This window comes from Brevibacterium sanguinis (assembly GCF_003315415.1).
GTDB lineage: Bacteria > Actinomycetota > Actinomycetes > Actinomycetales > Brevibacteriaceae > Brevibacterium > Brevibacterium celere_A.
Window position 1 is genome coordinate 114,892 of sequence record NZ_QNSB01000003.1, and the last position, 224,651, is coordinate 339,542.

General features: G+C 68.2%; 222 protein-coding genes, 3 tRNA genes and 1 riboswitch (1 of these 226 running past the window's edge). Of the genes, 141 read left to right on the forward strand and 84 right to left on the reverse strand.

Translation table 11 applies throughout. The features are described from left to right. Positions 1–16 precede the first annotated feature (16 nt). Complete coding sequence (locus DFO65_RS04855; protein ID WP_113903298.1) at positions 17–4,900, forward strand: NAD-glutamate dehydrogenase; 4,884 nt, start codon at positions 17–19, stop codon at positions 4,898–4,900. Next, positions 4,900–6,414, forward strand: coding sequence for a sensor histidine kinase (locus tag DFO65_RS04860; RefSeq protein ID WP_113903299.1), 1,515 nt, complete (start codon positions 4,900–4,902; stop codon positions 6,412–6,414). Before DFO65_RS04855 ends, DFO65_RS04860 begins: the two co-directional genes overlap by 1 nt. 104 nt (positions 6,415–6,518) lie before the next feature. On the opposite strand, the gene DFO65_RS04865 is transcribed toward DFO65_RS04860, so the two are convergent. Continuing rightward, complete coding sequence (locus DFO65_RS04865; RefSeq protein ID WP_113903300.1) at positions 6,519–6,767, reverse strand: WhiB family transcriptional regulator; 249 nt, start codon at positions 6,765–6,767, stop codon at positions 6,519–6,521. A gap of 272 nt (positions 6,768–7,039) precedes the next feature. Between DFO65_RS04865 and DFO65_RS04870 the strand changes: the two genes are divergently transcribed. From DFO65_RS04870 to DFO65_RS04885, 4 genes are all read left to right on the forward strand, one after another. Beyond that, positions 7,040–7,594, forward strand: a complete 555-nt coding sequence (locus DFO65_RS04870; protein ID WP_113903301.1) for a gamma carbonic anhydrase family protein — start codon at positions 7,040–7,042, stop codon at positions 7,592–7,594. Positions 7,595–7,657: 63 nt separating this feature from the next. Next, the gene (locus DFO65_RS04875; RefSeq protein ID WP_113903302.1) at positions 7,658–9,085 is read left to right on the forward strand and encodes an NAD(P)H-quinone dehydrogenase; all 1,428 of its coding nucleotides are present in this window, start codon (positions 7,658–7,660) and stop codon (positions 9,083–9,085) included. Between the two features lie 169 nt (positions 9,086–9,254). Continuing rightward, positions 9,255–9,602, forward strand: a complete 348-nt coding sequence (locus DFO65_RS04880) for a YciI family protein (RefSeq protein WP_113903303.1) — start codon at positions 9,255–9,257, stop codon at positions 9,600–9,602. Between the two features lie 35 nt (positions 9,603–9,637). Then, entirely contained in the window at positions 9,638–10,900 is a 1,263-nt protein-coding gene (locus tag DFO65_RS04885; RefSeq protein WP_113903304.1) for an RNA polymerase sigma factor, read from the forward strand. Here DFO65_RS04885 and DFO65_RS04890 read toward each other — a convergent pair. From DFO65_RS04890 to DFO65_RS04905, 4 genes are all read right to left on the reverse strand, one after another. Next, positions 10,881–12,296: an FAD-binding oxidoreductase gene (locus DFO65_RS04890; RefSeq protein WP_245940485.1), complete on the reverse strand. Its 1,416-nt coding sequence runs from the start codon at positions 12,294–12,296 to the stop codon at positions 10,881–10,883. The two genes, DFO65_RS04885 and DFO65_RS04890, sit on opposite strands and share 20 nt — an antisense overlap. Before the next feature lie 154 nt (positions 12,297–12,450). Then, a complete protein-coding gene (locus tag DFO65_RS04895; protein ID WP_113903306.1) occupies positions 12,451–14,247 on the reverse strand; it encodes an acetyl/propionyl/methylcrotonyl-CoA carboxylase subunit alpha in 1,797 nt (598 codons plus the stop codon). 127 nt (positions 14,248–14,374) lie between these two features. Beyond that, complete coding sequence (locus tag DFO65_RS04900; RefSeq protein WP_113903307.1) at positions 14,375–15,073, reverse strand: Maf family protein; 699 nt, start codon at positions 15,071–15,073, stop codon at positions 14,375–14,377. Then, positions 15,070–16,077: an SGNH/GDSL hydrolase family protein gene (locus DFO65_RS04905; protein WP_245940486.1), complete on the reverse strand. Its 1,008-nt coding sequence runs from the start codon at positions 16,075–16,077 to the stop codon at positions 15,070–15,072. Before DFO65_RS04905 ends, DFO65_RS04900 begins: the two co-directional genes overlap by 4 nt. 64 nt (positions 16,078–16,141) lie before the next feature. On the opposite strand from DFO65_RS04905, the gene DFO65_RS04910 reads away from it, so the two are divergent. After that, a complete protein-coding gene (locus tag DFO65_RS04910; protein WP_113903308.1) occupies positions 16,142–17,539 on the forward strand; it encodes an AI-2E family transporter in 1,398 nt (465 codons plus the stop codon). Positions 17,540–17,702: 163 nt separating this feature from the next. Here the strand turns inward: DFO65_RS04910 and greA are convergent, their stop codons facing one another. Both greA and DFO65_RS04920 read right to left on the reverse strand, forming a co-directional pair. After that, the gene (greA, locus tag DFO65_RS04915; protein ID WP_113903309.1) at positions 17,703–18,197 is read right to left on the reverse strand and encodes a transcription elongation factor GreA; all 495 of its coding nucleotides are present in this window, start codon (positions 18,195–18,197) and stop codon (positions 17,703–17,705) included. A 277-nt stretch (positions 18,198–18,474) separates the two neighbouring features. After that, positions 18,475–18,900 carry a DUF4307 domain-containing protein gene (locus tag DFO65_RS04920; protein WP_181778627.1) on the reverse strand — a complete coding sequence of 142 codons (426 nt, stop codon included), beginning with the start codon at positions 18,898–18,900 and terminating at the stop codon, positions 18,475–18,477. Positions 18,901–19,014: 114 nt separating this feature from the next. Here DFO65_RS04920 and mca point away from each other — a divergent pair, with 114 nt between their 5' ends. Both mca and DFO65_RS17265 read left to right on the forward strand, forming a co-directional pair. Next, positions 19,015–20,001: a mycothiol conjugate amidase Mca gene (gene mca / locus DFO65_RS04925; RefSeq protein WP_113903311.1), complete on the forward strand. Its 987-nt coding sequence runs from the start codon at positions 19,015–19,017 to the stop codon at positions 19,999–20,001. Continuing rightward, entirely contained in the window at positions 19,998–20,402 is a 405-nt protein-coding gene (locus tag DFO65_RS17265; RefSeq protein ID WP_245940487.1) for a hypothetical protein, read from the forward strand. Before mca ends, DFO65_RS17265 begins: the two co-directional genes overlap by 4 nt. 3 nt (positions 20,403–20,405) lie before the next feature. On the opposite strand, the gene trhA is transcribed toward DFO65_RS17265, so the two are convergent. Beyond that, positions 20,406–21,161 carry a PAQR family membrane homeostasis protein TrhA gene (gene trhA, locus DFO65_RS04935; RefSeq protein WP_113903312.1) on the reverse strand — a complete coding sequence of 252 codons (756 nt, stop codon included), beginning with the start codon at positions 21,159–21,161 and terminating at the stop codon, positions 20,406–20,408. Between the two features lie 262 nt (positions 21,162–21,423). Here trhA and DFO65_RS04940 point away from each other — a divergent pair, with 262 nt between their 5' ends. Continuing rightward, on the forward strand, positions 21,424–22,185 hold the full coding sequence (locus DFO65_RS04940; protein WP_281268748.1) for an isoprenyl transferase: 762 nt from the start codon (positions 21,424–21,426) through the stop codon (positions 22,183–22,185). 264 nt (positions 22,186–22,449) lie between these two features. Continuing rightward, on the forward strand, positions 22,450–23,751 hold the full coding sequence (gene phoH2, locus DFO65_RS04945) for an RNA 5'-3' helicase PhoH2 (RefSeq protein ID WP_113903313.1): 1,302 nt from the start codon (positions 22,450–22,452) through the stop codon (positions 23,749–23,751). Between the two features lie 135 nt (positions 23,752–23,886). Here phoH2 and DFO65_RS04950 read toward each other — a convergent pair whose 3' ends face one another. The 3 genes from DFO65_RS04950 to glpX all read right to left on the reverse strand — a co-directional run bounded on the left by DFO65_RS04950 (position 23,887) and on the right by glpX (position 27,230). Beyond that, positions 23,887–25,290, reverse strand: a complete 1,404-nt coding sequence (locus DFO65_RS04950; RefSeq protein ID WP_113903314.1) for a class II fumarate hydratase — start codon at positions 25,288–25,290, stop codon at positions 23,887–23,889. A 65-nt stretch (positions 25,291–25,355) separates the two neighbouring features. Beyond that, positions 25,356–25,982, reverse strand: coding sequence for a carbonic anhydrase (locus tag DFO65_RS04955; protein WP_113903315.1), 627 nt, complete (start codon positions 25,980–25,982; stop codon positions 25,356–25,358). Positions 25,983–26,105: 123 nt separating this feature from the next. Beyond that, complete coding sequence (gene glpX, locus DFO65_RS04960) at positions 26,106–27,230, reverse strand: class II fructose-bisphosphatase (protein ID WP_220151238.1); 1,125 nt, start codon at positions 27,228–27,230, stop codon at positions 26,106–26,108. A 115-nt stretch (positions 27,231–27,345) separates the two neighbouring features. Here glpX and DFO65_RS04965 point away from each other — a divergent pair, with 115 nt between their 5' ends. Continuing rightward, positions 27,346–27,927 carry a DUF4245 family protein gene (locus tag DFO65_RS04965; RefSeq protein ID WP_245940488.1) on the forward strand — a complete coding sequence of 194 codons (582 nt, stop codon included), beginning with the start codon at positions 27,346–27,348 and terminating at the stop codon, positions 27,925–27,927. A gap of 3 nt (positions 27,928–27,930) precedes the next feature. Here DFO65_RS04965 and DFO65_RS04970 read toward each other — a convergent pair whose 3' ends face one another. After that, a complete protein-coding gene (locus DFO65_RS04970) occupies positions 27,931–28,158 on the reverse strand; it encodes an exodeoxyribonuclease VII small subunit (RefSeq protein WP_113903318.1) in 228 nt (75 codons plus the stop codon). Further along, a complete protein-coding gene (gene xseA, locus DFO65_RS04975) occupies positions 28,151–29,473 on the reverse strand; it encodes an exodeoxyribonuclease VII large subunit (protein WP_113903319.1) in 1,323 nt (440 codons plus the stop codon). The genes DFO65_RS04970 and xseA overlap by 8 nt, the downstream gene beginning before the upstream one ends. A gap of 253 nt (positions 29,474–29,726) precedes the next feature. Here xseA and DFO65_RS04980 point away from each other — a divergent pair, with 253 nt between their 5' ends. Continuing rightward, positions 29,727–30,785 carry a 4-hydroxy-3-methylbut-2-enyl diphosphate reductase gene (locus DFO65_RS04980; protein ID WP_113903320.1) on the forward strand — a complete coding sequence of 353 codons (1,059 nt, stop codon included), beginning with the start codon at positions 29,727–29,729 and terminating at the stop codon, positions 30,783–30,785. Positions 30,786–30,861: 76 nt separating this feature from the next. Here the strand turns inward: DFO65_RS04980 and DFO65_RS04985 are convergent, their stop codons facing one another. Both DFO65_RS04985 and ku read right to left on the reverse strand, forming a co-directional pair. Beyond that, positions 30,862–31,905: a baeRF2 domain-containing protein gene (locus DFO65_RS04985; RefSeq protein WP_113903321.1), complete on the reverse strand. Its 1,044-nt coding sequence runs from the start codon at positions 31,903–31,905 to the stop codon at positions 30,862–30,864. 169 nt (positions 31,906–32,074) lie between these two features. Continuing rightward, a complete protein-coding gene (gene ku / locus DFO65_RS04990) occupies positions 32,075–32,923 on the reverse strand; it encodes a non-homologous end joining protein Ku (protein WP_113903322.1) in 849 nt (282 codons plus the stop codon). A 113-nt stretch (positions 32,924–33,036) separates the two neighbouring features. Here ku and DFO65_RS04995 point away from each other — a divergent pair, with 113 nt between their 5' ends. Together DFO65_RS04995 and DFO65_RS05000 are read left to right on the forward strand one after the other, a co-directional pair. Next, the gene (locus DFO65_RS04995; protein WP_113903323.1) at positions 33,037–35,553 is read left to right on the forward strand and encodes an ATP-dependent DNA ligase; all 2,517 of its coding nucleotides are present in this window, start codon (positions 33,037–33,039) and stop codon (positions 35,551–35,553) included. 87 nt (positions 35,554–35,640) lie between these two features. Further along, positions 35,641–36,171, forward strand: a complete 531-nt coding sequence (locus tag DFO65_RS05000) for a CinA family protein (RefSeq protein ID WP_113903324.1) — start codon at positions 35,641–35,643, stop codon at positions 36,169–36,171. 51 nt (positions 36,172–36,222) lie between these two features. On the opposite strand, the gene DFO65_RS05005 is transcribed toward DFO65_RS05000, so the two are convergent. Continuing rightward, on the reverse strand, positions 36,223–37,377 hold the full coding sequence (locus DFO65_RS05005) for a DNA recombination protein RmuC (RefSeq protein WP_113903325.1): 1,155 nt from the start codon (positions 37,375–37,377) through the stop codon (positions 36,223–36,225). Positions 37,378–37,450: 73 nt separating this feature from the next. Here DFO65_RS05005 and ychF point away from each other — a divergent pair, with 73 nt between their 5' ends. From ychF to DFO65_RS05065, 12 genes are all read left to right on the forward strand, one after another. Beyond that, entirely contained in the window at positions 37,451–38,536 is a 1,086-nt protein-coding gene (gene ychF, locus DFO65_RS05010; RefSeq protein ID WP_113903326.1) for a redox-regulated ATPase YchF, read from the forward strand. Between the two features lie 79 nt (positions 38,537–38,615). Beyond that, on the forward strand, positions 38,616–39,440 hold the full coding sequence (locus DFO65_RS05015) for a helix-turn-helix domain-containing protein (protein WP_113903327.1): 825 nt from the start codon (positions 38,616–38,618) through the stop codon (positions 39,438–39,440). Positions 39,441–39,937: 497 nt separating this feature from the next. Beyond that, positions 39,938–40,762: a metalloregulator ArsR/SmtB family transcription factor gene (locus DFO65_RS05020; RefSeq protein ID WP_113903328.1), complete on the forward strand. Its 825-nt coding sequence runs from the start codon at positions 39,938–39,940 to the stop codon at positions 40,760–40,762. A gap of 69 nt (positions 40,763–40,831) precedes the next feature. Next, positions 40,832–41,404 carry a dihydrofolate reductase family protein gene (locus tag DFO65_RS05025; RefSeq protein ID WP_113903329.1) on the forward strand — a complete coding sequence of 191 codons (573 nt, stop codon included), beginning with the start codon at positions 40,832–40,834 and terminating at the stop codon, positions 41,402–41,404. A 128-nt stretch (positions 41,405–41,532) separates the two neighbouring features. Further along, positions 41,533–41,814 (forward strand): type II toxin-antitoxin system RelE/ParE family toxin, encoded by a 282-nt coding sequence (locus DFO65_RS05030; RefSeq protein ID WP_113903330.1) that lies wholly within the window; start codon positions 41,533–41,535, stop codon positions 41,812–41,814. 8 nt (positions 41,815–41,822) lie between these two features. Continuing rightward, the gene (locus DFO65_RS05035; protein ID WP_113903331.1) at positions 41,823–42,122 is read left to right on the forward strand and encodes a HigA family addiction module antitoxin; all 300 of its coding nucleotides are present in this window, start codon (positions 41,823–41,825) and stop codon (positions 42,120–42,122) included. After that, positions 42,119–42,673, forward strand: coding sequence for a GNAT family N-acetyltransferase (locus tag DFO65_RS05040; RefSeq protein ID WP_113903332.1), 555 nt, complete (start codon positions 42,119–42,121; stop codon positions 42,671–42,673). The genes DFO65_RS05035 and DFO65_RS05040 overlap by 4 nt, the downstream gene beginning before the upstream one ends. A gap of 138 nt (positions 42,674–42,811) precedes the next feature. Further along, positions 42,812–43,717, forward strand: a complete 906-nt coding sequence (locus DFO65_RS17145; RefSeq protein WP_220151239.1) for a DUF6892 domain-containing protein — start codon at positions 42,812–42,814, stop codon at positions 43,715–43,717. 420 nt (positions 43,718–44,137) lie between these two features. Further along, a complete protein-coding gene (locus DFO65_RS17425; RefSeq protein ID WP_428844218.1) occupies positions 44,138–44,608 on the forward strand; it encodes an HXXEE domain-containing protein in 471 nt (156 codons plus the stop codon). A gap of 225 nt (positions 44,609–44,833) precedes the next feature. After that, a complete protein-coding gene (locus DFO65_RS05055; protein WP_113903334.1) occupies positions 44,834–46,948 on the forward strand; it encodes a GmrSD restriction endonuclease domain-containing protein in 2,115 nt (704 codons plus the stop codon). A gap of 230 nt (positions 46,949–47,178) precedes the next feature. Next, a complete protein-coding gene (locus tag DFO65_RS05060; RefSeq protein WP_220151240.1) occupies positions 47,179–48,444 on the forward strand; it encodes a DUF6357 family protein in 1,266 nt (421 codons plus the stop codon). A 48-nt stretch (positions 48,445–48,492) separates the two neighbouring features. Continuing rightward, the gene (locus DFO65_RS05065; protein WP_113903335.1) at positions 48,493–49,647 is read left to right on the forward strand and encodes a nucleoside hydrolase; all 1,155 of its coding nucleotides are present in this window, start codon (positions 48,493–48,495) and stop codon (positions 49,645–49,647) included. An 81-nt stretch (positions 49,648–49,728) separates the two neighbouring features. Here DFO65_RS05065 and DFO65_RS05070 read toward each other — a convergent pair whose 3' ends face one another. Further along, a complete protein-coding gene (locus DFO65_RS05070) occupies positions 49,729–50,655 on the reverse strand; it encodes an alpha/beta fold hydrolase (protein WP_113903336.1) in 927 nt (308 codons plus the stop codon). Between the two features lie 60 nt (positions 50,656–50,715). On the opposite strand from DFO65_RS05070, the gene DFO65_RS16900 reads away from it, so the two are divergent. Further along, complete coding sequence (locus DFO65_RS16900) at positions 50,716–51,381, forward strand: TetR/AcrR family transcriptional regulator (RefSeq protein ID WP_181778628.1); 666 nt, start codon at positions 50,716–50,718, stop codon at positions 51,379–51,381. A gap of 110 nt (positions 51,382–51,491) precedes the next feature. Then, complete coding sequence (locus DFO65_RS05080; RefSeq protein WP_113903337.1) at positions 51,492–51,824, forward strand: VOC family protein; 333 nt, start codon at positions 51,492–51,494, stop codon at positions 51,822–51,824. A gap of 27 nt (positions 51,825–51,851) precedes the next feature. Here DFO65_RS05080 and DFO65_RS05085 read toward each other — a convergent pair whose 3' ends face one another. Further along, a complete protein-coding gene (locus tag DFO65_RS05085; protein WP_113903338.1) occupies positions 51,852–52,454 on the reverse strand; it encodes a flavin reductase family protein in 603 nt (200 codons plus the stop codon). 66 nt (positions 52,455–52,520) lie between these two features. On the opposite strand from DFO65_RS05085, the gene DFO65_RS05090 reads away from it, so the two are divergent. Both DFO65_RS05090 and DFO65_RS05095 read left to right on the forward strand, forming a co-directional pair. Then, positions 52,521–53,222, forward strand: a complete 702-nt coding sequence (locus tag DFO65_RS05090; protein ID WP_113903339.1) for an ArsR/SmtB family transcription factor — start codon at positions 52,521–52,523, stop codon at positions 53,220–53,222. Beyond that, the gene (locus tag DFO65_RS05095; RefSeq protein WP_113903340.1) at positions 53,219–53,803 is read left to right on the forward strand and encodes a GNAT family N-acetyltransferase; all 585 of its coding nucleotides are present in this window, start codon (positions 53,219–53,221) and stop codon (positions 53,801–53,803) included. The genes DFO65_RS05090 and DFO65_RS05095 overlap by 4 nt, the downstream gene beginning before the upstream one ends. A gap of 1 nt (position 53,804) precedes the next feature. Here the strand turns inward: DFO65_RS05095 and DFO65_RS05100 are convergent, their stop codons facing one another. After that, positions 53,805–53,996, reverse strand: a complete 192-nt coding sequence (locus tag DFO65_RS05100) for an RCC1-like domain-containing protein (protein WP_245940489.1) — start codon at positions 53,994–53,996, stop codon at positions 53,805–53,807. Between the two features lie 36 nt (positions 53,997–54,032). Between DFO65_RS05100 and DFO65_RS05105 the strand changes: the two genes are divergently transcribed. Further along, positions 54,033–54,584, forward strand: coding sequence for a YdeI/OmpD-associated family protein (locus DFO65_RS05105; RefSeq protein ID WP_113903342.1), 552 nt, complete (start codon positions 54,033–54,035; stop codon positions 54,582–54,584). Between the two features lie 59 nt (positions 54,585–54,643). Here DFO65_RS05105 and DFO65_RS05110 read toward each other — a convergent pair whose 3' ends face one another. From DFO65_RS05110 to DFO65_RS05130, 5 genes are all read right to left on the reverse strand, one after another. Continuing rightward, the gene (locus DFO65_RS05110) at positions 54,644–54,937 is read right to left on the reverse strand and encodes a helix-turn-helix domain-containing protein (RefSeq protein WP_181778629.1); all 294 of its coding nucleotides are present in this window, start codon (positions 54,935–54,937) and stop codon (positions 54,644–54,646) included. Positions 54,938–55,027: 90 nt separating this feature from the next. After that, the gene (locus DFO65_RS05115) at positions 55,028–55,537 is read right to left on the reverse strand and encodes a flavin reductase family protein (protein WP_113903344.1); all 510 of its coding nucleotides are present in this window, start codon (positions 55,535–55,537) and stop codon (positions 55,028–55,030) included. Then, positions 55,530–56,291, reverse strand: a complete 762-nt coding sequence (locus tag DFO65_RS05120) for a dihydrofolate reductase family protein (protein WP_113903345.1) — start codon at positions 56,289–56,291, stop codon at positions 55,530–55,532. The genes DFO65_RS05115 and DFO65_RS05120 overlap by 8 nt, the downstream gene beginning before the upstream one ends. Positions 56,292–56,329: 38 nt before the next feature. Beyond that, positions 56,330–57,973: an alpha-amylase family protein gene (locus DFO65_RS05125; RefSeq protein ID WP_113903346.1), complete on the reverse strand. Its 1,644-nt coding sequence runs from the start codon at positions 57,971–57,973 to the stop codon at positions 56,330–56,332. Beyond that, on the reverse strand, positions 57,970–58,926 hold the full coding sequence (locus DFO65_RS05130) for a TIGR03557 family F420-dependent LLM class oxidoreductase (protein ID WP_113903347.1): 957 nt from the start codon (positions 58,924–58,926) through the stop codon (positions 57,970–57,972). Before DFO65_RS05130 ends, DFO65_RS05125 begins: the two co-directional genes overlap by 4 nt. 114 nt (positions 58,927–59,040) lie before the next feature. Between DFO65_RS05130 and DFO65_RS05135 the strand changes: the two genes are divergently transcribed. From DFO65_RS05135 to DFO65_RS05145, 3 genes are all read left to right on the forward strand, one after another. Beyond that, positions 59,041–59,448, forward strand: a complete 408-nt coding sequence (locus tag DFO65_RS05135; protein ID WP_113903348.1) for a DUF2695 domain-containing protein — start codon at positions 59,041–59,043, stop codon at positions 59,446–59,448. Between the two features lie 85 nt (positions 59,449–59,533). Beyond that, positions 59,534–59,995 carry a VOC family protein gene (locus DFO65_RS05140; protein WP_113903349.1) on the forward strand — a complete coding sequence of 154 codons (462 nt, stop codon included), beginning with the start codon at positions 59,534–59,536 and terminating at the stop codon, positions 59,993–59,995. Positions 59,996–60,086: 91 nt separating this feature from the next. Next, on the forward strand, positions 60,087–60,737 hold the full coding sequence (locus DFO65_RS05145; protein WP_113903350.1) for a PepSY domain-containing protein: 651 nt from the start codon (positions 60,087–60,089) through the stop codon (positions 60,735–60,737). A 23-nt stretch (positions 60,738–60,760) separates the two neighbouring features. On the opposite strand, the gene DFO65_RS05150 is transcribed toward DFO65_RS05145, so the two are convergent. Beyond that, positions 60,761–61,663 carry an ATP-grasp domain-containing protein gene (locus DFO65_RS05150; RefSeq protein WP_113903351.1) on the reverse strand — a complete coding sequence of 301 codons (903 nt, stop codon included), beginning with the start codon at positions 61,661–61,663 and terminating at the stop codon, positions 60,761–60,763. Positions 61,664–61,687: 24 nt separating this feature from the next. Between DFO65_RS05150 and DFO65_RS05155 the strand changes: the two genes are divergently transcribed. Then, a complete protein-coding gene (locus DFO65_RS05155; protein ID WP_113903352.1) occupies positions 61,688–62,269 on the forward strand; it encodes a thymidine kinase in 582 nt (193 codons plus the stop codon). Here the strand turns inward: DFO65_RS05155 and DFO65_RS05160 are convergent. Both DFO65_RS05160 and DFO65_RS05165 read right to left on the reverse strand, forming a co-directional pair. After that, the gene (locus DFO65_RS05160) at positions 62,233–63,189 is read right to left on the reverse strand and encodes a carbohydrate kinase family protein (protein ID WP_113903596.1); all 957 of its coding nucleotides are present in this window, start codon (positions 63,187–63,189) and stop codon (positions 62,233–62,235) included. The genes DFO65_RS05155 and DFO65_RS05160 overlap by 37 nt on opposite strands. Before the next feature lie 9 nt (positions 63,190–63,198). Then, positions 63,199–63,876 (reverse strand): mismatch-specific DNA-glycosylase, encoded by a 678-nt coding sequence (locus DFO65_RS05165; RefSeq protein ID WP_220151241.1) that lies wholly within the window; start codon positions 63,874–63,876, stop codon positions 63,199–63,201. Positions 63,877–63,975: 99 nt separating this feature from the next. Between DFO65_RS05165 and DFO65_RS05170 the strand changes: the two genes are divergently transcribed. Beyond that, positions 63,976–64,524, forward strand: a complete 549-nt coding sequence (locus DFO65_RS05170; protein WP_113903353.1) for an SRPBCC family protein — start codon at positions 63,976–63,978, stop codon at positions 64,522–64,524. Here DFO65_RS05170 and moeB read toward each other — a convergent pair. The 4 genes from moeB to thiO all read right to left on the reverse strand — a co-directional run bounded on the left by moeB (position 64,509) and on the right by thiO (position 68,140). Continuing rightward, on the reverse strand, positions 64,509–65,870 hold the full coding sequence (moeB, locus tag DFO65_RS05175) for a molybdopterin-synthase adenylyltransferase MoeB (RefSeq protein WP_113903354.1): 1,362 nt from the start codon (positions 65,868–65,870) through the stop codon (positions 64,509–64,511). The two genes, DFO65_RS05170 and moeB, sit on opposite strands and share 16 nt — an antisense overlap. Beyond that, complete coding sequence (locus tag DFO65_RS05180) at positions 65,867–66,667, reverse strand: thiazole synthase (RefSeq protein ID WP_113903355.1); 801 nt, start codon at positions 66,665–66,667, stop codon at positions 65,867–65,869. Before DFO65_RS05180 ends, moeB begins: the two co-directional genes overlap by 4 nt. Position 66,668: 1 nt before the next feature. Beyond that, positions 66,669–66,917 (reverse strand): sulfur carrier protein ThiS, encoded by a 249-nt coding sequence (gene thiS / locus DFO65_RS05185; protein ID WP_113903356.1) that lies wholly within the window; start codon positions 66,915–66,917, stop codon positions 66,669–66,671. Further along, the gene (gene thiO, locus DFO65_RS05190; protein ID WP_113903357.1) at positions 66,914–68,140 is read right to left on the reverse strand and encodes a glycine oxidase ThiO; all 1,227 of its coding nucleotides are present in this window, start codon (positions 68,138–68,140) and stop codon (positions 66,914–66,916) included. Before thiO ends, thiS begins: the two co-directional genes overlap by 4 nt. Continuing rightward, a riboswitch (TPP riboswitch) is annotated at positions 68,130–68,235 on the reverse strand. (Overlaps the previous gene by 11 nt.) 11 nt (positions 68,236–68,246) lie before the next feature. On the opposite strand from thiO, the gene thiE reads away from it, so the two are divergent. The 4 genes from thiE (at position 68,247) to DFO65_RS05210 (ending at position 72,150) form a co-directional block, all read left to right on the forward strand. Continuing rightward, positions 68,247–69,002: a thiamine phosphate synthase gene (gene thiE / locus DFO65_RS05195; RefSeq protein ID WP_113903358.1), complete on the forward strand. Its 756-nt coding sequence runs from the start codon at positions 68,247–68,249 to the stop codon at positions 69,000–69,002. Beyond that, on the forward strand, positions 68,999–69,922 hold the full coding sequence (locus DFO65_RS05200) for a 2-dehydropantoate 2-reductase (protein WP_113903359.1): 924 nt from the start codon (positions 68,999–69,001) through the stop codon (positions 69,920–69,922). Before thiE ends, DFO65_RS05200 begins: the two co-directional genes overlap by 4 nt. Before the next feature lie 41 nt (positions 69,923–69,963). Then, on the forward strand, positions 69,964–70,812 hold the full coding sequence (locus DFO65_RS05205) for a DNA-formamidopyrimidine glycosylase family protein (RefSeq protein WP_113903360.1): 849 nt from the start codon (positions 69,964–69,966) through the stop codon (positions 70,810–70,812). 78 nt (positions 70,813–70,890) lie between these two features. Next, a complete protein-coding gene (locus DFO65_RS05210; protein WP_113903361.1) occupies positions 70,891–72,150 on the forward strand; it encodes an alpha-hydroxy acid oxidase in 1,260 nt (419 codons plus the stop codon). Between the two features lie 121 nt (positions 72,151–72,271). On the opposite strand, the gene DFO65_RS05215 is transcribed toward DFO65_RS05210, so the two are convergent. Together DFO65_RS05215 and DFO65_RS05220 are read right to left on the reverse strand one after the other, a co-directional pair. Further along, positions 72,272–72,502 (reverse strand): DUF1059 domain-containing protein, encoded by a 231-nt coding sequence (locus tag DFO65_RS05215; protein ID WP_113903362.1) that lies wholly within the window; start codon positions 72,500–72,502, stop codon positions 72,272–72,274. A gap of 45 nt (positions 72,503–72,547) precedes the next feature. Further along, complete coding sequence (locus DFO65_RS05220; protein WP_113903363.1) at positions 72,548–73,024, reverse strand: iron chaperone; 477 nt, start codon at positions 73,022–73,024, stop codon at positions 72,548–72,550. Between the two features lie 218 nt (positions 73,025–73,242). On the opposite strand from DFO65_RS05220, the gene DFO65_RS05225 reads away from it, so the two are divergent. Next, positions 73,243–73,776: a TetR/AcrR family transcriptional regulator gene (locus tag DFO65_RS05225; protein ID WP_220151242.1), complete on the forward strand. Its 534-nt coding sequence runs from the start codon at positions 73,243–73,245 to the stop codon at positions 73,774–73,776. Between the two features lie 50 nt (positions 73,777–73,826). On the opposite strand, the gene DFO65_RS05230 is transcribed toward DFO65_RS05225, so the two are convergent. Beyond that, a complete protein-coding gene (locus DFO65_RS05230; protein WP_147233252.1) occupies positions 73,827–74,441 on the reverse strand; it encodes a TetR/AcrR family transcriptional regulator in 615 nt (204 codons plus the stop codon). Between the two features lie 104 nt (positions 74,442–74,545). Between DFO65_RS05230 and DFO65_RS05235 the strand changes: the two genes are divergently transcribed. The 3 genes from DFO65_RS05235 (at position 74,546) to DFO65_RS05245 (ending at position 78,529) form a co-directional block, all read left to right on the forward strand. Beyond that, positions 74,546–75,850, forward strand: coding sequence for an FAD-dependent oxidoreductase (locus DFO65_RS05235; RefSeq protein WP_113903366.1), 1,305 nt, complete (start codon positions 74,546–74,548; stop codon positions 75,848–75,850). Between the two features lie 108 nt (positions 75,851–75,958). Beyond that, positions 75,959–77,440 (forward strand): amino acid permease, encoded by a 1,482-nt coding sequence (locus tag DFO65_RS05240; protein WP_113903367.1) that lies wholly within the window; start codon positions 75,959–75,961, stop codon positions 77,438–77,440. 135 nt (positions 77,441–77,575) lie between these two features. Next, positions 77,576–78,529 carry an iron-siderophore ABC transporter substrate-binding protein gene (locus DFO65_RS05245; protein WP_113903368.1) on the forward strand — a complete coding sequence of 318 codons (954 nt, stop codon included), beginning with the start codon at positions 77,576–77,578 and terminating at the stop codon, positions 78,527–78,529. 79 nt (positions 78,530–78,608) lie between these two features. Here the strand turns inward: DFO65_RS05245 and DFO65_RS05250 are convergent, their stop codons facing one another. Continuing rightward, on the reverse strand, positions 78,609–79,079 hold the full coding sequence (locus tag DFO65_RS05250; protein ID WP_113903369.1) for an NUDIX hydrolase: 471 nt from the start codon (positions 79,077–79,079) through the stop codon (positions 78,609–78,611). A 119-nt stretch (positions 79,080–79,198) separates the two neighbouring features. Between DFO65_RS05250 and DFO65_RS05255 the strand changes: the two genes are divergently transcribed. The 8 genes from DFO65_RS05255 (at position 79,199) to DFO65_RS05290 (ending at position 86,086) form a co-directional block, all read left to right on the forward strand. Next, positions 79,199–79,684 (forward strand): SRPBCC family protein, encoded by a 486-nt coding sequence (locus DFO65_RS05255; RefSeq protein WP_113903370.1) that lies wholly within the window; start codon positions 79,199–79,201, stop codon positions 79,682–79,684. An 18-nt stretch (positions 79,685–79,702) separates the two neighbouring features. Further along, positions 79,703–80,500 (forward strand): alpha/beta fold hydrolase, encoded by a 798-nt coding sequence (locus tag DFO65_RS05260; RefSeq protein ID WP_113903371.1) that lies wholly within the window; start codon positions 79,703–79,705, stop codon positions 80,498–80,500. A 120-nt stretch (positions 80,501–80,620) separates the two neighbouring features. After that, positions 80,621–81,529, forward strand: a complete 909-nt coding sequence (locus tag DFO65_RS05265) for a sulfurtransferase (protein WP_113903372.1) — start codon at positions 80,621–80,623, stop codon at positions 81,527–81,529. Beyond that, the gene (locus DFO65_RS05270) at positions 81,529–81,996 is read left to right on the forward strand and encodes a SufE family protein (protein ID WP_113903373.1); all 468 of its coding nucleotides are present in this window, start codon (positions 81,529–81,531) and stop codon (positions 81,994–81,996) included. Before DFO65_RS05265 ends, DFO65_RS05270 begins: the two co-directional genes overlap by 1 nt. A 49-nt stretch (positions 81,997–82,045) precedes the next feature. Then, positions 82,046–83,164 (forward strand): iron chelate uptake ABC transporter family permease subunit, encoded by a 1,119-nt coding sequence (locus DFO65_RS05275; RefSeq protein ID WP_113903374.1) that lies wholly within the window; start codon positions 82,046–82,048, stop codon positions 83,162–83,164. Between the two features lie 59 nt (positions 83,165–83,223). After that, entirely contained in the window at positions 83,224–84,237 is a 1,014-nt protein-coding gene (locus DFO65_RS05280; RefSeq protein ID WP_113903598.1) for a FecCD family ABC transporter permease, read from the forward strand. Next, on the forward strand, positions 84,234–85,154 hold the full coding sequence (locus tag DFO65_RS05285) for an ABC transporter ATP-binding protein (RefSeq protein WP_113903375.1): 921 nt from the start codon (positions 84,234–84,236) through the stop codon (positions 85,152–85,154). Before DFO65_RS05280 ends, DFO65_RS05285 begins: the two co-directional genes overlap by 4 nt. After that, positions 85,151–86,086: an ABC transporter substrate-binding protein gene (locus DFO65_RS05290; RefSeq protein ID WP_113903376.1), complete on the forward strand. Its 936-nt coding sequence runs from the start codon at positions 85,151–85,153 to the stop codon at positions 86,084–86,086. Before DFO65_RS05285 ends, DFO65_RS05290 begins: the two co-directional genes overlap by 4 nt. Here the strand turns inward: DFO65_RS05290 and DFO65_RS05295 are convergent. The 3 genes from DFO65_RS05295 to DFO65_RS05305 are packed head-to-tail and all read right to left on the reverse strand — an operon-like array spanning position 86,064 to position 87,991. Next, the gene (locus DFO65_RS05295) at positions 86,064–87,077 is read right to left on the reverse strand and encodes a DUF808 domain-containing protein (RefSeq protein ID WP_113903377.1); all 1,014 of its coding nucleotides are present in this window, start codon (positions 87,075–87,077) and stop codon (positions 86,064–86,066) included. The genes DFO65_RS05290 and DFO65_RS05295 overlap by 23 nt on opposite strands. Before the next feature lie 60 nt (positions 87,078–87,137). Further along, positions 87,138–87,494 carry an META domain-containing protein gene (locus tag DFO65_RS05300; RefSeq protein ID WP_113903378.1) on the reverse strand — a complete coding sequence of 119 codons (357 nt, stop codon included), beginning with the start codon at positions 87,492–87,494 and terminating at the stop codon, positions 87,138–87,140. After that, the gene (locus DFO65_RS05305) at positions 87,491–87,991 is read right to left on the reverse strand and encodes an META domain-containing protein (RefSeq protein ID WP_113903379.1); all 501 of its coding nucleotides are present in this window, start codon (positions 87,989–87,991) and stop codon (positions 87,491–87,493) included. The genes DFO65_RS05300 and DFO65_RS05305 overlap by 4 nt, the downstream gene beginning before the upstream one ends. A 174-nt stretch (positions 87,992–88,165) precedes the next feature. Here DFO65_RS05305 and DFO65_RS05310 point away from each other — a divergent pair, with 174 nt between their 5' ends. The 5 genes from DFO65_RS05310 to tpx all read left to right on the forward strand — a co-directional run bounded on the left by DFO65_RS05310 (position 88,166) and on the right by tpx (position 94,517). Further along, a complete protein-coding gene (locus DFO65_RS05310) occupies positions 88,166–90,055 on the forward strand; it encodes an LPXTG cell wall anchor domain-containing protein (protein ID WP_113903380.1) in 1,890 nt (629 codons plus the stop codon). 259 nt (positions 90,056–90,314) lie between these two features. Beyond that, positions 90,315–92,399 (forward strand): S1 family peptidase, encoded by a 2,085-nt coding sequence (locus tag DFO65_RS05315; RefSeq protein ID WP_113903381.1) that lies wholly within the window; start codon positions 90,315–90,317, stop codon positions 92,397–92,399. Positions 92,400–92,507: 108 nt separating this feature from the next. Further along, entirely contained in the window at positions 92,508–93,326 is an 819-nt protein-coding gene (locus tag DFO65_RS05320) for a thioesterase family protein (RefSeq protein WP_113903382.1), read from the forward strand. Positions 93,327–93,517: 191 nt separating this feature from the next. Then, positions 93,518–93,904 carry a VOC family protein gene (locus tag DFO65_RS05325; RefSeq protein WP_113903383.1) on the forward strand — a complete coding sequence of 129 codons (387 nt, stop codon included), beginning with the start codon at positions 93,518–93,520 and terminating at the stop codon, positions 93,902–93,904. Between the two features lie 112 nt (positions 93,905–94,016). Then, on the forward strand, positions 94,017–94,517 hold the full coding sequence (gene tpx / locus DFO65_RS05330; RefSeq protein ID WP_113903384.1) for a thiol peroxidase: 501 nt from the start codon (positions 94,017–94,019) through the stop codon (positions 94,515–94,517). Positions 94,518–94,537: 20 nt separating this feature from the next. On the opposite strand, the gene DFO65_RS05335 is transcribed toward tpx, so the two are convergent. From DFO65_RS05335 to DFO65_RS05360, 5 genes are all read right to left on the reverse strand, one after another. Beyond that, complete coding sequence (locus DFO65_RS05335) at positions 94,538–95,254, reverse strand: PIG-L deacetylase family protein (RefSeq protein WP_113903385.1); 717 nt, start codon at positions 95,252–95,254, stop codon at positions 94,538–94,540. Positions 95,255–95,263: 9 nt separating this feature from the next. After that, the gene (locus DFO65_RS05340; RefSeq protein ID WP_113903386.1) at positions 95,264–96,484 is read right to left on the reverse strand and encodes an NAD(P)-binding domain-containing protein; all 1,221 of its coding nucleotides are present in this window, start codon (positions 96,482–96,484) and stop codon (positions 95,264–95,266) included. A gap of 69 nt (positions 96,485–96,553) precedes the next feature. After that, complete coding sequence (locus tag DFO65_RS05345; RefSeq protein ID WP_113903387.1) at positions 96,554–97,111, reverse strand: hypothetical protein; 558 nt, start codon at positions 97,109–97,111, stop codon at positions 96,554–96,556. Between the two features lie 251 nt (positions 97,112–97,362). After that, complete coding sequence (locus DFO65_RS05355) at positions 97,363–97,968, reverse strand: hypothetical protein (protein ID WP_147233254.1); 606 nt, start codon at positions 97,966–97,968, stop codon at positions 97,363–97,365. A gap of 224 nt (positions 97,969–98,192) precedes the next feature. After that, positions 98,193–98,768, reverse strand: coding sequence for an HhH-GPD-type base excision DNA repair protein (locus tag DFO65_RS05360; RefSeq protein WP_113903389.1), 576 nt, complete (start codon positions 98,766–98,768; stop codon positions 98,193–98,195). Positions 98,769–98,804: 36 nt separating this feature from the next. Between DFO65_RS05360 and DFO65_RS05365 the strand changes: the two genes are divergently transcribed. The 5 genes from DFO65_RS05365 to DFO65_RS05385 all read left to right on the forward strand — a co-directional run bounded on the left by DFO65_RS05365 (position 98,805) and on the right by DFO65_RS05385 (position 103,406). Beyond that, complete coding sequence (locus DFO65_RS05365) at positions 98,805–99,182, forward strand: YchJ family protein (protein ID WP_245940491.1); 378 nt, start codon at positions 98,805–98,807, stop codon at positions 99,180–99,182. Between the two features lie 144 nt (positions 99,183–99,326). Beyond that, on the forward strand, positions 99,327–99,836 hold the full coding sequence (locus DFO65_RS05370; RefSeq protein ID WP_113903391.1) for a phosphoribosyltransferase: 510 nt from the start codon (positions 99,327–99,329) through the stop codon (positions 99,834–99,836). A gap of 4 nt (positions 99,837–99,840) precedes the next feature. After that, positions 99,841–101,151, forward strand: coding sequence for a carboxylesterase family protein (locus DFO65_RS05375; RefSeq protein WP_113903392.1), 1,311 nt, complete (start codon positions 99,841–99,843; stop codon positions 101,149–101,151). 215 nt (positions 101,152–101,366) lie between these two features. Further along, positions 101,367–102,464, forward strand: coding sequence for a winged helix DNA-binding domain-containing protein (locus tag DFO65_RS05380; RefSeq protein WP_113903393.1), 1,098 nt, complete (start codon positions 101,367–101,369; stop codon positions 102,462–102,464). Between the two features lie 6 nt (positions 102,465–102,470). After that, the gene (locus DFO65_RS05385) at positions 102,471–103,406 is read left to right on the forward strand and encodes a diacylglycerol/lipid kinase family protein (protein ID WP_113903394.1); all 936 of its coding nucleotides are present in this window, start codon (positions 102,471–102,473) and stop codon (positions 103,404–103,406) included. A 94-nt stretch (positions 103,407–103,500) separates the two neighbouring features. Here the strand turns inward: DFO65_RS05385 and DFO65_RS05390 are convergent, their stop codons facing one another. The 3 genes from DFO65_RS05390 to pdxS are packed head-to-tail and all read right to left on the reverse strand — an operon-like array spanning position 103,501 to position 106,543. Beyond that, a complete protein-coding gene (locus DFO65_RS05390) occupies positions 103,501–105,075 on the reverse strand; it encodes a helicase HerA-like domain-containing protein (RefSeq protein WP_113903395.1) in 1,575 nt (524 codons plus the stop codon). 11 nt (positions 105,076–105,086) lie between these two features. After that, a complete protein-coding gene (gene pdxT / locus DFO65_RS05395) occupies positions 105,087–105,668 on the reverse strand; it encodes a pyridoxal 5'-phosphate synthase glutaminase subunit PdxT (RefSeq protein ID WP_113903396.1) in 582 nt (193 codons plus the stop codon). Further along, the gene (gene pdxS / locus DFO65_RS05400) at positions 105,662–106,543 is read right to left on the reverse strand and encodes a pyridoxal 5'-phosphate synthase lyase subunit PdxS (protein ID WP_113903397.1); all 882 of its coding nucleotides are present in this window, start codon (positions 106,541–106,543) and stop codon (positions 105,662–105,664) included. The genes pdxT and pdxS overlap by 7 nt, the downstream gene beginning before the upstream one ends. 126 nt (positions 106,544–106,669) lie before the next feature. On the opposite strand from pdxS, the gene DFO65_RS05405 reads away from it, so the two are divergent. From DFO65_RS05405 to DFO65_RS05420, 4 genes are all read left to right on the forward strand, one after another. Continuing rightward, the gene (locus DFO65_RS05405) at positions 106,670–108,094 is read left to right on the forward strand and encodes an aminotransferase-like domain-containing protein (RefSeq protein ID WP_113903398.1); all 1,425 of its coding nucleotides are present in this window, start codon (positions 106,670–106,672) and stop codon (positions 108,092–108,094) included. Positions 108,095–108,151: 57 nt separating this feature from the next. Continuing rightward, positions 108,152–108,535, forward strand: coding sequence for a hypothetical protein (locus DFO65_RS05410; RefSeq protein WP_113903399.1), 384 nt, complete (start codon positions 108,152–108,154; stop codon positions 108,533–108,535). A 112-nt stretch (positions 108,536–108,647) separates the two neighbouring features. After that, positions 108,648–108,833, forward strand: coding sequence for a DUF6994 family protein (locus DFO65_RS17430; RefSeq protein ID WP_113903400.1), 186 nt, complete (start codon positions 108,648–108,650; stop codon positions 108,831–108,833). Positions 108,834–109,016: 183 nt separating this feature from the next. Beyond that, a complete protein-coding gene (locus DFO65_RS05420) occupies positions 109,017–109,205 on the forward strand; it encodes a hypothetical protein (protein WP_147233257.1) in 189 nt (62 codons plus the stop codon). A 186-nt stretch (positions 109,206–109,391) separates the two neighbouring features. Here DFO65_RS05420 and DFO65_RS05425 read toward each other — a convergent pair whose 3' ends face one another. From DFO65_RS05425 to DFO65_RS05435, 3 genes are all read right to left on the reverse strand, one after another. After that, on the reverse strand, positions 109,392–110,033 hold the full coding sequence (locus tag DFO65_RS05425) for a 4'-phosphopantetheinyl transferase family protein (protein ID WP_245940492.1): 642 nt from the start codon (positions 110,031–110,033) through the stop codon (positions 109,392–109,394). Between the two features lie 2 nt (positions 110,034–110,035). Beyond that, positions 110,036–110,527: a LapA family protein gene (locus tag DFO65_RS05430; protein ID WP_113903403.1), complete on the reverse strand. Its 492-nt coding sequence runs from the start codon at positions 110,525–110,527 to the stop codon at positions 110,036–110,038. 65 nt (positions 110,528–110,592) lie between these two features. Continuing rightward, positions 110,593–112,821 carry an NADP-dependent isocitrate dehydrogenase gene (locus DFO65_RS05435; RefSeq protein WP_113903404.1) on the reverse strand — a complete coding sequence of 743 codons (2,229 nt, stop codon included), beginning with the start codon at positions 112,819–112,821 and terminating at the stop codon, positions 110,593–110,595. 125 nt (positions 112,822–112,946) lie between these two features. Here DFO65_RS05435 and DFO65_RS05440 point away from each other — a divergent pair, with 125 nt between their 5' ends. From DFO65_RS05440 to DFO65_RS05455, 4 genes are read left to right on the forward strand one after another with little or no spacing between them, the layout of a single operon-like run. Further along, on the forward strand, positions 112,947–113,642 hold the full coding sequence (locus tag DFO65_RS05440; protein ID WP_245940493.1) for a thymidine kinase: 696 nt from the start codon (positions 112,947–112,949) through the stop codon (positions 113,640–113,642). Then, entirely contained in the window at positions 113,614–114,390 is a 777-nt protein-coding gene (locus DFO65_RS05445; RefSeq protein WP_113903405.1) for an alpha/beta fold hydrolase, read from the forward strand. Before DFO65_RS05440 ends, DFO65_RS05445 begins: the two co-directional genes overlap by 29 nt. Next, the gene (locus DFO65_RS05450) at positions 114,387–115,457 is read left to right on the forward strand and encodes an NADH:flavin oxidoreductase/NADH oxidase (protein WP_113903406.1); all 1,071 of its coding nucleotides are present in this window, start codon (positions 114,387–114,389) and stop codon (positions 115,455–115,457) included. Before DFO65_RS05445 ends, DFO65_RS05450 begins: the two co-directional genes overlap by 4 nt. A gap of 2 nt (positions 115,458–115,459) precedes the next feature. Beyond that, positions 115,460–116,113: an MBL fold metallo-hydrolase gene (locus DFO65_RS05455; protein ID WP_113903407.1), complete on the forward strand. Its 654-nt coding sequence runs from the start codon at positions 115,460–115,462 to the stop codon at positions 116,111–116,113. Positions 116,114–116,162: 49 nt separating this feature from the next. Here the strand turns inward: DFO65_RS05455 and DFO65_RS05460 are convergent, their stop codons facing one another. Beyond that, the gene (locus DFO65_RS05460; RefSeq protein ID WP_245940494.1) at positions 116,163–116,753 is read right to left on the reverse strand and encodes a hypothetical protein; all 591 of its coding nucleotides are present in this window, start codon (positions 116,751–116,753) and stop codon (positions 116,163–116,165) included. A gap of 258 nt (positions 116,754–117,011) precedes the next feature. Here DFO65_RS05460 and DFO65_RS05465 point away from each other — a divergent pair, with 258 nt between their 5' ends. The 7 genes from DFO65_RS05465 to DFO65_RS05495 all read left to right on the forward strand — a co-directional run bounded on the left by DFO65_RS05465 (position 117,012) and on the right by DFO65_RS05495 (position 128,600). Beyond that, positions 117,012–118,817 carry an ABC transporter family substrate-binding protein gene (locus DFO65_RS05465; protein WP_113903408.1) on the forward strand — a complete coding sequence of 602 codons (1,806 nt, stop codon included), beginning with the start codon at positions 117,012–117,014 and terminating at the stop codon, positions 118,815–118,817. A 98-nt stretch (positions 118,818–118,915) separates the two neighbouring features. Then, positions 118,916–120,460 carry an ABC transporter permease gene (locus DFO65_RS05470; protein ID WP_113903409.1) on the forward strand — a complete coding sequence of 515 codons (1,545 nt, stop codon included), beginning with the start codon at positions 118,916–118,918 and terminating at the stop codon, positions 120,458–120,460. After that, the gene (locus DFO65_RS05475) at positions 120,457–121,503 is read left to right on the forward strand and encodes an ABC transporter permease (protein WP_113903410.1); all 1,047 of its coding nucleotides are present in this window, start codon (positions 120,457–120,459) and stop codon (positions 121,501–121,503) included. Before DFO65_RS05470 ends, DFO65_RS05475 begins: the two co-directional genes overlap by 4 nt. Then, complete coding sequence (locus DFO65_RS05480; protein ID WP_113903600.1) at positions 121,503–123,401, forward strand: ABC transporter ATP-binding protein; 1,899 nt, start codon at positions 121,503–121,505, stop codon at positions 123,399–123,401. Before DFO65_RS05475 ends, DFO65_RS05480 begins: the two co-directional genes overlap by 1 nt. A 157-nt stretch (positions 123,402–123,558) precedes the next feature. Next, positions 123,559–125,469, forward strand: a complete 1,911-nt coding sequence (gene typA / locus DFO65_RS05485; protein WP_113903411.1) for a translational GTPase TypA — start codon at positions 123,559–123,561, stop codon at positions 125,467–125,469. Positions 125,470–125,501: 32 nt separating this feature from the next. Beyond that, complete coding sequence (mshB, locus tag DFO65_RS05490; protein WP_245940495.1) at positions 125,502–126,833, forward strand: N-acetyl-1-D-myo-inositol-2-amino-2-deoxy-alpha-D-glucopyranoside deacetylase; 1,332 nt, start codon at positions 125,502–125,504, stop codon at positions 126,831–126,833. Positions 126,834–126,866: 33 nt separating this feature from the next. Continuing rightward, positions 126,867–128,600, forward strand: coding sequence for a VanW family protein (locus tag DFO65_RS05495; protein WP_245940496.1), 1,734 nt, complete (start codon positions 126,867–126,869; stop codon positions 128,598–128,600). A 43-nt stretch (positions 128,601–128,643) separates the two neighbouring features. On the opposite strand, the gene DFO65_RS05500 is transcribed toward DFO65_RS05495, so the two are convergent. Then, positions 128,644–129,711, reverse strand: coding sequence for a GNAT family N-acetyltransferase (locus tag DFO65_RS05500; RefSeq protein ID WP_113903414.1), 1,068 nt, complete (start codon positions 129,709–129,711; stop codon positions 128,644–128,646). A 160-nt stretch (positions 129,712–129,871) separates the two neighbouring features. Here DFO65_RS05500 and fdxA point away from each other — a divergent pair, with 160 nt between their 5' ends. The 3 genes from fdxA (at position 129,872) to DFO65_RS05515 (ending at position 132,851) form a co-directional block, all read left to right on the forward strand. Next, positions 129,872–130,195, forward strand: a complete 324-nt coding sequence (fdxA, locus tag DFO65_RS05505) for a ferredoxin (RefSeq protein ID WP_113903415.1) — start codon at positions 129,872–129,874, stop codon at positions 130,193–130,195. Positions 130,196–130,198: 3 nt separating this feature from the next. After that, the gene (dapC, locus tag DFO65_RS05510; RefSeq protein ID WP_113903416.1) at positions 130,199–131,320 is read left to right on the forward strand and encodes a succinyldiaminopimelate transaminase; all 1,122 of its coding nucleotides are present in this window, start codon (positions 130,199–130,201) and stop codon (positions 131,318–131,320) included. A 247-nt stretch (positions 131,321–131,567) separates the two neighbouring features. Then, positions 131,568–132,851, forward strand: a complete 1,284-nt coding sequence (locus tag DFO65_RS05515; protein WP_113903417.1) for a citrate synthase — start codon at positions 131,568–131,570, stop codon at positions 132,849–132,851. 237 nt (positions 132,852–133,088) lie between these two features. Here DFO65_RS05515 and dapD read toward each other — a convergent pair whose 3' ends face one another. Next, positions 133,089–134,036, reverse strand: a complete 948-nt coding sequence (dapD, locus tag DFO65_RS05520; protein ID WP_113903418.1) for a 2,3,4,5-tetrahydropyridine-2,6-dicarboxylate N-succinyltransferase — start codon at positions 134,034–134,036, stop codon at positions 133,089–133,091. A 42-nt stretch (positions 134,037–134,078) separates the two neighbouring features. Here dapD and dapE point away from each other — a divergent pair, with 42 nt between their 5' ends. From dapE to DFO65_RS05550, 6 genes are all read left to right on the forward strand, one after another. After that, positions 134,079–135,254: a succinyl-diaminopimelate desuccinylase gene (dapE, locus tag DFO65_RS05525; protein WP_113903419.1), complete on the forward strand. Its 1,176-nt coding sequence runs from the start codon at positions 134,079–134,081 to the stop codon at positions 135,252–135,254. Continuing rightward, positions 135,254–136,111, forward strand: coding sequence for an LOG family protein (locus DFO65_RS05530; RefSeq protein WP_220151245.1), 858 nt, complete (start codon positions 135,254–135,256; stop codon positions 136,109–136,111). Before dapE ends, DFO65_RS05530 begins: the two co-directional genes overlap by 1 nt. Beyond that, positions 136,108–137,001, forward strand: coding sequence for a dihydropteroate synthase (folP, locus tag DFO65_RS05535; RefSeq protein ID WP_245940497.1), 894 nt, complete (start codon positions 136,108–136,110; stop codon positions 136,999–137,001). The genes DFO65_RS05530 and folP overlap by 4 nt, the downstream gene beginning before the upstream one ends. A gap of 22 nt (positions 137,002–137,023) precedes the next feature. Further along, complete coding sequence (locus tag DFO65_RS05540; RefSeq protein ID WP_113903420.1) at positions 137,024–137,305, forward strand: DivIVA domain-containing protein; 282 nt, start codon at positions 137,024–137,026, stop codon at positions 137,303–137,305. Then, the gene (locus DFO65_RS05545) at positions 137,302–138,537 is read left to right on the forward strand and encodes a hypothetical protein (protein ID WP_113903421.1); all 1,236 of its coding nucleotides are present in this window, start codon (positions 137,302–137,304) and stop codon (positions 138,535–138,537) included. Before DFO65_RS05540 ends, DFO65_RS05545 begins: the two co-directional genes overlap by 4 nt. Before the next feature lie 117 nt (positions 138,538–138,654). Further along, positions 138,655–138,825, forward strand: coding sequence for a DUF3117 domain-containing protein (locus DFO65_RS05550; protein ID WP_009375197.1), 171 nt, complete (start codon positions 138,655–138,657; stop codon positions 138,823–138,825). Positions 138,826–139,005: 180 nt separating this feature from the next. Here DFO65_RS05550 and DFO65_RS05555 read toward each other — a convergent pair whose 3' ends face one another. Continuing rightward, positions 139,006–139,644: an O-methyltransferase gene (locus DFO65_RS05555; RefSeq protein WP_113903422.1), complete on the reverse strand. Its 639-nt coding sequence runs from the start codon at positions 139,642–139,644 to the stop codon at positions 139,006–139,008. 30 nt (positions 139,645–139,674) lie between these two features. Next, positions 139,675–140,028, reverse strand: coding sequence for an MGMT family protein (locus DFO65_RS05560; protein ID WP_113903423.1), 354 nt, complete (start codon positions 140,026–140,028; stop codon positions 139,675–139,677). Positions 140,029–140,094: 66 nt separating this feature from the next. Here DFO65_RS05560 and DFO65_RS05565 point away from each other — a divergent pair, with 66 nt between their 5' ends. Beyond that, entirely contained in the window at positions 140,095–140,559 is a 465-nt protein-coding gene (locus tag DFO65_RS05565; protein WP_113903424.1) for a twin-arginine translocase TatA/TatE family subunit, read from the forward strand. A gap of 19 nt (positions 140,560–140,578) precedes the next feature. Here the strand turns inward: DFO65_RS05565 and DFO65_RS05570 are convergent, their stop codons facing one another. The 6 genes from DFO65_RS05570 to DFO65_RS05595 form a co-directional block, all read right to left on the reverse strand. Further along, positions 140,579–142,072 (reverse strand): polysaccharide deacetylase family protein, encoded by a 1,494-nt coding sequence (locus DFO65_RS05570; protein ID WP_147233258.1) that lies wholly within the window; start codon positions 142,070–142,072, stop codon positions 140,579–140,581. A 161-nt stretch (positions 142,073–142,233) separates the two neighbouring features. Next, complete coding sequence (locus DFO65_RS05575) at positions 142,234–143,358, reverse strand: Mrp/NBP35 family ATP-binding protein (RefSeq protein ID WP_113903426.1); 1,125 nt, start codon at positions 143,356–143,358, stop codon at positions 142,234–142,236. Between the two features lie 2 nt (positions 143,359–143,360). Beyond that, positions 143,361–143,909, reverse strand: a complete 549-nt coding sequence (locus DFO65_RS05580; protein ID WP_113903427.1) for a DUF1003 domain-containing protein — start codon at positions 143,907–143,909, stop codon at positions 143,361–143,363. 2 nt (positions 143,910–143,911) lie between these two features. Next, positions 143,912–145,186 (reverse strand): magnesium transporter MgtE N-terminal domain-containing protein, encoded by a 1,275-nt coding sequence (locus DFO65_RS05585; RefSeq protein WP_113903428.1) that lies wholly within the window; start codon positions 145,184–145,186, stop codon positions 143,912–143,914. 78 nt (positions 145,187–145,264) lie between these two features. Beyond that, a complete protein-coding gene (locus tag DFO65_RS05590) occupies positions 145,265–146,344 on the reverse strand; it encodes a P1 family peptidase (protein ID WP_113903429.1) in 1,080 nt (359 codons plus the stop codon). After that, on the reverse strand, positions 146,341–147,933 hold the full coding sequence (locus DFO65_RS05595; RefSeq protein WP_113903430.1) for an aminopeptidase P family protein: 1,593 nt from the start codon (positions 147,931–147,933) through the stop codon (positions 146,341–146,343). The genes DFO65_RS05590 and DFO65_RS05595 overlap by 4 nt, the downstream gene beginning before the upstream one ends. 75 nt (positions 147,934–148,008) lie before the next feature. Here DFO65_RS05595 and DFO65_RS05600 point away from each other — a divergent pair, with 75 nt between their 5' ends. Then, the gene (locus tag DFO65_RS05600) at positions 148,009–148,866 is read left to right on the forward strand and encodes a PHP domain-containing protein (RefSeq protein WP_113903431.1); all 858 of its coding nucleotides are present in this window, start codon (positions 148,009–148,011) and stop codon (positions 148,864–148,866) included. A gap of 11 nt (positions 148,867–148,877) precedes the next feature. Here DFO65_RS05600 and DFO65_RS05605 read toward each other — a convergent pair whose 3' ends face one another. Next, on the reverse strand, positions 148,878–150,386 hold the full coding sequence (locus tag DFO65_RS05605; protein ID WP_113903432.1) for a DEAD/DEAH box helicase: 1,509 nt from the start codon (positions 150,384–150,386) through the stop codon (positions 148,878–148,880). 79 nt (positions 150,387–150,465) lie between these two features. On the opposite strand from DFO65_RS05605, the gene DFO65_RS05610 reads away from it, so the two are divergent. Then, positions 150,466–151,095, forward strand: coding sequence for a ferritin-like fold-containing protein (locus DFO65_RS05610; RefSeq protein WP_245940498.1), 630 nt, complete (start codon positions 150,466–150,468; stop codon positions 151,093–151,095). 75 nt (positions 151,096–151,170) lie between these two features. Here the strand turns inward: DFO65_RS05610 and DFO65_RS05615 are convergent, their stop codons facing one another. Together DFO65_RS05615 and DFO65_RS05620 are read right to left on the reverse strand one after the other, a co-directional pair. Next, positions 151,171–151,395 carry a DUF3107 domain-containing protein gene (locus DFO65_RS05615; RefSeq protein ID WP_113903434.1) on the reverse strand — a complete coding sequence of 75 codons (225 nt, stop codon included), beginning with the start codon at positions 151,393–151,395 and terminating at the stop codon, positions 151,171–151,173. Between the two features lie 145 nt (positions 151,396–151,540). Next, positions 151,541–152,134: a TetR/AcrR family transcriptional regulator gene (locus tag DFO65_RS05620; RefSeq protein ID WP_245940499.1), complete on the reverse strand. Its 594-nt coding sequence runs from the start codon at positions 152,132–152,134 to the stop codon at positions 151,541–151,543. 86 nt (positions 152,135–152,220) lie between these two features. Between DFO65_RS05620 and DFO65_RS05625 the strand changes: the two genes are divergently transcribed. Together DFO65_RS05625 and DFO65_RS05630 are read left to right on the forward strand one after the other, a co-directional pair. Further along, entirely contained in the window at positions 152,221–155,379 is a 3,159-nt protein-coding gene (locus tag DFO65_RS05625; protein WP_113903435.1) for a UrvD/REP family ATP-dependent DNA helicase, read from the forward strand. Beyond that, positions 155,379–158,669, forward strand: a complete 3,291-nt coding sequence (locus DFO65_RS05630) for an ATP-dependent helicase (RefSeq protein WP_113903436.1) — start codon at positions 155,379–155,381, stop codon at positions 158,667–158,669. The genes DFO65_RS05625 and DFO65_RS05630 overlap by 1 nt, the downstream gene beginning before the upstream one ends. On the opposite strand, the gene DFO65_RS05635 is transcribed toward DFO65_RS05630, so the two are convergent. After that, entirely contained in the window at positions 158,569–159,564 is a 996-nt protein-coding gene (locus tag DFO65_RS05635) for a protein kinase family protein (RefSeq protein ID WP_181778630.1), read from the reverse strand. The two genes, DFO65_RS05630 and DFO65_RS05635, sit on opposite strands and share 101 nt — an antisense overlap. 133 nt (positions 159,565–159,697) lie before the next feature. On the opposite strand from DFO65_RS05635, the gene nudC reads away from it, so the two are divergent. Beyond that, a complete protein-coding gene (gene nudC, locus DFO65_RS05640; RefSeq protein WP_113903437.1) occupies positions 159,698–160,675 on the forward strand; it encodes an NAD(+) diphosphatase in 978 nt (325 codons plus the stop codon). Further along, positions 160,672–162,711: an ATP-dependent DNA helicase UvrD2 gene (locus DFO65_RS05645; protein ID WP_113903438.1), complete on the forward strand. Its 2,040-nt coding sequence runs from the start codon at positions 160,672–160,674 to the stop codon at positions 162,709–162,711. Before nudC ends, DFO65_RS05645 begins: the two co-directional genes overlap by 4 nt. Here DFO65_RS05645 and DFO65_RS05650 read toward each other — a convergent pair. Beyond that, positions 162,688–163,590, reverse strand: coding sequence for a hypothetical protein (locus DFO65_RS05650; protein WP_113903439.1), 903 nt, complete (start codon positions 163,588–163,590; stop codon positions 162,688–162,690). The genes DFO65_RS05645 and DFO65_RS05650 overlap by 24 nt on opposite strands. A 514-nt stretch (positions 163,591–164,104) precedes the next feature. Here DFO65_RS05650 and DFO65_RS05655 point away from each other — a divergent pair. Further along, entirely contained in the window at positions 164,105–164,659 is a 555-nt protein-coding gene (locus DFO65_RS05655; RefSeq protein ID WP_113903440.1) for a M48 metallopeptidase family protein, read from the forward strand. Here the strand turns inward: DFO65_RS05655 and DFO65_RS05660 are convergent. Together DFO65_RS05660 and DFO65_RS05665 are read right to left on the reverse strand one after the other, a co-directional pair. Further along, positions 164,653–165,222 carry an NUDIX hydrolase gene (locus DFO65_RS05660; protein ID WP_113903441.1) on the reverse strand — a complete coding sequence of 190 codons (570 nt, stop codon included), beginning with the start codon at positions 165,220–165,222 and terminating at the stop codon, positions 164,653–164,655. The two genes, DFO65_RS05655 and DFO65_RS05660, sit on opposite strands and share 7 nt — an antisense overlap. After that, positions 165,223–166,710 (reverse strand): zinc-dependent metalloprotease, encoded by a 1,488-nt coding sequence (locus tag DFO65_RS05665; RefSeq protein WP_113903442.1) that lies wholly within the window; start codon positions 166,708–166,710, stop codon positions 165,223–165,225. It lies immediately after the preceding gene. Positions 166,711–166,879: 169 nt separating this feature from the next. Between DFO65_RS05665 and DFO65_RS05670 the strand changes: the two genes are divergently transcribed. Together DFO65_RS05670 and DFO65_RS05675 are read left to right on the forward strand one after the other, a co-directional pair. After that, the gene (locus DFO65_RS05670) at positions 166,880–168,022 is read left to right on the forward strand and encodes a YlbL family protein (RefSeq protein ID WP_113903443.1); all 1,143 of its coding nucleotides are present in this window, start codon (positions 166,880–166,882) and stop codon (positions 168,020–168,022) included. After that, positions 168,019–171,009, forward strand: coding sequence for a UPF0182 family membrane protein (locus tag DFO65_RS05675; protein WP_113903444.1), 2,991 nt, complete (start codon positions 168,019–168,021; stop codon positions 171,007–171,009). The genes DFO65_RS05670 and DFO65_RS05675 overlap by 4 nt, the downstream gene beginning before the upstream one ends. Positions 171,010–171,105: 96 nt before the next feature. Here DFO65_RS05675 and DFO65_RS05680 read toward each other — a convergent pair whose 3' ends face one another. After that, on the reverse strand, positions 171,106–172,131 hold the full coding sequence (locus tag DFO65_RS05680; RefSeq protein ID WP_487249312.1) for an ABC transporter substrate-binding protein: 1,026 nt from the start codon (positions 172,129–172,131) through the stop codon (positions 171,106–171,108). Positions 172,132–172,320: 189 nt separating this feature from the next. Beyond that, positions 172,321–172,397 (reverse strand) — tRNA-Met (locus DFO65_RS05685). Between the two features lie 222 nt (positions 172,398–172,619). Here DFO65_RS05685 and DFO65_RS05690 point away from each other — a divergent pair. Next, positions 172,620–173,168, forward strand: a complete 549-nt coding sequence (locus DFO65_RS05690; RefSeq protein ID WP_113903445.1) for a YceI family protein — start codon at positions 172,620–172,622, stop codon at positions 173,166–173,168. An 87-nt stretch (positions 173,169–173,255) separates the two neighbouring features. Here DFO65_RS05690 and DFO65_RS05695 read toward each other — a convergent pair whose 3' ends face one another. From DFO65_RS05695 to DFO65_RS05715, 5 genes are read right to left on the reverse strand one after another with little or no spacing between them, the layout of a single operon-like run. Next, on the reverse strand, positions 173,256–174,539 hold the full coding sequence (locus DFO65_RS05695) for an aminotransferase class I/II-fold pyridoxal phosphate-dependent enzyme (protein WP_245940500.1): 1,284 nt from the start codon (positions 174,537–174,539) through the stop codon (positions 173,256–173,258). Beyond that, a complete protein-coding gene (gene hisN / locus DFO65_RS05700) occupies positions 174,536–175,321 on the reverse strand; it encodes a histidinol-phosphatase (protein ID WP_113903606.1) in 786 nt (261 codons plus the stop codon). Before hisN ends, DFO65_RS05695 begins: the two co-directional genes overlap by 4 nt. A 10-nt stretch (positions 175,322–175,331) precedes the next feature. Further along, the gene (gene rsgA, locus DFO65_RS05705; protein ID WP_113903446.1) at positions 175,332–176,381 is read right to left on the reverse strand and encodes a ribosome small subunit-dependent GTPase A; all 1,050 of its coding nucleotides are present in this window, start codon (positions 176,379–176,381) and stop codon (positions 175,332–175,334) included. A gap of 1 nt (position 176,382) precedes the next feature. Continuing rightward, positions 176,383–177,693, reverse strand: a complete 1,311-nt coding sequence (aroA, locus tag DFO65_RS05710; RefSeq protein ID WP_113903447.1) for a 3-phosphoshikimate 1-carboxyvinyltransferase — start codon at positions 177,691–177,693, stop codon at positions 176,383–176,385. Next, entirely contained in the window at positions 177,680–178,177 is a 498-nt protein-coding gene (locus DFO65_RS05715; RefSeq protein ID WP_113903448.1) for a DoxX family protein, read from the reverse strand. Before DFO65_RS05715 ends, aroA begins: the two co-directional genes overlap by 14 nt. A gap of 152 nt (positions 178,178–178,329) precedes the next feature. Between DFO65_RS05715 and DFO65_RS05720 the strand changes: the two genes are divergently transcribed. Both DFO65_RS05720 and rsrA read left to right on the forward strand, forming a co-directional pair. Then, positions 178,330–179,001, forward strand: coding sequence for a sigma-70 family RNA polymerase sigma factor (locus tag DFO65_RS05720; RefSeq protein WP_281268749.1), 672 nt, complete (start codon positions 178,330–178,332; stop codon positions 178,999–179,001). Next, positions 178,998–179,279, forward strand: a complete 282-nt coding sequence (gene rsrA / locus DFO65_RS05725) for a mycothiol system anti-sigma-R factor (RefSeq protein ID WP_113903450.1) — start codon at positions 178,998–179,000, stop codon at positions 179,277–179,279. Before DFO65_RS05720 ends, rsrA begins: the two co-directional genes overlap by 4 nt. Positions 179,280–179,347: 68 nt before the next feature. Here the strand turns inward: rsrA and DFO65_RS17435 are convergent, their stop codons facing one another. The 3 genes from DFO65_RS17435 to DFO65_RS05740 all read right to left on the reverse strand — a co-directional run bounded on the left by DFO65_RS17435 (position 179,348) and on the right by DFO65_RS05740 (position 183,880). Further along, a complete protein-coding gene (locus DFO65_RS17435; RefSeq protein WP_113903607.1) occupies positions 179,348–179,422 on the reverse strand; it encodes a 50S ribosomal protein bL37 in 75 nt (24 codons plus the stop codon). Positions 179,423–179,513: 91 nt separating this feature from the next. Beyond that, entirely contained in the window at positions 179,514–180,128 is a 615-nt protein-coding gene (locus DFO65_RS05735; RefSeq protein WP_113903451.1) for a GDSL-type esterase/lipase family protein, read from the reverse strand. Further along, a complete protein-coding gene (locus DFO65_RS05740) occupies positions 180,125–183,880 on the reverse strand; it encodes a multifunctional oxoglutarate decarboxylase/oxoglutarate dehydrogenase thiamine pyrophosphate-binding subunit/dihydrolipoyllysine-residue succinyltransferase subunit (protein WP_113903452.1) in 3,756 nt (1,251 codons plus the stop codon). The genes DFO65_RS05735 and DFO65_RS05740 overlap by 4 nt, the downstream gene beginning before the upstream one ends. Before the next feature lie 102 nt (positions 183,881–183,982). Between DFO65_RS05740 and guaB1 the strand changes: the two genes are divergently transcribed. The 27 genes from guaB1 (at position 183,983) to murA (ending at position 211,858) form a co-directional block, all read left to right on the forward strand. Continuing rightward, positions 183,983–185,440: a GMP reductase gene (gene guaB1, locus DFO65_RS05745; protein ID WP_113903453.1), complete on the forward strand. Its 1,458-nt coding sequence runs from the start codon at positions 183,983–183,985 to the stop codon at positions 185,438–185,440. Between the two features lie 141 nt (positions 185,441–185,581). Further along, the gene (locus tag DFO65_RS05750; protein ID WP_113903454.1) at positions 185,582–186,916 is read left to right on the forward strand and encodes a hemolysin family protein; all 1,335 of its coding nucleotides are present in this window, start codon (positions 185,582–185,584) and stop codon (positions 186,914–186,916) included. After that, positions 186,906–187,961: a hemolysin family protein gene (locus tag DFO65_RS05755; protein WP_113903455.1), complete on the forward strand. Its 1,056-nt coding sequence runs from the start codon at positions 186,906–186,908 to the stop codon at positions 187,959–187,961. Before DFO65_RS05750 ends, DFO65_RS05755 begins: the two co-directional genes overlap by 11 nt. A 316-nt stretch (positions 187,962–188,277) precedes the next feature. Then, positions 188,278–189,285 carry a M15 family metallopeptidase gene (locus DFO65_RS05760; RefSeq protein ID WP_113903456.1) on the forward strand — a complete coding sequence of 336 codons (1,008 nt, stop codon included), beginning with the start codon at positions 188,278–188,280 and terminating at the stop codon, positions 189,283–189,285. Between the two features lie 92 nt (positions 189,286–189,377). Beyond that, positions 189,378–189,453, forward strand: a tRNA-Arg gene (locus DFO65_RS05765). Between the two features lie 145 nt (positions 189,454–189,598). After that, positions 189,599–190,774 carry an MFS transporter gene (locus DFO65_RS05770; RefSeq protein ID WP_181778631.1) on the forward strand — a complete coding sequence of 392 codons (1,176 nt, stop codon included), beginning with the start codon at positions 189,599–189,601 and terminating at the stop codon, positions 190,772–190,774. Positions 190,775–190,830: 56 nt separating this feature from the next. Continuing rightward, positions 190,831–191,658 (forward strand): DALR anticodon-binding domain-containing protein, encoded by an 828-nt coding sequence (locus DFO65_RS05775; protein ID WP_113903458.1) that lies wholly within the window; start codon positions 190,831–190,833, stop codon positions 191,656–191,658. Next, positions 191,658–193,094: a diaminopimelate decarboxylase gene (gene lysA, locus DFO65_RS05780; protein ID WP_113903459.1), complete on the forward strand. Its 1,437-nt coding sequence runs from the start codon at positions 191,658–191,660 to the stop codon at positions 193,092–193,094. Before DFO65_RS05775 ends, lysA begins: the two co-directional genes overlap by 1 nt. Before the next feature lie 12 nt (positions 193,095–193,106). Continuing rightward, positions 193,107–194,414, forward strand: coding sequence for a homoserine dehydrogenase (locus DFO65_RS05785; protein ID WP_113903460.1), 1,308 nt, complete (start codon positions 193,107–193,109; stop codon positions 194,412–194,414). Positions 194,415–194,416: 2 nt separating this feature from the next. Then, positions 194,417–195,502: a threonine synthase gene (gene thrC / locus DFO65_RS05790; protein WP_113903461.1), complete on the forward strand. Its 1,086-nt coding sequence runs from the start codon at positions 194,417–194,419 to the stop codon at positions 195,500–195,502. A gap of 2 nt (positions 195,503–195,504) precedes the next feature. Continuing rightward, positions 195,505–196,407, forward strand: coding sequence for a homoserine kinase (gene thrB / locus DFO65_RS05795; protein ID WP_113903462.1), 903 nt, complete (start codon positions 195,505–195,507; stop codon positions 196,405–196,407). Between the two features lie 302 nt (positions 196,408–196,709). After that, complete coding sequence (rho, locus tag DFO65_RS05800; protein WP_428844216.1) at positions 196,710–198,629, forward strand: transcription termination factor Rho; 1,920 nt, start codon at positions 196,710–196,712, stop codon at positions 198,627–198,629. 1 nt (position 198,630) lies between these two features. After that, a complete protein-coding gene (gene prfA / locus DFO65_RS05805) occupies positions 198,631–199,710 on the forward strand; it encodes a peptide chain release factor 1 (RefSeq protein ID WP_113903464.1) in 1,080 nt (359 codons plus the stop codon). A 1-nt stretch (position 199,711) separates the two neighbouring features. Continuing rightward, complete coding sequence (gene prmC, locus DFO65_RS05810; RefSeq protein WP_181778632.1) at positions 199,712–200,647, forward strand: peptide chain release factor N(5)-glutamine methyltransferase; 936 nt, start codon at positions 199,712–199,714, stop codon at positions 200,645–200,647. Positions 200,648–200,713: 66 nt separating this feature from the next. After that, the gene (locus DFO65_RS05815; protein WP_113903466.1) at positions 200,714–201,364 is read left to right on the forward strand and encodes an L-threonylcarbamoyladenylate synthase; all 651 of its coding nucleotides are present in this window, start codon (positions 200,714–200,716) and stop codon (positions 201,362–201,364) included. Then, entirely contained in the window at positions 201,365–202,474 is a 1,110-nt protein-coding gene (locus tag DFO65_RS05820; protein WP_113903467.1) for an MraY family glycosyltransferase, read from the forward strand. Next, a complete protein-coding gene (locus tag DFO65_RS05825; RefSeq protein WP_113903468.1) occupies positions 202,471–202,932 on the forward strand; it encodes a Cg1360 family ATP-synthase-associated protein in 462 nt (153 codons plus the stop codon). Before DFO65_RS05820 ends, DFO65_RS05825 begins: the two co-directional genes overlap by 4 nt. 272 nt (positions 202,933–203,204) lie before the next feature. After that, a complete protein-coding gene (atpB, locus tag DFO65_RS05830; RefSeq protein ID WP_113903469.1) occupies positions 203,205–203,951 on the forward strand; it encodes a F0F1 ATP synthase subunit A in 747 nt (248 codons plus the stop codon). Positions 203,952–204,031: 80 nt separating this feature from the next. Then, entirely contained in the window at positions 204,032–204,259 is a 228-nt protein-coding gene (gene atpE / locus DFO65_RS05835) for a F0F1 ATP synthase subunit C (protein WP_096146441.1), read from the forward strand. 11 nt (positions 204,260–204,270) lie between these two features. After that, positions 204,271–204,831 carry a F0F1 ATP synthase subunit B gene (locus tag DFO65_RS05840; RefSeq protein WP_113903470.1) on the forward strand — a complete coding sequence of 187 codons (561 nt, stop codon included), beginning with the start codon at positions 204,271–204,273 and terminating at the stop codon, positions 204,829–204,831. Beyond that, positions 204,831–205,637, forward strand: a complete 807-nt coding sequence (locus tag DFO65_RS05845; RefSeq protein ID WP_113903608.1) for a F0F1 ATP synthase subunit delta — start codon at positions 204,831–204,833, stop codon at positions 205,635–205,637. Before DFO65_RS05840 ends, DFO65_RS05845 begins: the two co-directional genes overlap by 1 nt. Positions 205,638–205,713: 76 nt before the next feature. Beyond that, on the forward strand, positions 205,714–207,348 hold the full coding sequence (gene atpA / locus DFO65_RS05850) for a F0F1 ATP synthase subunit alpha (RefSeq protein WP_113903471.1): 1,635 nt from the start codon (positions 205,714–205,716) through the stop codon (positions 207,346–207,348). Between the two features lie 31 nt (positions 207,349–207,379). Continuing rightward, the gene (locus DFO65_RS05855; protein ID WP_113903472.1) at positions 207,380–208,315 is read left to right on the forward strand and encodes a F0F1 ATP synthase subunit gamma; all 936 of its coding nucleotides are present in this window, start codon (positions 207,380–207,382) and stop codon (positions 208,313–208,315) included. Positions 208,316–208,342: 27 nt separating this feature from the next. Continuing rightward, a complete protein-coding gene (gene atpD / locus DFO65_RS05860; RefSeq protein ID WP_113903473.1) occupies positions 208,343–209,791 on the forward strand; it encodes a F0F1 ATP synthase subunit beta in 1,449 nt (482 codons plus the stop codon). Positions 209,792–209,794: 3 nt separating this feature from the next. Next, positions 209,795–210,055: a F0F1 ATP synthase subunit epsilon gene (locus DFO65_RS05865; RefSeq protein WP_113903474.1), complete on the forward strand. Its 261-nt coding sequence runs from the start codon at positions 209,795–209,797 to the stop codon at positions 210,053–210,055. 22 nt (positions 210,056–210,077) lie between these two features. Then, complete coding sequence (locus tag DFO65_RS05870) at positions 210,078–210,545, forward strand: DUF2550 domain-containing protein (RefSeq protein ID WP_113903475.1); 468 nt, start codon at positions 210,078–210,080, stop codon at positions 210,543–210,545. Beyond that, complete coding sequence (gene murA, locus DFO65_RS05875; RefSeq protein WP_113903476.1) at positions 210,545–211,858, forward strand: UDP-N-acetylglucosamine 1-carboxyvinyltransferase; 1,314 nt, start codon at positions 210,545–210,547, stop codon at positions 211,856–211,858. Before DFO65_RS05870 ends, murA begins: the two co-directional genes overlap by 1 nt. Here the strand turns inward: murA and nucS are convergent. Then, positions 211,855–212,550, reverse strand: coding sequence for an endonuclease NucS (nucS, locus tag DFO65_RS05880; RefSeq protein ID WP_113903609.1), 696 nt, complete (start codon positions 212,548–212,550; stop codon positions 211,855–211,857). The two genes, murA and nucS, sit on opposite strands and share 4 nt — an antisense overlap. 30 nt (positions 212,551–212,580) lie before the next feature. On the opposite strand from nucS, the gene DFO65_RS05885 reads away from it, so the two are divergent. After that, positions 212,581–212,877, forward strand: coding sequence for a hypothetical protein (locus DFO65_RS05885; RefSeq protein WP_245940501.1), 297 nt, complete (start codon positions 212,581–212,583; stop codon positions 212,875–212,877). Positions 212,878–213,014: 137 nt separating this feature from the next. On the opposite strand, the gene DFO65_RS05890 is transcribed toward DFO65_RS05885, so the two are convergent. Next, positions 213,015–214,502, reverse strand: coding sequence for a coiled-coil domain-containing protein (locus DFO65_RS05890; RefSeq protein WP_113903477.1), 1,488 nt, complete (start codon positions 214,500–214,502; stop codon positions 213,015–213,017). 300 nt (positions 214,503–214,802) lie between these two features. Here DFO65_RS05890 and DFO65_RS05895 point away from each other — a divergent pair, with 300 nt between their 5' ends. The 4 genes from DFO65_RS05895 (at position 214,803) to DFO65_RS05910 (ending at position 216,795) form a co-directional block, all read left to right on the forward strand. Continuing rightward, entirely contained in the window at positions 214,803–215,993 is a 1,191-nt protein-coding gene (locus tag DFO65_RS05895) for an acetyl-CoA C-acetyltransferase (protein ID WP_113903478.1), read from the forward strand. 28 nt (positions 215,994–216,021) lie between these two features. Next, entirely contained in the window at positions 216,022–216,336 is a 315-nt protein-coding gene (locus tag DFO65_RS05900; protein WP_113903479.1) for a thiamine-binding protein, read from the forward strand. 75 nt (positions 216,337–216,411) lie between these two features. Beyond that, on the forward strand, positions 216,412–216,618 hold the full coding sequence (locus DFO65_RS05905) for a hypothetical protein (RefSeq protein WP_113903480.1): 207 nt from the start codon (positions 216,412–216,414) through the stop codon (positions 216,616–216,618). Between the two features lie 103 nt (positions 216,619–216,721). Beyond that, positions 216,722–216,795: transfer RNA gene (locus DFO65_RS05910), tRNA-Arg, on the forward strand. A 53-nt stretch (positions 216,796–216,848) separates the two neighbouring features. Here DFO65_RS05910 and DFO65_RS05915 read toward each other — a convergent pair. Genes DFO65_RS05915 through DFO65_RS05930 form a run of 4 tightly spaced genes read right to left on the reverse strand, consistent with a single transcriptional unit; the run spans position 216,849 to position 219,257 of the window. Then, complete coding sequence (locus tag DFO65_RS05915; protein WP_113903481.1) at positions 216,849–218,027, reverse strand: site-specific integrase; 1,179 nt, start codon at positions 218,025–218,027, stop codon at positions 216,849–216,851. Then, positions 218,003–218,230 carry a DUF3263 domain-containing protein gene (locus DFO65_RS05920; protein WP_113903482.1) on the reverse strand — a complete coding sequence of 76 codons (228 nt, stop codon included), beginning with the start codon at positions 218,228–218,230 and terminating at the stop codon, positions 218,003–218,005. Before DFO65_RS05920 ends, DFO65_RS05915 begins: the two co-directional genes overlap by 25 nt. Next, a complete protein-coding gene (locus DFO65_RS05925) occupies positions 218,223–218,633 on the reverse strand; it encodes an ImmA/IrrE family metallo-endopeptidase (RefSeq protein WP_113903483.1) in 411 nt (136 codons plus the stop codon). Before DFO65_RS05925 ends, DFO65_RS05920 begins: the two co-directional genes overlap by 8 nt. A gap of 33 nt (positions 218,634–218,666) precedes the next feature. Beyond that, the gene (locus DFO65_RS05930; RefSeq protein WP_147233260.1) at positions 218,667–219,257 is read right to left on the reverse strand and encodes a helix-turn-helix domain-containing protein; all 591 of its coding nucleotides are present in this window, start codon (positions 219,255–219,257) and stop codon (positions 218,667–218,669) included. 129 nt (positions 219,258–219,386) lie between these two features. Between DFO65_RS05930 and DFO65_RS05935 the strand changes: the two genes are divergently transcribed. Continuing rightward, positions 219,387–219,644: a helix-turn-helix transcriptional regulator gene (locus DFO65_RS05935; protein ID WP_113903485.1), complete on the forward strand. Its 258-nt coding sequence runs from the start codon at positions 219,387–219,389 to the stop codon at positions 219,642–219,644. Further along, positions 219,641–219,976: a hypothetical protein gene (locus tag DFO65_RS05940; RefSeq protein WP_147233262.1), complete on the forward strand. Its 336-nt coding sequence runs from the start codon at positions 219,641–219,643 to the stop codon at positions 219,974–219,976. Before DFO65_RS05935 ends, DFO65_RS05940 begins: the two co-directional genes overlap by 4 nt. Positions 219,977–220,390: 414 nt before the next feature. Here DFO65_RS05940 and DFO65_RS05945 read toward each other — a convergent pair whose 3' ends face one another. After that, positions 220,391–220,978, reverse strand: a complete 588-nt coding sequence (locus DFO65_RS05945) for an HIRAN domain-containing protein (protein WP_113903487.1) — start codon at positions 220,976–220,978, stop codon at positions 220,391–220,393. Positions 220,979–221,047: 69 nt separating this feature from the next. Here DFO65_RS05945 and DFO65_RS05950 point away from each other — a divergent pair, with 69 nt between their 5' ends. From DFO65_RS05950 to DFO65_RS05980, 7 genes are all read left to right on the forward strand, one after another. After that, positions 221,048–221,677 carry a hypothetical protein gene (locus tag DFO65_RS05950; RefSeq protein ID WP_113903488.1) on the forward strand — a complete coding sequence of 210 codons (630 nt, stop codon included), beginning with the start codon at positions 221,048–221,050 and terminating at the stop codon, positions 221,675–221,677. Then, positions 221,674–222,264, forward strand: a complete 591-nt coding sequence (locus DFO65_RS05955) for a hypothetical protein (protein ID WP_113903489.1) — start codon at positions 221,674–221,676, stop codon at positions 222,262–222,264. Before DFO65_RS05950 ends, DFO65_RS05955 begins: the two co-directional genes overlap by 4 nt. A 516-nt stretch (positions 222,265–222,780) precedes the next feature. After that, a complete protein-coding gene (locus DFO65_RS16905) occupies positions 222,781–222,945 on the forward strand; it encodes an ABC transporter ATP-binding protein (RefSeq protein ID WP_147233264.1) in 165 nt (54 codons plus the stop codon). 228 nt (positions 222,946–223,173) lie between these two features. Then, positions 223,174–223,419, forward strand: a complete 246-nt coding sequence (locus tag DFO65_RS05965) for a hypothetical protein (protein ID WP_113903491.1) — start codon at positions 223,174–223,176, stop codon at positions 223,417–223,419. Beyond that, positions 223,416–223,598, forward strand: coding sequence for a helix-turn-helix domain-containing protein (locus tag DFO65_RS05970; RefSeq protein ID WP_113903492.1), 183 nt, complete (start codon positions 223,416–223,418; stop codon positions 223,596–223,598). The genes DFO65_RS05965 and DFO65_RS05970 overlap by 4 nt, the downstream gene beginning before the upstream one ends. After that, positions 223,598–223,828 (forward strand): hypothetical protein, encoded by a 231-nt coding sequence (locus DFO65_RS05975; protein ID WP_113903493.1) that lies wholly within the window; start codon positions 223,598–223,600, stop codon positions 223,826–223,828. Before DFO65_RS05970 ends, DFO65_RS05975 begins: the two co-directional genes overlap by 1 nt. Positions 223,829–224,222: 394 nt before the next feature. Further along, a protein-coding gene (locus DFO65_RS05980) for a YqaJ viral recombinase family protein (protein ID WP_113903494.1) crosses the window boundary here: on the forward strand, positions 224,223–224,651 show its 5' portion. Its footprint extends 414 nt past the window's final position; 429 of the gene's 843 nt are visible here — the first part of the coding sequence; the start codon lies at positions 224,223–224,225; its stop codon lies off the right edge, out of view.

The following is a 224,651-nucleotide window of genomic DNA, read 5'->3' on the forward strand; positions in this document are numbered from 1 at the left end:
GAACATAGAGGGTGACATGGTGTCTCAGGTCTCATATTCGGAGATTGCAGAAGAGTGGAGGAAGCTCAAGGGGCAAGCGGCCCCGGCGAACTTCATCGAAGCCTACTTCCCGCGATTCGAGCCGGGAGCTCCCGAGACCGACGCCCGCGCCCTCGCCGCGGCCGCCGCACGCCACTACGCTCTGGGCCTCGAGTACGACGGCACGACGCCGGTCATCTCGATCGACAACCCCCCGGTCGACTCGCCGGAGTTCCTCGGCAACCACACCGTCATCGCCATGGTGCTCGCCGACATGCCGCACCTCGTCGCCTCGGTGGTCAATGACCTGGCCTCGAACGGCCACGCCATCCGCCTCGTCCACCATCCCATCCTCGCCGTCGAGGGACAGGGCTCGCAGCTGAGCATCCTCTCCCGCGCCGAGGCGCCCGCCGTGTCCGCCGACACCGCGGGTCTGCCGATGGTCGGGGAGACCGCTGTCTCCGATGCCGACGGTCCCGTGCAGCAGTCATGGATCCGGATCGAGATCGACCGCGTCCCCGAGGACGAGCTCGCCGGGATCGAGGAGCGGCTGCGCACGGTGCTCTCCTACGTCGGCGCCGCCTCCGGCGACGCCTCGGCGATGGCCGACCGCGCCCGGGAGATCGCCGCCCAGCTGCGGAGCCGACCTCCGCGTCCGGAGCTGGCCGGAGAGGCCGAGTCGGCCGCCGAGCTCCTCGACTGGCTCGACGGCCACTTCACGTTCCTCGGCTACCGGGAATACGACTACTCGCACTCGGGGGAGACGAGCGAGCTCGAGCCCATCGAGCACACCTCGCTCGGCATCTCCGCGCTGCGTCCGCTGACGAAGTCGAAGCTGGGCCAGGCGGTCGCGGCGAAGGCGCTCGAACCCCACGTCCTCGTGCTGACGAAGGCCAACTCCCGGTCACGGGTCATCCGCGGCTCGTTCATGGACTACATCGGCGTGAAGACCTTCGACGAGGCGGGGCAGATCGTCGGCGAGCGTCGGTTCGTCGGCCTGTTCAAGCCCGAGTTCTACAACGACAGCGTGCTCAACATCCCGATCATCAGCCGCAAGGTCCGCAGGATCCTCTCCGCCAGCGGATTCCCCGCCGGCTCCCACTCGGCCAATGAGCTGCTCGGCATCCTCGAGACCTATCCCCGCGACGACCTCATGCACGATCGCACCGAGGCGATCTTCGACATCGTCATGCAGATCGTCGACATGCAGGAGAGGCGCCAGACCCGCGTCTTCATCCGCCGCGATCCCTATCAGCGATTCGTCTCGGTCATCCTCTACCTGCCGCGCGACCTCTACGACACGGGCGCCCGGGTCCGGGTGCAGGAGGTGCTGCGCGGCTTCTACCACGCCGACAGCGTCGACTTCGACGTGCTCCTGTCGGAGTCCGCACTCGCCCGCATCCACTTCGTCGCGCGCGTCTCCCGCTCCGGCGAGCTGCCCGACATCGACGAGGACGCCGTGCGCAACCGGATCATCGGTGCGGTGCGTTCCTGGTCCGAGGACGTCCACGCGTTCCTCGCCCCGACCGAGAAGTGGGACACGGGCAACTCGATCGCCCGCGCGAACAAGTGGGCCCGGGCGTTCCCGCCCAGCTACAAGGAGTACCACACCCCGGCCGAGGCGGTTGCCGACATCACGCGGTTCGAGGCGCTCGACGGAGGCGGGGGACCCATCGTCCACCTCTACCGGCCCGGTGACGATGACGACGCCTCGGTGCGCCTGGCCCTCTACCGCAGTGACCGGATCGGCCTGTCGGAGGTGCTGCCGTTCCTCACCGCGTTCGGCGCCACCGTCCTCGACGAGCGACCCCATGAGCTCGACCTGCCCGACGGCACCCATCGCTACATCTACGACTTCGGGCTGCGCTTCGACGAGGAGCTCGACGACGCGGACTACGAGCGGATCTCGCAGGCCTTCATGGCCGGCTGGGAGGGCAGGAAGGAGGCGGGGGTCTTCGACCGCCTCATCGTCTCCGGCCTCGACTGGAAGAGCGTGACGATCATCCGCGCCCTCGGGAAGTACCTGCGGCAGGCCGGTTTCACGTACTCCGACGCCTACGTCGGCGAGGTCTACAGCGCCAACCCGGTGATCTCGGGTCTGCTCGTCGACTACTTCGCCGCGAAGTTCGACCCGGACGTCGACGACTCCACCCGAGAGGACACGATGGCCGAGCTCAATCGGTCGATCGAGTCCGCACTCACCGAGGTCGCCAGCCTCGACGCCGACCGGGTGCTGCGCTCCTCCCTCGAGCTGCTGCGCGCGACCGTGCGGACGAACTACTACATCAACGGCTCCGGCGAGCTGCCGACGGCCCTCGTGCTCAAGATCCGCGCGAACGAGCTCAACTTCGTCCCCAAGCCCCGCCCGGCCCTGGAGATGTGGGTCTACTCGCCACAGGTCGAGGGCGTGCACCTGCGCTTCGGCACCGTCGCCCGCGGGGGGCTGCGCTGGTCGGATCGTCGCGACGACTTCCGCACCGAGGTGCTCGGGCTGGTCAAGGCGCAGATGGTCAAGAACGCGCTCATCGTGCCCACGGGTGCGAAGGGCGGGTTCTTCCCCAAGCAGCTGCCCCCGATGAGCGACAGGGACGCCTGGATGGCCGCCGGTCAGGCCGCCTACGAGGTGTTCATCGAGAGCCTGCTCGAGGTCGCGGACAATCTCGTCTACGCCGAGGGCGCGCAGGAGGTCGTCCACCCCGATCGTGTCGTGCGCCATGACGGCGACGACTACTACCTCGTCGTCGCCGCAGACAAAGGGACCGCACGGTTCTCCGACGTCGCCAACGCGATCGCCGAACGCCGCGGATTCTGGCTCGGCGATGCCTTCGCCTCGGGCGGCTCCGTCGGCTACGACCACAAGAAGATGGCGATCACCTCCCGCGGCGCCTGGAAGTCCGTGGAGCGGCACTTCCGGGAACTCGGCGTCAACACCGCGAAGGACGACTTCACCGTCGTCGGCATCGGGGACATGAGCGGGGACGTGTTCGGCAACGGGATGCTGCGCAGTGAGCACATCCGCCTCGTCGCCGCCTTCGACCACCGCGACATCTTCCTCGATCCGAACCCGGACGCGGCAGCCGGCTACACCGAACGGCAGCGGCTCTTCGACCTGCCGCGCTCGAGCTGGCAGGACTACGACCGCAGCCTGATCTCGGCGGGCGGCGGAGTCTTCCCCCGGTCGGCGAAGTCGATCGACCTCAGCCCGGAGGCCGCTGCGGCGCTCGGCGTCGAACCCGGCGGTCGCAGTCCGGCCCAGCTCATGTCCGAGATCCTCAGGGCCCCCGTCGACCTGCTCTACAACGGCGGGATCGGCACCTACATCAAGTCCGGAGACGAATCCCACGGCGATGTCGGGGACAAGGCCAACGACCCGATCCGCATCGACGGCAGCGAGCTCCGCTGCCGGGTCGTCGGCGAGGGCGGCAACCTCGGCGTCACTCAGCTCGGACGGGTCGAGGCCGCGCTGCACGGTGTGGCGATCAACACCGACGCCGTCGACAACTCGGCGGGCGTCGACAGCTCTGACCACGAGGTCAACATCAAGCTGCTGCTGCGCACGCTCCTCAACAAGGGCGTGTTCTCCGCCGCCGACCGGGAGAAGGTGCTCCTGTCCTTCACCGACGAGGTGGCCGAACGGGTGCTGTCGAACAACTACGCCCAGAACGTCGTCCTCGGCGAGGCCCGGGCCCAGACGCGGGCGATGTCGGGCACGTACGGGCGGATGCTCGGCTACCTCGAGAGGCATGCCGAGCTCGACCGCGTCGTCGAGTTCCTCCCCAACGCCGACGAGCTCGCCAAGCGAGAGTTCCCCTACTACGTCTCCCCGGAGCTGGCGGTGCTCCTCGCCTATGCGAAGATGCACGCCGCCGACGAGATCCTCGCCAGCGAGGTGCCCGATGAGGACTGGATGAACCGGGAGCTCGCCTCCTACTTCCCCGACGCCCTCGTCTCGCGGTTCGGGGAGCTCATCCCCGAGCACCCGCTCCACCGGGAGATCGCGACGACGAAGCTCGTCAACCGGATGGTCGACCGCGGCGGACTGACCTACGTCTACCGGATGCTCGAGGAGACCCCGGCCTCGGTGCCGCAGATCGCGCGCGTGTTCGTCGTCGTGTCCGAGATCTTCGAGCTCGACGAGTTCTTCGACGCGGTGTGCGCCCTCGACAACGTCGTGCCCACCGAGGTGCAGGTCAGACTCCAGCACGACTACGTGCGCCTGCTCGACCGCTCCTCGCGGTGGCTGGTCCAACAGGCCCCGGACACCCTCGACGTCGACTCGGGGATCGAGAAGTACGGACGGGTGGTCAAGGCCCTGCGCTCCCGCGTCCCCGAGCTCGTGCGCGGCTACGACGCCGAGGTGATGGCCGCGACCGCACAGGAGTACATCGACGAGGGCGTGCCCTCCGAGCTGGCCTGGCGGGCGGCGGCGCTGCTCGACGAGTTCGCGCTCCTCGACATCGCCCAGCTCGCCTCGCGGTCGAGCGAGTCGGCCCAGGACATCGCCGAGGTCTACTACGCGGTCAACGACAAGTTCTCCGGCTCGCAGGTGCTCTCCCTCATCGGCGGCCTCGACCGCAGCGACCGGTGGTCGGCACTCGCCCGCGGTTCCCTGCGCGACGACTTCTACTCCGCGATCCTCTCCGTCGCCGGCTCCGTCGTCTCGGCGACCGAGTCGCCGGTGGCCGGGACCCCGGAGGAGCGCGCCGACGAGCGGCTGGCCGAATGGCTCGAGCGCAACGAGACCGCCGCGGTGCGCGTCCTCGACACGATCGACACCGTCCTCGGCCTCGACACGGTCACCCAGGCGCCGCTGTCTGTGCTCCTGCGCATGATGCGCGGAGTCGTGCGGTCCTCGGACTGGGAATCCGAGCACAGCGCCTGATGCTCGGGGAACTCCTCGCCGCCGAGGGCATCACCGATGAATCCGACGTCGAGTACATCCACCTGCTGGTGGGGGACTGGCAGCTCATCGCCGACCTGTCCTTCGCCGACCTCGTGCTGTGGGTGCCCTCGACGGGCGGGACCTACACGGTCGCCGCCCACGCCCGCCCCACGACCGGGGCGAGCGTGTTCAACCGCGACCTCCTCGGCGCCCGCGCGACCGGGCTCGAACGCGAACTCCTCGACTCCGCCATGGACGCCGACGACCTCGTCTCCACGGTCGCGGAGGCCAGGAGCATGGGCGTCAACGCCGCCACCGACGACACGGCGGTCACGGCCGAGGCCGTTCCCCTCGTGCGGCGGGGCCAGACGATCGCGATCCTCGTCCGTTACTCGGAGGAGGTCCGCCGCCGCGGCTCCTCCCGGCTGGAGAGGCATTACCGGCAGGCCGCCCTGACGCTGCTGGGGATGATCGCCCAGGGCGCGTTCCCCGACCGGGACGCGCCGACCGGCGCCCGGCACGGTGACCCCCGGGTCGGCGACGGGATCCTCATCCTCGACCGCGACTCCCATGTCGAGTACGCGTCACCGAACGCGGTGTCCCTCGTCCATCGCCTCGGCCATGCGGGCGAGATCGAGGGAGCCTACCTCGCCGAGGTGGTCTCGAGCCTCACCGACGACCTGCGTCAGGTCGACGAGACGCTGCCTCTCGTGCTCACCGGCCGCGCGCCCTGGCGGACCGAGCTCGAGGTGGGCCGGATGAGCGTGTCCCTGCGGGCGATCCCGCTCACCGATCGGGGGACGCGCACGGGGGCCATCGTGCTCGCCCGCGACGTGTCGGAGATGCGCAGGCGCAAGCGGGAGCTCCAGTCGCGCGATGCGATGATCAAGGAGATGCACCACCGGGTCAAGAACAATCTCCAGACGGTCTCGGCGCTGCTGCGGCTGCAGACCCGACGGATCGACGAACCGGCGGCGAAGGCCGCGCTCTCCGAGGCGATGCGCCGGGTCTCGATCATCGCCGTCGTCCACGACGTGCTCAGCCAGGGCGTGGAGTCGGAGGTCGACTTCGACGAAGTCGTCGACAAGGGACTGCGCCTGACCCCCGAGCTGACCAGCCCCCTCGTCCACATCACACTCAAGCGCTGCGGCAGCTTCGGCACGATCTCCTCGGCGGATGCGACGTCACTGGCGCTGGCGATCACCGAACTCATCACGAACGCGATCGAGCACGGCTTCCCCGTCTCGGAGCAGGAGAGGCTGGCACCGGGGGAGACGCTCGACGGGCATGTGTGGGTGACCCCGGAGCGCAACGGCGACCATCTCCACGTGACGATCGCCGACGACGGCGTCGGACTGGGGGAGTCCCAGAGCCCCGGCAACGGGCTGGGCACCCAGATCGTGCGCACCCTCGTCTCGGCGGACCTGGCCGGGTCGATCCAGTGGCGCGAACGCGAGGGCGGGGGCACCGTCGCCGTCCTCGACGTGCCGCTGCGCGATGACACCTACGACTGAGGTGCCCATGACTGGGGTGCGGAGACGACTGAGCTGCCGGGATCGATGATCGTCCGGCAGCTCAGGTCCAGTTCGGGGTGCGCTCTGTCCGAGGTCGAAGGTCCTCAGCCCGCCCGGCGGGCTCGCGCCGCACGGCGCTTGAGGGCGCGGCGCTCGTCTTCGCTCAGTCCGCCCCAGACGCCGGCATCCTGGCCGGTCTCCAGGGCCCACTGCAGGCAGGTCTCTGCGACTTCACAGCGGCGACAGACGGTCTTGGCCTCCTCGATCTGCAGGAGGGCCGGACCGGTGTTTCCGATGGGGAAGAACAGTTCCGGATCCTCGTTGAGGCATGCGGCACGGTGTCGCCAATCCATGGTGACCTTTCGACGGTGGTGAAATGACCTCGGTGCGCCGCAGTCGGCGGGCGCAACTCTCTCAGTCAAGGTTCACATAAGCGACATAGGGGCACAAGGGTATGGCAGTGTGAAATAACTGACAAACGAACCGCCCATTGTCCTGCTACCGGGGTCCCCGACGCAAATCGGATGATGCCGCATCCGCCATGGTGAGACGGCGGATAGAATGACGATGTCCGGCACCGCCCGGCACGGGCGGCAGGACCCGGGACGACTCTTACGGAGGGCTCATGACCAACGACGATCACTTGTCCGCCCGCATCATCAGCGTGGCAGGGCACACACCGCAGATCGATCCCGGGGCGTTCATCGCCGCCGGCGCCACGCTCGTCGGCAACGTCCACGTCAAGGCCGGGGCGAGCGTCTTCTACGGCTGCGTGCTGCGGGCCGAATCGGCTCCGATCACGATCGGTGAGGACTCGAACGTCCAGGACAACACCGTCATGCACACCGACGAGGGCCGCCCCGTGGTCATCGGGGCCAGGGTCTCCATCGGCCACCAGGCCCTCGTCCACGGGGCCGTCGTCGAGGACGACGTCCTCATCGGGATGCACTCGACGCTCCTCAACGGCGCCCGCATCGGGTCGGAATCCCTCATCGCCGCCGGCGCCCTCATCCTCGAGGATGCCGAGATCCCTCCCCGGTCCCTCGTCGCCGGGATGCCGGGGAAGGTCCGCCGTGAGCTGTCGGCGGAGGGAATGGAGAAGGTGCGCCGCAACGCCGAGTCCTACCTGCGGATCTCCGCGCTCCACCGCGACACCGCCGAGGTCGTCGACCCGCGGTGACCGGTCCCCGCCCCGCTGTGCCCCCATTCGCCCCCGAGCCCGTCGATTTGAGAGAATTGCCTCGTGAACACCACTGAATTCGAATCCGCCGCAGATCGTGTTGTCATCATCGGTGGGGGACCGGGCGGCTATGAGGCCGCCCTCGTCGCCGCCCAGCTCGGTGCCGACGTCATGCTCATCGAAGCCAACCGGTGCGGGGGTGCGGCCGTCGTCACCGATGTCGTCCCCTCGAAGTCCCTCATCGCGACCGCAGAGATGATGGATGAGATCTCGGGCTCGCACGCCCTGGGCATCCGCATCGCCGGCTGGGAGTCGGAGCCGGCGGAGGGCGGGACGGTGAGCGCCGACCTCAAGGCCGTCAACTCGAGGATCATGAAGCTCGCCGACGCCCAGGCGACGCACGTCTACGAAGCGCTCGTCAGGGCCGGCGTCAAGGTCATCAAGGGGCGGGCGACGCTCGCCGAGCGGGACCGGGTCTCCGTGGTCGAGGAGGGAGGCACCCGATACGAGCTGCAGGCCTCGACCATCCTGCTGGCCGTCGGCGCCCACCCGCGCGAGCTGCCTTCCGCGCAGCCCGACGGTGAGCGCATCCTCAGCTGGACCCAGCTCTACGACCTCGAGGAGCTGCCCGACCACCTCATCGTCGTCGGCTCGGGCGTCACCGGCGCCGAGTTCGCCTCGGCGTACCGGGCACTCGGGGCCAAGGTCACCCTCGTGTCCTCCCGGGACAAGGTCCTGCCGGGCCAGGACGAGGATGCCGCGGACGTGCTCGAGTTCGTCTTCCGCAACAAGGGTATGAACGTCCTCTCCCGATCCCGGGCGCAGACGGTGGAGCGCACCGACACCGGCGTCCTCGTCACCCTGGCCGACGGACGCCGCGTCGAGGGCTCGCACTGCCTCATGGCCGTCGGCTCGATCCCCAACACGGCCGAGCTCGGACTCGAGGCCGCCGGGGTCCGGGTCGGGGAGTCCGGCCACATCGTCGTCGACGGCGTCTCGCGGACCTCGCGACCGGGGATCTACGCGGCCGGCGACTGCACCGGCGTGCTGCCCCTGGCATCGGTCGCGGCGATGCAGGGCCGCATCGCGATGTCACATGCCCTCGGCGACGCGGTGCAGCCGCTCAAGCTGCGCAATGTCGCCTCGAACGTGTTCACCGCACCGGAGATCGCCACGGTCGGCTTCACGCAGAGCGACTACCGGGACAACCCCACCGACATCGACACCGTCATGCTGCCCCTGGACACCAACCCGCGGGCCAAGATGCTCGGAATCAGGGACGGCTTCGTCAAGATCTTCGCGCGCCGCGGCTCGGGCTCGATCCTCGGCGGCGTCGTCGTCGGCCCGCGGGCCAGCGAGCTCATTCTCCCGATCACGATGGCTGTCGAGAACCGCCTCACCGTGGATCAGCTCTCGGCCTCATTCGTCGTCTACCCATCCGTCAGCGGCTCCCTGACGGAAGCGGCGAGGAAGCTCCACCGGCACCTGTGAGGACCTCCACCCTGACCTCGGGGGAACGGCGGGGACGCTCTGCCGTCACCTCGAGAGGACATCGAGAGGAGATTCTTCGCCGACCGTGTCGATGTCGACAGGTCTCACCCGTCAGTTGAGTGTCGGGCACTTCCGCCCGACCTGAGAACTCCTTCGAAAGGGGAGACTGATGAAGTATGTGCTGCTACTCATGGGCGACCACCAGGACGCCGAATGCGGTGACCGGTCCGGCCCGGATCCGGCCGAGTTCATGAAGTTCGACCAGGAGATCACCGAGGCGGGAGTCGTCGTCGGCGGCTTCGCCCTCGAAGGACCCGAGACTGCGGTGAGGGTGAACGCGGACGCGGAATCCGGAGAGCTGCTCGTGACCTCCGGGCCCTTCGCCGAGACCGGCGACTTCGTCGGCGGAAGCTACGTCATCGAGGTCCCCGACATCGATGAGGCGATCGCCTGGGCGAAGAGGAGCCCGGGAGCGCGGTTCGGACACATCGAGATCCGACCCGTCGCCGACTACTGAGTCGCCGATTGCCGAGCCGCTGACGGACTGAGCCGATGAGCGCAGACCGGGACGAGCCCACCGCGGCCGTCGCGTCCGTCCTCGCCCGCCTCGGGGCCGAGGACCGGTCGCGGCTGCTGGCGGTGCTCGCCCGACGCTTCCACGATCTCGACCTCGCCGAGGACGTGCTCGCCGACGCGATGGTCCGGGCCATGGAAACCTGGCCGCGGACAGGGATCCCGGACAGGCCCGCAGCCTGGCTGCTCACAGTCGCGAAGAACCGTGCTCTCGACATCGTCCGCGGCGATGCCGCACGGGCCAGGCGATTGGCGGCGCTGCGGATCGAGGATGAGATCGGGACGGGAGCGGCCCGTGACCATTCCGAGGACATCGTCGATTCCCTCGGAGCTGCGGACATCCCCGACGAGCGGCTGACCCTGTTCTTCACCTGCTCTCATCCGACACTGAGGACGGGCGAGCACGTGGCGCTCATCCTCCGCTGCCTCGGCGGACTGTCCACCGCCGAGGTCGCTGCCGGGTTCCTCGTCGACACGACGACGATGCAGCAGCGTCTCGTGCGGGCGAAGAGGCGCATCCGCGTCACCGGGATCCCCTTCCGCCGGCCCACCGACAAGGAGGTGGCCGACCGGCTCCCGGCAGTGCTGCGGGCGCTCTACCTCATCTTCACGCAGGGATACGTGGCGACGACCGGGATGGCCCATGTGCGTCCGGAGCTGACCGCCGAGGCGATCCGCCTGACTCGCGTGCTCGCTCGGCTGCTTCCGGAGTCGACCGAGGTGAGGGGACTGCTCGCCCTGTTCCTGCTCACCGAGGCCAGGCAGCCTGCCCGCAGCGACTCCGCGGGGCTGCCGGTGCCGCTGTCCCGGCAGGAGCGGAGCCGCTGGGTGTCGGCCCTCATCGTCGAAGGGCTGTCCCTCGTCACCCGTGCGGCCGGGGAGCCGGAGGCCGCCAGCTACACGATCCAGGCGGCGATCGCCGCCCTGCACGCGGAGGCCGCGAGCTTCGCGGACACCGACTGGAGGCAGATCCGGGTGCTCTACGCGATGCTCACCCGGCTGGAGCCGACCCCGATGGTCCGCCTCGCCGAGGCGGTCGCGATCTTCCGATGCGACGGCCCGCGGGCCGGCCTGCGCGCCCTCGACGCCCTGCCGCTCGAGGGCCACCGTCCGTTCCACATCGCGCGGGGGATCATGCTCCGCGAGCACGGCGACGAGGCCGGTGCCGCGGCGGAGGCCGCCCGTGCTCGGAAGTGCCCGGGCAACGACGCGGAATCCGCCTTCATCGACCTCGACGGGTGAGGGCGGTCTCGCGCTGCTCGGCCGAGAGCAGCATGGCTCCGGGGTTGAGGATGCCGTGGGGGTCGAACGCGTCCTTGACCCGGTGGTTGAGCTCCATGACGTCATCGCCGAGGTAGCCGTCGAGCCAGGGGCGCTTGAGCCGTCCGACCCCGTGCTCTCCGGTGATGGTGCCGCCGAGGCCGACGGCGAGGTCCATGATCTCCCCGTAGGCGGTGTGCGCCCGGTCGCGCTGAGCGTCGTCAGTGGGGTCGAAGACGACGAGCGGGTGGGTGTTCCCGTCGCCGGCGTGGGCGAGGACGGCGACGATGACATCGTGGCGGTCCGAGATCGCGGCGATGCCCTCGACGAGGTCGCCGAGCGCGGGGATCGGGACGCCGACGTCCTCGAGGAGGATCGTGCCCTTCTTCTCCACGGCGGGGATCGCCAGCCGGCGGGCGGCGACGAATGCCTCCCCGTCGTCAGGGTCGTCGGTGGAGAACACCTCGGTCGCTCCGGCCTCCTCGCACAGGCGGGTGACCTCGGCGATCTCCACGCCGGCGTGTTCGACGGGCTCGTCGGACTGGACGATGAGCATCGCCGCGGCGGTCCGGTCGAGACCCATCCTCGTCTCGTCCTCGACGGCGTTGATCGTCGGCGCGTCCATGAACTCGAGCATGGACGGACGCATCGACGAGGTGATCGCGAGGACCGCGGCGGTCGCCGCGCCGAGCGTGGGGAAGGTCGCGACGAGAGTCTGCGGCCGCCGCTGGGCGGGGATGAGGCGGAGGGTGACCTCGGTGATGATGCCCAGGGTGCCCTCGCTGCCGACGAAGAGCTTCGTCAGGGGCAGTCCCGCGACGTCCTTGATCCGGGGACCGCCGAGGCGGACGGCGCGACCGTCGGCGAGGACGACCTCCATGCCCATGACGTAGTCGACGGTGACGCCGTACTTGACGCAGCACAGCCCTCCGGCATTGGTCGCGATGTTCCCGCCGATGGAGCAGAACGTGTAGGAGGCGGGATCGGGCGGGTACCAGAGTCCGTGGACGGCGGCGGCGTCCTTGACCTCGGCGTTGAACGCGCCCGGCTGGGCGGTCGCGATCCTGGTCACGGGATCGACGGTGATCTCGCGCATCTGCTCGAGGGACAGGGTGATCGCCCCGTCGACGGCGGTGGAGCCGCCCGAGAGGCTCGTCCCGGCTCCGCGGGGGACGACGGGGGTGCGGGTCGCCGAGGCGAAGCGCAGCACTTCCTGGACGTCGGCGGTGCAGGTGGCGCGGACGACGGCCAGCGGGGTGCCGGCATCGGGGTCCTCGGCACGATCGCGGCGATAGGCCTCGAGCTTGATCGGATCGGTGATGAGTGCGCCGGCGGGCAGTCGCTCGGCGAGGTCGTCGAGAGTCGTGGCAGGGTTCACACCAGTGAGACTAGCATCCACCCGACGGCGCGGCACGGCGTGGGAGACTCGCGTCCCTGCCGACCGGCAGTTCGCCCCGCGCCAGGATGCCGACCGCACGCCGCCGGCGAGCACTCGATCACAGGCGCTCACACCTGAGCGCTCGGACGTGCGCTCAGGCGGAGAAGCGGACCAGGGGCTCACCGGCCTTGACCGACGAGCCTGCCTCCACGAGCACCTCGGCGACGGTGCCGGCATGACCGGCCTTGAGGGGCTGCTCCATCTTCATCGCCTCGATGACGGCCAGGGTGTCCCCGGCTTCGACGCTGTCACCGGGGGCGACGGCGACGGAGACGATGGTGCCCTGCATCGGGGCGTTGAGCGAGGCCGAGTCGTCGGCGACGCGGGCGCCCTTGCGGCGCAGGCTGCGCTTGCGCCTGGGCACGCTCGGGCTGGGCACATGTCCGAGGTCGGAGACGACGTCCTTGGGCACGGACACGGTCATCCGTCGCCCGTCGACCTCGACCACGACGGTGAAGCTGTCGACGCTCGTGCTCATGTGATCTCCTGGGTGTGGGGTGGCGAGCGGATTGACGAATGCGGTCTCGAGCCAGTTGGTCCAGACCTCGAAGTCCTTGGCGAACGCGTCCTCGGCGACGAGGACGCGGTGGAGGGGGAGGAGGGTCGAGACGCCCTCGATGCGGTACTCGTCGAGGGCGCGCTTGGCCCGGGCCAGCGCCTGCTCGCGATCGGCGCCGGTGACGATGAGCTTCGCGAGCATCGGGTCGAAGTCGGTGCCGACGGCGCTGCCCTCACCGATTCCCGAATCGAGGCGGACTCCCGGACCGGAGGGGGCCCGGTGGTTCTTCACGGTGCCGGTGGCGGGGAAGAAGGTCGTCGGATCCTCGGCGTTGATGCGGAACTGGATGGAGTGGCCGCGGACCTCGGGGAAGCTCTCGGGCAGGCGTTCGCCGGAGGCGATGCGCAGCTGCCAGGCCACGAGGTCGACGCCGGTGACCTCCTCGGTCACCGTGTGCTCGACCTGGATCCGCGCATTGGCCTCCATGAAGATGATCGTGCCGTCGGTGCCGAGGAGGAACTCGCACGTGGCCGCCCCGACGTAGCCGACGTGGGCGAGGACCCGGGCCGAGGCCTCGCTGACGATGCGCTCCTGCTCGGCGGAGAGGTACGGGGCCGGAGCCTCCTCGACGATCTTCTGGTTCCGGCGCTGGAGCGTGCAGTCGCGGGTGGAGAGGACGCGGACGCTGCCGTGGGAATCGGCGAGGCACTGGGTCTCGATGTGCCGCGGGCGCACGATCTGCTTCTCGATGAGGCATTCCCCGCGGCCGAACGCGGCCTGGGCCTCCCGGGTTGCCGCGGTGAAGGCGGCCTCGAGCTCGCCGGCTTCGGCGCAGGCCCGGAAGCCGCGTCCGCCGCCGCCGTGGACGGCCTTGATGACGACTGGATAGCCGATGCGCTCGGCCACCTCGGCGGCCTCGGCCAGATCCGCCACGGCTCCTGCCGAGCCGGGGGCGACGGGGGCGGAGACCGCCTCGGCGACCTCACGGGCCCCGGACTTGTCACCGAGGAGCTCGATCGCGGACGGGGGCGGACCGATCCAGGTCAGTCCCGCGTCGATGACCGCCTGGGCGAACCGGGCGTTCTCGGCCAGGTAGCCGTAGCCGGGATGGACGGCGTCGGCGCCGGAGCGGCGGGCCAGGCCGAGGATCTTGTCGATGTCGAGGTAGGTCTCCCCGGCGCCCGTGCCGTCGAGCAGCCAGGCGTCGTCGGCCAGCTGTACGAAATCGGCGTCCGAGTCCGCTCGCGTGTAGACGGCGACGGCCTTGATGCCCAGGTCGTGGGCGGCGCGGATGACCCGCAGCGCGATCTCGCCGCGGTTGGCGATGAGGACGCGGTGGACGGGGGCCGTCGGTACGCGGGTGTGGAACAGGTCGGGGAGAACTGCGGTCATGGTGCTCCTTTTGTATGATCTCCGATCAATTTAGGGACGGGCACCAAGGGATTGTAGGCAGGCGATAAAAACCGGGGTCGATGTCTTCAGTGGGGTCGGGCGTGTCGCCGTGATCGGGGTGGATGCGCTATCGGCGCGACGACCACAGGTCCGGCCAGAACAGGCCCATGTCGGTGACGAGCCGTCGGACCAGGGGCAGGCTGAGGCCGAGGACGGTGAGATGGTCGCCGTCGAGCCGGTCGACGAACGCGCCTCCGAACCCGTCGATGGTCAGCGCGCCCGCGACCCCGAAGGGCTCCTCGGTGGCGATGTAGGCCTCGAGCTCGGCCTCGCTCGGGCGACCCATGAGCACCCCGGTGGACGAGCGCGCCGAGCGCAGGTCGCGGACCTCGCACGTGCGCCGACCGGGGTCGACGTCGAGAACGGCAACGGTGTGGCCGGTGTGGAGAGTGGCCCACCGACCTGCCATGGCCGTCCACACCTCGCGGGTGCGCTCGGCGGTGCCTGGCTTGCCGACCGGCCGGCCGTCGAGTTCGAGCAGCGAATCACCGGCGATGAGGACGACGGTGCGGGCGCCGTCCGCCCCGGGGCCGGCGGCGTCCGCCTCGGCGAGGAGCTGCGGCGGCGTCCGGGTTCGGAGGGACTCGATGACCGCCCGCGCCTTCGCCTCGGACAATGCGCAGGTCAGCTCCGGGACATCGCCGGCGAAGGACGCCTCGATGGCCGCTTCGTCGACGTGGGAGACGACGATGACGGGATCGATCCCCGAGGCGGTGAGGATCTGACGACGGGCGGGGGACTGGGAGGCGAGGACGACGGGGATCATCCGGTCACCCGCTCGTCGGTGGTCGCGGGGTCGGTGCCGGCAGCGCAAGCGTCGCTGCCGGGACCACCGGGGTTCTCGGGGGCGCCGGCGTCCTCGGGTGCGGTGGCCTCGGTTGGGGTGTCGTCGGGGTCGGTCTGCTCGGCCGCGTCGGCGTACTCGGGGATGTCGAGGGTGCGATCGACGAGGACTGGGGCGTCGATGCGCTCGGCGATCGCGGCGAGGACGGTGCTCGAGAGCTGTGCGTACCCGAGCGAGCTCGGGAACCGTCCGGATCCGTTGAGCAGAGATGCCTTCGTCGTTCCGCTCAGGGACTGCGTCGCCGTCAGCGGCACGGCGTGCGCGGCCAGTGCCGCCAGCCATTGCGAACCCGCGAGGACCCGGGAGGTGCGTCGCAGGGACGTTCGCAGCGGATCGCGCAGGCCCGGCAGTCCGCCGAGGTTGGGGCAGACGAGGACGAACACCGTGTACCGGCCCTCGCGCTGCAGGCGGTTGATCGCCTGGTTGAGCACCGGGATCCCGATGGTGCCGTGGATGGGGTGGATGATGTCACCGGTGCCGATCGAGACGATGGCGAACCGGTGCGACTCGCCCTGCCTCCCCGGTGCGCGCGCGAGCAGGGCGGAGCCGAGGATCTCGTCGACCTGGGCGGGCAGATCCTCGGACAGGGCCGACGGTCGCGCCGCGGACTGCACCCGCACCGTCGTCGAGAGCATCCGTGCGAGCCCCCGGGCGATGAGGAGGGAGGGAGTGCGGGTGGGGTCGGAGACCTCGAGGCCGCACAGCCACGAATCACCGAGGATCGCGACCGCCGCCGAGTCGTTCCCGGTCCCGCCCTGCGGCGGGGCGACGGTCTCGGCGATCGCGTCGTAGTGCCGGTCGACATCGTCGTCGAAGGCCCGGCGCAGTGAGCTCGCCTGATGGCGGAGGAGTCCCACGGCCGAGGCACCGACACCCACGGCCGTCCCGGTCATGGTGGCGAGGGCGTAGAGCGTTCGCTTCCCCATAAGAATCTCCCCTTTCCCCGACATCATTGCACTGCAGCCGGCAGGGAACAACTATTGTTGAGACATGTCTGAGAACGAGAAGAAGCCTGCCGCGAACAGATTTCGGGGAGCGTGGGACACGTTCCGGCTGAGGAGGGACCAGGCCAGGACGCCTGCGCAGACCGACCGGTACGGCGATCTGCACCTGACCGCCGAGGAGATCGCCCGGATCCGTGCCGAGGCCGAGGCCGAGCCCTATGTCTCGCCGGGACTCAAGACCGCGGCGGCCTGGTCATGGCGCTCGATCGTCGTGCTCGTCGGCATCGGCGTCGCCCTGTGGCTGCTGTCCCAGGTCTCCGACGTCCTGCTGCCCGCCCTCATCGCCCTGCTGCTGGCGGCACTGCTGGCACCGCTGACCGGGTGGCTGGCGCGGAGGGGAGCGCCGCAGGCGCTGGCCGCCGCAGCCAGCTTCGTCGGGTTCATCGTCGTCGTCGTGGGGCTGCTCATCCTCGTCGGTCAGCAGATCTACTCCGGGATGCCCGAACTCGTGTCCCAGGTCATCACCGGCTTCTCCGCGATCAGCGCCTGGTTGGCGAACAACCCCTTCGGGATCGACTCCTCGACGGTGTCGGCCTACATCGACGAGATGATCACGACCGCGACGAGCTGGCTGCAGACCAACAGCAGTCAGCTCCTCGGCGGGGCGTGGAGGGCGACGTCGTCGGTCGGCTCCTTCCTCACCGGCGCCGTGCTGTGCCTGTTCACGACCTTCTTCTTCCTCTACGACGGGAAGAAGATCTTCAAGTGGATGATCAATCTCCTGCCCATCCCCGCCCAGAGGACGGCAGAAGGCGCGGCCCTGCGCGGATGGAGGACCCTCGTGCAGTACGTGCGCTCCCAGATCCTCGTCGCCGGCATCGATGCGATCGGCATCGGAATCGGCGCCGCGATCCTCGGGGTGCCGCTCGTCGTCCCTCTGACGGTGCTCGTGTTCCTGTCCTCGTTCATCCCCGTCGTCGGTGCGATCGCCTCGGGAGTCATCGCGGTGCTCGTCGCCCTCGTGTCCAACGGCTTCGCCAGCGCGATCATCATGCTGATCATCGTCATCGCCGTGCAGCAGATCGAGAGCCAGGTCCTCCAGCCGTTCATCATGGGCAAGGCGGTCTCGGTGCACCCGCTGGCCGTCGTGCTCGGAGTCGCTGCGGGTGCCTTCCTGTTCGGGATCGTCGGTGCCCTGTTCGCCGTTCCGCTCATCGCCGTGCTCAACACGGTGGTCGGCCACATCGTGCGCTCGAACGGTCCTCGGCCGGGATTCGATCCCGACGACCCGGAGACGGCGGCGAACGAGGCCGAGGCCTCCGAGAGCCCCTCCGAATCGGCCGATCCTCAGGCCGACGACAGCCCGGAGGTCCCGGCTCCCGGGGCGGGCGGAATGGACGGCACCGGTGAGGTCCGCGTCGAGAAGGATTCTCGTCGAGGCTGAGCCCACGGCGGCCTCGACCGATGGACGGATATGACGAGGGCGGGTGCCGCGGCACCCGCCCTCGTCGTGTCTCTCCTCGCCCGGATCCGGTCATCGGCCTCCCAGTGCCGGAGTCAGCGGCAGCGGGAGGCCCTCCGTGGCCGACGCCTCGGGGCAGACGAGATCAGGCCGCGAAGGGTTCGATCTTGACGACCTCGACGCTGATCTCCTTGCCGTTGGGCGCTTCGTAGCTCGTCTTCTCTCCCACGGACACACCCAGCACGGCGGCACCGAGCGGGGACTTCTCGGAGAAGACGTCGATGTCGGAATCACCGGCGATCTCACGGCTGCCGAGGAGGAAGCGCATCTCGTTCCCCGCGACCTTGGCGGTGACGACGGTTCCCGGGGAGACAGTCTTGCCGTCGCTCTCGCTCGACCCGACCTTCGCCGACCGCAGCAGCTGCTCGAGCTGACGGATGCGAGCCTCCTGCTTGCCCTGCTCCTCGCGGGCAGCGTGGTAGCCGCCGTTCTCCTTCAAGTCACCCTCGTCGCGGGCGGCTTCGATCTTCTCGGCGATCTCCGCTCGGCCCGGCCCGGAGAGGTATTCGAGTTCCTTCGACAGGCGATCGAAGGCCTCCTGGGTCAACCATGTGGTCTCCTGGGCGACGTCCTCAGTCATGACTTCTCCTTGATCGGTCCGGTGCGCTGACTCAACGCGTCAGACAACGAAAATCCGGGCGTTGGGGCACGCCCGGATGGTGAATGAAACTACAGTTTAGCCCATTCGCTCGCAAAGACAATGACGCACGTCACTTCACGGACGGTGTGCGCGCACAGCCGCCGAGGCGCGTGCCACGGTCCGCACGACCGCTGTCGGAAACGCTGTCCGCATCCGGCAGACCGTGCGCCGGGAGCGCTTCACCGCCGAAGCCTGCGGCCCCCGGCGAGCCGCCAGGCTACTCGAACCAGCAGGTGTCGACGTGGCCGGAGGAGGCGAGCTGCGTCGTGGAGAGGTCCACCTCGAGGGCCTTCGGAGTGTTCGGATCCGCGTCGGGATCGGCCGGCACCGTCACCTCGGTGAAGCCGACGACCGCCTCGAAGTCGTTCGTCGCCTGCACAGTGCAGTGCACGTCACGCTCCCGATCGGGAAATATCGCCACGGTCACGAGTGTTGAGGAAGAGTCGACGACGGAATAGCTGAGGGTCCGGGGAGTGGATGGGGTGCTCTGCGGACGGAATGCCGCGAAGGCGATGACGACGACCACGGCGACGAGGACGATTCCGGCGAGAACCATCGCGCGGGGGCTCAGGCGGCGCTTGGGTTCGCGGGTCCGCCCGTATCGGTTCTCATGCAGTGGTCTCTCCACCGTTGCCTCTGTCATCGGATTCCTCATCTGTGAACGTCGCGCACTAACCTAGAGTAGTCGATCCGTGTTCCGCGGGCATTCCCGCGTCGAGGACGGATCGTGACCGGACCGAATCGAAAGGGACATTCAATGACTTCGCTTCCGTACCATGGGCTGCGCCTCCTCGCGGTCCATGCACACCCCGACGACGAATCCTCGAAGGGTGCGGCGACGACGGCGAAGTATGCCTCCCTGGGTGCCCGTGTGCTCATCGCCACCATGACCGGCGGCGAGGCCGGCGACATCCTCAACCCGGCGCTGCTGCAGAGTCCGAAGGCGTCACGGGACATCGCCGGTCTGCGGCGCGAGGAGATGGCCGCCGCGGCCGCGGCGCTCGGTGCCGAGCACGTGTGGGTCGGCCACGTCGACTCGGGTCTGCCCGACGGCGACTTCGACACCCAGACGCCGCCCGGGTGCTTCTACCGGGTTCCCGACGAGATCGCGATGCTCCCCCTGGTCCACATCATCCGCAGCTTCCGTCCGCAGGTCGTGACGACGTACGACGAACTGGGCGGATACCCGCACCCGGATCACATCAAGAACCACGACGTGACGATGGCGGCGGTGGCCGCCGCGGCGGATTCCGCCGCGCACCCCGAACTCGGCGAGCCCTGGCAGGTGCAGAAGGTCTACTTCAACCAGGACCTGTCGGCGCGCAAGTGGATCACGATCCACGAGAAGATGACCGAGGCCGGACTCGAATCGCCGTTCGCCGAGCACCTCGACGATTTCCGCAAGCGCGACGCCGAGCGCACCAACTGGCTGAGCACCCGGATCGACTGCGCGGACTTCTTCCCCGCCAGGGACCGGGCACTGCTGTCCCACGCGACGCAGATCGACCCCAACGGCGGGTTCTTCTCGGCCTCGCGGAAGGCGGCCCGGACGTACTGGCCCACCGAGGAGTTCGAGATCGCCGTCGACAACACCGGCCGCGAACCGCTGGCCCCGGGCGTCGACTTCCAGGAGACCGACCTCTTCGCCTCGGTGACCTTCGACGACGGCCGGATGGTCCCCACCGAGGGCATGCTTCCTCCCTCGGAGGCCCGCGACGAGTCGATGGCGGGGGAGCGCGCATGATCCTCGCACAGACACCGGCTCCGACGGGCGCACCCGATCCCGATCTCGTCACGCCCGGCACGATCGGGTTCCTCGTCACGCTCTTCATCGTCATCCTCGTCATCTTCCTCATCCGGGACGCGCTCAAGCGGGTCCGGCGGGTGCGAGCGCGCTCGGCGGCCAGCGACGCCTATCCGATTCCGCTGCGCAAGCACGCGGTGCCCAACCAGTCGAAGCTCTCCGGTGCGAAGGCGCCCGAGGACGAGACGACGGCTGCGCCGGGTCGCGCCTCGGATGCGCGGCAGACCCCGGACGGTGGAACGGATGTGCCGCGGACCCGGGACAGCGGTCCAAGCTCAGCGGAAGCCGACGACCGGGGCACGGGCGGCGAGGGTCCCGGAGCCGGTGCGCAGGACCGCTGACACTCAGTAGGCGGCGGCGGCCGCGACGAGCAGCGCGGCGAGGTGGCAGCCGTAGCCGCAGATCGTGAGGATGTGGAAGATCTCGTGGAAGCCGAGCCACGTCGGCGACGGGTTCGGCTTCTTGATCCCGTAGATCACCGCCCCGGCGATGTAGCAGATGCCGCCGGCGACGATGAGCATCCCGACGGCCGGGATCGACGCCCACATCTGGGGGATGTAGCCGACGCCGGCGACGCCGAAGCCCACATAGACGGGGACGAAGAGCCACCTCGGCGCGGTGATGAAGATCGTGCGGAACGCCACCCCCAGCGCCGCGGCACCCCAGAGCACCGAGAGCAGGAGGATCGCCTGGTCCCTCTCGAGCATGAGGACCGCCAAGGGTGTGTAGGTCCCGGCGGTGATGAGGAAGATGTTCGCGTGGTCGAGGCGGCGGAGGATGAGCCGGGCTCGGCTGCGCCAGCGCCCGCGATGGTAGACGGCCGAGGTGCCGAAGAGCAGCATCCCGGTGACGGCGAAGACCGCAGCGGCGATGCGGGAGCCGATCGTCGGGGAGATGATGACCAGGGCCAGTCCGCCGAACATCGCCAGCGGGAAGGCACCGGCATGGAACCAGCCGCGCAGCCTCGGCTTGACCTGGCCGGCGAGCTTGCTCAGCTCCAGACGCAGGGCCGAGCGACGGCGCGCGGCTCGCGCTCGGCCCTCGGCGCGAACCCCGGTCCCCGTCGTCCCGGGCGAGGTCTGTTCAGCAGGTGCGTTCATGACTCCACGTTACCCGGCGCGGCTGGCAACTCATTGACTGCGCCGTGTGCCCATGGTGACCGACCCATCCCAGGTGAGGAGGGTCACAGCCCGGGTTCTGCGGATCGGTGTCCGGGCTGGGCAGGCTCTTCGAGGCCGGGGAGTCGCAGCCGTGTCGACCGTGGTCGAGAGAGTAACCTTGGAGGAGTCCGGTGAGCCCGAGGCGGCGGCATCCTGCCCGGTCCGCTCACCGATGGGACAGTGCGAAGCGAAAGAGGACAGTGTGGCGCGACCGGTGAGCCTGCTCTACCGTCTCTACGAGAGGCGGCTCCTGCGCGAGCTCGACGGCTCGGTTCCCGTGCCCCGTCACGTCGGCGTCATCACCGACGGCAACCGGAGGTGGGCGAAGGAGTTCGGCGCGACCACCGCCGACGGCCATCGGGCAGGGGCGGAGAAGATCGTCGAGTTCCTGGGCTGGTGCCACGAGGTCGATGTCGAGATCGTCACCCTCTACGTCCTGTCCAAGGAGAACCTCGCCCGGTCGCCCGAGGAGGTCGAGGTCCTCATCGAGATCATCTCCGACATGGTCGAGAAGATCGCCGAGCTCGACGGAGTGCGGGTGCAGCTGGTCGGCGACCTCGACGTGCTGCCGGCCGATCTCCGGGCGCGACTGGAGGCGGCGGCGTCGACGGGTGAGAGCGGAATGCGGGTGAATGTCGCCGTCGGCTACGGGGGACGGCAGGAGATCGTCAACGCCGTGAAGTCGCTGCTGCGCACCCGCGCCGCCGAGGGCGCCGACCTCGAGACGATCATCTCCGAGCTCTCGCCGCAGCAGATCGGCGAGCATCTCTACACGAAGGGCCAGCCCGACCCCGACCTCATCATCCGCTCCTCCGGGGAGCAGCGTCTGTCCGGTTTCCTCATGTGGCAGAGCGCGTACTCCGAGTTCTACTTCTGCGAAGCCTACTGGCCGGACTTCCGGCGCACCGACTTCCTCCGCGCCGTGCGCGCCTACGGGCTGCGCCAGCGCCGTTTCGGCAGGTGAGCCGCGAGCGCCGGCGGATCTGCGCCGCCCTCGGCGCCGTGACGAGGTGGTGCCGGCAGTCGCGAGGAGGCCGGCGACGATTCGGCAGGCGAGCCGCCGGAGGCGTTCACCCGGAGTTCAGGCTCTCGCCGCCGAGGAAGTGCGCGTGCCGGGACCGATCAGGCGGCATTGTCCGATAGGTTGGCAGTAGTTGGTCGACACCAACCCGAGGTCGTGGGATCTCAGGACTCGCACCTCGGCGGAACTCACGCCACAGGGGTCCCCATGGCCGTTCACACCTACGTTCTCGACACCTCGGTGCTGCTCTCGGATCCGGGAGCGCTGCTGAGGTTCGACGAACACCACATCGTCATCCCTCTCGTCGTCGTCTCGGAGCTCGAGGCCAAGCGCAACCACCCGGAGCTCGGGTTCACCGCGCGCAAAGCGCTCCACATCCTCGACGACTTCCGCTCCGAGTACGACAGGCTCGACGAGCCGATCCCCGTGGGCGACTCCGGTGGCACCCTCCAGGTCGAGATCAACCACATCGACTCCTCGACGATGCCGGTGGGCTTCGACCGGACCGAGAACGACACCCGCATCCTCGCCGTCGCCCGGAACCTCGCGGCGGAGGGCCACGACGTCATCGTCGTGACCAAGGACGTGCCGATGCGGGTCAAGGCCTCCGCCCTGGGACTGCGCGCCGAGGAGTACCTGGCCGAGCTGGCGACCGACTCGGGATTCACCGGGATGAGCGAGCTCGCCCTCGGCGACGAGGAGATGGCGCAGTTCTACGACACGGGCAGCGTGGTCACCGACGCCGTGTCCGACGAGGTGGTCAACACCGGGGTCGTCATCACCTCGCCGCGGGGGTCGGCACTGGGACGGGTGCATCCGAACAACACGGTCCGGCTCGTGCGCGGGGACCGAGACGTCTTCGGCGTCCACGGCCGGTCCGCGGAGCAGCGGGTGGCCATCGACATGCTCCTCGACGACGCTCTGGGGATCGTGTCCCTGGGAGGTCGGGCCGGGACGGGGAAGTCCGCGCTCGCCCTCATGGCGGGGCTGCAGAAGGCGCTCGAGGAGAACAGGCACTCCAAGATCATGGTGTTCCGTCCGATCTACGCCGTCGGCGGTCAGAACCTCGGCTACCTGCCCGGCAGCGAGGGGGAGAAGATGAACCCGTGGGCGGAGGCCGTGTTCGACACCCTGAGCGCCCTGGTCAGCAAGAACGTCATCGACGAGGTGGTCAACAGGGGAATCCTCGAGGTCCTTCCGCTCACCCACATCCGCGGTCGCTCGCTCCACGATGCCTTCGTCATCGTCGACGAGGCGCAGTCACTCGAGCGCAACGTCCTGCTCACGGTGCTCTCGCGGATCGGGATGAACTCGAAGGTCGTGCTCACCCATGACGTGGCCCAGCGCGACAACCTCCGGGTGGGCCGCCATGACGGGGTCGCCGCGGTCATCGAGAAGCTCAAGGGCCACGGCCTCTTCGCCCATGTCACCCTCACCCGCTCCGAGCGCTCGGAGATCGCGGCCCTGGTCACGGACGTGCTCGAGGAGTTCGATCCGTTCCGGACCTGAGCACAGCCGACGGTGCCCCCTGGGCCGAGGGCTCACCGGCCGAGGGGGCGCCGATCCGCCGAGAGACGACTGATCCGCCGAGGGCGCACTTCGTGAAGTGCACCCTCGGCGGATCGGTCCAGGCTCGGGGTGGTCCTACCTGTAGCTGCCGATCATCGTGGTCACGTCGAGGGCCTTGTCGAGATCCGCCTCGGTGATCGATCCGTTCTCGACGAAGCCGAGGTCGATCGTTGCCTCCTTGACTGTCATCTTGTTGGCCACCGCGTGCTTGGCGATCTTCGCGGCCGCCTCGTAGCCGATGACCTTGTTGAGGGGCGTGACGATGGAGGGGCTCGCCTCGGCGAGGAAGCGGGCGCGCTCCTCGTTGGCGGCCAGGCCGTTGATCATCTTCTCCGCCATGACCCTCGACGAATTGGCGAGCAGGCGGATCGACTCGAGGAGGTTCGACGCCATCACCGGGATGCCGACGTTGAGCTCGAAGGCGCCATTGGTCGAGGACAGCGCGACGGTCGTGTCGTTGCCGATCACCTGGGCCGCGACCTGGATGGTGGCCTCGCAGATGACCGGGTTGACCTTGCCGGGCATGATCGAGGAGCCGGGCTGGAGATCGGGGATGGCGATCTCGCCGAGGCCGGTGTTCGGTCCCGAGCCCATCCACCGCAGGTCGTTGCAGATCTTCATGTAGCCGTAGGCGATCGTGCGCAGCTGACCGGAGACCTCGATGAGCCCGTCGCGGTTGGCCTGGGCCTCGAAGTGGTTGCGCGCCTCGGTGATGGGCAGGCCGGTCTCCTCGGCGAGGATCTCGATGACGCGGGCGGAGAATCCCTCAGGGGTGTTGATGCCGGTGCCGACGGCGGTGCCGCCGAGGGGCACTTCGGCAACGCGGGGCAGAGAGGCCTCGATGCGTTCGATGCCGTAGCGGACGGTCGCCGCGTATCCGCCGAACTCCTGGCCCAGTGTCACCGGGGTCGCGTCCATCAGGTGGGTGCGCCCGGACTTGACGACGGAGGAGAACTCCTCGGCCTTCTTCTCGAGCGAGGCGGCCAGGGTCTCCATGGCCGGGATGAGCGTCGACACGAGGGCCTTCGTCACGGCCACGTGCACCGAGGTGGGGAAGACGTCGTTCGAGGACTGGGAGGCGTTGACGTGGTCGTTGGGGTGGACGTCGACTCCCGCGGACTCCAGGGCGCGGCTGGCCAGGGAGGCGAGGACCTCGTTGGTGTTCATGTTCGACGAGGTGCCCGAACCGGTCTGGAAGACGTCGATCGGGAAGTGGGAGTCGTACTCGCCGGAGATGACGGCGTCGGCGGCCTCCTGGATCGCCTGTGCGCGCTGCTCGTCGAGGACGCCGAGTTCGGCGTTCGCCTTCGCGGCGGCTTTCTTCACCTGGGCGAGTGCCGCGACGTGCGCGGACTCGAGCGTCTTGCCCGAGATCGGGAAGTTCTCCACGGCCCGCTGCGTCTGGGCCCGGTAGAGGGCGTCCTTGGGAACCTTCACTTCTCCCATGGTGTCGTGCTCGATGCGAAACTCTTCGCTCATGGTCTTCCTTTCGACAAGGTTGCGGGTTCTGCGGCCCAGCTTGACCGCTGCGGTGCTGACCGGCCTCAGGAGGCGATGGTCGAGACGTCTGAGTCCTCGCCGCCGTGGCGGGCGACGACCGTGATCCGGCCGTCGTGGAGCTGGTAGGTGAGGCCGACGATGATCAGCCTGCCCTCCTCGACGGCGGTGGAGATGATCGAGGACAGCTGCATGATCTTGTCGGTGACGTCGATCGTGTTCTGGGCCACGGTGGCGTTGACCGTCGCGCGGCCGTTGCGGCGGGCGCGGGCCACCGTGGGAAGGAGCCTGGCCACGACGTCGGAGATGAACCCCGGCGGGGTCTCTCCCGAGTCGTAGGAGTTGACCGCAGCGGTGACGGCGCCGCAACTGTCGTGCCCGAGCACGACGAGCATGGGGGTGCCGAGGACCTCGACCCCGTACTCGAGGGAGCCCAGGGTCACCGGATCGATGACCTGCCCTGCGTTGCGGACGACGAACATGTCGCCGAGGCCGACGTCGAAGATCATCTCGGCGGCGACCCGGGAGTCCGAGCAGCCGAAGAGGGTGACGAACGGGGTCTGCGACTCGGACAGCGACTCGCGCCGAGCCGTGTCCTGATTGGGGTGCTGCGGCTCACCGCTGACGAAGCGCTGATTTCCTGCCATCAATCGTTCCCAGGCCTGATGCGGCATGCGGGCACCTTCTTCCGTGATGCGGGTGGATTGTCGGTGGATGCGCCGTGGCGGCGCAGGGGAGGTCGTGCTGGTGCGATGACCGGGAGAGGGGTAGGGGCACCGAGGCGGTGCACGGGCGGCTCAGACGAGACCGCGGCGAGCGGCCTCCTCGGCGGCCTCGACGTAGGAGCGCGTCTTCTCGACCTGGTGCTCGGCGAACACCGAGCGCACCGTGCCCGACTTCGAGCGCATGACCAGGGAGTGCGTCGTCACGTGTCCGCCCTGGAACTTCACTCCGTCGAGCAGGTCGCCGTTGGTGATCCCCGTCGCGACGAAGTAGCTGTTGTCTCCGGTGACGAGGTCCTCGGTGTTGAGCACCTGGTCGACGTCGAGGCCGGCCTTCGCGGCGGCTTCGCGCTCGGCGTCGTCCTGCGGCCACAGCCGGCCCTGGATGACCCCGCCGAGGGCCTTGATGGCGCAGGCGGTGATGATGCCCTCCGGGGTTCCGCCGATGCCCATGAGCATGTCGACGCCGGTTCCCTGCCGGCACGCGGCGATCGCTCCGGCGACATCGCCGTCCGTGATGAGCCTGATGCGGGCTCCGGCAGCGCGGATCTCCTCGATCATCTTCTCGTGGCGCGGGCGATCGAGGATCATCACCGTCACCGAGGCGGGATCGGTGTTGCCCTTGGCCTTGGCCACGCGACGGATGTTCTCCGCCGTCGGCAGGCGCAGATCGACCGCGTCGGCGGCCGCAGGCCCGGTGACGAGCTTCTCCATGTAGAACACGGCGGACGGGTCGTACATCGCGCCGTCTTCCGTGACGGCCATGACGGAGATCGCGTTGGGCATGCCGAGGGCGGTCAGCCGGGTGCCGTCGATCGGGTCGACGGCGACATCGCAGTGGGGGCCCTCGCCGTCTCCGACGCGTTCGCCGTTGAAGAGCATGGGAGCTTCGTCCTTCTCTCCCTCACCGATGACGACGGTGCCCGACATCCGGACCGAGGAGATGACGTTGCGCATCGCGGCCACCGCGGCGCCGTCGGCGGCGTTCTTGTCCCCGCGCCCGACCCAGGGGGCGGCGGCGATGGCGGCGGCTTCCGTGACGCGCACGAGTTCGAGCGCCAGGTTGCGGTCGGGGGCATCCTCTCCGACCTGGGCCTGCTGCGACCATGAATCGGTCACTGCGACGGGGGGAGCGGCGGCGTCGACGCGACCCCGGTCGTGATGAGATTTGGCTTCAGCGGATTCCTGTGAGTCACTCATGACACCAATTGTGCCACCCCGTCGCCGACTTCCCGACAGCGGTCTCGCGCACTCGGGCGCCGATGCGGACGCGGGGGATTTGGCCCTCTCGTGCGCCGAGAGGACAATTGGGAGCGTGAATGCTCAAGCACAGCCCGAATCCAGCGCCATCCTTCCCGGCTCCCGGGAGGAGATGCGAGTTCTGCGGAAGAACTCGAACTGGGTCAACATGATGATCGCGATCCTCGCCTGCTTCGCCGTCGTCGTCGGGGCTCTGCTCATGGCTCCGCAGCCCGAGGTCGAGACCGAACGCGTCGTCGACTACCAGGCGATCGCACAGCAGGCGCAGGGGAGCGCCGACTTCGATCTCATCGTTCCCGAGATCCCCCCGGGCTGGTCCTCCAATGAAGCGAGCCTCGGACAGGTCGGCGATTCCGAGCACACGTCCTGGTACATGTCGTTCATCGGCGCGGAGCAGCAGTGGGTGAGCATCGAGCAGGCCGCGGCCTCGCAGAAGTGGGCCGAGAACCAGGTCGGTGATGCCGTCCCCGCCGAGACCGCGACCGTGGGCGGCGCCCGGTTCCAGGTCTACCGTGCCGAAGACGGCAGGGAGCACTGGGTGACCTCGCACGACGACATGTACGTCGTCCTGTCGGCCACTGCGCTGCCGGAGACAGTCGACGGCTTCGCGCAGCAGATCGCCGACCAGCTGCGCTGACCCTCACTCCTCGTCGTCGGAGGACTCCGCCCGAGCGCGGTCGAGGCGCTCGCGGGCGCCGTTGAGCCACGCCTGACAGCGATCGGCCAGCGACTCTCCCCGCTCCCACAGGGCCAGGGACTCCTCGAGCGGAAGGTTGCCGGTCTCGAGCCGCTTGACGATCATCACGAGCTCCTCGCGCGCCTGCTCGTAGCTGAGGGTGCTGATGTCGGTCTGGGTCTGTTCAGTCATTGTCCTCGTCCTCCGGAGTGGGGTGGGTGTGGTGTTCGGTCTGGATGGTGCTGACCTCGGCGTCGAATCGGCCGCGGGCGACGCGCACGTGCACGGTGGCTCCGACTCTCACCTCGGCGGCGTCCCTGATCGCCTGCCCGGCGTCGGACTGCACCACGGCGTAGCCGCGTTCGAGGGTGCGCAGCGGAGACAGGGATCTCGCCTGGGACCGCAGGTAGCTGATCTCCTTCTCGCCGTGGATGACGAGTCCGGTCGCGGCCTGCAGACTGCGGCGTCTGATCATCGCCAGTTCGTCCTCGCGGGCCGTGACCATGGTCTGGGGCTCGGCGAGGACCGGGCGCGAACGCACGGCGGTGAGCATCTCCTGCTCACGGTCGATGATCCGATTGACCGCGGCATCGAGTTCCGCGCGCACGCGCAGCAGATTCATCGTCTCCTCGGCGACATCGGGAACGATCCGCTTGGCCGCGTCGGTCGGCGTCGAGGCACGAAGATCGGCGACCTCGTCGAGGATGGGCCGGTCGGCCTCGTGCCCGATCGCGGAGACGACAGGGGTCTGGGCGTTCGACACGGCCCGGACGAGGGCTTCGTTGGAGAACGGCAGCAGGTCCTCCATGCTGCCGCCCCCGCGAGCGATGACGATGACGTCGATGGCCGGGTCGGCGTCGAGCTCGGCGAGGTTCCTCATCACTCCGGGCACCGCGTCGGGTCCCTGGACGGCGCAGTTGCGGATCTCGAACTCGGCGGCCGGCCAGCGCAGGTGGACGTTGCGCACGACGTCCTTCTGGGCATCGGAGTCCCGCCCGGTGATGAGGCCGATCCGGTTGGGCAGGAACGGAAGGCGGCGCTTCCGGGCGGGATCGAACAGGCCCTCGGCCGCGAGCTGCTTCCTCAGCCGCTCGAGCCTGGCCAGCAGCTCGCCGAGCCCGACGGCCCGGATGTCGTTGGCCCGCATCGTCAGTCGTCCGGTCTTCGTCCAGAAGTCGGCCTTGAGGTTCGCCACGACGTGGCTGCCCTCGGTCAGCGGGGCCCCGGTGCGATCGAGGACGTTCTTCCAGATCTGGACGGGAAGGGACATCTCGACGTCGGTGTCGCGCAGGGTGAGGTAGCTGGCCTTGCCGCGATGGTTGAGTTCGACGACCTGCCCTTCGATCCACACGCTCGACATCCGGTCGATGTAGGACTTCATCTTCTGCGACAGCAGGCTCAGCGGCCAGGGGTTCTCCGCGGTCGTCTCGGCGGCGGTGGCGGCCAGTTCCCGCGGCGCGACCGATTCGCCGAGGGTTCCGGGAGTGCCGGAGATGCGTTGGGCCATGCGATTCCTCCTTGTGCTGGTCCCACCCTAGCGAACGCCACGGACGCCGGCCGCGCCGTGCCGAGTGCGCGCCCCCGCCCGGTGTGGGGTCCGCCGACCGCGGGGTCCGGAGTCCGCGGCGCGTCAGCCGCGGAGTCCGCCGCCCGCAATGTGTCGAGTGCGCGCTGCCTGCGGGTGTGGAGTGGTTCACCTTTGTGGCCGTCTCCCAGGTCCGGGACCTAGACTGGGGCACGTGACTGCCGTATCTGTGCCCATGCCGACGATTCCGCGCAAGCGTCTGGATCCCGAGGACATCCGCAAGCCCCGGGATGCCGAGCAGAGAGTCCTCCTCGCCGCGCCGCGGGGCTACTGTGCCGGCGTCGATCGGGCCGTCATCGCCGTCGAGCGCGCGCTCGAGCACTACGGCGCGCCGATCTACGTGCGTAAGGAGATCGTCCACAACCGTCACGTGGTCGAGACGCTGTCCGAGCGCGGTGCCGTGTTCGTCGATGAGACCGACGAGGTCCCGCAGGGTGCGCGTGTCGTGTTCTCCGCGCACGGAGTGTCCCCCGCCGTCCACGCCGAGGCGGCCGAGCGGGAGCTGTCGACGATCGACGCGACGTGCCCCCTGGTCACCAAGGTCCACCGCGAGGCCGTCCGTTTCGCTCGTGACGGCTACCGCATCCTGCTCGTCGGTCACGCCGGCCACGAGGAGGTCGAGGGGACGATGGGTGAGGCGCCCGAGCACATCACCCTGATCCAGAACCCCGCAGAGGCGCGCACCGTCGAGGTCGACCCGGACGAGCCCCTCGTGTGGATCTCGCAGACGACTCTGAGCGTCGACGAGACCATGGAGACGGTGAACATCCTGCGGGAGCGGTTCCCGCACCTGCAGGATCCGCCGAGCGACGACATCTGCTACGCCACTCAGAACCGGCAGGTGGCGGTGAAGAAGATCGCCCCGGAGGCCGATCTGGTGCTCGTCGTCGGTTCCGCGAACTCCTCGAACTCGGTCCGCCTCGTCGAGGTCGCTCTCGAGCACGGCGCGAAGGCGGCCCATCGCATTGACTTCGCCCGTGAGGTCGACGAGGCCTGGTTCCACGACGTCGCCACCGTGGGCGTCACCTCGGGTGCCAGCGTTCCCGAGCCTCTGGTCCAGGATCTGCTCTCCCTCCTCGGCGACTACGGCTTCACCTCCGTCGAGGAGGTCGTCACGGCCGAGGAGGATCTCATGTTCTCGCTGCCCAGGGAGCTGCGCAAGGATCTCAAGGCCGCGGGCAAGAAGACGGCGAACAAGCCCGACGGCGCCGACCGGGATCACAGGATCATCTGATCCGGATCACCTGATCGGCGCGTGCGGGCTCCGTCGCTGGCCCGCGTCCCCGACCGACCGGTGCCGGCGAGCGCTCTCAGTCGGCGAGGGCCGCTGAGGCGTCGAACCGGAGAGTGGCGGCGACTCCGTCGCTGATGTCGGCGTCGACGAGCCGCAGCTCGGCCGACGACCGGACGGCATCGGCGATGAGCCGTCCCTCATCGGCGGCGACGGTGTCGCGATTGAGCAGCAGGGTGTCGACCGCTCCGCGCTCCACCGCCTTCGCGACCTCGGTGCGTCCCTCGACGGCCAGCGCATGGGCCAGTCCCTGGGACAGGCTCTCCTCCGCCTCCTTCATGCGGTCTCGGCTGAGGTCGGAGGCCAACGACCTCAGTGCCACCTCGAGCGCCTCCTCGGCGGCCTCATCGACGATCCCGCCCTCGGTCACCTCATGGACGATCTCGTTGACCCGGGCCGAGAACTCGGCCTTGACGGCCGTGCGCCCCTGCACCTCGCCGGCGATGACGACGGCGTCGGGGGAGCGTCGGGTCACGAGGTCGTCGACGAAGTCGGCGACGTCACGGGCATTGTCCTTGATGATCTCATCGGCGCGCCGCCGGATCTGGTTGTGGGACAGCGCCTGGCCGCGAGGCTTGTGGATGCTCTCGTCCTCGTCGCCGGAGATCTGCGTCTCCGCTGACTGGGAGGTGACGTGCTCCTCGCCGATCGTCAGCTCACGGATGACCGCGCCCGTCTGATCGGCGACGACGAGCACGACGTCGACGAGGCGGTTCTTCTCGCGCAGGTACGTCCCGAGTTCGGGGACCTCGGAATGATGGGCCGAGTCACCGGTACCCAGGGCGGCATCCCAGTGCTCGTCGAGCAGGACCCCCGAGGCGTTGGCGACGATGATGCGTCCGTCGGTGTGCGCCTCGGTGCGGGTGTCGTCGTCGAGGAGGACGCCGTCGATCGCGGAGAGGAGATCGTCTTCCGCTCCCTGTTCCTTGAGGTCGTCGCGCAGCTCCTCCCATCGCAGGCGCAGCTGCTGCCCGGCGTCGGCCGAGGGGGAGCGGCTCTCGAGGTAGACGGTCGCGAAAGGGCCCTGGGCGTCGAAGGTCGGTCGCAGTTCATCGAGCTTCATGGTCGTTCTCCTCGTCTCTCGCGGTGCGAAGCCGTGCGGGCTCCGCCGGGACCTGACTGGGTCCCACCAGACTGGCATCGCGGCTTGACGTTGTAAACGACTGCCCGTGAATCACACAGTTGGCGCTGGGGGGGCCGGAGGTCCGGACGATCGACGGGGAGCCCGGGCCTCAGCCGGTGCGCTTCGCTGTCGACTCCTTCTTCCCGTCGGACCTGCCCTTCTTCTCGGATCGGGTGCGTTCGACGGACTTCCGCAGCGCCTCCATGAGGTCGACGACGTCGCCGCCGGAGTCCTCGTCCTCCTCGGACTCGTCGGGGAACGTCTCCTCGAGATCCAGAGTCTCTCCCTTCTCGATCTTCGCGTCGATGAGCTTGCGCAGTTCGACCTGGTAGTCGTCGGTGAACTCCTCGGGGGTGAAGTCCTCGGAATAGCTCTCGACGAGCTTGGCCGACATCTTCAGCTCCTTGTCCGAGATCTTCGCGCGGGAGTTGACTCCCTTGAAGTCGACGTCACGGATCTCGTCGGCCCATCTCAGGGTCTGGATCATGAGCACCTTGCCGCACACGCGGAGGATCGCCAGGCGAGTGCGGGTGCGGAGGGTGATCTTGACGATCGCGGTCCTCTCCGTGTCCTCGAGGGTCTGACGCAGCAGCAGGTAGGCCTTGGGGGTCTTCGACGTGGGTTCGAGGAAGTACGACTTCTCCAACATGATCGGGTCGATCTGGTCGTTGGGGACGAACTGGAGCACGTCGATGTCGTCGCTCTTGTCCGCCGGCAGCGCCTCCAGGTCGTCCTTCGTGATGATGACCCGGTGGTCGCCGTCGTCATAGGCCTTGACGATGTCGTCGTACTCGACGATCTTCCCGCACTCCTCGCATCGTCGTTGGTAGCGGATGCGCCCACCGTCCTTCTCGTGGACCTGATGCATGTCGACATCGTGGTCCTCGGTGGCCGAGTACAGCTTGACGGGCACATTGACGAGCCCGAAGGCGATGGATCCTGTCCAGATGGCTCTCATCGTTCCATTCAAACCGAGGCCAACACCTTTGCCAACCCCTGCCGAGGACTCGGCAATTGCACCCACTCGACCTGCCGGAAGTCGGGTAACGTGCTGGACACAGGAGGTGCGACATGCCACGCGATGAGCAGAGGATCTCCGTCGACGGCCATCGTCTGACGCTGAAGAACCTCGACAAGGTCTACTACCCGCAGACGGGAACGACGAAGGGCGAGGTCCTCGACTACTACGCGAGGATCGCTCCGCATCTCATCCGACATGCCCGGGACCGGATCGCCACCCGCAAGCGCTGGGTCGACGGAGTCGGGACGCCTGAGGATCCCGGCAGCGTGTTCTTCGAGAAGGATCTGCCCGACTCCGCACCCTCCTGGATCACTTCCCGCGCCATCAGGCATTCGACGGGATCGAAGAGGTATCCGCTGGTCCAGGACCGCGCGACCCTGACCTATCTGGCCCAGATGGCGTCCTTGGAGATCCACGTACCCCAATGGCGCGTCGGTCCCGGCAGGTCGGATCCGGGAACGATCTCGTCGGAGGACAGGCATCCCGATCGAATGGTGCTCGACCTCGATCCCGGGCCGGGACGGGAACTGGCCGACTGCATCGAGGTGGCGCAGCTGGTCCGGGAACTGCTCGAGGGCATGGGCCTCGAGGCCTATCCGGTGACGAGCGGATCGAAGGGGATCCACCTCTATGCGCCGCTCGACGGCTCCGCGAGCTGCCAGCAGATCTCCGACGTCGCCCATGAGCTTGCGCGCAGCCTCGAGGCCGATCACAAGGACCTCATCGTCTCGGCGATGAAGAAGACGCTGCGCGAGAACAAGGTGCTCATCGACTGGTCCCAGAACTCGGCGGCGAAGACGACGGTCGCCCCCTACTCATTGCGGGGACGGTTCACCCCGACGGTCGCCGCGCCGCGGTCGTGGGACGAGTTCGACGACCCGGGCAGCGTCGAGCATCTGCGCTTCGAGGAGGTGCTCGACCGCGTCGACGAGTTCGGCGACCTGCTCGAACCGCTGTCGGCGTCCGCCGGTGAGTCCGATGCCGGCACCCTCGACGCGCCGCGTGACCGGCTCGAGGTCTATCGGTCGAAGCGGGATCCCAAGCGTACGAGTGAGCCGATCCCCGATCGGCACGGCACCAGCGGGGACGAACTCTCCTTCGTCATCCAGGAGCACCATGCGCGCCGTCTGCACTGGGACTTCCGCCTCGAGCATGACGGGGTGCTCGTCTCCTGGGCGCTGCCGAAAGGGCCGCCGACGGACCCTGACCGCAACCACCTCGCCGTGCAGACCGAGGACCACCCGCTCGAGTACGGCACGTTCGAGGGCACGATCCCCAAGGGGGAGTACGGGGCCGGAGAGGTGACGATCTGGGACTCGGGCACCTACGAGCTCGAGAAGTGGCGGGAGGGCAGGGAGGTCATCGCCACGCTGCACGGACGCGAGGACGGGGGACTGGGCGGGGTCCGGAAGTTCGCGCTGTTCAACACCGGCGAACATGGACCCAACAGCGAACCGGAGAAGAACTGGCTCATCCACCTGACGAAGGACTCTCCCGCCCCGGAGGGGGACTCCGCTGCGGCCGTGGGGGACGACGATTCCGTCGCGGCCGCGGACGGCGAGGCGAGCGAGACCGCGGCCGAGCCCGGGACTGTCGAACCAGCCGACATCAGCCCGATGCTCGCGAGCCTCGGTGAGGTCGACCCTGTGCGGCGCGACGCGGACGACTGGGCGTTCGAGATGAAATGGGACGGGATCCGGGCCATCGCCACAGTGCGGGCGAGCACTTCGACCACGCCGGGGTCGGTCGCGCTGGCGAGTCGCAACGGCCATGACCTCACGGTTGCATATCCGGAACTGGGAGAGCTGGCCGACTGCGCGGACGTCGACTGCGTCCTCGACGGCGAGATCGTGGCGCTCGGAACGGGGAGCAGACCCGACTTCAGCAGGTTGCAGCGCCGGATGGGACTGACGGATGAGCGGGACATCGAGAGGGAGCGCCACCGCACCCCGGTGCACCTCATGGCCTTCGACGTGCTGCGTGCCGACGGTGATTCGCTCCTGCGCACCCCCTACTGCGACCGGCGTGAGCGATTGAGGGAGATCGTCACCGAGGGCGAGAGCATCCATGTGCCCATCGCCTTCACCGGCACCGTCGACGAGGCGATGGATGCCAGCCGTGAGCTGGGTCTCGAAGGGGTGATGGCGAAGAAGATCGACAGCGTCTACCTGCCGGGCCGTCGCACCCGCACCTGGCTCAAACTCAAGCACTCGACGACCAGGGACGTCATCATCGTCGGCTGGAGAACCGGGACGGGAGAACGTTCCGACACGTTCGCCTCCCTGCTCATGGCCGCGCACGGCAAGGATGGCCTCGAGTACCTCGGCCGGGTCGGGACGGGCTTCGACGAACGGCAGCTGAGATCGCTGCGCAAGCTGCTGCAGTCCCATTCCCGCAAGACGGCCCCGCTCGACGTCCCCGCCGCCGAGGCGCGAGATGCCCATTGGGTGCGGCCGGTTGTCGTGGGCGAGGTGAGGTACGGGGGCCTGACCGGTGGCGGGCGTCTCCGGCACCCCGTATGGCGCGGTCTCCGGGACGACATCGACCCGCAGGACGTGACCCTCTGACGTACAAGGGGCCTTTGCGCTGTCGGTGATATCGAGAGGCCCGATCACAGGCCCCCACCGGGCCCTGTCCAGGCGTAGACTTCCCACGTGACCAGCAATTCAGAGAAACTCGAGGAACGGGCCGCGCAGACAGCCGCCCGCCTGTCCGAACTGTGCATCGAATCAGGTCTGCGGGCGGCGGTGGCCGAATCGCTCACCGGTGGGAAGATCGCCGGCCAGTTCGCCGCCGCACCTGATTCAGGGACGTGGTTCGCCGGGGGAGTCGTGGCTTATTCGAGCGACGTCAAGCATACTCTTCTCGAGGTGCCCGCCGGCCCCGTCATCTCCCAGCAGGCGGTGGAGACGATGGTCCGTTCGGTCGCGCGCATCATGGGAGCCGACGTCGCAGTCGCAGCCTCGGGTTCAGGCGGTCCCGAGGAGCAGGAGGGTCAGGAGCCGGGGACCACGTGGATCGCGGTGCTCGTCGGCGATGAGGTCTGCTCCGAGATCCATCATTTCGACGGTGAGCCGATCGACATCCTCGCCCAGACCGAGGACCGAGCGCTAACCCTGGTGACGACCACGCTCGAGAAGCATCTGCATCGAGGAGACGACGAGGACGACTCCGACAACGGCTGAGCACATCCAGCCACTGCAGGGGATGACGATGCTGACAAATGCGTCAGGAGCTCACGCGGAGCCCCGTTCCTGCACGGTGTCGAATCCGGGGAGATGGGGCTTCGACAGTTCCGCGGCGCTCAGGTGGCGGCTGCGCGAGTCGAGCTCGGCGACGGTGTCGAGTTCGGTGTCGACGATCCCGGTCGACGGGAACTTTCGGGCCGTGACGAGGAACCGGGTCTCCAGTGAGGACACGAACCGGTTGTAGTCCTCGACGGAGCGGTCAAGACTCGTCCCCATCCGGCTGACGTGGGTCACGAGCGTGCCGATGCGCTCGTAGAGTTCTGTCCCGAGTCTGAGCACCTCGGCGGCCGATGTGCTCATGTCGGCCTGCCGCCAGTTGAGCGCGACGGTCTTGAGCAGCACGAGGAGAGTTGCCGGCGACGCGAGGACGACGCCTTTGCCCAGGGCATGGTCGATCATCTTCGGGTAGGTGGCGGCCGCCGCCGAGAGCAGCCCGTCGGTCGGCACGAAGCACACGACGAAGTCCGGGGTCGTGTCGAAGGACCGCCAGTACTCCTTGGATGCCAGGGAGTCCACATGGCGCAGCAGCGCCTTGGCGTGATCGTCGTTCGTCGAGTCCGACTCCGTCATCCGGGCCGACAGAGGGGTCTTGGCGTCGATGATGATCGTGCCGCCGCCCGGGAGATGGACGATCATGTCCGGACGGTGGCGCACCCCGTCGCGCATCGCGGTCACCTGCGTGTCGAAGTCGACGTGGGGCAGCAGGCCTGCGTATTCGACGATGCGTTTGAGCTGGACCTCTCCCCAGTCTCCCCGCTGCGTCGTCGAGTTCAGGGCGTTGGCAAGCGATCCCGTCGATTCCTGCAGCCGGAGATTCTGCTGGCTGAGATGGCTGATCTGGGCATTGAGGCGAGTGATCTGCTCGATCTGGGTGCGATCCTGTGCCTGGATGTTCTCGTGGAGGTGCCTGACGCTGGCGGCCAGGGGCCCGATCGCGGCGGTGATCTCACCGGCCATCTGGGCATCGGCTTCCAGGTCCTCCGTGCGCGCGGACAGGAGCTGAGCCTTCGTCTCGGCGCGGGTGAGGCGTTCGAGGTAGCGGGAACGGGTGAGCGCGCGCCCGAGAAGAAACCCGAGCACAGTGCTGAGCAGGATGGCCACGACGAAGGCCGTGATGACTCCGGAGGCGGGGAAAGCGTTCATGGGTCCACAGTGACAGACCGCACGGACACGACGTTTCGACCCGCGCCTCGGCGCCGGGATAGACTTGACTACCGTGGCTCTAACTATCGGAATCGTGGGACTGCCCAACGTCGGCAAGTCGACCATGTTCAATGCACTGACCAAGAATCAAGTTCTCGCGGCGAACTACCCGTTCGCCACCATCGAACCGAATGTCGGCGTCGTGCCGCTGCCGGACCCGCGGCTGACGCGATTGGCGGAGATCTTCGGGTCGGAGCGGATCATCAATGCCACGGTCGACTTCGTCGACATCGCGGGGATCGTCCGCGGAGCCTCGGAAGGCGAAGGTCTGGGCAATCAGTTCCTCGCCAACATCCGTGAGGCCGACGCGATCTGCCAGGTCATCCGCGGCTTCGTCGACGACGACGTGGTCCATGTCGAGGGCAAGATCAACCCCGCCGACGACATCGACACGATCAACACCGAGCTCATCCTCGCCGACCTCCAGACCCTGGAGAAGGCGCGCCCGCGAATCGAGAAGGATGTGCGCGGCAAGCGGGCGCCAGCCGAACTGCTCACCGCCATGGATGCCGCGACCGCGATCCTCGAGGACGGTCGGACTCTCTACCAGGCGATGCAAGCCGACGGTTTCGACGCCGAGCCGCTGCGTGAGCTGCAGCTGATGACGACGAAGCCGTTCCTCTACGTATTCAACGTCGATGACGACGTGCTTGCCGATGAGGCGAAGAAAGCCGAGATGCGGGCCCTAGTGGCGCCGGTCGAGGCGATCTTCCTCGACGCGAAGTTCGAGTCCGAGCTCGCCGAGCTCGACGAGGAGGAGGCTCGGGAGATGCTCGAGTCGACCGGTCAGGAGGAGGCCGGCCTCGATCAGCTGGCCCGGGTCGGCTTTGACACCCTCGGTCTGCAGACCTACCTCACGGCCGGCCCCAAGGAGTCCCGAGCGTGGACGATCCCCAAGGGCGCGACGGCCCCTGAGGCGGCCGGAGTCATCCACACCGACTTCCAGAAGGGCTTCATCAAGGCCGAGGTCGTCTCCTTCGCCGATCTCGACGAGCACGGATCGATGGCCGATGCGAAGGCCGCCGGCAAGGTCCGCATGGAGGGCAAGGACTACGTCATGGTCGACGGGGACGTGGTGGAGTTCCGTTTTTCGAACTGAACCTTGGGCTCGCGCCTTTCGCTTCTCCCGCATTCGCGCGAGCATTGAATACTCGCTGAGCACTCATTAGTCTCATCGCATGAACGAACGTACAGATCGACGGGGCCAGCTGGATCTCACGCAGACTGACGCCGCGCGCAAGGCGGGCGTGAGCCTAGCGACTTGGCGTCGCTGGGAGGATAATCCCGAGTCCGTCAGCGCGAAGACGCGCAACGCCTGCGAGGGAGTGCTGGAACGGGGATCCGATTTCGAGCGCGCACTCGCCAAATCTGCTGAAGCATTTACCGCGGCCTGGTCGAACTCGCCCCGATTGACACCGCGACAGGCGTATGCCATCGCTCTTGAGCTTGACGGCTGGGTTGATATGCACATCGCTGAGTGGCTCCGCGAGCCGAGCGAACCGCTCCATGAGATCCCGCCCTTCTCTGATTTCGACCTCCGAGTCATGATGCTCGTGGGCGAGAACCGTGCTTGGGCGGAAGCGGTCCGGCAACGCTGCCGGGCGATCTCAAATGAAATCGAGGCCGGGATACTTCCCTTCGACCGTCCAGGACCTCTCATCGACGAGGTGCTGATCGGCGCAGCGCTCGACGGTGCGCGAGCCTCATTGGAGGACATGCCTGAACTCTTCGAGCTGATTCCGCCGCGTCACGCCGCCCATGTCGGCGATGACGATGACGATGACGACGAGGAGTATTCGATTGGAGATGATGACTGGGAGTCCGTCTCCGATGGGTTCGATGACGAATGCCAGTGGGATGAATGGGAAGTGCCTATCCGGCATGATCACCCGCTGCTCCCCGCGATTCTTGCTGAACGGCACCCGTACCGTTGGTTCGACGCAGTCGAGCCGTCCGGTGCTGGCTATCTCCAGCGATTGTCGGGTCTGCTCGTCGATGACTGAGCGTGCGCAGAGGTTGGTATCTGCGGCGACGTGGTGGAATATCGCCTCGCCGTGTGATTCTCAATCTGTGGCCCGGAGCCCTCAGGTGTGAGCCTAATCAGAGGTGATCAAAGTCGAGTTCTATCATTGTGATTCCAGTCCGGGGGCCACTCTTCCTGTGCGGCATCGCACCATCCGTCGGTGCCGGCTGAGAGCCAGGAAACTGGCGGATTCTCGCCTTGGTAGGCTCCGGCAGCGGCCTTGTCGCGGCTCGTGTCATCGGCTCCAGCTGTACCTCGATGGCTGCCGTTCCTCGTGCGATGCAGTACGGGGCGGTTGAGTAGCTGGCGAGGTGTCCACAGTGATCGCTCTGTGGGCGATGTCGATGAGCGGCTTGCTGAGGACGGTATTCAGCGGGAGGGCGTCGCCTGCACCCCTCGGAACGGAACGCCACCGCGTGGTACACCTGCACGCCAATATTCCTTGACAAGACTATTCGTGTACGCGAATATAGAGCTATGTTCGACTCGTTCAAGGCCATGGCTGACCCCGCGCGATGGCGGCTGGTGGAGCTGCTGGCCGAGCGCCCTCGGCCTGTCGGTGTTCTTGCGCAACTCGCTGGGGCGCGTCAGCCACAGACGACGAAACATCTTCAGACGCTGGAGGCCGCGGGGCTCGTGACCGCACAGCGCAGCGCGCAGCGTCGTATCTACGCGCTTCGGCCTGATGCGTTTCGTGAGCTGGCTGCCGAGCTGTCGCGGATCGCGGACGTCAGCGACCGGTCGAATCGTGAGACTTTTGATCGCTATGGCCAGAATCTGGAGTTGGAGCGGCACGCAGCTCTGCAGCCCGGCTGGGCAGATGGTCGTTCGTTCCGGTTCCGCCGCGCCCTCGCGGCGCGACCCGACATTGTGTGGGCGCACCTGACAGAGCAGGCCTTGCTCCAGCAATGGTGGACACCAGACGACCTGCGCGTCTCCCGGCTGGAGTTCGACGCCCGTCTCGGAGGGCGGATCGTGCACGAGTACCGGGATGTGGAGGACGTGGACGATGCGGATGTCGTCGCAGGTCACGCTGAGGGGGTCGTCGACCTCGTCGATCCGGAGAAGCGCCTCGCGTATCGCCTGTCACCGGTACTTCCCGACGGGCGCGCGGCCTTGACATCGCACCTGGATTTGCGCCTCTCGCCGGCACCGATCGGGACCGTGCTCGATGTCGAGTTCCGCATCACGGACTCGGTCGTCGAAGGAGCGGACTTCGTCGCCGGCATCGAGATCGGCTTCGGCCAGAGCCTCGACAGGCTCGCCGCGATCCTCAGCGCAGAGACTGCGGAGGGACGGTAGCTCCGCAGCCACACCATCACCTCGCACAACAACACGCATACCGGAAAGCATGGAGAAGGAGAGAACATCATGGGGCGACTGATCATCAACGTGGCGATGACCGTCAACGGGGCGTTTGAAGCGCCGGCACCGGAGCCGATGGGGGGCTGGCTCGTCACCGACGCAGACAGCATGGAGGCCGGTCGGGAGATGTGGCAGGCCGCGGACGCGATGCTGCTGGGCCGGAAGACCTACGAGGGGCTGGCAGCCGCCTGGCCGCAGTTGGCGAACGCACCCGGCTTCGAGGCCTACGCGGCGCGCATGAACAGCATGCCGAAGTTTGTTGCCTCCCGAACGCTCACCGCTCCCCTTGAATGGAACGCGACCCTGCTCGACGGCGACATGGTCGACGCGATCCGACACCTCAAGCACGAGCACCCGGGTACCCTGATCGCTCCCTCCGCCGGCGAGTTCGCTCGGGAACTGATCGCGCACGACCTCGTCGACGAGTACTGGATCACCGTCAGCCCGTATCTCTGGGCGAACGGCCCCCGGCTTTTCGACGGTATCGGGCCGATCCGTCTGGAGCCGACAGGAACCACGATCTACCCCTCCGGGCTGGTTCGCCTCAGCTACCGACCCGTTCCGCAGGTCGAAGCATGAGAACGCAGAGGACGTCGCGATCGGCGATACCCAAGAGGCTGGTGAGTGTCGTTCCCAACCGTGGCGACGTGGTGGAGTTCCGCTTTAACGTCTAGCGTTAATGTCGGATCGCGTTATACGCTGATGGTGTGATCAGATCGTTCGCCGACCGCGACACCGAGAAGGTCTGGCGTCGCGAACCAGCGAAGCGGTTTGATCCTCGCATCCACAAGGTTGGGAACCGCAAGCTGCACCTGCTCGATGCTGTGACGACGTTGGATGCTCTCTGGGTGCCACCAGGCAACCGCTTGGAGGCTCTCAAAGGCGATCGGGCCGGCCAGCACAGCATCCGGATCAATGATCAGTGGCGCATATGCTTCCGCTGGACTGATGCCGGTGCCGAAGACGTGCAGATCGTGGACGACCACTAGGAGGAGAGATGGTCGAGAAGCTGTATTCGCCGATTCATCCAGGTGAGGTCCTGATGGAGGACTTCATCAAGGGCTTCGGAATCACGCAGAACAAGCTCGCCGTGTCCATCGGTGTGCCGCCGCGGCGGATCAATGAGATCGTGCACGGCAAGCGGGGGATCACGGCAGACACCGCGTTGCGGCTCGGGCGCTTCTTCGGTGTGGAGCCCCAGTTCTGGCTCAACCTGCAGACGCGTTACGAGTTGGAAGTCGCCGAGGATCTCGTGGGGGAGCGGATCGCGGAGATAAAGCCGCTGCAGGTCGCGTGACGCATCTGTCGATCGCAGTCGTGGCGCACAGCGCGCTGACAGTCGGAGACGTCGACGACCTGAGGCGACTTTTCGACGAAGAGTATCTTCACGATTTCGGGTCATGGGACCCGAATCAGCCCTACGGCTACGCGCCTCATGATCTTCACGTGATCGCCCGATCCGATGACGGCATCGTTGGACACGTGGGCTGGGCGCGTCGCGCCATCGGTGTGGGTGCTGCCGAGGTCGAGATCGCTGGAGTCGGAGGAGTGCTGATCTCCGAGCGTGCACGCGGGGCGCGGCTGGGGAAGAGACTCATGTCCAGTGCGGGGCAATCGATGCTGGATGCCGGTGGCATTGACTTCGGATACCTCGGATGCCGGGAGGAGGTGGTGCCGTTCTATAGATCGTGCGGCTGGAGTCGAGTCTTCGCATCCGAACGCTCGATCGGACGGGACGGGCTGCTTATCGAAGAACCCCCCGGGCAGCCGCTGCTGGTGCTGCCAATAGCCTCTGAACTTGCCGCCTGGCCTGCTGGATCGATCGATCTGCGTGGGCGTGCGTGGTGATTGAGTGATAGCCCTCGCCGAGGAGCACCGTGACGAGCTCGAGTCGGCGGCTCGCGAAGACCGGCGGTCTTCGTTGCTAGACTGCTCTACGACTCGGACGCATCCGATGCGTCCGGCAGAGACGATAGAGGCGCGGTGATGACGAAGACTCTGGCGGTGGACATCCGACTCGACGGGATCGAGATCGATGGGCGGCTCTACGAGTACCCGATCCTGCTGACCGATCTGAAGGCCCTGTTCGACGAGGAACCCGAGGAGCTGGAGGGATCGCGCTCCTCGAGGACCTCGTCCTCATGGGTGTGGTTCGACTCCGGACTGAGCGCGACCCATAAGGACGGCGTGCACGCGCTCGCGCTGAAGTTCGACGTCGACGACCCCGCGCACGACGTGCGGATCGAGGGCCGCCCCTTCGGTGAGGAGTTCGGGCCCCAGGGTCCCACGTACCCGAGCCGCGACTTCGGCAACGGGTACATCATGGCCCGTCGCAGCAGCGACCGCGGCCCCGATCAGCGCGTGAGGACCATCATCGTCGAGCAGAAGGTTCGGCGCCCGGCGAAGAAGAAGCAGGCGGCTCCGGGGAAGACCGTGAAGCCCGCGAAGTCCCCGGAACCGAAGCCGAGCGTCGACCCGGCCGAGTTCACCGACCTCAACTTCAAGCTGCTCGTGCTGCAGGATCTCATGTACGATCAGCAGCTCCTCACCCCCGCCTTCCAACTCGGAGAATTCATCGAGCACCACGTCGACCGTGAGATCGACCTGGACGAGGAGGGGTACGCGCCCATCCCCGAGGCGCTTGCCTACTTCGCCGAGTATCCCGTCCCGCGGGAACTGCTCGGCAGAGTCGTGGAGCTGGTGCAGGACGGCGGCAACGACATCTACCTGCAGATAGCCCCGCTCTGGGACGGAGAGGACGACGTCTTCGACGTCAAGGACTTCGCCGATGTCGATCTGCTCCCCGAGCTCCGATCGCTGACACTGACCGGCGTCGACGAGGTGACGCTGGAATCGCTGCGCGAGAAGGGCATCGAGGCCGACCTCCTCTGAACCGAGGCATGCGCGGCGCGCGAAGACGCGGCTGGCTGTCTGCCCGGATGACCGCTACCGACTGAAACAGTGGCGACCGCCGAAACCAGCGGATGTATTCTGAGGGTGAGGCGAGGGAGGTATCGGTGTGTCCGTCCACAATGAACATCAGTCTCATGAGCATGAGCCTGTCCCCGGAGAGTTCGTCAACCCCGATCTCGAGGTGGACGAGTCGGTAGCGCCTCGACCTGAAGAGGAAGTCGCCGATGCACTCCGGACTGACGAGAACCTCGACGATGATGACCAGAGCGGAGCCTGAACGCGCTCACTCCAGCTCATTCGCGTAATGCTCGACCGAGAAAAGGCCGGAAGCGTGCGGGAGAGTGCGAGCAGCGCCGCGACCGGCTGGAAGGGGGGCGAACCGTAAGGTGGAGAGGACCGATCGCCCTCTTCTCGGCATGGGTCATCCACGACATCGAGGAAGCTCTGGCGTTCCCTGCGATGTGTGAACGGCTCGCCGGCCGCACTGGTGTCGACGCGCTGAGAATGACTGCTCCCCAGTCGTGGGCCGCGGTGACAATGATGGGTGGGCTGGTGGCAGCGGCCTGTCTCCGTGGTGCGCAGATCGGTGGCCGATCGACGGTCTATCGGGCCCTCGTCGCGGGGTTGGAGGGGCACGTTGCAACTCATCTCGGCGCCTCGATTCTCCAACGCGGCTACACCGCGGGAGTGGCGACGGCGCTGCCGGTGATGCTGCCCGGAGCACTCGTCGCCCGACGAGAACTCGAGCGTGAAGGCAGAGCGCTGCAGCTGCGAGACTCGGTTAATGGTGTCGCGATGCTGCTTCCCGCCGCCGTAGGGTGTCATGTGATCGCCCGATCGCGGCGTCGAACGCCCGAACCCAGCAGCTGACCGACGGACACGGCGAAGGGATGCAACGCTGCCGTCGTCCGTCCCGGCCGGCTCAATCGTGGGCGCCATTTCCGCCGGCGGTACCGGCAGCACCATGACGGTTCAAGGCCATCCCGACGTCAGCACAGACGGTCGGTTGAGGGTATTGATCGATTCAAGCTCGGCCGAATCTGCACGTTGCGTGCACCGCTGGTCGAACACGACTCTTGCGCTAAGTTTGGTCAGGTGGAGACTTTCAAACGAACGCCATTGCAGCTGTTCAACCTGCCGCAGAATTTTGTCATCCCACTGTTTCAACGTCCTTATGTGTGGAAGGAAAGTGAGCAATGGGAGCCCCTGTGGAATGACATTCGTCGAATCGCTGAAATGAGAATCGCCGAGCCCCACCGCTATCCCACCCACTTCCTCGGTGCCGTCGTCATCCAGGCGCAGGAAGTTCAAAGTCGCCGACTCACTGCCTGGAACGTGATCGACGGCCAGCAGAGACTCACGACACTGCAGGTGCTCGCGGATGCCACGTGTGCGCTTCTCTCTCAGACTGATCATTCGAAGCTCGCCGGTCAGCTCGAAGACCTCACACATAACTCAGAGAAGTACGTCGAAGAAGATGACAGCCGCCTTAAAGTTCGTCATCTGAACAAAGACCGGGAAGCCTTCTCCGAAGTGATGTCTGCAGAGCCGCCTGTCGACTATGACGATCTCGCCCACGCGAATTCACAGATAGTCGCAGCTCATCGCTTCTTCTCCACCGTCGTCGAGCAGTGGTTGGGAGCGCCGACGTCCGAGGATTACTCAACAAAGGCACGGGAGCTGACGAACGTTCTCCTGGACGGGTTGCAATTGGTCTCGATCGAGTTGGAAGCCGGTGAGAATTCCCAGGAGATATTTGAGACTCTCAATGCCCGCGGTACCCCTCTGACCGCGGCAGACCTTGTTCGCAACTTCGTTTTCCAGCGACTCGCTGCCGAGGGAGGAGACACCGAGAGGGCCTACCGAGAGGACTGGCCCTTCGAAACGAGCTTCTGGATGAGGGAAGTGAGCGTTGGCCGAAATCTTGTCAGTCGCAGTTCGCTCTTCCTCAACCAATGGCTGATCTCCCGGACAGGCGAAGAAGTCAGCCCGCAAGCCACATTCACTCGTTTCAAAGCATGGGTCGAACACGAGTCAGACGGAAGAATGGCCGACCTGCTATCCGTGATCAAACGACAGGCACAGCAATACGAGGCGTGGACTGAGTGTTCAGCGCGGCGAAGCGGATCACTTGATGCTGTGGAGATGGCCTTCTATCGGATGCGCGCGAGCGGCATCGAGCTCCTCAAGCCGTTACTGATCTGGTTGCACGAACCCAGCAGGAACGTCACGCCGCAGACCATCGCCCAAATCATCCAAGCTGCCGAGAGCTGGGTCTACCGTCGTCAGTTGATTAGGCTGTCAGGCAGTGACCTGGGGCGAATCGTGGCCGACGTCATCTCCGCCAATAACACCGCCTCTCCCGCCGAGCTCCCGGACCGAGTGACCGGCCACCTGGCGCGACTCAATGTCACCAGCACCTACTGGCCAGGTGACGAAGAGATTCGACTGACGTTGAGCACGGAGGCTGCGTACACTCGTTACCCGCGCGGTCGATTGCGCATGATTCTCGAAGCAATAGAGAACCGATACCGCGCCCAGACCGATCAGCCGCAGATCGAGCGAAAGGACTATCCCATCGAGCACCTTCTTCCGAGGTCCTGGAAGGACACCTGGCCGGTGGACGACCCGGAGGCCGCTGAAGAACGGGAAGCACGAGTGCATCGACTCGGAAATCTCACTCTCTTGACGAGTTCGCTGAACTCGAAGGTCTCGAATGGTCCTTGGCGTAAGAAAAGGGCCGCACTCCTACAGCACAACACGGTCACCCTCACAGGCCGCGTCGTCGCCAGGACGGAGGAACACGATTGGGACGAAGAGCTCATCGACGAGCGCATTTCTGAAATGATTGACGCGATACTCGACATCTGGCCCGTGCCCGAAGGGCACCACGGCAGAGTTGTCGATCCCCAAGCAAAGGCAGGCGACTGGGTCGAGCTCAAGCACTTGATTGAGGCGCGACTGATTGCGGCCGGGGATCGATTGACCGCGACTCACCGGGATTTCAAGGGCACCGAAGCGGTAGTGACGCCGGATGGCGGAATCGAACTGGACGGCAAGCGATACCGGACGCCGTCGGCTGCCGGATACGCCCTCCGGAAGAAGAGCACGAACGGATGGTATTTCTGGGCGGTGAGCGACGGACGCCGACTCCGCGATGTTCGGGCAGAATTCCAGAACGACATCCCCGAGGACACGATGTCGCAGTAACTGGTCTCGGCACGATGCTCAAGGACTTGGGTTCGGGGAAGAACATCAGTGATGCCGAACGAGGTCTTGGCTGTCGGCCAGTTCCTCGCATTCGAAAGGACGACAATGAGGGCGGCCTGTCCTCGGGCACATGACCGCTTTGAAGTCCTCAATCGGAGGGCGCGCAACACATGACGGATCAGGGATCTGCACCCCGATCCCCGCATCGACCACGAACTGGAGAACCCGAATTGAGCGACCGACCGGCGGACCCGACGCGCACCGTGACCGTCTTCGACAGGAAGGCCGGATGGCTGCCCCGGGTGGTCCGTGAGGATGGCCGGCTGCGGCTCGACTTCGCCGGCGGATCCGATGCACTGCACGATCCGCGCTCCTTCGGCATTCCGATCACCGAGGCCCACCTCGAAGCTCTCCGCAACGACCTGCCGCGGCACGTGATCCTGTGGAGTGTCCTGCGACCACTGTGCGATGCGGCCGGAATCCGCGGCCCTCTGGATGAGAGCGCAGCTGTCGCCCTCCTCGACCCGCTGCTCCTCTCCAGACCCGACGACGCCGATCGGCACCTGCAGGACACGAAGATCGACCGACTGACGCTCGTCGCGCACGGCGCCGACATCGAACTGCTCGAGAAGGGCCGAGTGGTCGACGCCCTCCACTCCGCAACCGCAGGCTCGGACTGGAAGAGAGCCCAGGAGTACGATGCGCAGCGCCGTCGCGCGCAGGCAGGTGTCGTGCTGACTCAGCTCGAGACCGCCATCCTCCGGTACACCGGCCAGTACGTCCATCGGGCAACGGTCCCTCACCGTGATCCATCCGCCATCGACCCGGATCTCCTGCCGCAGGTCCTCACGGTGATCGGCACCGCCGAGGCGGCAAGCGCGGGCATGACCATCGCCCGCGATCCTCGTCGCGGCAGCCGCGGCACGGACAAGCAGGACTGGACGAGGATGGAGGAAGCCGTCGAAACGGCCGTGCGGGAGGCCCACCCCGGACTCGGCGAGGACGCGGTCGGTACCGTGGCCTTCCTCATGTGCGCCGAGGCGGCAGACCGTGCGAGGACGCAACCCTATGATCCCGAGGCAGGTGTCGACGGCAATCGGTCGCGATTCGGAGCATTGATCTTCACCGACGACAAGGACAGTGAGCAGACCTGGCGCACCGCCGACGGATTCAGTGCCGTCGAGGCGTTCTGGGAGTTCGTGGCACAACGATACGGAACGGGCAACCAGGTGTTCACCCTCGAGGACGAAGCCAGGAGCGAGGGCATCCAGCTCTACTTCTACGCGGACGCCCTCGCCCGGATCGCCAGGGAAGCGAATGGCACCAGCTCGTACCGGGTCGAGTACGGCCTCCTCGACGACCTCGCCCACTGCCGAAAAATGGTCCGCGGTTTTGTCAGCGGCGGTATCGCCGCTCTCGAGGGACTGACGCACTGGATGAGCGATCCGTCCGAACTCGAGGCGGCACGGCGACGACGGGACGACCGCCGGCACTGAGCATCTCTGCGCAATTCATCAGGCACGCTGTCCGGCAGAATGGGAACCATGTCGACACAGCTGCTGCCCGTCTTCCTCGACTGCGACCCCGGCATCGACGATGCCGTCGCCCTCGGCTATCTCCTCTGCCAGCACGACGTCGAGATCCTCGGCATTGCCGCGTCCGGCGGAAATGTGCCGACCGCGCAGGTCGCCCGCAACACGCTCGGATGGCTCGACCTGGCCGGCCGATCCGAGATCCCGGTCCACGAGGGGGCCGAACTTCCGACGGCCTGGCAGAACGGACCGCCGGGCGAGACCGCACACCCCGAGTTCGCCGAACTCACCCATGGACCGTCAGGAACAGGACACGCACTCCTCCCCGAACCGCGAACAGCGGTGAGCGCAGTCGACGCCGCACACGCGTGGGTCGACGCTGCGCGGGCCCGCCCCGGAGAGCTCATCGGAGTGCTCATCGGGCCGGCGACGAACCTCGCGCTCGCCCTCGACATCGAACCCCGCCTCCCGGACATGCTCAAACGACTCTTCATCATGGGAGGCGCTTTCAACCATCGCGGCAACACCCATCCGACCACCGAATGGAACATCACGTTCGACCCCGAGGCGATGGCCGCAGTCCTCGCAGCCTTCGGTCGCACCCCTGCCGTGACCTCAGGACCGGGGGAGCGGCAGGGGTGCGACCGGCAGGGGCACCTGCCGGTCATCGCACCGATCGATGCCACCGAGGCCATCGAGATGACTCCGGTCCGTCTCGATGGCATCCTCGCCACGGACGCCCGTGCTGACGAGACGTCGGCTTCCACGCCGAGGTGGCAGGAATGGCTGCGGCAGCTGGCCGCCGCCCTGCGCTTCTACTTCGAGTTCCACGAATCGGACGGGTTCGGCCACATCGCCCACCTGCACGACCCCTTCGTCCTCGCCTGCGCACTCGCGTGGGGCAGGGACCACCTCGGCGATCCGCCGTCACCGCGCCAGCCGGTCGCCAACGGCACGCCGGGCCGGCTGCCATGGGCCCGAACACTGTGTGCGCCAGTCGACGTCGAGCTCACCGGGACGCTCACCCGCGGTGAAACCGTCGCGGACTGGCTGGGACGATGGGGACGCGACGCCAACGCGGAGATCATCCGCACGATCGACGCCGCGGCATTCCTCGACCACCTCGGCGACACCCTGCGGCAGGGGCCGAGGCCCAGCGAAGGCTGAGGACGGTCGGGGACCACGGCCGGCTGTGGTCCGAGGCGGTCCGCGGGCAGAGAGTGTCCGCGAGCCGATTGCCCGGCCGTTTCACTCGAGGGCTGCGGCGAGGACCTTCGGTTGCTCGAGATGCGGGATGTGACCGGCTCCGGGGACGACGACGACTCGCGCGTCTGTCAGCCGCGCTGCCAGGTCATGGGCGGTCTCGGGTGAGGCGTGGACGTCGTGGTCGCCCCAGACGAAGGTCGTGGGCACATCGGCGGAGACGAGTTGGTCCTCGGCACGGGCGCTCGGCTTCCAGCCGCGGACAGTCGCGACGGATCGGATCACAGCGCGACTGTGCGTTCGCGCACCGGGGAGATTGACCCCGGCGAGTGCGAGCCGAAGGAGGTCCTCGGCGATGGTCGAGGCATCCGAGACGTAGTGGCCGAACATGTGCCTGCGCACAGCGTCGATATCGCGCATCGGCAGTTGGGCGACCAGTCGCCCGAGGCCGGGCACCGTCCACAGTCGGAGGAAGGTCCCGATGTCCGCGAACAGTCCGCCGGCGCTGCCGGCCAAGGTGAGGGATTCGACGCGATGCCGATGCGCTGCGGCGAAGTGGATCGCAGCGTAGCCGCCCATCGATCCGCCGACGATCCGCAGTCTGGAGACGCCGAGCGCATCGCAGACATCGAGGAGCCACTCTGCGCAGGCGGGGCCCCATTCGATGTCGGGGGAGGCGACGGGCTCGGAGAGGCCGAAGCCGGGGGTGTCGACCACCACGACCAGACCCGGGACGAGTCCGACGACATCGGCCCATTCCGCGGAGTTGCCGACACCGCCATGGACGAAGAGCGTCGGATGCTCTCCCTCGCCGAAGCTCAGGGCATAGAGGCGGCGGCCGTCGCGGCGGATGAACTGGTGCTCGCGTGGGGCGAGGCCCCGGTCGGCGAAGACAGCGAGGCGCAGCTGCCGGAAATGCTGGTGCTCCCCACTCCACGCGGAGTCATCCAATACGCTCAGCGACGCTTCCATCGTCGGCTCCCATCCCTTTCGTTACGATGTAACGTAACAGAGTTGCGGTATGCTGTCAATATGGGACGACCACGGATCCACGACGCGCGCACCGCCGCGGGCCTGCTCGATGCCGCCGAGGCAGTGATCGAGGAGGAGGGGCTCGCGGCTCTGTCGATGCGGGCCCTGGCCCGGCGCGCCGAGGTGACGACCCGGGCGATCTACAGCCTGTTCGAGTCCAAGGACGAGCTTCTCGGGGCGCTCGCCGCCCGCGGCTTCGAGCTGCTCGGCGCGGCGGTGGCGGGTCTGCCGGTGACCGAGGATCCGCGCGCCGACCTCATCGCCGCAGGGATGGCCTACAGGGACTTCGCGCTGCGGCGCCCCGCGCTCTATCAGCTGGCCTTCGCCCTCGACCGAGCGGCCGAATCGGGACCGGCGGAAGGTGGACGACCGGCGGAAGGTGGACGACCGGCGGTACGATCCGTCGGCGACGAAAACGCCGGGGCGCGCTCCGCCCAGCAGGCGGCTCTGGCCGATCTGACCTCGCGGGTGCTGCGGGTCTCCGGTGAGGAAGCCGCGACCGCAGGACCTGCCTCGCAGGTTCTCACCTTCCACGCGCTGTGCGAAGGACTGGCGGCGATGGAGCATCGTCGAGCCCTGCGCGGCTCGGCAGCCGAGGCGTCGTGGCGAGCCGCCCTCGAGATCTGCGTCCGCGGGATCGGAGCTCCCGAGCCGACCGCCCCCTGAACGGCCTCCCCGTGCAACCGCCCGGACATGGTCGCTGGACCGATTGCCCATGGCGGAGCCCGTGCGGAGGGGGACAATGGAACCTCGAGCACCGATCGAAGGAGAACGTGATGATCGACGGAATCCTGGCCAACTGCCCTGTGGCGGACCTCGATCGAGCCGAGGACTGGTACACGCGCCTCTTCGAACGCGGGCCGGATCAGCGTCCGATGACCGGACTGCTCGAATGGCACCTCGGCGAGAGTTTCGGGTTCCAGGTGTGGGCGGACCGGCAGCGGGCGGGCGGCACGGTCGTCGTGCTCCAGGAGACCGCCCTCGATGACCTCGCCGACCGTCTGACGACGACCGGAATCGACCATTCCGGGCCCGAGCCCGGCGGAGGTGCGAGGATCCTCCGGGTGAGAGATCCCGACGGAAACCTCATCGTCTGCACCGGCGACTGAGGGACCGCGGCGCCTCGGCACCGACGCTCACTGCTCGGCCCGGAAATTCACACCGACGGCCTCACCTTGGGAGAAGTAGTGCCGAAACGTCGAGTAGACGGGACGCCAGGTCTCGAGGTCGATGTGTGAGGACCCGGGCAGGACCAGGTGAGCGTGGGCGTGGGTCCGGACCACCTGAGCATGAGCGATGACGACGTCGTCGCCGTCGTCCAACGGCGTGAATCGGGACACTCGGGCTTCGATCTGGACCGGGCACTGGGCGATCCGGTCGGGCCGGACGAGGTCGCTGCGTCGGGCGGAGAAACCGCCGAGGCGCCACTTGTCGGGCTCGTGGCGATAACGTCCCACCTTGTGCACAGGGATGTCCGGGGAACCGGTCGTCGGTGCGATCGCCTCGATCGCCTCGACCTGGGAGGCATCGGGCAGGTTGATGACCAGCTCGGGGCACTGGTGGAGATTCCTCACCGCCTGGCTGTCCCTGCCGATCCCGAGGACATAGGTGCCATCCAGCGCCCACGCCGAGGAGATCGGGGTGATGTTCGTCGACCCGTCAGCGGTCGTCAGGGTGGTGATGAGGGCGACCGGTGTGCCGAAGTAGTACACGGAGGGGGAGATCGTCGTCGTTTTCATGCCGTTCAGTCTGGACAGCGGATGATTCGGCTCCGCCCGAACCGTGCCTCTCGTAGAATCCGAGATATGGATGGAGCAGGAAGCCCTGATCTGGCGGCAGTGGCCGCACTGCTGGCGAGCGAGGCGCGGTCGACGATGATGCTGGCCCTGCTCGACGGTGCGGCGTGGACGGTGACCGAACTCGCCGAGACGGCAGAGATCTCGCGACCGACCGCGAGCGAGCACCTGCACCGGCTGGTCGACGGCGGTCTCCTCGCCGAGGTGCGCCAGGGCCGCCACAGGTATGTCCGCATCGAGGACCCGGTCGTCGCCGAGACCGTCGAGGCGCTCGCCGGACTCTCCGGACGGCTCCGCCCTCCCGGCCGTTCCCTGCGGGCCCAGCGCGCCGATCGTGAGCTGCGGGAGGCCCGCACCTGCTATTCGCACCTGGCGGGACGCCTCGGCGTCGCACTCTGCGACGGCATGCGGGAACTCGGTCACGTCGACAGCGGGTGGGGGCTCACCTCGGCGGGGCGCGACTGGTTCGACACCCTCGACATCCCGCTGCCGGCGACCCGCCGACGGCCGCTGCTGAGACCGTGCCTCGACTGGACAGAGAGACGAGAACACCTGGCCGGCGTCGCCGCCGACGCCCTCCACGCGGCGATGCGGGAGAGGACGTGGATCGAACCGGGAACGACACGCCGGGCGGTTCGGCTCACCGCAGCCGGTCACCGTGCCCTCGCCCACCTCCTCCCCGAATCCCCGACCCGGAAGGCCTCCGCATGACCTCACCCATCCGTTCCGCCGTGCCCGCGGACCTCGACCGAGCGGCAGGAGTCCTCGCCGCGGCCTTCGCCGACTCCCCGTGGACCCGCTGGGCCCTTCCCGCCCGCGGGTACCTGCGACGTCTGCGGGAGATCCAGCACCTCTACCTCACTCATGCCCGGGACCACGGCATCGTGCTCGTCGACGACGATATCCACGCGGTGGCCGCTTTCCTCCCACCCGACCCTCCCGCCCCCGCCGAGGCGGAGTGGCGGAGGATCGCCGAACTCCACGGTCCCCGCCTGGCGGAGGTCAGCCGGGTCCCCACCCCTGCGCCGCCGAGCGGCGCGTGGACCCTCGAGACCGTGGGGGTCGACCCGGAACAGCAGGGGCAGGGACTCGGAACGGCGATCCTCACCGCCGGACTGGCGCTCATCGACGACCGGGGAGACTCGATCGCGCTCGAGACCTCCGACGAACGCAACGTGCGCCTCTATGAGCGCCTCGGCTTCGCCACCGCGGCGACGACGGCGATCGCCGACGGTCCGTTCGTCTGGTCGATGAGCCGACGGTGCCCGACCACGAGTGCAGCCCAGGGGTGATTCAGCCGCCGATGTCCGTCCACCCGCCGACGGCGCACTGACCGTCCGAGTCATCCCCTGCGGCCACCACCGAGCCGTTGGCGCGCAGTCCGAGAGTGTGCCGGGAGCCCGCGGCGACGGCGACGAGGTCCCGCCAGGCACCCGCCTCGGGCCTCGACGGACACGGTGAAACGCTGAAGAATGAGAGGATCACGGCCGGCAGAGGTGCCGCCGCGGGAGGGAGACGGCGATGATTCTCACCTTCGTCGACGGTGCGGAGTGGGAGTCCTGGCTCGAGCACCACCACGCGACCGAGTCCGAGGCATGGCTGCGGATCGCGAAGCGCCGATCACCGGTGCCGGGGATCTCGATCTCCGCGGCACTCGATGGTGCGCTGTGCTTCGGATGGATCGACGGTCAGCGCCGGGCGAACGACGCGGATTCCTTCCTCCAGAGATACTCGCCGCGCCGCCCGCGGAGCTCCTGGTCGAAGATCAACGTGACCCGATTCGAGATCCTCGAACGGGAGGGCAGGGTGCGCCCGGCGGGTGCGACCGAAGCCGCTGCGGCTCGGGCCGACGGGAGATGGGCGGCGGCCTACGAGTCCCAGCGCACCGCCACCGTGCCCGACGATCTCTCCGCCGAGCTCGTCGCGCACCCTCGAGCGCTGGTCGCGTTCGACCGGTTGGACCGGACCTCCCGCTATGCGGTGATCCTCGATCTGCTCAGGGCCCGGACCCCGCAGAGGCGCAGGGCCCTTCTCTCCCGGCACATCGCCCGACTCGAATCCGCCGAGGAGTAGCCGACGCCGAGCGGACGGGGCGTCGCCGAGGAGCAGCCGACGTCTCCGAATCGGCGCCGTCAGTCGAGTCTGCCGGTCAGCCGCTGCGCCCGCGTCGCGGGAGTCTCATCGGTCAGTCCGCTCCGATCGATGTGATGATCGGTGAACAGGTCGACGATGTCGCAGTCGAGGGCGCCGGCGAGCTCCGGCAGCCGCTTGATGTTGATGCCCATCCGCCCGCGCTCGAGCTGCGAATAGGTGCTCACGGAGAGACCGGACCGGAATGCCACCTGCTCCTGCGGGAGGCCGGTCTTCCGGCGCAGCCGCTGCAGCCGCTGGGCAAAGGCCTGGAGGAAATCGTCGTCACCGGTCACACCATCCAAACTGCCGACAGCTGGGCGAATACACCAGAGCGACGACGACTGGGAAAATACTCACTGACCCGGCGTGACGCCGCCCGTCGGCTACGGGCGGATCGCCCTCTCCTCGCTGCCGCGGCCCGGATCGAGGTCTCCGACGTCGGAGACCCGCAGCGGCGTGAATCGGCCCCCGGTCTCGGCGGAGACGACGCGGGTCGTCACGCACACGTGATCGCCGCCGTCGTCGAGCAGGGCCAGACGCTCGAGCACCAGACGGTTGGGGCATCGTCCGAGCAGGGGCAGACCCGACGCATCGGTGTCGACGTCGAGGTCGGTGAACTTGTCGACCTCCGTGCCCGAATGGCCACCGAACAGCTCGGCGAGGTCGTGGTCGGCCGAGGTGAGGAAATGCGCTGCGAAGCGACTGGCGCGCAGGCCCACGACATAGGTGTGGTTGGCCTTCGACAGCCAGATGCCGTACTGCTGCGGACCGATGCTCGACTGGGAGTGGAATCCGACCACACAGCCGGCGCGTTCGCCCTCGACCGCGGTGGTCACGACGAGGAGGGGGGTGTCCGTCGCCGCCATCAGGGTCTCGAATGCCGAGTCATCCATGTCGTCCATCCTTCATCTTCTTCTCATAGCGGAGGAACAGAGTGCTCTCCTCGACAGCGGTTCCCACGAGGTCGAACTCGGCGATCCCGGACCCGACGGGATTGACGCAGACCGGGAGCGGGTCGCCGCCGATGAGCGGGGAGATCGACAGGCACAGCTCGTCGAGGCGATCGGCGGCGACGATCTCACCGAGCCAGGTGGGGCCTCCCTCGCACAGCACCACCTGATGTCCGCGCGCCGCCAGCGCGGTGAACGCCTCGGCGGGGTCCACGCGGTCGCTGCCGGCGACGATGACGTCGGCCACCTCGGCGGCTCGCGCGCGCAGCTCGGGGTCGGAGGACTCGCACGTGATGACCCGGGTCCGGGCATGCTGTGGTGCGTCGGTGAAGATCCGGGCACCCCAGTCGAGGTCGAGGGACCGGCTGACGACGGCGACCGGGGGAGTCGGAGGTCTGCCCGCCGATTCCCGCGCCCGGCGGGCCGCCTCGTCGAGGCGGACGACGCCGTACTTCTCACGGCGCACGGTCTCGGCCCCGATCATGACGACGTCGGCGATCCGGCGCATGCTCCTGAACAGCGCCTGGTCGGGACCGGTCGACAGGGGGCCGACCTTGCCTGCGATCGCGGCGGTGCCGTCGAGCCCCGCGACCATGTGTCCCATCACCCAGCACTCGTGCTCCACCCGTGTGCGGTCGACGTCGAGGTAGGGAAGCAGCGGAACGGACAGTTCGCCTGTCCTCTTCAGCAGGTGCATGCCCTCACCCTACCTGCGCGGCCCCGGTCCGGAGTCGGTCATTTCGGGGAGCGGGCCGTGGCCCGCAGCCACCGGTGACCATACGATCCCAGCTCGATGGTCAGGGTTTCCGCGACGTCGAGGTCGGCCGATTCGAGGAGATCGATGATGTCCGCGTCCTCCTCGACGATCCGGGTGAGTGGAAGTTCGACGGTGCACGGTTCGTCCTCGAAATTGTGGACGGCGATGAATGCCGCGGTCCCCGAGCGGCACGAGTGGACGAGGACGCCGGGTTCGTCGACGTCGATGACCGCGAAGTCTCCCCAGGCGATCTCGGGGGTCGCACGGTATTGGGCGATGAGCGTGCGCACGAAGTTGAGCAGCGATCCGGGATCGCGTTCCTGGTCGTAGACGTTGACGTGCTCGGGTCCGAAGTCACCGGCCGTGAGAGGAGCGACGAGTGCCGACTCCGACGCCGAGGAGAAGCCTCCGTTGCGCCCCGACGACCACTGCATCGGTGTGCGCATCCCGTCCCGACCGCTCGTGTCCCCGGGCTCGCCCATGCCGATCTCCTCCCCGTAGTAGATGAGCGGGGCGCCGGGCAGGGAGAACAGGAGACTGTGGGCCAAACGCACGCGACGGGGATCGCCCTCGAGCATCGTCGCCGTGCGGCGGACGATGCCGCGGTCGTAGACCCGCTGCCGGGGATCCGGCGCCAGGGTCTCGAAGACCTCCTGCTTCGTGTCGCCGAGCAGTTCGAGGCTGAGCTCGTCATGACTGCGCAGGAACATCGCCCAGCCTTGGCTCAGGTCGACGACAGGGCGCTGCGAGAGGACCTCGGCGAGGGGTTGCGGGTCGTGGCGGACGAATGACAGGAACATCGTCTGGGCGATGAGGAAGTCGAGCTGCAGGTCGAGTTCGGTCCCGGACTCGCCGAAGTAGGGCAGTTGGTCGGTATGATCGAGGCCGACTTCGCCGAGGAGCATCCCCGATCCCCGCCGCCGACCGGCGAATCGGTGGAGTTCGCGCATGAACGCGTGCGGGTCGGCTTCGTCGGGAACTCCCGGCGGCTCGATGACGAAGGGGACGGAGTCGATGCGGAAGCCGTCGACGCCGAGCTGGAGCCAGAATCCGATGATCCTCGCGATCTCGGCTCTGACCGTCGGATTCGCGAAGTTGAGCTCGGGCTGGTGGCTGTAGAAGTGGTGGAGGTAGTACTGGCCGGTGGCGTCGTCCTTCGTCCAGATCCCCTCCTCGGTGTCGGGGAACACGTTCTCGCCCTGGTCCTCCGGAGGCGCATCCCGCCACACGTAGAAGTCGCGGTAAGGTGAATCGCGGTCGCTCCTCGCCGAGACGAACCAGGGGTGCTGATCCGAGGTGTGGTTGATCACGAGATCGATGATGATCCTCATGCCGCGATCGTGGGCGACCCGGATGAGCTCGACGAAGCGACCGAGATCGCCGAGGCGGGAGTCGACGCCGTAGTAGTCAGTGATGTCGTAGCCGTCATCACGGTTCGCCGTCGACTGGAACGGCATGAGCCACAGGCAGCTGACGCCGAGTCCGGCGAGGTACTCGATGCGCTCGATGAGCCCGTCGATGTCACCGACTCCGTCGCCGTCGGAGTCCTGGAACTTCTCGATGTCGAGGCAGTAGATGACCGCAGCGCGCCACCACAGGTCGGCTCGGTCCGCTGGTCTCATGTTCCCTCCCTGAGTCGCCGGAGGAGAGCGGGTGCCTGGTCGAGGAACCTGCGCTGATCCTCACCGACGTCGTGGATGTAGACGTGGTCGAAGCCGATTGCGGCCGCGGCGATGCTCTCAGCGAGCTCCTCGGGCGTCGATGCGACGGCGACCGCGGAGCGGATCACCTCGTCGTCCGGTTCGGCACGGGCGTCGAAGTCCTCCGGTTGCTGGAGGTCCCACATCAGTCCCGCCGGCACCGCCGCCTGGCGCCATTGGTCCTTCGCGGTCGCGAGTGCCTCCTCCACGGTGTCGCCGAGGCTGACATGGATCTGGAGCATCGCCTCGCCGACTCCGTCGCGCTCCCGGTAAGCGGAGAGTACCTGCGAGGTGGTCTCCTGATCGGCGCCGACGGTGATGAGGCCCTCGGCCCAGCCCGCCGCCCACCGCGCGGTCGGTCCGCTCGTCGCCGCCGCGATGACAGGGGGCGTGCGCTCCGGCAGACTCCAGATCCGCGCATCGTGGATGCGCACCGCTCCCTCGAGGCTGACCCGCTCACCGCGCAGCAGCCGCGCGACGGCGGAGACGGATTCCTCCAGCCTCTGCATGCGCGACTCCTTGTCGGGCCACTCGTCGCCGGTCACGTGTTCGTTGACGGCCTCCCCGCTGCCGTAGGCGGCCCAGAATCGACCGGGGAACATCTCGGCGAGGGTGGCAACGGCCTGGGCGATGATCACGGGGTGGTAGCGCTGACCGGGAGCCGTGACGACGCCGATCGGAAAGGATGTCGTGGCCAGGGCCGCGCCGAGCCAGCTCCAGGCGAAGCCGGACTCGCCCTGCCGCAGGCCCCACGGAGCCAGATGGTCCGAGCACATGGCCGCATCGAACCCGATCTGCTCCGCCCGCTGGACTGCCGCGAGCAGAATGCTCGGTGCGATCTGCTCGTGGGAGGCATGGTACCCGAAGACCGTCATACCGGCTCATGGTAATCCAGGAGGGATCGCCGCGGGAGGGCGACGCGGTGCCGCACGACGGGATCCGCGTGCGCCGGCAGGATCCATGTCCGTGGCGTCTGGAACAGTGTCGACATGGACAGGAAGCTCATCGAATCCGAAGCCATGGCGATCGTCGAGGAAGCCGCCTCGAGGATCATGACCCCGTACGAGGGGGAGTGCCTGCTGTGCTACACCTATCGACAGCTGACCGAGTTCGGATGCGACGGCACGCACCGGTTCGCGCTCAGCTTCCGGGACCGCACTGCGCCGCGTGCGACGGCGCTGCTGAGGAACCTCGCGCGCGTCGGCGCGTGCTGCTGCGACTGCGAGATCTTCCGCAACGCCTATCATCTCGGCCCGCGACCGCTGGTCCTCCACTTCCAGCGCTCGGCGGAGACGGACGAGACCGGAGAGCCCCCGGCCGAACCGTTCCTCTGGTGCCAGGGCGTGCGTCGCGGTTCGACCCAGGCCTGTGGGAACTGGGTGAGGATGGGAACTTGAAGCATCGAGGATTCCGATCCACTATCGTGTGAATCCGACCTCTCGAAGACGAGGGGACGATGACCATCTCGATGAGGAGACGTTCATGACCCGAGCAGTGCAGATCACCTTCGACTGCCACGATCCCGTCCGGTTGGCCCGCTTCTGGGCCGAAGTCCTCGACTACGTCATTCCCGGGCCGCCGGGAATGACGCTGGAGGAGGGCGCAGACCCCTTCGCGGCATGGTCCGCCTTCATCGCCGGACTCGGGATCGACCTCGATCCCTCCGAGGTGAGAGCGGCGATCGAGGATCCGAAGGGGCGAGGTCCGCGCGTGTTCTTCCAGATCGTCCCCGAGGAGAAGACGGTGAAGAACCGTGTCCACCTCGACGTGCGCGCGGCACCCGGACTCGAGGGGGCGGAGCGGATGGACGCGCTCGAAGCCGAGTGCACCCGACTCCTCGACCTCGGTGCGAGCAGGATCCATCGGGTCGAACCCAGCCCGCCCCTGGAGACCGGATTCATCGTCATGTGCGATCCGGAGGGAAACGAGTTCTGCCTCGACTGAGGTCATCCCCGACGACGGACGGCAGCGTGAGGCAATGAGAATTCTCTTATGAGCCTGTCGGATGCCTCGGTGGGTCGCTACGGTGGGGGCCATGGATATCAACAGAGCGACCCAGACGGCAGCAGCAGGCGCGATTGTCCTTTCGATGTCCCTGACCGGGTGCGGTGGAGGCTCCGGATCCACGTCGTCGGAGTCCTCCCCGGCGGCCCCCGCGGAGACCTCGAACGAGACGACCGGGGGTGAGTCGACGGCGTCCACCGAGTCCTCGGGCGGCACCGGGACTGCCGCCTCGGGGCTCGGCCCCGACGCCGACCTCAGCAAGGAGTCTCCGTCCGTGGCTCCTCAGGACGCGATCACCGCCGCCCAGACAGAGGTGGGCAAGGGCACGGTGACGTCCATCGAACTCGACTTCAACGAACGCGAGAAGATCTGGCAGTACGAGGTCAAGGTCCAGGACGGCAGCACCGAGAACGACGTCGAGGTGGACGCGGAGTCGGGAGAAGTGCGCAGCACCGAGAAGGACGACACTGATGATCCCGTGACCCCGATCGACCTCGAGAAGCCGATGACCTACGACGAAGCGCTCGAACTCGCGAAGAAGAAGGGCTCGGGCCGGCTCGAGGGCTGGAAGCTCGAACACGACAACAAGCGCACCGAGTACCAGTTCGACTTCGACGACCAGGGCCGAGAACTCGAGATCGCCGTCGACGTCGACTCGAAGAAGGTCACCGTCGACGACTGACCCGGCCCCAGGAGCAACCGGCTTCAGGAGGCCAGCGCCCCCAGGTACCGCGCGATCTCCCGCGGGCCGGACCTGGGGGCTTCGGCCTCGACCTCGGGGTTGTAGTTCGTGTTCGTGTTGACGTCGTAGGTGAGGATGGAACCGTCGGCGGTCTCGATGAACTCGATGCCGGCGATGCCGATCCCGTTGCTCCCCAGGAACTCGGAGTACGCCGCGATGATCGGCAGGGAGCCGGCGTCCTCCCGCAGGCTGAACAGCGGTGGCGCCCCCGGCACCGCACAGGCGTCGGCGGGGCAGAGCTCGAATCCGCCCGAGGTGGTGTCGACGCGCACGGCGTAGACGAACTCACCGCCGACGAACTCGGCCCGGGTGATGAATCCCCCGGCCGAGGCGACGAACTCCTGGAGCAGGGTGATGCCGTCGACCGGAGAATCGAAGTCCGCAGACGCCACGTACTCGGCGAAGGAGTCGTGATCGTCGAACCGTCGCACGCCCAGCCCCTTGCCGCCCTGATTGTGCTTGCTGATGAATGGCGGCGCGAACGCGCGGGACCGGGCGAGCAGGTCGTCGGTGCCGAACACGGCCGCGGTGCGGGGGACGGCGATGCCGCTGCGGCCGAGCGCCGCGTACTGGGCGATCTTCGACATCTCGAGCTCGAGGACCGAGCGGCCGTTGACGACGGTGCGCCCATGCGATTCGAGCCAGGTGAGGACGGCTCGGCCGAAGTCCTTGACATGCTCCGAGGTGCGGGTGTGCGACGACGCGGACAGCCGCGACCAGAACACTCCCTCCGGCGGCTCCGCGCCAAGGTCGAAGGACCCCGACCCCAGCAGCCATTCCTCGAGGTCCACGCCCTCCTCGGCGAAGGCCGTGCGGAAGGGCGGGAGCCAGTCGGGATTGTCGTGGATGACGTGCACCGTGCTCATGGTCCCAGCGTACGCTGTGGTGCCATGACCACTCATCCGACGACGGCCCGCGGCGGCCGACTCGAAGTCATCACCGGACCCATGTTCTCCGGGAAGTCCGAGGAGCTCATGCGGCGGGTCCGCCGGGCCGAGATCGCTGGGGTGAAGGTCGCGGTGATCAGCCATTCCCTCGACACCCGCGCCGGCAGCTCCTCGATCACCTCGCACATCGGAGTGAGGATCCCGGCCGTCGCCGTCGGCGATGTCGACGCGCTCGCCGAGGTGGTCCGCCGGGACGACTTCGCCCTCATCGCCATCGACGAGGCCCAGTTCTTCGGACCCGCCCTCGTTCCCGTGGTCACCGACCTCGTGGCCGCGGGCGCCACCGTCATCGTCGAGGGCCTGTGCGTGACCTTCGACGGTCGTCCCTTCGAACCGCTGCCGACCTTCATGGCGCTCGCCGAGGATGTCCTCAAGCTCACCGCGGTGTGTACGATCTGCGGGCGCGATGCGGTCTTCCACCGGCGCCTCGCCGACACCGGCATGGGGGCCACGGAGATCGACCCGAGCCATGTCGGGGGACTGGAGTCCTACGTCGCCCGCTGCCGCACCCACGTCGACAGCTGACGCGCAGTGACCGGTTCCGCCGAGAGGGTGCCGTTCTCCTCGAGCTCGTGAGCCCAGGGCAGGTCTGCGCCGTCGCGGCTGACCGTGATCCCGGAGATCCGCGCGGCGTTGCGGCCCAGGCGGCGCAGGTCGTCGACCTCGAGGCCGCGGATGGCCCCGAGCCTCGGGTGGAGATCGCGGATGAGGGAGGTCATGAAGGCGTCGCCGGCGCCGATCGTGTCCCTGACGGTGACCCGGTCGGCATCGACGCGGCAGCGCCGTGCGGCGGTCGCGACGATCGATCCGGCGGCACCGCAGGTCATGGCCACACAGTCCGCGCCGAGGCCGAGGACCCTGCTGACCTGGTCGTCGGGGTCGAGCCCGGGGTAGAGCCAGTCGGCGTCGACGTCGCTGAGCTTGACGACATCCACCCGCGCCGCGAGTTCCTCGAACCGGGCGAGTGCCTCGGCGTGGGCGCCGATGATCGACGGGCGGATGTTGGGGTCGAAGCTCGTGAACGTCGTGTCCGGGTCGATGCGATCGAGGACCGCATCGACCACCTCGGCGCCGGGGGAGACGAACGCCGCGATCGACCCGATGTGGACGCCCGACCACGGACGCTCGGCGAGGTCCTCGGGCTCGGGGTCCCAGCGCAGGTCGAACCGGTAGTCGGCGGACCCGTCGGCGGAGAGGACCGCTCGCGCCGTTGCCGTCCGACCGGCCCGGCGGGCGTGGACCTCGACGTGGGACGAGCGGAGGTGGTCGAGGAGGAGCTCCCCGTGCTCGTCGTCGCCCAGATCGGTGAGGAGGGCGACCTCGAGGCCGAGGCGCCCGAGGCCGATGGCGATGTTCAACGGTGCGCCGCCGGGGGTGGGGTGCTCGGTGCCGTCGGCCTCGGCGACGATGTCGATGAGGGCTTCGCCGATGACGAGAATGCTCATGTCCACACTTTATTCGCTCGCCGGCCGCCTGGACGTCACCGGGCGATCCTCGATGTCGGCCCACAGCTCCCGCCAGATCCCGGCGAGGGAGTCGACCGTGTGGTGGGCGTTGAGCCCACTCGGCTGGGGCACCACGTGGAGAGCGACCTCGGCAGGCCAGTCGGGGATGAGGTCGGTGTCCTGCTCGCCGAGGCGGGCCCTGGGCTGGGAGAACCCGATGCGGTAGGCCGTGATCCCGGCGATCGCGACGCACCGGGGCCGCAGTTCTCGCACCCTCTCGGTGAGCCGGGCCGACCCGTCGCGCAGCTCCTGCCGGGTCAGCTCATCGGCTCGGGCGGTGGCGCGGCCGACGATGTTGGTGATCCCGATCCCGCGCTCGAGGAGCGCGGCCTCGTCGGAGGGATCGAGCCCGCGCGAGGCGTCGACCTCGGTGTCGGTGAGGCCCGCGCGGTGGAGGGAGGGCCAGAAGCGGTTGCCCGGACGGGCGAAGGGCGCGTTGACCGCCACGGTCCACAGCCCGGGATTGATCCCCACGATGAGCAGCTTCAGCCGGGCCCCGTCAATGGGGAGGACGTCATCGATGGCGTCGGGATCGTCGACGGCGAACCGGGCGAGATCCGCCTTCGTCGGCTTCCGGCCTCCCAGCGGCGAGGGCCTGCGGGTGCTGATGTAATCGTCTGCGCTCACCCCCTCACACTACCGCCGAGGCGGTGGCCGATTCGTTGACGCATGGGGGCTCGGTCAGGAGACTGGGGACCGAGGGCGACGAGCGGGTGGAGGAGGGCGATGAGGCGCGGGAGCGACGTGCGGACACGGCACTTCCGGCAGGGGAGCGACGGGCTGGGCGGGCACGACCGGGAGGCGCGGGAGTCCGCTCCGTTCCATTTCGAATCCGTGTGGAGGGCGAACGCCGATCCCGCCGCGGTCTGGGAGACACTCGTCGACATCGACTCCTGGCCGCAGTGGTGGCCGGGAATCGCCTCGGCGTGCCTCCTCGATCCGCGGACCCCGTCCGATCCCGGCCTCGGTCCCGGAAGCCGTGCCCGGCTCGACGTGAGGAGCCTGGCCGGCATCGGTCTGCGCTTCGGCCTGGAGGTGCAGGTCGAGCAGCCCGGTCGCGGGATGACGGTGACCGCGGACGGTGACCTCACCGGCGTGGGTCAGTGGAGCCTGAGCGCGGACGGGCCGGTGACGACGGTGTCGATCGTCTGGTGCGTGACGACGCGACGACGCCTCATCCGTCTGCTCCGGCCTCTGGCCGGCCTGACCCACGGACGGGTGATGGCGGCCGGGAACGCGGGCCTCAACCGAAGGCTGAGTCAGCGCGCCAGGTGATCGAGCTCCGCTCTCGAGGCAGCCGCAGACGGCCCGGACTCTCCCACGCCGGGCTCGAGCCCTCCCGTGGCCGGCTCAGCTGCGGTCGGTCCTGCCACGCCGGGCTCGCCCGCGGCGATCCAGGCGTCGATTCCCCCGCGCAGCGAGCGCAGGGAGACCCCTGCCGGAGCGCTCGCCGAGAGCGCCTCGACCGCCCGGGCGGAGCGGACACCGGACTTGCAGTGGATGACGATCGCGGCGGGCGCCTCCGTCTCCGACGCCGTGGTCGATGCGCCCGACCCGGCCGCCCCGGCGAGGGCCGGCCAGCCGCGGGCGAGCACCGTCTCGAGGGGCACATGGACCGAGCCGGGGATGACGGCGAGCTCGCGCTCCCAGTCGGCCCGGACGTCGACGAGCACCGGCCGCGGATCCGCCGCGACCAGAGCCGCGACGTCGATCTCGCCGCACCGTTCGGCGCCGGCACCGCGGGCATCTGCCGCGGCCGCGGGGCCCGCTCCGATCCCACCGCCCGCGGAGGCCGTTCCGGTCCTCGCGGAGCACGCGGCGCTCACCTCGGCGAGGTCCGTGACCGGGTCCCGGTCGGGGTCGGGGGAGAAGCGCAGGGTCGAATACTCGGCCTCGAGGGCGTCGTAGCGGAGCAGCCGACCGATGAGCGGGGTCCCGATCCCGCAGATGAGCTTGATGGCCTCGGTCGCCATGGCGGAGCCGACCGTTCCGCAGAGGACGCCGAGGACGCCGCCCTCGGCGCAGCTCGGCACCGAGTTCGCGTCGGGGATGTCGGGGAACAGGTCGCGCAGCATCGGTCCGTGTCCGGGGACGAAGGTGCTCACCTGGCCGGAGAACCGGAAGATCGTGCCCCAGACGAGCGGGGTGCCGGTGAGTTCGGCGGCGTCGTTGGACAGGTACCGGGTGGCGAAGTTGTCGGCGCCGTCGAGGACGAGGTCGTGGGCGGCGACGAGGTCGAGGGCGTTGTCCGGGCTCAGTCGGTCCGCGATCGTGCGCACGGTCAGCTCCGGGTCGAGCCTGAGCAGGGCGTCCCGGGCCGAATCGACCTTGGGTCGGCCGATGTCGGCGTCGCGGTGGAGGACCTGACGCTGGAGGTTCGAGGCCTCGACCACGTCGTCGTCGATGATCGTCACCGCGCCCAGCCCGGCCGCCGCGAGGTACTGGAGCACGGGCGCGCCGAGCCCGCCGGCGCCGATGACGAGCACCGAGGCCGCGCGCAGCCGCCGCTGACCCTCGAGGCCGACGGCGGGCAGGCTCAGGTGCCGCGAATAGCGCTCGAGCTCACGGCGGCTGAGCGCCGCGACGGGCTCGACGAGGGGACCCGGGTTGACGCCGCTCATCGGTCGGCCTTCCGCGCGTAGTCGCCGGCGGGCACCGGGTCGAGCATCCCGTCGAAGGGCGATGAGGCGAGGGCGAGAGGACGCTTCGGGATCCGCCCCGCCTGCCGGGCCAGGTGCCCCGATTCGACGGCCAGCGCCATCGCCCGGGCCATCGCCTCGGCATCGTGCGCCCGGGTCACGGCGCTGGCGAGGAGGACGGCGGTGCATCCGAGCTCCATCGCGAGAGCGGCATCGGAGGCGGTGCCGACTCCGGCGTCGAGGATGACGGGCACCTGTGCGCGGGAGACGATCGTCTCGATGTTGTGCGGATTGAGGATGCCCAGCCCGCTGCCGATCGGGGCGCCGGCGGGCATGACGGCGGCGACCCCGGCGTCCTCGAGCCGCTTGGCCAACGCGGGGTCGTCGTTCGTGTAGGCGAAGACGGTGAACCCGTCGAGGACGAGCTCCTCGGCGGCGCGGAAGAGCTCGATGGGATCGGGCAGGAGAGTGTCCTCGTCGGCGATGACCTCGAGTTTGACCCAGTTCGTCTCGAGGGCCTCGCGGCCCAGATGCGCGGTGAGGACGGCGTCGCGGGCGGTGTAGCACCCGGCGGTGTTCGGCAGGATGCGGATGCCGAGGCGTTCGAGGAGGGCGAACACCGAGTCCCCGGCGCCGGCGTCGAAGCGGCGCATCGCGACGGTCGTCAGCGAGGTCGCCGAGGCGACGAGGGCGTTCTCGAGGATGCTCAGCGAGCTCGCCCCGCCGGTGCCCATGATGAGGTGCGAGTCGACGGTGACCTCGTCGATGGTCCAGGACATCTCAGCCTCCCTGCACGGCGGTGACGACGTCGACGGTGGCGCCGTCGGCGAGAACGGACTCGGACCAGCGGCCGCGGCGGACGACCTCGCCGTCGATGGCCACGGCGATGCCGAGCCGGGAGCCGTCGACCGGGGTGCCGTCGCGGCCGAGCTCCTTGTCCGTCAGGGTGGAGACGAGGTCGAGGGCGGTGGTGGCGGTCGCAAGCTTGCGGTGCTCGCCGTTGAGGGTGATGGTGATCGGTGCGGTCATGGCTGACTCCCTGTGGGGTTCTCGGAGCGGGATGGGGACGGAGCTGAGGTCACCACGGCCGGCGCCAGCGCCGGCGACGAGGCGGAGTGCAGGGCGGACGGGCGCGGCCGGGCCTGGGCGAACCGCCGCGGGGAGACCGACTCGAGGGTGCCCGGCGGCGCCCAGTCGGAGGACTCGCCGAGCACGAGGTCGGCCGTCAGCCTCGCGCCGAGGGGCGCCAGGAGGATGCCGTGGCGGAAGTAGCCCGTGGACACGATGCAGCCCTTGCCGACGCTCCCGATGATCGGCAGGTCGTCGGGGGACCCGGGGCGGGCGCGAGTGGTGATGTCGGTGATCTCGCAATCGAGGATCCCGGGCACGAGTCGTTCCGCGTCGCGCAGCAGCTGGTGGATCCCGCCGGCGCTCATCCCGGGGCGTCCGTCCTCCCGCGATGTCGCACCGAGGACGAGTTCGCCGTCGGGACGCGGCACGACGTACACGGGCCGGCCGAGGACGAGTCCGCGGATGGTGCGGGTGAGCAGCGGTGCGAGCTGCTCCGGTGCCCGCAGCCGGATCACCTCGCCGAAGACCTCCCTCAGCGGCAGTGAGGGGACGCCCTCGATGGTCCTGCAGTCCGCTCCCGCGGCGATGACGACCCTCTCGGCGAACAGTGTCCGGCCGTCGTCGAGCTCGACGCCTGTCACCCGGTCCCCGGTCAGCCGCAGTCCCCGGGCCGATGCCGCGATCGGGTGAGTGCCGAGGACGCGACGCAGGGCGGTGACGACCCGCCTGGGGTCGATCGAATGATCTCCGGGAATGCGCACGGCTCCGCAGACGCCGGGCGACAGGGCGGGTTCGAGGTCGCGCGCACGCGAACCGGGCAGGAGAGCGACGTCGAACCCGGCGCCGGACTGGGCCGTGACGAGTTCGCGCAGCGCCGTGAGATCGGCGCGATCGGCGGCGCACACGAGGGTCTCGGCATCCGAATGACCGAGGTCGAGCCCCGAGGCGGCGGTGAGGTCGGCGGCGAACTCCGGATAGAGGTCGGCCGCGGCGCGCATGAGCGGGTAGAGGGGAGACTGGCCCCACACCACCTCGGCGGCGGGGGCGAGCATGCCGGCGGCCGCGTGGGTCGCGCCCGTGCCCGGGGCGGGATCGACGACGGTGACCGATGCTCCACGCCGCTGCAGTGTCCAGGCGGTCGACAGGCCGATGATCCCGGCCCCGACGACGATGACGTCCATGTGATCTCCCTCCGGCGGCATGATCCGCATCAGGTCTGGCGGTCGGCTCCTGCGCCCTCTCAGCCCTGCTTCCCAAGGCTCCCGCGAACTCCTCTACTCTAGGAGAATGGTCACGGATTGGAAAGCACACACCGCAGTGCGAGACGGATTCGGCGTCGCGGACGACGCCGTCGGTTCCGAGCTCAGGGCCGAGCGACTCGCGCAGCTCGCCGCCGCCCGGCTCTACGTCTGCACCGACGCCCGCCGTGAGCAGGGAGACCTCGCCGAGTTCCTCGACGCGGCCTACTCCGGCGGCGTCGACATCATCCAGCTGCGCGACAAGGGCCTCGAGGCGCGCGCCGAGATCGAGGCGCTCGAGATCCTCAGCGAGACGGCCCACCGGCACGGGAAGCTGTTCTCGGTCAACGACCGCGCCGATGTCGCCCTCCTCGTCGGCGCCGATGTCTTCCATGTCGGCCAGGGCGACCTGACGAGCGCCCAGGCCCGAGCCGTGCTCGGCCCCGATGTCATCCTCGGACGCTCGACGCACTCGGTCGAGCAGGCCAGGGCCGCCGAGGCGGACCCGGAGATCGACTACTGGTGCGCAGGTCCCGTGTGGGAGACGCCGACGAAGCCGGGACGACCCGCGATCGGCCTCGACCCCCTGCGGGAGATGGCCGGCACAGCGGTCAAGCCCTGGTTCGCGATCGGCGGCATCGACGCCGGCTCCCGCCTCGCCGAGGTGGTCCGGGCAGGAGCGAGCCGTGCCGTCGTCGTCCGCGCCGTCACCGAGGCCGACGACCCGGCCGCGGCCGCCGCCGCGCTCAAGGCCGAACTCGAGTTCAGGACCGAACCCGGGACCGAGCCCGAGGAGGCGCGGTGAGGATCCTCATCGCCGGAGCCGGGGCCACCGGCGGCGCGTTCGGAACCCGGCTGGTCGAGGCCGGACGGGACGTGACCTTCCTCGTCCGACCCGCCCGGGCACAGCGACTTCGGTCGAACGGACTGCGGTTCATCGCCCCCGAGACCGACCGGACGAACCAGGTGCAGGTGCTCACGGCCGCCGAACTCGCCGACCTCGACGAGGACCGGCGGGCCTTCGACCTCGTCATCGTCGCGGTCAAGGCCACCGCGCTCGAGACGGTCATCGCCGACGTTCGGCCCGCGGTCGGCGCGCAGACCCTCATCCTCCCGTTCCTCAACGGCATGGCCCACATCGACCGGTTGGAGGCCGAGTTCCCCGGGCAGGTGCTCGGCGGCCTCGTCAAGATCGTCGCGACCGTCCGCGACGATTCGGTCGTGCAGATGACGGACATGGCGGTGATGACGATCGGGCACCTCGGCGGGGGAGAGGTCTCCACCGAGGTCCGCACGGCACTCGACGTGCCGGGATACCGGCTGCAGGTCCTCGACTCCATCGTCGACGCCCTGTGGGAGAAGTGGATCTTCATCGCGACCGCAGGAGTCGTCACCTGCCTGTTCCGGGCGCCCGTCGGCCCGATCATCGCCGCCGGTGGCGAACCACACGTGCGCACCGTCATCGACGAACTCGAGGCCGTCGCCACGGTCGCGGGCCATCCGGTCGGGGCGAAGGCCCATGACCAGACCATGTCGATTCTCACCGAACCAGGATCGTCCTTCACCTCATCCCTCTACCGCGACGTCACCGCCGGCGTCCCGAGCGAGATCGAGCACATCCTCGGGCACCTGCAGGTGACGGCGGCCGACCTCGGCGTCGCGACCCCGCTGCTCGACCTCACTCTCGTCCAACTGCGGGCCGGGGAGATCGTGCGCACCTCCTGACCCATTCGACCGACTCGATTCCGACGACGATTGGACAGACCGTGCCCGAACAACCCGAACTCGATGCCCTGGCGGACTTCCTGCGCGGGAGCCTCGTCGGGGACACGATCGCCGAGGCGCACCTCGGCGAGATCAGTGCCCTGAAGTCGGCGCGCCGGCCGTTGGACTCCCTGCTCGGACAGCATGTCACCGCGATCTCACGGGTGGGCAAGTTCCTCGACATCGCGGTCGGCGATGGCCACCTCATCGTCCATTTCGCGCTGATGGGCTGGCTGCGCTGGTACGCCGAAGCCACCCGCGGTCCGGTCCGGATGGGCAAGGGGCCGCTCGCACTGCGCATCGCCCTGGAATCGGGGGCGGGCTTCGACCTCACGGAGCAGGGGACGAAGAAGAGCCTTGCGATCCATCTGGTCTCCCGGCCCGACGAGGTGGAGCGGATCGCTCAGCTGGGCACGGATGTGTCCGAGGTGAACGAGGACGAGTTCACCAGGATCCTCGCCGGCAGCCCCGCACGGATCAAGACCCTCCTGCGCGATCAGTCGCTCATCGCCGGGATCGGCAACCGCTGGTCGGATGAGATCCTCCACACCGCGAAGCTCTCGCCGTTCGCCACCTCGGCGAGGATCTCAGATCCCCGCGCCCTCCACGCGGCGATGCGCACAGTGCTCGACCGGGCGACCGCGGAGCTGAGCGGCCTGCCGCCCGGGAAGATCAAGGCCGCGGAGAAGAGGCTGTCCGCGGTCCACGGGAAGGCCGGCACTCCGTGCCCGGTGTGCCAGGCGACGATCGCCGAGGTGGTGTTCTCCGACCGCTCCTTCCAGTACTGCCCCGGATGCCAGACCGGGGGGAAGCGGCTGAACGACCGGCGCCTGGACCGCCTCCTCAAGTGAGCGCCAGGCGAGTCAGCCGTCGCGGGCGTCGTTAGACTTGCCGCAGATGTCCGCGACGAAGCGAAGGAGAGCGAACCGATGAAGAGGCGCCTGCCCGACTGGTCGGAACTCCGACCCCTGATGACGTTCGTCCCACCTCGTCTCGACCGGGTCGCGGCCCGCCTCGAGTCCGCCGCAGATGTCTGGGACCTGCGCCGCATCGCGAAGCGCGTCACTCCGGCGGCCCCGTTCGACTACGTCGACGGGGGAGCGCTCGCCGAGCGAACCCTGCGCAGGAATCGGGAGGTCTTCGCCGAGGTGGAGCTGCTCCCGCGCATCCTCCATGGCGTCGACTCGGTCGACACCTCGACGACGATCGCGGGCAGCCGGGCAGCGCTTCCCTTTGGCATCGCGCCGACCGGCTACACCCGGCTCATGCACGCCGAGGGCGAGATCGGCGGTGTGCGCGCGGCGACGCGGGCCCGGATCCCCTTCACCCTGTCGACGATGGGCACCCGGTCCCTCGAGGAAGTCGCTCAGGCGGCACCGGATTCCACCCGGTGGTTCCAGCTCTACCTGTGGAAGGATCGCGAGCGCAGCCTCGACCTCCTCCGGCGCGCCGAGGCGGCGGGCTACGACACCCTGCTCGTCACCGTCGACACCCCGATCACGGGACTGCGACTGCGCGACGCCCGCAACGGTCTGGCGATCCCTCCCCGGCTCACCCTGAGCACGATCCTCGATGCCTCCTACCGGCCCGGCTGGTGGTTCAACTTCCTCACCACCGATCCACCGAAGTACGCGAGCCTGTCGACCACCTCGACGACCCTGGCCGAGCTCACGGCCTCGATGTTCGATCCGACGCTGGGCTTCGACGACCTGCGCTGGATCCGCGAGCAGTGGTCGGGGCGGCTCTTCGTCAAGGGCGTCCTCACCGCCGAGGATGCCCGACAATCCGCATCCCTCGGTGCCGACGGCCTCATCGTGTCGAACCATGGCGGACGGCAGCTCGACCAGGCTCCGCCCTCGCTGACCGCGCTGTCCGAGGTCCGGGAGGCCGTCGGCGAGGACATGGAGATCATCCTCGACTCCGGGATCATGTCCGGCACCGATGTGGTCACCGCTCTCTGCGCCGGTGCCGACTTCGTTCTCATCGGCCGCGCCTACCTCTACGGACTCATGGCCGGCGGCCGGCGCGGCGTCGAGCGCGTCATCGAGCTCCTCTCCGCGGAGATCCGCACGGCGATGGGCCTGATGGGAGCCGCGACCATCGCCGATCTGGGCCCGCACCTCGTCCGGGGACTGCCCGTGCCGCCGCCGGCCGGAGTTGTCCGCCCGTCATCCGAGCCGCAGCGCTGAGGCCACTTGGGGCCGCTACCGAGAAGTGCAGACGCGCGCCACTTCTGGCGCCCCTCTGCACTTCTCGGTCGCGAACATGCCGGGCCACCAGCCCTGGCGCCCGCCTCCGACGTCGGCGTGATCACTGGAGCGCGGCGAACGCCTTCTTGGTCTCGCGGTACCAGCCCATCGCCTTCAGCGGATGCCGCCAGCGGTTCTTCATCTGCTCGTGGGCGGGCAGGTGAGCGGTGTCGCCTTGGCGGACGGCCTCGCGCAGGTGCCGGTCCTGTGCCTTGATCATCTCGTCGGCTGACTCACCACGGATGTCCGCGTCGCACACGCCGCCGAGCTGTCGGCAGGTCATGGTCTTCATGCTGTTGTCCCTTCTGATGTGGTCATCGGAGTGATTGGCACTCGCTCAGCCGACTGCACGCCGGAGGAGCGCTTCGATCTGCCTCTCGACGTCCTCGGTGATCTCGAGGATGGCGAAACTCGCCGGCCACATCGCACCGTCGTCGAGCCGTGCCCCGTCGCTGAAGCCGAGCGTCGCGTAGCGCGCCTTGAACTTCGCGGCAGGCTGGAAGAAGCACACGATAGTGCCGTCGAGTGCATAGGCGGGCATTCCGTACCACAGTTTCGACGTCAGCTGCGGGGCGCTCTTCGTCACGATCGCATGGATCCTCCGTGCGATGTCCCGATCGCGACCCTCCAGTTCCTCGATCTTGGCGACCACGGACTGCTCGGCTTCGGTGGTCTTCTGTGCTGCGGACCGGCGCTTCCGCGCGGCGCGTGTCTCTCGCGCACGCTCCTTCATCGCCGCGCGTTCCTCGGCGGTGAAGGGCCCCGAAACGTCTGCGGTGTCGCTCGTCTGTCCGGTTCGCGTGTCGGTGGTCATGATTGCGGGTGGTCCTTTCATCCGGGTGATTTCTGGCAGTTAGCGGCACGGAGAGTGCCGTTGCAGTCGAGTGTGCGCCGGAGAACGGTATTTGTCAACGGCACGGGGTGTGTCGGTACTATGTGGTCATGGTCAGCCCGAAGCATTCGTCTTCGCCGTCACCGACGGCAGCATCCCGAGAGCCGCGGCGACGCGGTGCGGAGCGGACTCGTCAGCTGTTGGAGGTCACGCTCGAGATCGCGGCAGAGGAGGGGTACCGTGGTCTGACCATCGAGGCGGTCGCACGACGCGCGAAGGTCGGGAAGCACACGATCTATCGGCGCTGGCCGTCCATCACCCAGCTGCTTCTGGACGCACTGAACCACGTGTGGATCAGCGATCTCGACTACCACACAGAGGGCAGCATCCGCACGGACCTTCGTGAGCAGTTCCTGCGGTCCAGCCATGCATTGTCGACTCCGCCGATCGGGCCCATCTACCGGGCTGTCATCGCCGAGGCGCAGGCGGACCCCGCGATGCGAACGATCTTGCACGAGACATTCCTTGCGACCGTGGAGCGGCGGACCCTGGATCGCCTTCTCCTGGCCCAGCGCAACCGCGAACTGGATCCCGATGCGGATCTGACGATCGCCGCCGAGGTGCTTGCCGGAACCCTCTACTATCGTTGGCTGCTCACACCGCGACCGATCGACGAACAGGTCATCGACGGAGTGATCGACATGTTCCTCTCGGCCTACGGCGGGCCCGAGTAGACGACCTACAGCTCTGCCGATTCACCACGGTCGCACGCGGTCCGGCGGAGTCAGGCCTCGATCAGACGCCTGAGCAGCCGGAACTGATCGGCGACGAGGCCACTGTCCCATGCCGCGTCGATTCCGCCCGGTCCCTGCGCCTGGCGCAGAGACCATTCGTCGAACGACCTGAGCAGGGACTGGACGCCGAGGGCCTGCAGCTCCTGTGGGCACTCGGCATCGACGGCACCGCTGCGGCGGCCGATCTCGAGGACCTCGGTCAGCCAGGCGTCGACGACGGCACCCGCCTGCTCGACCGCCGGGTGCTCGCGGTGGGCGGAGAAGATCCGCCACAACAGGTTGAGGGCGGTGCTGCGCGGCCAGACCTCGACGGCGTCCCTCCACACCCGTTCGGCCGTCGCCCAGAAATCCCCGGCGAAGTCCTCGACCGCGGGAGGGGGCCAGTCCGCCCGTGCCTCGGCGATGAGCTCGGTGACGACGAGTCCGAGCAGCTCCTCCTTGGACTCGACGACATGGTAGAAGGAGCTCTTGCTCATCCGGCAGGAGGTGACGATGCGGTTGAGGGAGGCCTCGGCGAAAGAATGCGCGGCGAACTCCGCGGCGGCGGCGGCGATGAGAGCCTCCCGCTTCGGTGCGGCCATCCGTGAGAAGGGGGTCGTGGGCACGACCTCATCCTAGCAATCGGAACTCCGTCGTGGACCGGCTGGTCCAGGCGGCGCGGGTGGTGATACGCTGATGTGGACCAACCGGTCCACACCTTGGAGGGGCAATGATCATCCCGCGTTCGGTGGATGAGCAGTACGCAGCCGCGGCCGGTGACGAGGTGCGCATCCTCATCGTCGGCGGGGGCATCGCCGGAATCACCCTGGCCCAGCTGCTGCGTGCCCGGGGCAGGCACCCGGTCCTCATCGAGCGCTCGCCCGACCTCGCCCGCATGACCGATGACAACCATGCCGGCTACATGCTCGCGCTCATGCCCATGGTCGATCCCGTGTTCACCGAGCTCGAGGTCTGGGACGAGTACCGGGAGCGCAGCGTCGAGATCGACCGCTACACCTTCCACTCCCGGACCGGGGACGTCATTCGCAGCGATCGCCTCGGGCGGCTGCTCGACCCGTACGGCGAGTACCGGGGCATCGCCCGCGGTGCTCTCATCGACGTGCTCGCCACCGCCGACTGCCCGATCGCCTTCGGTACCACGGTGACCGATCTGAGCGAGGACGAGACCGTCACGGTGGAGCTCGAGACGGCGGCGAGCGAACCGGACCCGACGGACGCCGAGGCGACGAGCCTCATGGAGGAGTTCGACCTCGTCGTCATCGCCGACGGGCTGAACTCCCGCACCCGTCGGTTCGTCCCCGGGGGCAGATCCCTCGGTTCCGTCGACACCGCGTGGGGAGGATGGGTCGCATGGGCGCCGGCCGACGCCGATCCGCGCGACGGCAGCGAGCTCTGGGGCGACGGGTTCTTCCTCGGCGCCTATCCCGTCAAGGACCGGATCGGGATCTTCCTCGGCTGCCCGGATTCTCGGCAGCCACTGGGACCGCGCCGCTTCGCCGCGGAGGTGCGCGGGAAGCTGGAGAACCTCAGTCCGCGCCTCGATTCCGCCCTCACCGCCGTCGCCGAGGCGGACGATCCCTTCTTCTGGCCCCTCCGTGACGCCCGGACCTCGCGGTGGGCGACCGGGCGCACCGTGCTGCTCGGCGATGCCGCGGCCGGCTTCCTGCCCACCGCGGGCATCGGGGCAGGGATGGCGATGGAATCGGCGTGGGCATTGGGCCGACGGCTGGCCGAGACGGATCGGCGGTCGCTGCCGGATGATCTGCGCGCCTATGAACAAGGGCAGCGACCCCGGGTCGAGTCCGCGCAGGACAACTCGCGGCAGCTCGCCGGGCTCATGTTCTCCGATTCGACGATCCTGGCCGTCCTGCGGGAGAAGCTCCTCGGACTCCTCAGCGTCAAGGTCGCACTGAAGCCGATCATCGCGCTGCTGGACACTCCCGCTGCGGCCAGCGCCGACAACCCGAGCTTGCCGGGCCCTCAGCCCTGGCGCCCGACGCCGACGCCGGCGTGAGTCTGCTCACAGGGTGATTGCGAGTCCGGCCCGTGCGGTCGGCGTGTGGTAGGAATGTCCAGGATGTCCGCAGGAGACACACGCCGCTCGATGACCCAAGGATGCACGATGAACGACACAGCCACCTCGGCGACAGGCGAACGGGAACTCAAGCGCGGCCTGCGGGCGCGTCACCTCCAGATGATCGCGATCGGCGGGGCCATCGGCACCGGGCTGTTCCTCGGCTCCGGTGGAACGATCTCCCAGGCCGGACCCGGCGGTGCCCTGCTCGCCTATGCCGCGATCGGCATCATGGTGCTCTTCGTCATGCAGTCGCTCGGTGAGCTGTCCACGCACCTGCCGGTCGCCGGTTCCTTCCACACGTACGGAACGAAGTACGTCAGCCCCTCATTCGGCTTCGCGATGGGCTGGAACTATTGGTTCAACTGGGCGATCACCCTGGCCGCCGAGCTCGTCGCAGCCGGTGTCATCATGTCGTTCTGGCTGCCCGACGTCCCCTCCTGGGTCTGGGCGGCGGTCTTCCTCGCCCTGCTCACCGGGCTCAACTTCCTCTCCGCGAAGGCCTTCGGCGAGGGCGAGTTCTGGTTCGCCGCGATCAAGGTCGCCGCCGTGCTCGCCTTCCTCGTCCTCGGCGTGCTGATGATCGCAGGGATCATCGGCGGCGAGTCCCCGGGGCTGAGCAACTGGACGACGGGCGAGGCGCCGTTCGCCGGCGGCTGGGTCTCGATCATCAGCGTATTCATGATCGCCGGGTTCTCGTTCCAGGGCACCGAGCTCGTCGGCGTCACCGCGGGGGAGTCGAACGACCCCCGCCGGGACATGCCCAAGGCGATCCGCACCGTGTTCTGGCGCATCATGCTCTTCTACATCGGTGCGATCATCGTCATCGGCTTCCTGCTGCCCTACACCGACCCCTCCCTGCTCGCCGCGGCGGACAACGAGGACATCACCGCCTCACCGTTCACCCTCGTCTTCGAGCGGGCCGGCATCGCGGTGGCCGCGAGCGTCATGAACGCGGTCATCCTCACCGCGATCCTCTCCGCGGGCAACTCCGGTCTCTACGCGTCGACCCGCATGCTCTACGCGATGGCCAAGGAGGGCACCGCGCCGAGGCTGTTCGCCCGCCTCAACGAGCGCGGCGTCCCCGTCATGGCCCTGCTCGCGACGGCGATCATCGGCCTCTTCGGCTTCCTCTCCGAGGTGATGGGCGACGGCGGCGCCTACACCTGGCTCATCAATGTCTCCGGGCTCTCCGGCTTCATCGTCTGGGCGGGCATCGCGCTGTGCCACTTCCGGTTCCGCCGCGCCTACCTCGCCCAGGGCGGGCGGCTGGCCGATCTGCCCTACCGGGCGCCGCTGTTCCCCGTCGGCCCGATCATCGCGCTGATCATGCTCGTCATCGTCATCGTCGGCCAGAACCTCCAGGCCGTCGTGGACGGGCAGATCCTCGAGGTCGCCTCGGCGTACATCGGCCTGCCGGCATTCGCTCTGCTGTGGCTGGTGCACCGGATCGTCACCGGTCGCCGGTCGGCCGTCGTCGGTCTCGAGGAGATGGACGTCTCCGGTCTCGAGGTCCGGCCCGCGGACTGACTCCTGCCGAAGTCCGGCGGTTTGACGCAGCCGAGGTTCGGCCCGCGGGCTGACCGAGCGAACGGCGCACCGCGGTCGGAGAACGGAATCCTTGGGTTAAGATAGGCACGCCTAACTTCGAGGAAGGATCCCTTCATGCGCCGAACGCTTGCTCCGCTGCTCGCACTCGCCATTGTCCTCTCCGGCTGCTCCGGCGGCTCCACCGAGGAGAACCCGACCGGCGCCACCGTGGACACCAAGTTCGGCCCCGTCGAGGTTCCCGCCGATCCGCAGCGGGTCGTCGCCCTCGGATGGGGTGATGCAGAGACGGCTCTGGCGCTCGGAGTCGAACCGGTCGGCGCCTCCGACTGGGTGGAGTTCGGCGGCACGGGCGTCGGCCCCTGGGCGGAGGACCTCTACACCGAGGCGCCGGAGATCATCGGAACCATGGAGCCCGACTTCGAGGCGATCGCGGCTCTCGAACCCGACCTCATCCTCGACGTCAAGGCGTCCGGCGAGCAGGAGCGCTATGACCGGCTGAGCGAGATCGCGCCGACGGTCGGGGTGCCCGAGGGCGGAGACAGCTACCTGACGACGATGGAGCAGCAGGTGACGATGATCGCCGAGGCGCTGGGCCGGGAGGACGAGGGCGCGCAGGCGTTGGAGAGGATCGAGGAGGAGTTCGCGACCGCCCGCAGCGAGCACCCCGAGTTCGAGGGGAGGTCGGTGACCGTGGCCGCCAAGACCTCCGAGGGGTGGGGAGCCTATGTCGAAGAGTCGGAGCGGGTGCAGTTCATGGAGAAGCTCGGATTCGAGCAGTCGGAGACGATCGCCGCGCTGCAGCCCGAGGGATTCACGGCTCCCGTCTCCGAGGAGAACCTCGATCAGCTCGACGCCGACCTCCTCGTCGTCTTCCCCATCTACATCCCCGTCGCCGAGGTGACGTCCTCACCCGGCTTCGAGTCGATTCCCGCGGTCGCCGACGGCCGTGCCATCGTCTTCACCGACGAGCAGGACGCCCTGCGCAAGGCCTTCTCCCTCAACTCGATCCTCTCCGCGTCCTATGCGATCGACGAGATCTCAGGGCTCGCCTCGACCGCGCTGAGGTGACCAGGCCGCCCCGGACCGACCAGCCCGCCCCGAACCGGCCAGGCCGACCTGAACCGGCCAGGCCGACCCTGTCCTCGCCTCAGCCGTCCCAGGCCGGTGCCGCGGTCCACGCCTCGAGGCCGATGTCGATGATCTGGGCGTGGCGGATCTGCGGCAGCGAGGAGATCGGCAGCCATTCGGCGCGGTCGGTCGTGCCGTCGACCTCGAGGGTGCCGAGCTCCCCGCCGACGATCCGCGCCTCGTAGACGATGCGCACTCCCTTGAACGGCCGCGGGCCGTCCTCCCCGCGCCGAGGCTGACGGCTCGTGCCGTTGAACGTGTGCGTCGTCAGCGGTCGGAGGAGCTCGGCGTCGAACCCGGTCTCCTCCTTGACCTCCCTGATCGTCGCCTCCTCGATGCCCTCCTCGAACTCGACACCGCCGCCGGGAAGCGTCCACAGGGCGTGGGAGGAGTCGTGGCCCCCGTTGAACCAGCTGAGGAGGATCTCCCGGTCCTCGTTGACGATCACGGCGTACCCGGCCAGCCGGGTGTCGTATTCGAAGAACTGCATGGGCCCAGACTACCCGTGAGTACCGACGCCGGCCCCTGGTCGCCGAAGCATGGGAGATGTAGTGTGAAATGTGCTGCGGCCCACCTGAGTGGACAACGACCCGAACGAAGGATGCACGGATGTCCGACACCGACTACCCCGACGACACGTTCGCCCGGTCCCGGACGATCCCGGCCCCCGCCTCGGCGATCTTCGCGATCCTCGCCGATCCCTCCCGCCACCGGGAGACCGAACCGGGGGACTGGGTGCGCAGCGCGATCGACCCGGAGCCGATCACCGGGGCCGGCCAGATCTTCGGGATGAACATGTACGCCGAAGGCCCGGGCGACTACCGGATGCACAACACGGTGACGTCCTTCGCGCCGAACCGGACGATCGCGTGGGACCCGGGACAGCCCGACGAGACCGGGACCGTGGTCCCGGGCGGCTGGCGCTGGCGCTACGACCTCGAGGAGGTCGACGGCGGCACCGAGGTGACATTGACCTACGACTGGTCGGCGACCCCGCAGGAGACCCGCGACTTCTTCGGTGGCTTCCCGGCCGTCGGGCCCGAGTTCCTCGAGGAGTCACTGGCGAGCCTGGAGCGTGCCGTGACCAGGAGCTGAGCCGGTAGGGTGGGAGGCGTGAGTGAGATCGCCACCAGACAGATCGGTGAGGCCGGACCGAGGATCGTGTTCGTCCACGGCCTCTTCGGGCGGGGGAAGAACTTCACCTCGATCGCCAAGTCCCTGGAACCCGAGTACTCGAGTCTGCTCCTCGACCTGCCCAACCACGGCGAGTCGGCGTGGACGGACACCTTCGACTACATCGAACTCGCCGACTCCGTCGCCGCCACCATCGCCGAGGTGACCGCCGCCGACGACCGGCCCGTGCACCTCGTCGGGCACTCCCTGGGTGGGAAGGTCGCGATGGTGCTCGCGCTGCGCCACCCCGAGCTCGTCGACCGCCTCGTCGTCGTCGACATCGCACCGACCTCCGGGAGGGCCTCTGGCGAATTCGAGCACCTGCTGTCCAGCCTCGCCGCGCTCGACCTCGGCGCCATCGGATCCCGAGGCGAGGCCGACGAGGCGCTGCGAGGGCCCATTCCCTCCGACCGGGTGCGCGGCTTCCTGCTGCAGAACCTCCGCACGACGCCCGAGGGCTACGCCTGGCAGCCCAACCTCGACCTGCTCCGTGACAGCCTGCCGGTGATCGGATCGTTCCCGACCACCGAGGAGATCGGTGCCGAGCCCTTCGACCATCCCGTGCTGTGGATGGCGGGGGAGCGGTCGGACTACGTCGCCAAGGACGACCTGCCCGCGATGCGCGCCCTCTTCCCCCGCACGACGCTGCTCACCGTCAAGGACGCCGGCCATTGGGTGCACTCCGAGGCGCCGCAGACGTTCGTCTCGGCCCTGCGGATCTTCCTCGGCCGCGACTGATCGCAGTCGGACAATGATGACGACCGGATCCGATCGCCGCCGGAAGCGGAATATGCTGGACACCGGTGATGTTGAGACACCAGGTCTGAACAGGACACCAACACCGATGAGGAGGAGCGAGTGAGCACAGCGATCCCGACCGATTCCACGCCCAAGTTCGCCGAGTACGTCCACGGCGAACGACTGGTCAGCACCGACTGGGTGGCCGAGCATGCGGGAACCCCGGGTCTCGTCATCGTCGAAAGCGACGAGGACGTCCTCCTCTACGAGACCGGACACATCCCGGGTGCGGTGAAGATCGACTGGCACACCGAGCTCAACGACCCCGTCTCCCGCGACTACGTCGACGGTGAGGGATTCGCGGCTCTGCTGTCGAGGAAGGGGATCTCGCGCGATGACACGATCGTCTTCTACGGCGACAAGTCGAACTGGTGGGCCGCATACGCCCTGTGGGTGTTCTCCCTCTTCGGCCACGAGGACCTGCGGCTGATGGACGGCGGTCGGGCGAAATGGCAGGCCGAGGGCCGCGAGATGACCACCGAGAAGCCGCAGCGGGAGAGGACCGACTACCCGATCGTCGACCGCGACGACTCGACGCTGCGCGCCTTCCTCCCCGACGTCCGCGACAACCTCGGGCAGTTCCCGCTCATCGACGTGCGCAGCCCCGAGGAGTACACGGGCGAGCGCACGCACATGCCCGACTACCCGGAGGAGGGGGCCCTGCGCGGCGGCCACATCCCCAGCGCGCAGTCTGTGCCCTGGGCGAAGGCCGCGAACGAGGACGGCACCTTCAAGACCGCCGCCGAGTTGCGCGAGATCTACGCGGAGCAGGCCGGGCTCGGCACCGCTGACGAGGTCATCGCCTACTGCCGGATCGGCGAGCGCTCGAGCCACACCTGGTTCGTCCTCCAGCACCTGCTCGGATACGAGCACGTGCGCAACTACGACGGCTCCTGGACGGAGTGGGGCAACGCCGTGCGTGTGCCCATCGCGACCGGACCGGAACCCGGTGAGGTGCCCGGACGCTGATGACCACGGATACGAACACCGATCTGCCCGAGAGCCTGCGGGAGATCGTCGAGGACTTCGCCGAGACCGGACCCGACGAGAGGCTCGAGCTGCTGCTCGAGTTCTCCTCGGAGCTGCCCGCATTGCCCGAACGCTACGCCGAGCATCCCGAGCTGCTCGAACCCGTTCCCGAGTGCCAGTCCCCGATCTTCCTCGTCACCGAGGTCGACGACCCCGAGCAGGGCCCGCAGGCGACCGTCCACCTCCACTTCTCGGCGCCTCCGGAGGCGCCGACGACGCGTGGTTTCGCCGGGATCCTCCGCGAGGGCCTCGACGGGCTCTCCGCCGAGGCGGTGCTCTCGGTCCCGGCGGACCTGCCCCTGCGCCTGTCGCTGACGCAGGCGGTGAGCCCGCTGCGGCTGCGAGGGATGAGCGGCATGCTCTCGCGGATCCAGCGCCAGGTCTCGGAGCGCATCGGCAGGATCTGATAACTTAGGTGAGACTTCCCTTCATTAGTCTGACCTAAGGAACCCTGCCATGAGCGGTCTCGCCACCGAATCGGCGACACGTCACGCCGGTGCGCCCGCGCCCGGGACCACCGCAGCCGTGGACTCCGCACCGCGGGCCGACGGCGTCGCCCGGGCCCCGGGTGCGGCACTGCGGCGCAAACGGGTCCTCGGGCTCATCGCCTCGATCATCGTCCTCGCCGCCATGATCGTGGCCTCGCTGGCGATCGGCTCCCGCGACATCGCCGTCGCCGAGGTGGTGCGAGCCCTGGTCGACCCGACCGACAGCGACGACCACCTCGTCGTCCTCGAACTGCGCCTGCCGCGCACGGTGCTCGGCATCCTCGTCGGCGTAGCCCTCGGCTCGGCCGGCGGGCTCATGCAGGCACTGACCCGCAATCCCCTGGCCGACCCCGGCATCCTCGGCGTCAACGCCGGAGCCTCGCTCGCGGTGGCCGTCGGCATCGGCTTCTTCGGCGTCGCCTCGATCAGCGGCTATATCTGGTTCGCGTTCATCGGAGCGCTGCTGGCGACCATCGCGGTCTACCTCATCGGCTCGGCCGGACCCAGCCGCAGCGTCGACCCGATCCGGCTGACCCTGGCCGGGGTCGCGGTCGCCGCGGTCCTCGCGGGGCTGACGAAGGGCATCCTGCTCACCGACGAACGCGCCTTCGACGCGTTCCGCGCCTGGGACGTCGGGGCGATCGCCGGCCGCGGCTTCGACACCGTCGCGGCCGTTGCCCCCTTCGTCGGGGTGGGAGTCGTCCTCACCCTGCTCCTGTCCCGCGCGCTCAATGCCGTCGCTCTCGGCGACGACCTTGCCGCGGGTCTCGGCGTCTCGGTCCAGCGGACCCGGATCCTGTCGATCCTCGCCGTGACCCTGCTGGCCGGTGCCGCGACCGCGGCGGCCGGCCCCATCGGCTTCATCGGCCTGATGATCCCGCACATCGCGCGCTGGATCGTCGGAACGGATCAGCGCTGGATCCTCGGCTACTCCCTGCTCCTGTCGCCCATCCTCCTTCTCTTCTCCGACGTCCTCGGCCGCGTCGTGATGAAGCCCGGTGAGCTCCAGGTCGGCGTGGTCACGGCGTTCGTCGGCGCCCCCGTGCTCATCGCCCTGGTCCGGAGGAAGAAGGCGAGCGGACTGTGACGATCACCGACACCCGACGGAGCACCGACGGCTCCGAGCGCATCGACTTCGGGCGTCCGATGCTGCGTATCCTCGGATTCCGCATCGACGTGCGCGTCGTCGTCACCGCCGTCGTCCTCGGCATCCTCGCCGCGGCCTGCGGATTCCTCGGACTCATGCTCGGGGAGTTCGACCTCACCCCCGCCGAGGTCTTCGCCGGACTGTTCGGCGAGGCCGACCGACGCATCGTCAACATCGTCGTCGGGGAATGGCGCGCCCCCCGGATCCTCGCCGGGATCGTCCTCGGCGCCGGACTCGGAGTCTCCGGCGCCGTGTTCCAGTCCCTGACCCGCAACCCGCTCGGCAGCCCCGACATCATCGGATTCTCCACCGGCGCCTACACGGGAGGCATCGTCACGATCATCCTCTTCGGCTCGAGCTTCGTCTCCACCGCCGGCGGCGCCATCATCGGCGGACTGGCGACGGCGATCCTCGTCTACCTGCTGACGTGGAAGGGCGGGGTGCAGGGATTCCGGCTCATCATCGTCGGCATCGCCCTGACCGCGATGCTCGCGGCCTTCAACACCTGGCTGATCATGCGCTCCGACCTCGAACTCGCGATGGCCGCCGCGACTTGGGGCGCGGGCACCCTCAACGGCATGGGCTGGGAGACGATCGTCCCCGCCGGGCTGGCCACCATCGCCCTGTCGATCGCCTGCGGGCTCTTCGCCCGCGACCTCGGGACCCTCGAACTCGGCGACGACACCGCCAAGGCGCTCGGCGTGCGCAACGAACCCGTGCGCGCCTGCCTCATCCTCCTCGGCGTCGCGCTCGTCGCCGTCGTCACCGCCGCTGCCGGGCCCATCGCGTTCGTCGCCCTCGCGTCCCCGCAGATCGGGCGTCGGATCGCCCGCGCCCAGGGCACCAGTCTCCTCGCCGCGGCCGGCGTCGGCGCTCTGCTGCTCGTCGCCGCGGACCTCGTCGCCCAGCATGCCCTCGGCGACATCCAACTGCCCGTCGGTGTCGTCACCGTGTGCATCGGCGGCATCTACCTCATCTGGCTGCTCGTCCACGAAGCACGGAAGGCACTATGAATCCTCAGACACTGACCATCGCCGAGGCGGTCCCAGGCACCCGCGACTCCCGCCCTCCCCTCGTGGCCCGGGAGCTCGACCTCTCCTACGACCAGCGGCGCATCGTCTCCGGACTGGACCTCGAGATCCCCGCCGGGCAGTTCAGCGTCATCGTCGGCCCGAACGCCTGCGGGAAGTCGACGCTCCTGCGGGCACTCGCCCGGCTCCTGCCGCCGACGAACGGCAGCGTGCTCCTCGACGGTCAGGACATCGCGAGGATGAGGACGAAGCAGATCGCCAAGCGCCTGGGGCTGCTGCCGCAGAGCTCGATCGCGCCGGAGGGCATCACCGTCGGTGAGCTCGTCTCCCGCGGGCGCCACCCCCACCAGTCGTTCCTGCGCCAGTGGACCGACGAGGACGAGGCCGCGGTGCTCGCCGCCCTGCGCGCCACGAACACCGAGACACTGTCGTCCCGGCCGGTCGACGAGCTCTCCGGCGGGCAGCGGCAGCGGGTGTGGGTGGCGATGGTGCTCGCCCAGGAGACCCCGCTGCTCCTGCTCGACGAACCGACGACGTTCCTCGACGTCGCCTTCCAGATCGACCTGCTCGACCTCTTCGCCCAGCTCAACCACGACCACGGGCACACGCTCGTCGCCGTGCTCCACGACCTCAACCAGGCCTGCCGGTACGCGGACTCGATCATCGCGATGAAGGACGGCGTCGTCGTCGCCCAGGGCGCGCCCGACCAGATCGTCACCGCCGATCTCGTCCGCGACGTGTTCGGCATCGACTGCACCGTCATCGCCGACCCTGTCACCGGGGCGCCGATGATCGTCCCGGGAATGCCGCGGAAGACCGCCTCCGCTCGCCAGGGCGCCGCAGCGCGGACCACGCCCGCAGAGACGAACCCCACCGCACGGAAGGACACCGAGGAATGACGAGACCGACCTCGCTCTTCGCCGTTATCGCCGCCGGCACCCTGCTGCTGAGCGGATGCACGGGAACGGGCGCTGCCGAAACCGGGTCCACCTCGGCGGGCACGGTCACCGTCTCCACGCTCAAGGGGGAGGTCGAGGTTCCCGCGAACGTCGAGAACGTCGTTGCCCTGACCTCGCCCGCGGCCGACGTCTCCGCCGAGCTCGGCCTCACCCCCGTCGCCGTCGAGGAGTCCTCGACCGGGCTCCAGCCCTGGCAGCAGGACTCCCTGGCAGCGGTCGCCGACCCAGCGCTCGGCGATGACGAGGGCGCGCTCGACATCGAGAAGATCGCCTCCTACGAGCCCGACGTCATCTTCGCCGGACCGTGGCAGGTCGCTGATGACTCCGTGCACCGGCAGCTGAGCGAGATCGCCCCGGTCGTCGTCCCCGACTCCGAGGCGGTCAACCCGGACTGGGACGACACACTGACCACGGTGGGCCAGGCCCTCGGGAAGTCGGATGATGCGGAGAGGATCCTCACCGAGACCCAGGAGAGCCTGGCCGCGGTCGGCGAGGAGACCGGTGCCGAGGGCCGGACCTACCAGCTGGTCTCGCCTCGGCCCGATGGCATCTACTTCGGCAACGCCGCCCCGCTGGAGCTGTTCGGCCTCGAACCCGGCAGGCACCAGACTCCCGAGGAGGTCAATCGCTTCGCGCTGTCGGCCGAGAACCTCGACGAACTCGACGCCGACCACCTCTTCATCTGGGCGATGGACGAGGAGTCGAGGAAGTCCCTCGAGGACAATCCGACCTTCGATTCGCTGCCGGCGGTGCAGTCGGGCCGGGCGCAGTTCATCGACACCGACGTCGCCACCGCGATCAACGCCGCGAGCCCGGCGAGCCTGCGCTGGCTCGTCGACGAGGGCGGGTTCAGGGACGTTCTGGCGAAGTAGTCCCGGGCTCCGTGGTCCCGGTCGCCGTCGGCTCATCCTTCTTCTGGCCGCGCTTGATGAGAGCGGTGATGGCGAGGGCGATCCCGGCGACGATGCTGCCCCAGACGAGGCCGAGGATGAGGGAGAAGAAGGTGTTGACGAGCCAGCCGAGGATGCTGCCGATCCCCGCGACCGCCGCGGCTGGCTCCTCGAGGTGGTGGACGAAGCCGTAGAGGGCGTGCAGGCCGAGCTCGTCGGTTCCGACGAGGATGATGTGGCCGCCGACCCACAGCATGGCGAAGGTGCCGATGACGGAGAGGGCCGCGAGCAGCTTCGGCATGGCCTTGACGAGGAACTCGCCGAACCTCTGCGCCCCGGGCTTGGTCCCGCCGGCCATGTGGAGGCCGATGTCGTCCATCTTGACGATGAGCGCGACGACCCCGTAGACGCCGATGGTGATCGCGAGGGCGACGACGACGAGGATGATCGCGCGGCTGACCAGCGTCTCGGCGGCCACCTCGTTGAGCGCGATGACCATGATCTCGCAGCTGAGGACGAAGTCGGTGGTGATGGCCCCGCGCACGATCTTCTTCTCGGGGTCGGCGTCGGGTGCGTGCTTGGACTGCTTCTGCGCCGGCTTCTCGTGGTGTTCGATCCAGCCGAACTTCTCGAACACCTTCTCCGCACCCTCGAAGCACAGATAGGTTCCGCCGACCATGAGCAGAGGGGTGAGCAGCCAGGGCAGGAACTGGCTGAGCAGGAGGATGATCGGCAGGATGATGACGATCTTGTTGAACAGCGAGCCCAGCGCGATCCGCCTGATGATCGGCAGCTCCCGTTTGGGATCGACCCCCTCGACGAACTTCGGGGTCACCGCGGCATCGTCGACGACGACGCCGACGGTCTTCGACCCGGCGCGACCGGCTCCGGCAGCGACGTCATCGAGGCTGGCTGCGGAGAGTTTGACGAGTGCTGCGACGTCGTCGAGGAGTGCGATGAGACCACCGGCCATGAGCGTTCCCTCTGTTGGATCCGTTGACTGCTGACGAAAGGAGCGGGAGTGCGACGCCGGCTAACCGGCGTCGTCGCGGCGGAGCGTGCCGACCTCATGGGAGCGGATGTCGAAGACGACGAGCTCGTCACCGCGGACCTCGACGCTGCGGGCCCCGGTGACCCAGGCCTGGAGGTTCGGGGTCGCCATCAGGGTCGTCATCGCGGGACGGATCGTCGCCCGCGATCCCGTGCCCTTGTCCGTCGAAACGTCCGTATCGGATCCCTCGGCCGCCGAGGCGATCGTCCCGTCCTCGTCCCATGTGGTCACGAGGCGGTTGATGCCGTCGCTGCCCTGGACCTGATGGTCCTCGGTGAAGCGGAGGAATGCCTTGGGGTTGGCCTCGGAGCGCCAGGTGCCGATGAATGGGTGTGTCATTTCTCCACCTTCGTCAGTTCGCCGATCTCGTTGCCCTCGATGTCGAGGACCGTCATCGTGTCACCCTCGACGCTGACTGTCGAGACCTTGGCCAGCCACGTGTCGACTCCGGCGCACGCCTTCTGGGTGGAGGCGAACGGCTTGATCTTCACGGTGTCGCCCTCGGCCGTCCAGGTCGAGGAGATCGCATTGCAGCCGTCCGTGCCCGCGACCGCGCCTTCGGGCGAGAACTCGAGGTACGGATCTCCCTGACCCGCCGCGTACCAGCGGCCTGTCGTCAGCGCCTCGACGTCGAGGCCGCTCGTGTCGCCGGGACCCGTCGAAGGCGGACCGGAGCCGTCAGGAGGGGTGACCACTTCGCTCGTCTCCGGGGCGGAACCGTCACCGAGGCCGTCGGTCGGCTCCTGCGTGTCGCAGGCGGTGAGGACCAGTGCGAGGAGGGCGATGAGCCCGGCCAGGATGAGCAGTCGGGCGTGTGCTGATCGAAGTGAACGCATGGGCCAATCCTATAAGCCTCGACCTGTGTTCCGCCTCGGAACGGCGGGTGCGAGCAAGAGCACTTGCACTTTAGTTCGTTGTGTTCACTGCTCATCGACGCTGGTTTGCCCGTCGTCGTTATCAATTCGTAACGTTGCCCGGGCAACTGACTGTCGAGCGAGAGATCGAGAAGCATGCAGAAGAACCACGCGCCGCGTTCGCTGGCGTTGACGGCGGCCGCGGCCCTGGGACTGGGGTCGGCGCTCTTCGCCGCTCCTGCCGTCGCCGGACCGGAATCGGCTGCGGCGGAGCCCGCGCTCGAGGCGCCGAAGCTCACCGAGCAGACCGCGGAGCTGGCGGCGAAGCAGGTCGACGAGGTCAACGCGTTCGGCTTCAAGGACGGGACGCTCCACCTCGGCGTCGAGAAGGACAAGGACCTCAAGTCGGACGAGATCCAGAAGCTGCAGAAGAAGTACGGGGCGAAGAAGGTCGTCGTCACCTCCGGTGTCCCCGAACTCGACGCCCATGCGAAGAACGACGTCGTCGGCGGGGCCGGCTATCTTATGGACACGCCGAGCGCCGGCGAGGCCTCGGCCTGCTCGACCGGCTTCTCCGGTTGGGACGGCGAGGGCAAGCCGATCGTCCTCACCGCCGGCCACTGCGCCGAGGAGATCGACCCGGAGACCGGTGAGTTCGCCGGGAAGACGAAGCACGTCGACACCGAGCGTCCGTCGACGTCGAGCGCCAACGGCGGCGAGGGCTTCGACCCCAACGGCATCGGCGCTCTCGGCTCGTGGGGCTACACGAAGTTCGGCAGCCCCGTCGAGGAGGGCGAGACGACCGGCAACGAGGGTGATATCGACTTCGGCGTCATCGAGCTCGACGAGGACAAGTACAACGCGAAGAACGGCGTCACCGACTGGTCGAGCGCCGATTCCGACGACCTGTCGACCTCGACGACGGGGATCACCTCGGTCGGCTCCCATGAGGAGGGAGAGGTGAGCAAGTCGGGCCGGACGACCGGTCTGACGGAGGGCAAGGTCATCCCGGCCGAGCAGGCACCCTTCGAATTCATGAATGTCAGCGGCCGGTGGGTCCATGGGTTCGCAGTCGAATCCTCGTTGGACGACCCGTTCTCGCAGCCGGGCGACTCCGGCGGCGCCGTGTTCCAGGGGGACAAGGCCGTCGGCGTGATCTCCGGAGGCGGGGAGGCCGAATGGGAGGACGGAACGAAGTTCCAGCTCGGCTGGGTCGCGGACCTCGACTACTCCCTCGAGGAGTCCGGCATCGACTTCTCCCTCGAGAAGGACGCACCACAGGCGCCCGCGGCCCCTGTCGCCGAGGACCAGACGATCGAGCCGAAGGGCGAGGTCACGGGTGAGGCCGATCCCGGCGCCGAGGTGAAGGTCGAGTGGAAGCCGGCAGACGGCTCGCAGGGCTCGGCCGACAGTGAGACGGTCAAGGCCGACGACAAGGGCGCCTTCGCGCTCGTCGGCCCCGCCGAGGCCGGCGACTGGGTCTACACCGCGACCGCAGTCGTCGACGGCAAGGAGTCGAAGGCCACCGAGTTCGACGTCACCGTCGAGGCGCCGGAGGAGTCCCCTGAGGCTCCCGCCGAGCGGGGGATGACCGTCGACCCCGAGGAGATCGCCGCCTCCGACTTCGTCAAGAAGGACAAGAGCGTGACGATCGCGACCGAGGGCTTCGACGAGGGTGAGGAGGTCACCCTCGAAGTCGTCGGCGGGCCGAAGAACGTCGAGGGCATCGAACTCAAGGAGAAGGCGAACGAGAACGGTGTCGCCTCCTTCGCGATCTACGGCACGAGCGAGTCCGATCCCGAGGCCTATGTCGGCAAGTACGACCTGGAGGCCACCGGGGCCAACGACACCGCGGAGGAGAAGGTCCTGACAGGTTCCTTCGAGGTCGTCGCCGATGAAGACGGACAGGGTGGGGGAGAAGCCGGTGGCGGCTCCGATCTGCCGCGCACCGGTGCTGAGATGACCGGTCTCGCCGCAGGGGCCGGGCTGCTCGTCGTCGGCGGCGCCGCCGTGCTCCTGACCATACGTCGTGTGAAGAAGGACTGACCCGGTCCCACCTGCGCGAACTGCAGGAATACTCAACAAGCGCCCTTGACCAACTGGTCGAGGGCGCTTGTTGTTTCGTTCTTTTTGTTCACTGTTTCATGAACGGTTTCTTGGTAGACCCCGTGTCCAAACCGTAATCTTTCTGTGACTAAGGTCAATCGATTCGTGACTTTGCGCACACAGGTCGGGGCTCTGGAGCTTCGCGGGCGGTGCCGGGCACAGTCGATATCGGAAGCTCCCGAAACAGGAACGGAAAAGTATGCAGAAGAAATTCGTGCAGAGTTCGCTGGCTCTGACCGCCGCTGCGGCGCTCGGCCTGGGTGGCGCATTCGTCGCCGGCCCGGCCGCTGCGACGCCGTCCGCGTCGCCCTCGGCGTCCGCCGCCGCGCAGGTGCCTCAGAAGCTCGACGTGCAGAACGAGAAGAAGGCGGCGGCCGTCGCAGCTGACATCGAAGGTGTCAATGCCTTCGGAGTCAGCAACGGCAAGCTGTACGTCGGCGTCGAAGCCGAGACCAAGGAAGTCAAGGAGCTTCAGGAGAAGTACTCCAATGTCGTCGTCACCCTCGGTGTCCAGGAGCTTGAGCCGCACGCCAAGACCGACGCCGTCGGTGGTGCCGGCTACCTGATGTCGGTGCCCGGTGGCTCCGGCGTCTGCTCGACCGGGTTCTCCGGCTGGGACGGTGCGGGCAATCCCGTCGTTCTCACCGCCGGACACTGCTCCGAGGTCTTGGACGAGACCACCAACGAGACCGTTGGCGCCTCGACGATCGTCGACACCGAGCGTCCGTCGACCGCGGAGGCCAACGGCGGCGAGGGCTTCGAGCCCCAGGGCGTGGGCCCTCTCGGTGAGTGGGGATTCACCAAGTTCGGCAGCGACGTCCTCGCGGGCGACGACACCGATCCTGAGCCGAAGGCCAGCGACATCGACTTCGCCGTCATCAAGATGAACGACGCGGTCTATGACGCCAAGAACGGCGTCACCGACTGGACCACCGCAGACTCAGATGACCTCTCTGCCAGCACCAAGCCGATCAGCAAGGTCGGTGCCCACACCGAGGGCTCGGTCTCGAAGTCTGGCCGGACCACCGGTGTCACCGAAGGACAGGTCATCCCGGCAGAACAGGTCGGGTTCGAGTGGATGAACGTCGGCGGACGTTGGGTCCACGGATTCGCCGTCGAGTCGTCGATCGCCGATCCGTTCTCGCAGCCGGGCGATTCCGGTGGAGCCGTGTACCAGGGTGACACCGCGGTCGGCGTCATCTCCGGTGGTGGACCCGCCGAATGGAATGATGGCACGGAGTTCCAGCTCGGCTGGGTCGCCGACCTCGACTACTCGCTCGAGCAGTCGGGTGTCGAGTTCTCCCTGACCGACCCGAACGCTGAGCCCGAGGCTCCCGCCGCTCCGGTCGTCAAGGATCAGACCATCAAGCCCAACGGTGCCGTCACCGGCAAGGCCGCTGCAGGTGTCGACGTGAAGATCACGTGGAAGCCGAAGGCCGGCGCGCAGGGCGCGACCGAAGGTGAAGAGACCGTCAAGGCCAACGCCGAGGGCAACTTCACCATCGAGGGCCCCGAGGCTCCCGGTCAGTACGACTACACCGCGACCGCCTCCAATGCCGGCGGATCCTCCGACACCGTGCCCTTCGTGGTGACGGTCGAAGAGCCCCCGGCCGAGGCCGACGCCGCCACCGATGGTGCTGACGCCGGAGCCGCAGCCGAAGGTGCAGAGGCTGACGCCAATGCCGAAGGCGCCGAAGCCGATGCTTCCGCCGACGGAGCCGACGCAGGTGCCGAAGCCGACGCTGGAGCCGACGCCGCCGAGGCCGACGCCTCCGCCGGTGCCGACGACTCGAAGGACGGCGGCGAGGAGACTCCTGCCGAGCGTGCGATCAGCATCGAGCCCAAGGAGATCGTCGACACCGACTTCGTCAACAAGGACAAGGGTGTGACCATCACCGTCGAAGGCTTCGACGAGGGTGAGAACGTCACGCTCGAGGTCGTCGCCGGCCCGAACAACGTCCAGGGCATCGAGCTCAATGAGACCGCGAACAAGGACGGCGTCGCCGCCTTCAACATCTACGGTGTCAACGATTCCGATCCCTCGGTCTACCGCGGCAAGTACGACGTCAATGTCACCGGTGCCAATGACACCGCTGACGAGAAGGCCCTCACCGGGTCCTTCGAGGTCGTCGCAGCCGAAGACGGCAAGGGCGGCGGTGACGGCGGATCCGATCTGCCTCGCACCGGTGCCGAACTGACCGGCCTCGCAGCCGGAGCAGCTCTGCTCGTCGTCGGTGGCGCCGCAGTGGTCCTGACCATGCGTCGCAACTCGAAGAAGAACTGAACTCGGCTCTGACGGTCACCCGCTGACCGACTGAGAGTTCAGCGAACACCCCCGGTCTCCACCGGGGGTGTTCGCGTTCCCATACAACTGTTCGGTAACATATGTGGCATGAGCCACTCGGTCACCGATGAATTCCACAGCGCCATCGCACTCGAGCCCACGTCGGAGAACTCCTTCAACGCCCACCTCGGCGCGGGGTGGAAGGTGGCGGGCGCGGTCAACGGGGGATACCTCCTTGCGCTGCTCGGACATGCCCTGCGACAGAGCAGTCCGAACGCTCCGGATCCCCTCGTCATCTCCGCTCACTATCTCGGGCCCAGTGATTCCGGTCCCGCCGAAGTGGCGACGCGGATCGTGCGGCAGGGACGCTCGAGTGCGACGTTCGGCGTCGACCTCGTCCAGGACGACCGCCCGACCATCACAGCGCTGGCGACAATGGGCAGTCTCGCCGCGCTTCCCGACGACGTCGCAACCTCTGCCGAACCGCCGGACCTGCCGGTGCCCGAGGAGTGCATCGATGTCGCCGAGGCGTCCGCCGACTTCCTCGCGGCCGCTCCGCTGCTCTCCCGCTTCGACATGCTCCTCGACCCGGCGACGACGGGATTCGCCGTCGGCAGGCCGAGCGGACGAGGGCTGCTCCAAGGGTGGCTGCGCTGGGCGGATGGATCCGACCCCGACGTGCTGTCCCTCCTGGCCTTCCTCGATGCCTTCCCGCCGGTGATGTTCGACTTCGGTCGGTTCGGCTGGTCGCCGACCATCGAACTGACCTCCCATGTGCGTGCGGTCCCGGCACCCGGGTGGATCCGCGTCACGGTGCACAGCCGCAACATCGCCGGAGGAATGTTCGAGGAGGACTGCGAACTCTGGGACTCTGCGGGCCGCCTCGTCGCCCAATCCCGGCAGCTTGCCCGCCAGCCGCGCGACTGAATCCCACGCCGCGTGACCGAACCGCCTTTCTCCGGGCCCGGTGCAGCGTGTCTGTGGTCGGATTGCGACGAAGGGAAACGCTGTGTGGCGATGAACGGGCACTCGTGTCAGTCTCCGTGTCTATGGTAGAAGCTCAGTGAATCCACCCATCTCCGGCAGTCACGGCTGTCGGAGCGAAAGGACGGTCAGCCATGGCCTCGCTGTCATCCCTGAGCATCGCGTTCGACTGCGCGGATGTGCGCACCCAGTCGACCTTTTGGTCCAAGCTGCTCGACGTCGAGCTCGACGAGGGCGCGAACGAGTTCGTCGCCAGCATCGGCGGCATCCACAGTCCGGAGACGACGACCCCGGGCATGCTGTTCCTCAAGGTCGACGATCGGGGAGAGGGCAAGAACCCGGTCCACATCGACCTCGACGACCCGCATTACCCGCGCGACGTCGAGAAGGCGGTGTCCCTGGGCGCGAAGAAGGTCGCCTCGTTCCAGGAGCACGGAATCGAGTGGACGACTCTCCTCGATCCCGAGGGCAACGTCTTCGACATCGGCCGTCGGCAGGTGTCGGACCAGACAGGAGCCTGACATGCCGGAACAGTATGCACGACAGAGTGTGAAACGACTCGACCGGAGTGTCACGGGTATCACGTAGAGTGACAGGGACAGCATCAATCACCAACGAAGGAAAGATCGAAGCATGGCGAAAACTGCATTCCAGGGCACCCCGGTCCACACCGTCGGAGAGCTCCCCGAGAAGGGCGCACAGGCACCGGCCTTCAGCCTTGTCGGGACGGACCTCGACGAGGTCAGCTCGGCCGACACCGCGGGCAAGCGCGTCGTCCTCAACATCTTCCCGAGCCTCGACACCGGCGTCTGCGCCGCCTCGGTGCGCACGTTCAACGAACTGGCCGCAGGCCTGGAGAACACCACCGTCCTCTGCGTCTCCAACGACCTGCCGTTCGCTCAGGCCCGCTTCTGCGGTGCCGAAGGCATCGAGAACGTCGTCGTCGGCTCCGGCTTCCGCAGCGCCTTCGGCAAGGAGTTCGGAGTGACCATGGTCGACGGTCCGCTGGCCGGTCTGCTCGCCCGTGCGGTCGTCGTCCTCGATGAGAAGGGCACCGTCACCTACACGCAGCTCGTCGATGAGATCACCACCGAACCGGACTACGACGCAGCGAAGGCAGCTCTCGGCGCCTGATCGACCCCGGGGTCGACCTGCTACATACTGATCACCTGCACGGGCAGAGCGTATTCCACGCCTGCCCGTGCGCCGGTTTCTGACGTGATCCCGGTGATCATCTCCCGAGGCACCGGGTGGTCGGTGAGCGCCTCGAGGTAGACCCTGTGGGCCTCGAGCGAGCGCACGCCCTTGTCGACGTCGTCGGCATCCAGTGCCACGGCGTGAGTGGGTTCCGCCCCGTTGACGAGGAGCCGACCGGTCTTCCACGCACCAAGCCCCGACTCCTCGAGATCGGTGAACAGCCACGGATTGTCCGCGTCCCGGATGGCATCGATTGTGGCGACACCGGCGTTGCGGTGATCGACGTGGTTGAGCCCCCACGGCGTCTCCAGGCGCCAGGTGGTGACCATCACCGCGTCCGGTCGGAACTGCCGGATCTTCCGCGCGATCGCACGGCGCAGTTCGAGGTCGGCCTCGAGCAGGCCGTCGGGGAAGTCGAGGATCTCCAGATCGTCGACGCCGACGATCGTGCACGCCTCCCGCTGCTCGGCTGCCCGCAGCGGTGCCACCTCGTCGGGATGCATGCCCCGGATTCCGGCCTCGCCGCGGGTCAGGAGCAGATACGAGATCTGCTTGCCCGCACGCGCCCACTTGGCCACGGCGGCCGAGGCGCCGTATTCCATGTCGTCCGGGTGCGCCACGATGCACAGGACCCTGCTGATGTCTTCGTCGTCGAGAAGCGGAAGCTCATTCATCCCACCAGGCTATGCGCCCGCGGAGGCCTGCGCCAGGTCTCCCGGCAACCGCTTGAGGAGCTCACGTGCGGCCATCCGGCCGGCCCGGGTCGCACCGACGGTCGAGCTCGCCGAACCGTAGCCGACGAGGAGGACGCGGCGATCACCTCTCACCGACACTTCGGACTCCATCGCGATGCCCCCATCACGAGTGCGCAGATGCAGCGGTGCCAGGTGGTTGAGTGCGGCGCGGAAGCCCGTGTTCCAGAAGATCACATCGACCTCCTCGACGCGGTCCTCGGTGTAGGGCTGCCAGGATTCCGGCAGGGCCAGGCGATCGCTCGCCGACGGTCCGAGCCCTTCGGAGGTGGGCGTCGCCTCGGTGTCGTGGGCGGGGAAGTGCACGCCGTGGGGGAGGATTCTGTCGAACATCCCCCGCGACACGAGGACTCCCGACCTCACTCCGGCGAGGAACTCCTCGCGGATGGGCAGGCCCGTCGTGCGGACCACGCTCGCCGGAGCCAGACCCGCGAGCGTGCGGGAGCGGACGGCACGTTCGACCTCGAGCCCCCAGCTGCCGTCGAACTCACGCGAGGTGAAGTTCGGCGGTCGGCGGGTGGCCCACAGGGTGTCGGTCACCTCGGCGAGCTGGAGGAGGAACTGGGTCGCCGAGATCCCGCCGCCGACGACGAGCGTGCGTCGGTCGCGGAAGTCCTCGACGTCGCGGAAGCTCACGGTGTGGAGCTGGCGGCCCTCGAACTCCGCGATTCCGGGGACGAAGGGGATATAGGGGCGACGCCACGTGCCCGTCGCGTTGATGATGAAGGAGGCGGTGAGCTGAACCCGTTCACCGTCGAGGTCGACCGTCAGCGACAGCGGACCTGAGCCCGGTGTTCCGGACCGCACCTCGTCGACCTCGGCGGGTCGGACGACGCAGAGTTCGAGTTCTCGTTCGTAGCGGGAGTAGTAGTCGGACACGACCGCCGAGGCGGGGCACCGGGGATCGGGCGAGCCGAGGGGGAAGCCGGGGAGATCGGCGATCCGGTTCGCTCCGCCCAGGGTCAGGGAGTCCCATCGTTCGCGCCACGCCCCGCCGGGACCCGAACTCGCGTCGAGGACGAGGAAGTCCCGTCCGGCCCGCAGGCCGTCCCGCCACAGGTAATGGGCTGCGGACAGGCCGGCCTGACCGGCGCCGATGATGACGATGGGCCAGTGTGAGCCGGCGAGCAGCTCGTGGAGTCGACACACCATGGCGTCCATTGTCCCAGGTGCCTCTGGATGTCGGATCGGAGATTCGCAAGTCCGATTGACGGTGGCGCCTCACCGGCAGTCGGGGCCTCGAGGGTTCGCGAAGCAGTCATCGTCGACGAGGTAGCGGTGGAATCGGTAGACGTCGATGGTCAGTTCATTGCTGGCGACGTGGGCGAAACCGTCGATGGGCAGCCATGGTCCGCCGTCGACGGAGAACTCACCGCTGAACGTCGTCGTCATGACGACGGTCTTCGGTCCGGTCTCCTGGTAGTTGTGTCCGATCTCCGGTTCCTCGCCCGGACGCGGTTTTGATCCCTTCGTCGTCGTAGTCGCCCCCGTGTTGTCGCCGAAGTCCCAATGATGCTTCTCGGGAGTGACCTTCACGGTGACGTCGTAGGTGAGGAGCGTCATGTCGATATAGCTGATGTCGACCTCGGCCCAGAACGCCGCGGGCTTCCCGATGATCGCCCAATCCTCCGGCCACGCGCTGATCGTCGGCGAGGGAATGTCGAAGGTCTGGAACTGGGATTCCGGAATGCGCGTTGGTGGGTCAGGGCGAACGGGAACACCCGGACCGCCTCCGCCACCGCCGCCATCGGGCGGGTCATAGCAGATGTAGCCCGTCACCGCGACGGGGCACTCCGGCTGCCCACCGCCTCCTGATCCACCGTCGCCCGAGCCACCGCCTCCGCCGCCGGAGCCGCCTCCGTCGCTGCCGCCTCCGCCGCCTCCGGGCGGACCGGGTGGACGAACGGCTTCACATTTACTTGTGTCTCCTAAACTGCACCCTGGACCCGCAAGAACTGGTAGCGCCGGGATAACGGCGAGAAGTAGGGCTATCGAACAGACTCCAGTAAAAAGTCTCGCGTGCAGGGATTTCAACATCTCCTCTCCCACAGCTCCTGTCGTTCGACCTTCCAGGTGTTGTCGTGAATCGAGATCTTATGCTCCATCGTCACGCTACCGTCAGGCTTCGGCGGAGAACTTGCACCCTTGGGAATCATGCTCCACTGTGTCGTGTCAACGCAAAAGTGCACTTTTAGTTCAGACGGAGAGCCGCCTGATTCCGCGAGAATATCGACGACGGAAACTTCCTGTGGGTGAATTGATCCTTCGAATGTGGCTTGGCCAGATTCGATATTGCTCGCTTCTGTGTTGATCGATTTAAGAGCGTCCCCACTGGCGTACTTCGGAAAATCGTTAGTCGCTTCGAAATCACCGGAGTAGGCTCTGTTGATCGACAGGAAAAAGCCGTCGAACGCCAGCAGCGCCCCTTCGACCGCTTGCTTCTCCTCGGCGGAGAGGTCGAGTTCGGTTTCGTAGGCAGGGACGGTCGGGGTGGGCTCGGCCGGAGCCGGAAGCGTCGATGTGGGTGCCGCGACGGGCGCATTGGTCTCGCAGCCTGTCAGTGCGAACGCCAGGACGATCGCTGCACTCACGCCGGCAGCTCGCACACCTGTCTTCGGGCGATGTTCAGTCGTCATTCCACGCCTCTGTGGTCAGATCCCCGGCACCGTCGCAGGCCTGATCCGCCTTGCCTTGATGCCCCGAATCCTCAGACTATTCGAGAATTCGGGGATTGAGAACAGGCGAAGTTCAATCTGTGGATAACTCGACCCTGAGTCAGGAGAATACTGCCTGTCGTATTCCGCACGCGGTTCTGGCGTCGTCTTGCCGGACTGTCGACGAGAGGCCCGCCGGTGAGGCGTTACTTGGAGGCCTTGGCGGCGGCCTTCTGCTGCTTCTTGAAGGCGCGGACCTCCTGCAGCGTGTCCTCGTCGATGACATCGGCGATCGATCGGCGGCTGCCTTCGACGCCGTAATCGCCGGCCGCCTCTCGCCACCCCTCGGCTTCGAGGCCGAACTGCTTGCCCAGCAGCGCGAGGAAGATCTTCGCCTTCTGCTCACCGAAACCGGGCAGCTTCTTCAGGCGCTTGAGCACCTCGGCGCCGGTCGGGTTCCCCGAGGTCCAGATCGCGGCGGTGTCCCCGTCGTACTCCTCGACGATCTCAGCGGCCATCTTCTGGACGCGGGCCGCCATCGACTTCGGGAACCGGTGGACGGCGGGTTTGATCGAGAACTTCTCGAGGAACTCGTCCGGGTTCATCTCCGCGATCGTCGCGACATCGAGACCGCCCAGTCGCTCGGCCAACTTCTGCGGACCGGCGAAGGCGATCTCCATCGGGACCTGCTGGTCGAGCAGCATGCCCATGAGCAGTGCGAAAGGATCGTCGGCGAGGAGCGCATCGGACTTCGGGTCGCCGGACAGGAAGACTGAACTCATGGACCCATACTGACACGTCTTCGCTACCATCGCCTCATGATCTGTCCATGTTCCGGGATGCCGCCCGGCACCGAGTTCGCGCACTGCTGCCGTCCCGCCCTTGACGGCGAAGTCTGGCCGGCCACCGCCGAGGCGCTCATGCGCTCCCGGTACTCCGCATTCGCGGTGGGGAACACCGACCATCTCTTCCGCACCTGGCACGCGAGAACCCGCCCGCGTGAGATCGAGATCGACCCGGACACGACCTGGCTGGGCCTCGACATCGTCGGCACCACGGGAGGGGGACCGGAGGACACCGAAGGGACCGTGCACTTCCGCGCGAAGTACCGCGACAGCCACGGCGAGCACATCCTCAAGGAGAACTCGACATTCGCCCGCCGGGCCGGCAGATGGGTCTATGTCAGCGCTCTCTGAGCGCGCGCACCAGCAAGACCTGAGCCGGAGAGGCGGATGCCGCACCGATCGCACCAGCGGCAGGGAGGCTGAGGAAGCGGGCGAAATGGCCTCGGAAGTTCGCGAGCACGTATCCTGATGGTCCGGGCAAACAAAGGAGACTCAATGGGCCAGGCCTACCACGCCGATTCGACCGAACTCACCGACAAGGAGATCCTCACGTGGGATACGTTCGGCACCTCCGCCAGAGAGCTGGCGCAGACCATCGCCGACTCCGACTATGACCCCGAGATCGTCATCGCCATCGCTCGCGGTGGGCTGCTTCCGGCAGGCGCACTTGCCTATGCCCTGGGCCTCAAACTCTCCGATGCCATCAACGTTGAGTTCTACACCGACGTTCACGAAACCCTTCCCGATCCCATTCTCCTGGCCCCGATGCTCGACATCGAAGCGATCAAGGGGAAGAAGCTCCTCGTCGTCGACGACGTCGCCGACTCCGGTCGGACCCTGGCACTCGTGCTCGAACTGCTGCGCAAGCACGGCGCCGAGGCGCAGTCGGCAGTGATCTACTCGAAGTCGGCATCGATCATCGAACCCGACTTCGTGTGGAAGCGGACCGATCAGTGGATCGTCTTCCCCTGGTCCGCAGAGCCTCCGGTCGAGCCCTCCACGTAACCCCATGGAGGTCTGGCGGGACATCGATGCCCCGTGCGGACGGATCCGGACCTACCGCGACGGCCAGGTGATCCGCGCCCGGGGGATCCGCTACGCACGCGCGGCCCGATTCGCTCCGCCTGCCGACGAGGAACGCACCGATTTCATCGACGCGCTCGGTCCCGGTCCCGCCTGCCCTCAGCCCAAGCGCGACCCGAACGCGGAGATGAGCTTCGACCAGATTGGCGACCTGCCGATGAGCGAGGACTGCCTGCGCGTGAGCGTGACCATGCCGGCCGATCCCGAGCCCTCGGCCGGTGGCACCACCCTGCCGGTCCTCGTCTGGATTCACGGCGGCGCCTACGTGGCCGGGGCCGGGGATGCGGAGATCTACGACCCTCGCGCCCTCGTCGAGGAGCAGAGCCTCATCGTCGTCTCCGTGACCTACCGCCTCGGCGTGCTCGGCTTCCTGGGCACCGGGAAGCCGGAGCACGCGAACCTCGGACTGCTCGACCAGATCTCCGCACTGCGCTGGGTCCAGCGCAACATCGCGGCCTTCGGCGGCGACCCGAACAATGTGACGATCGCCGGGCAGAGCGCCGGAGCCGACGCCTGCGCCCACCTGATGATCGCCGAGGGGACCGCTGGTCTGTTCTCGCGCGTGATCATGCCCTCACCGCCTCTCGGTCTCTCCGGGGGAACCGAGTCGATGAACTGGGCGATGGCGAAGGTCACCCGCAGGATCGACCCAGACGCTCCCATCGGGGACATCCTCAAGGCCCAGGAGGAGGTCCACAGGGCCGCTCTCGTCGGCGGGCTGCACGCGGGCATGTGCTTCGGCATCCGCTACGGCACCCACCCGCTGCCGCCGCGGTCGGAGACCGGCGAGGCCTGGTCCCAGTCGGCCCGGAAGCACGACATCCTCATGACCCGCACAGAACGCGAGATCGCCTTCTTCGCCGGTTTCGTCCCCGCCCTGCGCCGGCTCCACCAGGGCCATGTCACCCTGCCGATGGTCGAATCGCTCATCTCCGGGATCACCTCGGCCGTCTACACCCGCGCCGGCAAGGAGTTCTACGATCGGCACCGGATGGCCGGCGGCCAGGGTGCGAGGCTCCTCATCGTCTCCCGCGGCGACGGAACCTTCTTCGACGCCGCGCATTCGGGCGATCTGCCTCTCATCTTCCCTGGCGACATATGGCACGAGTCGTTCCTCGACTACGGAGAGATGGCCGGGCTCGCCGGACCGGAGCTGCGCACCATCTGGGGACGATTCGCCCACTTGGGAGTGCTGCCGCGCCTGCCCGTGCCCGGGCTCATCGACATCCTCGGCTGAGCGGAACCGGACGGATACTCCTGCCGCACCATTTGTCGCGACCTCAACGTGTCTGCGCGAGGTTTGCACCGGTCGCGCAGACACTTCCGGGTCGGGGGCACGAACCAACTTGCACGAAGACATCGCGCAGACGCTTTCGGGTCGCGGTCGCGGCTCGCAGGAACGGCGGAGCCCGGCCACATCGCACTGTCCGCGGGCTCGGCTAGATTGGTGCCATGGATGCCCACCTGGTCTCGGCCGCACGGATGCTCTCGCTCGGCCTCGTTCACGACGGGGAGCCGACGACGCCTGCCGAGGTGGTCCGCTCCCTCGGCTGTCTGCAGGCCCAAGCGCTCGGCGGGGCGCTCGTGTCGATCGCCCTGCGGACCGGCAGCGATTCGCTCGACGAGGTGCGCGCCGCCTTCGACTCCGGCGCCATCGTGCGCACGTGGACTCAGCGCGGCACCATCCACATCGCCCCGGCCGTCGACGTCGGCTGGATCCTCGGCCTGACCGCCGAGCGCCTCATGCGCTCCGAGGCGAAACGGCGTGAGCACTTCGGCGTCGACGAGGCGATGCTCGACGCGGCCGCCCAGCTGGCCGAGACCGCGATCGCAGAGCGGGGACCGCTGAGCCGCACGGAACTGCTCGAGGTGTTCGACCCCCTCGTCGCGGGCGGACGCGAAGGCGAGGAGTACGGGCGCCAACGCTACCTGCTCACGACGCTGTCCATGCGCGGCGTCCTCATCCAGGGTCCCTGCCTCGACGGCAAGGACGAGCTGCGGTTCGCCCTGACCTCCAGCTGGATCCCTGAGCCCACCCGCCTCGAACATGACGACGCCCTGCGGGAGTGGCTGCGCCGCTACGTGCTCAGCCACGGTCCTGTCACCCTCGACGACGCCGCACGATGGACCGGGCTGCCGAAGACCCAGTGCCGTGGAGCGATCGCTGCGCTGCGCGAGGAGGGAGACATCGTGGGCACGACGATCGACGAGCGGGAGTTCTTCTGCGCCCCGGATCTCGAGGACCGACTGTCGGACTGTGCCGAGGCGGCCCGCGAGGTGTTCCTCCTGCCGGGATTCGACGAGCTCATCCTCGGCTACAAGGACCGGAGCTTCACCCTGCACCCGAGGCATGAGAAGGCCGTCGTCCCCGGCGGCAACGGGATGTTCAAGAACACCGTCATCGAGGACACCCGGGCGCGCGCCACCTGGAAGAAGAGCCCGCGCAGGACCGGACCGCCCCTGGTCATCGAACCCCTCGAGGGGGAGAGCGTCGACGTCGAACGGGCTCAGGAGACGGCGGCGCGCCATCCGGCCTTCGTGCGGGTGTGAGGACCAGTGCGCTTCGGGATCATCGTCAATCCGCGCCACCGACGCAGCGACCGGGCCGAATCGGTCCTCGTCGATGAGCTGAATGCCCTGGGAGCGCGGTACCGCACGATCACGACCTCGGTGTCCTGGCCGGGTGGGCGGCAGGCCCGAGAGCTCCTCGACTGGGGTGCCGACAACCTCATCGTCCTCGGCGGTGACGGAACGCTGCGGGCCGTCGCCCCCGAGGTCGCGGGGACGGGCGTGCCCGTGCTCATCGTCCCGACGGGCAGCGCCAACGTCCTCGCCCGGCACCTGCGCCTCAACCACCGCGGCGGGACGATGGTGGAAGTGCCGGTCAACGAGGCCGAGTACGTCACGGCCGACGGTCGTCGAGCTCGCGAGGCCTTCGTCTCGATGGCGGGCATCGGAGGAGACGCCGAGGCGGTCGCCGGGCAGCGGCATGTATCCGGGATCCCCGGGTACGTCTGGGGCGCCCTCCGGGCCCTCCTGTCACCCGGCGCGGACATGGCGATCACGCCCCGTCCGTCAACCCTGCCCGCAGACGCCGGAATGACCGTGACGGGCCGCCTCTGGTCGGTCATGGCCGCGAAGGTCTCGCACCCGGCCGGTCCAGTGGCGGTCTTCCCGCGCGCCGAGGCGACCGGGCAGCTCTTCGAGTTCCTCGCCGTTCGCCTCGACGAGGCGGACGCGGCAGGGGCCGCGGCGGGGAAGCAGTCGGCCGTCGGGCAGCGTCTGGCGATGTGGGCGCGGATCGCCGGTGACGGGATCGCAGGCGCTCCCGAGCGCAACCGGTCGCTCGATTACTGGTCCGGAACCGGCCCGCGCGTCGTCGTCGACGGGTCCGCGCCCGCGCACCTCGATGGGGATCTCATCGGCAAATGCCGGGAGCTCTCGGTGCGGGCGGGCGATAAGCGGCTCCTGCTCATCGTGCCCGACTTCTGAGCAGACGCAGCGTCTGCCGCATGTCCCGGCTCGCAACCGCGCGCCAACGTCGCAGCCGCGCGCTTCGCAGCCGCGGCCCGTCCCACGGTCGACCCTAGCGGCGGCGGCGAGAGGTGCCGAAGAGACCGCGGGCGATCTCACGCGCCGCGGTGCGGGTGAACTGCTTGAACGCCGAGGACTGGACGACCTGGGTGAAGAGGTTAGTCTCGTCCTTCTTCGATTGCGACGGCCCCGACCCTCGCCGGTCGGTCGGCACCTCGGGAACCTCGACCCGCGACGGTTCGGCTTCGGTCGGGGTCTCCTCGGCGGAGACCTGAGCGCCCTTCTCGAGCCGGGCCGTGAGGATCTCCCGCGCGGATTCCCGGTCGACGGTCTCACCGTACTTCGCGAACTGCGGCGACGCCCTCACCGCCGCGCGGACCTCATCCTCGCCCATCGGACCGATCTTCGACTCCGGTGCCCGCAGCCGAGTGGGCGCGACGGGCGTCGGTGCGCCCTCGGGGTCCATGACGGTGACGACGGCCTCGCCGATGCCGAGCGTGGTCAGCATCTCCTCGAGGTCGAAGTCGGACTTCGGGAACGTCTGCACCGTCGCCTTGAGGGCCTTCGCGTCGTTGGGGGTGTGGGCGCGCAGCTGATGCTGGATCCGCGACCCGAGCTGGGCGAGCACGTCGTCGGGAACATCGCCGGGGGTCTGGGTGACGAAGAAGACGCCCACTCCCTTCGATCGGATGAGTCGAACCGTCTGCGTCACCGACTGGAGGAACGCCTTCGATGCATCGGCGAAGAGCAGGTGCGCCTCGTCGAAGAAGAACACGAGGGACGGCTTGTCGGCATCGCCGACCTCCGGCAGGTCCTGGAACAGGTCCGCGAGCAGCCACATGAGGAACGTCGAGAACAGGGCGGGGGACTGGCTGAGCTTCTGGAGCTCGAGGACGGAGACGATGCCGGCACCGTTGTCGTCGACCCGGAGAAGGTCCGCGGTGTCGAACTCCGGTTCGCCGAAGAACACGTCACCGCCCTGCGCGGAGAGCTCGGAGATCTTGCGCAGGATCACCCCGACGCTCGCCTTCGATGCTCCGCCGATCCCCGCGAGGTCCTCCTTGCCCTCCGCGGAGGTGAGGAAGCCCAGCAGCGACTGCAGATCACTGAGATCGAGCAGAGTCAGCCCCGACTTGTCGGCGTAATGGAAGACCAGCGAGAGGACGGATTCCTGAGTGTCGTTGAGCTCGAGGACCTTCGACAGCAGGATCGGCCCGAAGGAGGTGACGGTGGCACGCAGGGGAGTGCCCAGGCCCGAATCGCCGAGCGTGTAGAACTCCGTCGGATTCGCCGAGGCGGCCCACTCCTGTCCGGCCGCCTCGAGACGCTTGGTCAGCTTGTCCGAGGCGACCCCGGGAGCGCCGATGCCCGAGAGGTCGCCTTTGATGTCGGAGGCGAAGACCGGGACGCCGGCGCGTGAGAGCTGCTCGGCGAGCACCTGAAGGGTGACGGTCTTGCCGGTGCCCGTGGCCCCGGCGATGAGCCCGTGCCGGTTGAGCATCGACAGCGGAATGCCGATGGGCACGTCCTTGACGGGGGCGTCGCCATCGAGGGCGACCCCCAGCTCCAAAGTGGGCGAATCGAAGGTGTAGCCGGCGCGGATCTGCGCAACTGTGTCGGAGGTCATAGACCCCATCTTCACACGGGAACGCCCACGTGCTCCAGGAACAGTTGATGAATCCGAGAGTCCGGGCCCAGCTCGGGGTGGAAGCTGCCGCCCCAGACGCTGCCCGAGCGCACGAGGACGGGCACGCCCGCATGCGTGGCGAGCACCTCGGCGCTGCCGGGATCGACGATCTGCGGGGCTCGGATGAACGTCCCCATGAATTCCCTGTCGAGCCCGTGCACCTGCAGCGGTGCGACGAAGGACTCCCGCTGGGAGCCATAGGCATTGCGCGCCACCGTGATGTCGAGGCCGCCGGGACGGTCGTAGCCGGACAGTGTGTCGTCCGTGAGCCGATCGGCGAGCAGGATCAGGCCGGCGCACGTGCCGAAGGTGGGCAGTCCGCCACAAATCCGCGCGGAGAGCTCGGGGAAGAGGCCGACGGCCGCGGCGAGTCGCACCATCGCCGAGGACTCCCCGCCGGGCAGGACGATGCCGTCGATCCCGTCGAGATGCTCGGGGCGGGTCACCCTGCGGGTGTCCGCCCCCAGGGAGCGGAGCACGGTGACGTGCTCACGGAACGCTCCCTGGAGGCCGAGAACGCCGACTGTCACCATCCGCGTTCCGCCAGGCGGTGGGGAGCGGGCAGGTCGGCGACATTGATGCCGACCATCGCATCGCCGAGGCCGCGCGAGGCCTTCGCGACCGCGGCGGGGTCGTCGAAGTGGGTCGTCGCCTCGACGATGGCCTTGGCCCGGGCCTCCGGGTTGCCGGACTTGAAGATGCCGGAGCCGACGAAGACGCCGTCGGCTCCGAGCTGCATCATCATCGCGGCGTCGGCCGGAGTGGCGATCCCGCCGGCGACGAAGGTGACGACGGGCAGGCGACCAAGGTGTGCCACCTGCTTGACGAGGTGGTACGGTGCGGCGATCTCCTTGGCCGCGACATAGAGCTCGTCCTCGCTCTTGGCGCCCAGGGCCCGGATCTCACTGTTGATCGTGCGCAGGTGGCGCATCGCCTCGGACACATCTCCCGTCCCGGCCTCCCCCTTCGAGCGGATCATCGACGCGCCCTCGGTGATGCGGCGCAGCGCCTCGCCGAGGTTGGTCGCACCGCAGACGAAGGGCACCTTGAACACGGACTTGTCGATGTGGTTGACGTAGTCGGCGGGGGAGAGGACCTCGGACTCGTCGATGTAGTCGACACCGAGGGTCTCGAGGATCTGCGCCTCGACGAAATGACCGATGCGGGCCTTGGCCATGACGGGGATGGAGACGGAGTCGATGATGCTCTCGATGAGGTCGGGATCGCTCATCCGGGCCACACCGCCCTGGGCGCGGATGTCGGCGGGCACCCGTTCGAGCGCCATGACGGCGCTGGCACCGGACGCCTCGGCGATCTTCGCCTGCTCGGGGGTGACGACGTCCATGATGACGCCTCCCTTGAGCATCTGGGCCAGTCCGGTGTTGAGCAGGGTCTGCGGTTCGGTCATTGTCGGTGCCTTCACGTGTCATGCGGCGACTGCCGCCGGGAACTGTCTCCGTTCACACTACGGTTCCATGTGGCTCAGACGCAGAGCCAGAATGCGCCAGAAATTTCGGGCCAGTACACTGGGGTCATGACACTCGGGTCCTCGTCGATGCCGCGGGCGGCAGGAGTGACTCTGCCGATCACCCTCGATCGCGAGTCCGCCCTGCCCCTGCCCGATCAGCTCGTCGCCGAGTTCCGCCGCCTCATCTCGACCGGTGTCCTCCACCCCGATGAGCCCGTGCCCTCGAGCAGGAGGCTCTCGGCCCACCTCGGCGTCTCGCGCGGAACCGTCGAGACCGCCTACGCCCAACTCGGGGTCGAGGGCTATCTCGTGTCCCGGGAACGCTCGGCCACGCGCGTCAACCCGAGCCTGCCGCCCGCGCTGGGCCTCAGCCACCGCAGCAGCCTTCCACCGACCCCGCCGAGGCGACCGCCCCGCAACGTCGTCGACCTGCGTCCCGGATTCGGCGGCGACGACCCCCTGCGGGAGCCCGCGTTCCGCCGGGCCTGGCGCGACTCCCTCGACACCGACCCCGGCCCGCTCGACCCCCTCGGACAGCCGATCGCCCGGTGGGCCATCGCCGAGCAGCTGCGGCTGCTGCGCTCGACCCTGGTCGCCCCCGACGACATCATCCTCACGAGCGGGTCGCGCGACGGGCTGCGCCTGCTCTTCACCGCGGGACTCGACGGCGCCATCGGCGTCGAGAACCCGGGGTTCTCCGGACTGCGCATGGCGATGACCGACAGGACGCTCGTGCCCTTCGACGTCTCGAGCGGGCTCGACGACGCCGAACTCGACCGCATCGGCCCGCTCGTCGGCGCTGTCGTCGTCACCCCCAATCATCAGTATCCGCACGGGACGACCCTGCCGGTCGACCGGCGGGTGCGGCTGCTGCGATGGGCCGCGGCCAACGACGTCCTCGTCATCGAGGACGACTACGACAGCGAGGCCCGGTACCGGCGCACCGTGGTACCGACCCTCTATGATCTCGCCGTCTCGCTCGGCAGCGACGCCGAGGTCGTCCACGTCGGGACGTTCTCCACGCTGCTCACCGCGAAGGTCTCCACCGGCTACCTCATCGCGCACGGGAGCATCGGCGAGCGACTGGCCCGAACGCGCACCGCCCTCGGGCCGGCGTTCTCCCCGGTCATGCAGACGGCGCTCGCCTCATACCTCAGCTCCGGCGGACTGCGCCGCCGGATCTCCCGCGGCCGGCGCCGGCTCCGGGCCGCCGAGGCTGTCGTCGCCGAGGTCGGGTCCATCCACGGCCTCGTCCACGAGGGACGCACCCTCGTCATCGAATCGGATGCGGCAGGCGCGAAGCGGCTGCGCTCCGAGTTGGCCGGCCACGGCATCCTCGTCTCCTCACTGGCAGCCGGATGGAGCGGGGACAGCGACGTCCGCCATGGAATCGTCCTCGCCCACTCGAACGTCGAGGCCCCTGTGCTCCGGCGCGCCCTGCGCATCGTCCAACGGCTGACCGCGGCCGGGAAATCCGTCGAGGAGAGGTGAGGTGATATGCGGGTGCCCGCCGTTGGGGCCACCGCCGATGATGGCTAGGATCGGGTCATGCTCACTTCCGGTTATGTCGCAGACGGCGTCGTCAAGATGCTCGCGGGAGCGGCCCTGTGCATCTGGCTGCCCGGCCTCGAGGACTTCTTCCTCACACCGAGGTGGCTCGTCATCGCCGCCGCCGTCCTCCTCTTCCTCAGCGGCGCCACCGAGATCTCCTACGGCGTGCGCAAGGGGGAGAGGAGCCATATCGCGGTGCTACTCGGATTCGACGCGCTCGCCGTCGTCGCCGTGATCGTCGGCGTCGTCCTCGCGCTGGCCGACAGCGTCTCCGCGGGATACGTGCTCTTCGGCCTCATCGGCCTGGGATCGCTCGCGGTCGCGATCGTGTTCACCACAGGCGCCAACGGCCCCGACTTCGGGGAGGACGCGACGCCTTAGGTGTACTTCCCGGTGAGGTTGTGAACACGCGCCGGGGTGTCAGACCACCGAAACCAGTACGGGAACGTATCGACATGGACCAGGTCCCCGGGGGCCGTGACCTCGAATCGGTGTGGACGAGGTCGGCGCACGGTCAGGCCCGTGGACAGGCTCCACCATCAACGGTGCGCGGGGCCTTCACCCTCGCATCGTTGACCGTTTCGACCTCACGCTGGAATGCATACGCCGTCACTATCGCGGAGAGCCGAGTCCTCTCGCAGATCTCGTCGCCACTCCTCATGTCGGAGACATCCATTGAGGCGCGCTTTCCGCAGCGCGGGCGGCTGCGGTTGAGGAATACCTCGAGGGCACGGGTCGACAGCGGCTTGTCCGACCCGCTCACTCCGAAGGGTTGTTCGTGCCGGCGCACCACTGGCACCGGCTCCCCATGCAGCGAGTAAACTGACCAGCAACTCAAAGTCGACGACGAGAGGCGAATATGATGTCGACGGAAAAGAGCATGCGCAAAGCCTTTGAGAGCCTCGACGAAGCGGCCGGAGCAGCGCCGACCAGGGATGCCGTATTCGGAGACGAGTTCGACACCAAGGAACACTTCCAGTCAGATCCAGAGGAACCGGAGGACGACCCGCAGGCGGCTGAGGACGCCGAAGACGACCACAACGGTGTCTGAAGCAATCTGTGCGCGCAGAACCCGGTGATCGATCAGAAGGCGCGCACTCGATCTGCTCGGAAGCCCGAGCGGCGTCGACCAACGATGCTCACGCTGTCTACGAGGAAGGCAGTCGGACAGCTGCAGCCTGCCGGCGTGGAGTTGCCGTGCTCGCCCCGCTGCCCGCGTTCGGACGATGCCCGCGGTTCAGCGGTTGACCGCCAGTGCGGCGCAGTAGCCGGCCGGGATGCCGTCGACGATGTCGGTGATGGTCACATCGGGGTGCGGCGAGTTCGGGGTCTGAGAGATGCCGATGTAATCCATCCCGGGGTCGCGGGCGAGTCCCGTGCTCAGCGCCTTGAGGAAGGCCTCCTTGCGTGCCCAGAGCCGGACGAACCGTGTGGCCATCTCCGGCTGCGCGACTGCGGCGAGCTCCTCCTGCTCCCGGGGGTGGAGGAGGGATGCCGCCTCGGCGGCCACGTCATGGTCGGGAACCGCCTCGAGGTCGACTCCCACGGGATCACTGCCCACGGCGACGAGCACGAGGCGCCGGGCCCGGGTGACGGAGAACTCGCAGTCGTCGACGCGTGGTTTGCCCGCCGAGTCGAGACGGATCTCGATGCCGGCCGGATCGCGGTCGAGGACGGAGGCCAGGACATGACGGAGGACGACTCGTCCCGCCGCCCACGTGGTGGCGATCTCCGGTTCGAACTCACGGGAGTAGTTGAGCTCCTGCTCGGTGAGCACCGAGAGGTCGGTGCGCGCCCATTCCGCCGGCCCCGCAGTGTCGGCGAGGACGAGGGCGGTGTCGGCGATCTCGGAGTCGAGGGGGGTGAAGTCGTCGAGCACGATCATCGACGGTCGGGCCCGAGTGCCTTCGAGACCTTCTTCAGTCTGCGCCCGAGGATGAAGATGCGCACGGAACCGACGATCCCGGCGATGAAGATGCCGCCGATCGCGGCGAAGAGCATCGCGATCCCCAGCGGCAGCTCGAACTGCCAGCCGAAGTACTGGAAGTCCGCGGGGACGTTGTTCTGCAGGATGAAGATGAGGAGGAGGACGAGGACGACGGCCCCGAGGATGAGTGAGAGCCACATTCCCGCCGACATCCCGCCGCGCGTGCGTTCGCCTTTCGCCCGGTCTCCGGTCGGTCGGGTCTGTGTCTGGTCTCCCTGCTGATCGCGGACCGGTTGTTCGAGGGTCGGTTCGGTCCCTTCGACCTCGGCGGACTGACGGTGCGGAGCTTCTCCGGGAGGCGGTGGCCCGCCGAGGACGGCCTGGGTCTCGGCCAGCAGCTCCTCGGGGGTCTGGGAGTCGCCGCGGCGTTCGGGTTGAGTGCTCATGGGCCCCATCCTAGTCGCAGATGGGGCCCATGATCGTGGTTCTCCTCAGGCAGATCCGGTGGGGATCAGACCTTCTGGCTCAGCGAATCGATGATCGCATTGAGGGTGGCGGAGGGACGCATCACCGAGACGAGCTTGTCCTCGTCGGGATTGTAGTATCCGCCCAGGTCGACAGGGCTGCCCTGAACGCCGAGGAGCTCCTCGGCGATCTGGTCGGCCTTGCTCTCGAGCTCCGCGGCGACGGGGGAGATGGCCGACGCCAGCTCCGTGTCGTCGCTCTGCGCGGCGAGTTCCTGCGCCCAGTACAGCGTGAGGTAGAAGTGGCTGCCCCGGTTGTCGATCTCGCCCACCTTGCGGGAGGGCGACTTGTTCTCCTCGAGGAAGCGTCCGGTCGCCGCGTCGAGGGTGTCGGCGAGGACTCCGGCGCGGGCATTGCCGTTGACGTTGAACTCGTGGCGGAAGGATTCCGCCAGGGCGAGGAACTCTCCGAGGGAATCCCAGCGCAGGTGGTTCTCCTCGACGAGCTGCTGGACGTGCTTGGGAGCCGAACCGCCCGCACCGGTCTCGAAGAGTCCGCCGCCGGCGATGAGGGGGACCACGGAGAGCATCTTCGCCGAGGTGCCGAGCTCGAGGATCGGGAAGAGGTCCGTGTTGTAGTCGCGCAGCACGTTCCCGGTCACGGAGATCGTGTCGAGTCCCTCCCGGATCCTGTCGATCGAGAACTGGGTCGCGTCGACGGGGTTCATGATCCGGATGTCGAGGCCCTCGGTGTCGTGGTCGCCGAGGTACTCCTCGACCTTGACGATGAGGTTGCGATCGTGGGCGCGGGTCTCGTCGAGCCAGAACACCGCCGGGGTGTCGGACAGCCGGGCCCGGGTGACGGCGAGCTTGACCCAGTCGCGCACGGGGACGTCCTTGGTCTGGCAGGCCCGCCACACGTCGCCCTTGGCGACGTCATGGGACAGCAGCACCTGTCCGGCGGAGTCGACGACCTCGACGACGCCCGCCTCGGCGATCTCGAAGGTCTTGTCGTGGCTGCCGTACTCCTCGGCCTTCTGCGCCATGAGGCCGACGTTGGGCACGGTGCCCATCGTCGTGGGGTCGAAGGCTCCCTTCGCGCGGCAGTCGTCGATGACGGTCTGGTAGATGCCGGCGTACGAGGAGTCGGGAATGACGGCCAGGGTGTCCTGGGTCTGGTCGTCCTTGTTCCACATCTTGCCGCCGGCGCGGATCATCGCGGGCATCGAGGCGTCGACGATGACATCGGAGGGCACGTGGAGGTTGGTGATGCCCTTGTCGGAGTTGACCATCGCCAGCGCTGGACCGTCGGCCAGTCCCTTCTCGATCCCGGCGCGCACGCCCTCGGCGATGTCGGAGGGCAGCTCCTCGAGGCCGGCGAGGATCGCGGCCAGTCCGTTGTCCGGGGTCAACCCGGCCTCGGTCAGCGCCTCACCGTACTCGGCGAAGACCTCGGGGAAGAACGCCTCGATGACGTGGCCGAAGAGGATGGGGTCGGAGACCTTCATCATCGTCGCCTTGAGGTGGACGGAGAAGAGCACGCCCTCCTCCTTGGCGCGCGCGATCTGCGCCTTGAGGAACTCGTCGAGGGCGGCGGCGTCCATCTTCGTCGCATCGACGATCTCGCCGGCGAGCACCGGCAGGGAGTCCTTGAGCACCCGGGTCTCCCCGGATTCGGTGCGCAGGCGGATCGTCAGGGTGTCATCGGCGGGGATGATGACGGACTGCTCGTTCGTGCGGAAGTCGTTCTCGCCCATCGTGGCGACGTTCGTCTGCGAGTCCGCGGACCAGTCGCCCATCGAATGCGGGTGGGCCTTGGCGAACTCCTTGACGGCCTTCGGGGCGCGACGGTCGGAGTTGCCCTCACGGAGCACCGGGTTGACGGCGGAGCCCTTGACCCGGTCGTAGCGGGCCCTGATGTCGCGCTCCTCGTCGGTCTCCGGCTCCTCGGGGTAGTCGGGGAGGTCGTAGCCCTGGGACTGGAGTTCGGCGATGGTGGCCATCAGCTGCGGAACCGATGCCGAGATGTTGGGCAGCTTGATGATGTTGGCCTCGGGCGTCTTGGCCAGCTCACTGAGCTCGGCGAGGGAGTCGGCGACCTTCTGGTCCTCGGGGAGGCGGTCATTGAACTGCGCCAGCACGCGAGCGGCCAGGGAGATGTCCTGGGTCTCGACCTCGACGCCCGCCGAGGTGGCGAAGGCCTCGATGATCGGCTTGAGCGAGTAGGTGGCCAGAAGTGGCGCCTCGTCCGTGCGCGTGTAGATGATTTTAGCCATGGTGACTCCGCATCGTCTTGGGGTTGATCAGCCCCATCCTACAGTTCGGATTCCAGCGGATTCAGGCACGGTAGTGTTCTCCTGGCGCGTGCGAACCGCGCCGAGACCCGACCGAGAGGACGAAGGTGGCCAAGCTCTATTTCCGCTATGGAGCGATGAATTCCGGCAAGTCGACCGCACTGCTCCAGGCCGCATTCAACTACGAGGAGCGAGGACAGCGGGTCCTGCTGGCCAAGCCGCTCATCGACACCAAGGGCGCGGACCGGATCGTCTCCCGCCTCGGCGTGACCCGCGACGTCGACTTCCTCATCCCGCCGGGGGCCGACGTCGAGACGATCTACGCCGAGCACGCCGACTACGTCGACCACGACGCCCTCATCGAATCGCTCGACACTCCGAAGGCGCCCGTGGCCTGCCTGCTCATCGACGAGGCGCAGTTCCTCGAACCGGTCCAGGTCGACTCCCTCATGCGGATCGCCACCGAAGCCTCGGTGCCGGTGATGTGCTACGGGATCCGCACCGACTTCCGCACCCGGGCATTCCCCGGCTCGGCGCGGCTCCTCGAGATCGCCCACACCCTCGAGGAGCTCAAGACCATCTGCCGCTGCGGGCGCAAGGCGATGTTCAACGGCCGCCTCGTCGACGGGCGGTTCATCTTCGACGGCGACCAGGTGGCCATCGACGGCAATGCGGTGACCTATGAGTCGCTGTGCCCGAGGTGCTATCTCTCCTTGTCCGGCGGTAGGCTGTTGACGGCAGCTCCCGATCGACCGACCTTCGCGAGGAGTTCTCATGCGGATCTCAGTCCACGCCCTCAATGACAACCCCGGCTCTCCCGTCATCGTCTTCGGAAACGCACTCGGCACCCGGGTCTCCCTGTGGTCGGCCGTCGCGGCCCGACTCGCCGACGACTACCAGATCTACCTCTCCGACCTCCCCGGCCACACCTTCGACGAGTTCGACGTCCTCGCCGACTTCACGATCGAGGACCTCGCGTCCGGTCTCGTCGAGTCGATGGCGCTGCACGGCGTCGACCGATTCGCCTACTGCGGGGTCTCGATCTCCGGCGCGATCGGCATGACCCTGGCCCTCGAGCATCCCGAATCCCTGACCGCGCTCGTCGCGTGCGCGACGAACACGAAGTTCGGCACCGCCGAGTCCTGGGCCGAGCGGATCAAGTACGTCACCGAGGACGGCACCCAGGGCCAGCTCGACGACACCGCCGATCGCTGGTTCGCCGCCGGTTTCCTCGAGGAGGACATCGCCACGGGGCACGTCATCCTCACCGACCTCGCGACGATGGACGATGCCGCCTACATCGCCTGCTGCAAGGCGCTCGTGAAGTTCGACCTCGGTTCGCGACTGCGGTCGGTCACGACGCCGACCCTGTTCCTCGCCGGCGCCCAGGACCCCGGCTGCACCCCCGAGGTGATGTCCGGGATGGCCGCGCAGGTGCCCGGCGCCGAGTTCGCCGTCATCCCCGACTCCGCCCATCTGCCGATGGCCGAGCACCCCGATCTCGTCGTCGACCACATCGGCGACTTCCTCGCAGGAGCCCGCACCGCATGAGTCATCTCTTCACCCCCATCACCCTGCGCGACCTCGAGGTCGGCAATCGGATCTGGCTCGCCCCCATGTGCCAGTACTCCTGCTCCGACCGGGACGGGATGCCGGGGGACTGGCACCTCGTCCACCTCGGCGCCCGGGCCCAGGGCGGCTTCGGGCTCATCCTCACCGAGGCGACCGCTGTCCGCCCCGAGGGCCGGATCTCTCCGCAGGACACCGGGATCTGGAACGACGAGCAGGCCGTGGCCTGGAGACGGATCGTCGACTTCGTCCACTCCCAGGGGGCGGCGATCGGCATGCAGCTGGCCCATGCGGGTCGAAAGGCGAGCACGTACGCGCCGTTCCCCGGAAACCCGCGCGGCAGCGTGCCGGAGTCCGAAGGAGGATGGACGACCCGAGGCGCCAGCGCCATCGCCTACCCCGGCTATGACACCCCGGTGGAGATGACGCACGACGACATCGCCGAGGTGGTCGACGCCTTCGCCCAGGCCGCGAGACGGGCGATCACGGCGGGCTTCGACACCGTCGAGATCCACGCGGCCCACGGCTACCTCCTCCATTCCTTCCTCTCGCCCCTGTCGAACTCCCGGACGGACGAGTACGGGGGCGATCTCGCCGGTCGCGCCCGCCTGCTCCATGACGTGCACGCGGCAGTGCGCGAGGCGGTGGGGGAGCGGGTGCCGGTCATCGTCCGCCTCTCGGCCAGCGAATGGCGGGAGGACGGATTCGACATCTCCCAGGCCGTCAGCGTCTCCACCGAACTGAGGGCTGCGGGCGCCGACCTCGTCGACGTGTCCTCGGGAGGGAATATGCCGGTGACGATCCCCGTCGGCCCCGGCTATCAGGTTCCCCTGTCAGCGGCGATCCGCTCCGCAGGGGTGCCGACCGGGACCGTCGGTCTCATCACCGAACCCGATCAGGCCGAGACGATCCTGGCCACAGGACAGGCCGACGTCATCTTCCTCGCCCGGGTCGCCCTGCGCGAGCCGGGCTGGCCGCAGCGCGCCGCGCACGAGCTCGGCGTCGACCCCGGCCCCTATCCGCCGCAGTACCTGAGAGGAGCCTGGTGACCATGACCGCCATCGCACTCGACCATGTCGTCGTCCGCTGGATCTCCGTGTCCGAGATGGAGAACAACGTCTACCTCATCACGGAGCGCGACACGGGAACCCAGGTGCTCATCGACGCCGCCGCGGACCCCGATGCCATCGCCGATCTCATCGCCGCCGGTTCCGCGGACGCGAGAGCCGCCGCGCATCTGCGCGCGATCATCACGACCCATCAGCACTGGGATCACATCAGGGCCCTGCCGGCTCTCGCCGAGGCGCACCCGCAGGCCGAGACGATCGCCGGCACCGAGGACGCCGGACCGATCACCGAGGCGCAGGGAGTGAAGATCGGCCGAACCGTCGAGCACCTCGAGACCGTCGACCTCGACGGGATCTCCCTCGAGGTCATCGGCCTGCGCGGGCACACCCCCGGCTCCCGGGCCTTCGTGCTCCGCGACGCGAACGAGACGCTCCTCTTCTCCGGCGATTCGCTCTTCCCGGGAGGGCCCGGGAAGACCTGGAGCAGCGCCGACTTCACCTCGCTCATGGACGACCTCGAGGAGCGAGTGTTCTCGCGACTGCCCGATGAGACGCGAGTCCTGCCGGGACACGGCGCCGCGACGACCCTCGGCGCCGAGCGTCCGCAGCTGGGGCAGTGGCGGTCCCGCGGCTGGTGACTCCGACAGACGACGGCTGGTGACGCGGGCTGGGGTATGAGTCGGGCGGTCAGCCGGGCAGTGCCGCGACGCCGATGACCGCCCACGCGACGGCGCCGATCACCGCGGAGATGACGCCGACGTTCCACGTCACCGTGACGCGTCGTTCCCCGCGGGGATTCGCCAGTGCGTCCTCGCCGAGGCCGGCGTGGTGATCGAGCACCGCGTCGACGGCAGGACTGTGGTTGTCCCGCAGCCGGCGGATGCCGTCCTCGTCCTTCTCCATCTTCTTCCCGCGGCCGGCCAGCGACCATGAGGAATAGCTGCCCTCGTGAGTCCGCACGCTCAGCCCGAAGTGGGTGTCGAAGCCGTCGACGAGGTTCCAGGGGATGGCGACGGTTGTCATCGGATTGACGAGAACGAGTTCGCGAGGGCGCAGCTGAACGCAGGGGAACCGGTAGAGCGCGTAGACGACGAGGATCACCGCGATCGGGATGCCCGCGACCGCCAGCCCGCGCAGCGTGAAGTCGCCGACGACGATCGACGCGACGCCGAGTCCGCAGACGACGGCGACGATGAGGAAGAGAACGGTCGATCCCGTCGGGCGGACGATCGTCGCAATCGGTGCCGGGTTCCCGTTGTCCATCTCACTGTTCGTCACCCGGATCATCCTACGTCTCAAGATGAGGAAAATCACACTCAGAGACGGTTGATTCGGCACACAGCTCCTTGGTCACAGGAGAGTAACGATTTCCGGAATCGCTCAGCATGTGGACTGGGTCACAGCTTTCTCTGAAGTAACTTGGAGGCATTCCATGTGGGAACATGAACCCGGTCACATCCCCCGTGACCACCCCGCGCGCCACAGTCGGCGAACGGATGAGCGGGTGAGAACCCCAGACGATTACTAGGAGAGAACGTGAAGAAGCGCTTCCTCGCAGCCGGAGCCTCAGTTGCCGCAGCAGCAATGGTGCTCACGGCCTGCACCCCTCCCGGCGGCGGCAACGACGAGCAGTCCTCGGAGAACCAGACTCTCACCGTCGGCTGGAATGAGGCATTCCGGTCGATGAACACGCTGACGGCCAATGGAAACGCCGCCGCGAACTCGATCCTCACGTACCTGATGAACGACAACTTCAAGTACTACGACGACAACCTCGAACTCCAGGACGGAACCCTCGGCAGCGTCGAGAAGGTCTCCGACGATCCGCTCAAGGTCAAGTACACGTTCAGCGACACCGCCAAGTGGTCGGACGGCACTCCCGTCGACGCCGCCGACCTCGCGCTCACCTGGGCCGGACAGTCGACCCATTTCAACACCGTCGAGGCGAACAACAACGACGACGGAACCGTCAAGGAGAACGACGAGAAGACCGTCTACTTCGACTCGTCGAACGTCGGCTCACAGCTCATCAAGGACTTCCCGGAGATCTCCGAGGACGGCAAGGAGATCACCCTCACCTACTCCAAGCCGTTCGCGGACTGGGAGATGGAGTTCGGCCTCGGTTCCGACGGCGTCGGAGTTCCCGCGCACATCGTGGCGAAGAAGGCGCTCGGCGAAGACGACCCGGCAGCCGGCAAGCAGGCCATCCTCGACGCCCTGAAGAACAAGGACACCGCGGCGCTGTCGAAGATCTCGAACACCTGGAACACCGGCTTCGACTTCACCTCGATGCCCGAGGATCCGGACCTGCTCGTCCACACCGGGCCCTACAAGATGACGGCCTTCGAAGAAGGTCAGTACGTCACCCTCGAGCTCGACGAGAACTACGCCGGTCCGACGAAGCCCAAGGTCAACACCGTGACCGTGCGCTACAACGGCGATCCGATGGCCATGGTCCAGGCGATCGAGAACGGTGAGGTCGACTTCACCCAGCCGCAGGCCACCGCCGATGTCCTCGAGGCGGCGCAGGGACTCGACGGGGTCAAGGTCGAAGCCGGTGACGGCGCGACCTACGAGCACGTCGACTTCACCTTCGACAACAACGGTCCCTTCGACCCGGCCGCGTACGGCGGGGACGAAGAGAAGGCCAAGAAGGTCCGCCAGGCCTTCCTCAAGACGGTGCCGCGTGCCGATATCGTCGAGAAGATCATCAAGCCGCTCAACCCCGAGGCGCAGGTGCGCGATTCGTTCACGCAGGTCCCCGGTGCTCCGATGTACGACGCGATCACCGCAGGCAACGGACTCAAGGACTACGCCGAGGTCGACGCCGAGGGAGCCAAGAAGCTGCTCGAGGAAGTCGGTGGCGAGATCAAGCCCGTGCGCATCATGTATGACAACACGAACGCTCGCCGGCAGCAGGAGTTCCAGCTGATGAAGGAATCGGCGGAGAAGGCCGGCTTCACGATCGAGGACGTCGGCGATGTCAACTGGGGGACCCGCCTCGGCGACAAGACCTACGACGTCGCACTCTTCGGCTGGCAGTCGGAGTCGACGGGCATCACGGAGTCGGACGCGAACTTCCGCACCGGTGCGCAGAACAACTACGGCGGCTACTCGAACCCCGAGACCGACAAGATCCTCGACGAGATCCTCGTCGCTCCGGAGGATCAGCAGGAGAAGCTCGTCACCGATCTCGAGTCGCAGCTGACCGAAGACGCCTTCGGCGCTCCGATCTTCCAGTTCCCTGAACTGCTCATCTACAACGAGAAGCTGAAGAACGCGTCGTCGACGACCGTGTCGCCGACCCTGATGTGGAATTACTGGGAGTGGGAAGTCAACTGATCCGCACTCGCGGACGGCTGACTGCCACCCCAGCGACTGTGGGGATCACGTTGTGGTCCCCACAGTCGCGTTTCACGGAATACTGAAACGGACATTCCATGCTGAAATTCATTCTCAAGCGACTGCTCTCGACGGTGCTCGTGCTGTTCGTCGTCACCTTCGTCCTCTACCTGCTGCTCAATGCCGCTCTCGACTTCTTCTGGGACCTGCGCTCGAGCACCTCGCCCAACATCGAGGATCTCTACGAATCCCGGCGGCGTCTGCTCGACCTCGACACGCCCGCCGTCGTCCGCTACTTCAAGTGGCTCGCCGGCGCCGGCGGCTGCGTCATCGGTCAGTGCGACCTCGGCATCGCCTGGTACAGCGGCCAGGAGGTCACCTCCCAGCTCCAGGGCGCGATCGTCAACACGATCAAGCTCATCACCGCCTCGACGATCGTCTCGGTCATCCTCGGCGTCGCCGTCGGCATGATCTCGGCGATCCGGCAGTACTCGGGCTTCGACTACTTCATCACCTTCGTCTCCTTCCTGCTCTACTCCCTGCCCGTCTTCTGGGTGGCCGTGCTGCTCAAGCAGTTCGGCGCGATCGAGATCAACAACTTCCTCAGCGAACCGGTGCTGGAGAGCTGGGTGCCGATCATCGTCGTCTGCCTCGCCATGGGCCTGTTCTGGATGGGCGCACTCGGCGGCAGCGCCAGGAGGCGGCTCATCACCTTCGCCTCGGCGACGCTGATCACCTTCGTGACGATCTACTACATCCTCGCCAGCGGATGGCTGGAGCAGCCGCGCATCGGGATCATCGGTGTCATCGTCATCGGGGCGGGAACCGCGATCGTGATGACCTTCCTCTCGACCGGTCTCGGCAACAAGCGGGTGCTCTACGCGACGCTCACCGTCGCCGCCCTCGGCGCTCTGCTCTACATGCCGCTGCAGTACCTCTTCTACTACCGGGAGATGAACTGGCTGTGGATGTTCGGCCTGCTGGCCGTGGCCATCGCGATCGCCATCGGCGTCGGGCTCGCATTCCGGGGGCCGGACCCGTGGGACACGGCCCGGACGACGTTCTTCACGGTGCTCGTCATCGCCGTCCTCGTCTTCGCCGACAGGGTGCTGCAGGAATGGGGACCGTACACCTCGCATCCGGCGATCAACAACCGTCCGATCGCGACGATCGGCGCCTCGGCGCCGAACATCGCGGGAGACTTCTGGATGACGAACCTCGATTCGTTCACCCACCTGCTGCTGCCGTCGATCGCGCTCATCCTCATCTCGTTCGCGTCCTACACCCGCTACACCCGCGGGTCGATGCTCGAGGTGATGGGACAGGACTACATCCGCACGGCGCGGGCAAAGGGGCTCAATGAGCGCACCGTGGTCATGCGCCACGCGCTGCGCAATGCGCTGCTGCCGCTGGCCTCGATCATTCCCGTCGACGCCATCACGATGATCGGCGGTGCCGTGATCACGGAGACGATCTTCGGCTGGAACGGCATGGGCAAGCTCTTCATCGATTCGATGAGGCAGTCCGAGCTCGATCCGATCATGGCCTACATCGTCATCACCGGCATCATCGCCATCGTCGCCAACCTCGTCGCGGACTTCGTCTACGCAGTCCTCGACCCGAGAATCCGAGTGAACGCATGAGTATCAGCAACGACAGACAGACTCCGGACACGGCCGACGGCGTCGGCACCGACGAGGTCAAGGACAATGCGATCGAGTCCAAGGAGACCGAGGGCCTCTCCCAGGGCAGGATCGTGCTCCGGAAGTTCCTCCGCCACAAGGGTGCGATGATCGGCATGGTCGTCTTCGCCCTCATCGCGATCTTCGCCTACAGCGCGCTGGGCATCGGGCCGCTCCGCGGGTGGTGGATCCACAACCACGTGTCCTCCGGCCCGGTGGTCAACCCCGGCGGCGCACCCACCTGGTCGCTCTCGGACCCCTTCACTCTCGGCGAGCACCCCTTCGGCCAGGACGAGATCGGGCGAGACAACTTCGCGATGGTGATGAAGGGCACCCAGATCTCGATCATGGTCATGCTCATCATCGGTGCGGTGTCCCTGATCATCGGCACCCTCATCGGGGCGCTGGCCGGCTTCTACCGCGGCTGGATCGACTCGATCCTCATGCGCGTCACCGACGGGTTCATCATCCTGCCGACCATCGTCGTCGGAGCGATCCTCGGCAAGCTCGTCTCCGGCACCTCGGGCGCGATGCTCGGCGTCGTCCTCGGCGCGGTGCTGTGGACCAGCCTCGCGCGCCTCGTCCGGGGCGAGTTCATGTCGCTGCGTGAACGGGAGTTCGTCGATTCGGCCCGCGTGGCCGGTGCCAGTGACTTCCGGATCATGTTCAAGCACATGCTGCCCAACGCCATGGGCGTCATCATCGTCAACACGACGCTGCTGATGAGCCAGGCGATCGTCCTCGAGGCCTCGCTGAGCTACCTCGGCTTCGGCATCCAGCCTCCGGACGTCTCTCTCGGCCGTCTCATCAGCGAGTACCAGACCGCATTCTCCACCCGTCCGTGGCTGTTCTGGTGGCCGGGTCTCTTCATCATCCTCATCGCCCTGTGCGTCAACTTCATCGGCGACGGTCTGCGTGACGCGTTCGATCCGCGGATGAAGACGATCCCGAGCTGGAGGAAGATGAAGAAGGCCGAGCGCATGGCACAGAAAGGGGCCGAGTGATGGCCGAACAGTCCACCGGTACGACGACATCCCCCGCGAAGTCACCGATCCTCGAGGTCAGGGACCTGGGAGTGAAGTTCTGGGTCAACGACGAATGGTGGATGGCCGCCGAGCACCTCGACTACACCGTCAACGCCGGTGAGGTGCTCGCGATCGTCGGCGAATCGGGGTCGGGGAAGTCGCAGTCGAGCATGTCCCTGCTCGGGCTCCTGCCATCGAACGGTCGGGCGACCGGCTCGGCCCGCCTCGGCGGCACCGAGCTCATCGGCATGCCGGCGGAGAGGATGCAGCGCATCCGCGGCAACGAGATCTCGGTGATCTTCCAGGAGCCGATGACGGCGCTCAACCCGGTCTACACCGCCGGCTACCAGATCGTCGAGACCCTGCGCGTCCACCTCGACATCGGTCCCACCGAGGCGAAGGAGCGGGCGCTCGAGCTCATGCGCCTCGTCGAGATCCCCGACCCCGAGGATCGCTTCCACTCGTTCCCGCACCAGCTCTCGGGCGGTCAGCGCCAGCGCATCATGATCGCCCAGGCGCTCGCGTGCCAGCCTAAGCTGCTCATCGCCGACGAGCCGACCACGGCGCTCGATGTCACGGTCCAGGCGGAGATCCTCAAGCTCATGCGCGAGCTCAAGTCGAAGGTCGACGCGGGGATCATCCTCATCACCCACGACATGGGCGTGGTCGCGGACATGGCCGACCGCATCATCGTCATGCGAGCCGGACGCGTCGTCGAGACCGGAACCGCCGACGAGATCTTCTACTCGCCGCAGCATCCGTACACGAAGCAGCTCCTCGAGGCGGTGCCGCACCTGGGCACGGAGATCGAGGGCGAGGCGTTCGGCGCGCATCTGTCCGACCTCGAGAAGTCGCAGGCCTTCGCCGATGCGGTCGACCGTTCGAGTGCCGAGGCGCTCGCGAAGATGGAGGAGGCGGCACGGAGGGAAGCCGCCGACGCCGCCGCCCGTGAGGAGGCGGACGCGGCGGTCGAGATCCCCCTCATCGCGATGGAGTCGACCGAGACCTACTTCCACCCGGGCTCGCGCGCCGACTTCTCCCAGCCGGCTGCCCTGCAGCTGCGCGACGCCGCGATCGAGTATCCGGCGGCCGGCCGGAAGAAGGCGTTCCGGGCCGCCCACAACATCAACCTCATGATCTCCCCCGGTGAGGTCGTCGGGCTGGTGGGGGAGTCGGGGTCGGGCAAGACGACGATCGGCCGCGCCGCCCTCGGCCTGCTGCCGACCGTCGAGGGCGATCTCATCGTCAACGGGAAGAGCATCAAGGGACTGACCAGTCGGCAGCTGCGTCCCCTGCGCAAAGAGGTCGGGATCGTCTTCCAGGATCCGGGCTCCTCCCTCAATCCCCGGCTGCCGGTCGGGGAGTCGATCGGTGAACCGCTCTACCTCCATGAGGGACTCAAGGGCCCGGCCCTGAGCCGGAGGGTCGAGGAGCTCCTCAAAGCCGTCGAGCTGCCGACCTCGATGCGCAACCGGTACCCGCACGAGCTCTCCGGCGGCCAGCGCCAGCGCATCGGCATCGCGCGGGCGCTGACCCTGCGGCCGAAGCTGCTCATCGCCGACGAGCCGACCTCGGCCCTCGACGTCTCCGTCCAGGCGAAGGTGCTCGACCTGTTCCAGGCGCTGCAGATCGAATACGGATTCGCGTGCCTGTTCATCAGCCACGACCTCGCGGTGGTCGAGCGCATCGCCTCGCGGATCGCGGTGATGCGCCACGGCTACCTCGTCGAGATCGGCAAGAGCTCGCAGGTCGTCGCCAATCCCGTGCACCCCTACACCCAGCGGCTGCTCTCGGCCGTGCCCGTGCCCGATCCGCGGGAGCAGCGCCGACGCCGGGAGGCCAGGGATGCCGTACTCGAGGCGACCGCCAACGCCTGAGGGTCTCGTCTCGCCGTCTCGGCGCGCCAGGCGGCGAGACGGACCTGACCGGCAAGGAGCGTGGGCTGCATCACAGTGAGCGGCGGAGGGGGTCGGGGCCGTATAATGGTCTGTTGGGTCCGCAGCGGACCACTCTCTCCAACTTCTAAGGTACTTGATGACTGAAGCCATCACGCGACGGGCAGACCGCCGCAACGTAGCAATCGTCGCCCACGTCGACCACGGCAAGACGACGCTCGTCGACGCCATGCTCCGGCAGACGGGCGTCTTCAGCGAACACGGCGACTTTGCAGAACGCGTCATGGATTCGGGTGACCTCGAACGCGAGAAGGGCATCACGATCCTCGCGAAGAACACCTCGGTGCTCTACAACGGCCCCTCGGCCGGCGGCGAGCCGATCGTCATCAACGTCATCGACACCCCGGGTCACGCCGACTTCGGCGGAGAGGTCGAGCGCGGACTGTCCATGGTCGACGGCGTCGTCCTCCTCGTCGACGCCTCCGAGGGCCCCCTGCCGCAGACGCGCTTCGTCCTGCGCAAGGCACTGGCCGCGAAGCTGCCCGTCATCCTCGTCATCAACAAGACCGACCGCGCCGATGCGCGCATCGACGGCGTCGTCGAGGAGGCCCAGGACCTGCTGCTCGGGCTGGCCTCCGACCTCGCCGACGAGGTCCCCGACCTCGACGTCGACTCCGTGCTCGACGTTCCCACCGTCTTCGCCGCGGCCAAGGTCGGCGCCGCATCGCTCGAGCAGCCCGCCGACGGCGAGGCCCCGTCGAACCCGGACCTCGAGCCGCTGTTCAAGACGATCCTCGAGACCATCCCGGCTCCGGAGATCAACGCCGACGGCATCCTCCAGGCCCATGTCACCAACCTCGACGCCTCGCCGTTCCTCGGTCGGCTCGCGCTGCTGCGCATCTTCGGCGGCACCCTGCGCAAGGGCCAGCAGGTCGCATGGGCCCGCGGAGACGACATCAGCACCGTGAAGATCACCGAGCTGCTCGAGACCCAGGGTCTCGACCGGGTGCCCGCCACCGAGGCCTCGGCCGGTGACATCGTCGCCGTCGCCGGAATCCCCGACATCATGATCGGCGACACCCTCACCGACATCGACAACCCCAAGCCGATGCCGCCCATCGTCATCGACGATCCGGCGATCTCGATGACGATCGGCATCAACACGTCACCGCTCGCCGGACGGGAGAAGGGCACCAAGGTCACCGCCCGCCAGGTCAAGGACCGTCTCGACGCCGAACTCGTCGGCAACGTCTCGCTCAAGGTCCTGCCCACCGAGCGTCCCGACGCATGGGAGGTCCAGGGCCGCGGCGAACTGGCGCTGGCCATCCTCGTCGAGCAGATGCGCCGCGAGGGCTTCGAGCTCACCGTCGGCAAGCCGCAGGTCGTCACCAAGCAGGTCGACGGCAAGGTCCACGAGCCGTTCGAGCACCTGACGATCGACGTCCCGGAGGAGCACCTCGGCGCCGTCACCCAGCTCATGGCCAGCCGCAAGGGCACGATGGACACGATGACCAACCACGGCACCGGCTGGGTCCGCATGGAGTTCACCGTTCCCGCCCGCGGTCTCATCGGCTTCCGCACCCGGTTCCTCACCGAGACCCGGGGCACCGGCATCGCGAACTCGATCTCCGCCGGCTACGGACCGTGGGCCGGGCACATCGAGTTCCGGATCAACGGCTCGCTCGTCGCCGACCGCGCCGGTGCCGTGACCCCGTACGCGCTCATCAACCTCCAGGACCGGGGGACGTTCTTCGTCGAACCGACCTCCGAGGTCTACGAGGGGCAGATCGTCGGCGAGAACTCGCGCGCCGACGACATGGACGTCAACATCACGAAGGAGAAGAAGCTGACGAACATGCGTTCGGCCTCGGCGGACACCTTCGAGAACCTCACCCCGCCGCGCAAGCTCACGCTCGAGGAGAGCCTCGAGTTCGCCCGCGAGGACGAATGCGTCGAGGTCACCCCGAGCGCCGTGCGCATCCGCAAGGTCGAGCTCGACCAGAAGGAGCGCGCGAAGCTCTACTCGAAGATGCGCCGGCAGAACGCCTGAGCACAGTGACGCCGAGACCTCGCATCCTGTTCGTGCACGCTCATCCCGACGATGAGACGATCACGACGGGAGGCACGATCGCAGCCCTCGTCGCCGAAGGAGCGCACGTCACCGTGCTCACGGCGACGAGGGGCGAGGGCGGAGAGGTGATCCCGCCCGATCTCGCCCACCTCGAGGGCGATCGCGCCGGACTCGCCCGCGTGCGCGAGTCCGAGATCGCCGAGGCGATGGCGGCTCTCGGTGTGCGCGATCACCGGTTCCTCGGCGGCGCCCGCTCCTACGAGGACTCGGGCATGGCCTGGGGCCCCGACGGGCACGCCGTCGCCGCCCCCGAGGCTCCCGCGAACGCGCTGTGCTCGGCCGACCTCGGCGACGTCGCCCGGCACATCGCCGAGGTGATCGACGAGGTCCGCCCGCACGCGGTCGTCACGTACTCCGCCAACGGCGGGTACGGTCATCCCGATCATGTGCGCGTCCACGAGGCGACGCTCGCGGCCGTGGAGTCCGCGGCGTGGAGGACCGGCCGGCTGCTCTTCGTCGAGGTCCCCGCCGAGGTGGCCGAGGAGATGTTCGACCCCGAGCAGCCGGGCTTCGCCGAGACCGGATTCTCCCCGGCGACGATGATCCCGACCAAGGCGCCGGAGGGGGAGATCGTCATCGCCCAGGACATCTCCGACGTCCTCGCCGCCAAGCGCGCGGCGCTGGCCGCCCATCGCACCCAGGTCTCGGTCTCCGGCGGGTTCTACGCGCTGTCCAACGCGGTGGGCACGAAGCTCATCGACCACGAGTACTACTCCATCGGGGCCGGTGAGCCGATCGCATCGGCCACGCCGCTGTCGATGACCGGCTACGCCCCGCACATCCTCACCGGCCTCGACCTCGACGCCGTCGAGGCGGCGAACCGGGATCCCGCGGCCGAACCGGGCGGGACGGCGGCCGGCCCCGGGGAGGGCCTGCGCCGACGCCGCCGGGAACCGCGGAAGCCGGGCATCCTCGCCTGGATCCACGCCGGACTGCTCGGCATCCTCATCGGGGCGCTGGGAGCACTCCAGCACCTCAACGTCAGCGTCGTCCACCTCGGCGGGATGCCGATCATCCTGCCCTGGGGGCTGGCACTGGCCCTGCTGCTGGCCGCGTGCGGTCTCTGGCACCTCAAGACCCTCTACCGGGGATCGGGCCCGATGCTCCTCGCGGCGTTCGTCATCGCGATCCTCTCCTACCTGCTCGGTCAGCCGCAGCTGCTGCCGGGATCGGACGTCATCGTCACCGGCACGGTCCGCTCCGCCGTGTGGCTGCTCGGGCCGATGCTCCTCGCCGCCGTGTTCGCCTTCGTCAGGGTGCCGCGCGGACAGCCGTCCCGATAGACTGGTGGGCAGATTCCGCCCCGATGGAGAATGATGCCGAAACTCGACACGTCGACCCCCGATGACCCCACGACGCGCGATCCCCGCAGAAGGCAGTGGACGATCGCGCTCCTCGTGCTGGTCGGGCTCGCCCTCGCCTACATCGCCATCGGCTTCCTCAGCGGGCGCGTCGTCGCCCCCGGAACCACCGTCGCCGGGGTCGACATCGGCGGCAAGGGCGCCGACGACGCCGAGGCGGCACTGAGCTCCGAGCTCTCGGAGAGGGCGGCCGCGGACATCGAACTCTCCTCCGCGGATGCCACCGCCACCCTGTCGCCGGAGAAGGCCGGACTCGGCCTCGACGTCCCGGCCACGGTCGGCCAGGTCACCGGCTTCACCCTCGATCCCACCGTCATCGCCGATCGCCTCTTCGGCGACGACGAGGTCGCTCCCGTCATCGACGTCGATGAGGAGGCGTTCTCCGCCGAAGCGCCGAAGGTGACCAAGGCCCTCGAGGTCGAACCCGTGAACGCCGAGGTCACCTACGACAAGACGACCCCGAAGCTCACGGAGGCCGTGACCGGCCAGACCGTCGACGACGAGCAGCTGCTCCGCGCGATCGACCACTCCTGGCTGCGCACCGACGAGCCCGTCGAGGTCGAGGCCACGGCGGTCGACCCCGACATCACCACCGCCGAGGCGCAGGAGGTCGTCGACGGGTTCGCCGCCGACGCCGTCGCCCGCCCACTCACCGTCCGGGCCGAGCCCGGCGACGACGCCGGCTCCGAGGTCAAGGCCGGGGACCTCACCGTCGAACCGGAGGTCGTGGCCAAGACGCTCGGCTTCGAGGCCAAGGATTCAGCACTCGTGCCCGTCTTCGACGAGAAGGCGCTGCGCACGGAGGTGCTGGCCGACAACGAGGAGATCGGACGACCCGCCGAGGACGCGACGTTCCGGATCGTCGACGGCAAGCCCGAGGTCGTCGAGGCGAAGACAGGGATCGGGATCAAGGGCGAGGACCTCTCGCAGGCGGTCCTCGACGCGATCAAGGGAGACGAGGACAAGGCCCAGGTCAGCCTGGAGACGGTCGAACCCGAATTCACCACCGAGGAGGCGAGGAAGGCGGACGTGTCCGACGTCGTCTCCGAGTTCTCCACCGCGTACGATTCATCCCCCAACCGGGACAACAACCTCCGGGTGGCCTCGCGGAAGGTCTCCGGAACCGTCCTCCAGCCCGGCGAGCAGTTCTCCCTCAACGAGACGCTCGGCCAGCGCACGGCGGCGAACGGCTACAAGCCGGCCGGGGTGATCTCCGAGGGGCAGATGAAGGAGGACTTCGGCGGGGGAGTCTCGCAGGTGTCGACCACGCTGTTCAACGCCGCGTTCTTCGCCGGCTTCGAACTCGACGAGCACCGGGCCCACTCCCGCTACATCTCGCGCTACCCCGAGGGTCGGGAGACGACCCTGGACTGGTCCTCGATCGACCTCAAGTTCACCAACACGTCGAAGACGCCGGTCGTGCTCGACATGCACCTGTCCGGGGGCAAGGTCCACGCGAAGGTGTTCGGGGTCAAGACCCTCGAGGTCGAGGCCGACGCCTCCGAGCGCTACAACTTCACCTCACCGGCGACGATCACCGAGTCCGGTCCCGACTGCACCCCGCAGTCCCCGCGCGAGGGCTGGTCGATCAAGATCACCCGGACGATGAAGGAGATCGGCTCGGGCAAGGAGACGAAGGACTCGTTCGTCACCGTCTACCGCCCCGTCAACAAGGTCGAGTGCAAGTAGCGGATCGGAGTCGATCCGGGCGGCCCGGCCGCCGTGACGCAGCTCAGCCGAGCGCGGCGTACCAATACCGGTGACGGACCGTGGCGCCGAGTGAGGCGAAGAGGGCCAGCGAGGCCTCGTTCGTCGACTCGATGTCGACGAGATAGGACCGGACCCCACGGGTGGCGAGGAGCGCGCACGTCGCGACGACGACCGACCGGCCGGCCCCGCGCCGACGCAGATCAGGCCGGGTGATGAGATTGGTGATGACGCCCCACTTGTTGCGCTCGACGACCCGGCAGGCGGACACGAGCGACCGGCTGCCGTCGGGATGCTCGGCGTAGGCGGTGACGAACTGGCAGGGATCGGCGGCCTCGATGAGGTCGGGGAACTCGTCGCCCTCCTCCCGCTCACTCGTCCACGCGGCATAGTGGGTCGGCGTCGGCTCCTCGCTGACGACGATCGAGAGTCCGGGCAGTGCCGCGTCACTGGGGCTCGTCACCCGGCCGGCCGCCTCGGCGGTGGCCCCCGTGAGCAGGAACGTCGCCGGCGAGGGCGTGTACCCGCGTGCGGACAGCAGCGGACCGAGGCCCGCGCACGCCTCGGCGAGCACGGGGGTATCGTCGGCAGAGTAGATCTGGACCTGAGCGGGCCGCCCGCGGGAGGAGTACCAGGCCTCGACCGCGTCGAGGCTCTGCTCCCAGCCCATCCCGGTCTCCATCACGGGCAGCGCGCTGTTGGCCCGCCTCGTCGCCGAGGACGAGCTGCGCAGCAGCCACCCCTTCTGGAGCAGTCCGATGTCGTCGTCGGCGTCCCTGCTCTCATTGCGCAGGTTCTCGACGTGGAGCCAGGAGATGTCGCGGGGCAGCCATGCGGCCGCGGAGATCCGCCGCAGGTCGACGGCGGAGACGATCTCGTGCGTCCGCCCGCTGCGGGTGGGGGCGGGCGGGACCTCGTGGACGAGGAGGATCCGGTCGCGGGGGACGACGACGGGACCGCGCTTGGTCTCGATCTCGACGGCGACCTCGTCGACGCCGCGCACGATCCCGAGCGCATCCGTCGAGCCATGGCTCTCGCCGGCCTCCAGCGCATACCGTACGACCACCCTGCGTCCGGGCTGCAGTTCGTCCACTCTTCGTCCTCCGCTCGTTCGGGCGATACCGTCCCACTCTAGGACAGGTGGGTCGATGCAACGCGGATCACTCGGCCGCTGTGGACATCGGGGGACCGCAAGGGCGTATTGTATGACTGCATACGCCCATGTCCTGAGCACTTCCGGAGGAGTCCCACCAGTGACGTACATCATCGCCCAGCCCTGCGTCGACCTCAAGGACAAGGCCTGTGTCGACGAATGCCCCGTCGACTGCATCTACGAAGGTGAGCGCAGCCTCTACATCCACCCCGACGAGTGCGTCGACTGCGGCGCCTGCGAACCCGTGTGCCCCGTCGAGGCCATCTACTACGAGGACGACGTCCCCGAGGAATGGTCGGAGTACTACAAGGCCAACGTCGAGTTCTTCGACGACCTCGGCTCCCCGGGCGGCGCCGCGAAGCTCGGCAACACCGGGAAGGACCACCCGATCATCGCCGCTCTCCCGCCGCAGCAGAACGACTGAGGCATGGCAGCGCGATTCGGCCTCGACCTGCCCGACTATCCCTGGGACCGGCTCACTCCCTACCGGCAGCGCGCCGCCGAGCACTCCGGCGGAGTCTGCGATCTGTCGATCGGCACTCCCGTCGACCCCACTCCGCTGGTGATCCGGGACGCTCTGGCCGCGGCGGGAGATGCCCACGGGTACCCGACGACGGCCGGTACGGATGAGCTCAGGGCGTCCATCGCCTGGTGGTACGAGCACTGGCACGGTGTGACCCTCGACCCGAGCGCCGAGGTGCTGCCGACGATCGGCTCGAAGGAGCTCGTCGCGTGGCTGCCCACGCTGCTGGGCCTGCGGCAGGCGGGACTGGCCGTGGCCTGCCCGCACGCCGCCTACCCGACCTATGAGATGGGGGCGACGATCGCCGGGGTCGAGTGCGTGCGCCTCGACGCCGCCGAGATCCTCGCCGGCGCCTCGCTCGAGGGGATCGGTCTGCTGTGGATCAACACTCCCGGGAATCCCACGGGCGAGGTCCTCGACCCCGACACCCTCGCCGAGGTGGTGCGCCGGGCCCGGGCCGCCGGGGTCGTCCTCGCCTCGGACGAATGCTACGGACTGCTCAACTGGGAGTCCGACGATCCGGCGCCGACCGTGCTCTCGGCCACCGGCACGGACCGCACCGGCGTGCTCAGCGTCTACTCGATGTCGAAGCAGTCGAACCTCGCCGGCTACCGAGCGGCGTTCGTCGCCGGTGATCGCAACCTCATCGCCGACCTCACCCGCACCCGCAAGCACGCCGGGATGATCGTCCCCTTCCCCGTGCAGGCCGCGATGATCGCCGGTCTGCGCGACACCGCGCATGTCAACGAGCAGAAGGAGCTCTACCGCGCCCGCAGGGACCGGCTGCGTCCCGCCCTCGAGAACTACGGATTCCGTATCGATCACTCGTCTGCAGGACTGTATCTGTGGGCGACCTTGGGCGAAGACTGCTGGAATTCGTTGTCGCGACTGGCGGATCTCGGAATCGTGGCAGGACCTGGCGCATTCTACGGCACGGCTGCGGAGCCCTATGTGCGGATTGCGCTCACCGCGTCCGATGAGCGGATCGCGGCCGCCGCGGACCGGCTCGAGGCCGCTGCCGGCTGAGCCCGGAGTGAGCGACGGCTCAGTGGCCACCGAGTGGTTCGTCAGCGCCGCCTGACAACGCGAACGGGCTGATCATCGCCCTCGTGAGACACGTGATCCGGCGCATTTCCCATGTTCACTGCGGTTACTGGGCAGTAGGTGCGGGGTGCGATGATTTTCCGAATCGGAATGCAGTCGGTAGTCTTTGAGGGAATTGTGCACTGCACCTCAGGATGTTCTTGGGGTGGCTCTACGGTGAGGAGACCATATGCCAACGGAAGCGAACCTCAGGATCGCCGATACCGAGCTGACACTGCCCGAGGTGTCATCGTCCGCGGGCAACAACGGATATCGCATCGGTTCCCTGCTGAGCGAGACCGGCGCGGTCACCTACGATCCGGGATTCGCCAACACGGCATCGACCTCGTCGTCCATCACCTACATCGACGGCGATGCGGGTGTGCTCCAGTATCGTGGGTATCCGATCGAGCAGCTGGCGGAACAGTCGAACTTCGTCGAGGTCTGCTACCTCCTCATCCACGGCGAACTCCCGACGCAGGAGCAGTACGACGCGTTCGACGCGCGACTGCGCGGCCACACGATCGTCCACGAGGACCTCCGCCGATTCTTCCGGGCGTTCCCGTACGACGCCCACCCGATGCCCATGGTGGCAGCCGCGGTCGCCGCTTTGTCGACTTTCTACCAAGGTGACCTCGATGTCTTTGACGAGGGGCAGATCGAGACCTCGACCTTCCGCCTGCTCGCGAAGATGCCGACCATCGCGGCGCTGGCCCACCGGAAGAACATGGGCCTGCCCGTCATCCATCCCGACAACTCGCTGAGCCTGGTCGAGAACTTCCTCCGGGTCAACTTCGGAGTGCCGAGCGAGCCCTACGAGCCGGACCCGCTGGCGGTCAAGGCAATGGACCAGCTGTTCATCCTCCACGCCGACCATGAGCAGAACTGCTCGACGTCGACCGTGCGCCTCGTCGGATCGTCGCAGGCCAACCTGTTCCAGTCGATCTCCGCGGGAGTCAACGCGCTGGCCGGCCCGCTGCACGGCGGAGCGAACTCGGCAGTGCTCGAGATGCTCCAGAAGATCGCGGCCTCCGACGACGGTCCGAAGAAGTTCATGGAGCGGGTGAAGAACAAGGAGGACGGAGTCCGCCTCATGGGGTTCGGACACCGCGTCTACAAGAACTACGATCCGCGCGCGAAGATCATCAAGAAGACCGCCGACGAGGTCCTCGCTCGCTCCGGCGGCGATCCGCTGCTCGAGCTCGCCCAGCAGCTCGAGGAGATCGCGCTGGCCGACGACTACTTCGTCGAGCGCAAGCTCTACCCGAACGTCGACTTCTACACGGGACTCATCTACAAGGCGCTCGGGTTCCCGACGAACATGTTCACCGTGCTGTTCGCCGTCGGGCGGCTACCCGGCTGGATCGCGCAGTGGCGTGAGATGATCAACGACCCGGAGACGAAGATCGGCCGTCCGCGCCAGATCTACACCGGTGCCTACTCACGCGAGTACACCACCATCGACGCCCGCTGACGGCGAGCGTCGGCGGCTGACGCGTTCGCTGCTTTCGCCTGGTGAGAGCGTCGGCGGCGCGAGTTCAGCGACTGGTGCCGTCGCAACTTGTGTCACGCCAGCTTGTCCTACATGTAGCGCCACTCCACCCCTGTGCAGCGGGGCGGAGTGGCGCTAAGTGTAGGTATTGCGGGGGAGTGTCCGGATTGCGGTGTGCGGTGCGGACAGCCGGCCGCGAGCCGGCACGGCCGATCCGGGTCAGTGGAGGTCGGGGTTGAGGCTGATGCCCTTCGAGTCGCGGGCGATCGCCTCGACGGCTCCGGAGACCGAGTTGCGGCGGAACAGGATGTTGTTCTGCCCGCTGAGCTCGGCGGCCTTGACGACCTTGCCGTCCTCGCTGGGCACCGTGACCCGTGTGCCGGCGGTGACGTAGAGGCCCGCCTCGACGATGCAGTCATCGCCGATCGAGATCCCGATGCCCGAGTTCGCGCCGAGCAGGCTGCCCGAGCCGATCGAGATGCGGTGGGTGCCGCCGCCGGACAGGGTGCCCATGATCGAGGCGCCGCCGCCGATGTCCGAGCCGTCGCCGACGAGAACTCCCTGGGACACGCGACCCTCGACCATCGCCGCCCCGAGGGTGCCGGCGTTGAAGTTGACGAATCCCTCGTGCATGACGGTCGTCCCCGGTGCCAGGTGCGCGCCGAGGCGGACTCGGTCGGCGTCGGCGATGCGCACTCCGGAGGGGATGACGAAGTCGGTCATCCGCGGGAACTTGTCAAGACCGTAGACGGCGACGGCTCCGCGTGCCATCAGCCGTGCGCGCGTCTCCTCGAAGCCCTCGGGGGAGCAGGGGCCGGCCGAGGTCCAGACGACGTTGGCGAGGTGGCCGAAGATCCCGTCGAGATTGACGTCGTTGGGGGTGACGACGCGGTGGGACAGCGCATGCAGGCGCAGGTAGGCGTCCGCCGCCGAGGCGGGAGCCTCGTCGAGGTCGATCGTCGTCGTGACGACCTGCGTCTGGGTACCCCGAGCCTCGTCGGCGCCGACGAGGGCGTCGAGTCCGTCGACTGCGCGTGCAGTCGATGCGGCAGCCGCCTCGGCGTCGGCACGGGTCTCGCCCGTGCTCAGGGTCGGGTACCAGACGGCGAGGACGGAATCGTTGTGCTGCGTGGCCAGTCCACGCGCGGAAACAATGCGTTGTGTCATGCCTCAAGCCTAGACGGTGGCGGCAGTACTAGGCTAAGCCGTATGACTGTGCATCCGACTGGTGAGACCGAACAGGCAACCGCCCCTGCCGAAGACCTGGGAGCCTTCCTCGCCGAGGCGATCGCCGACCCCGGTGAGCTCACCGCGCGACTGTGCGCGATCGAGTCGGTCTCGGGCAACGAGGCGGCGATCGCCGACGCCGTGGAGTCCGTCCTCGTCGGGATCGGCGCGGGCGAGGGTCCCGACCTCGAGGTGCTCCGCGACGGGGACACCGTGGTCGCCCGCACGCGGCTGGGTCTGCCCGAGCGCATCGTCGTCGCCGGTCACCTCGACACGGTGCCGGTCGAGGGCAATCTGCCCCCGCGGCGGACGGTCATGGACGGCGAGGCGTACCCCGACGACGAGGTGGTGTGGGGTCGCGGGGCCTGTGACATGAAGGCCGGCGTCGCGATGGCGCTGAGCGCCGCCGCCGCTCTGCGCACCCCGAAGCGCGACGTCACGTGGGTGTTCTACGACAATGAGGAGGTCGACGCGGCCCGCAACGGACTCGGCCGCGTCTCCCGCACCCACCCGGAATGGCTCGCCGGCGACTTCGCGATCCTCGGTGAGCCGTCCAACGCCTCGGTCGAGGGCGGATGCAACGGCACGATCAGGGTCGACGTGAGGACGACCGGTGTGCGTGCCCACTCCGCCCGGGCCTTCATGGGCGTCAACGCGATCCACGCTGCCGCCGAGGTGCTCGCGCGGCTGGCCGAGCACGAGCCCCGGACCGTGAGCGTCGACGGTCTCGACTACCGGGAGTCGCTGTCGGCCGTGGGGATCCGCGGCGGGGTCGCGGGCAACGTCGTTCCGGACGAGTGCGTGATCAGCGTCAACTACCGGTTCGCCCCGAGTTCCTCCGCCGCCGAGGCCGAGGAGTTCCTCCGCACCTTCTTCACCGGCTTCGACGTCGTCGTCACCGATGCCGCCGAGGGCGCCCGGCCCGGCCTCGACCGGCCGATCGCGCAGGACTTCATCGCCACCCTCGGGCTCGAACCGGCCCCGAAGCTCGGCTGGACGGATGTCTCCCGCTTCAGCGCCCTCGGCGTGCCGGCGGTGAACTTCGGCCCGGGCAATCCGCTCTTCGCCCACAAATCCGACGAGCATGTGCGCGTCACGGAGGTGGAGCGGGCCACAGCCGCGCTGCTGGCCTACCTCGAGACGGGAGCGCCGAGGTGATCAGGGCGACCGCGGGCCCGCCCGCCGAGGACCGGGATCCGGACCCCGAGGCCTTCGCCGACTCGGAGGGGTTCTACAGCAAGGGACCGCTGCGGTTGCGCGGCGATCAGGTGCCGGCGACGACGGCCGACCAGAGACTGCTCGACTCCGCGGGGAACGCCGGATGGGCCCATGAGGACCCGTGGCGGGTCCTGCGCATCCAGGCCGAGTTCGTCGAGGGCTTCGGATCCCTCGCCGAGATCGGGCCGGCCGTGTCCGTCTTCGGCTCGGCACGGCTGCGCCGCGGCACCGAGGAGTACGAGCACACGCGCGAGATCGCCCGCCGGCTGGCCGAGCTCGGCAACTCGATCATCACCGGCGGCGGACCGGGGACGATGGAGGCGGGCAACCTCGGCGCGCGTGAGGGCGGGGGAGTGTCGATCGGCCTGGGCATCGAGCTGCCGTTCGAGTCCGGACTCAACGACCACGTCGAGCTCGGGCTCAACTTCCGGTACTTCTTCGTCCGCAAGACGATGTTCCTCAAGTACTCGCGCGGGTTCGTCGTCATGCCCGGCGGCTTCGGCACCCTCGACGAGCTCTTCGAGGCCCTGACGATGGTGCAGACCGGCAAGGTCACCTCCTTTCCGATCGTGCTCTTCGGCACGGCCTACTGGCAGGGTCTGCTCGATTGGCTGTCCGCGGCGCCGCTGTCCGCCGGCACGATCGCACCGTCCGATCTCGAGCTCATCACCCTCACCGACGACATCGACGAAGTCGTCGCGCACATCGGCCCGGGTGACTCGGCCGCGGGCCGCCCCGATTCCGCCGGCCCGGGTGACTCCGCCGGCCGCCCCGACTCCGCGGGCCGTCCCTCGTGAAGGACGTCGCAGCCCTCGAGGCCGAGCCGACCGCTCTCGCCGGCGCCGGTCCGGGATCCCCGGCGATCATGGCGGTGATCAACCGCACCACCGACTCCTTCTACGAATCGTCGGCGACCCTTGCCGAGGCGGTCGCCGCCGTCGACGCGGCAGCCGGGGACGGGGCGACGATCGTCGACATCGGGGGAGTCCGGGCCGGACGCGGCCGGGAGATCTCAGTCTCCGAGGAGATCGAGAGGGTGTGCCCGGTCGTCGAGACCGTCGCGCGCAGCCACCCCGAGATCCTCATCAGTGTCGACACCTGGCGGCATGAGGTCGCCGAGGCGGCCTGCGCCGCGGGCGCCGGACTGCTCAACGACACCTGGGCGGGCACCGACCCCGAGGTCGCCCGTGTCGCGGCCCGCCACGGTGCCGGGCTCGTCTGCTCCCACACGGGCGGACTGCCCCCGCGCACCGACGCCCACCGCAACCGCTACGGACTCCATTCGGGGGAGGTCGTCGAGCGGACGCTGGCCGGGGTGTGCGCGCTGGCCGAGGAGGCGCTGGCCGCCGGGGTGGCCCGGGAACGGATCGTCATCGACCCGACCCCCGACTTCGGCAAGAACACCTACCACTCGCTGCGCCTGCTGCGTGACCTCGACCGGTTCGTCGACACGGGCTTCCCCGTGCTGCTGGCGATCTCGCGGAAGGACTTCGTCGGGGAGGCGATCGGGGTCGTGCCGGCCGAGGACCGTCTGCACGGAACGATCGCCGCGACCGCGCTGGCAGTGGAGAGGGGAGCGGCGATGATCCGCACCCACGACGTCAGGGCGACCGCCGATGCGATCGCCGTCGTCCTCGCGATCACCGGGGATCGGCCCCCGCGACACACCGTGCGCGGACTGCGCTGACACGGTGTGAGAGCATAGTCCCATGCCTTCCTGGATCGTGCTCGGAGTGGCGGCTGCGGTGTTCGTGCTCGTGATCGTGCTTGCCGCGTCCTTCAACCTCTTCTCCTCCGACGCCGCGGAGGAGACCGAGGGGCACCGGGACATCCTGCCGGCCGGCTTCACCTCGGCGGACCTCGATCGGGTGACCTTCCGGCCGGCCCTGCGCGGGTACCGGATGGAGGAGGTCGACGCGGTCCTCGCCGCCCTCCGTGCCCGACTGGCGGAGCTCGAGTCGCAGGTCCCGACCACCGCCGACGATCGATGAGTGCGGCCCGAGACCTGCCCGGCATCGTCCTCGTCCCCGAAGCCTTCGACTCCTCCCGGCTCTCCCGCCTCGCCGCCGGCTTCCTCACCCTGCCGCTGTGGGTACAGGCGCTGAGCGTCTATCTCGCCTCCCGCCTCGTGAGCATCGGCATCTTCGCGGCTGTGCTGCGGACGCAGGAGCCGGCTTCGTGGAGTTCGAGCCCGGTGACGACGACGCTCGGCGACTTCCTCAACTTCTGGGACGGCGGCTGGTACGCCCGGGTCGCCGAGGAGGGGTATCCGAGCACCCTGCCGCTGACCGAGGCGGGCGCGGTCGCGGAGAACCAGTGGGCGTTCTACCCCCTCCATCCGGCCATCGTCGGCGACATCTCCGCACTGACCGGGGCCGGTTATGGCACGGTCTCACCACTCGTGTCGACGGTGGCCGCGGGACTCGCCTCCATCGTCCTCCTCGCCCTCTTCCGCCGCTACGTCGATCCCGGGCAGGCGCTCACGGCTCTGGCCTTCGTCATGGTCTTCCCTCCGGCCGCCGTGTACTCCACCGGTTACGCCGAGGCGCTGACCCTGCTGCTCCAGGCGCTGGCCCTGTTCCTCATCGTCGAGCGGCGATACCTCCTCGCGATCCCCGTCGTGTTCCTCATGGACCTGTCGCGGCCGGTGGGAGTGGCGTTCTCGTTCTTCCTGCTCCTCCACCTCATCGACCGCTTCGTGCGCCGCCGGCAGGACCCCTACCCGGCGGGGGAGGTCGTGCGCTCGTGGACGCTCGGCGTGCTCTCCTGCGCCGCCGCGCTCGTCCACCCGATCCACGCCTGGCTGGCCACCGGTTCGCTCACCGCCTACACCGACACCGAGGCGGCCTGGCACGGAGGCAGGTCGACCTACCTCGTCCAGTGGCTGGCGGCCGCGAACGGCCTGGTCGGACCGTTCGGGCCCCTGCTGCTCTTCGGACTCGTCGCGGGGATGCTCGCGCTCATCTTCTCCCCGGCCGGCGCCCGGATGGGACGGACACTGCAGCTGTTCTGCGTCGGCTACGGCGTCTACCTCCTCATCTTCTTCACCCCGCAGACGTCGACCCTGCGTCTCCTGCTCCCGCTCTTCCCCCTGGCACTGACCCTGGCGCTCGCCCGTTCCCGGGCCTACCGCGCGGCGGTCCTCATCGCGTTCGTGCTGCTCCAAGTCGTGTGGGTCGCCTACCTGTGGCACTTCACCCCGCCCGCCGACCTGCCGCCCTGAGCGTGAAAATGACGGTTCGGTTACCCCGGACACACACGAACGTGGAATAATCGGATCACTACCCTCGGCGCGTTCCCCTCGCGCCGACTCTGCATGACCAACGGAAGGATGTCCCACATGGCAGCCCAGAAACCCCGCACCGGCGATGGACCTCTGGAAGTGACCAAAGAAGGCCGAGGCATGGTGATGCGGCTTCCTGTCGAAGGCGGAGGACGGCTCGTCATCGAACTCAGCGCCGATGAGGCCACCGCCCTGCACGACACCCTCGCGGAGACCCTGGGCATCTGAGCACAGCACCGAGGCGGCAGCAGAGACTTCAGCTCTCTGCTGCCTTTCGCATTCACGGGTGCCGGCCGGCGGGCTTCCGCAGGGAACGCCGGCCGGAGGCCTTCCGCGGCGGACACCGGCAGGAGACCGTCCGGCACGGGAGCATGACGAGCGTCGGAGAGAGGAGGGCCCCGGTGCGAGTCAGGCAGATGTCTTCTGGAGGGTGAGCAGGCCCTGACCGATCGGCAGGAGCACGTGCTCGAGGTCGGCGCGCTTCGCGAGCCCGCTGAGCAGGGTGCGGGCGGAGCGGGTGCGCGGAGTGCGGTCGACGGGGTCGGCGACGGCACCGCCGAGCAGGGTCTGGTGGATGACGAGGAGTCCCGAGGAGTCGAGCAGCCGCAGCGCGGGCTCGATCATCCTCTCCACTCCGGTCGGGTCCGAGTCGAGGAAGACGAGGTCGTAGGCGCCGGGGGCCAGGCGCAGCAGGACGTCCTCGGCGCGACCACTCATCAGCCGCAGCCGTCCCGAGCGGATCCCCGCCATCTCGATGAGGTCGCGAGCCGCGCTCTGCGCCGTCGAGTTCGTGTCGATCGAGGTGAGGATGCCCGCCTTCGGCATCCCGCGGAGCAAGGCGAGGGTCGAGGTGCCGGCTCCGGTGCCGACCTCGACGGCGGCGACGGGCCCGAGCAGCCTGGCCAGCAGGGTGAGGGTCGCCGAGGTGGTCTGGGACACCGGGGTGAGCCCGTATTCGTGCGACAGGGTCCTCGCCGCGTCGAGAAGGGGATCGGGCCCGTTGTAGTTCTCGGCGAAAGTGATATCGCCTGCCCTCTCGCGTGACAATCGACCCTCGCTCTCCGTCTGACTTCCCCGTCAGTCTAACTGCTCGCCGAGGGCCTCGTCGGCGGGATCGCGCCCGTGTTCCTGCCAGAGTCCTTCGAGTTCCCCGACCGTGAGGAAGGCCGCGCGCAGGACCTTCGCGGACGTGTGCGGAGTCGCCTCGGCCCTCCACTGCTCGCAGGCGCGGACGAGCAGCGGCGCGGGCAGGACCCCGTCGGCCCCGACGACGCGCCACCAGCTGACATTGCGACCGAACTCCCTCATCACGCGTCCGACGTAGCGCGGCGAGCAGGTCGCCACGGCCGCGATCGTGCCGTAGCTGACCACCCGCCCGGGCGGCACGAGTTCGACGAGGCGCAGCACCCGCTCGACGGCGACGTCGTCCATGGTCCCTCCTGTCCTCATCGGCTCCTGCCGCACGAGCATACCGGCGCCGGCCGGTAGACTGGGGGCATGTTCGGTATCAACGGCACCGAGATGCTCATCTTGGTGGTTGTGGCACTCGTCGTCATCGGTCCCAAGCGTCTTCCCGAGTACGCCGAGAAGCTGCGCGACCTCGTCCGGCAGTTCCGCCGGATGGCCGAAGGGGCGAAGGAGAGCGTGCAGCGCGACTTCGGCGACGAGTTCAAGGACGTCGACTGGCAGAAGCTCGATCCCCGCCAGTACGATCCCCGCCGCATCGTCCGCGAGGCGCTGAGCGAGGAGGACACCGCGATCCGCGAGTCCAAGCGCGGTGCGGCCTCCCGGACCGCCGCGACCGAATCCGGGGCGACCGCCGTCGGACCGGCAGCGGAGCCCGCGACGGGAGAGACGGAGAGCACGACCGAGGTGCGCCTGTCACCGATCGAACGATTCCAGGCCCAGGCCGCGAAGCGTCAGCGCGCCGAGGCGGCTCCCTTCGATCCCGACGCCACCTGACCCAGCCGCGCCATCCGACTCAGCTGCCGAGCACCGCGGGATGCTCGGGATTCGAGCACAGTTCGTCGGCGTATCCGCGGCAGTAGTACCTGGCCCCGTCGGTGAACTCGACGCCGGCGAACAGTTCGCTCACCGTCACCGCATAGAGGCCCTTGTCCGCCACCGCCGCGAAGACCTCGGGGGCCGCCTCGACCGTGCTGGGATGGATCGAGTGCATGAGGACGACCGACCCCGGCCCCGTCTCGCGGGCGACCGAGTCGACGACCTTCTCCGCGTTCCTGTGCCGCCAGTCCTCGGTGTCGACGTCCCACAGGATCGCCGGGTGCCCGAGGGCGCGGGCCGCGGACGCATCGAGGGCGCCGTACGGCGGGCGCATGAGCTGCGGTCGTCCGGCTCCCGCCGACTCGATCGCGTCGTCGGCCTGCCGGACCTGCGTCGTCACCGTCGATGCGCTCGTGCGGTCGAGCTGCGGATGAGTGTGGGTGTGGTTGGCGATCTCGTGGCCGGAGGCGACCATCCGCTCGACGGTGCCGGGGAACGCGGCGGCGTTCTTCCCGAGGAGGAAGTACGTGACGCGGACCTTCGCCTCGGCGGCCGCGTCGAGCAGGGCGTTCTCGACGTCTGCCTCCCCGGGCCCGTCGTCGTAGGTCAGCGCCACGCAGGGCAGGAGCGAGCACGAGTAGTCGGGGCTGCGCTCGTCGGCGTCCGCCGGCAGGGCCACCGGGGTGCGCAGCGCCCGGACGACGGCGTCGCCCTGAGCGCTCAGTCTCTCGCGCCCCACCGGTGAGCCGTCGACGGTGAGCGTGCCGGCCGCGTCGACCCCGATGGCCGCGGGATCGACGGTTGCGCCGAGGAGGTCCTGGGCGTCGACGGTGGTGTCCGCCGCGAGGTCCGTGACGAAGACGCTGACGGTGCCCGCGGGGTCGTCGACTCCGGCGACCCGGAGCCGGGAGACGAGGAAGTCGCCTCCCGCGGCGAGGACCTCGTTGGCGATCTCCAGTCCCGCCTCCGCTCCCGGGCCACCGGTCGGGGAACCGGTCGCCTCGGCGGGGGTCTCGGTCGGGGCACCTGTCGCCTCGGCGAGCCGGGGATCGGTGCCCGTGGTCCCGGGCCCGGGACCTGTGGCGATGAACTCCGCGGGAGCACGACGAAGTGAGGGGTCGGTGAGCACGGGGCTGTAGGCCGCCCGGTCGCCGAAGCTGCCGGCCGCCTCGATGGCGGCGAGGACCTCGGCCTCCACGGCGGACGAGAGAGAGGCCAGGCCGGGGACGCCGAAGAGGTGTGCGGTGACGTGGGGAGCGAACTCCTCGTCGACGATGGCATAAGTGCGCAGGATCGAGCGCACGGCACCGAGGTTGTCGGCAGCGATCTGCTCCCCGGCCCTAGTCGTGCCGGCCGAGTCACGGCTGGTGCCGGTGGCGACGCAGCCGGAGAGGGTGAGCGCGAGGGCGGCCGCGACGACCATGAGCCGGCGGCGCGGGCGCGATCGCCCAGGGGAGGATGAGGATGGCACTGAGGGGTCCTAGCGTGTGAAGCGGGGGATGGCACTTCATCCAGTGTACGCACCGGCCCGGACGTCAGCGGAGAGGGCCGGGTCCCCGGTTCCGGGAAGGCCCCCTGCCCGATCTCGGGGACGGGTCCCGACCGGATCTCCGCGGGACGATCCCTGCCGGGTCAGACGGGGCTGAGCCCCAGGGACCGGCCGGCGAGACCGCGGGAGCGCTGACCGAGGGTCGCGGCGAGTGACCGGAACGCGACCGCGGCGGGGGAGTCAGGGTGGGTGAGGACGACGGGAGTGCCGGCGTCCGAGCCCTCACGGACCTGGGTGTCGAGGGGGATCTGGGCGAGCAGCTCGACCGGGGTGCCGGTCGTCCTGGCCAGGTTGCCGGCGACCGTGGCACCGCCTCCGGAGCCGAAGATCTCCATCTGGGTGCCGTCGGGCATCTCCATCCAGGACATGTTCTCGATGACGCCGGCCACGCGCTGGCGGGTCTGGGTCGAGATCGATCCCGCCCGCTCGGCGACCTGGGCCGAGGCGTGCTGCGGAGTCGTGACGACGAGCAGCTCGGACCCGGGCAGCAGCTGGGCGACGGAGATCGCGATGTCCCCGGTGCCCGGGGGCAGGTCGAGGAGGAGGACGTCGAGGTCGCCCCAGAACACGTCGGTGAGGAACTGCTGGAGGGCTCGGTGGAGCATCGGCCCGCGCCACACCACGGCCTGGCTGCTCGGGACGAACATGCCGATGCTCATGACCTTCACGTCATGGGCGACCTGCGGGATGATCATGTCGTCGACGCGGGTGGGATTGCCCGTGACCCCGAGCATGGACGGGATCGAGAAGCCGTAGATATCGGCGTCGACGATGCCCACGCGCAGTCCGCGCCCGGCCATCGCGACGGCGAGGTTCGCGGTGATCGAGGACTTGCCCACTCCGCCCTTGCCCGAGGCGATCGCGTAGACCTTGGTCAGGGAGTCGGGCTTGGAGAACGGCACCTCGCGGGAGGCTCCGGCGCCCTGGAGCTTCTCGCGCATCGCGGTGCGCTGCTCGGGGGTCATCGTGCCGAGCCTGACCTCGACCTCGTCGACTCCCTCGACGGCGGTCAGGGCCTCGGTGGTGTCCTTGGTGATCGTGTCCTTGAGCGGGCAGCCGGCGATCGTGAGCAGGACGGTGACGGTGACCTTCGACCCGTCGATCGTCACGTCCTCGACCATGTCGAGTTCGACGATGCTGCGGCGGATCTCGGGGTCGATGACTCCCGTCAGCGCCTCCCGGATGGCCTCCATCGATGGTTGGGTCATTGTCAGCCTCGCCCTTTCTCCCCGCGGTCGGTCCTCAAGCCTACCTGTTCGCCCGAACCGCCGTCATCCCGGGTGGGACGCTCCTCCTCGAGTTCGCGGAGCAGGTCCTTGAGCTCGGAGCGGATGAAGTCGCGGGTCGCGACCTCGCGCATCGCGATGCGCAGGGCGGCGACCTCGCGGGCGAGGTACTCGGTGTCGGCGAGGTTGCGCTCGGCGCGCCTGCGGTCGTGCTCGAACTCCACCCGGTCGCGGTCGGCGCTGCGGTTCTCGGCGAGCAGGATGAGGGGTGCGGCGTAGGACGCCTGCAGCGACAGGATGAGGGTGAGCAGGGTGAAGTTCAGCGACTTCGGGTCGAACTGCAGCTCTTCGGGCAGCATCGTGTTCCACGCCAGCCAGGCGGCGCAGAAGACGGTCATCCCGACGAGGAACGCCGGAGTTCCCATGAACCGGGCGAAGGCCTCGGCACCGCGCCCGAAGGTCTCCGGCGACATGCTCAGCCGGGGGAGCCTGCGCTTGGACGAGCGCGGGACATCGAAATCGTCAGCAGCCATCACTACCCCCTTCTGTGGTCGTCACGACCGGTGGTGCGCCAGTCCTCGGGCAGCAGCTCGTCGAGGACGTCGTCGACGGTGACCACACCGATGAGATGGTCGTTGTCGTCGGTGATGGGCACCGACACCAGATTGTACGCCGCGAGCAGCTTCGTCACCTCGGACAGCGGGGTCTCGGGCGGCAGCGGCTCGACCTCGGTGTCGAGCATGATCCCGACCGCCTCGTGAGGCGGATGGCGCAGCATCTCCTGGATGTGGACGAGGCCGAGGTACTTGCCCGTCGGCGTCTCGATCGGCTGCCGGCACACGAAGATCGCCGCGGCCAGCGCCGGGGGCAGATCCTCCCGGCGGACGTGGGCGAGCGCCTCGGCGACGGTCGTCTCCGGGGTGAGGATGACCGGCTCCGTCGTCATCAGTCCGCCCGCGGTGTCCTCGTCGTAGGAGAGCAGGGTGCGCACGTCCTCGGCGTCCTCGGGCTCCATGAGGGCGAGGAAGCGCTCGGCGGCCTCCTCGCTGAGCTCGCCGAGGAGGTCGGCGGCGTCGTCGGGCTCCATCTCCTCGAGCACGGTGACCGCGCGCTCGGTGTCGAGGGCGGAGAGCAGCTCGACCTGGGTCTCGTCGGGCAGCTCCTCGATGACGTCGGCGAGGCGCTCGTCGTCGAGCGCGCGGGCGACCTGGAGCCGGCGCTGCGGGCTCATCTCGAAGAGGACGTCGGCGAGGTCGGCGGGCTTCGTGTCCTGGTAGGCGGCGATGAGCTGGGTCGCCTCCTGGTCGACGGCGGCGTCGGCGGGATGGTCGGCATCCGACCAGGAGATCTGCAGGGTCTCCCCGCGCCTGCGGAAGGCGGCGAACGTCGTGCGCTCGGGGACCTTGCGGACGAAGAGGCGGGTGACCTCCCAGTCCCGGCTCACCTGCTGCTCGAGGCCGACGTCCTCGATCTGGACGGACGACCCGTCCTCGCGCAGGCGCAGGCGACGGTCGAGGAGGTCGTTGACGACGAGCGTCTCCGAGCGGCGCTGCTCGAAGCGGCGCATGTTGACCAGGCCGGTCGTGATCACCTGACCGGAGTCGATCGAGGTGACCCTGCCCATGGGGACGAAGACCCGACGTCGACCGGGCACCTCGACGACGAGGCCGATGACCCGGGGGAACTGCCGCATCGTCGTGCGGTAGACGATGACGACGTCGCGGACGCGGCCGACCTGATCCCCGAGCGGGTCGAAGACGGGGGCGGAGATGAGCCGGGCGACGAAGACGCGTTTCGCTGAGCCACTCATGCCTCTAGCCTACGTCGCGGCAGGTCATGGCGGAATTCGCGTCCACGACGGGGCCTGCGGAGACGGCGGGCGGACCGGTCAGTCGAGCGCGGCGAAGGCGGCGACGAAGTCGGGGGCGAGGTCGGCCAGGCACGGCGGCCCCGCCCAGGGCAGGGGAGCCGCCGAGACGTGGGCGTCGATGATCGCCAGACTCAGGGCGTCGGCGGCAGCGGCGGAGATCGCGACGAGCTCGCCCGTCGCGGCACCGCCTGCGGACAGGGGCCGGGCCCCCGTGGCCAGGGCGAAGACGGTGTCCCCGTCGAAGAGGGTGTGCGAGGGGCGCACGGCCCGGGCGATGCCGGCATGTGCGGAGGCGGCCATCCGGGTCACCTGGGCTGGGTCGAGCGCCGCTTCCGTGGCGACGATCGCAATCGTCGTGTTCCGCGCCGAGGCGGCTCCCGGCTCTCCGGCGGCGCCGGGAGGTGCGGTCAGTCGTTCCGGGTCCGGGAGCGCGTCGGGGGCGGGCAGGTCGAGGCCGAAGGACCTCAGCAGACCGTGGGCCCACAGCGTCCCGTCGGGGGTGCCGATGCTGCCGAGGGGATTCGCGGCGACGAGGGCGGCGACCGTGCAGCCGCCGGGCAGCCGCAGGGCGAAGGAGCCCAGGGAGCTGCGCAGCGACTGCAGGCCCGAACGGGCGCCGAGGCCTGCTCCGATGCTGCCCCGGACCGGCGCTGCGGCGTCGGTCGCGAGGGCGGCGCGCGCGGCCGCGGCGCCGTCGGCCGTCGTCGGCGGTCGCGGAGTCCCGTCGCCGCGGCCGAGGTCGTAGATCGCGGCGGCGGGGACGAGTGGGATCACCGTGCCGGGCAGGCCGGGGGCCGGGAAGCCGCGCCCCGCCTCGGCGAGGACTTCCGAGACCCCGGCCACGGAGCGCAGTCCGAGTGCGCTGCCGCCGGTGAGGACGATCGCATCCGCCCCATAGGAGTGCGTGCCGGGAGCGATGACATCGGTCTCATGGGTGGCGGGGCCGCCGCCGCGGACGTCGACCCCGACGGTCGATCCGGACGCCGGCAGCAGGGCGGTGACTCCGGACAGGGAGTCGGGGTCGGGACGCCCGGCGTGGCCGAGGCCGAGGCCCGCGACCTCGAGGATCCCGCGCCCGCGGACCGGCACCGGGTTCATCGTCCCTGCACCCAGGCCTCCACCTCGGCGCGGGTGCGCGGGAAGCCGGCGGAGAGGTTCTCCACGCCGTCTTCGGTGACGAGGACGTCGTCCTCGATGCGCACGCCGATGCCGCGGTACTCCTCCGGCACGAGCAGATCGTCGGCCTTGAAGTACAGTCCCGGTTCGATCGTGAAGACCATGCCCGGCTCGAGGTGCGCGTCGAGGTACATCTCGGCGCGGGCCTGGGCGCAGTCGTGGACGTCGAGGCCGAGGTGGTGGCTGGTGCCGTGGACCATCCACCGGCGATGCTGCTGGCCCTCGGGCGACAGCGCCTCGGCCGCGGGCACGGGCAGGAGCCCGAACTCATCGAGGCGGGTCGCGATGACCTCCATCGCCGCTTCGTGGACCTCCCGGAACCGCACCGGACGGTCGACGTGCTCGGCGGCGACGGCGAAGGCGGCATCGGCGGCCTCGAGCACGGTGTCGTAGATCTTCGCCTGGACGTCGGTGAAGGTCCCCGACACCGGCAGGGTGCGGGTGATGTCGGCCGTGTAGAGGGAGTCCGCCTCGGCGCCGGCATCGACGAGGACGAGATCGCCTTCGCGCACCTGCCCGTCGTTGCGGATCCAGTGCAGGGTGCAGGCGTGGTCGCCGGCCGCGGCGATCGTGTCGTAGCCGACTCCGTTGCCGTCGGTGCGGGCCGCGGTCTCGAAGGCGGTCTCGATGACCCGCTCGCCGCGCCGGTGGGCGACGGCGTCGGGCAGCGACCGCACAACGTTGTCGAAGCCGGCGCGGGTGATCGCGACGGCCTCGCGCAGGGCGGAGATCTCGTGGTCGTCCTTGATCAGGCGCAGCTCGGAGAGCGTCTGCGCGAGCTCGGCGTCCCCGGCGAGCGAGATCTCCATGTCGGCCTGCACCTGCGAGCGGGCGAGATCGATGACGGAGTCGACGCGGGCATCGGCCTGGCGGACGAGGCGCACGGAGATCGCCCCGAGGTCCTTGGTGATGACGTCGTCGACGGTCGAGGAGTCGGCGGTCGCGATGCCCGTCATCGTCCGCATCGCCTCGAGATCGGCGCGGGGGCCGACCCAGTACTCGCCGTAGCGGGAGTCGGAGAAGAACTCCTCGGTGTCGGCCCCGGCGCGCGGCCGGAAGTAGAGGGTGACGGTGTGGGTGTCGTCCTCGGGCTCGAAGACGAGGACGGCGTCGGGCTCCGAATCCGTCTCGAGGCCGGTGAGGTGGATGAAGGCCGAATGCGCCCGGAACCGGTAGTCGGTGTCGTTCGAGCGCACCTTGAGGGAGCCGGCGGGGATGACGAGGCGCTCGCCGGGGAACGCCCGGGACACCGCCTCGCGGCGGGCGGGGGTGAAGCCGGCCGCGTCCAGCGCCGTGGCGTCGAGCGGGGTCCGGTCCCACCCGGAGGCGACGAAGTCGCGGAACGCCTCGGAGGAGGGCCGGTGGGAGCGGTTGTTGACGCGATCGGCCAGCGGCTGCGCGGCCCCCGAGGCCTCGGGGGCCTGGGCGGTCTCCGGGGTCAGGGGCGTGGCAGGGGTCTCGGGCGTCTGGGCGGACGTGGGTGCGGAAGCGGTTCCCTGGGGATCAGTCATGGCCCCATTCTAGGCACCGCCGACGACCTCGGCGCCACCGTGAGCGCGGACGTGATCAGCGGATAGACTGGGCACATGGTCATCGATCTCCATGCGCACACGGCGTTCTCCGATGGTACACAGAGCCCATCCGAACTCATCTCCGAAGCATCGATGGAGGGGATCGACGTGCTGGGCATCACCGATCATGACACGACAGCCGGGTGGGCCCCGGCGGAGGAGGCGGCCCGCGTCTACGGGCTCGGCCTCGTGCGCGGGATGGAGATCTCATGCCGGCACGAGGGGATCAGCGTCCACATCCTCTCCTATCTCCACGACCCCTATGACACGGGTCTCGCCGAGGTCGTCGAGGAGACCCGCCGGTCCCGCCTCGACCGCACGCACCTCATCATCGAGCGACTGGCCGAGGACTATCCCATCGACATGGACGCCGTCCTCTCGGTCTCCGGAGAGGATGCGACGATCGGACGCCCGCACATCGCCGACGCCCTCGTCGCGGCGGGCATCGTCGAGACGCGATCCGATGCGTTCGCCTCGATCCTCTCCAGCCGCGGCAAGTACCACGTGACGCTGCCGACGATCGATCCGCTCACCGCGATCCGGCTCATCCGCGAGGCCGGCGGAGTCTCGGTCTTCGCCCACCCGCGGGCGGCGATGCGCGGACTCGTCGTCCCCGATCAGGCAATGCGGGACTTCATCGACGCGGGCCTCGACGGTCTCGAGGTCGATCACCGCGACAATCCTCCCGCCGAACGGGAGTCGATGCGCCGGCTGGCCCAGGAGCACGACCTCATCGTCACCGGGTCGAGCGACTACCACGGGACGGGCAAGCCGAACCGCCTCGGCGAGCATTCGACCTCGCAGCGGATGCTCGACCGGCTCCTCGAGCGCGCGGCCTCCCGACCCGGAGGCGTCGACTTCATCCAGGGCTGAGCCCGGTCGGCTCACTTCGACGGCGAAGCGGACTCCCCGGACTTCGGTGCCGACTCCCCGGCGGGGGACTTGTCGGTGTGGGCCCGGGAGGCGCGGCCGACGGGCTTCCCGCCGCGGGTGCGCCGACGTTCGCGGGTCCTGCGGGTCCGCTTCTGGGCGGCGTCCTCGCCCGATTCGTCCGCCGCGGACTGGCCGCCGCGATCGCGGGAACCGCGGCCGCGCTCCTGGGACGCGCCGCCTCGACGGCGTTCGCGCTTCCTCTCACCCGAGGCGTCCTCACCGGAGGGCTCGGACTGCTGCCGGGGCAGGCGACCCTTCGTGCCCTTCGGGATCCCGAGGTCGGAGAAGAAGTGGGGCGAGGTCGAATAGGTCTCGGCGGGGTCGTCGTGGTCGAGGCCCAGCGCCTTGTTGATGAGCCGCCAGCGGTGCAGGTCGTCCCAGTCGACGAGGGTGACGGCGACACCGGACTTGCCGGCCCGGCCCGTGCGGCCGATCCGGTGGACGTAGGTCTTCTCGTCGTCGGGGCACTGGAAGTTGACGACGTGGGTGACGTCGTCGATGTCGATCCCGCGGGCGGCGACATCGGTGGCGACGAGGACGTCGATGTGTCCGTCGTGGAACGACTTCAGCGCCCGCTCGCGCTGGACCTGACCGAGGTCACCGTGCAGGGCGCGGACGGCGAAGCCGCGGTCGGTGAGCTCGGCGGCGAGCTTGTCGGCGGTGCGCTTCGTCCGGGTGAAGATGATCGTGCGGCCCCGGCCCTCGGCCTGGAGCAGACGGGCGACGAGTTCGTCCTTGTCCATCGAATGGGCGCGGTAGACGAACTGGGTCGTGTTCTTCCCGGTCTGGGACAGGTCGTCGTGGTCGTGGGCGCGGATGTGGGTGGGACGGTTCATGTAGCGACGGGCCAGAGTGATGACGGCGCCGGGCATCGTGGCGGAGAAGAGCATCGTCTGCCGCTGTGCCGGCACAGCGTTGATGATCCTCTCGACGTCGGGGAGGAACCCGAGGTCGAGCATCTCGTCGGCTTCGTCGAGGACGACGGTGTTGACCTTGTGGAGCTTGAGCACCTTGCGGCCGTAGAGGTCGAGGAGCCGGCCCGGGGTGCCGACGACGACGTCGACGCCGGTCTTGAGCGCCTGGATCTGCGGTTCGAAGTCCTTGCCGCCGTAGATCGTGATGATGTCGATGGTGCGCTGGGTCGAGGCGGTGACGAGGTCGGCGGCGACCTGCTTGGCCAGTTCGCGGGTGGGGACGACGACGAGGGCCTGGGGGAGGCGGACCTCGGAGTCGGATTCCGCCTCGTCGCGGCCGACGACCCGCTGGAGCAGCGGGATCCCGAATCCCAGCGTCTTTCCGGTGCCGGTCTTGGCCTGGCCGATGATGTCGGCACCGGACAGGGCCACGGGAAGGGTCAGCGACTGGATGGGGAAGGGGTGGGTGATGCCCGCGGCGGCCAATGCGGCCACGATCGGTCCGGAGACCCCGAGCTCTGCGAAGTCCGCTTCTGTCTGCGCCATGTGTGTTTCTCCTTTTAGCGCATTCGCGCTCGTCATGGTCGTGAACCGGTACTCTTGGCTTATGCCCGATTCTGCTCCGTTGGCCGATAAAGACTCTGCAACCACCACCGCTGCGACGCTCGCGCTTCTGGCGTTCGGTGAGCTCACCGATTTCGAGCAGATGGCGACCAACGCCACCTCCGCTGCCCGCTGGGACGACAAGATCGTCCTCGCGCGGCTGGCCTCGCAGTCCTTCGCGAACTTCGAAGAGCTCTCGCGGCACATCGGGGATCTCGGCCGGGATGTGGTCGAACTGTGTCGGCACTTCGAACCGACGTTCACCGTGCTGGCCGAGAGGACACGTCCTCGTGACTGGCACGAGAGCCTCATGAAGGGCTTCGTCTTCGACGGAATCATGAATGACTTCTACCGCACGGCCGTGGACGAACTCGAGGAGCCCGGTTACAGCCTGGCAATTACAATTCTCGATGATACACGGGCGATGGAATTTGTCCGCAATCGTCTGACCGAGGACGTGGCCGAGGACACCCAGCTGGCGTCGCGTCTGGCCCTGTGGGGACGCAAGCTCGTCGCCGAGACCCTGGGTCGGGCCCGCCACATCCTCACCGATCCCGTGCTCGGCGTCGACGAGGCGGTCGTCGTCGACGCGATCCCGGCGGTCACGGCGAACCACTCGAAGCGGATGTCGGCCCTGGGCCTCGTGGCCTGATCCCACTCGGGCGCCGCCCTCGGGGAGCGACGGCTCCGGCCCGCCCCGGCGGTGTGGGGGCGGGCCGGGGCCGGCTCAGATCGCGCCGAAACCGACCCTGCGCACCGTTTCGCTGCCCATCTCGACGTAGCCGAGAGACGCGGCGGGAACGAGCACCTGCCGGCCCTTGCTGTCGGTGAAGGTGAGCAGGGACTCCGCGCGGATCGACTCATCGATGCGGGCGGCGAGCTCCTTGGCGCTCTCGTCCGTGTCGAGGACGATCTCACGGGGGGAGTGCTTGACGCCGATCTTGATTTCCATTGTTCTCCTTGCAGGCTCGTGTCGAGGCGGGTGGTGACCGCCCTCAGCTTAACGTCGGTGGACCGCACTTTCTTCCGCCGCCTCGGCGCCCTCGGGACCGCCTCCGCGCGGCTCGATGATCGGGCGCGCACCTCGGCGACCGTGCTCAGGTCGTCGCGAAGGACTTCAGCCCGCCCCAGCTGAGCTGGGTGAGCAGGTCGACCGTCGCATCGATGTCGACGTCCTTGGCGGACTCGATCTGCTTGATGACCACCTCGGCGGTGCCGATGAGGGTCCGGCACAGCAGCCGGGCCTGGGCGTCATTGAGATCGGTGAAGCTCTGCAGGGCGTCGACGATGTGGGAGGCCGACTCCTCGCGCAGGGCGCGGATGCGCTCCTGGGCCTCCGGTTCGTAGACGTCGGAGTTGAAGAGGATGACGAATTCCTCGCGATGCGAGATGACGAAGTCGAAGTAGGCCCGGTACGTCGCCCGCACCCTCTCGTGCGGGTCCGTCGTCGAGCCCAGGGCCGCCTGCACCGAGGTGGTGAGATGAGTGGCGGAGGCGTCGATGAGCGCGAGGTAGAGCTCCTGCTTCGAGGTGAAGTGCTGGTAGAGGACCGGTTTCGACACACCGGCGGCCTCGGCGATCGTATCCATCGAGGTGGTCCGGTAGCCGCGCGTGGCGAAGACCGAACGCGCGACGCTCACCAGCTGGTCGCGACGCTGCTCACGGGGCAGTCTCTGCTGTGGACTCGACATTCCTCAATGTTACGCGAAGAACCGGCGTCGACCCCGGTCAGACGCGCAGATCGATTCGTGTCCATGCCTCGTGATGGAATACGGATATGGACGAAATGGCAGCGACGACCGCGGCGCGGCTGCGCGCTCGCGAGTCGGTGACGATCATCGGCCGACCGGGCACGGGGAAGACGACCCTGCTCGAGGTCGTGTACGCGTCGCTCGTCGGGGAGGTCAGCCCCGCCGAGGTGCTCGTCCTCACCCCCAATCGCGCCCATGCCGCGGACCTGCGCGACCGGCTGCCGGTGCCCGCCGAGGCGGTGCTCTCCTCCGCGCCGGCACGCAGCATCTCCTCGTACGCCTTCGGCATCGCCCGCGCCGCCCACAGCACGCGCACCGGCGATGACCTCGGGTTCGTCTCGGGAGCCGACCAGGACGTGATCCTCGCCGATCTCCTCGCCGGCCACGAGCTCGGCCGCGGCAGCGCACCCGTGTGGCCGGGCGAGATCACCGCCGAGGTGCGCGCGACCTCGGCGTTCCGCACCGAGGTCCGCGATGCGCTCAACCGCATCATGGAGTTCGACTTCGGGGTCCGGCTTCCCCCTGCCGAGGACGGCCACCTCGTGTTCGACTCCGGGCGCAGCGCGATCCGTCGCGTGCTCGCCCGTCACCGGGACCCGCGCTGGGAGGCGCTGTCGCGGATCCTCGACGAGTACCTCGGGATCATGAGCATGCCCGGCTACGGCGGCGTCGACTCCGCGACCGTGCTGGCCCGAGCCGCCTTCGAGGTGCTGCGCGAACCCGCCGACGTGACCGCCGGCAGGCCGTGGTCGTTCGCTCCCGAACCCGTTCCCTCCGTCGTCCTCGTCGACGCCGCGCAGGATCTTCCTGCCGCGGCGTGGGGCCTGCTCGAGCAGCTGCAGGAGCGCGGCTGCGCGCTCGCGCTGTTCGGATCGCCGGAGACCGTGACCGGGCGGTTCCACGGTGCCGACGCCTCGATCCTCGACCGCAGCGTGCACAGCGGCCGGTTCACCACCCTCGTCCTCGGTGAGGTCCGGAGGGTCGCCCCCGAGCTCGTCGCCGTCGGCGACGACATCGCCCGGCGCATCACCACCCGCTGGGGGCTGGGGCACATTCCGCGCACCGCCGGCTCCGACGATGCGCAGGCGGAGGCCGCGAGCGTCGAGACGCACGTGTTCTCGAGCTCCGCGTCCGAGCACCGCTACCTGGCCCGACGGATCGCGGGCTTCGTCGAGGACGGCCATCGGTGGTCGGACGTGGCCGTCGTCTGCCGCACCACCTCGACGGCGCGCGTACTCGCGAGCGAGCTGCGGGCCTCGGGAATCGTCACCGAGCACATCGTGTCCGCCCTGAGCATCGATCCGGCCACCGCTCCGCTGCTGGGGCTGCTCGAGCGGGCTCCGGACTTCGACGACGACGCGTCGATCGCCGCCCTCGCCCTGTCTCTGGCCGGCAGCGTCTACGTGCGCCTCGACGCGGTGCAGCTGCGGCGGTTCCGGCGCCTCGTCCGCCGCCGCTATCCGGCCGCGGACAGCACCGCCTCTCTCGCCGAGGCGCTGCGCGCGGGACCCGCCGAGTCCGGCATCGCCGGCCTCGAGACGATCACCCGGATGCTCGTCGCGGCGAGCGAGCACAGCTCCGCGGACCCGCATCAGGCGCTGTGGGCGATCTGGGAGGCCGCGCAGGTGGCCGAACGGTGGCAGGCCGAGGCGCTGCGTGACCCCGAGTCCGACGCGAACGCCCACCTCGACGCGGTGCTGCGCCTGTTCACCCTCGCCGAGAAGATCGCCGAGCGGGGAGGCTTCACCGCCCGTTCCTTCGCCGGCATCGTCGCCGAGCAGGACATCGCCCAGGACTCCCTGGCCGCGACCGCCGGATTCGACGACGTCGTCCACATCGGCACGCCCGCCTCCCTGGCCCATCGCCGCTACGGCATGGTCGTCGTCGCCGAGGTCAATGACGGGGTCTGGCCCAACCCGAAGCTGCGCGGAGGGATCCTCGGGCTGACGGACCTCGCCGCGGCGCTCGACACCGGGACGACCGTGACCGCCGACGCCGGCTACCACTCGCATGCGAAGCGGACGAACCTGCGCGAGGAGGGGGAGCTCTTCTACACGGCGCTCACTCGAGCCGACGACCACGTCCTCGTCACCGCGGTCGCCGATGACCAGACCGGACCGTCCCCGTTCTTCGACCTGCTCGCGGCGCGCAGAGGCGCGGCGGACTCGGAGGACGGCTACGTCCTCACCCACGAGGACGAGCTGCCGCCGCTGAGCGTCACCGAGATGGCCGCCCACGCCCGGGCCCGGCTGCTGGAGGCCGCCGCCGCGGGCGACGAGCCCGGTGACGAAGCGCGACCGTGGGTCCGGCTGCTGCGGGCCCTCGGAGACGCGGACCCGACGCTCGCGGGCCCCGCGGCATGGCGCGAGACCGAGGATGTCAGCTCGAGCGCGCCCCTCTGCACCGACGACGACACCGTCCGGGTCTCGCCCTCCCAGGTCGAGGCCTTCGACAGCTGCTCCCTGCGCTGGTTCCTCACCCGCAACGGCGGTGACCGGCCCGGCGGCGTCGCCCAGAGCCTCGGCACGATCCTCCATGCGGCGGCCGAGCGCTTTCCGACCGGGCCCACCTCGGCGATCCGCGACTTCGTCGACGCCGAGTTCGCGACCCTCGACTACTCGGCCGAGTGGGAGCGGGCGCGCGATCACGCGCTCGCGATGTCGATGGTCGACCGCCTCGGCGAGTACATCCTCAACGCCCCCGGCGAGGTGCTCGGCGTCGAAGCCCAGGTCAACGCCACCGGCGTTGACGACGAGGGACGCGAATGGGCTGTGACCGGGCGCCTCGACCGCATCGAGGCGACCGACGACGGCGTCCGGATCGTCGACTTCAAGACGGGCAGGACCGTGGCGGCCGGAGCCGACATGGCCCGGCACGCGCAGCTGGGCGTGTATCAGGAGGCGATCAACTCGGGCACGATCACCCTTCCCGACGGTCGGGTCATCGAGGCGAGGGCGCAGGGCGCGGAGCTCGTCTACCTCCGCAACTCCTCCCGCACCGTGCGGGAGCAGGCGGCACTCGAGGCGGATTCCGAACCGGACTGGGCCCGGAGGCTCCTCGCCGAGGTGTCGACGGGCATGCGGGCGGCCGAGTTCCCCGCCACCGTCGATCCGAGCAGCTGCCGCAGCTGTCCCGTCCGCTCCTCCTGCCCCGCGGTGGGACCCCGACTCATGGAAGAGGGCTGATGACCTACTCCGCCGACGACCTCGCCCGGCTCACGGCCGCCGATCCCGCCCGGGCGTTCCCGCCCAGCCCCGAGCAGCGGGTGATCATCGAGGCCGACCCGACCGCATCGATGAAGGTCACCGCGGGTGCCGGTTCGGGGAAGACGACGGTGATCTCCCAGCGGGTCGTGTGGCTCGTCGCCAACGGTCACGTCGCCCCCGAGGAGATCCTCGGTCTGACGTTCACCCGCAAGGCCGTGGGAGAGCTGGGCAGCCGGATCCGCGTGCTCCTGTCGAGGCTGCGGCACAATCTCGGGCTGTCCTCGCCGACGACCCTGCCCGGCCTCGACTCCCCGACGGTGTCGACCTACAACTCCTACGCCGCCTCGATCGTGTCCGAGCACGGGGCGAGCATCGGGATCGAACCCGAGACCGTGCTCCTCGACGAGGCCGGGGCCCACGCGATCGCCGCCGAGATCGTCGACGCCGCTCGGGTGGAGGACGTTCCGCCCGATGTGGCTCGGGAGACGATGATCTCCGACATGATCGCCCTGGCCGGGGCGATGAACGACCACGGACGCGACGCCGACGAGGTCACCGCCTACCTCGAGCGCTGCCTCGCCGCTCTCGTGTCGAGCAAGGGCAAGGAGATCGACGTCCCGCGGCGGAGGAAGATCGAGGCGAAGATCCGGACCGCGCGCCTGGCCGGGGCCTACATCGACGCCAAGCGCCGACACCTGGCCATGGACTTCTCCGACCAGGTCCGGTTCGCCCAGCGGATCGTCGAGCGGGTCCCGGCCGCCGTCGAGGCGGAGCGGAAGCGGTGGCGGATCGTCCTGCTCGACGAGTTCCAGGACACGTCCGTCGCCCAGCTGGCGCTGCTGAAGAGCCTGTTCGCCGACACCGCGGTGACCGCTGTCGGCGATCCCCGGCAGGCGATCTACGGATGGCGCGGGGCCAGCGCCGACAACATGGTCCGGTTCGCCGGCGACTTCCGCGATGTCACGTCGCTGTCGCTGAGCACCAGCTGGCGCAACGACCGCAGCATCCTCACCGTGGCCAACCGGATCGCCGACGGCCTCACCGACAGGGAGACGCCGTTGACCACCCGCCCCGACGCCGCGGCAGGCGCGGTCGAGGTGAGCATCACCCCGGGCGCCCACGATCCCGACCACGTCACGGACGGCCTGGCCGCTCTCGCCGACTGGGTCGGCCGGCTGCCGGCGGGGTCGACCAAGGCGGTCCTGTGCCGCAAACGCGCCCATTTCGCCGCCGTCGCGACCGCGCTCGAGGCCGCGGGATTCGCCGTCCACGTCCACGGCTCGTCCGGTCTGCTCGCCGATCCGTTCGTCGCCGACGTCCGCGCCCTCCTCACCGTCGCCGTCGACCCCCTGGCCGGTGAGAACCTCATGCGGCTTGTCAGCGGTCGGCTGCTCGGCCTCGGTGCCGTCGACATCGCCGCCCTGTCGAGGTTCACCCGGCGTCAGAACGACCATCGGATGGCCGACCTCGAGCGGCGCAGCTCGGGCACCGAGACCGACGGCGACCGCCCGGCCGTCATCGCCGAGACGATCGACCAGCCGACGATCGTCGAGGGCATCGACGAGCTCATCGACGTCGCCGCAGCGCTCTCCGCGGCCGACGACACCGAAGGGCGGTCCCGCCGGCTCGACGCGGAGACCCGGCGGGCGCTGTCGAGCTTCCGCGAATCCGGAATGAGCCCGACCGCCCTGGAGCGCCTCGTCCGTCTCGCCGAGGCGCTGCGGACCATCCGCGCCGCCACCGGCAGCGTCGCCTCCGTCATCCGCACCGCCGTGGTGGCGACGGGTCTCGACTCCGACATCTGGGCGCTGAGCGATTCGCTGCGCAACCTCCACCGCTCGGCCATCGACTCGCTGCTGTCGGCGGCCGGCACGTACTCCGCCGCCGATGAGCAGCCGACGGTCGCGGGATTCCTCGACTGGCTCTCGGTGATGGAGGAGAAGGACGCCCTGAGCACGGCCGAGCCGACCCCGGACTCCGATGTCGTCAACATCATGACCGTCCATGCCTCGAAGGGGCTGGAGTTCGACGCGGTCGCCGTCCCCTCACTCGTGACCAGGGACTTCCCGACCCTGCCCCGGGACAAGGAGGGATGGATGGAGCGCACGGCACTGCCCTATCCGCTGCGCGGCGACCGGGCCCACCTCGTCGACTTCGACCTCAGCACCGTCGAGGTCGAGACGGTCAAAGAGCTCAAGGAATGGATCTCCGAGGTCATCCAACCGCAGATCGAGGACGCTCATGCCGCGGAGGAGCGGCGCCTGGCGTACGTCGCCTTCACTCGCGCCAAACACCACCTGTGGCTGGGGGCGGAGAGGATGAACGGGCGCGCCAACCCCGACGACCCGTCGCCGTTCCTCCTCGAGGCCCTCGACGCGCTCGGGCTCGAGGCGAGCATCCCCGACCCCGCCACCGAGACCCCCGATCAGATCGTCGAGACCGCGACGTGGCCGGTCCCGCGCTCCCGGACGGTCGCGACCGCCCGGCAGGCGGCGCGGTGGGTCGACGCGGCGGAACCCGCGGCGTTGGCCGATCTCGTCACGGAGCCGGCACCCGTGGGGGAGTACGCCCGACGCGCCGAGCGGATCCTCGCCCGTCCCGCGCGGATCACTGCCGCGGCCATGCCGGGGCGCCTGTCGGCGACGTCCCTCGTCTCGTGGCGCCGCGACCCCGCGGCGTTCCGGACGCAGACGCTGCGGCCGATCCCGACTCCGCCGAGCCGTGCCGCCGGGATCGGGACCGCCTTCCACAGCTGGGTCGAGCAGCACTACGGCCAGGCGAGCATCGACATCGACGAGGACGCAGCGGTCGGCTCGGGCGACGCGGAGACGATGGCCCGACTCCAGGAGACGTTCCTCGCCTCAGAGTTCGCGACCCGTCACGCAGACCACGTCGAGCTGTCGTTCGAGCTCGTCCTCGGCCGGTTCAGGGTGCCCGGGAAGATCGATGCCGTCTTCATCAGCGGGGACCACGCGGAGGTCGTCGACTGGAAGACGTCGAGGAAGCCCGACGCCGCGACGCTCGAGGTGATGAAGTGGCAGCTGGCGCTGTACCGTCTCGCGATCCGCCGCAGCCATCCGCACATCGCCGAGGTGACCGGGACGTTCTACTTCGTCGGCAGCGACGACGTCGTCCGGGTCACGGACCTGCCCGAGGAATCCGAGATCATCAGCTGGCTGGAGGCCGAGGAGGATCGGGCTCGCCGGATCGGTCCTCGGCAGCGGGCTCAGACGCCGACACCGGCCGATCGCGGAACAGGACGTCGTTGAACGAGCCGAGCAGTTCGGCCGCATCGGCGACGGCCTCCTCGTCACCGGAGTCGACGGCCTCGAGCAGCCAGTCGAGGACCGCGAACTCGGCGAGGAGCTCGGCGCGGGTGACGACGTGCTCGTCGGCGCGGGGACGGGAATCGCGGTACTCCCTGAAGAAGGTCGGCAGGACGGCAGGATCGAGCAGGGCCGAGGCGGCCGCGAGGTCGATCGCCGGATCGGCGACGCGCAGCCGACCGATGTCGGCGAGCGCGAGGACGCGCTCCTGGTCCGTGTAGACGCTCATCTCGTCGATCGAGCCGTGGATCGGAGTGGCGAGGAAATGCCACAGGGAGACCTTCTCGAACTCCTCCTCCCAGTGCTGGAGGAGGGTCGCCGGGACGCGACCGGTTCCCGCGGCCTGGTCGAGCCTCTCGAGGATCTGGAACTGCGAGCGCGACGGGTCCTCGACGGGGAAGCCGGCATCGGCGACGGACTCGACCGCGGCGGAGTGGACCGTCGCGAGCGCCTGCGCCAGCGAGCTCGCGCGGGCGACGTCGGCGATCGGGTCGTCTCCCACGGGGGCTCCCGGAAGGGGATCGGTGAGGGTGACGGTCGTCGGCTTCGGGGTGTCGAAGCAGGAGGCATCGACCTCGGTGATGGCCCGCAGGTGGGGCCAGGTGAAGTCGGCGTGCGGATACATGGACTCGTAGAGTCGGCCCGCCTCGGCGACGGTGGCGGAGTCGGCCGTGCGGTCGAGCCGGGTCTGGGCGGTCGCGACGAGCCGTCGTTCGCCGTCGTCGACGAGGATCCGGATGCCCTGTCCCAGGGCCGGAAGCGGAATCCATGTCGTCGGGGCGAAGTCATCGAGCATCGTCGCCGCGACTGCTGCCAACTTGAGCGCCTTCGTATCCACGCCTCACAATCTACCGCGTGCACGAGCGCTTGGCCGGTTTTGGCCTCCGAGCGTGTCAGCCGCCCCGTCGCGCCCGCTGCGCGCTCCTCGCCTGCCGCGAGCGGCGTCAGGGGCCTGCGTTATCGTGGATCGTATGAAGCCTATCCCGCCCCTTGAGACGATGAGCCTGGCCCGGCACGGCATCGACCGCGACCACGAACGGCGCGGTCGCGACGGGGATCTCGGCGAGATCTGGGCGGCGGGGGCGAGGGCGGTCTTCGGCCATCGGGGTTCGCTGCTCGTCGCCTCCGGCGGGCTGTTCCTCGGTGATCGCACGCTCGTCCCCGCCGGACGCACAGAGATCTACCTCGGGCAGGATCCTGCCGGGACCCGCTACATCGGCATCGACCTCGACGACGCCGGCAGGAGCGAGCTCGATTCCGGGCTCGCCGCCGAGCGGGATCGGGACGCGAGCGACCTCCTCACCGCCCCGGGGACGGGGATCGACAGCGTCGAACCGGTCTGGCTGCCCCTGCGGGAACTCGCCGAGGTCCTCGACGACGTGCAGGTGTCCCTGGCATGTGAGCTCGTCGCCCTGGGGAACTGGCACCGCACGCACCGGTTCTCCCCGCGCAACGGCAGGCCGACGACCCCGACCTACGGCGGCTGGGTGCGCGAGGACCCCGAGACCGGCAGCGAGCACTTTCCGCGCACCGACCCCGCGGTCATCGTCGCGGTCGTCCACACCGATGACGAGGGAGTGGAGAGGCTGCTGTTGGGCAACAACGCGGCATGGGAGTCCGACCGGTACTCCCTGCTCGCGGGATTCGTCGAACCGGGGGAGACCCTCGAGCATGCAGTGACGCGCGAGATCTGGGAGGAGGCGCGCGTGGAGGTCGGCAGTCCCCAGTACCTCGGATCCCAGCCGTGGCCGTTCCCCTGCTCCCTCATGCTCGGATTCAGCGCCGAGGCCGCGAGCCTGAGCACCCGTGCCGATGAGGCGGAGATCGCGAGCCTGCGCTGGTTCACCCGCACCGAGCTGAGGGAGGCACTCGACTCCGGTGCGGTGCGATCGGCGAGCACCGTCTCGATCGCCGGTCAGATCGTCCACGCGTGGTTGGGCAACGAGTGAGCGCACAGGCTCAGGCGCTCCTCGACGCACTCGACGCCGAGCAGCGCGCCGTCGCCACTCGGTTCTCCACCCCCGTCGTCGTCCTCGCCGGCGCCGGCACCGGCAAGACCCGGGCGATGACGCACCGCATCGCCTACGGCATCGCCACCGACGTGTTCCCGGCCAACCAGGTCCTCGCCCTGACGTTCACGGCCAAGGCCGCCGGCGAGATGCGCGCGCGGCTGCGGACCCTCGGCGTGCCCGCCGTCCAGGCCCGGACCTTCCACTCGGCCGCCCTGCGCCAGCTGCGCTTCTTCTGGGACCGCTTCGGCCAGGGCGACTTCCCCCGGATCATCGAGAACAAGGCAGGGGTCATCGGTTCGGTCATGCAGTCGCTGGGGCTCGAGACCAACCGGGAGACGAACCGGGACGTCGCCGCGGAGATCGAGTTCGCGGCGGCCTCGCTCCTCGGCGTCGAGGACTACGCGATCAGGGCCCGGTCGCGGGATCTGCCCGGAGGACTGGACGTCGAGGACATGGTGCGGATCCTCGAGGCGTACTCGGAGGCGAAGACGCGCGGCAGACTGCTCGACTTCGAAGACGTCCTCCTCGTCCTCGACGGCGTCCTCGCCGAGTACCCCGACATCGCCGCGCAGGTCCGCGACCAGTACCGGCACTTCGTCGTCGACGAGTTCCAGGACGTCTCCCCGCTCCAGTTCGATCTGCTCTCCCGCTGGCTGGGCCCGCGCGACAACCTCTGCGTCGTCGGGGATCCCGCCCAGACAATCTACTCGTTCGCCGGTGCCGACGCCTCCCTGCTGCAGACGTTGACCACGGCGATGCCGACCGCCGAGACGATCCAGCTCGTCCGCAACTACCGGTCGACGAAGTCGATCGTGGCCACCGCGAACAGCCTGCTGCGCCACACCTCCCGCTCCGCGCTGACCCTGCAGACGGACAATCCTCCCGGTCGTGCCCCGCGGATGGTCGAATACCCCACCGACGAAGCCGAGGCTACCGGGGTCGTCGCGGCCATCGCGGCCGAGATCCAGGCCGGCCGTCGGCCGCGGAACATCGCCGTGCTCTTCCGCACCAATGGGCAGAGCCCCGCCTATGAACAGGCGCTGACGCGAGCCGGGATTCCCTACGTCCTGCGCGGAGGGGAGAGGTTCTTCGCCCGCCGCGAGGTCAAGGAGGCCATGCTCATGCTCAAGGCCGCCCGCGCCACCTCGACGGGAAGGCCCCTGCCCGAGGTCGTCGCCGAGGTGCTCTCCTCCTTGGGCTTCACCAGGAACCCTCCCGACGGCGGCGCGGCGCGGCAGAGATGGGAATCGCTCAAGGCCCTCGTCGACCTCGCGGAGACGCACCAGTCGTCGTCCGCGCTCCCGGTGCCCCTCGAGGTCTTCCTCGCCGATCTCGCCGATCGCGCCGAGCACCAGTTCGCCCCCGACATCGAAGGGGTCACCCTGGCCTCCTTCCACGCGGCCAAGGGACTGGAATGGGACAGCGTCCACCTCGTCGGGCTCAGTGAGGGCCTCCTGCCGATCAGCTATGCCCAGACCCCTCAGTCCATCGCCGAGGAGCGCAGGCTCTTCTACGTCGCGATCACGCGGGCATGTCGGGAGCTCGACCTGAGCTGGTCGCTGGCCCGCCACGACTCCCGGCAGAAGCCGCGCAAGCCCTCGCGCTTCCTCGCCGAGCTCGGACAGGCCGAGCATGCCGCGGGCTCGGCCCGGCGGACGACGGGCACCGTGACCATGGACCGCTGCCGGACCTGCGGGGCGGTGCTGGTGTCCCAGGTCGACAGAGCGCTGGGCCGGTGTGCGAAGTGCCCGGCCGACGTCGACCTCGAACTCCTCGACCGCCTGCGCCGGTGGCGGGCACGGGTGGGGCTCGAGCAGGGTCTCCCGCCCTACCTCGTCCTCACCGACACCTCGATCTCGGCCATCGCCGAGGTGAGGCCGCGCGACCTGGCGTCCCTGGCGCGGATCCCCGGAATCGGGGCGACGAAGCTCGAACTCTACGGAGACGGACTACTGAGCCTGCTCAGCGACTAGATCGAAATGAGGGACGGGCGCCCGGCAGGGACACCGGGGGTGGAAGTCGAGCTGGGCATCCTCACAGGAGCCCGAGACCAGGTCGACCCTCCGGCGGACCGCCGGGGACTCGGACTGCAGGAGCGCCCGCCTGAGCAGTGTCACGGCATGCAGCGCACCGATCCCCCGTGACAGGGGATCGGCGAGCTCGGCCCGCGAGGGCAGCTCCCGAATGCGGGAGTACTGGTCGAGCCAGTCGGCGTCGAGGTCCTTCCGGTGCAGGCAGGCGCACATCGTGCACGGCGTCAGTCCCGGCCTGATGAGACCGGAGACCTCGACGAACCGCTCCCCGACGACGACCTCGATCTGGGGGACCTCACGATCGGTCAGCCACGTCGCCGAGTGGAGGTCGGGGACGAGATGCGACGTGGCGATCACGACCGGGGAGCGGAAGAGCTCGAGCTCGTCGATCCGTGAACCCGGGGCGATGACGAATCCCGACGATCCCAGGTGCTGTTCGACGGCTCCGCGCAGGGGGCCGGTCACCATGACCGGCCGGGCGGCGAGCAGGGCGGCGGTGCGATCGGGGGAGAGGCGGAAGAGCGGCGCCGTGCCGAACTGGTGCGAACTGCCGCCGAGCGGTCCCGTCGCGGAATCCTGCGGGATCATCACCCCCGCCTCGTCGAGCAGGGAGATGAGCGAGCTTGCGCGGCTGAGGTCGACGCCCAGGTCCTGCGCGCGGGAGTAGTACTGGGCGGAGCCGAGCCCCAGCCGCAGCTCCTCGAGCAGAGCGACGTCGCTGGGGAGCAGACCGTCGATGAGCACGGGGTCATCGACCCCGAACTGGATGCAGGACGCCGACCGCCACGTGATCGGCACACTGGGATGGATCCTGAACATCGGCCACCTCGCCTCGAACGACCCGGACTCCCACAGTAGTGAACGGGGAGGCGATCCGCCAGGAGCCGTCCGAACCTGTGGACAACCCTGTGGAAAACGATTGAGGACAGACCGGCGATCGTGCAGCCGATGAGTCCTCAATCGCTGAATCCCCAGGCGCTCGCGGCGACTCGTGCGGCTTCCCCTTCCGCACGCATCTCCGGGTTTTCCGGGGTCACAGTAGAACCTATTCCGACTGGCCGCACCCCGTCAATGGCGCGGGCGGCGCCTGGTGACCACTCTCCTGTGGATAACCGGTGGATAACTCTCGGTGAACTGTGGAGGAGTGCCCGGCATCGCCGAGCCGTCGATCGGTCGCGACTGAGCGAACACGTAGGTCAAGCGACCCTGCGCACCCCGAGGTCGTCGCGGAGGCTGTGGACGGTGAAGCGGGGCCACTCGGTCACGGATACTCAGGAAACTCACAAGTAACCCCTCGGCGCCGACACCTCGTGCGGTTTCCTATGATTGAGCAATGGCAACCAGAGCACGATGGACCGACGAGGACGTCCTGCGGGCGATCGCTCGCGGAGAGATCGAGGTCCGGCGCTCGGCGCGACGGAAGAAGACGATCGCGGTGTCGAAGGAGATCGACACCTTTGTGCTCAGCACTCCCGTCCGTTACGACGTCGAGCGCAACATCCGCTCACTCACCGACCTGTTCAACCGGCTCAGCGCCCGCGACCACTCCTCGGCGGCGGACCTCGAGGAGATCGCCGAGGAGATGAGCCGGCGCTACTTCGACGGCGACCTGCGTCCGAACTCGATCCGCTGGGTGACGAATCAGAATGTCAGCCGGTGGGCGTCGACGACGACGTCGACGGGCGACATCCGCGTCTCCCACCGCCTGCAGGCGGTGCCGCGCTGGGTGCTGGAGACCGTGGTCGTCCACGAACTCGCGCACCTGCGGATCGGCCCGCACTCCGAGGAGTTCCACCGCCTCGCCGACCGGCACCCGCGACAGGCCGAGGCCAAGCTCTTCCTCGACGGCTTCAGCGCCGGGGAGCGGTTCGGCCGGGGCGGTCAGTGACCGGCAGCCGCGGCCGCCGCCCGCCAGAGCACCGGCAGCCGGACGACGAGGTCGGGCATGAGGTCGCGCGGGGGATCGGTGAGCGGGAACCAGCGCACGTCGAGCGATTCCTCGGACACGATGGGAGCGGTGCCCGCCCGGGCCGCGGCGGCGAACACGACGTCGAAGTGCCGGGTGCAGGCGCCGAACGCCTGCGACAGGTCGTGGACGTGCAGATCGACGGGGGCAGGGGAGAACCAGTCGAAACCGGCCAGGCCGCTCTCCTCGAGAGCCTCCCGGTGAGCGGCCGCGCGCAGGGAGGGATCGGCGGGCTCGAGGTGACCGCCGAACTGGCCCCACAGTCCCGCCTTGCGGTGATGATTGAGCAGCACGGCGCGGGACTCGAGGTCGACGACGAGGCAGCTGGCCGTCAGATGTTCGGGCCCGCCCTCCCGGAGGAGGGCGGCGGCGCCGAAGGTGGCGAAGAGCTCCTCGAAGTCACTGCCGACGTCTCCGGAACCCTGTGCCGAGACTGCGGCCACCTCGGCGCGAGCCGCATCGAGGTCGAGGACGGGCGAGGGCATTCAGTCGCGCTTGTCGTCGGTGCCGGACCCGTCGGTGTCGGGCCCGGCGTTCCCGTCCTCCTCGGCGGAGCCGGTGCCGGGCGCTGACTTCCCGTCCTCCCCGGCGGAGTCGGTGCCGGTCAGACGCTCGGTGTCCTCGTCCGTCCGCTCGGTGCCCTCGAGGCCTTCGGCGAGGATGCGGGTGAGCGCCTCGTCGAGGGTCGACTCCGAGGTCCATTCGGCATGGCGCCGGTCCGAGTAGCCGAGCGGGTCGTCGAGATCCTCGGTGGTCGGCAGGAGATCGGGGTGGGAGAAGACCCGGTCCCGGGCGTCGGTCCCGCCCTGGGATTCGAGATAGGCGAACAGGGCGGCGGCATCGCGCAGCCGGCGCGGATTGAGCTGGAGCCCGACGAGGGTGGAGAACGTCTTCTCCGCCGGTCCGGCCGTCGCGCGCCGGCGCCGCAGCGCCTCGCGGATCTGGTCCCGGCCGGGCAGGTGGGCGCACGCCGAGTGGACGACGACGTCGACCCAGCCGGCGATGACGGCGAGCAGGTTCTCCAGTGTCGTCAGAGCCCTCTTCTGCTCGTCGGTCGTCGGGGGATTGAACAGCCCCTGGCGGATGTTCTCGCTGAGATCCGAGATGTTGCTGGGGTCGATCGACGAGGCCATCTCCTCGATCTGGGTGGTATCGACCTTGAGGCCCTGGGCGTAGCGGGTCAGCGCGGTCTCGACCTGGGCGCTCAGCCACGGCGCGCGCTCGAACAGCGCCAGATGCGCGAGCTCCTGGGCCGCCAGGTAGATCCGCACCTCGGTGACGTCGACGTCGATGTCCGCGGCGAACCTCTCGACGTTGGTCTCGACGAGGACGGCGGTGTCATGGGGGAGCAGGGGCAGGCCCACCTCGGTGCCGGTGAGGACGCTCTCGGAGAGGGCGCCGACGGCCTGGCCGATCTGCATCGCGAACATCGAATCGCTCATGGACGAGAACATCGTCGACGCGCCGGCCATGATGCTCTTCATCTCGGCGGGGACCTGGGTCTCGAGCGTCTCGGTCAGCGCCGTCGACATGTTCTCCTTGATCGGCAGCACGAACCGCTGCCATCCCGGCATCGTCGTCGACACCCAGTCCGCCCGGGTCAGGGAGCGGGTGGAGCGATTGGCGACCGAGAACTCGGTGGCCTCGGCCAGCCACAGCTCGGCGAGACGGAAGGCATCGGTGGTCGCGCGCACGGAGGCCTCGGGAACGGCCGGGTCGGGACTCGGCACGCTGCGCAGGGCGATCGACTTCGCCTGGGCACTCGAGTCGGCACCCTGGCCGAAGAGCCCCTGCATCTGATTCATGATCGTGGCCATCATCGCGGGATCGATGGAGAACCCCTGCGGGAATCCGCCAGTGCCCTTGCTGTCGTCCTTGTCTCCGGACTGACCGGCGCCGGGTCCGCCGGCACCGAAGAGCATTCCGAAGATCTGCTCGAACGGGTTCTGCTCGTTGTTGTTCTCGTCGCTCATCTCAAGGCCCCCACGTGGTCGGTTTGTCCTCCACGTTAACCGGTGCACATGTGGGAATCTTCCCAATCCGGCCAGCAGACCCCGGATGTTCGCACCGGGCGAAAGACGCCGGTGAAACTCTCAGGAACGTATCAACTAGACTGGTGGGGCGGTGCAGCGAAAGGACCACATGACAGCGAATGCCCCTCGGGCCAGGCCGGTGCCCGCCGATCCTCAGCGCGGTCGATCCCCCCGGCGGGCTCCACGACTGAGCACGGCTTCCGGGTTCGTCACCTATCTCCTCCTCGGACTCGCCCTCCTCCTTCCCGTTCCCTACATGCTCCAGATCCCCGGCCCAGTGTTCAACACCCTCGGCGACTATCAGGGCAAGCCGATGCTGTCCGTCACCGGGGCCGAGACTTATCCCACCAACGGTCGTCTCGACATGCTCACCGTCGCCGTCAGCGGCGGACCGGGACGCGACATCTTCGCCTCCCAGGCCCTGGGAGCGCTCGTGGGGAAGAAGGAGACCGTCGTTCCCACCGAGGCCTACTACCCCTTGGACACGACCAGGGAAGAGGTCGCCGAGTCGAATGCCCACGAGATGACCTCGAGTCAGGACGTCGCCGTCGCCGCGGCGATGGAGGAACTCGGGCGCGACTACCAGGTCAGCCTCCTCGTCGACGAGGTGGTGCCCGGGTCCCCGGCGGAGGGGCGGCTGCGTCCCGACGACCGGATCATGAGCGTCAACGGCGTGCGGCTCGATGACGACCCCGCAGCCGCGCAGACGATGAGCGAGACCGTTCGGTCCTCCGAGACCGTCGACCTCACCGTCCACCGCGACGGGAGGCAGACGCAGGTGGAACTGACCCCCGAGACCGTCGACGGTCAGCGGGCGATCGGGATCCTCATGCGGCAGGACTTCGAATTCCCCGTCGACGTCGACTTCAACGTCGAGGGCATCGGCGGTCCGTCCGCGGGCACGATGTTCGCTCTCGCCATCGTCGACGAACTCACACCCGGAGCGATGACGGGAGGCAGGCACGTCGCCGGAACGGGGGAGATCGATCCCGCCGGCACAGTGGGACCCATCGGCGGGGCCCGCCAGAAGGTCGCGGCAGCCACGGCCGAAGGTGCGACACTGTTCCTGTCGCCGGCCGACAACTGCGCAGAGGTCATCGCGGCTGCCGATCAGTCGAAGATCACGGTGGCGCGCATCGACACCCTCGACGATGCGCGCAACGCCGTGGAGCAATACGCCGCCGGCAGCACCTCGGAGATCCCGAAGTGCCCCGCGGGCGGCGCCAACCCCAATGAGAAAGGGAAGCAGTGAGTTCTCCGTCCTCACCCTCCGCCGCCCGAATGCCCTCGGGCAGACCGAAGCGCTCCCCGCTGATGCTGACCCTGGTGTCGGTGGCGATCCTGCTCATCGCCTTCATCTCCTTCACCCAGGTGTACACGGAGGTGCTGTGGTTCCGGCAGATCGGCGCCTCCTCGGTGTTCAGGACGATGTGGGTGACGCGCGGTCTGACCTTCCTCGCCGGATTCGTCATCATGGCGGTTCCGGTGTGGCTGAGCCTGCACCTGGCGTTCAAGCACCGCCCCGTCTACGCGCCGACGACTCCCCGGCAGGAGAACCTCGACCGCTACCGTGAGGCGATCGAGCCGCTGCGCAGGGTCGCCACCCTGGCGATTCCCGCGGTTCTCGGTGTGCTCAGCGGCATCACCGCCTCGGCGCAGTGGAACACGGTGCTCGAATGGATCAACGCCTCGTCGTTCGGTTCGGACGATCCGCAGTTCGGGCTCGACAAGTCCTTCTACGTGTTCGTCCTGCCCGGCCTGCGGCTCATCGCCGATCAACTCGGCATGACCCTCCTGCTGGCACTCATCGCCGCGCTCGTCGGCAACTACCTCTTCGGCGGCATCCGTCCCGGTGAGGTCAGAGGCGTGATCCTGACCAGGACCGCACAGTGGCAGATCGGCATCACCGTCGCCCTCCTCATCCTCGTGCAGGCAGGCCGTCTGTGGCTGAGCCGCTACGACCGGCTCAACGCCACCGGCGGAATCGTTCCCGGCGTGACCTATGTCGACGACAGGGCCGCACTGCCGGCGATGTCGATCGTCGCGATCGCCGCCGTGCTCGTGGCGCTGCTGTTCGTCTACACGGCGTGGAAGGGCAACTGGCGGATCTCGCTCATCGCGACCGCGACGCTCATCGTCCTCGGCGGAGTCTCGATCGTCGCCTACCCGGCGATGGTCCAGCAGTTCCAGGTCAACCCGTCACAGCAGAGCCTGGAGTCGGAGTACATCCAGCGCAACATCGATGCGACGCGTGAGGCGTTCGACTTCAGCGACATCGAGGTCACCCCGTACGAGCCGAGCACGAGCGGCGAGCGGGGAGCGCTGCGGGAGGATGCCGAGACCGCGGCCTCGATCCGCCTGCTCGACCCGAACCTCGTCTCGGACACGTTCCGGCAGCTCCAGCAGGTCCGGCCCTACTACTCGTTCCCGCAGCAGCTCGACGTCGACAGGTACACCGTCGAGGGGCAGAAGCAGGACACCGTCATCGCCGTGCGCGAGCTCAACCCCAGCTCCGTCAACAATCAGAGCTGGTACAACCGGGCGATCGTCTACACCCACGGCTTCGGCGTGGTCGCCGCCAACGGCAATCAGCGCAACCCGGACGGGGAGCCAACCTTCATGGAGTCCGACATCCCGCCGCAGGGCGTGTTCCCCGACTACGAGCCGCGCGTGTACTTCGGCGAGAGCTCGCCGGAGTACTCGATCGTCGGCGCCGAGGAGGGCGCCACCCCGCGCGAGCTCGACTACCCCTCGGACGAGGAAGGCGGCTCCGGCCAGGTGAACAACACGTTCTCCGGTGAGGGCGGTCCCTCCGTGGGCAATCTGTTCAACCGGCTCGCCTACGCGCTGAAGTTCCAGGACGAGCAGATCCTGCTCTCGGATGCGGTGAACTCGAACTCCCAGATCCTCTACGAACGTCACCCGCGTGAACGCGTCGAGAAGCTCGCCCCGTTCCTCAAGGTCGACGGAGATCCCTACCCCGCGGTCGTCGACGGACGGATCAAGTGGATCCTCGACGGCTACACGACGGCCAAGGACTACCCGTACTCGACCCCGCAGCCGCTCCAGGATGCGACGGAGGACTCGACGACGGCGACCGCGCCGAACTCCGTCCAGACCCTGCCCGACGAGGAGGTCAACTACATCCGGAACTCGGTGAAGATCACCGTCGACGCCTACGACGGCAAGGTCGACATGTACCAGTGGGACGAGGAGGACCCGGTCCTGAAGACCTGGATGAAGATCTTCCCGGATCTCATCCAGCCCTCCTCGGAGATGTCGGGTGACCTCATGAGCCACGTCCGCTACCCCGAGGATCTGTTCAAGGTCCAGCGTGAGCTGCTCAACCGCTACCACGTGACCACGGCGAGCGAGTTCTACACCGGTCAGGACTTCTGGACTCTGCCGACGGACCCGACCCGTGAGGCCACGAGCGGGCTGACCCAGCCGCCGTTCTACATGACCCTGCAGATGCCGGGCCAGAAGACACCGTCGTTCTCGCTGACGAGCTCCTTCATCCCGGCCCGCTCGTCCGAGGGGGAGTCGAGGAACAACCTCACCGGCTTCCTCGCCGCCGATGCCGATGCCGGGAACACGGACGGAGCGGTGGCGGAGAGCTATGGGAAGCTGAGGCTGCTGCAGCTGCCGCGCAACACGACGGTGCCCGGTCCCGGTCAGGCGCAGAACAACTTCAACACCGCGCCCGAGGTGCAGCGCAGCCTCAACCTGCTGCGGCAGGGTGAGTCGCAGGTGCAGAACGGCAACCTGCTCACGCTGCCCGTCGGCGGGGGACTGCTCTACGTCCAGCCCGTCTACGTCAGGTCCGCGGGAGAGACCTCCTACCCGCTCCTCCAGCACGTGCTCGTCGCCTTCGGCGAGGACATCGGGTTCGCCCCGACCCTCGATGAGGCGCTCGACCAGGTGTTCGGCGGAGACTCCGGTGCGTCCGCCGGCGATGCGGGCACGGAGAGCAGCGGCTCGGCCGGCGCCGCCGGTGAGGGTTCGGCCGAGGAGGAATCGCCGAGCGGTGACCTCAACGCGGCTCTCCAGGAAGCGCGCAAGGCCATGGAGGATTCCGACGCCGCGCTCAAGGCCGGTGACTTCACGGCCTACGGCGAGGCGCAGGAACGTCTGCGGAAGGCCATCGAGGATGCGGTCGCGGCCGATCCGTCGATCGCCGAGGATGGTGCCGACGGCGCATCGGCACCCGCGGAGGCGCCTGCCGAGGGCGGGAACTGATGGACCGCTGATCCCGACGACGATCGCCCCTGGGTCTCGACCCAGGGGCGATCGTCGTCTCGGGATCTCAACCTCTGGGGCGTTCGTCGTCTCGGGTCAGTCGGTGAGGTGGGCGTCGAGATCGTCGAGGATCAGGCCGGCCCCGGTCGGGCCGAGGCCGAGGAACCAGACGTCGTCGTCGACGCGGAACGCCCTGCCGTTCTCCACGGCGTCGAGTCCCTTCCACCGGCTGCCGACGACCGTCTCGGCCTCTCCTGTCGCGGCAGGGTCCCCGTAGCTCGTGTAGAAGATGTAGTCGCCGTCGGCCTTGTCGATGGTCTTCGCAGAGACCTCGACGGCGAGATCCTCGACGTCCTGGAGCTCGGGACGGCTGAGGCCCGCGTCCTCGAGGATCACGCCGATGAGCGACTGGTTGCCGTAGAGCCGGATGCGCTCGGGCATCCAGCGCACGAGCGAGATCGTGGGGTCACCCTCGATCTCCTCGTCGAGGGCCTGCGCCGCGCGACCGTAGTCGTTGAGCTGCTGTGTCGTCTGCTCCTCCATTCCCAGCGCCTCGCCGGCGAGGGCGAAGTTCTCCTTCCAGGGGAAGCCCGGCCGGATCGAGAACACCGTCGGAGCGATGGCACTGAGCTCGTCGTAGAGCTTGTCGGCACGCAGCTGGCTGCCGAGGATGAGGTCCGGTTCGAGGGCGGCGATCTTCTCGAGGTCGAGCTCGGCGATCGTGCCCACCGTCTCGACTCCGTCGACGCGATCGGCGAGGTAGGACGGCACGGGCTCAGCGCCCTCGGTGGTCACCATGCCCACCGGGGTGATGCCGAGGGAGAGGACGGCGTCGAGTTCCCCGGTATCGAGCACGACAACGCGCCGCGGCTTCTCCTCGAGGGTCGTCGTGCCATTGGCGTGCTCGACCGTCCGCGGGAACACCCCCGGGTCGGCATCGCTGCCGAGGGCCGCCGTCTTCTCATCGGCGGTCGCGAACTCCTTGCCTCCGGTGGCGACGTCCTTGCTGCCCGGCCCGTCCTCGGATCTCGCAGCGTCGGAACCGCACCCGGCCGCGACAAGGGTCAGGGACAGCATCAGGGCGGCCGCGGTGGCACCGCGGCCCGATCTCATTCTTCTCATATGGTAAGGCTGACCTGAATTCGTCCTTCGGCACGCGATCCGAGGCGCAGACTCGCCCGTGCGATCGTCCCGCTGCCTGAATGGGCCCCGCCGCGACGGGGCGAGCTGCGCCGGCGGCCTGGTCGTCCGAGAGGATCGTGAATGCGACGAACCCCCATCCAGTTGAACTGGATGGGGGTTCTGCCACCTTGGTGGCGGGGGAGGGATTTGAACCCTCGACCTCCGGGTTATGAGCCCGGCGAGCTACCGAACTGCTCCACCCCGCGTCGTGGTCTCAACTTTACACGAGCGTAATTCGAGAAGACAAATCCAGGGAACGTGACCTCCACCACCCCGTCACCTGCCGTTCACGCGCCCCGGTGATCCTGGACGATGCGGCGGAATCCCGGCTCCCGGGCCGGGAAAAGTCGGGTGGAACTCTTGCATATAGTTGAAAGCTCAACTACAGTGGGGCACGTACTTCAAATTTCAACGAATAGGAGATCATCATGACCGCTCTTCCACAGGGACTCGTCGCCGGCACCTGGACCATCGACCCGATCCACTCGGAGTTCACCTTCACCGCCCGTCACGCGGGAGTCTCGAAGGTCCGTGGGCACTTCGAGGAGATCTCGGGCACCGTCACCGTCGGCGCGACCCTCGAGGAGAGCTCGGTGACCGCCGAGGCGGTCGTCGAATCGATCTCCACCCGCAACGAGCAGCGCGACGGGCACCTGAAGACCGGCGACTTCTTCGCCGCCGATCAGTTCCCGACCCTCAACTTCACCTCGACCGAGGTGAGGCCGAGGTCCGGCGACGAGTTCGACCTCGTCGGCGAACTGACGATGCGCGGAGTGACGAAGGAGGTCGTCTTCACGACCGAGTTCGGCGGTGTCGCCACCGACCCCAACGGCAACCTCGTCGCGGGCCTCTCCGCCGAGGCATCGGTCAACCGCAAGGACTTCGGAATGGAGTTCAATGCGGTCCTCGGCGGCGGCGAGCTCCTCGTCTCCGACAAGATCAGGATCGCCCTCGAGCTCGAGCTCATCAAGGGCTGAGCGCGATCAGCGCCCGTGGGGCGGAGGCAGCCGATGCTGCCTCCGCCCCACATCCGCCTTCTGATTGTCCGCCCGGCACCCGGTCGGTCAGTCCCGCAGGAGGTGAGGATCCTTCTCGAGCTCGGCGGCCAGGGTGCGGAAGAGCCCGGCCGCGCGATCGACATCGGCGGGTGACTTGCAGAACGAATAGCGGATCGAGGCCCGGTAGGCCTGATGCGCCGCCGACCCCTCCCGGCACAGTGCGGGAACCGGAATGCCCACGAGACAGAAGCGCTCGGCGAGCAGTTCGTTGACGGCGAACGCGTCGAGGTCGGTGAGCCCCGAGAAGTCCATGACGGTGAAGTACCCTGCCGCGGGGATCGAGGCGAGGGCCCCGGGCACGCTGCGGCAGGCGTCGACGAGCACCTCGGCGCGGGCCTGCAGGGAGGCCCGGTTCTCGGCCACGAAGCGGGAGCGGCCCTCGAGCATCGCCGCCATCGCGATCTGCAGGGGACCGCCCGAGGTGAAGGTGAGGAACTGCTTGACCGCCTGGATCGCCTCCCTGACCTCGGGGTCGGCGATGACCCAGCCGATCTTCCACCCGGTCGCATTCCACGACTTCCCGGCCGAGGACACGGTGACGACCCGTGACGGGTCGGCGATCGCGGTGGCGGGAGGCACATGCGTGCCCTCGAGGACGAGCTGCTCGTAGACCTCATCGGTGAGCACCCAGGCATCCGCGGCAGCCGCCGCCGCGCCGATCCGCTCGAGATCCCCGGCCGCGAAGACGAACCCGGTGGGGTTGTGCGGGGTGTTGACGATGATGAGCGACGGATGCGTGGCCGCGACGACCTCGTCGAAGAGGTCCCAGTCGGGGGCGAACCCGCCGTCGGGATGGGGGAGGACGGGGACGGTGACGAGCGATCCGCCCGCGGCGGTCACGGCCGCGGGATAGGCGTCGTAGCAGGGCTCGAACGTGAGCACAGTGCCGCCGCGGGGGACCAGCGCGAGGATGGAGGCGGTGAGCGCTTCGGTGGCCCCGCAGGTGAAGAGGACCTGGTCGGGGTCCACCGGTTGGGAGAAGTCACGGCGACGCTGCTCGGCCACCGCGCGGAGGAACTGCGGATGGCCCTGTCCCGGCGCGTACTGGTTGAATCCTGCCCGCATGGCATCGGCGGCGGCCTCGATGAGCTCCGGTGGGGCATCGGTGCCCGGTGCCCCCTGTCCGAGATTCACCGCCCCGGTCCGCGCCGCCAGGGCGGTCATCTCACCATAGACGGTCTCGCCGATCGAACCGTCGGCGCGGATCAGACCGGCGGCATCGGCCATCGCATGCCACAGCTCGGCGCGCATCACCTCGGGCATCGTCGTCTCCTCTGTGCTCGTCGTCATCGGGTCGGGGCGACGCGGCCCAGGGCGTCGAGGGTGGCCGAGTGCAGCCGTGAGTTCGTCGCCACCGCGTTGCCGCCGAAGGGGCCCGGGGTTCCTGCGGTGTTCGTGAAGGTGCCTCCGGCCTCGACGACGATCGGCACCAGGGCCCCCATGTCATAGAGGGCGAGCTCGGGTTCGCAAGCGATGTCGACCGCCCCCTCGGCCAGCAGCATGTAGGAGTAGAAGTCCCCGTATCCGCGGGTGCGCCAGGTCGAGGCGCAGAGGTCGAGGAACCGGTCGAGGACGCCGAGGTCCCTCCACCCGCTCAGCGAGGCATAGGACAGGGAGGCATCGGACAGGCTCTCGACCTCGGAGACGTGGATGCGCTTCGGGGCCTGGTCGAGTGCTGCGACGTGGGCGCCCTGCCCCGACTGCGCCCACCACCGGCGTCCGAGCGCGGGGGCCGAGACGACCCCGAGCACCGGCTCCTCGCCGTCGTAGAGGGAGATGAGCGTCGCCCACACGGGCACCCCGCGGACGAAGTTCTTCGTGCCGTCGATGGGGTCGACGATCCACCGCCTCGGCGAGGTCCCGTGGGAGCCGAACTCCTCGCCCAGGACGCTGTCGTCCGGGCGGTCGCGGGAGAGCCGGTCCATGATGGCGGCCTCGACCGCGCGGTCGCATTCGGTGACCGGGGTGAGGTCCGGCTTCGTCTCCACGGTGAAGTCCTGCGCGAAGAAGTGCCGGCAGCTGAGCGAATCGGCGAGATCGGCGAGGTCGAGCGCGAGTTCGAGGTCGTTCATGGCCACCACTCTAGCCAGTGTTGGACAGCAGCCTGCGCAGTGATTCCAATCGTGAGACTCCGCCGGGGCCGGCATGGCCGTCGGCGACCCAGTCGTCGAGGCGGCAGCCCGGGGAGTCGGCCAGGTGCGTGCAGCCGCGGGGACAGTCGAGGGTCGCGTCGATGAGCTCGGGGAAGGCGGCGAGCAGTGAATCGCGATCGACGTGGGCGAGGCCGAAGCTGCGCACGCCCGGGGTGTCGACGAGCCAGCCGCCGCCGGTCAGGGGCAGGCACACCGCCGAGGAGGAGGTGTGGCGGCCGCGTCCGGTGACGTCGTTGACCACCCCGGTGGCGCGGTTGGCCGCCGGCACGAGGGCGTTCATCAGCGTCGACTTCCCGACCCCCGAGTGACCGACGAGGACGCTCATCCTGCCCCGCAGCCGCTCGTACACCTCGGCGTCGGTGAGGCTGCCATCGGCCTGCAGACCGGAGGAGACGATCTCGACCCCGGTGGCGCGGAATCGTTCGGCGATCTCGTCGGCAGGAGCGAGGTCGGTCTTGGTGACGATGAGCAGGGGGGTGATCCCCGCGTCGATCGCGGCGACCATGGTCCTGTCGATGAGGCCGAATGAGGGTTCGGGGTCGGCGGTGGCGGTGACGATGCCCATCACCTCGACGTTGGCGACGATGACGCGTTCGGTGGGATCGGTGTCGTCGGCGCTGCGCCGCAGCAGGGTCCGCCGGTCGGTGATGGCGACGAGGCGGGCCAGTGAGCCAGGGGCTCCCGACGTGTCGCCGATGACCTTGACGATGTCCCCGGGGACCACCGCGTCGCGGCGCAGATGTGAGGCCCGGACGGCGGTGACCGTGCGCGGGGAGCCCTCGGGGGCCCGACCGCTCGCGTCGTCGCTCGGGAAGGTCCCCGTCCCATCGCCGAGGACCACCCGGTAGCGGCCGCGATCGACGGCGGTGACGAGACCCTCGAGGGCCGTGTCGTGACTGGGACGGTTCTTCGTCCGGGGCCGTGAGCCGCGGCGGTTCGGACGCGGACGGTAGTCCTCGTCGCGGTAGATCCGGGCCATGTCAGTCCTCAGAGTCCAGCATGGCTTCCCACAGCTGCGCGAACTCGGGCAGGGTTTTGGCCACGGTGCCGGCGTTCTCGATGACGAGTCCGGAGACCTTGAGGCCGATGACGGCTCCGGCCATGACCATGCGGTGGTCATGGTAGGTGTGCCACGTGCCCGGTCGCAGATGGGAGCCGGTGATCGTCAGGGCGGCGGGGTGCTCCTCGACATCGGCGCCGATCGCGCCGAGTTCCCGTCGCAGGGCCGAGAGCCGGTCGGTCTCGTGACCGCGCAGGTGCCCGATCCCGCGCAGGTGCGAGGTGCCGGGGGCCAGCGCCGCCAGTGCCGCGACGACGGGAGTGAGCTCCCCGATCGCCGAGAGATCGAGGTCGACGGGGCGCAGCCGCCTCGGTCCCGTCACGGTCAGTCCGGAGCGGTCGAAGCTCACGGTGCCGCCGAACGCCACGGCGATGGCCCTGAACCCGTCCCCGGCCTGGGTCGTGTGGGCCGGCCAGTCGGGGATCGTGACCCGGCCGTGGGTGGCCAGGGCCGCTGCCAGGAACGCCGCGGCGTTGGACAGGTCGGGCTCGACCTGGACGTCGAGACCGCGCGGCAGCCCGGGCTCGACGACCCAGTGCTCCGGTTCGGGCTCGGTGACGTCGACGCCGGCGTCGGCGAGGACTTCGAGCGTCATGTCGACGTGGGCGCGGCTGGGCACCGAATCGCCGCTGTGGACGAGGTCGAGACCCAACGGCATCACCGGCGCGGCGAGGAGCAGACCCGACACGAACTGGCTCGAGGCGCTCGCATCGATGTCCAGGTGACCGCCGCGCAGCGCCGAACCCGCATGGATCGTCAGCGGCAGCGACCCCGAGTCGGAGGAGATCTGCGCACCGAGGCGGGTGAGCGCCTCGATCGTCACGCCCATCGGGCGAACGCGGGCCTGCGGATCCCCGTCGACGTGGACCTCACGTCCGGTCGCCGCCGCGACCGGTGGGACGAAGCGCATGACGGTTCCGGCCAGTCCGCAGTCGATGCTCACGGCGGACGAATCGCCCGAGGTGAAGTCGATGGGCCGGATGTGCAGGTCTGACTCGACCTCTTCGATCCGGGCACCGAGCGCCCGGAGTGCCGAGACCATGAGAAGGGTGTCGCGGCTGCGCAGCCAGCCGCGTACGACCGAACTCGATTCGGCCACCGCCGCGAGGACGAGATAGCGGTTGGTCAGCGACTTGGACCCGGGGACCTCGACGATCGCGTCGAGGGCCGACGCGGCGACGGGCGCCGTCCAGTCCTGGGATGGGGCAGGGGGTGTCTCAGTCGACGCCAAGGGCACTCATTGCCTGATGAGAGGTCTTCTCCACCGACGACCACAGGTCCTCGGCCGCGTGCTGGGTGCGCCACCACAGTCCGGGCTTGCCGGCCGTGTCGACGCTGGCGAGCAGGGCGCCGCCGAGCAGCGAGGTGCGGATGAGGGTCCGCTCGAGGCGTTCGCGCTTCTCGGCCTTCGACGTCGCCTTCTCCGCGGCGATGTTCTCACCCACCGTGTCGAGCAGGTAGGTGGCGACGAGGATCGTCGCGCTCGTCCGCGGGAAGCGGCCGATCGCGAGCAGTGAACCGGCGGCGACCTGCGCCGCACCGGACGCCTTCGCCAGCGTCGACGCCTCGACGGGGATGTCGACGTTCTTCCGGGCGAGGGCGAGCAGGGGGGAGATCGTGGCGGTCGCCGACTCGGGGTGGCGCAGACGGTCGATCCCGTTGCTGATGTAGCCGGCTGCCAGCATGGGCCGGGCGAAGAATCGAATGGGAGACACAGTGGTCCTTCCTGGCGATGTCGTCGGGCATCTCTCCGGCTAGCATAACCGTTCACGGGGAATAGTGGGACCGGGCGCCGGTGTTGACCCGAAGAGGCAAGGGACCGCGAACCGCCGGTGAGGGGCCCTGCCGCGAAAGTCAGACGGCGTCGATGGAGGAGAAGTCTGTGGGTTCCACTGCTGTCCTGGAGAGAACGGGCGTACCATTGACTGTGATGACCGAATCAGTCAAGGAAGTCCCCGAGACGGCGGCCGAGCGCTCGGCCCGTTTCGAGCGCGACGCTCTGGAATATCTCAATCAGCTCTATGCCGCCGCGCTGCGGATGACGAGGAACCCGGCCGATGCCGAGGACCTGGTGCAGGAGGCCTACGCCAAGGCGTACGCCGCGTTCCACCAGTACACCCCGGGCACGAATCTCAAGGCCTGGCTGTACCGGATCCTCACGAACACCTTCATCAACAACTACCGCAAGAAGCAGCGGCAGCCGCAGGAGCACGGCAGCGAGGACATCGAGGACTGGCAGATCGCCCAGGCGGCCAGCCACACCTCCTCCGAAGGCCGTTCGGCCGAGCTCGAGGCGCTCGATCATCTGCCGGACTCCGACGTCAAGGACGCCCTGTCGGCCCTGCCGGAGGACTTCCGGATGGTCGTCTACTACGCCGACGTCGAGGGGCTGCCGTACAAGGAGATCGCCGAGATCATGGAGACCCCGATCGGCACCGTGATGTCGCGGCTCCACCGCGGGCGTCGCCAACTGCGGGAGATGCTGGCCGACTACGCCGTCGACCGTGGATACGTCAGAGGCGAAGGGGGCTCGAGATGAGCGATCAGGACTGCTGTGAGAGCGTGCGGGCGGAATCGCTCATGCGCATCTATCACTACCTCGACGGTGAGCTGACGACGACGGAGATCAAGGAGATCTCGGTCCACCTCGAGAAGTGCCCGGCCTGCCACGACGAGTACGAGATCGAGGCGCTGCTCAAGGAGCTGGTGCGCCGGTCGTGCAGTCGCGAGCAGGCCCCGCTGGGCCTGCGGGAGAAGATCCGACGCCGGATCGCCGTCGAGCAGAGGACGTGGCAGAACGGACCCGCCCGCACCTGATCGGCGCGGGGACGACGAAGGCGGGGAGAGCATTCCATGCTCTCCCCGCCTTCGTCGTATCCGGTGCGTCAGCTGTTGGGACGCTTGCCGTGGTTCGCCTTGCTGTTGCGACGGTCACGACGCTTACGGCCACGCTTGCTCATAGCAGTACTCCTTCGATAGACGGTTCATTCTTTCATGCCCGGCTGACCGGGGCAAAGCGGTATCACGGCCGGCCCGGTCCCTCGCCCGCTGTCAGTCGTCGCCGAGGACGTCCTCGACCCCGAGCCATTCGAACCACCCGCGGTGGAGCACGAGCCAGGCGAGCAGGCCATAGCCCTCCTGGGCGGGCAGATGATCGCGCGACGAGGCGATCTCACGCTGCCAGACGGGATGGCCGAGCAGCGGGGTGAAGGTGTCGACGTAGGCGATGCCACGGCGCTTGGCGACATCGACGAAGCTCGTGTTGAGCTCGGCGATCCCCCGATTGCGCTCGGATCCGTGCTCGGGAGGCGGCCCGACGACGAACGTCGAGACCTTCCTGGCCAGCGCCTCGTCGAGGACATTGGCGACGTCGAGGCGGGCGCGGGCCACCGAGCGCCCGGAATCGAGATCCCCCGCACCGAGGGCGAGCACCAGACGATTGTCGCCGTCCGAGGTGAAGCGCAGGGAGGATTCGGCCATCGCCCGGGCATGGAGCCCCGCCGAGTCCTCACCGGGCACCGCGAGCGGGTAGGTGCGCAGGTGGGGGAGGCTGGGCAGGGTCCGGGCGGTCACCCGTCCCACCCAGCCGAGACCACGACCATCACCGTGGCCGGCGACCAGGGGGCCGCCGACCACGGTGATCGTCGTGGGACGCTCGGAGCTCACCGGCGGAAGACCAGGTCGACGATCTCCTGCTGCTGCAGCTCGTGCACGTGCTTGAGACCCGTCGACGTCGACGCCGAGGCCGGACGCGAGACGAGGTTGAGCTCACGGTCGCCGAGCAGCTGCGGGAGATTGAGCGCCATGAACGGCCACGCGCCCTGGTTCTCGGGCTCCTCCTGGGCCCAGACGATCTCGGCTCCGGCCGGGTAGCGGCTCAGCACCTCGGCGATCGCGGGTTCGTCGAGCGGATAGAGCTGCTCGACGCGCACGAGCGCGGTCTTCGCGTCCTCGAGCTTCTCCCGCTTGGCCAGCAGCTCCCAGTAGAGCTTGCCGGAGACGAGGACCACGCGGTCGACCTGCGAGGCGTCGATCGCGGGATCGTCGATGACCGGCTGGAAGCGACCGTTCGTGAAGTCCTCGGTCGAGTTCGCGGCGGCCTTGAGGCGCAGCATCGACTTCGGGGTGAACACGATGAGCGGACGCTTGTTCGGCGTCAGCGCATGCCGGCGGAGGAGGTGGAAGTACGAGGCGCCGTTCGAGGGCAGCGCGACCGTCATGTTCGACTCCGCGCACAGCTGGAGGTAGCGCTCGATCCGCGCCGAGGAGTGGTCCGGTCCCTGCCCCTCGTAGCCGTGGGGCAGGAGCATGACGATTCCCGAGTTCTGCTGCCACTTCTGCTCGGAGGAGGAGATGAACTCGTCGATGACCGTCTGCGCGCCCTGCGCGAAGTCGCCGAACTGCGCCTCCCACGCGACCAGGGCGTCGCGGCGTTCGACGGAGTAGCCGTACTCGAATCCGACGGCCGCGTACTCGCTGAGCAGCGAATCGTAGACCCAGAACCGGGCCTGCTCCTCGCTGAGGTTCTGCAGCGGGGTCCACTCGTTGCCGTTGACGGAGTCGATGAGCACCGAGTGGCGCTGGACGAACGTGCCGCGGCGGGAGTCCTGACCGGCCAGGCGGACGGGGACCCCCTCCATGAGCAGCGAGCCGAACGCGAGCAGCTCCGCGAAGCCCCAGTCGATTCCGCCGGAGACGGACATCTCCCGTCGCTTCTCGAGCAGGGCGCGCAGCTTCTTGTGGATCGTGAATCCCTCGGGCACCTCGACGAAGGCCTCGCCGATGCGCTTCATCGTCTCCTGACTGATCGCGGTGCTCGCGTCGTTGAGCGCCTCGATGTCGCTGGGGACGTGCGGCTCGTTGAATGCCGCTCCCGTGTACTTGCCGGTCTCGGCCTCCTTGGTCTCGGCGAACGCCTTCTCCAGCTTGGCCTGGTAGTCCTTGAGCGCAGCGGCCGCCTCGTCGTCGGTGATGCACTTCCTCCCGACCAGGGACTCGGTGTAGAGCTTGCGCACCGAGCCCTTCTTCTCGATGAGCGAGTACATGAGCGGCTGGGTCATCGAGGGGTCGTCGCCCTCGTTGTGGCCGCGGCGGCGGTAGCAGACGAGGTCGATGATGACGTCGCGGTTGAATTCCTGGCGGTACTCGAACGCGAGCCGGGCCGCGCGCACGACCGCTTCGGGGTCGTCCCCGTTGACGTGGAGGACGGGGGCGTTGATCGTCTTCGCGACGTCGGTGCAGTAGTACGAGGACCGCGCCGAGGCGGGCGGAGTCGTGAACCCGACCTGGTTGTTGATGACGATGTGGATCGTCCCGCCGGTGCGGTAGCCGCGCAGCTCCGAGAGGTTGAGGGTCTCGGCGACGACTCCCTGACCGGCGAACGCCGCATCGCCGTGGACGAGCACGGGCAGGACCGTGAAGCCGGCCTCGCCCTGGTCGACGAGGTCCTGCTTGGCGCGGACGATGCCCTCGAGGACCGGGTCGACGGTCTCGAGATGGCTGGGATTGGCGGCGACGTAGACCTTGGTCGTATTGCCCGCCGGCGAGGTGAAGGAGCCCTCGGTGCCGAGGTGGTACTTGACGTCACCGGAGCCCTGCACGCTGTCGGGCGACATCGTGCCGTCGAACTCACGGAACATCTGGGCATAGCTCTTGCCGGCGATGTTCGTGAGCACGTTGAGCCGGCCGCGGTGGGCCATGCCGATCGCGACCTCGTCGAGCCCGGAGTCCGCCGACTGGTTGAGGACCTCGTCGAGGAGGACGATGGCCGATTCGCCGCCCTCGAGGCTGAAGCGCTTCTGCCCGATGTACTTCGTCTGCAGGAAGGTCTCGAACGCCTCGGCGGCGTTGAGCCGGCCGAGGATGTGGCCCTGCTCGGAGCGGGTGAGTTCCTGGTGGGGGACCTCGATCTTCGCCTGGAACCACCGTCGCTGCAGCGGGTCGGCGATGTGCATGTACTCGAAGCCGATCGTCCGGCAGTAGCTCTCGCGCAGCAGTCCGAGGATGTTGCGGAAGGGCATCATCGGCTTGGAGCCGAATCCTCCGGTGGGGAACTCGCGCTCGAGGTCCCACAGGGTCAGCCCGTGCTGGTTGATGTCGAGATCGGGGTGCGAGCGCTGCCGGTAGACGAGCGGGTCGGTGTTGGCCATGAGGTGACCGCGGGTGCGGTAGGCGTCGATGAGCTCGATGACGCGCGCGGTCTTGTTGACGTCGTCCTGGTCCTCGGCGGAGACGTCGGGGACCCAGCGGACGGGCTCGTACGGCAGGCGCAGGGACTCGAAGACGTCGTCGTAGAAGCCGTCCTCGCCGAGCAGGTAGCCGTGGACGAGCTTGAGGAACTCGCCGGACCCGGCACCCTGGATGACCCGGTGGTCATAGGTCGAGGTCAGCGTCAGCACCTTCGAGACCGCGAGATTGTTGATCGTCTTCTGGCTCGCACCCTGGAACTCGGCCGGGTACTCGAGCGCGCCGACTCCGACGATCGTGCCCTGCCCCTTCGTCAGGCGGGGCACGGAATGGACCGTGCCGATGCCGCCGGGATTGGTCAGGGACACCGTGGTGCCGGCGAAGTCGTCGGCGGTGAGCTTGCCCTTGCGCGCCTTGTCGACGAGCCCGTCGTAGGCGTCGACGAACTGGCGGAAGGTCAGCGTCTCGGCCTTCTTGATGTTGGGCACGAGCAGCGAACGGGTGCCGTCCTTCTTCGGCACGTCGATGGCGAGGCCGAAGTTGACGTGGGCGGGGGAGACCGTGACGGGCTTGCCATCGCGGACGTCGTAGGAGACGTTCTGCGAGGGGAAGTTCTGCAGGGCTCGCACGACCGCGAACCCGATGAGGTGGGTGAACGAGACCTTGCCGCCGCGGGTGCGCTTGAGGTGGGAGTTGATGACGATGCGGTTGTCGATGAGGGCCTTGGCCGGCAGCGCCCTGACGGACGTGGCGGTGGGCACCTCGAGCGAATCGTCCATGTTCTTGGCGATGAGCTTCGCGGGACCCCGCAGCGGGGTCACGGTCTCCTCGCTCGGGGCCGCGGGCGCCTTGTCCTTGACCGTGACCTTCGGCACGGACTTGGTCTCGGCCTTGAGCGTCTCGGTCTGGGCCGAGGAGGGGGACACCCCGCGGGAGTTCTCCCGGGTACCGGGATCGTTGTCCGGCTTGGCCGGAGCGGTCCTGTTCGCGGCCGAGCCCTGGGCCGCTGCGCTCTTCGTGGGGGTGGTCGCCGACTTCTCGTCGGCGGAGGTCGACCCTGTGGTCTCGGACCTGCCTGAATCTCCGCTGTTCTTCTCGTACTTGTCGAAGAACGGCCACCAGGACTCATCGACCGAGTTCTTGTCGGACTTGTACTGTTCGTACAGCTCCTCGACCAGCCACTCGTTCGAGCCGAAGTCGTCGATGGTGCGGTTCGGAGTATTGACGGACACGGCGTTGATCGCCTACTTCCTGCTTCAAGGATGTGAGTTTGAACGACAGCACCAGCCTAACGCGATGTGCCTGTGATTGTGCACATGGGGAACAATAGTGTTATGCGTTTCATCTCGAACTCCCCGGACACCGACCTCACCTACTCCGACGTCTTCCTCGTCCCCAACTCCTCGGCTCTGACCTCGCGCTTCGAGGTGGACCTGTCGACAACGGATCCGACAGGCTCGACCATCCCGCTCGTCGCGGCGAACATGACGGCGGTGTCGGGTCGCCGGATGGCCGAGACGATGGCCCGGCGCGGCGGGCTCGCGGTCCTGCCCCAGGACATCCCGCTTGCCGCGGCCCAGGAGACGATCGAATGGGTCAAGAGCCGCGACCACATCTTCGAGTCGGCGCTGCGGTTCTCCCCCGAGGAGACCGTGCTCTCCGCCCTCCACGTGCTGAGCAAGCGCGCTCACGGGTTCGGCGTCGTCGTCGACGCGGAGGGGAGGCTCGAGGGAGTCATCGACGCGAAGAACCTCGGTGACGTCGACCGGTTCACCGCGGTGTCGGAACTGGTCGAGTCGGCCCCGCACGTCGTCGATGCCTCGACGATCGACTGGGCGGACGCCTCGGCGCTCGAGGCGCTGTTCGAGAAGATGACCGAGGCCCGGACCGAGTTCGCCGCCGTCGTCGACGCCGAGGGGCGGGTGCTCGGCTCCCTCACCCCGAAGGCCCTCCTGCGCTCCTCGATCTACGCACCGAACCTCGATGCGCACGGTCGGCTGCGCATCGCCGTGGCCATCGGCGTCAACGGCAACGCCCTCGACCGGGCCCGGGCCCTCGTGGGATCCGGCGCCGACGTGCTCGTCGTCGACACCGCGCACGGACACCAGGCGAAGATGCTCGAGGTGCTCGGCTCCATCGCCGAGGCGGACCTCGGGGTCCCGATCGTCGCGGGCAATGTCGTCACCGCGGAAGGCGTGCGCGACCTCGTGGCGGCCGGCGCCGACATCGTCAAGGTGGGGGTCGGGCCCGGGGCGATGTGCACGACGCGGATGATGACGGCGGTGGGCCGTCCGCAGTTCTCCGCGGTGCTCGAGTGCGCGGCCGCCGCCCGTGAGCTCGGGGCGCATGTGTGGGCGGACGGGGGAGTGCGCTATCCCCGTGACGTCGCCCTGGCGCTGGCGGCCGGGGCCTCGCAGGTGATGATCGGGTCCTGGTTCGCGGGCACCCACGAGTCCCCGGGCGACCTCCTCGTCGACGGCCAGGGACGGAAGTACAAGGAGAGCTTCGGCATGGCCTCGGCGCGGGCGGTCGCGAACCGGACCCGGTCGGAGTCGGCGTTCACCCGGGCGCGGAAGGGGCTCTTCGAGGAGGGCATCTCCTCGTCGACGATGTACGTCGATCCGAAGTCCCCCGGCGTCGAGGACCTGCTCGACGCCATCACCTCGGGGGTGCGCAGCTCCTTCACCTACGCGGGGGCCCGGGATCTCGCCGAGTTCGCCGATCGTGCGAGCGTCGGGGTGCAGAGCGCGGCGGGCTACGAGGAGGGCAGGCCGGTCGCCCGAAGTTGGTGAGCGCTTCGCGAGTTGCTAAAATCACGTCATGCCCAGTGACAGTCCCAGCCGGCGGGAAGCCGGCGCCCCAGACGACGACCCCCATCCCCCTGGGGGGAATCGACCACTGATCCCCATCCCGAAGGGTGGGGGACTGCACTGATGGAATGGCTGTTCCTCGCCCTCGCCCTCATCCTCATCCTCGGCACCGGTGTCTTCGTCGCCGCGGAGTTCTCCCTCCTCACCCTTGACCGGCACACCGCCGATAAGGCCGTCGAGGCCGGTGTCGTCGGCGCCAAGACCCTGCGCCGATCGATGGCCCACCTGTCGACCCAGCTCTCGGCCGCCCAGGTCGGCATCACCATCACCACGCTGCTCACCGGCTACCTCATGGAGCCGTCCCTGGGCAAACTGCTCGCCCCGGTGTTCGAGGCCTGGGGGGTCAGTCCGGGCCTGTCCGCTCCTCTGGCCCTGACGCTGGCCCTCATCGTCTCGACCGTGCTCTCGATGATCTTCGGCGAGCTCGTGCCCAAGAACCTCGCGATCGCCGTCCCCCTGGGGACGGGGCGGATCGCGGCCCCGCTCCAGTACGCGTTCTCCGTCGTCTTCAAACCCGTCATCGTCACCCTCAACGGGACCGCGAACAAGATCCTCAGGTCCATGGGCATCGAACCGCAGGAGGAGGGCTCCGTGGGCCGTTCGCCCGAGGAGCTGACCTCCCTCGTCCGGCACTCCGCCGAGGAGGGTGTGCTCGACGAGCAGACCGCGGGACTGCTCGAGCGCACCCTCAGCTTCTCCGAGCGCACCGCCGAGGACGTCATGACCCCGCGGACGAGGATGTCCTCGGTGTCGAAGGACACGACCGCGAGGCAGATCATCGAACAGGCGCGGGACACGGGCTACTCCCGCTTCCCCGTCGCCGGGGAGGACAAGGACCACATCCTCGGCGTCGTCCATGTCAAGCAGGCTTTCGCGGTGCCGCTGGCCAATCGCGACGACGCCTATGCCGGGGGGCTGATGACCGACGTCACCGAGATCCCGGAGACCCTGCGGCTCGATCCGCTCCTCATGGAGCTGCGGGCCAAGGGCATGCAGATGGCCGTCGTCGTCGACGAGTTCGGCGGCACCGCGGGGGTCGTCACCCTCGAGGACGTCGTCGAGGAGCTCGTCGGGGAGGTCGCCGACGAACACGATCGGATGCGCGTGGCCGCCCGGCCGGCCCGGGACGGCACGTGGATCGTGCCCGGCCAGCTGCGGCCCGACGAGGTGTCGGCGACGATCGGCCTGTCGATCCCCGAGGACTCGGACTACGAGACGCTCGCCGGATTCGTGCTCATGGAGCTCGGACGCATCCCGGTGCCCGGCGACGAGGTCCGCACGGACGGGGCCCTGATCCGCGTGGAGCGGATGCACGGCCGCCGGATCGAGAGGCTGCGGGTCGCCCTCGACACCCCGGGCGACCGCCGCGGCGGGGGAGGTGAGACCGATGAGCGCTGACTGGTTCGGGCTGATCTGGCTCGTCGTCCTCCTCCTGGGCAATTCGTTCTTCGTCGCGGCCGAGTTCGCCGTCGTCGCCGCCAAGCGCTCCCAGATCGAGCCGCAGGCGCACGCGGGCTCGGGGGCCGCCAGGACCGCGCTCTACGCCATGGAGCACGTGTCGCTCATGCTCGCGATCTGCCAGCTCGGCATCACCGTGTGCTCGCTGCTGCTGGGCAATGTCGCGGAGCCGGCCATCCACCATCTGCTCGAGGGCCCGCTCCACGGTCTGGGCATCCCGGCCGCCCTGTCCTCGACGATCTCCTTCATCCTCGCTCTCGGCGTCGTCACCTATCTCCACGTCGTCATCGGGGAGATGGTGCCGAAGAACATCGCACTGGCGACCTCCGCCCGGGCCGTGATGCTGCTGGCGCCGCCGCTCGTGTTCCTGTCGCGGCTGTTCGGCTTCGTCATCCGTCCGCTCAACGGCCTGGCCAATTCGATCCTCCGGCTGCTCAAGGTCGAACCGCGCGACGAGGTCAATGAGGCGTTCACGATCGAGCAGGTGGAGTCGATCGTCGCGGAGTCGAAGCGGGAAGGTCTGCTCAGCGACGACACCGGGCTGCTCAAGGGCGCCCTGGAGTTCAGCGACAAGACCGCGGCCGACATCATGGTGCCGATGTCCGAGCTCATCACGATCACCGCAGAGGTGACGCCGGGAGAGCTCGCGACCACGGTCGGCAGGACCGGATTCTCCCGGTACTTCGTTGTCGATGCCGACGGGTATCCCCAGGAGTACCTCCACATCAAGGACGTCCTCTACGCCGAGCGCGAGGACGAGTACGACGCGCCGGTTCCGGCGAAGCGGTTTCGTCCCCTGTTCACGGTCATGGCCGATGACGAGGTCGAGGAGGCGCTTGCCCAGATGCAGAAGGTCGGGATCCACGTCGCCCGGGTGCTGTCGTCGGAGGAGACGACCCTCGGCGTCCTGTTCCTCGAGGACGTGCTCGAGGAGCTCGTCGGCGAGGTCCAGGACGCGATGCAGCGCCAGCGCCATGAGCGGTGAGTCGCAGGAGACGTCCAGATGGCAGGGCGCCTTGCTCCGTGACATCTCCCACAACTGCCCTTCCGGCTGTGTCGGGGGTCACGGTATGTCGACCGAAGTGTAACGACGGATAACGAATCGGGTGACGCAGGTCACTTCCCGGACCCCCTCTGTGGACCAGTTGCGACACGACTGTGACCGTCATCGCTGGTCACGGCTTCAGTATGAACGAAAAGTGACATTATGTAACGGGTTCGTTATAGTGTTGTGACATAAGCTTTTCGGGCGCCGGGACTGGTCCACGGCGCCCGATGTACGGACAACAGTACGGAGTGATATGTCGAGTGATTCCTCGACCGCAGCAGCGCCGGTGCGCCGTCGCGATCTGCGCCACCAGCACGCCTCCTCCCGCGTCACCCTGACAGGCTCCCGGCCGGCTGCGACAGCGGTGTCCCAGACGTCCACCACCACGGCGACGCTCTCGCCCCGCCGCGCGGCGATGGCCGCTGAGGCCCGGGCGGCCGCCGGATCCCCGCGTCGCGAGGCCATGGCCCGTCAGGCGGAGGGGTTGAGCGACGGCTGGACCGATCGGGCCATCGCCGCTCAGCCCGGGGGCCGCGGTTCGGACGGCACCCTGCTGCGCTCGGTGCGCCGCAAGCGCGCCACGACCATCTCCGCCCTGGCGACGGTCTCCGTCACCGGCACCGCCATCGCCGCAGTGATGATCGCCGGCAACATGGGCGGTGAGCAGGAGGTCAAGGTCGACACGACCGCCGCCGACACGCAGACCAAGGCGATCAACGCCGAGACGGTCTCGGCGGACATCGACGTCTCCGATGAGAAGACGACCATGGCGATCGGCGCTCCGAGCGCCACCCAGTCCAAGGTCAAGGCCGCCTCGCGGGCGATCAAGAAGTCGGCGCTGCCCGGCTGCAGCGGTGAGGCGCCCAAGGGCGAGGCCTCCAACGGCGAGGTCCCCGAGGAATGGCTGTGCGAGATCGGCATCGGCGACCACAAGCTGCGCGCCGACGCCGCCGTGGCCTTCGCGAAGATGAACGCGAAGTACAAGAAGGAGACCGGCAAGAACCTCACGGTGACGGACTCGTACCGGTCGCTCGAGGCGCAGGTCTCCGTGGCGTCGCGCAAGCCCGGATTCGCCGCCCGTCCCGGCACGTCCAACCACGGTTGGGGCATCGCCGTCGACCTCGACACGGCCCAGTACGACTGGCTCGAGGCCAACGCCGGGGAGTTCGGCTGGGAGAACCCGGACTGGGCGAAGCGCAACTCCTACGAGCTCTGGCACTGGGAGTACGTGCCCGGCCGCAAGGACATGAAGGGCGCCTGAGGAGCCTCGGACCGCGTGCAGCCGGACGACCGGCGGCACGCGGTCCGCCGTTTTGGGTCCTGATGCACGGTTCTGGTAGGATTGCATCCGTTGCCCGCGTAGCTCAGTGGATAGAGCGTCTGCCTCCGGAGCAGAAGGTCGTAGGTTCGAATCCTGTCGCGGGCACCACACGAACCCCCTGGTCACCCAGGGGGTTCTCTCATCCCACGAGGATTCCCGGGACGCCCGGGCCGAGAAGTCCGAGCACGCTCCCGGCGACGGCGATCGGCCCCGGCCGGGGCGGGGGTCGAGCGTGGATGGCACAATGGCGACCATGAGATCTGCTGGGGCAACCGGTCTTGTCTTGGCGGGCATCATCGTCGCCGCGTTCAATCTGCGTCCCGGGGTCACCGGGCTGTCGCCGCTGCTCGACATGATGGGCGCCGAGGTCCCGCTCGACGCCGTCTTCCTCGCAGTCATCGGCATGCTTCCCCCGCTGCTCTTCGGGGTCAGCGGCTTCATCGTCCCGAAGCTGGTCGACCGGTTCTCCGCGGTGTCGGTGACCCTCGGCGCGGTCGTCCTCATCGCGATCGGCTCGAGCGTGCGCGGGGTCCTCGACTCTCCTTCCTGGTTCCTCGTCCTCAGCGTCGTCGCTCTCCTCGGCATGGGCGTCGGCAACGTCGTGCTGCCGCCCATCGTCAAGTCGCACTTCCCCGATCGGCTCGCGCTCATGTCGACGGTGCACGTCGGCCTCCTCCAGCTCGGCACGTTCCTGCCGCCTCTCGTCGCGGTGCCGCTGGCGGCGACGTGGGGCTGGCGAGGCTCACTGCTCGTCTGGGCCGTCTGCGCCCTCGTCGCGGTCGCCGCCTGGATCGTCATCGCGGTGAGACGGCCGGCGCCGCGGACGGCGGTGGCGGCCGCCGTGGTCGGCGGCGGCGAGCTGAGACGCCTCGTGCGCACCCCGCGGGCCTGGGCGCTGATGACGATGACGGGACTGACCTCGTTCAACAACTTCATCCTCTTCACCTGGCTGCCGCTGCTGCTCACCCACTCCGGCTCCGAGCCCGCCTTCGCCGGGGCCATGCTCGCCCTGGTCGCGGCCATCCCGCTCGTCCTCGGATTCGTCCTTCCCGCGCTCGCCCAGCGGCTGCGGACCGCGGCCCCCATCGTCGTCGCGTTCTGCGTGTCGCTGGCCGCCGGCTACCTCGGACTGTGGCTGGTCCCGCAGGCCGCGCCCGTGCTGTGGACCGTGCTCCTCGGTGTCGGGATCTCCACGTTCCCCCTCGCGCTCACCCTCATCGCGCTGCGCTCCGTCGACGCCGAGGCGACGGCGGCCCTGTCCGGATTCGTCCAGGGAGGCGGATACCTCATGGCCGCCTCCGGTCCGCTCGTCTTCGCGTTCCTCCTCCAGAGCGTCGACGCCATGTGGCCCGCCTTCGCCGTCGTCCTCCTGTCCGTGGCCGTCAAACTCCTGGTCAGCATCCCCGCCTGCCGGCCCGGACACATCTGAGACCGGGCGACGGCCCTGATTCGCCGCGGACAATCGCCACCGAGTAATCTGTTCTGGTGACCCCCGAACTCCTGCAGACCGCCCTGACCCGCGCGCTGAGCACCGCGTGCGGTCGAGTCGTCGATCTGCCCGCCACGGTCACCCTGGTGCGCGCGAAGGACCCCGGCCGCGGGCACTGGACGTCGAACATCGCCCTCCAGACCGCCGCTGTTCTCGGCCGGGCCCCACGCGACCTGGCGATCGACATCGCGGCACTGCTGCGGGCGGAGCCCGGCGTTCGCTCGGTCGAGGTCTCCGGTCCCGGCTTCCTCACGATCACCCCCTCCGCCCCGGCCGCGCAGCTCGCGGCGGCGATCCTCTCCTCCGCGAGCGACCGCGATGCCGTGGAGCCCGCGCCCGCCGCGGAGCCTGCGCCCGCCTCGGCGCAGTCGGGCTCCGCACCGTCGGAGCCGATGCCGGACGACGCGGTGCTCGACGAGGTGCGCGTGGCGCATGCCCTGGCCAGGCGCATCGAGCGCGTCGCCGTCGCCACGGGCGTCGCCCGCCTCGCCGCCGCGGCGCCCGCGGACGCGGGTCTCGGGGAGGCGAGTGCCGCCGGAGGCGCCGTGGAGGCAGGCACCGACGAGGCCGAGACCGCTCTGCTCACGGCCCTCGTCGACTTCCCGCGCGTGGCCGGCGACGCCGTGCCCGCACGCATCGTCCGCCACCTGCAGGGCCTGGCGGAGGTCTTCCACCGCTGGGTCGATTCGCACCCGGTGATCCCCACGATCGATGAGGACGTCACGGGGGTCCACGCCGAACGGCTGCTGCTCGATCGCGCCGTGGGCGTCGTCCTCGGCGATGGCCTGAGACTGCTGGGCGCTACCGCCCCGGAGAGGATGTAATGCCCGCACACATCGCCGGAACACTGCACGCGACACCCGCGCCCGTGTGGCTGCCGTACCCCGAGGACGTCAACGCCCTGCTGCCGAGCCTGTGGTCGCGCAACGTGGTGAAGAACGCCGACGGCGTCCTCACCGTCGCCGGGCACCCGGTCACCGACATCGCCCGCGACCACGGCACCCCGACCCTCGTCATGGACGTCGACGACTTCAAGGCCCGGGCGCGGGAGTACCGGGATGCCTACGCGCATGCGTTCTCGCCCGAGCAGGGTCGGTCCGGCGCGGACGTCTTCTACGCGGGCAAGGCGTTCCTCTGCACCGCCGTCGCCCGCTGGGTGCACGAGGCGGGCCTCGGACTCGACACCTGCTCGCTGGGGGAGATGATGATCGCCCGTGCCGCGGGAGTCCCGGGGGAGATGGTCGGGCTGCACGGCAACAACAAGTCGGTGGCGGAACTCGACTACGCGCTCGACTACGGCGTGGGGCGGATCATCGTCGACAGCCTCGACGAGATCGACCGGCTCGAGACGATCGCCGCGGCCCGGGGGGTCGTCGCGCCGGTCATGCTCCGGGTCACGGTCGGCGTCGAAGCCCACACCCACGACTTCATCGCCACCGCCCACGAGGACCAGAAGTTCGGCCTGTCCCTGTCCTCCGGGATGGCCGCGAAGGCCGCCGAGGCGGTCGTCGGCTCGGCCCACCTGCGCTTCGACGGACTCCACTCCCACATCGGTTCCCAGATCTTCGACATCTCCGGGTTCCAGGTCGCCGCCGCCCGAGTCCTCGACCTCCGCGCCCAGATCATGCGCACCCACGGCGTCGACCTGCCCGAGGTCGACCTCGGCGGCGGCTTCGGGATCCGCTACACCTCCCAGGACACCCCGATCCCGGTCGAGGAGATGGCCGCCGAGCTCGCCGAGGTCGTCGCCAAGGAATGCCGCGGGCTCGGCACCGACGTGCCGCGGATCTCGATCGAGCCCGGGCGCGCGATCGTCTCCCCGGCCGTCTTCACCCTCTACGAGGTGGGCACCGTCAAGGAGGTGCACACCGACACCGGGATCCGCACCTACGTCGCCGTCGACGGCGGCATGAGCGACAACATCCGGACAGCTCTCTACGACGCCGATTATTCGTGTAGCTTGGCCAATCGGAACTCGAACGCCGAGCCCGCGATCATCCGCGTCGTGGGCAAGCACTGCGAGTCGGGCGACATCATCGTCCGCGATGAGTACATGGGGGCCGATGTCGCCCCCGGCGACCTCGTCGCCGTGCCGGGAACGGGCGCCTACTGCAGGCCGCTGGCCAACAACTACAACCATGTGCCCCGGCCCGGCGTGCTCGCCGTGAGCGCGGACGGGGCCGAGTGGATCGTCACCCCCGAGAGCTATGCCCAGATGCTCAGCACCGACCCGGGCATGACCACATCGACAGAGACATAAGAAGGCAGGGAAATGAAGCCACTGAGAGTTGCGATGCTCGGCTGCGGAGTCGTCGGCACGGAGGTCGCGGCACGCATCGTCGACCGATCCGAGGCCCTGGCCGAGAGGATCGGCGCCCCCCTCGAGCTCAGCGCCGTCGTCGTCCGTGACCTCGCGAAGGCGCGGCCGGGGATCGACGAGAGCCTGCTCACGACCGACGCCGAGACCGCGATCGCCGACGCCGACATCGTCATCGAGCTCATGGGCGGCATCGAGCCCGCCAAGACGCTGATCACCGCGGCCCTCGACCAGGGCTCGTCCGTGGTCACCGCGAACAAGGCGCTGCTGGCCGCGCACTACGGCGAGCTCATGTCCGCCGCCGACCGCGCGAGCGTGAGGCTCGAGCACGAGGCGGCCGTGGCCGGGGCGATCCCGATCATCCGCCCCGTCGGCGACTCTCTCGCCGGCGACCGGATCGACCGCATCATGGGCATCGTCAACGGCACGACCAACTACATCCTCGACCAGATGGACTCGGAGGGCTGGGACTTCGACCGCGCCCTGTCGACCGCCCAGGAGCTCGGCTACGCCGAGGCGGACCCGACGGCCGACGTCGGCGGCCATGACGCCGCCGCCAAGGCCGCGATCCTGTCCTCACTGGCCTTCCACGCCCCCGTCTCGAGCGACGACGTCCACGTCGAGGGCATCGAGGGCATCTCCGCGGAGATGGTCGCCACCGCGAAGGACCAGGGCTTCGTCATCAAGCTCCTCGCCGTGTGCGAGCGCGTCGCCGAGTCCCCGGCCGGTCCCGGCCTCTCCGCCCGCGTGTACCCGGCGCTGCTGCGCCGGTCCCACCCCCTGGCCTCCGTCCGCGGCGCGTTCAACGCCGTCTTCATCGAGGCCGAGGCCGCCGGTGAGCTGATGTTCTACGGTCAGGGAGCCGGAGGCGCCCCGACCGCCTCGGCCGTGCTCGGAGACGTCGTCTCCGTCGCGCGCCGCCGCGTGCTCGGCGGCCGCGGTCAGTACGAGCGTCCCTTCCACGAGGACTCGCGGATCCTCCCGATCTCGGCGATCACGACCCGCTATCACATCACCCTCGACGTCGTCGACCGCCCCGGCGTCCTCGCGGCCGTCTCCGAGGTCTTCGCCGACGAGGGCGCGTCGATCGAGCTCATGCGCCAGACCGTCGGCGAGGTCGACGAGGACGAGATGCAGCACGCGAAGCTCGTGCTCGCGACCCATTCGAACACCGAGGCGGCTCTCGCCCGCACGGTCGAGCGCCTCGGCGACCTCGACGTCGTGCGTGCCGTGAGCTCCGTGATCCGCGTGGAAGGACAGTGACGATGAGCGCATTCCCGAGGAAGCAGTGGCAGGGCGTCGTCGACGAGTACCGCGGTCTGCTCGACGTCGCGGACTCCACCCCCGCCGTGACGTTGGGGGAGGGCGGGACCCCCCTGATCCGGGCTGAACGTCTCAGCGAGCTCACCGGCGCCGCCGTGTGGGTGAAGTACGAGGGCCTCAACCCCACCGGGTCATTCAAGGACCGGGGGATGACGATGGCGATGACGAAGGCCGCCGCGGCCGGCGCCAAGGCCGTCATCTGCGCCTCGACGGGCAACACCTCGGCCTCGGCCGCGGCCTACGCGACGAAGGCCGGGCTGACCTGCGCCGTCCTCGTCCCCGCTGGGAAGATCGCCCCGGGGAAGATGAGCCAGGCCGTCGCCCACGGCGCGACCCTGCTCGAGGTCGACGGCAACTTCGACGACTGCCTGACCCTGTGCCGGAAGCTCTCCGAGTCCTATCCCGTCCACCTCGTCAACTCGGTGAACGCCGACCGCATCGAGGGACAGAAGACGGCCTCCTTCGAGGTCGTCGACGTCCTCGGCGACGCCCCGGACATCCATGTCCTGCCCGTCGGCAACGCCGGCAACATCACCGCGTACTGGAAGGGCTACCGGCAGTACCACGAGCTCGGCCACGCCAGCCGCCTGCCGCGGATGTGGGGGTTCCAGGCCGCCGGCGCCGCCCCGCTCGTGCTCGGCCACCCCGTCGACGAACCCGACACCATCGCCACGGCGATCCGGATCGGCAAGCCCGCCAGCTGGGACCAGGCCATCGAGGCCCGGGACTCCTCCGGGGGCCTCATCGACTCGGTCACGGACGAGGAGATCCTCGCCGCGCACAAGGTCCTCTCGCGGCAGGAGGGGATCTTCGTCGAACCCGGGTCCGCCGCCTCGGTGGCCGGTCTGCTCAAGATGTCGGCCGCCGGCAGGGTCCCGGCCGGGGCGACGATCGCCGTCACCGTCACCGGACACGGGCTCAAGGACCCCGCCTGGGCCCTGCACACCGAGGACGGTTCGGCCATCGAGCCGATCCGGGTCCCCGTCGATGCGGTCAGCGCCGCACGGGCACTGGGGCTCGAGGCTTGAGCGTGTCACTGACCATCGAGGTGCCCGCCACCTCGGCGAACCTCGGCCCCGGCTACGACTCGTTCGGCATCGCCCTGGGCCTGTGCGACACCCTGACCGTGACGATCCACGACGACGAGGTCGACCCGGCCGACTGCGTGAGCGTGACGGGTGAGAGCGCCGAGTCCCTGCCCCGGGACCGCTCCCACCTCGTCATGCGCGTCCTCTGCGATGTCCTCGCCGCCGAGTACGGCGCCGCGGTGACCGGCCTCGCCGAGCGGCTGCGCCTCGAGTGCGTCAACCGGATCCCCCACTCGCGGGGTCTCGGCTCCTCCGCGGCGGCGGTCGTGGCCGGCGTCGCCCTGGCCGGTGCCGTCGCCGAGCACTGCGGGGCCGCCGGGCTCCCGCGCGAGCGCGTCCTCGAACTCGCCACCGACCTCGAGGGACATCCCGACAATGCGGCGCCGGCGATCTTCGGCGGGCTGACGATCGCGCTGTCGGCCCCGGCCCGCGCTTGGCGCATCCCCGTGCACACGGTCACCGACGTCACCGTGATCGTCCCCGAGTCCCGGCTCGACACCGCGATCGCCCGATCGCTCATGCCGGCCTCCGTCGAGCACGAGATCGCCGCGGAGAACTCCGCCCGGACGGGACTGCTCGTCCACGGCTTCACCTCCGACGCCGCGGTGCTCATGGATGCGACGGCCGATCTCCTCCACCAGGAGTTCCGCCGGGAGGCGTATCCCGAATCGATGGACCTCGTCGACCGGCTCCGCGCCGCCGGGCATCCCGCCGTGATCTCCGGTGCCGGGCCGACCGTCCTCGTCCTCTCCGATTCCGTCGACCCGTCCTTCGCACCGGCGTCGACGTCTCTCATCCGCACCTCTGTTGACCTCGCAGGATACCGCATCGCACGGAGCCGATGAGCGCGAATTCGCGTCAGCGGCACCAAGAGAGTAAACTGATCGTGTTCCGATCGTGAACGGATTGAGCGCCTTTCAGATGCAAGCTCGATCGAGTGTCACATTCCCTGGAACGCCTCCTGCTCATTCTTCAGCAGGTGATCTTTCACAATGCACCGCCAGGGTGTTTCCGTCGCCGTGAGTACTACGGCTCTTGCCGCACGGCCGAATGAGGGAGAAAGACCTTCGTGTCTGAAACCACTACTCAAGATTCCGCACCACGCACAGGCAGCCTGACCGCACTGCGTCTTCCCCAACTGCAGGAGATGGCAGCGGGTCTGGGAATCAAGGGGTACCGTCGCCTTCGCAAAAGCGAACTGATCGACGCCATCAAGAACTCCCAGGGCTCCGGCGCGCAGAGCGCCCCGAGCACCCCTTCCCAGGCTCCCGCTCCCGCTGCGGAGACCGCCGCTCCCGCCGCCCAGACCGCTGCCCCGTCCGAGACCGCGACGTCGACCGAGAGCTCCGCTCCCGCCGAGGCGACCGCGCCCAAGCGTCGAAACCGCCGCAACGGCGCCGATCAGGCCACCGAGACCGCACCCGCCGAGGAATCGACCGAGTCCTCCGAGGCGAGCGGCTCCGAGACGACCCAGACCGGCGAGGGCCAGCGCTCCCGCCGCAGCCGCACCCGTCGGGGCGGCTCGCGCACCGAGGGCGCCGAGTCCGGCGACGACTCCGGCGAGGAGCGCGACGACCGCGGCAACGGCCGCCGCAGTCGTCAGGGCGAGGACACCGAACGCCAGGCCGATCGCCGCGACCGCGACGACGACGACAGCGCAGGCGACCGCCGCGGCAACGATCGCCGCAGCCGCCAGGGCGACGACGAGCGCGGCGGCGACCGCGACGAGCGCAATGGCAACGGCCGCCGCGGACGCGGCAACGACGACAACGATCGCCGCGGCCGCGGAAACGACGACAACGATCGCCGGGGTCGCGGCAACGACGACGACGAGCGCGGCAACCGCCGCGGACGCGGTCGGGACCGCAAGCGCCGCGGGCGCGGAGGCGACGAGCCCGAGATCCGCAGCGATGACGTGCTCATCCCCGTCGGCGGCATCCTCGACGTCCACGACAACTACGCTTTCCTCCGCACCTCGGGCTACCTGCCCGGACCCAACGACGTCTACGTCTCGGCCTCGATGGTGCGCAAGAACGGCCTGCGCAAGGGCGACGCCGTCGCCGGCGCCATCCGCCAGCAGCGCGAGAACGACCGCGGCGGCAAGCGGGAGAAGTTCGACGCCCTCGTCCGCCTCGACTCCGTCAACGGACTGACCGTCGACGACGCGAAGGGCCGCGTCGAGTTCTCGAAGCTCACCCCGCTCTACCCCCAGGAGCGCCTGCGCCTGGAGACGAACGCGAAGATCACCTCGACGCGGCTCATCGACCTCGTCACCCCGATCGGCAAGGGCCAGCGCGGACTCATCGTCGCGCCCCCGAAGGCCGGCAAGACGACGATCATGCAGCAGGTCGCCAATGCGATCACCGCGAACAATCCCGATGTCCACCTCATGGTCGTCCTCGTCGACGAACGGCCCGAAGAGGTCACGGACATGCAGCGCGCGGTGCAGGGCGAGGTCATCGCCTCGACCTTCGACCGTCCCGCCGACGACCACACGACGATCGCCGAACTCGCGATCGAGCGCGCCAAGCGCCTCGTCGAGATGGGGTCGAACGTCGTCGTCCTCCTCGACAACATCACCCGACTGGCCCGCGCCTACAACATCGCGCAGCCGGCCTCGGGCCGGATCCTCTCCGGCGGTGTCGACGCGAACGCCCTCTACCCGCCGAAGAAGTTCTTCGGCGCCGCCCGCAACATCGAGGGCGGCGGCTCGCTGACGATCCTCGCCACCGCCCTCGTCGAGACCGGGTCGAAGATGGACGAGGTCATCTTCGAGGAGTTCAAGGGCACCGGCAACATGGAGCTGCGCCTGAGCCGCCACCTCGCCGACAAGCGCATCTTCCCGGCCATCGACGTCAACGCGTCGAGCACCCGTCGTGAGGAGATGCTCATGACGCCGGAGGAGACCAAGGTGATGTGGAAGCTGCGTCGCCTCCTCTCGGGCCTCGAGCAGCAGCAGGCCGTCGAGCTCCTCATGTCCAAGCTCAAGGAGACCGGCTCGAACGCCGAGTTCCTCATGCAGGTGCAGAAGACGACGCCGCTGCCGAAGTCCTCGACCGACGAGTGAGATGAGCGACGACGACACCCTGCGCGCCAGCCTCGGCGTGCTGCTCGATGAGCACGCACGCCTCCAGGAGGAGCTCTCGGACCCGGCCGTGCATGCGGATGCCGGCCGGGCCAAGAAGCTGAGCCGACGCTACTCCGAACTGGAGAAGGTGGCGGCGGCCGCGCGCCGGTACGAGCAGATCGGCGAGGACCTCGCCGCGGCCCAGGAGTTCGCCGCGGAGGACCCCGACTTCGCCGAGGAGGTCGCCCGTCTGCGTGCCGAGCACGCGGACGTCGCGGCGGAGCTCGGGGACCTGCTCGTGCCCAGCGATCCCGATGACGCGCGCGACGCGATCATCGAGATCAAGGCCGGCGAAGGTGGGGACGAGTCGGCGCTGTTCGCCGGCGACCTGCTGCGGATGTACCAGCGCTGGATCGACTCCCGCGGCTGGTCGGCGCAGATCCTCGACGCCACGCACTCCGACCTCGGTGGATACAAGGACGTCACCGTCGCCGTCAAGGCCAGGGACACCGGCGCCTACGGGTGGCTGAAGTTCGAAGGGGGAGTCCACCGGGTCCAGCGGGTCCCGGTGACCGAGTCCCAGGGGCGCATCCACACCTCGGCCGCGGGCGTCCTCGTCTTCCCCGAGGTCGACGAGCCCGAGGAGATCCACCTCGACGACAGCGAGCTGCGCATCGACGTCTACCGGTCGTCGGGCCCCGGCGGGCAGTCGGTGAACACGACGGACTCGGCAGTGCGCATCACCCATCTGCCGACGGGGATCACGGCGAGCTGCCAGAACGAGAAGTCCCAGCTGCAGAACAAGGAAGCCGCGATGCGGATGCTGCGGGCCCGGATCCTGGCCAAGCAGGCCGAGGAGGCCGCTGCCGAAGCCGCCGACATCCGGCGCTCCCAGGTCCGCACCGTCGACCGCTCGGAGCGGATCCGGACGTACAACTTCCCGGAGAACCGGATCACCGACCATCGCACGGGCTACAAGGCCTACAACCTCGACCAGGTGCTCGCCGGCGACCTCGACCCCGTCATCGCCTCCTGCCGCGACGCCGACAAGGCGGCCCGGCTCGATGCCCTCGGGGACTGAGATGGATCACGTTCCCGCGCTGTCGGCCGCCGACGTCCCGCAGGCCCTGCGGGCGGCGGCCGGGATCCTCGCCAAGGGGGGAGTCGCGAGCCCCGAGACCGACGCCTCGGCGCTGCTCGCCCACGCCTGGGGCATCGAGGTCCGCGAGCTGTCCCGCAGGCGCCTGTTCGCCGAGGCGGTGCCGGCCGCCGTGCTCACCGACTTCGCCGAGCTCATCGCCCGCCGCGGGACGCGGGTCCCGCTCCAGCACCTGACCGGTTCCGCGGCGTTCCGCCGCCTCGACCTCCTCGTCGGCCCCGGCGTCTTCGTGCCTCGCCCGGAGACCGAGCTCCTCGTCACCGAGCTGCTCGCCGAACTCGAGCGGCTCGACGAGCGGCTCGATCGTGACGGTGACAGCGCCCCCTTCGTCATCGACCTGTGCTCGGGATCGGGGGCGATCGCGCTGTCGGTGGCCCACGAACACCCCCGCGTGCGCGTCCTCGGCATCGAACGTGAACCGGCGGCCCTCGAGTGGTCGCTGCGGAACCGGGAGCGCGTCGCGGTCGGCGCCTCGACGGTCGACTTCGTCCGCGGCGACGCGACCGCGGTGGTCGGCGACCGTCCCGATCTGCGCTCGAGCGCCGACGTGGTCGTGACCAATCCGCCCTACGTGCCCGACGACGCCCGCCCGCGCGAGCCCGAGGTCGCCGACCACGATCCCGCCGCCGCGCTCTACGGGGGAGCCGGGGGCCTCGAGATCCCCGCGCTCATCATCGACCAGGCCGAGAAGCTCCTGCGCCCCGGGGGCCTCCTCCTCATGGAGCACGGCGAGGAGCAGGGGGCCGGCGTGCGCGAGCTCATCGCCGCCACGGCCAGCCTGAGAGGCGCGCGGACCGCGCAGGACTACACTGGACGCGACCGCTTCACCGTCGCCCGTCGCACCGGCGACGATCGCTGAGAGCCGGTCCCGAGCGCGAGCTCGGTCCTTCGACCACTGCCGAACGAGATTCGAAACGGGGAGTTCGTGTCCAGACGATTCGACGTCACTCACACCGATATCCGGGATCTGGTCCTCGACGAATGCGCCCGGGTCGCCGAGGCGGGCAACCTGCTCGTCATCCCCACCGACACGGTCTACGGGATCGCCGCCGACGCCTTCAGCGCCTCGGCGGTGGCCGCGCTGCTGGCGGCCAAGGGCCGGGGCCGGGACATGCCGCCCCCGGTGCTCGTGCCGCGTGCCGAGACGGTCTTCGGTCTCGTCGACGGCGTCGACGAGCGGATGCTCGCCCTCACCGGCCGCTTCTGGCCGGGACCGCTGACGATCATCGCGAACGCGCAGCCCTCCCTCGACTGGGACCTCGGGGAGACCCATGGGACCGTGGCCGTGCGGATGCCCGACGACGAGGCGGCGCTGGCGCTGCTGTCGCGGACCGGGCCCCTGGCCGTCTCGAGCGCCAACACCACCGGAGCGCCGGCGGCGACGACCGTCGACGAGGCCGAGGCGATGCTCGGGGACTCCGTCGACATCTACCTCGACGGCGGTGAGCGCACCTCGGGGCTCGCCTCGACGATCGTCGATCTCAGCGGTGACGTGCCGCGGATCGTCCGGCGCGGTCCCATCGACGCCGAGGAGCTGCGCGAGGTCATCGGCGAGCTGACGGATCAGGCCGGCTGAGTGCGCGCCTACCTCTTCATCCTCATCGTCTCCGCGCTCGTCGCCTACCTGCTCACCCCGATGGTGCGCCGGGTCGCCGAGCGCGGGCACATCTTCTCTCCTCTGCGGGAGAGGGATGTGCACTCCGTCCCCACGCCGAGGCTGGGCGGAGTGGCGATGTTCGGTGGAGTGGCCGTGGGCCTCGTGTTCGCCTCCCAGACCCCGTTCCTCCAGCGGATCTTCGTCGACATGGGCCCGATCATCGGGGTCGCCGGCGCGGCGCTCCTCCTGTGCCTGCTCGGGGTCATCGACGACATCTGGGACCTCCACTGGATCACGAAGCTGGCCGGGCAGGCGCTGGCCGCGGGCTTCATGGCGATCAACGGCGTCGCCCTGCTGTCGATCCCCTTCGGGGGAGTGATCATCGGCTCCCCGCGGATGTCGATCATCATCACCATCCTCGTCGTCCTCGTGACGATCAACGCGGTCAACTTCGTCGACGGGCTCGACGGTCTCGCCGCCGGCGTCGTCGCGATCGGCGGCAGCGCCTTCTTCATCTACTCCTACTGGCTGGCTCGTGACGCCTCACCGGACTCGTACGCCAACCTCGCCTCGCTCATCATCGCGATCCTCGTCGGAGCGTGCCTCGGATTCCTGCCCCACAACTTCAATCCCGCCCGGATCTTCATGGGTGACTCCGGGTCGATGCTCATCGGACTGCTGCTCGCGGCCTCGACCATCCGGGTCACCGGCCAGGTCGACCCCGCGCTCATCGGCCCCGACCGGGTCTTCGCGACCTACCTGCCCATCATCCTGCCCGTCGCCGTGATGTTCCTGCCGCTGCTCGACCTCGGACTGGCCGTCGTGCGCCGGCTGCTGGCCGGGCAGTCGCCGTTCTCGGCCGACGCCAAGCACCTCCACCACCGGATGCTGCGGCTGGGCCACTCGCACGCCCGGGCCGTGCTCATCCTCTACACGTGGACCGCGCTCATCGCCTTCGGCTCCGTGATGCTCCTGCTCCTGCCGTGGCTCTCGGTCCTCATCATCATCGGCGGACTGTTCGCCATCACCCTCGTCTTCACCTTCTACCCGCTGAGAGCACGCCAGAGAGCCAGAGAGGAGATCTCGTGACCGCAGACCCCGGCCAGCCGAGACCGCATCGACAGGAGACCGCCGTCGAGGCGGCATGGACCCGGGTGTGGAAGGCCCTGCTCATCCGCGGCTCGCTCCTCGTCCTCGCCGTCGCGCTCCTGGGGATGGGGGTCGGGTGCCTCGTGTCGGGCATCCCCGGCCTCCTCGGTGGGGCCGTCGGCGGGGGACTGGCGGCGGTGTTCATCCTCATCACCCTCATCGTCATGTACCTCGGCCGCAACCTCGGCCTGACGACGATCGCCGGGTTCCTCGGGATCGGCTTCCTGTTCAAGGCCTTCATCTTCATGATCGTCATCTGGCGGCTGCGGGATGCGGCCTGGCTCGACGGGACCGTCGCTTTCTTCACGATCGTCGCGGCCGTCATCGGCAGCTCGCTGGTCGAGGCGCTGACCGTGGTCAGGGGCCGCGTCCCCTACGTCGATCCCGAGGCGAGATGACGGCCGGACGCCGCGCTCCGACGCGGCTGACAGCCTCTTGTCAGCGAGAACTGATGGATTTGTCGGTTACTCTCTACAGTTGGTAGAGTAGACGAGGTGCTGGAGCCGGTCGTCGCTCCATGTCGCTCCTGAACCACAAGCCACGCAATGACTGCCTGGCTTCGGCCAGGCCTCAAGGCCCCTGACCATGGGAGAGTAATACAAACGTGGGTACACTCAACGCCGCGAACACTTTGATCCAAGCCGCAGACAGCGGCTTCCACGCCCCGTCGATGGCTGAATTCTTCCCTGCGGCGTTCCTCTTCGAAGGCACTCCTTTCGAGATGAACCGAGTGATGCTCATCCGCATCCTCGCCACCGTCGCAGTGGTCGTGCTCCTCGGCGTGTGGGCGAGCCGGATGAAGCTCATCCCCAGCCGCTTCCAGTCGGCCATGGAGCTCGCCATGGAATTCGTCACCGTCGGCATCGCCGAGGACACCATGGGCAAGGAGAAGGCCAAGAAGTTCATGCCGCTCATCGTGGCGATCTTCTTCGGCATCCTGTTCTGGAACGTCACCAAGCTGATCCCGTTCCTCAACATGCCCGGCACCGGAGTCATCGGCCTGCCGATCGTCCTCACCCTCGTCGTCTACGTGACGTACCACTGGGCGGGCATCGCGGAGAAGGGCCTGGGCCGCTACCTCAAGGATTCCCTCATCCTCCCCGGCGTTCCGCCGGCGATGCACATCCTGCTCATCCCGATCGAGTTCATCACGAAGTTCGTCACCCAGCCGTTCACCCTGGCGATCCGACTCTTCGCCAACATGATGGTCGGCCACCTCCTTCTCGTCCTCTGCTTCTCGGCCACGAGCTTCTTCCTCTTCGACGCGGCGAACGGGTTCCAGTTCTTCTCGATCCTCACATTCGCCGGCGGGTTCTTCGTCTTCCTGCTCGAGATGCTGGTCGTCGTCCTGCAGGCCTACATCTTCGCCCTCCTGTCCTGCGTGTACATCAACGCGGCGATCTCGGACGACCACTGAGTTCACACCCCAGATCTGCAGCCTGCGGGCTGCACAGGCCGGGCCAACCACCCGGCTGCCATATGAAAGGAAAGCATCCTATGGATATGCTCGCTGAAGTCACCGGTAGTATCAGCACCGTCGGTTACGGCCTCGCCGCGATCGGCCCGGGTATCGGTGTCGGTATCGTCATCGGCAAGACCATCGAGGGAACCGCTCGTCAGCCCGAGATGGCCGGCGCACTGCGCGGAAACATGTTCCTCGGTATCGCTCTGATCGAGGCCCTGGCCCTCATCGGTATCGCCACCCCGTTCTTCCTTACTCAGTGAGGCATTAAGACATGACTCCGGTGCAAATCCTCGCAGCGACCGAGGGCGGCGGGAACCCGCTGGTCCCCGCGCTGTATGACATCGTCTGGAGTGCCGTCTGTCTTGCGATCGTCTTCCTGGTCGTCTGGAAGTACGTCCTCCCGGCCTTCAACAAGACCCTCGACGAACGCGCCGAGCGCATTCAGGGTGGGATCGAGAAGGCCGAGAAGGTGCAGGCCGAAGCCGATGCGGCTCTGGCCGAGTATCAGAAGCAGCTCGCCGACGGTCGTGCGGAAGCCGCACGACTGCGCGCCGAGGCTCAAGAAGAAGGCGCACAGATCATCGCCGACATGAAGGCCCAGGCTCACGCCGAGGCCGATCGGATCATCGCCTCGGCGCAGTCGCAGATCGAGGCGGAACGACAGGCCGCCATGGTCTCGCTGCGCTCCGAGGTGGGCACGCTCGCCACGGACCTCGCGTCGCGCATCGTCGGCGAATCGCTGTCCGATGACCAGCGTGCGGCCAATGTGGTCGACCGCTTCATCTCGGATCTCGAGTCCCAGTCCACCGCCGCGCCGGTCAAGGGGGCGTGATGCTCCAGTCGAGCAGACTGTCCCTGCAGACCGTTCTCGAGACCGCCAACTCCGAGATCTCGCGCGGCGACGCCCGCGAGTTCGGCGAGGGCGTGCTGGCCGTGGTCGCGGTTCTCGCCGAGAACGTGGCGCTGCGCAAGATCTTGGCCGACTCCTCGGAGTCCGCCGAGAAGAAGCAGCAGCTGCTGCGGACTCTGTTCTCGACTCGCACCACGGACGCCGTTCTGCGCCTGGCCGAGAAGGCCGTCGGCCTGCGCTGGGCCCGGACCCAGGACTTGGTCACGAGCATCGAGGTCGCCGGTGTCACGGCGATCGCGGCTCATGCTCAGGCAGAGGGTCGCCTCGGCCAGGTGGAGGAAGAGGTCTTCCGCTTCGCCCGTCTGCTCGAGAGCGACCACGATCTCGCTCGCGCCCTCGACTCGGACGCCGGCGCCGAGACCAAGCGCGAACTGATTGCGAACCTGCTGGACGGCAAGGCCCATCGGGCCACCATCACCCTGATCGAGCAGGCTGCCGTGCACCCGCGCGGACTGCGCGTGGCAATCGCCCTCGATCAGTACAGCGACGTGCTCGCCGCACGTCAGCAGCGCTCGGTCGCCGAGGTCACGGTCGCCGCTCCACTGAGCGAGTCCCAGACCGAGAGGCTCCAAGCCGCTCTGGCGAAGGCCTACGGTCGCGAGCTCGTCCTCAACGTCCAGATCGATCCCACCGTCATCGGCGGCGCTCGGGTGCAGGTCGGCGATGAGGTGATGAACGCGACGGTCGCCGATCGTCTCGCAGAAGTACACCGCAGGCTCACCCGCTGAGCGTCGGTTCGCAGTCAACAGGCGGCCCATCGGTCGCCGGACACAAGTTCTGAGTAAAAGGAAGCAGGGAAACCAGATGGCGGAACTGACAATTCGCCCGGAGGAGATCCGGGACGCACTGGGGAAGTTCGTCGAATCGTACAACCCCGAGTCCTCGGTGAAGACCGAGGTCGGCAAGGTCGTCACCGCAGGTGACGGAATTGCCCACGTATCGGGCCTCCCGGGCACGATGGCCAATGAGCTCCTCCGTTTCGAGGACGGCACACTGGGCCTGGCGCAGAACCTCGACGAGCGCGAGATCGGCGTGATCGTGCTGGGCGAATTCTCCGGCATCGCCGAGGAGCAGAATGTCTACCGCACGGGCGAGGTCCTCTCGATCCCCGTCGGTGACGGATACCTCGGCCGCGTGGTCGATCCCCTCGGCCGTCCCGTCGACGGCCTCGGCGACATCGAGACCGTGGGACGCCGTGAGCTCGAGCTGCAGGCCGCCGGCGTCATGGACCGCCAGGAAGTGCGCGAACCGCTGCAGACCGGCTACAAGAGCATCGACGCCATGATCCCCGTGGGGCGTGGACAGCGTCAGCTCATCATCGGCGACCGCAAGACCGGCAAGACCGCTCTCGCGATCGACACGATCATCAATCAGAAGGACAACTGGGCGACCGGTGACCCGACGAAGCAGGTGCGCTGCATCTACGTCGCCATCGGCCAGAAGGGCTCGACCATCGCCGGTGTCCGTCGTTCGCTCGAAGAGGCGGGCGCTCTGGAGTACACGACGATCGTCTCCTCGCCGGCGTCCGATCCGGCCGGCTACAAGTACCTCGCCCCCTACTCCGGTTCGGCGATCGGTCAGCACTGGATGTACGAGGGCAAGCACGTCCTCATCGTCTTCGACGATCTCTCGAAGCAGGCCGAGGCCTACCGTGCGGTGTCGCTGCTGCTGCGTCGTCCGCCGGGCCGTGAAGCCTACCCGGGTGACGTCTTCTACCTCCACTCGCGTCTCCTCGAGCGCTGTGCGAAGCTCTCCGACGAGCTCGGCGGCGGTTCGATGACCGGTCTGCCGATCATCGAGACCAAGGCCAACGACGTCGGCGCGTTCATCCCGACCAACGTCATCTCGATCACCGACGGGCAGATCTTCCTCCAGTCGGACCTCTTCAACGCCGGTCAGCGCCCCGCTGTCGACGTCGGCGTGTCCGTGTCCCGAGTCGGAGGCGCCGCCCAGACCAAGGCGCTCAAGGGCGTCTCGGGCACGCTGAAGATCTCGCTGGCCCAGTACCGGTCCCTCGAGGCGTTCGCGATGTTCGCCTCGGACCTCGACGAGGCGACGAAGCGCGACCTCGCCCGCGGCGCCCGTCTGACCGAGCTGCTCAAGCAGACCCAGTTCAGCCCGATGCCGTTCGAGCGTCAGACCGTGTCGATCTTCGCCGGCACCAACGGCTACCTCGATGAGGTTCCCGTCTCCGAGGTCCTCAGGTTCGAATCGGAGCTGCACGACCACCTCGAGCGCAAGACCGGCATCCTCACCACCATCCGGGAGACCAAGAAGCTCGACGACGACACCGCCGAAGAGCTGAAGAAGGTGCTGGGGGAGTTCCGCGACAACTTCGTCGCCTCCGAGTCCGACGGCACCAAGCCCGGCAGCGAGGACACCGCGGCGGCGTCGGCGGATGAGGTCGAGCAGGAGCAGATCGTTCGGCAGAAGCGTTGACTCTGATCCGTAACAGCGAAAGGAAGAACTGATGGGAGCCCAGCAGAGGGTCTTCAAACAGAAGATCCGCTCAACACAGTCCTTGAGGAAGATCTTCAAGGCGATGGAGCTCATCGCTGCTTCGCGGATCCAGAAGGCCGTGGCCCGGACCCAGGCCGCCAGCCCGTACTCCACCGCCCTGACCCGCGCGGTCTCGGCGGTGGCGAGCGAATCGAACGTCGACCACGTGCTCACGACCGAACCGGAGACGATCACGCGCGCCGCGGTGCTGGTGATCGGTCCGGACCGGGGGTTCGCGGGTGCCTATGCCGCGAATCTGCTGCGCGAGGCCGAGCAGCTCATTCGCCTCCTGCGCGGCGAGGGCAAGGACGTCGCCCTGTTCACGGTCGGCGGGAAGGCCGAGAGCTACTACACCTTCCGCGACCGGGCGATCGAGAAGTCCTGGACCGGGTTCTCCGAGACCCCGACGGCCGAGAAGGCCCGGGAGATCGGCGAGGCTCTGCTGGAGCGCTTCACGACCGATTCGGATGCCGGGGGAGTCGATGAGATCTACATCGTCTTCACGAAGTTCGTCTCGAGCGTCACCCACGACCCCGAGTACCGCAGGCTGCTGCCGCTGGCGGTCGTGGACGCCGAGGAATCCGGCAGCGGATCGGGCGAGCCGGCTCCGAAGTCCGGTGCTCCCGCGTTCCCGCTCTACGAGTTCGAGCCGAGTGCTGAGGCCGTGCTGGACGCACTGCTGCCCCGGTACATCGACTCGCGGATCCTGTCGGCACTGCTCAGCGCCTCGGCGTCCGAGCAGGCTTCGCGCCAGGCGGCGATGAAGACCGCGACCGACAACGCGGACGATCTCATCAAGACGTACACCCGGTTGGCCAACACGGCCCGCCAGGCAGAAATCACCCAGGAACTCACCGAGATCGTCGGTGGGGCGGATGCCCTTGCGGCATCGTCAGCCGGCGACTGACCGGCGAGAGCAGAGAAGAAAGAGACCATGACTGCCACAGTTACGGAAAACTCCCCGACGCAGGCCGCAGGCCTCGGTCGGATTTCGCGAGTCATCGGCCCGGTCGTCGACATCGAGTTCCCGCTCGACTCCGTGCCCGAGATCTACAATGCACTGACCACCGAGGTCGAACTCTCCGAGGGCGTCCGCAAGCTCACCTTCGAGGTCGGACTGCACCTGGGCAACGGCATCGTGCGTGCCGTGTCCCTGCAGCCGACCGACGGTCTCGTCCGCGGACAGGAGGTCGTCGACACCGGTGCGCCGATCACGGTGCCCGTCGGCGACGTGACCAAGCACCACGTGTGGAACACGACCGGTGACTGCCTCAACCTCGCCGACGGCGAGCAGCTGGAGATCACCGAGCGCTGGCCGATCCACCGTCCGGCTCCCGCCTTCGACGAACTCGAGTCGAAGACCGAGATGCTCGAAGTGGGCATCAAGAGCATCGACCTCCTCACCCCGTACGTCAAGGGCGGGAAGATCGGCCTCTTCGGCGGCGCCGGTGTGGGCAAGACCGTTCTCATCCAGGAGATGATCTTCCGCATCGCGCACAACCACTCGGGAACCTCCGTGTTCGCCGGCGTGGGTGAGCGCACCCGTGAGGGCAACGACCTCATCATGGAGATGGACGAGGCCGGCGTGTTCAAGGACACGGCCCTGGTCTTCGGCCAGATGGACGAGCCGCCGGGCACCCGTCTGCGTGTGGCGCTGTCGGCACTGACCATGGCGGAGTACTTCCGCGATGTGCAGAACCAGGACGTGCTGCTCTTCATCGACAACATCTTCCGCTTCACCCAGGCCGGTTCCGAGGTCTCGACCCTGCTCGGTCGCATGCCCTCGGCCGTGGGCTACCAGCCCAACCTGGCCGACGAGATGGGTCTGCTCCAGGAGCGGATCACCTCGACGCGAGGCAACTCGATCACGTCGATGCAGGCGATCTACGTCCCCGCCGACGACTACACCGACCCGGCCCCGGCGACGACCTTCGCCCACCTCGACGCCACGACCGAGCTCAGCCGCGACATCGCCTCGCGCGGTCTCTACCCGGCGATCGACCCGCTGGCCTCGTCCTCGCGCATCCTCGATCCGCTGATCGTGGGCGAGGAGCACTACCGCGTGGCCAACGAGGTCAAGGCGATCCTGCAGAAGAACAAGGAGCTGCAGGACATCATCGCCATCCTCGGCGTCGACGAGCTCTCCGAAGAGGACAAGCTGGTCGTCCACCGGGCGCGCCGCATCGAGCAGTTCCTCTCGCAGAACACCTACACCGCCGAGAAGTTCACGCAGGTGCCCGGTTCGACCGTGCCGCTGGCCGACACGATCGAGGGCTTCGCGAAGATCTGCTCCGGCGAGGTCGACCACATCCCCGAGCAGGCGTTCTTCAACGTCGGCGGTCTCGACGATGTGCTGCGCAACTACGAAGAGATGCAGAAGTAAGCCATGGCGGTTCTCGAAGTGAACGTCGTCGCCGCCGACCATGAGGTCTGGGCCGGTGAGGCCAAGCGCGTCACCGCCCGGACCCTGGACGGGGACATCGGTATCCTCGCCGGGCACGAGCCCGTGCTGGGAGTCATGGCCGAGGGCGAGACGCGCATTCTCACCACCGCCGAGGAGACCATCCGGGTGAAGGCCGACGGTGGGTTCCTCTCGGTGGAGAACAATCGCGTCATCATTGCCGCTGATCAGGCCGAACTTCTCTGATCATGAGGCTACACTGGCAACCGTGAACCCTTCTGTCCTGCTGATCATTCTGCTCTCGTTGGTGGGGCTGGCACTTGCGCTCATCGTCGTGGTGACGATCCGGCGCAGGTCCATCTCGAAGTTGTCCGGTGCCTTTGACTGCTCGATCAACGTGGGCGAGGAATCCGCTTCCCGCCCACGTTGGCGTTTGGGCGTGGCGGTCTTCTCCGTCACCTCACTGGACTGGTACCCGGTGTTCGCCCTGACTCGGCGCGCGGCTCTGCGACTGCCGCGCGCCGATCTCGACATCCTCGTCCGCCGCAAGCCGACGTCGGGAGAGCAGTACTCCGTGCTCCCCGACGCGGTCGTGGTGGACTGCTCGTACGGGAAGGCCGACGGCCGTCCGCGCTCGGTCTCCCTGGCCATGGACACGGAGTCGCTGTCGACGATGGCCTCGTGGCTCGAGTCCTCGCCTCCCGGATACAACCCGACGATGGGACGGTTCACCTGATGGAGGTCTACCGGCTCATCGGCCCCGCCTCGCTGCGCGGCGACGTCGACGTCCGCGGGGCCAAGAACAGCGTCCTCAAGCTCATGGCCGCGAGCCTCCTGGCCGTGGGCCGGACGACGATCACCAACGTCCCCGCGATCCTCGACGTGCGGATCATGGTCGAACTCCTCAGCCGCCTCGGATGCACCGTCGACTACGATCCCGAAGGCGGCGTCGTGTCCATCGATGTTCCCGCCGAGGTGGGCATCCAGGCCGACTACGAACTCGTGCGCGCGATGCGCGCCTCCATCTCCGTCCTCGGACCCCTGACCGCTCGGATGCGGGCCGCCCAGGTGGCGCTGCCCGGCGGCGACGCGATCGGCTCCCGGGGACTCGACATGCACCAGGCCGGCCTCGAGGCCCTCGGCGCGACCGTGCACCTCGAGCATGGCTACTTCGTCGCCACCGCCGCCGACGGACTGCACGGGACCGAGATCGCCCTCGACTTCCCCTCGGTCGGGGCCACCGAGAACCTCGTCATGGCCGCGACGCTCGCCCGGGGCCGGACCGTGATCTCGAACGCGGCCAAGGAGCCCGAGATCGTCGACATCTGCACGATGCTCGTCGAGATGGGCGCCGACATCACCGGCATCGGGACCGGCCTCATCACCGTCACCGGCGTCGAGCGGCTGAGCCCCGTCACCCACCGCACCGTGGGCGACCGGATCGTCGCCGGCACCTACGCCTTCGGCTCGGCGCTGAGCGGGGGAGACGTGACCATCAGGGGAGTGGGACTCGAGCTGCTGCCCAACGTCGCGATCAAACTCCGCGATTCCGGCGCGACGGTCGACGACCTCGGCGAGATCCCCCTGTCCGACGGCACGACGGGCAGGGGCTTTCGGGTCATCGGGGCCCGCCGTCCGCAGCCGATCCGCGTCGCGACGATGCCCTTCCCCGGGTTCCCCACCGATCTGCAGCCCTTCGTCATCGGTCTCAACGCCATCGCCGACGGCGTCGGGCTGCTCTCGGAGAACCTCTTCGAGGCCCGCTGGCGCTTCGTCCAGGAGGTCGCCCGCCTCGGCGCGAAGGTGAGCATCGACGGCAACCATGCCCTCGTCACCGGGGTGGAGGAGCTCTCCGGCGCCGAGGTGGAGGCCTCCGACATCCGCGCGGGCGCGGGCCTCGTCCTTGCCGGACTGCGAGCGAACGGCGTCACCGAGGTGTCGGGGATCGACCACATCGAACGCGGCTACGAGAACTTCGTCGCGAATCTCCGGAACCTCGGCGCGCCGATCGAGCAGGTGTCGAGGGCGGAGGGCCTGACCTTCGGCTAGAACAGCCTCGAGTCGGGGTCGTCCATGCCGCGCAGGGCGTCGTAGTCGAGGACGACGCAGCGGATGCCGCGGTCCTCGGCCAGGGTGCGCGCCTGGGGCTTGATCTCCTGGGCGGCGAAGACGCCCTGGACAGGGGTGAGCAGGGGATCGCGGTTCATCAGCTCGAGGTACCTGGTCAGCTGCTCGACGCCGTCGATGTCGCCGCGGCGTTTGATCTCGACCGCGACCGACTGCTGAGCGGGATCCTTGGCGAGGATGTCGACCGGGCCGATGGCGGTCATGTACTCACGGCGGACGAGGCTGTAACCGGTTCCGAGGGTCTCGATGTGCTCGGCGAGCAGCTCCTGCAGATGGGCTTCGACGCCGTCCTTGACGAGGCCGGGATCGATCCCGAGCTCATGCTGGGTGTCCGAATGCACCTCGGCGATGGAGATGACGAGACGGTCGCCCGTCTTCACCTGCGTCACCGTCCAGATCTCGCTCAGCCCCGCCTCCTGCTGCTCGGCGTCGGCCGCGTCGATGCGGATCGAGCACGGGGGAGTCATCCAGTTGAGCGGCTTGTAGGAGCCTCCGTCCGAGTGGATGAGGATGGAGCCGTCAGCCTTGAGCATGATGAGACGGTCGGCGAGGGGCAGGTGGGCGGTCAGTCGACCGGCATAGTCCACGGAGCACTTGGCAATGACGAGACGCACGGACAACACCCTACGTGAGAGAATCGCGTTATGCCACGATCATCCTCCTCGCGTCGCAGAAACAAATGGCAGCAGGATCCCCGGGACATCTCCGAGTCCCTCGGAGGACTCCGGAGAACCCACGACCTGCCCGACGGTCAGTGGTCGGTGCAGAGGGTCGCCGGCACTGCGACCGGCAAGGTCTACGTCTGCCCCGGCTGCGGCAGGGAGGTGCCCTCCGGCCAGCCCCATGTGGTCGCATGGCGGGAGACGGCGGCATTCGGGATCGAGGTCGGCGTGGATTCACGGCGGCACTGGCACTCCCGCTGCTTCGAGCGCTTCCGCTGAGGCGGGCGACGGAAGAGCACCGGGCACGCGCGGGTGGTGCCAGGTGAGCATGAGCGCGTGAATGAGACGTGCACTCCGTGCGGAACCGCACGGAGTGCACGTCGACGTTCATGGCCGCACGGGGCGGCCGGCGCTGATCAGCGCAGGGAGTTCTTCGAGGGCGTGGCCTTGGGGACCGGGTTCTTCGCCCCCGAGACCTGAGCGTCGATCGCGATGGTGTCGGCGTCGGTCGCCCCGTTGGGCAGGGAGTCTCCGCTCGGCTCCTCCTCGGCCGACTGCTCGACCTGACCGTCCTTCTCCTGACCGTCCTTCGCGGCGGCGGGCGCATCCTGCTGCGCCGTCGCATCTTCGGCCTCGTCGGACCCGTCTGCCTCGGTCGCCTCGGTCGCCTCGGCGAGGAGCTCCTTGAGCTGCTCGCCGTCGGCGATCTGCTCCGTGTTGTGCGAGGCTGCCTCGGCCTTGGCCGGATCGACCTGGTCGCCGCCCATGACACCGGGCATCGCGAACAGGGACCGCAGCTGGTCGAGCTGAGCCGTGATGGTCTTGCGCTGCTTCGTGAGCAGATCCACCTGGGCCTGCGCGGACTGGATGTTGCGCTTGGCCTCGGCGGCGGACTCCTCGATCGTCGCCTCGGCGGTCGCCCGTGCCTCGCCGATGAGGGTCTGCGCCCGGGACTTGCCGTCGGCGATGATCTCGTCGGCCTTCTTCACCGCGTCCTCGCGGGTCTTCTCGGCCCGCTCCGCGGCCTCCTTGGCCTCGGCATCGGCCTTCGCCGCACGGGCCTGGGCCTCCTCGATGAGCTTCCTGTTCTCGGCGAGGGCCTCCTCGTAGCGCTTCTTGCGGTCGGCCTCGGCCTTCTGGCGCTTGTCGGCCAGTTCGACCTCGAGCTCATTGGCCGCCTTGCGCGAGGCCTCGTCACGGGCCTTCGCGGCGGCGAGCAGCTCATCGGCCTGGGCCCGGGCGGCGGCGATGGTCTCCTCCGCCTCGGCCTTCGCCTCGGCGCGCAGGTCCGCGACCTCCTTCTCGGCCGTCGCGCGCAGCTCCGCGAGTTCGTGCTCGAGGCTCTCACGAGCCTCCTTGGTCGCCGCGGCGCTGGCCTCTCGGGCCTGATTGGCCTCGCGCTCGGCTGTCGCCTTCAGTTCGGCAGCACGATTCTCCGCGGCCTTGATCGCCTCCTCGGCACGCAGCTCGGCCGAGCTGATGATGGCATCGGCTTCCGAGCGCGCGCTGTTGAGGGTGTCGTTGCTCTCGGTGTGCATGCGGGCGCGAGCCGACGCCGCCTCGGCGCGGGCCTTGTTGCGGATCGTCTCCGCATCCGAGTTCGCCTGGGCCAGGGTCTCCCGGGCCTGGGACTCGGCGATCTTGAGCAGGTGGTCGATGCGGCTGCCGGGAGGGCCTGCCGCTTCGGCGTTGTCGTTGGCGAGCTTCTTCAGCTGTGCCTTGGCCTCCGACAGCTCACCGGCGATCTGGAGCTTCGCGCGGTCGGCGTTGATGACCTGGCTGCGCGCATCCGACAGTGCCTTACGAACGGATTCGATCTCGGTGCGCAGCTGCTGCAGCCGAGCATCAACTTCACTCTTCTCGTAACCGCGCATCGCTGTGCGGAATTCTTCGGTGGGCGTCACTGAAGGGGACTCCTGTCGTGTGATGGGAAATCGATCGCTGTCCGCCCTCCACTTTAGCGGACACAGTATGAGTGTTGTGTGTCAGGACCGGTGCACGGACGCCCTCGACACGTCGGTCGTGCCGCCGGCGGCGACGGTCCTCGCCACCGCCGGTGACGGTCCGCGCCGCTCCCCAGTGATCGGGGACACAGGCTGCTGGACTAGGCTTGGGGACAACACACGCTCGACCGGGTCCGCCCCGGCGGGGACAGGCCGCTGAGCCACCGCCGACGGCGCCGGAATCCCTCAGGAGGAATCTCAATGACTGATGCAGTGATAGTCGCCGGTGCTCGCACCCCCTTCGGGCGGCTGCAGGGCTCCCTGTCATCGCTGACCGCGGTGCAGCTGGGCGCGAAGGCGATCGCGGGTGCGCTGGACCGCGCGGGGATCAGCGGCGAGGACGTCGAGTACGTCATCATGGGCCAGGTCCTCCAGGCCGGACTCGGTCAGGGTCCCGCGAGGCAGGCGGCCGTCGAGGCCGGGATCCCCATGCGCGTGCCCGCGACGACGACCAACAAGCTGTGCCTGTCGGGGATCAATGCGATCACCCAGGCCGCCCAGCTCGTGCGGGCGGGGGAGTACGACATCGTCGTCGCCGGCGGTCAGGAGTCGATGAGCCTGGCCCCGCACCTGCTCGAGAAGTCCCGGTCCGGCTACAAGTACGGCGATGTCGTCGTCAAGGACCACATGGACTACGACGGACTCTGGGACGCGTTCACCGATCAGGCGATGGGCGGGCTGACGGAATCCGCGAACGCCGGTGACGACGAGTTCACCCGGGAGGAGCAGGACGCCTTCGCCGCGCGCTCCCACCAGCTCGCCGCGCAGGGCCGCGAGTCCGGGGCCTTCGACGACGAGATCGTGCCCGTGACCATCTCGAGTCGCAAGGGCGATGTCACCGTGGCCGTCGACGAGGGCGTGCGCGCGGAGACGACGGCGGAGTCGATGGCGAAGCTGCGCCCCGCATTCCGCAAGGACGGCACGATCACCGCCGGCAACGCCTCGCAGATCTCCGACGGCGCCTGTGCCGTGGTCGTCATGTCCCGGGAGAAGGCCGAGGAGCTCGGCGCGCCGATCCTCGCCGAGATCCGGTCCCACGCCTGGACCGCCGGACCCGACTCGACCCTGCAGCGTCAGCCCTCGCAGGCGATCCGAGCGGCGGCCGAGCGGGAGGGCGTGGCCGCGGACTCGTTCGACCTCTACGAGATCAACGAGGCGTTCGCCGCCGTCGGCCTCGCCAGCGCCAAGGACCTCGGGGTCGACATCGACAAGGTCAACGTCAACGGCGGAGCCGTGGCGCTCGGCCATCCGATCGGAGCATCCGGCGCGCGGATCGTGCTCACCCTGGCCCTCGAACTCGTTCGCCGAGGCGGCGGCATGGGCGTCGCGGCGCTGTGCGGCGGCGGCGGCCAGGGCGACGCTCTCATCGTCAGCGTCCCGAAGCGGGACTGACCTCAGGCAGCGACAGGAAGGATTCCCCGTGCTCATCGCATTCTCGGTCGCCCCCAGCGGCGGCGACAATCCCGACGGCTCCGTCCACGAGGCGGTTGCCGCCGCCGTGAAGGTGGTCAGGGAGTCGGGCCTGCCCAACCGGACCACGAGCATGTTCACCGAGCTCGAAGGGTCGTGGGACGAGGTCTTCGACGTGGTGAAGAGGGCCACCGAGGCCGTGGCGCCGTTCGGGTCGCGGATCTCGCTCGTCCTCAAGGCCGACATCCGTCCCGGCTACGAGGGTGAGCTCGATGCGAAGATCGACCGCCTGGAATCGGCGCTGGGCGAGGCGGAGACAGACTGAGATCTTCCGGCCGGTGAATGGTGACGTACGTCTCATCCGGGTCTATCCTCTTCTTAAGGGAGAAGGAGACGAACAATGAACAGTTCCACCTATTTCACCACCGCGACAGCCCTGACCATGGTCGCCCTGCTCGGATTCATGATCTCCGGGTTCTTCCCGGTCATGGTCGACTTCGCATTCGCCATCGAAGGCGCAGCGGTCATCATCGCGCTGACCGGATTGGTGACGCTGGCATTCGTCACCATCCGCGCTTCTCTCGAACGCGTCGCGCGGCTGTACTGACACCTGCGGCGCGAGCGGCCCGCATCAGCCCGCCCGGAACGACCGGGTGGGCTGATGCGGGCCGCTTTTACGTTCCGTCCGGGGATTCGGTTACGATGTTGGAGCCTCCGTAGCTCAGTCGGATAGAGCAACCGCCTTCTAAGCGGTAGGTCGCGGGTTCGAGCCCCGCCGGGGGTGCTTGACCAGGCACGATGCATGCTTCGGAGCCGGGCAGACCGGGAATAATACGGTTACGATGCGCTTTGAAACCATTCGTCGAGCACTCCGGTGACCTCTTTCGGGCCGATATTGAGCTTCTGAACGTAGTGTTTCGCGGTGATCCTCACGTCCGCATGGCCCAGCTGACGGGACGCCGTGTCGAGACCTTCAGCACTATCCACCGCTGTCGCCACAGTTTTGCGGATCGTTTTCGGGGTCACCCAATCCAGCCCCGCCATTTCCCGCACCTCCCGGAAATGCTTCCGGTACGACGACGGGTCGCGCCACGTCCCAGCTTCGGATGGGAACACAGCCTCCGACTCCTCACGGTACTCCCGCAGCTCGAGTTGCCTCCGGTAGGCGGCGACCGTGAACCGCGGAAGGTAGAGTGTGCGTTTCGACGCCTCCGATTTCGGGGCTGGTTTCCAGATGATCCCTTCCCCGTTCGCGCCCCGTGTGGCGATCCCCACCACCTCAGTTGTCGGTTCCTCGGCGTCGAGGTTCAGGTCCACCCAACGATTGCCCAGCAGCTCCGCGGTCCTCATGGCCGTGCCCAGGAGAACGTCGATCGAGTCCGCGATCTCACGCCGCCACGGACGGTACGAGGCGGTTGGCTTCCTCTCCCACTTCCGTGCCGCCTCCCGCAGCCTCCCCACCTCATCGGGGGTCATGGGCCGGATCTCTGGTGCCTCCTGGTGGATGGTGGAGACTCCCAGCGCAGGGTTGACGGTGAGGGCGTCGAGGCGCACAGCGTCCGCGAAAATGTGGCGGAGAACAATGCGTGCTTGTCTCGCGGTGGCGTCACCGTGTTTCTGCGCGATCCTCTGCACACCTTTCTCGAGCCTGCCTGTGGAGCATTCTGTGAGCCGCAGCAGCCCAAGCTCTTCGCGTATCCATTTCACTGCGGATTCGTAGGTGCGCACCGTGGATGGCGGTCGTGTTTCTGCGTCCGCCCACCGTTTCACCCAATCGCCGGCGAACGTCGTCAGAGTGGTTGAACCGGCCACTTCACCGCCGATGATCTGGTCCCGCATTTCGTTGAGGTGGTCGCGTAGTGCGGCGATCGCTTGTTCTTTGGTGGTTCCGGTGCGGAAGCGGGGGACGGTTTGGCCGTTGGCGAGGCGGATGCGTGCGGCCGCTCTCCACGCTCCCCGTTTCCCGGACACGCTGATGTTCCCCCACGCTCCTACGGGGATGGGTATGCGCGCCATTGGTCCTCCCTGATGCGCCGTAAACGGTTGATGAGCGCCGGTTCCGCCTCGAGGGCGTCCGGTGAGTCGAGTAGTTGGTTGAGTATCTGATAGTAGGCGGTGGCGGACATGTCGAACTCTTGGCGGATCGCGTCGTCCTTCGCGCCGTTGTACTTCGGGTGCCGCTTCTCGAAGTCGAGGACTTTCCGCTCGAGCTCATTCATGTTTGCGCCTCCGCTCCACCTCGAGCAAGGCACGTTCGATCGGTGCGAGGAATCTGAGGCGGTCCTGCAAAACTTCCGGGGTCACCCACAGTTCGTCCGCCCATTCGTCCATGCACGTCGCCCACCGGTACGCATCTACCAGGTCGTCCCAGTCGATGAGGCGAACCGCGGTGAGACGGCAGGCATCGCGTTCTTCGCGGTCGGTCGTCTTGGTTGCATGGCCGAGGTCGAGATGTGCCAGCTCGTGGGTCAGGGCACATCGTCTCTCAACCTGGTCTAAATCAATGTCGATCCAGATGGCGTTGCTGCCGTTCGTCGCGGAGACGCGGCTGTCTGGGAAACTCGTGAAATGCAGGACAACGCCGTCCCCGAGATCACGTAGCTCATGCCAAGGGTGGTACATGCAATGGACAATATACGTTGTCCCTGACATGAGCTACTGATCGTGGTCTTGGGTCTCTTCGCCTCGCTGCTGGGACTTCTTCTTCTCTTCTTTGGCTCGGCTGGGTGCCGTGCTAGCGGCCGTTTCCTCTGCGGATGGCGGTTGGACTACGTAAAGGCTGCGCTCGCTCTGATCCGGCCTCCCGCCGGCTCGTGTATGTGAGGTGGTCGCATGACCATCACCTGCTCTCTGATTCGCTTCCGCCATGAGGCGAATGATCTCGTTCACAGCGGCGCGCTGCGGAGCGGTGAGCAGATCCGAACGGGGGTCTGGGGTAAAGGGCTCGCGGCCAGTAAAGGCCGCGGCTTCTTCCAGAACCTCAACTGGCACATCGAACACCGTTGCGAAGGAATTCAGGGTGCTCCAGGTGGGCTTGGAGTGATTCCCGCTGAGGTAACGCGATACGTTCCCTTTCGAGATGGGCACCCCGAGCTCCTCGGACCGGGCAACGATGCCGGGCTGGTTCATGCCCTTCGATCGTTTTAGCTCGTTGAGTAGTTCGGATAGTCGGCTCACGGCAATCACTTTCCAGCAGGGGCGGGGCTGGTGCAAGTCTACTGTGAAGCGGTTAGACACAAAGAACACCGCTGTAATCCTTGTTTCCGCGCGGAAGTTCAAAAAGTTTCATGAGGGGGTTGCATCCTCGCAGTCACATGGTCTAGAGTTCAAAGTGTTCAAGGAGAACAGGAAACTCAGACTTAAGGAGGTGACCAAGTGGCCGCAGCATACGACCAGTCCCGCAGGGGGTTCACTGCACGGGCTCACAAGGAGCAGATTCGGCTGGCGATGACTTTCCGCCAGTTCACGAACGCCGAGCTCGCAATGCGCGCCAAGGTCTCTCCCGGGACCGTTGGGAACATCCTCGGAAAGCGGGAGACCTGCAACCCGGAGACGGCCGCGAAGATCGCGAAGGCTCTCGGTTGCAAGACGGAGCAGCTGTTCACTCTCGAAGAGATCAGGTACGTCGCATGAACTCTCCACCGGTCGCAGAAGCGACAACCAGCACCGAGGAGCTGCTAGCACTCGGGGTGAGGCCGAAGCCGACTGACGTTGTTTTACAGGCGATGGGCGTCTTGGCCGACGAAGGTCACCCGATGGGGTTTAAGTCTGTCGATCGGATGCTTCGCCGGATGTGGGCGGATGAAGCGTACTTGGAGCGCAAGCGTGTTCGCGATGAACTCCGAATCATTGCTCAGGAGGGACAGCTTCGAACCGGGCATGAGCGTATCGCTTCAGATCCAACCGGCGAACTCGCCGCAGACCTGGCCGACTATATTAAGGTCAGGGGGGTTGATCATGGATGAGATATCGCTCGGGCCTCCGAGTCGCGGAGACTATGGCAAGTATCGCGTCTGCACTCCACTGTTCACGGCCGCCACAATCAGAGGCTCCGAAGAGTGGAAGAATGCTCGCGGCAAGATGCTGGGCGACCCGCTGTATGCCGAATGGTTCTCGTTCAACCTCGATATCATTCTTGAGCTGTTCGACCAGAGTAATGGTTTACGTGATCGACACCTCGAATACTCTGAGCGCTTCGCGTCATGGTATTCAGGGTGGGATCAACTGCCCGCCGCGCTCCTTGCTGACATAGATGCGCACCCCCTCTTCTCGAGAAGGCAGAAGTTGGCCCTGGTAAGAATGGCATCCGGTGCGCCAGCGAGTCCTCACGCCACCTCAGCCGGGTTGCCGACTTTGGGGAAAAGGCGATAGATCGGACGCTAGACGAGATCGAGTTCGACGGCAATGTCACGCGGCATGACCGCGATGTGCTTGCCCGCCGCTCCCATTACGATCGCCACGAAATCCTCTCCAGCATCGAGACGCTTGTAGAGGCGGCTGGCATACCCCTTGTTCACGTGACCATAGATCTTCCCGGTTGAGGGGTTGACGACGGCGATTGCACGCGGGTCGTGAGGGTTGTCGGGTTCGCGTCTCAGCCCAACCTCGCTACCAACCTGACGACGAACCTGGCTGTAGTACTTGTGGCCGCGGACGTTGAAGTAGAAGATGCCGAGTCGTGCTAACGGGGGCGAACCTTTCGCGGGCATCTTCCCGGATGATTTGCTGACGAACCTCAAGGCTCCGTCGCGATGCTCGACAAAGAAGTTCAAACTGCCGTCGTTGTTACGGATCAGCTCAGCCCCGGCTTCTTCTGACGTTAGCCACTTGTCGGAGACCTGCTTAGGGGGAGGGGTTGGTGTGGGTCGATCGTCTCGCAATGGCTGGTGCTGACTTCCGGCGAAGAACCACGAGAGCCCTACCACGATCAGGGCTAACCCGATGACTACGCCTAGAAAGACCCACATCGCAACCTCCCAGCTTCACCCCATCGTCCCCGAATCATATCCCGTCGCAGCACTGAAAGGAGCCGTGAGATGACGCTCGCACCGAACGAAGAAGTCGTGGACGCGGAGATCGTCCCGACCAAGATGGAAGCCGTCGCCAGTATCGAGCGGGCGATCGAGCACGCCGAGGGGTTCTGGCGGGAGATTCTGTGGCAGGTGCAGAACCGGATCTGGGAGCAGTTGGGATACGACTCGTTCGACGCGCTCTGGGAGCACCGTTACTCCCGGCTTGGTGTCCGGATCAGTCGCGATGAACGGCCTGAGCTGGTCGCGGCGCTGCGGTCCATCGGGCAGACACAGCAGGAGATTGCGGAGAAAGTCGGAGTCCACGTAAACACGGTTGCCAACGACATCTCAACCCACAAAATTGTGGGTTCAGAATCGATTACCAACTCTCGCGGACAGGCTCGTCCGGCTAGTTATAGCACCGAACCAAAATCTGAGCCTGATCCACCCCCGAACGTTGACCCCGACACCGGGGAGATCAAAGACAGCCCTTCCCCACGCGACTCAATGGCAGTCGCGCTCATCAACGATCTACGCGGCCCCTGGCGGCGAGGGATCACAAGCACGGCAAGGAAGATGACGGCCACCGAACGCAGGCTGATCATCGACGCACTCGAAAACACACTGAAGGAACTGAAGGAGATCCAATCATGAACACCCCAAGCTTCGAAGGAGTCGTCCGGTTCAAAGTCGCCGGACAGAAGGCACTCCCCAGGTGGGCGCGACAGGCGATCACAAACGCACTGGAAGTTCAGGAGTCGCCACCCGAGTCGCTGCGCTTCCAGTGCCGAATCGCGACAGATGCCCGCGAGAACTTTGCGGAGGTCAAGCTGGACGATGGCTCTAGCCTCAAGCTTCATCCTAGGTCGAACCCCCAGTTCGGGAAGAACAACGAAGGCCGCCCCTACCTGACTGTAACAGTCACGCACTCCACATCAGGTGACACCTACAGGCTGAGATGGATCGGTGGCGCTGTCCCCTCGAAGATGCAGGAAGTCGCCGTGAAACACGACAAGGGGCTTGCCGTTGCCGCGACGACGATTGGCCTTGATCTGTCGAAGGCAGAAGTGACTCCAATCCACCTCGCGACGGGGATACCACACCGATCGAAGCGGGATTACAAGGCGGAGAACGAGAGGCGGGGGCGGGGCGCACGGGCAATCCCCGGAGGGGTCAGTGGTGTTCGCAAGCGCACTCGGCATTGTGCCCGGATCACCGAGGATGACCTCGTTTCTTCGTAGCCCACCCCGCCCTCACCCCCACCCACCATCGAGCGGGGGTTCGTTCTACCCAGAAGGAGAAGCGATGAGCACGCAACAAGCTCGCCGAGCACTCCGCGATGCATTGGACGCACGCGACAGCATCGCCCGACGAATCGCTAACGACTTGGCAGACGGTCGGGACGTAGACCCCCTGCGGGTCCAAATGTACCGAGAGGCCGTCGAAGCCGTCACCAAGGCGGACGCAGCGCTCGCCTCACGATCGAAGAAGGAGACAACCTGACAACCCGAACACCACCCCACCCCACACACCCGTAACCCCCGGCACAGTCCGGGGGTTTCTCACACCCAAGGACTTGTCATGGAAATCAAGTTCAACTGCGGCGCAACCGTTAACGCCCCACCACTGCTGGTGGAGGACGTTCACACGGAACACGACCGCTACTGCCACCATTGCCCTCCCGACACGTTTTCCCTACGCCGGGATTCCGTGTGGGAGTCCCGGGTCGCGTCGGCTCTCACACGTTGGGAGTCGCTGTGACCGACTACTCCCACCAGTTGGCGTACTACCACGAAGCCGTGGACACACGCCACGACCTGACACTGACTGTTGCGGAGGCGGAGATGCAACGTTTCCGTCTCCCGTACCACGACACCCACATCAGCGGTGATGCGCTCGCGGTTCTCCGGGTCCAGTCATGACCCGTTTCAACGAAATCGTGGATGCCATCCAGTACGGGTACACCCGCACCGACCAACTCGAAGTTGAGTTTCCGGTGTCGGGGGATGCCCTCACCATCAACAGGCAGAAGGAAGTGCCATGCGTCAATTTTTTGCGGCCGCGGTCGTAACCCTCATCGCCGTCACCGTTGTCGGCGCACACCAGTACAACACCGACCGCCAAAGGTGGCTCCAATCCAAGGAATCGTCATGAGCGAAACCGAGTACATGCGCACCCGCATCCGCCGCGCAGCGGGGTTGTTGGCTCTCGAGAACTCGGCGGATGGTCTCACCCCGGACGGGATGACCGTGAAACAGCACGCCGACATGCTCGAAAGGTACGCGCTCCAACAGGTGAGTGGTCTCGTCCTGACGGGCACGGCGTGGATTGAGGCTGCAGAGCAGATCACCCACACACTCCGGTGCCTCGCAGAACCAACGAAGGAGAAAGCATGATCCAACTCGATCAACTCCTCACGTCAAAGCAGGTCGCGGAGGCGTGGGGAGTCCGTGAGCAGCACATCAACAAACTCCGCAGGCGCGGGGAGCTGACCGCCATCGGTATTGGTGGCGCATACAGGTACGACCCGAAAGACCTGCAGAAATACCTTGAACGGCAGAAGGGAAAGAACTGATGGTGAACACCCGCAAAAGCATTCCCCAGTTCGACGTGAAAGACCTCCACAACGGCACCGCACAGTTCGTCATCAACCAAGGCGCGATCGAGGTGGAAGTCCGCCTCGACGCTGACCAGGTGGACGACCTGCAAGCCGCCCTCGAGGCTGTCGGGCATTCGATGGAGGACTGGCATCGGGAACAGGAACGATCCGAGTACGCGGACATGCAGAACCTCAGGAGGCAGTAGTGCGCATCGTCCTCAGCTCAGCCCTGGTTTTCGCTGGGGCTTTACTCATGCTCGCATCCGGTGGCGCGACGAACTCCGGGCTGCTGCTCGGTTGGTCATTCGCTGTTGTCGGTGTCCTCACAGCGGGAGGTCTGATCCATGCCCGATAAGGACTCGAAGCTCCCTGCCCACCTGCGACCCCCGACATGGAAACCCCCACGCGACCGGCGCACCTATTCGGACCCGACACCTGACGCGGCGATCCGCCGGCTGGAAAGGGGGCAGTGATGTGTCTCTGCAAGAAGTGCTCGAAGGACTGTCCATGCCTATGCCACTCGCTGACCGGGCGACGACCGATCAAACCCGTTAACCGACGTAAGTGGGATTATCCCCACCGTTAATCCCAGGAGGGAACATGACTTACGCATTGCTCGCCTCATCCGAGGACCGGGAAGCGTGGATGGAGGCCCGCCGTGGTGGTGTGACCGCCACCGACATTGCCAGACTCATCACCTCACCCTCCGAGTGGGCTGCGGTCCGCGCCGAGAAGGCCGGGGAAGTTGGGTTCCGGGGCAACAAAGCCACGAAGTGGGGTGAGGAACGGGAACCGATCATCGCGGCGAAACTGGACGAGAAGTATCCGGGCCTCACTCACAACACTCACACGATCGCGAAGGACGGCGCACCCCAGTACCTTGCCACCCCGGACATGATCGGCCGCGAGCTGTTGTGCCAGATCAAAACCGCGGGACTGAAACCGGGGGAGTCGATCTGGTGGGCACCACCCGAGAAGTACGCGATCCAATGCCAGTGGGAAATGTGGGTGGCCGACCGGGAAACCAAC

Bases quoted from the DNA above. Each gene is read 5' to 3' on its own strand.
- DFO65_RS05585 (WP_113903428.1), bottom strand. From the start codon at position 145,186: ATGAGTGGCTCAGCGAAACGCGTCTTCGTCGCCCGGCTCATCTCCGCC.
- DFO65_RS05380 (WP_113903393.1), top strand. From the start codon at position 101,367: ATGGATGCCCACCTGGTCTCGGCCGCACGGATGCTCTCGCTCGGCCTC.
- DFO65_RS05320 (WP_113903382.1), top strand. From the start codon at position 92,508: ATGAGCCACTCGGTCACCGATGAATTCCACAGCGCCATCGCACTCGAG.
- DFO65_RS05405 (WP_113903398.1), top strand. From the start codon at position 106,670: ATGACACTCGGGTCCTCGTCGATGCCGCGGGCGGCAGGAGTGACTCTG.
- DFO65_RS05150 (WP_113903351.1), bottom strand. From the start codon at position 61,663: ATGAGCACGGTGCACGTCATCCACGACAATCCCGACTGGCTCCCGCCC.
- DFO65_RS05375 (WP_113903392.1), top strand. From the start codon at position 99,841: ATGGAGGTCTGGCGGGACATCGATGCCCCGTGCGGACGGATCCGGACC.
- DFO65_RS05130 (WP_113903347.1), bottom strand. From the start codon at position 58,926: ATGACGGTCTTCGGGTACCATGCCTCCCACGAGCAGATCGCACCGAGC.
- DFO65_RS05015 (WP_113903327.1), top strand. From the start codon at position 38,616: ATGAACGAACGTACAGATCGACGGGGCCAGCTGGATCTCACGCAGACT.
- DFO65_RS05540 (WP_113903420.1), top strand. From the start codon at position 137,024: ATGCCTTCCTGGATCGTGCTCGGAGTGGCGGCTGCGGTGTTCGTGCTC.
- DFO65_RS05615 (WP_113903434.1), bottom strand. From the start codon at position 151,395: ATGGAAATCAAGATCGGCGTCAAGCACTCCCCCCGTGAGATCGTCCTC.
- DFO65_RS05590 (WP_113903429.1), bottom strand. From the start codon at position 146,344: ATGAACCCGGTGCCGGTCCGCGGGCGCGGGATCCTCGAGGTCGCGGGC.
- DFO65_RS05305 (WP_113903379.1), bottom strand. From the start codon at position 87,991: ATGCGTTCACTTCGATCAGCACACGCCCGACTGCTCATCCTGGCCGGG.
- DFO65_RS05600 (WP_113903431.1), top strand. From the start codon at position 148,009: ATGGTCATCGATCTCCATGCGCACACGGCGTTCTCCGATGGTACACAG.
- DFO65_RS05335 (WP_113903385.1), bottom strand. From the start codon at position 95,254: ATGAATGAGCTTCCGCTTCTCGACGACGAAGACATCAGCAGGGTCCTG.
- DFO65_RS05085 (WP_113903338.1), bottom strand. From the start codon at position 52,454: ATGAAAACGACGACGATCTCCCCCTCCGTGTACTACTTCGGCACACCG.
- xseA (WP_113903319.1), bottom strand. From the start codon at position 29,473: ATGGCCCAACGCATCTCCGGCACTCCCGGAACCCTCGGCGAATCGGTC.
- DFO65_RS05160 (WP_113903596.1), bottom strand. From the start codon at position 63,189: ATGAGCATTCTCGTCATCGGCGAAGCCCTCATCGACATCGTCGCCGAG.
- DFO65_RS05125 (WP_113903346.1), bottom strand. From the start codon at position 57,973: ATGAGACCAGCGGACCGAGCCGACCTGTGGTGGCGCGCTGCGGTCATC.
- thiE (WP_113903358.1), top strand. From the start codon at position 68,247: ATGGTCACGGATTGGAAAGCACACACCGCAGTGCGAGACGGATTCGGC.
- hisN (WP_113903606.1), bottom strand. From the start codon at position 175,321: ATGAACGACCTCGAACTCGCGCTCGACCTCGCCGATCTCGCCGATTCG.
- glpX (WP_220151238.1), bottom strand. From the start codon at position 27,230: ATGAGTGACTCACAGGAATCCGCTGAAGCCAAATCTCATCACGACCGG.
- DFO65_RS05495 (WP_245940496.1), top strand. From the start codon at position 126,867: ATGCCGAAACTCGACACGTCGACCCCCGATGACCCCACGACGCGCGAT.
- DFO65_RS05970 (WP_113903492.1), top strand. From the start codon at position 223,416: ATGATCCAACTCGATCAACTCCTCACGTCAAAGCAGGTCGCGGAGGCG.
- DFO65_RS05865 (WP_113903474.1), top strand. From the start codon at position 209,795: ATGGCGGTTCTCGAAGTGAACGTCGTCGCCGCCGACCATGAGGTCTGG.
- DFO65_RS05650 (WP_113903439.1), bottom strand. From the start codon at position 163,590: ATGTTCAGGATCCATCCCAGTGTGCCGATCACGTGGCGGTCGGCGTCC.
- DFO65_RS04880 (WP_113903303.1), top strand. From the start codon at position 9,255: ATGAAGTATGTGCTGCTACTCATGGGCGACCACCAGGACGCCGAATGC.
- DFO65_RS05940 (WP_147233262.1), top strand. From the start codon at position 219,641: ATGAACTCTCCACCGGTCGCAGAAGCGACAACCAGCACCGAGGAGCTG.
- DFO65_RS05360 (WP_113903389.1), bottom strand. From the start codon at position 98,768: ATGAGTTCAGTCTTCCTGTCCGGCGACCCGAAGTCCGATGCGCTCCTC.
- DFO65_RS05925 (WP_113903483.1), bottom strand. From the start codon at position 218,633: ATGTACCACCCTTGGCATGAGCTACGTGATCTCGGGGACGGCGTTGTC.
- ku (WP_113903322.1), bottom strand. From the start codon at position 32,923: ATGAGAGCCATCTGGACAGGATCCATCGCCTTCGGGCTCGTCAATGTG.
- DFO65_RS05580 (WP_113903427.1), bottom strand. From the start codon at position 143,909: ATGGCTGCTGACGATTTCGATGTCCCGCGCTCGTCCAAGCGCAGGCTC.
- tpx (WP_113903384.1), top strand. From the start codon at position 94,017: ATGGCGAAAACTGCATTCCAGGGCACCCCGGTCCACACCGTCGGAGAG.
- DFO65_RS05720 (WP_281268749.1), top strand. From the start codon at position 178,330: ATGGAGGAGAAGTCTGTGGGTTCCACTGCTGTCCTGGAGAGAACGGGC.
- trhA (WP_113903312.1), bottom strand. From the start codon at position 21,161: ATGAACGCACCTGCTGAACAGACCTCGCCCGGGACGACGGGGACCGGG.
- DFO65_RS05280 (WP_113903598.1), top strand. From the start codon at position 83,224: ATGCTGCGTATCCTCGGATTCCGCATCGACGTGCGCGTCGTCGTCACC.
- DFO65_RS05655 (WP_113903440.1), top strand. From the start codon at position 164,105: ATGGCAACCAGAGCACGATGGACCGACGAGGACGTCCTGCGGGCGATC.
- rsgA (WP_113903446.1), bottom strand. From the start codon at position 176,381: ATGGCCCGGATCTACCGCGACGAGGACTACCGTCCGCGTCCGAACCGC.
- DFO65_RS05630 (WP_113903436.1), top strand. From the start codon at position 155,379: ATGACCTACTCCGCCGACGACCTCGCCCGGCTCACGGCCGCCGATCCC.
- DFO65_RS05605 (WP_113903432.1), bottom strand. From the start codon at position 150,386: ATGGCGCAGACAGAAGCGGACTTCGCAGAGCTCGGGGTCTCCGGACCG.
- DFO65_RS05310 (WP_113903380.1), top strand. From the start codon at position 88,166: ATGCAGAAGAACCACGCGCCGCGTTCGCTGGCGTTGACGGCGGCCGCG.
- DFO65_RS05545 (WP_113903421.1), top strand. From the start codon at position 137,302: ATGAGTGCGGCCCGAGACCTGCCCGGCATCGTCCTCGTCCCCGAAGCC.
- DFO65_RS05695 (WP_245940500.1), bottom strand. From the start codon at position 174,539: ATGACGACGAGCACAGAGGAGACGACGATGCCCGAGGTGATGCGCGCC.
- DFO65_RS05595 (WP_113903430.1), bottom strand. From the start codon at position 147,933: ATGACTGATCCCCAGGGAACCGCTTCCGCACCCACGTCCGCCCAGACG.
- DFO65_RS05035 (WP_113903331.1), top strand. From the start codon at position 41,823: ATGGTCGAGAAGCTGTATTCGCCGATTCATCCAGGTGAGGTCCTGATG.
- DFO65_RS04985 (WP_113903321.1), bottom strand. From the start codon at position 31,905: ATGAAGCTCGATGAACTGCGACCGACCTTCGACGCCCAGGGCCCTTTC.
- DFO65_RS05920 (WP_113903482.1), bottom strand. From the start codon at position 218,230: ATGAATGAGCTCGAGCGGAAAGTCCTCGACTTCGAGAAGCGGCACCCG.
- DFO65_RS05135 (WP_113903348.1), top strand. From the start codon at position 59,041: ATGGACAGGAAGCTCATCGAATCCGAAGCCATGGCGATCGTCGAGGAA.
- DFO65_RS05140 (WP_113903349.1), top strand. From the start codon at position 59,534: ATGACCCGAGCAGTGCAGATCACCTTCGACTGCCACGATCCCGTCCGG.
- murA (WP_113903476.1), top strand. From the start codon at position 210,545: ATGGAGGTCTACCGGCTCATCGGCCCCGCCTCGCTGCGCGGCGACGTC.
- DFO65_RS05620 (WP_245940499.1), bottom strand. From the start codon at position 152,134: ATGTCGAGTCCACAGCAGAGACTGCCCCGTGAGCAGCGTCGCGACCAG.
- DFO65_RS05770 (WP_181778631.1), top strand. From the start codon at position 189,599: ATGAGATCTGCTGGGGCAACCGGTCTTGTCTTGGCGGGCATCATCGTC.
- DFO65_RS05390 (WP_113903395.1), bottom strand. From the start codon at position 105,075: ATGACCTCCGACACAGTTGCGCAGATCCGCGCCGGCTACACCTTCGAT.
- DFO65_RS05565 (WP_113903424.1), top strand. From the start codon at position 140,095: ATGTTCGGTATCAACGGCACCGAGATGCTCATCTTGGTGGTTGTGGCA.
- DFO65_RS05950 (WP_113903488.1), top strand. From the start codon at position 221,048: ATGACGCTCGCACCGAACGAAGAAGTCGTGGACGCGGAGATCGTCCCG.
- DFO65_RS05475 (WP_113903410.1), top strand. From the start codon at position 120,457: ATGAGTATCAGCAACGACAGACAGACTCCGGACACGGCCGACGGCGTC.
- DFO65_RS05445 (WP_113903405.1), top strand. From the start codon at position 113,614: ATGCGGATCTCAGTCCACGCCCTCAATGACAACCCCGGCTCTCCCGTC.
- DFO65_RS05340 (WP_113903386.1), bottom strand. From the start codon at position 96,484: ATGGTGTGTCGACTCCACGAGCTGCTCGCCGGCTCACACTGGCCCATC.
- DFO65_RS05410 (WP_113903399.1), top strand. From the start codon at position 108,152: ATGCTCACTTCCGGTTATGTCGCAGACGGCGTCGTCAAGATGCTCGCG.
- DFO65_RS05090 (WP_113903339.1), top strand. From the start codon at position 52,521: ATGGATGGAGCAGGAAGCCCTGATCTGGCGGCAGTGGCCGCACTGCTG.
- guaB1 (WP_113903453.1), top strand. From the start codon at position 183,983: ATGCGTTTCATCTCGAACTCCCCGGACACCGACCTCACCTACTCCGAC.
- DFO65_RS05975 (WP_113903493.1), top strand. From the start codon at position 223,598: ATGGTGAACACCCGCAAAAGCATTCCCCAGTTCGACGTGAAAGACCTC.
- DFO65_RS05020 (WP_113903328.1), top strand. From the start codon at position 39,938: ATGTTCGACTCGTTCAAGGCCATGGCTGACCCCGCGCGATGGCGGCTG.
- DFO65_RS05145 (WP_113903350.1), top strand. From the start codon at position 60,087: ATGGATATCAACAGAGCGACCCAGACGGCAGCAGCAGGCGCGATTGTC.
- DFO65_RS05515 (WP_113903417.1), top strand. From the start codon at position 131,568: ATGCCAACGGAAGCGAACCTCAGGATCGCCGATACCGAGCTGACACTG.
- DFO65_RS05180 (WP_113903355.1), bottom strand. From the start codon at position 66,667: ATGTCCTGGACCATCGACGAGGTCACCGTCGACTCGCACCTCATCATG.
- atpA (WP_113903471.1), top strand. From the start codon at position 205,714: ATGGCGGAACTGACAATTCGCCCGGAGGAGATCCGGGACGCACTGGGG.
- DFO65_RS05660 (WP_113903441.1), bottom strand. From the start codon at position 165,222: ATGCCCTCGCCCGTCCTCGACCTCGATGCGGCTCGCGCCGAGGTGGCC.
- DFO65_RS04995 (WP_113903323.1), top strand. From the start codon at position 33,037: ATGCCACGCGATGAGCAGAGGATCTCCGTCGACGGCCATCGTCTGACG.
- thrC (WP_113903461.1), top strand. From the start codon at position 194,417: ATGAGCGCATTCCCGAGGAAGCAGTGGCAGGGCGTCGTCGACGAGTAC.
- DFO65_RS04910 (WP_113903308.1), top strand. From the start codon at position 16,142: ATGTCTGAGAACGAGAAGAAGCCTGCCGCGAACAGATTTCGGGGAGCG.
- rho (WP_428844216.1), top strand. From the start codon at position 196,710: ATGGCAGCGGGTCTGGGAATCAAGGGGTACCGTCGCCTTCGCAAAAGC.
- DFO65_RS05455 (WP_113903407.1), top strand. From the start codon at position 115,460: ATGACCGCCATCGCACTCGACCATGTCGTCGTCCGCTGGATCTCCGTG.
- DFO65_RS04865 (WP_113903300.1), bottom strand. From the start codon at position 6,767: ATGGATTGGCGACACCGTGCCGCATGCCTCAACGAGGATCCGGAACTG.
- DFO65_RS05625 (WP_113903435.1), top strand. From the start codon at position 152,221: ATGGACGAAATGGCAGCGACGACCGCGGCGCGGCTGCGCGCTCGCGAG.
- dapD (WP_113903418.1), bottom strand. From the start codon at position 134,036: ATGACACAACGCATTGTTTCCGCGCGTGGACTGGCCACGCAGCACAAC.
- prfA (WP_113903464.1), top strand. From the start codon at position 198,631: ATGAGCGACGACGACACCCTGCGCGCCAGCCTCGGCGTGCTGCTCGAT.
- DFO65_RS04955 (WP_113903315.1), bottom strand. From the start codon at position 25,982: ATGCCGCATCAGGCCTGGGAACGATTGATGGCAGGAAATCAGCGCTTC.
- DFO65_RS05915 (WP_113903481.1), bottom strand. From the start codon at position 218,027: ATGGCGCGCATACCCATCCCCGTAGGAGCGTGGGGGAACATCAGCGTG.
- DFO65_RS05575 (WP_113903426.1), bottom strand. From the start codon at position 143,358: ATGACCCAACCATCGATGGAGGCCATCCGGGAGGCGCTGACGGGAGTC.
- DFO65_RS05025 (WP_113903329.1), top strand. From the start codon at position 40,832: ATGGGGCGACTGATCATCAACGTGGCGATGACCGTCAACGGGGCGTTT.
- DFO65_RS05450 (WP_113903406.1), top strand. From the start codon at position 114,387: ATGAGTCATCTCTTCACCCCCATCACCCTGCGCGACCTCGAGGTCGGC.
- DFO65_RS05665 (WP_113903442.1), bottom strand. From the start codon at position 166,710: ATGAGCGACGAGAACAACAACGAGCAGAACCCGTTCGAGCAGATCTTC.
- DFO65_RS05885 (WP_245940501.1), top strand. From the start codon at position 212,581: ATGCCACGATCATCCTCCTCGCGTCGCAGAAACAAATGGCAGCAGGAT.
- DFO65_RS05210 (WP_113903361.1), top strand. From the start codon at position 70,891: ATGAAGAGGCGCCTGCCCGACTGGTCGGAACTCCGACCCCTGATGACG.
- DFO65_RS05095 (WP_113903340.1), top strand. From the start codon at position 53,219: ATGACCTCACCCATCCGTTCCGCCGTGCCCGCGGACCTCGACCGAGCG.
- DFO65_RS05435 (WP_113903404.1), bottom strand. From the start codon at position 112,821: ATGGCTAAAATCATCTACACGCGCACGGACGAGGCGCCACTTCTGGCC.
- rsrA (WP_113903450.1), top strand. From the start codon at position 178,998: ATGAGCGATCAGGACTGCTGTGAGAGCGTGCGGGCGGAATCGCTCATG.
- DFO65_RS05480 (WP_113903600.1), top strand. From the start codon at position 121,503: ATGGCCGAACAGTCCACCGGTACGACGACATCCCCCGCGAAGTCACCG.
- DFO65_RS04905 (WP_245940486.1), bottom strand. From the start codon at position 16,077: ATGGGGAAGCGAACGCTCTACGCCCTCGCCACCATGACCGGGACGGCC.
- DFO65_RS16900 (WP_181778628.1), top strand. From the start codon at position 50,716: ATGGGACGACCACGGATCCACGACGCGCGCACCGCCGCGGGCCTGCTC.
- DFO65_RS05470 (WP_113903409.1), top strand. From the start codon at position 118,916: ATGCTGAAATTCATTCTCAAGCGACTGCTCTCGACGGTGCTCGTGCTG.
- DFO65_RS05945 (WP_113903487.1), bottom strand. From the start codon at position 220,978: ATGTGGGTCTTTCTAGGCGTAGTCATCGGGTTAGCCCTGATCGTGGTA.
- DFO65_RS05420 (WP_147233257.1), top strand. From the start codon at position 109,017: ATGTCGACGGAAAAGAGCATGCGCAAAGCCTTTGAGAGCCTCGACGAA.
- typA (WP_113903411.1), top strand. From the start codon at position 123,559: ATGACTGAAGCCATCACGCGACGGGCAGACCGCCGCAACGTAGCAATC.
- DFO65_RS05215 (WP_113903362.1), bottom strand. From the start codon at position 72,502: ATGAAGACCATGACCTGCCGACAGCTCGGCGGCGTGTGCGACGCGGAC.
- DFO65_RS05240 (WP_113903367.1), top strand. From the start codon at position 75,959: ATGAACGACACAGCCACCTCGGCGACAGGCGAACGGGAACTCAAGCGC.
- DFO65_RS05255 (WP_113903370.1), top strand. From the start codon at position 79,199: ATGTCCGACACCGACTACCCCGACGACACGTTCGCCCGGTCCCGGACG.
- DFO65_RS04920 (WP_181778627.1), bottom strand. From the start codon at position 18,900: ATGACAGAGGCAACGGTGGAGAGACCACTGCATGAGAACCGATACGGG.
- DFO65_RS05235 (WP_113903366.1), top strand. From the start codon at position 74,546: ATGATCATCCCGCGTTCGGTGGATGAGCAGTACGCAGCCGCGGCCGGT.
- DFO65_RS05300 (WP_113903378.1), bottom strand. From the start codon at position 87,494: ATGACACACCCATTCATCGGCACCTGGCGCTCCGAGGCCAACCCCAAG.
- DFO65_RS05855 (WP_113903472.1), top strand. From the start codon at position 207,380: ATGGGAGCCCAGCAGAGGGTCTTCAAACAGAAGATCCGCTCAACACAG.
- atpB (WP_113903469.1), top strand. From the start codon at position 203,205: ATGGCTGAATTCTTCCCTGCGGCGTTCCTCTTCGAAGGCACTCCTTTC.
- DFO65_RS05155 (WP_113903352.1), top strand. From the start codon at position 61,688: ATGACCACTCATCCGACGACGGCCCGCGGCGGCCGACTCGAAGTCATC.
- greA (WP_113903309.1), bottom strand. From the start codon at position 18,197: ATGACTGAGGACGTCGCCCAGGAGACCACATGGTTGACCCAGGAGGCC.
- DFO65_RS05285 (WP_113903375.1), top strand. From the start codon at position 84,234: ATGAATCCTCAGACACTGACCATCGCCGAGGCGGTCCCAGGCACCCGC.
- DFO65_RS04860 (WP_113903299.1), top strand. From the start codon at position 4,900: ATGCTCGGGGAACTCCTCGCCGCCGAGGGCATCACCGATGAATCCGAC.
- DFO65_RS05905 (WP_113903480.1), top strand. From the start codon at position 216,412: ATGAACAGTTCCACCTATTTCACCACCGCGACAGCCCTGACCATGGTC.
- DFO65_RS04895 (WP_113903306.1), bottom strand. From the start codon at position 14,247: ATGACCGCAGTTCTCCCCGACCTGTTCCACACCCGCGTACCGACGGCC.
- atpD (WP_113903473.1), top strand. From the start codon at position 208,343: ATGACTGCCACAGTTACGGAAAACTCCCCGACGCAGGCCGCAGGCCTC.
- DFO65_RS17145 (WP_220151239.1), top strand. From the start codon at position 42,812: ATGACGAAGACTCTGGCGGTGGACATCCGACTCGACGGGATCGAGATC.
- DFO65_RS05170 (WP_113903353.1), top strand. From the start codon at position 63,976: ATGAGGCGCGGGAGCGACGTGCGGACACGGCACTTCCGGCAGGGGAGC.
- DFO65_RS05080 (WP_113903337.1), top strand. From the start codon at position 51,492: ATGATCGACGGAATCCTGGCCAACTGCCCTGTGGCGGACCTCGATCGA.
- DFO65_RS04900 (WP_113903307.1), bottom strand. From the start codon at position 15,073: ATGATCCCCGTCGTCCTCGCCTCCCAGTCCCCCGCCCGTCGTCAGATC.
- phoH2 (WP_113903313.1), top strand. From the start codon at position 22,450: ATGGCCGTTCACACCTACGTTCTCGACACCTCGGTGCTGCTCTCGGAT.
- DFO65_RS04980 (WP_113903320.1), top strand. From the start codon at position 29,727: ATGCCGACGATTCCGCGCAAGCGTCTGGATCCCGAGGACATCCGCAAG.
- DFO65_RS05355 (WP_147233254.1), bottom strand. From the start codon at position 97,968: ATGACGACTGAACATCGCCCGAAGACAGGTGTGCGAGCTGCCGGCGTG.
- DFO65_RS05750 (WP_113903454.1), top strand. From the start codon at position 185,582: ATGGAATGGCTGTTCCTCGCCCTCGCCCTCATCCTCATCCTCGGCACC.
- thiO (WP_113903357.1), bottom strand. From the start codon at position 68,140: ATGGACGTCATCGTCGTCGGGGCCGGGATCATCGGCCTGTCGACCGCC.
- dapC (WP_113903416.1), top strand. From the start codon at position 130,199: ATGGCAGCGCGATTCGGCCTCGACCTGCCCGACTATCCCTGGGACCGG.
- DFO65_RS05315 (WP_113903381.1), top strand. From the start codon at position 90,315: ATGCAGAAGAAATTCGTGCAGAGTTCGCTGGCTCTGACCGCCGCTGCG.
- DFO65_RS05270 (WP_113903373.1), top strand. From the start codon at position 81,529: ATGACCACGGATACGAACACCGATCTGCCCGAGAGCCTGCGGGAGATC.
- DFO65_RS05120 (WP_113903345.1), bottom strand. From the start codon at position 56,291: ATGCACCTGCTGAAGAGGACAGGCGAACTGTCCGTTCCGCTGCTTCCC.
- prmC (WP_181778632.1), top strand. From the start codon at position 199,712: ATGGATCACGTTCCCGCGCTGTCGGCCGCCGACGTCCCGCAGGCCCTG.
- DFO65_RS05275 (WP_113903374.1), top strand. From the start codon at position 82,046: ATGAGCGGTCTCGCCACCGAATCGGCGACACGTCACGCCGGTGCGCCC.
- DFO65_RS05845 (WP_113903608.1), top strand. From the start codon at position 204,831: ATGCTCCAGTCGAGCAGACTGTCCCTGCAGACCGTTCTCGAGACCGCC.
- DFO65_RS04885 (WP_113903304.1), top strand. From the start codon at position 9,638: ATGAGCGCAGACCGGGACGAGCCCACCGCGGCCGTCGCGTCCGTCCTC.
- DFO65_RS04870 (WP_113903301.1), top strand. From the start codon at position 7,040: ATGACCAACGACGATCACTTGTCCGCCCGCATCATCAGCGTGGCAGGG.
- thiS (WP_113903356.1), bottom strand. From the start codon at position 66,917: ATGACCGCACCGATCACCATCACCCTCAACGGCGAGCACCGCAAGCTT.
- pdxT (WP_113903396.1), bottom strand. From the start codon at position 105,668: ATGGTGACAGTCGGCGTTCTCGGCCTCCAGGGAGCGTTCCGTGAGCAC.
- DFO65_RS05760 (WP_113903456.1), top strand. From the start codon at position 188,278: ATGTCGAGTGATTCCTCGACCGCAGCAGCGCCGGTGCGCCGTCGCGAT.
- DFO65_RS05550 (WP_009375197.1), top strand. From the start codon at position 138,655: ATGGCAGCCCAGAAACCCCGCACCGGCGATGGACCTCTGGAAGTGACC.
- DFO65_RS05005 (WP_113903325.1), bottom strand. From the start codon at position 37,377: ATGAACGCTTTCCCCGCCTCCGGAGTCATCACGGCCTTCGTCGTGGCC.
- DFO65_RS17265 (WP_245940487.1), top strand. From the start codon at position 19,998: ATGATCCTCGCACAGACACCGGCTCCGACGGGCGCACCCGATCCCGAT.
- mca (WP_113903311.1), top strand. From the start codon at position 19,015: ATGACTTCGCTTCCGTACCATGGGCTGCGCCTCCTCGCGGTCCATGCA.
- dapE (WP_113903419.1), top strand. From the start codon at position 134,079: ATGACTGTGCATCCGACTGGTGAGACCGAACAGGCAACCGCCCCTGCC.
- DFO65_RS05295 (WP_113903377.1), bottom strand. From the start codon at position 87,077: ATGGCCGGTGGTCTCATCGCACTCCTCGACGACGTCGCAGCACTCGTC.
- DFO65_RS05250 (WP_113903369.1), bottom strand. From the start codon at position 79,079: ATGCAGTTCTTCGAATACGACACCCGGCTGGCCGGGTACGCCGTGATC.
- atpE (WP_096146441.1), top strand. From the start codon at position 204,032: ATGGATATGCTCGCTGAAGTCACCGGTAGTATCAGCACCGTCGGTTAC.
- DFO65_RS04855 (WP_113903298.1), top strand. From the start codon at position 17: ATGGTGTCTCAGGTCTCATATTCGGAGATTGCAGAAGAGTGGAGGAAG.
- DFO65_RS05840 (WP_113903470.1), top strand. From the start codon at position 204,271: ATGACTCCGGTGCAAATCCTCGCAGCGACCGAGGGCGGCGGGAACCCG.
- DFO65_RS05115 (WP_113903344.1), bottom strand. From the start codon at position 55,537: ATGGATGACTCGGCATTCGAGACCCTGATGGCGGCGACGGACACCCCC.
- lysA (WP_113903459.1), top strand. From the start codon at position 191,658: ATGCCCGCACACATCGCCGGAACACTGCACGCGACACCCGCGCCCGTG.
- DFO65_RS05670 (WP_113903443.1), top strand. From the start codon at position 166,880: ATGACAGCGAATGCCCCTCGGGCCAGGCCGGTGCCCGCCGATCCTCAG.
- DFO65_RS05785 (WP_113903460.1), top strand. From the start codon at position 193,107: ATGAAGCCACTGAGAGTTGCGATGCTCGGCTGCGGAGTCGTCGGCACG.
- DFO65_RS05895 (WP_113903478.1), top strand. From the start codon at position 214,803: ATGACTGATGCAGTGATAGTCGCCGGTGCTCGCACCCCCTTCGGGCGG.
- DFO65_RS05105 (WP_113903342.1), top strand. From the start codon at position 54,033: ATGATTCTCACCTTCGTCGACGGTGCGGAGTGGGAGTCCTGGCTCGAG.
- DFO65_RS05370 (WP_113903391.1), top strand. From the start codon at position 99,327: ATGGGCCAGGCCTACCACGCCGATTCGACCGAACTCACCGACAAGGAG.
- moeB (WP_113903354.1), bottom strand. From the start codon at position 65,870: ATGAGCGGCGTCAACCCGGGTCCCCTCGTCGAGCCCGTCGCGGCGCTC.
- DFO65_RS05955 (WP_113903489.1), top strand. From the start codon at position 221,674: ATGAACACCCCAAGCTTCGAAGGAGTCGTCCGGTTCAAAGTCGCCGGA.
- pdxS (WP_113903397.1), bottom strand. From the start codon at position 106,543: ATGACCGAACCGCAGACCCTGCTCAACACCGGACTGGCCCAGATGCTC.
- DFO65_RS04950 (WP_113903314.1), bottom strand. From the start codon at position 25,290: ATGAGCGAAGAGTTTCGCATCGAGCACGACACCATGGGAGAAGTGAAG.
- DFO65_RS05430 (WP_113903403.1), bottom strand. From the start codon at position 110,527: ATGAGCACTCAACCCGAACGCCGCGGCGACTCCCAGACCCCCGAGGAG.
- DFO65_RS05065 (WP_113903335.1), top strand. From the start codon at position 48,493: ATGTCGACACAGCTGCTGCCCGTCTTCCTCGACTGCGACCCCGGCATC.
- DFO65_RS05365 (WP_245940491.1), top strand. From the start codon at position 98,805: ATGATCTGTCCATGTTCCGGGATGCCGCCCGGCACCGAGTTCGCGCAC.
- DFO65_RS04970 (WP_113903318.1), bottom strand. From the start codon at position 28,158: ATGACTGAACAGACCCAGACCGACATCAGCACCCTCAGCTACGAGCAG.
- DFO65_RS05220 (WP_113903363.1), bottom strand. From the start codon at position 73,024: ATGACCACCGACACGCGAACCGGACAGACGAGCGACACCGCAGACGTT.
- DFO65_RS05680 (WP_487249312.1), bottom strand. From the start codon at position 172,131: ATGAGAAGAATGAGATCGGGCCGCGGTGCCACCGCGGCCGCCCTGATG.
- DFO65_RS05325 (WP_113903383.1), top strand. From the start codon at position 93,518: ATGGCCTCGCTGTCATCCCTGAGCATCGCGTTCGACTGCGCGGATGTG.
- DFO65_RS05755 (WP_113903455.1), top strand. From the start codon at position 186,906: ATGAGCGCTGACTGGTTCGGGCTGATCTGGCTCGTCGTCCTCCTCCTG.
- DFO65_RS05245 (WP_113903368.1), top strand. From the start codon at position 77,576: ATGCGCCGAACGCTTGCTCCGCTGCTCGCACTCGCCATTGTCCTCTCC.
- DFO65_RS05965 (WP_113903491.1), top strand. From the start codon at position 223,174: ATGAGCGAAACCGAGTACATGCGCACCCGCATCCGCCGCGCAGCGGGG.
- DFO65_RS05290 (WP_113903376.1), top strand. From the start codon at position 85,151: ATGACGAGACCGACCTCGCTCTTCGCCGTTATCGCCGCCGGCACCCTG.
- DFO65_RS05690 (WP_113903445.1), top strand. From the start codon at position 172,620: ATGACCGCTCTTCCACAGGGACTCGTCGCCGGCACCTGGACCATCGAC.
- DFO65_RS05070 (WP_113903336.1), bottom strand. From the start codon at position 50,655: ATGGAAGCGTCGCTGAGCGTATTGGATGACTCCGCGTGGAGTGGGGAG.
- DFO65_RS05560 (WP_113903423.1), bottom strand. From the start codon at position 140,028: ATGGACGACGTCGCCGTCGAGCGGGTGCTGCGCCTCGTCGAACTCGTG.
- nudC (WP_113903437.1), top strand. From the start codon at position 159,698: ATGAAGCCTATCCCGCCCCTTGAGACGATGAGCCTGGCCCGGCACGGC.